This is a genomic window from Enterobacter sp. JS8-1, assembly GCF_049187015.1.
GTDB classification, from domain to species: Bacteria; Pseudomonadota; Gammaproteobacteria; order Enterobacterales; family Enterobacteriaceae; genus Enterobacter; species Enterobacter mori.
Window position 1 is genome coordinate 2394460 of the sequence record NZ_CP185805.1, and the last position, 229705, is coordinate 2624164.

Consider the following 229705-nt stretch of genomic DNA (forward strand, 5'->3'; position numbering starts at 1 on the left):
ATCTTACGCTGGCGGTGATAAGCCTGATATTAACCGCAGCCTACCTGCTGGCCGCGCTGAGCGGTAGCGCTGCTCCGGGCGTCAGCCTGACCGCGGCGCTGGTGAGTATTGTCATGCTGGGGCTGAGCGGCAGCTGCATCCTCTCTACCGCTTTCTATAAGATGCTGCTGTTTACTCTGCATAACCGAGCCTGGCGCAAGCTTATCAGCCAGAGGCGCTAAGCAGTCATCCTGTAAAAAGCCCGCCGCTGCCGGCGGGTTTTTTTATGGTTTTTTATGCCTGCGCAACCAGATTAGCTTGTACGCCGCAGGTATAATAAACAGCGATAGCAGCGGAGCCGTAATCATCCCGCCAATCATGGGCGCCGCTATCCGGCTCATGACCTCTGACCCGGCACCGGTACCCCACAGAATCGGCAGCAGACCGGCAATGATCACCGCAACGGTCATCGCCTTTGGCCGCACGCGCAGCACGGCGCCATGATAAAGGGCGTCATCAAGCCCTTGCTCGGTGAACGTTTCACGACGAGACAACTCCGGGTGCGCTTCAATGGCCTGACGCAGATACATCAGCATGACTACCCCAAACTCAGCCGCGACGCCAGCCAGCGCGATAAACCCGGTTCCGGTTGCGACAGACATATGGAAGCCCTGCCAGTACAGGAACCAACCCCCCCCAACCAGTGCGAACGGCAGGCTCATCAGAATCAGCAAGGCTTCGTCCACGCGGCGGAAGGCCAGATATAACAGAATGAAAATGATCATCACCGTCATCGGCACCATCAGCTTCAGTTTTTTATTGGCATGCTCGAGTAGCTCAAACTGTCCTGAGAATGACACGCTGGTTCCCGGCCTCAGTTTGACCTTCTGGCTGATGGCTGTCTTAATGTCGTTTACCACCGACACCATGTCCCTGCCCCGCGCATCAATGTAAATCCAGCTGGCGGGACGGGCATTTTCCGTTTTCAACATGGTTGGACCGGAAACGACGTTAATCTCTGCCACATCGCCAAGGGTGATTTGCTGCTTCATCGGCGTAAGGATCGGCATCTCCTTCAGCGCCTGCGGGCTGTTCCGGTAATCCTGCGGATAGCGGATATTGATCGGATACCGGGCCACGCCTTCAACCGTTTCCCCTACCGTCGCACCGCCGATGGCGGAGGAGACGAAGAGTTGCACATCGCCCACCGTCATGCCGTAGCGGGAGGCTTTTTCACGGTTGATATCCACATCAACGTAGCGCCCACCTTCCAGACGTTCAGCCAGTGCTGAGACCACGCCCGGCACGGTTTTGGCTACCGCCTCAATGTTCTGCGCCGTTGCGTCGATATCCGACAAAACGGTACCCGACACCTTGATCCCTATCGGACTTTTGATCCCGGTTGAGAGCATATCAATGCGGTTACGGATGGGCGGCACCCAGAGATTGGCAAGCCCCGGCAAACGAACCGTCTGGTCCAGTTCATCGATAATCTTGTCAATCGTCATGCCCGGCCGCCACTGGTCTTCCGGCTTGAGCTGAATGGTCGTTTCAACCATTTCAAGCGGCGCGGAATCTGTTGCGGTTTCAGCCTTACCCGTCTTACCATACACGGAAGCCACTTCCGGGACGGTTTTGATTAACTTGTCCGTGGTCTGTAATAGCGCCGCCGCTTCTGCCGGAGAGACGCCCGGCAGGGTCGACGGCATATACAGCAGATCGCCCTCATTGATCTTCGGCAGAAACTCACCGCCCACCTGACTTAAAGGCCAGATAACCGTGAAGATGGATAACGCCGCAACCAGCAGGGTGGTTTTTGGCCAGCAAAGCACCTTAAGCAGCAGCGGATGATAGGCTCCGATCAGCAGCCGGTTCAGCGGGTTACTGTTCTCAGCGGGGATTTTTCCCCGGATCCAGAACCCCATCAGAATCGGAATGACGATGATAGCCAGCGCGGCCGCCCCCGCCATGGCGTACGTTTTCGTGAAGGCCAGCGGACCAAACAGCCGCCCTTCCTGCCCTTCAAGGGTAAAAATCGGAATGAAAGATAAGGTGATGATCAGCAGGCTGATAAACAGCGCGGGGCCAACCTCCACGGAGGCGTTGGTGATCACCTGCCAGCGGGTGGCGTTATCAATTTGCTCTCCGGGATGCTGATGATCCCACTCCTCGAGCCGTTTATGCGCATTTTCAATCATCACAATGGCGGCATCCACCATTGCGCCGACGGCGATGGCGATCCCACCCAGCGACATAATATTGGCGTTCAGCCCCTGGAAGTGCATGACGATAAAGGCAATGCACAGGCCGAGCGGCAGAGAAATGATGGCGACCAGCGCAGAGCGGACGTGCCAGAGGAACAGCGCGCAGACGATGGCCACCACGATAAACTCTTCGAGCAGCTTGCCGCTCAGGTTATCAATGGCCCGGTCGATAAGCTGGCTGCGGTCGTAGGTGGTCACAATCTCAACGCCTTCCGGCAGACTGGCCTTCAGCGTCTCCAGTTTATCTTTCACCGCAGTAATGACCTCACGCGCATTTTTGCCTGAACGCAGAATCACCACGCCCCCGGCGACTTCCCCCTGCCCGTTTAGTTCGGCAATACCGCGTCGCATTTCCGGCCCCGTCTGCACGCGAGCAACATCACGCAGATAAATGGGTACCCCGTTCTCCCCGGTTTTCAGGACGATATTATTGAAGTCATCAAGAGTCTGGAGATAACCGCTGGCGCGAACCATATACTCCGCTTCCGCGATTTCAATGGATGAGCCCCCTGCTTCCTGGTTGGACGATTCCAGGGCCTGCTTAACCTCAGGCAGGCTTACGCCGTACTGGGCCAGTTTTAACGGATCGACCTGAATCTGATACTGCTTCACCACGCCGCCGACCGACGCCACCTCGGCCACGTTCGGAATAGTTTTCAGTTCAAACTTGAGGAACCAGTCCTGAAGAGATCGCAGTTCCGCGAGATCGTGTTTTCCGCTGCGATCGACCAGCGCATACTCAAATATCCAGCCCACACCCGTGGCATCAGGCCCGATTTCAGCGCTCACCCCGGCGGGCAGTTTACCCTGCACCTGATTCAGATACTCCAGCACGCGCGACCTGGCCCAGTAGAGATCTGTCCCATCTTCAAAAATGACATACACGTAGGAATCACCAAACTGGGAAAACCCGCGCACGGTCTTTGCGCCCGGCACCGACAGCATGGTGGTGGTGAGCGGATACGTCACCTGGTTTTCAACAATCTGCGGAGCCTGGCCGGGATAGCTGGTTTTAATAATCACCTGAACATCAGACAGATCGGGCAAGGCATCGACCGGCGTGTTGATGATGGTCCAGGTACCCCAGACGCTAAGAAACAGCGCCCCCATCATCACCAGAAAACGATTGGCGACTGACCGCCGGATAATCCATTCAATCATCGTCGTCTCCTTAGTGACCAGCATGCGCGTCATCAGGTTTTACAGGATGCCGCATGCGCTCCAGCGCACCGGTAATATTGGCCTCAGAGTCAATCAGGAACAGACCGCTGACCACCACCGACTCCCCTTCATTCAGGCCTGAACCAATACCGGACTGTTGCTGAGATTCGTGCAGCACGTGGATCGGTTTCGGCACAAAACGCCCCTCCGCATCGACCGTAATCACGCGCTGCTCCTTGCCGGTATCGATAACGGCCTGAGACGGGATCAGTAGCATGTCCTGGCTTTGGGTATTCAGTTTCAGATAAGCGTTCATACCCGGTTTCAGACGTTCATCTTTATTGGAAACCTGCAGGCGCACCTGCAGCGTGCGAGTGGTCGGGTCCACGCTCGGCAGAAGGTTCCATTTTTCAACGGGGAACGATGTGTCCGGATAAGCCGGTACGGAAACAGCAAACTGCGACGTGTCTTTCAGGAGATACGCGATGGACTCAGGGACGGCTGCGCTGATCCAGACGGGGTCCATCCCCTGAATCTGTGCTACCACTTTATCTTTTGAAATATTCATTCCGGTGCGCAGGTCAAACGCGGTGATCACCCCGTCGATGGGGGCTTTAATGGTAAATCGGGTCTGAATCGTTCGGCTTGCGCGCAGCCTTTGTATATCGTCGTCTGGCATGCCTGCCAGCCGCAGCCGCTCAAGCACCCCTTTAATCTGGGTAGGCGTTCCGCCAGTGCCGGATAACAGCAAAAACTCACTCTGCGCTTCGACCCAGTCCGGGATCGTGATATCAATCAGCGGTGTGCCTTTCTTCACATGGTCGCCCGTTGTCAGCGGGTACACCTTCTCAACGAAACCTTCAGCGCGTGCCTGCACAATGACAAACTGATAGTCGTTATAGCTGACGTTGGCCGGGATGGTCTGGGAATAATTCAGCTTCCCTCGCGTGACTTTTTGCGTTTTTAATCCCAGATTCTGAACCTGTGTCGGATCAATACGAATACCGGCGTTGCTTTTCTCGTCGTCTTCATCAGCATATTTCGGCACCAGGTCCATATCCATAAAAGGCGATTTACCGGGTTTATCAAATTTAACGTCTGGTTTCATCGGGTCATACCAGAAAAGTACCTTTCGCTCGGGTACTGTCTTTTCTGTTTTATCCACTGAATGCATCACCTGCCAGGCCGTCACTGAAATCAGCCCGCCTGCGATGAGGCTGGAAATAATCATTGCAGCATATTTTATTTTAAAAGACGCCATGCTATTTCTCGCTATTTAATGCTCTTCAGTAAAGAGATATTGCCATGCTGCACAAACGAAAAATTAACCTGGCTACCCACTTTTAACGCCGTAATACTCTCGTCAGCCTGGGTAAAGGTGAAGCGCATGGTCATCGCGGGCCAACCCACCGCCGGGATAGCATCATGAGAAATGGTGATTTTCTTATTGGTGAGATCAATGTCCTTCACAATGCCGGTTCCTTCGATTACCTGCTCTGAAGCGGCGTCGCTGGCAGCAGCCATTTCACCATGCTGATGAACTTCAGCCTGAAGGCCAGCCGAAAACATCACAGAGAGAGCACCAAATACAACGGCTTTAATGGAATTATGCATATTCATTGTCCTGTTAAATGATAAATAAGTTATTCAACCCAGCCGCCACCCAGTGCGGTGTAGAGATTAATTTCATTCACCTGTCTGGAATTGATTAGGTCGAGTAGGGTTTGCTGTGTGGTGAAAAGAGAGCGTTCAGCATCAAGCACTTCGATATAGCTCACCGCGCCGCTGGCATATAATCCTCTGGCGCGCTGAAGGGTAATTTGCAGTGAATCCAGATAACGCTGCTGCGCATCAATTTGATTGTTAATGCTGTCACGCAGGGCGAGCGCATCAGCAACGTCTTTAAATGCTGCCTGAATTTTTTGTTCGTAATTCACAACCGACTGCTGCTGGCGAATTTCAGCCAGCTTCAGGTTGGCGTTATTCCTTCCGGCATTGAAAATCGGAATATCGATTTTAGGAATAAAATTCCACATTCCGCTCGCCGGTGTGAACAGGCTGGATAACGCCGTACTGCTTGTTGAAAGTCCACTTGTCAGCGAAATGGAAGGGAAAAAAGCGGCTCGCGCAGCGCCAATATTGGCATTAGCCGCTTTCAGCTGATACTCCGCCTCCATGATATCCGGGCGCTGAAGCAGAATGTCTGATGACAGATTGGGCGGCAACTTTACGGGTGTCATAGCGCTATCGCTCGCACCGTTTTCTGCCGGGAGCACGCGATACGTGCCCAGTACAAGCTGCAGGGCATTATTGGCCTGCGCCAGCTCGCCCTCTCTTTTGGCAATCTCCGCGCGGGTGCTTTCGATTTGTCCACGAGCCTGCTCCAGCGCGAGGACGTTCGTGCTGCCCGTCACCAGTTGCTGCTCTACAAAAGCATAAGACTGTTGATAATTTTTCAGCGTCTCGCGCGCAATACGCAGCTGTTTGTAGGCCAGCTGCTGGCTGAAATAACTCTGAGACACGCTGGAGACAAGCAGAATATGTACCGCCCGGCGGGCTTCTTCGCTGGCAAAAAAGTTTTGTCTGTCTGCCTCGCTCATGTTCCTGAGCTTGCCGAAAAAATCGAGTTCGTAGCTAAGCTCAAGGCCCGCGTCATACTCTTGTGATGTCGGCTTGTCACTTTTCAGCCCGCCGCTGTAAGTAATACCTGACGACGCATTCAACTGCGGATAGCGGTCTGCATCCGTGACGTTAAACTGCGCCCGGGCCTCTTCCACCTTCAGGGCCGCCATGCGCAAATCGCGATTGTTGCTCAGGGCCTCGGCGATCAGCCTTGTCACGTGCGGATCGGCAAAAAAGTTGCGCCACCCGCTGTCCTGATAATTCTGCGCTGCGGGCATCAGACCGTTGCGAGACAGTGAAAACTGCTGCGGGACCGGTGCCGCGGGGCGCTGGTATTCAGGTGCCAGGGAGACGCAGCCTGCAAGGAGGAAAATTGTGCTGATGCTAAGTCGTTTTAAGGTGAACATAACGCTTCTCGTCCAGGCAGACCTGGTAAATGATTCCAATGAAGTCCAGAGTGTTACCAGGGTTACTTTAACGAAATCATCCTGTTTGCCCGGTGACAGGATAATGACAATGTTGTCATTTTTAGCGTAAGCCGTTGATTACGGCCTTCGGCGCAATAGAATGTCGCTAGCAGCCAGTCAGGGGAGCAAGATGAAAATACTGATCGTTGAAGACGAGATTAAAACAGGCGAATACCTCAGCAAGGGGCTGACGGAGGCGGGCTTTGTGGTGGACTACGCTGACAATGGCCTGAACGGATATCATCTCGCCATGACCGCCGGGTATGATCTGCTGATTCTGGATATCATGCTGCCTGATGTAAACGGCTGGGATATCGTCCGCATGCTGCGTTCTGCCGGGAAAGGGATGCCGATACTGTTACTGACGGCCCTCGGCACGATTGAACACCGGGTTAAGGGGCTTGAGCTGGGCGCAGATGATTACCTGGTAAAACCTTTCGCCTTTGCTGAGCTTCTCGCTCGGGTGAGAACGCTGCTAAGGCGCGGTAATACGGCGATAGCCGAGAGCCAGTTCAACGTGGCGGACCTGACGATCGATCTCATCTCCCGGAAGGTCACCCGCGCCGGAAACCGTATTCTGTTAACCAGCAAAGAGTTCAGTCTGCTGGAGTTTTTCATCCGGCATCAGGGCGAAGTCCTGCCCCGCTCCCTCATCGCTTCGCAGGTGTGGGACATGAACTTTGACAGCGACACCAACGCCATCGACGTCGCGGTTAAGCGCCTGCGCGCCAAAATAGATAATGATTATGAGCCGAAACTGATCCAGACCGTCCGCGGCGTCGGCTATATGCTGGAGGCGCCGGATGCAAAATAAGCCCGCCAGGCGTCCATTCTCTCTTGCCCTGAGGCTGACGTTTTTTATCAGCCTCTCTACGATCCTCGCTTTTTTCGCTTTTACCTGGTTTATGCTGCATTCGGTTGAAAAGCATTTTGCCGAACAGGATATTAGCGATCTGCAGCAAATCAGCACCGCAATGCACCGCATACTGCAGTCACCGGCCGATCCAGATGAACGAAAGGTCAGTAAAATCAAAGAGTCGATTGCCAGTTACCGCAACGTCGCCGTGCTGCTTCTGGATCCTCAGGGGAATGAACTGTTCAGTTCAGCGCAAGGCGCGGCATTACGCCCAGCGGTAAATACGGCGGATTTTGGCACACACCGCCGCGCGCAGGATGTGTTTCTCTGGACGGTAGAAGATCCGTCCATGCCCGCGCATTCCGGCCCCGGAATGAAAATGGAAACCTACCGCATTATCGCCTCTTCCGGAACGGCTGCATTTCAGGGAAAAACGCAGAACTACGTCATGCTTATCGGGCTTTCCATCAATTTTCATCTTCACTACCTCGATGCGCTGAAAAAGAATCTGCTCGCGATTGCTGCTGTTATCAGCGTGCTGATTATTCTTGTCATCCGCATCGCGGTTCGCCAGGGACACCTGCCCCTGCGTAACGTCAGCACCGCTATCAAAAATATCACCTCTGAAAATCTGGATGTGCGGCTAGAGCCGTCCCGCGTGCCTGTTGAGCTGGAACAGTTGGTGATCTCCTTCAACCATATGATTGAAAAAATTGAGGATGTCTTTACCCGACAGGCCAACTTTTCTGCCGATATCGCGCACGAAATCAGAACCCCCATCACCAACCTGATGACGCAAAGCGAGATTGCCCTAAGCCAGAACCGGACGCAGAAAGAGCTTGAAGACGTGCTCTATTCCAGCCTTGAAGAGTACACCCGGATGACCCGCATGGTCAGCGACATGCTGTTTCTCGCCCAGGCGGATAATAACCAGTTGATCCCTGACCGGGTCATGTTTGATTTACGTGCAGAGGTGATGAAAGTTTTCGATTTCTTCGAAGCCTGGGCGGAAGAGCGCAACATCACGCTGAAATTCAACGGTATGCCCTGCCTGGTTGAAGGCGATCCCCAGATGTTCAGGCGAGCAATCAATAACCTGTTATCCAATGCCCTGCGCTATACGCCGGAAGGACAGGCTGTGACCGTCTCACTCACAGAACAAGATAGCTATTTTGTTCTGATGATTGAAAACCCCGGCACGCCCATCCCGGAAGCGCATTTGCCGAGACTGTTCGACCGCTTCTATCGGGTGGATCCGTCCAGGCAACGTAAAGGCGAAGGCAGCGGGATCGGGCTTGCCATCGTCAAATCCATTGTGGTTGCCCATCATGGAAAAGTGCGTGTGGAATCTGACGCTCGCTCGACGCGGTTTATCTTGTCTGTGCCAAAGGCAATAACGCGCTAAGGCTCACTGCGCAACCTGGCAGACTTCGCGCACTTTCTCTCTCAACCAGCGGTGCCCCGGATCCTGCTCCATTCGCGGGTGCCACATCTGGGAAACCGTAATGGTCCGGGCTTTAAACGGCAGTTCGAAGACGTGCAAACTTTCCGTCATGGTTTGATTGCGCAGATACAGTGCGGGAACCATCGCAATGAGATCGGACGCCAGCGCCACGGATAACGCCGTCGGGAAGCCCGGCACCACGCTGGCCACTTTACGTTTCCTACTCTGTTCCGCCAGAACGTCATCGACAAAGCCGTGTAACGAACCGTCGGGCGAGGCGACCACATGGCCCCATGACAGATAATCGTTGATGCTGATTGCCGACAGCGCGGCCAGCGGATGTCCTTTGCGCACCGCACCCACAAATCGGTCCTGAAATAACCGCTGCAAACGTATCTCCGGTCCCATGTTGCTCTGTACGCCAATTTCCAGGTCAACCAGCCCCTCACGCAGGTACCGCGACGTTTTTTCAGGCTTCGGTGCGAAGCGTATACAGACCTCAGGGGCAGCCGCGGCAACGGCGGCAATCAGGGCAGGACCAAAGGCCACCACGAAGCCATCATTTGCCCGAATGGTGAAAAGTCGCGCCAGAGTTTGGACGTTAAGCGTCTCGGTGGAGGGCTGGAGTACCGCCCTCGCCTCGTGCACGGCGTTTCTGGCCCGGTCCCGGGTGGCTTCTGCCCAGGGCGTCAGCACCATGTGACGTCCGGCCCGAACCAGAATCGGATCGCCGGTCACTTCACGCAGCCTGCTCAGCGTTCGGCTCATGGCGGAGGTGCTCAGGTTCAGACGCCGCGCCGCAGCCGCTACGCTGGCTTCAGCCAGCAAAACGTCGAGGGCAACCAGCAAATTGAAATCAGGGTCGGTCACGTTATCTCCTCATATAAGGCGTTATACGCAACGAATGAATGCACAGGCTGCGTCTTCCGCCTTGTATACCCCATGATTATAGTTTCGTCATCACTATTCTTTTCTGGAGTAAATATCATGACGCTGTTTTCAAACCAGCCCGGCGATGAGGGATTACCGGGACATGAACGTGCTCGGGTCATGGTCGCGCTGATGACCACCACGCTGATGGGCGTCTTTGATGGCACCATGATTAACGTAGCGCTGCCGTCCATGGCGAGCGCGATGCAGGTCTCTGCGAATGTCGCAGTATGGTTTGCCAACGGTTACCTGCTGTCGGCGGCGATGACGCTGGCTATCTTCGCGGCGCTGGCAGCGCGCATGGGCTATCGCCCGGTGTTTCTGGCGGGTCTTGCAACGTTCACGCTTACCTCCCTTGGCTGCGCGCTGACGACGACGCCGGATATGCTGATCGGGATGCGCGTTTTGCAAGGTATCGGTGGCGCGGCCACGTTGAGCATCGCTCCGGCGATACTGCGCTCCGTTTTCCCTGGACGACTGCTTGGCCGCGTTCTGGGGCTGCACGCCCTGCTGATTGCCGCCAGCACGGCCATAGCGCCGGTGCTGGGCGGCACGATCCTGGAGGCGCTGCGCTGGGAATGGCTGTTTGCAATTAACATTATTCCGGGAAGTGTCGCACTGCTGCTGGCCTGGAAGGCGCTACCGCGCGGTTCGGCTTCCAGTAAAACGCCCTTTGACACCACAGGTGCGGTGCTCTCGGTGATACTGTTAGGTTCGACGATCATGACCGCGAACAGTTTCCAGCGCGTCAGCCATGAGGCGGCGTTCTGGGCGGGTATTGCCCTGCTCAGCGCCACCGCCTTCATCTGGCATATTTGCCGCGTCCAAAGCCCCTTGCTGCCCCCCGTTATCTTCCGCAACGGCCGCTTTACGCTCGCCGCACTTACCTCACTTGCGTCGTTTGTGAGCCAGGGCATCACCTTTATCGCGCTGCCGTTTCTGTTTCAGAGCGTGTATGGCTACAGCCCGCTGGAATCGGCCCTTCTGTTCACGCCCTGGCCGATTGGGATCGTGTTGATTGCCCCTCACGCGGGCCGTTGGGCAGATACGATTTCGGCGCCGCTGATTTCCACCATCGGGCTGATGATTTTTGCCGTTGGGTTGATCCTGCTGGCGACGTTACCCGCAAGCCCTCCCACATGGGATATCTGCCTGCGCAGTCTGGTGTGCGGTATTGGGTTTGGCTGCTTCCAGAGTCCCAATAATCGGGAGATGCTCGCTAACGTGGCGCGCGAGAATGCCAGCTATGCGTCCGGGGTATTGTCCATCGTCAGGACCTTCGGGCAGTGTCTGGGGGCGGCCGTGGTAGGCGTTTGGCTGGCTGCGACGACGGGCTCGGACCAGGCCGTTCACTTTGCGCTGTGGACTGCGGTGGTCGCCTCGGCCGGGTCGGTGTTGTTTAGCCTGAGCCGACTGCGCGCCGCCGTTCGGGCATCAGCCTGATTCGCCCTTCGGCGCTACGCTTGCACAATGTAGGCCGGGTAAGCGCAGCGCCACCCGGCAAAAAAGACGACTGGTTTGTTTACTCCAGCGCCAGCAGCGCAAAGCTCGCCAGCCAGTGCCCGCCGCTGTAGTGGCTGCCCACCACGTGCTCGACGCTTGCCGTCAGGTGTTTCGCCACGGCATCACGCAGCGACTGCTGTCCCGGATGGTTCTCCGGCAGCGCCTTTGCGATGTGCTTCATACACCAGGCGCGGCTGAGGTTTAACCCGTCCAGATGGGCAATTTTCGGGTCGGTACGGTCGCTCACCTCCGCCGGGTTCATCAGTGCCGCAACAGTCTCTACGTCAGGGAGGAATTTATCGAACCATGCCGGGAAGTTATCCGTTACCTTGCTCATCAGCAGCGCCTCGGTCAGCGCGCCGGAAATATACTCATCGCCGCCCGGTTCGTAGTGCGCAGGATAGCGCGTATCCGCGAGATAAAACCGCTCAGCCGCCGTCAGAATTGCCTGCTCCAGCCCGCTGTCCTGCACGGCACGGGCGTAATCCAGCCCCAGCGCGAGGGCAAACGCCGTGTTGTAGTGCGTTCCGACGCGGATCGGATAGGTAAGCTTGCTGAGATAATCCACCAACCGGTTGCGAATATCCTGGGTTAACGGCTCAAGCGTCTGGTACCAGACTGCGGCCTGCGGCAGCGACGACTGTTTCAGCTCCTGAGCCAGTGCCAGCAGCCAGCCGTAGCCATACGGACGTTCGAACGACGCGCGGAACGGCGCGGTGAAATAGGCCAGCTCTTTCGCCACGTTCTCGTCGGTCAGATGCTCGTCGATAAGTGCGATGATGTCATTCCGACACGGTAGCTCAGGATAGAGGCGCACGCAGCGCAGCAGCAGCCAGTAGCCGTGCACCGCCGAGTGCCAGTCAAAACAGCCGTAGAATATGGGGTGCAGCTCGCGAGGCGGCAGAACATCGCCATCATCATTCAGCAGGTGCATGATGTGGTTCGGGTATTCCTGGCGCAAATAGGTCAAAGGCATGCGGGCAAACGCGTCTGCCTGATGTTGCGTTAATTCCATATCAGCTCCTTAGCGAAACACGAGGAAATACATTAAGAACACGTTCACCACCAGCAGGGTTAACGCGGTCGGGATCTGGATCTTGATCACCTGATATTTGTCTTTGAGTTCCAGCAGCGCGGCGGGAACGATATTGAAGTTCGCGGCCATCGGCGTCATCAGCGTGCCGCAGTAGCCCGCGTACATGCCAATCGCCAGCAGCGGTGCCGGGTTGCCGTGATGCACGTTAATCAGGAACGGTAAGGCGATACCGGCACTTAATACCGGGAAAGCGGCAAAGGCGTTACCCATGATCATGGTAAACAGCGCCATACCCACGCAGTAAATCACCACCAGCATGAAGCGGCTATCCGGGTTCACGAACAGACTGACCACCTTCTGCACCGAATCGCCGGTATTGGCCGCCACGAACACGCCGCCGAGCATCGCCAGCATCTGCGGCAGGATCACCGCCCAGCCGATGGTGTCGACAAGACGACGAGACTGGCGGATAGCGTGCAGCGGGGTACCCTTCGTTAGCCACCATCCGGTGAGGATCGCCGCGACGCAGGCCACGCACAGCGCCGCCAGGGTAAGCTGTTTCTGGTCGAGAAGATAAACGCCACCAATCGACACGCCCTTCAGGAACAGCGTCCCGATAACCGTCACCACCGGGATCATCAGCGCGGGCAGGAACAGCCAGTTTTTGAGCCGGTTCGATGAGGCAATGCGCTCCTCGTCGGAGGCCATTTTATAGTGCCCTTTCCCGACCAGACCAAAGCCCGCCAGCAGCGCGATAGCGATGACGCCGCCGCCAATGATCCGGTACGCCAGCGATTTCCCCAGCTCCTGCACCATCAGATCGCCAAACAGGAAGATCCCGCCGAATAAAAACCAGAACAGCGCAGTGGTAAAACGCTTCGGATTGGCGCGATCGCGCAGGGTCATCACGACCAGCAGCATCACGACAAAGCCGATGAGGTAGTACACGCGGTTAATGGTGATAAGCGTCATCATTGCGCCACCTCCTGTTTACCCTGCTCTGCACGCCAGGCCATGACGTCGCGACGAATGCTGGCATCCAGGCGCAACAGGCGCGTCATATGAATAATTAATGCCGCAATGGCGGTTGGAATAGCCCACAGGCCGATATGCAGCGGTTCGATCCCCTGGATCCCGTTCTCTTTCAGGAAGGCGTCAATCAGCAGAACCGCACCGAAGGCGATAAAGATATCTTCGCCAAAAAAAACCGCGATATTGTCGCACGCGGCGGCATGGGCTTTGATTTTGTCGCGGATATGCTGCGGCAGTTCGCCATATTCGTTCAGCGCCGCCCCTTCGGCCATCGGGGCCAGCAGCGGGCGCACCGTCTGGGCATGGCCGCCAAGAGACATCAGACCCAGCGCCGCGGTCCCTTCACGCGCCACAAAGTAGAGCATCAGAATACGCGCCGAGGTGGCGCTGGCGATCTTCGCCACCCAGGCCTGGGCGCGCTCTTTAAGCCCGTAGTATTCCAGCAGACCAATCACCGGCAGGATCAGGATGAAGGTGGCCAGCGATCGGCTATTCACGAACTTCTCGCCGAAGGTTTCCAGCAGCATCCCAAAATCCATCCCGACCAGCAGACCCGTCGCCAGCCCCGCCACCACGACCACCAGCAGCGGGTTGAAGCGCAGTGCAAAACCAATAACCACGATCGGTATCCCGATCAGCGGCAACAGCGTAGTACCGTCCATAAACGTTTACCCTATCCAAAGTGAGCGTTGCGCGCCGACGGCTATTTTTTTAATTTGCGGCGAGCGATGTTGTGTTTTGTTGGCAGGCTTCGCAAAACCTGCGCTAAAAAGCTATATCTGAACCTCAAAAACATGTAAACAATTTATCAATAAAATGTTCTTATTTTATCGATGAGTTTACATTTCTGGCTAAGGAACGTTATGACCTCAAAAAAGAGTGTTGCCTCAAACCACGACGATATTACGGATGGCCGCATCGTCTCCTCTCGCCACCTGGTGTCGGAACGCTGTGCGGAGCTATCGGAGCTGGAATACGCGCTGATCATGACCAGCAACGCGTTTAACAAATGGATGGTGCGCTGCATGACGGCTGCCGGTGAGCCGGATATGGGGGCGTTTGACGTGTCGCTGCTGCATCATGTGAATCATCGCAACCGCAAGAAAAAGCTGGCCGATATCTGCTTTGTCCTGAACGTGGAGGACACGCACGTGGTGACCTATGCGCTAAAGAAACTGGTGAAAGCGGGCTATGTGACGAGTGAGAAAGCGGGCAAGGAACTCTTTTTCTCAACCACGGAGGAAGGCAAAGCCTTATGCATGAAGTACCGCGACGTGCGGGAAGCCTGCCTGATTAACATTCATGGAGAGAGCGGTATTTCAGGAACGTCTATCGGGGAAACCGCGCAGCTGCTGCGCACGATCTCCTCCCTGTATGATACCGCCGCGCGGGCGGCGGCATCGCTGTGAGTTAAGGACGTCTGAAAAGCGAGATACTGCGTCCGGCCAGTTCGTAATCTACGGCCTGGGTGATAACCGTTCCGGCGGCAGTATCTTCAGCCGTAGACAGTTCAAGCACCCATCCACCTTCCCCAAACTGCGGGATCTGGAACGGAACCGGGCCTTCAAACGGGTTAAACAACATCAGCACATCGTGCCAGATACCGTCCTCCTGTTTGAGATCCGACCTGCTGATGGAGACCCCGAGCGTCGAGCCCTCATCCCACTGTTCCTCCTGCTGCGGCCCGCCTCCGGCATTAAACCAGCGGATCTCCAGCCCGTCGCGCCAGCTTTCACGGCGCAGTAAGGGCTGTGAAGCGCGCAGGGCAATGAGACGGCGGGTAAAATCGCGCAGCGCCTCGTCGTTTTCGGATAGCCCCTTCCAGTCTATCCACGAGATCTCGCTGTCCTGGCAGTAGCCGTTGTTATTGCCCTTTTGCGTGCGGCCAAACTCGTCGCCCGCCAGCAGCATCGGCGTGCCGTGGGAGAACAGCAGCGTGGTCAGGAAATTACGCTTCTGCCGCTCGCGCGTGACAATAATATCCGGGTTCTCCGTCGGCCCCTCTTCGCCATAGTTGTACGAGCGATTATCGTTATGCCCGTCGTTATTATCTTCTCCGTTGTCGGCGTTGTGCTTCTCGTTGTACGACACCAGGTCGTTCAAGGTAAAGCCGTCGTGAGCGGTGATGAAGTTAACGCTGGCCCACGGACGACGACCGCGCAGATCGTAGAGATCGCCGGAGCCCAGCAGACGCGCGGCAAAATCGGTTGAGACGTTATCGCCCTTCCAGTATTCGCGGACGGTGTCGCGGTATTTGTCGTTCCACTCGCCCCAGCCCGGCGGGAAACCGCCGACCTGATAGCCGCCGGGACCGATATCCCAGGGTTCGCCGATAAGCTTAAGCTTAGAGAGCACCGGATCCTGGGTAACCGCGTCAAAAAAACCGCCGCGCGGATCAAACCCTTCCGGCTCGCGGCCGAGGATGGTCCCTAAGTCAAAGCGAAAACCGTCAATATGCATCGATTCCGCCCAGTAGCGCAGGGAATCCATCACCATCTGCAGCACCCGCGGGTGCGAGGTGTTGACCGTGTTTCCCGTCCCGGTGTCGTTAATGTAATACCGGTGCTGGTCCGGCAGCGTGCGGTAATAGCTGTAGTTATCAATGCCCTTAAACGAAAGCGTTGGCCCAAGCTCGTTACCTTCCGCCGTGTGGTTATACACCACGTCGAGGATCACCTCGATACCCGCATCGTGATACGCGCGCACCATGTCGCGGAAACCCTGGATCCCCGCCGGGCCGTAGTAGCGCGACGCCGGAGCGAAAAAGCCCAGCGTGTTATAGCCCCAGAAGTTTTTCAGCCCGCGGTCAAGCAGATGCTGATCGTCCGGGAACCAGTGCACCGGGAGCAGCTCAACCGAGGTGATGCCAAGACTCTTGATGTAATCGACCGAGGCTTTGTGCCCCATCCCCTCAAACGTCCCGCGCAGTTGGGGCGGAATGGCCGGGTTCATCTGGGTAAAGCCTTTCACGTGGCTCTCGTAGACAACGGTATGCGGCCAGGGCACCTCCGGCCGGTTGTTGTCCTGCCAGTCGAAGGCGTCCGGATCGATAACCTTGCATTTGGGCGTGAACGGCGCGCTGTCGCGGGTATCAAAACTGAGATCCAGTTCATCATGCCCAAGCTCATAGCCAAAATGGGCGTCGTTCCAGTCGATATCGCCCACCAGTTCACGCGCGTACGGGTCGATAAGCAGCTTATGCGGGTTGAAGCGGTGGCCGTTTTCCGGGTCATAAGGACCATTGACGCGATAGCCGTACAGCGCACCGGGCTTTAGATCGGGCACGTAGCCGTGCCAGACTTCATGGGTATATTCCGGGAGTTCCAGCCGGGCAATTTCCGTTTTCCCGGACGGGTCAAACAGGCAGAGCTCCACCCGCTCTGCGTGCGCGGAGAAGAGCGCAAAGTTCACACCTTTTCCGTCGTAGTTTGCGCCCAACTGCTGGCCGTGACCGGCCCGAATTTCAAACCTGTTATCCTTTGCCATTTTCGTTCTCCACGATTATTCGCAGGTAAGCAGAACCAATACACATCCCTTTTCTGACGTTAGATCCAGCGTCTCTTGCAGAACGCGGCTTTCACCGCTGAACACATCGCGATAGCGCTTCCCGACCAGCTCTTCGGGTATGGCTACCGAGGTATTGACCCACAGTTTTTCGTTCCCGGTGACAGTGAAAACCAGGCGCGGCACAGCAACAATCAGCGCCTCGTCGTCCTTCACGCGCGCATACACAATCAGATGCTCCTCGCGTTCACCGGTCACTTTAAGCGGAAGCCAGTCGCCGTAGCGGAACAGCGCCGGGTAGTGCGGACGCAGCCGCAGCAGCGTGGCAGTGACATACTGCTTCACGCGTCCGTCCCGCCAGCACTGCTCGTCGTTAAATACCCTGAGGTTCGACGTACTGAGGTTTTGCACCAGCGCGGCGAAGTCCGGTTCGCGTCGGTTATCCGGGTCAACCAGGCTAAAGTTGAGCGCTTCGCTGCCCTGATAAATATCCGGTACGCCGGGCGCGGTAAGTTTAATCACCGTCTGACTCAGGCTATTCATCAGGCCTGCGCGAACAAACGGCTGTAAGGTTTCACTGAAATCATGCAGGAACAGCGTGTTGTCGGGCGACAGCAGATGACGAACATAGTCCATCACCACGTTTTCGTAGCTCTCGTTACTGTCGATCCAGTCGGTTCGCTGCTTGGCCTCGCGCAGCGCTTTTTCAATAAAACCGAGGAAACGCGCTTCAAGGTTTTGCAGCCCGTCCCGGTCGTCAGGTGAGAGCGTGGCAGGCCAGACGCCAGCCAGCGCCTGATAAATCATCCAGGTATCAGCGGCGTTCGGCGCGGTGCCGTCGTTAAGGAAGCGCACGTGCGTCTGGTTCATCTGCCGCCAGCGGGCCAGATTTTCGCCCCACTGCTCGGGCGCTTCGGTCAGCGTGTACAGGCGCGCCCGGGCATCCTCCCCGCGCTTGGTGTCGTGCGTCGAGGTGCCCAGCAGCGCGTCGGGCTGACGGGCAAGACGGATGCGCATCTCCTGATGGAAACGCGACAGCGAGAAGGCGCGCGGCGTCGGGTCGGCGCCCACTTCATTAAGCGCAAGCTCAAGGTTGTGGCGGAAGAACAGCGTGTCTTCCACGGACTTCGCCATCAGCGGCCCGGTCAACTGCTGGAAACGGGTCCTGAACAGGGTGGCCGCATCGCGGTCACCCTCCGGCAGATCGCCGGTCAGAATCCGCACGATCAGGCTTAGCGCGGGTTCTGAGGCGTTCACACTGGCGACAACGCGGCTCAACAGCGTAACGTCAGAAGGCGTTAACCCCTCCGCCGTCCCGTAGGTGCGGTAAACCGGAAAGGCGATAAGCAGTTCGCGTAACGCATGGTGAATATCATCCGTCTGTATCTCAACGCCGTTGTGCTGAGCCAAATCGCGGGCGAGGTTGAGGAGCGTGGTGAATTCCCCTTCGAAGTTGCGGTCGGTCATCAGCCCTTTGGCATCCCGCAGCGCGTTTTGCCGATCGACCGTAACGCCCAGCGTCTCGTTATGGACTTTCTCCAGACGCTCCAGGCTATTGTCATCCACCAACACCTCCGCCAGCGACGCGATGAACTCATACCCCGTCGTGCCGGACACGGGCCACTCGGCCGGGAGTTGTTCTCCTTTCGCGAGGATTTTTTCCACCGTGATGTAACAGTCTGGCCCGGTGGCCTGGCGCAGGCGCTGCAGATACCCCAGCGGATCCGCAAGCCCGTCAATATGGTCAATGCGCAGGCCGTCAACGGTCCCGTCGTGAACCAGCTCGAGGATCAGACGGTGCGTGTCATGAAAAACCTGTTCGTCTTCAACCCGAACGCCGACCAGCCCGGTTATCTCAAAAAAGCGTCGCCACGAAAGCTGCTTTGGCGCTTCGCGCCATGACATCAGCCGCCAGCTCTGTGCCTCGTGCAGTTCGGCGATGCTTTTGTTCTCGTCCCAGGTACCCGGGTTAAGCGGATAGGCCGTGTCGTAATAGACCAGCGCGGCCTTATTCGTGACACTGTCACGATTAAACCTAATGGCACCCTTCTCCAGTTCGGCTTCAAAGGTATCGCCAAGAAACGGCAGCGTCAGCGGTCGCGACCAGTCGATATCGAAATAACGCGCGTAGCGGCTCTGTTTGCCGTGCTCAATCACGTCTCGCCACCAGCGGTTTTCCAGCGAGGTCGACATATGGTTAGGGACAATATCCAGTATCAGCCCCATGCCAGCCTGCCTGAGCGCCGAGGCCATGCGGTTAAAACCGTCTCGCCCGCCTATCGCGGGATCAATTTCGTTGGGATCGGTGACGTCATAGCCGTGGGTGGAGTCCGTTGTCGCCGTAAAAACAGGTGACGCATAGAGATGGCTAATGCCGAGATCGCGGAAATACGGGATCAGAGCAACCACCCGGTCAAACGTCATGCCATTGCGAAACTGTATGCGGTACGTGGCGGAAGGGATCATAACGCGGCTTCTCCATCAGCAAAGCGAACAACAATACTGTTCGGCGTCAAAACGTCTCCCGTCTCCGGCCAGCTAAAGAGGGTTTCTCCGGCCAGTTCGGGCATTGGGGCAGGTTTTTTGCCAATATTCAGCGCCAGCGACAGCGTCCCCTGCGGGAACTGCCAGCTCACCGCGACCCTGCCGTGCGCCGTGTGCAGGATCTTGCCCTTAACGGTTCCGCCCTGGCGCAGCAGCGGGACGATATGACGATGTCGCAGCGTAAGCAGGCTTCGGGTAAAGCGCAGCCATGATTTTCCCTCCTCCTGTGACAGCTTATCCCAGCCGAGCGTTGAGCGAACAAACGTGTTCAAATCGTTAGGATCGGGGACGGTTTCATCGTGCCCGGCATGGCCGGTAAACTCCTTCGCGCGCCCTTCCCGCACGGCTTTTGCCAGCTCGCCATGGAAATCGGTGAAGAACAGAAACGGATGGGTTTCACCGAACTCCTCGCCCATAAACAGCAGCGGGATATGGGGTGAAAGAAGCAGCGTCGCCAGCAGCACGCGGGTCTTTTCCGCGCCCGCCAGCGTGATGAGCCGCTCCCCCTGGGCGCGATTCCCGGTCTGATCGTGGTTTTGAATAAAATCGACGAAGAACGGTGGCGGCTGGGTGTGGCACTCCACGCCGCGCGATTGACCGGTTTGCAGAGAAACCTCGCCCTGATAGACAAAGCCTTCCGCCAGCGCCCGGGCGAACTTTTTCTCCGGCTCAAAGGCAAAATCCTGGTAGTAGGCGTGCGTCTCGCCGGTGGCAAACACGTGGGCGGCATTGTGGAAGTCATCATTCCACTCGGCGGTGAACAGTGGCGTATTTCCCTGTTCATCTCGCGGATGCAGGAAAATCACGTTGCGGCTGTCTTCCGTGGTCAGGTGAACGTGACGGTGCGGGATCGCTTCTCGGATCTTTTCGGCTATCTCCTCAAGAATATGCATATCCGAGGTGTCTTTGATCTGGTCGATGGCATCAAACCGTAGGCCATCCAGACGATATTCCGTCAGCCAGTAAAGCGGTGCATCGGTGATGTACTGCCTCACCGGCTCGCGCTCGTAAGCGATGCCGTTGCCCCACGGCGTCATCCGATCCGCATCGAAAAACGCGGGCGACAGCAAGGGCAGATAATTCCCTTCCGGGCCGAAGTGGTTGAGCACAATATCCAGAACCACCGAAAGCCCCAGCCCGTGCGCGGCGTCGATAAACGCGTGAAAATCCTCCGGCGTACCGTAGGCGGCGTGCGGAGCGTACAGCAGCACGCCGTCATAGCCCCACCCGCGGGATCCGCCAAACTGAGAGACGGGCATCACTTCAAGCTGGGTAATTCCGAGCTCTGCCAGATACGGCAGCTTGTCGATAGCAGCCCGGAAGGTTCCCTCTGGGGTAAAGGTCCCCATGTGCAGTTCGTAAATGACCGTCTCTTCCCACTGACGCCTCTTCCAGTCATGGTTAACGTGAGCATACCGGCGATGATCGATAACAACTGACGGTCCGTTGACGTCCCCTTTCTGAGCGCGTGATGCAGGGTCAGGAACGGTCATGCCGTCCTGTAAAACAAACTGATACTCTGCGCCATGCCTGATGCCCGGAACGTCAGCCTGGAACCAGCCATTGCCGCTGGTAACCATCGGAATGTCGTTATCATTAAGACGCAGCGCGAGATTTTTTTGTCCTTCAGCCCAGACGCGAAAGCGGACAACGTCATCGGAAATATACTCAGCACCCCAGTGCCTTTGACATCTTCTGAATTCCATTCCTTGTCCTCGAATGACCGCATTTTACGCGAAACGAAGTACAAGCTTAGTTCAGGATGAAAAGTGTGTTAGCTCAGCGGATTTAACCGCTTCGTCTATTCTTTATGAAATAACTCACCACAGGGAATACTATGCAGATTCGAAAAGGATTAAATACTGACCTCGTACGTCTTGAATGCTGTGACTTTTCTTTCACCATTAGCCATATTGCGCGAGAGCCCTTTATCCACTGTGATTTGCATATTGAAGCCGTCACCGAACCCTGGATTAAAACCTACGAGCTCGACATCCAAACCCTTGAGAACCACTGCGTTAACCCGGACGCCATATTTCTTATCGCCGAAACGGATGACGGTGAAATAGCCGGATTTATTACTGCATCAATCGGCTGGAATAAGTTTATCTCAGTGGATTATATCGCCGTTGAGCGCACAAAACGCAGAACCGGCGCTGCGCAAAAATTGATGGCCGCCGCCCACGTCTGGGCCCGCAGCGTAAACGCGCCGGGATTACGGCTTGAAACACAAAATGTGAACGTCTCTGCCTGTCTGTTTTACCGTAACTATGGGTTTACCCTGGGCGGATACGATCGTTTTCTCTACAACGCCTTACCGGAAAAAGACGAAGTCGCCCTGTTCTGGTATTACATGCTGGTTTAACAACGCAGCCTTCATATTTCTGTCATTAGATTTCATTACGCTTTCGGGATTTTAACCACGGTGTTGAGGAAAGAAGTGTGAATTCAATGGCTAAGGCATTACTGCTGGCATTACCTGTTTTGAGTGCAACGGCAGCGGCGACGGCCGCTGATCGCGACCTGTGTGAACCCAAAGCGTACGAAATGGCGCTGCGCTATCAGCAGAAATCGGCAGAGATTATGGCTCTTCAGCTGCAGACGTATCGGTTTGCCACCGAGCGTTTCAACGAAAAGGTAAAAGACCTTAAAACGCCTGAAAATTACGCCGTAGTAATGGATCTGGATGAAACGGTACTGGATAACACCCCTTTGCTGGTGCGCGACACGGAGCAGTGTCACGACTATACAAAATGGGACACCTGGAGCGACTGGGAGAAACAGGGAAAACCCGGCTTAATTCCTGGCGCGAAGGCGTTTCTTGACCATGTGAATCAAAGCAATGTCCGTATCTATTATGTCTCGGACCGCATGCAGGAAAATAAAGCCGATACGCTCAGGACGTTAAAAGCCCTGGGGCTTCCGCAGGTATCCGATGAAAACGTGCTTCTGGATACGGTCAGCAAGGAAGAGCGTCGCCAGAGCATCCTCAAAAAGCAGCAGATCGTGATGCTGTTTGGCGACAGCCTGCCGGATTTCGCCGTGCAGTTTAAAAACAAAAAGCCGAGCGAGCAGCAGCGTGAGCTGGTTGAAGCCAGCAAAGCGCACTTCGGCGATGACTGGATTGTGCTGCCTAACGCCGCTTATGGATCCTGGTCGCAAGCCACGCCGGACAGCTGGAAACCATGAATTTTGCCGGGTGGCGCTACGCTTACCCGGCCTACGTACAGAATGTAGGCTCGTACAAGCGTAGCGCCGCCGGGCGATACTCACATCCTCTGGGATGCTAAATATTCATCAATATCTATTTGCGTCGCGAAACGTTAGTCGCCGTTTTCCCGCTGGACCTATCCATCCTATTTATAGGTCCTATCATTATTAGGCAGGTTCTTATAATTTTACGGAGAAGTAAGATGAGCACTTTCAAAGGAGACTCGTATGCTTACCGTGAAAAAACTTGCTCTGTCCACGCTGATTTCCAGTTCATTGCTTTTCTACCCTGCGCTGCAGGCGTTTGCAGAAACGCCCCAGCACGTCGTTAAACAACCGGCGGGCGGATACAGCGTTCAGGTCGGCGATGTGCTTGTCACCTCGTTTACGGACGGGAGCGTCGCGCAGGATCTGCACAAGCTGCTGCGCCGGACAACGCCGCAAAACATTGATGCACTGCTGGCGAAAAATTACCAGACCAACCCGGCGGAGGTGTCCATAAACGCCTTCCTGATTGCGATGCCCGGACATAAAATTCTGGTGGATACCGGCTCAGGCCAGCTGTTTGGCCCCGGCAACGGCGGACGTCTGATTGAGAGCCTCGCCACGCAGGGAATTAAACCCGAGGACATTACTGAAGTTCTGCTTACCCACGCCCACTCCGACCATGCTGGCGGCCTGGTGAAAGACGGCAAGGCGGTGTTCAGCAACGCCCGCGTTTTCGTTGGAAAACCGGACATCGACTTTTTCTTTAACGACGACAATCAGAAAAAAACCGGCTACGGCAAGAACTACTTTACCGTCGCGCAGAAGACCTTAAAGCCCTATCTTGACGCCGGCAAGGTCGTGCCGTTTAGCGGCACCTCTGAACTGCTTCCGGGCATTACCGGCACGGTTCATCCAGGACATACGCCGGGTTCAGCGTTTTACACCCTGGAAAGTAAAGGTGAGAAGATCACCTTCGTGGGCGACATTATTCACGCCGCGGCGGTCCAGTTCCCGCAGCCTGACGTGACCATTACCTACGATGAAGATCAGAACAAAGCAGTAAGTGTGCGCGAACATGCTTTCGCGGAATTTGTGAAAAACAAAGACCTGATTGCTGCGCCACATCTGCCGTTCCCGGGTATTGGCTATGTCAGCAAAGGCGAAAACGGCGGCTATGTCTGGGTCCCTGTGACCTATACCAACCGGGACGCCAGCAGCGCGAAATAAGATGACGCCCATCACTGACATGGACATAGACCTGATCCTGACCCTGGACGCCCTGCTTCAGGACAGGAACATCACCCATGCGGCCGCGCGGCTGGGCATCAGCCAGCCGGCGATGTCCGCCCGTCTCGCGCGCCTGCGTTCGCTCTTTGGCGAACCGCTGTTTATTCCCTCCCCGCATGGACGCGGGGTGTTACCCACGCCGAGAGCGGAAGCCCTCAGGCCGCAGGTGGAGAGCGTGCTGCGCGGCATCAGCGCGATGTTTGCCCCCACCGCGTTCGAGGCGCAAACCAGCAGCCGGACCTTTGTTATCGCGCTGCATGAAAACCCGGCGCTGATGCTGGGCACCGGGCTGCTTAACCAGGTAGGCACCGCTGCCCCCGGCGTTCGCCTGCGCTTCGCCCTGCCTGTGATGGCTGAACTGCCGCAGCAGCTTGAAAATGGCGATGTGGATATCTACATTGGCGTGAGCGCGGGCGCCCATGACGGCTGGGTAAGACGCAAACTCATCGACGACGCGTTTGCCACCGCGCAGCGCAAAGGCCATCCGCGCGGGACAGGACCGTTAGATCTGGAAAGCTACTGCGCCCTTTCTCATCTGGTAGTGTCTTCGGCGGGGGATCCGTTCACCGGCTTTGTCGATCAAACCCTCGCAGGGCTGGGCTACCAGCGGCACGTCGCCATGTCGACACAGAGCTACGCCGTGGCGCCTGCGCTTGTGACCGGTACCGACCTGGTGTGCACCCTGCCGGAGCGGATGCTCAAACTGTTTGCCAGCACGCTGGATCTCTTCGCGCCGCCGCTGCCGCTCCAGCCGATTACCATCAACATGTACTGGCACCCGAAAAACAGCCATGATCCGGCGAATACCTGGCTGCGCGGGCAGCTGCTGCTGGCCGCCGGACGTCAGGTGTGATCGAGGGTAACCAGAAACTTTTTAAGCACCTCTGAGCGAATAATCCGGTGGCAAACCAGCGTCAGCTCGCTCTCCCGGAGCCGGTCGAGGATGTCCACGTAAACAACGTTCTCGACGCTCACCGCCTTTGCCGAGGCGGGCAGCAGCGCCAGCCCAAACCCCGCCGAGACCAGGCTTATCACGGTGGGCACGTCGGTCGCGTTTTGTACCACGTCCGGCTGAAACCCCGCCCCGCTGCAGGCATCATAAAAGTACTGCTCCAGCCCCATTCCCTCCGGGTCGCGCAGGGAGATCCATTTTTCGTCTTTCACCGACGAGAGCGTCAGCGCGGAGGAACCCGCCAGCGGATGTTGACGATACAGCGCCAGCACCGTTTTCTCCGAGGCAAACGGGCGGCTTTGCAGATCGTCAGGCAGCGACGGCAGCGGCGCCCGGATAATGGCCACGTCCAACTGGTTGCTCTGCACGGCGGCGTAGAGCGTTTGCACATTTCCCGTCACCAGCGACATGGTGATGTCCGGCCAGCGCGTATGCATCTGGCGCACCGCGGCGGGCAGCCTGCCGTCGAACATCGCGCTCGACACGCACCCCAGGTTTAACACCCCCTGCTCGCCCCTTGCCGTTTGCCTGGCGTCCAGAACCGCCTGCTCGGTCAGGGAGATGGCGAGTCTGGCTTTCACCAGAAACGCTTCACCAGCGGGAGTCAGGGTCAAGCGGCGGTTCGCCCGGCTAAAGAGCGTGACGCCTAAACGATCCTCCAGCGCCTTTATCTGCTGACTCAGCGCCGGTTGCGCCATGTTCAGACGCTCGGCGGCCCGGTGCATGTGGAGCTCTTCGGCAACAACGATGAAATGGCGCATCTGACGAAACTGCACGGGACGCCTCCTTTTTGATATGAATTTACTTATCAATTTAGCAGTAATGATGCAATTGATGCTATTGGTCATTGCCATAAGAATGGAGGTATTCAAACGAGGGAGGAAAATATGGAAAACCCGATCAACGATCTCCGCAGCGCCATCGCCCTGCTTCAGCGCCACGAAGGGCAGTTTCTTGAAACCGATTATCCGGTCGATCCCAACGCGGAACTGGCGGGGGTCTATCGTCATATCGGCGCGGGCGGTACGGTAAAACGTCCGACCCGTACGGGCCCGGCCATGATGTTCAACAGCGTGAAGGGCTATCCGGACTCCCGCATTCTGGTGGGCATGCACGCCAGCCGCGATCGCGCGGCGCTCCTTCTGGGCTGCGAGCCTTCTGAACTGGCAAAACACGTCGGGCAGGCGGTGAAAAAGCCGGTGGCACCCGTTGTCGTCCCGGCCTCGCAGGCACCCTGTCAGGAGCAGGTCTTCTACGCAGACGACCCTGATTTCGACCTGCGCAAACTGCTTCCCGCACCGACAAACACGCCAATCGATGCGGGCCCGTTCTTCTGTCTGGGGCTGGTGCTGGCAAGCGATCCTGAAGATAGCTCGCTCACGGATGTCACCATCCACCGTCTCTGCGTCCAGGAGCGCGACGAGCTTTCCATGTTCCTCGCCGCCGGTCGGCATATCGAAGTCTTCCGCAAAAAGGCGGAAGATGCCGGAAAACCGCTGCCGGTGACAATCAACATGGGGCTCGATCCCGCCATCTATATCGGCGCGTGCTTCGAGGCCCCCACCACGCCGTTTGGCTACAACGAACTGGGCGTCGCCGGGGCGCTGCGCCAGCAGCCGGTTGAACTGGTGCAGGGCGTGGCAGTGAAAGAGAAAGCCATTGCGCGGGCGGAAATCATCATCGAAGGCGAACTGCTTCCAGGCGTGCGCGTAAGGGAAGATCAGCACACCAATACCGGCCACGCGATGCCGGAGTTCCCAGGCTACTGCGGTGAGGCGAACCCCTCCCTGCCTGTGATCAAAGTGAAAGCGGTGACCATGCGTCATCATGCAATCCTGCAAACGCTGGTGGGACCAGGAGAAGAACATACCACGCTGGCCGGTTTGCCAACGGAGGCCAGCATCCGCAATGCCGTTGAGGAGGCGATTCCGGGCTTCCTGCAAAACGTCTATGCGCATACCGCAGGCGGCGGTAAGTTCCTCGGGATATTGCAGGTGAAAAAACGCCAGCCGTCAGACGAAGGACGACAGGGCCAGGCGGCGCTCATAGCCTTAGCCACCTATTCGGAGCTGAAAAACATTATTCTTGTCGACGAAGACGTGGATATTTTCGACAGCGACGACATTCTGTGGGCGATGACCACCCGCATGCAGGGAGATGTCAGCATCACGAATATACCGGGGATCCGCGGCCACCAGCTGGATCCGTCGCAGTCGCCTGACTACAGCAACTCAATTCGCGGAAACGGCATTTCCTGCAAGACAATCTTCGACTGCACGGTGCCGTGGGCGCTGAAGGATCGCTTCGAGCGCGCGCCGTTTATGGAAGTGGATCCGCGTCCGTGGGCGCCGGAGCTGTTTAAAGATAAAAAATAAACGCTTTTTCTTCACCCCTCAGGGGTGAAGAACCTCACGCTTAAATTGCCGCTTCCCCTGCTTTCTTGTACCCTTTCACCGGAAACCCTTCCTCCATAAACATTGAGATATCCGGACGCCTATGACTGCACACATTTCTAACGATCCTTTACATGGCGTAACGCTGGAGATGATGGTCAACGCCCTGGTGGCGAAATATGGCTGGAGCGAGTTGGGCGACCGAATTAAAATTAACTGTTTCAGAAAAGATCCCAGCGTTAAATCGAGCCTGAAATTTCTGCGCCGCACCCCGTGGGCGCGCGCGGAAGTCGAAGCCCTGTATCTGGACTCCCTCAACGATGAGGTAAGCGCAGAACAGGCGGAGCCCGCCTTTAATCCCTGGGCTAACAGTCGGATTATCAAGAGCTAAAACGCAAATGACGCGACACGTAAAACGGATTGGTGCGCTGGCTGCCTGCGCGCTTTTACTTGTGAGTTGCTCCTCAACACCACCCAAATCACTGGTTACCCCTCTGCCGACCGTGAGCAAACCGACGCAGCAGGCAAACGAGCCGATGCGCGGGATCTGGCTGGCGACCGTCTCTCGTCTCGACTGGCCGCCGTTGGCGTCGGTGAATGGCCGCAGCGCTGACCAGCGTATCGCGATGCAGAAGCAGGCGCTGACGGACAAACTCGATAAGCTGAAAAGCCTCGGGATCAACACCGTATTTTTCCAGGTGAAGCCGGACAGCACGGCGCTGTGGTCCTCTAAAATCCTGCCCTGGTCGGATACCCTGACGGGAACCATTGGAGAATATCCGGGCTACGATCCGCTCCAGTTTATGCTGGATGAGGCCCACAAGCGCGGCATGAAAGTCCACGCCTGGTTCAATCCATACCGCGTCTCCACGAACACCAAACCTTCGACCATTGCCGCGTTAAACCGGACAACGTCACTGCACCCTTCCAGCGTTTACGTACAGCACCCGGAATGGATCCGTACCTCAGGCGATCGTTTCGTCCTCGATCCGGGCATTCCGGAGGTGCGTGAATGGATAACTCAGATTGTGACCGAAGTAGTAAGGCAATATGCGATAGACGGCGTGCAATTCGACGACTATTTCTACACAGAAACGCCCGGGTCGACCCTGAATGATGCCTATACCTACAGGCGATATGGCGAGGGATTTGCCTCAAAAGCAGACTGGCGACGTCACAATACGCAAGAATTGATCGTGCAGGTCTCCCGTGCGATTAAACAGGCAAAACCCAACGTTGAGTTTGGTGTAAGCCCGGCGGGTGTCTGGCGCAACCGCTCCTTTGACCCGGCAGGCTCTGACACGCGCGGTGCTGCCGCGTATGATGAATCCTACGCCGACACCCGCAAATGGGTTCAACAGGGGTTGCTGGATTATATCGCACCGCAGATCTACTGGCCCTTCGCCCGCGACGCCGCGCGCTATGATGTTCTGACCAAATGGTGGGCTGACGTGGTGAAACCGACCCATACCCGCCTTTACATCGGCATCGCGTTTTACAAAGTGGGCGCACCCTCTAAAAATGAGCCCGACTGGATGGTTAACGGCGGCGTGCCTGAGCTGAAGAAACAGCTCGATTTGAACGATTCACTGCCCAACGTGAATGGCACCATCCTGTTCCGTGAAGACTATCTCAACCAGCCGCAAACACAGGACGCGGTAAGCTATCTCCGTGGGCGCTGGGGTAGCTGAGAGGATAAACGCGGGCAGGAACATACCGTTTCTGCCCGCGCCGATCAGGGTTTCGGCCCGAACATTTCTACCAGCTGTTTCTCGTTCGGCAGCCCCATTACCTGCTGAAGTTCGTTTTCTTCATTCAGATAATAAATCGCCGGAGTGGCATTCCCCCCCAGAATGTCCATTAATGCCTGATGCTTCTGCAGGATCTCGACGGTTTCACGCGTCGCCGCAGATTCTGGTTTAGGCAATTTTTTCCCACCGGAAAGCTCGTACTCTTTCCAGGCCGAGACCGGATCTTTCGCATTCAGAATGGCTGAGGCGTTGCGCCCGCTGTTGGGGTTGAGAAACGCAACCAGCAGCGTGTTCAGCTGAACCTTGCCCGCCTTCACCCACGGCTGCGCTTCGGACCAGAACTGTTTGCAGTACGGGCAGAACGGATCGGCAAAGACGAAGACTTTACGCGGCGCAGCGCCAGCCCCCTCTTTCAGCGGATGCGCGGCATTGAGCTTTTTCCACATTTCACGCCCCATCGGCGCGTAGATCTCTTTCTGGAAATAGGCCTCACTGAGATTTTTCCCCTTTTCATCGTAGAGATACCCCGAAACCACGTGCTTTCCGTCAGGGGTTAAGAAAAGGGTGACGCCCATGTCCTGGTATTGTCCCAGCCAGGCAGGTGCGCCGCCCGGGGCGTCAATCTTCTTGAGGATCTTGATATCCTGCTGCTCACTGAAGTTCTTCACGGCATCAGGCAGCGTCTCTTCCGCTTTGAGCCCCCCAGAAACCATGAGAGCAGCAAGTAACAGCACTTTTTTCTTTGCAGGCAGTTGAAGCATAACGATCCCTCTAACATATTGTTTTTCAGAGTGGTCGAACTTCATTCCCCTGTCAACGCTTCATAGATATCCTGCAGGCGACTACGCAGAAATCGCACGGCCTTGTGCTTGCGGGATAACAACGCCTGCACCGTGTCCCCCGTTTCATCCGCCAGCGCTTTCATGCTGTATCCCTGAAATTCCGTTTTTTCGAATACCTCCCGCTGCGACGGCGGCAGTTCCGACAGGGCTTGTTCGAGTTCTTCCCACAGCAGCGATTTAAGATACTCCTCCTCCGGTGTTTGCGGCACGCCGAATAATGTTTCGGCTAACTCCTCTTCGGGGAAATCCTCGTCGTCGTCAGCGGTAAAGTCGCCAGCGAGCGAAACCTCGCGCTTTTTCCGCGCCCGGTCGGTCATCTCATTGCGTGCCGCGCGAAATAGCCAGGCGGCGACGTTCTCCACCGGCTGTTCCACTTTCATCAGCTGATACGTCACTTCCTGCAGGATATCGTCGGCATCATCGCGAACTGCCGTTCGCCCGCGAATGAACGCCTTCAGGCGGGCGCGGCAGGCATTAAGCGCCGAGACCAGCAATGATTCACCTGCCTCACCGGCTTTCATATCGTTCACTCTGCTTCCGGTGTTTTCGCAGCATTGTCATCGCGCTTTTCATCACGATGGTCGCGCCAGCCACAATGGCCGTGGCGTCCAAACCCAGCGCGGCGCTGCTGAATAAAAGCTTCACGCTGTTCGGGCGTCATGTTCATCCAGCGCTCGTGCATCCGGCGGTGTGCGCCGAACATGCCTGGCCTGAAGCCCAACCCACCGAACAGAATGCGGCTCAATAGCAGAATACCCAGCGCCTGCCAGAAGCCGATGGCTTTCACGCCGAGGATGGCGGGAAGTAATGCGTTCCACAGGGTCATCACCAGCAGGCCGAGCACGATGAAAATCACCGCGCCGATGACTAAACCCTTGCCCATACGGTGGCGACCGAATCCGCGTCCGTGACCTCTGCCGTGCAGTTCAAAATCTCTCATGGTGTTTACCTCGTTTACAGTAACTGATTATGGCTTGTGATGAGGTAGACGGATGAGAAAGAGAAATATTGCCAGAAAAATAACATTGAATAGTGTGTGGCTTTATTCCTCTCAGATAGATGCAATTGTTGGCACTGTTTTCTGAATTATTCGCATTCGTGCAACATTTAAATATGGCGACACACATCACATTTCTTAGCAAAAATTAACATAAAAAAAGAAAGGTAATTACGCAGTGAAACGAAAAATCATTAAATTGATATCACCTCATTAGCGTATTTCGTCACCGAAATTATATTGATGCTTTTTCAATGCACTATATGAATAGGTGAGATTATTCCTATAATCCTTGATTTTTTGCCTTTTAAAACAATAACCTGTAGCGTCACTTAATTGATTAGCTTTATTTCTGTGTTTGTATTCCCTGAGCCCATGCCTATTATTCAGTTCGTCAACACCAACAGCGAAAATAAATTTATTCGCCTTAATGTTTGTGGTGGCTTTATTTTAATCATGAAATTAACCCAGTCGATAAATTGAGGAAAATCTTATGAGCCATACCCCTGCGTGGTCAGGTGAGATCCCAGCAAATGTCTCTTCGGATGTAAATACCGGTATCGAAGTGAATAAAGGTGATGAAATCACCATTATCGCATCCGGATGGATTCGCTATGGCAAAGAGGAATTTGCGCTCGCCTCTCCTTTTGGCCGTGTAAAAGAAGGGCTAGCCACCAACAGCGACACCGTTCTGAAAGCAAGATTCGGTACAACCGGCAAGGGGTACAGTATCGGCAGCGGTGAATATAAATGGTCGGCTCCGGAAAGCGGCATTTTATACCTGTACGTTGCAGATACAGATGTTGGGTATAAAGACAACTCAGGAAGCTTCAGCGCAAGAGTGTACAAATAGCCTTTAAGGAAATAACTGACCCACATATCTTCACGGAGAGGTTATTTCCTGTCGCAAATTATTTTCATTAAACAGGAGCGTTCCGGTAATGATAGGCAGACTGACAGATTATCTCTTCTGGTATCACACTGTTTGGGTATTCGTATTTTTAGCCTTTGTCGGTGTTACGACTGGAGTAATTGTCAATTCCTTACTGCATTTTCATGGGGATGATGCATTCCTGGTAGGTCTCATATTTTTCTTACTTCCCGCGCTGCTGGTATGCCTTCGGTTACATCGGCTATCAGCAAAACATCGTCAAAATTGAATCTCGACATATCTGACGCTATATCAAAAGGAGTATCACTGATGTCACAGGATCTGAAACCCGTTGATTTAGTCATTGTTATCGATACAAGCCTTTCTATGGAAGATGAGGCGGAGGCGCTTAGCCGTGCGCTGAGTGCTGCCGTGGACGAAGCCAAACAATCTTGTCCCTCCGACCTGCGCGTAGAATTTCTCGGCATTGAAGGTACGTTTGCCAACAGTAAATTCGATAAAACCGTTCGCCAGTATTTAGGCGGGAATAACGTGAACGTAAATGATCTGAGAGGCCGGGTAAAAGACAGCGTAGCCAATGCCGGTGCGCAGGAAGATGTCGCCCGTGCTGTTGAAGATATCAGTACCCACTACGACTGGCGCCCGGGAGCAGAGCGTAACCTGTTTGTGCTGGGGGACGAAAGTCTGGAAGGGGGGGAAATGACGCTGGATCAAAGCAAAATCCAGGCCTGCGATAAAGCTATCGCCAGTGCTTTGCGTCACGGCGTTAAGGTCCATTCGTACCTGGGAACGCCGCACAAAAATACCCCCTACCCAACACCGGCTGACGAAGCCGCGATGGAAAAAGAGTATAAACGCCTGGCGCTGCGTACCGGGGGCGAACACTATATCTACACCAAAGGCGTACCGGATTTTGCCACCGTGCTTAAGCAGACGATCTGCGCCAGCCGAATACCTCAGGATGAAAGCATCGCCGATAAAAAAGGTGAAGCCGATAAACTGGAGGGAGTCGCAACGTCAGGTTCATCCAGCAACATCTGCGATCATGCCGGAGAGATCGTCAAAGCGGTTAATACCCTGGCGGGTGTGCTGGATAAGCTGGTGGATGCCTGCGGAAAAGGCGGCGGTAAAGAGAGCGGGTGTCAATGTCACGATCATCGCAATACGGCCTCGGACACCCGCCAGGAGGTGGTCGTCCCAAAGCCTGAACCCACTCCGGTTCAAGAGGACGCACCGCCCCCCACGCAGCCCGAGGTAAAGCCTGAACCTCAGGAAGATCAGGTCCCGCCACCGCCACCGCAAAAAGATGAGCTGTATGCCATTGTGCTTCAGGATCGGACCTGGTGGAAAGGCAATAAAGACGATAATGGCGATCTCTACTCTCACGATGCGAAAACCGGTGAGCGTAAAGCAAAAATTAACGATGCGCATAACTATGCGGGTCAAAGTAACGCCGTTGCGCCTGACGGTACGCACTATATCGTTCAGCATATCAGCGATGTGTGGATGGGCCCGGCAGGTCAACATTTCGTGAAGTCCAACACCCTTTCAGGTGGCAGGACCTCCATCGACAGTTTTGCCTTCCGTCAGGATGGCACTGGCTTCTTCTTCCATGCAGCAAATAATGTGGTGAATTATTTCAAGCATGATCCAGCAAACCCTAATCCGCCGAAGAGTTCGCTCAGGATTGTTCCCGCGCCGGGAGAAAGCCAGATTCCTTTCGGCAGAAGTGATAACCAGTTTGTGGCGGATATTGCTTTCGATGGTAACAATCGCGCGTGGCTTATCGGTCTGACGGGTAATCTGTGGGTGGTGGACGATACCTCTTCCACGACAGAATGGCAGGCCCGATTCGTCCAGCAGTTCCCCCAGCTCGATCTGCCAGGTGAAAGTAAATATATCGGCATTGCTTTCGACTCTGCGGGAAATGTCTACCTGTGCGGGGGGCAGAAGGAAAATAACGCCTCCTGCCGCCGTTTTATCGTCCGCGGTTCGGTTCAGGATAACAGCAAGCTGGAACTGATTTACGACGGGGGCCCCATGTCGGGATCCTACGGCGACCTGTCGTCCAACCATTTCCCCAAAATTAAACTGAAATAAGCAGGTCCATAAACCGGTGAAATGGCTGTTTGTTTCACCGGTTTACTGTGACCATCACGCCATTGCAGGCAACCTGAAGCTCGAAATACTCCGTGAAAGCTGCTGCGCCTGCTCTTCCAGCGAGGCCGCCGCCGCGGCTGACTGCTGCACCAGCGCGGCGTTCTGCTGGGTTACGCCATCCATCTCCGTCACGGCCTGCCCGACCTGGCCGATCCCACGACTTTGCTCTTCAGAGGCCACTGAGATCTGCTCCATCAGCGAGTTCACTTTATTCACCGAGGTAATAATCGAATCAATCACTTCGCCAGAGCGGTTAACCAGTTCCGCGCCGTTTTTCACGCTGGACACCGACTGCGCAATCAGGCTCTCGATGTCCTTCGCCGCCACCGCGCTTTTCTGCGCGAGTGTTCGCACTTCGCTGGCAACCACCGCAAAGCCGCGGCCTTGCGTGCCCGCGCGCGCGGCTTCAACTGCCGCGTTGAGTGCCAGTATGTTGGTCTGGAAGGCGATGCTGTTAATGACGCTGGTAATATCCTCGATGCGCTTCGAGTTCGCCGCAATGGTGTTCATCGTTTCGATCACTTCGCGGGTCACCGCTTCGCCGGTATGGGCATTTTTCACCGCATCCTGCACCAGCTTCCCGGCCTGGAATACATTATCGGTATTATTCGCCACCGTCGCGCTCAGCTCTTCCATACTGGCTGCGGTCTGGGTCAGTGCAGATGCCTGTTGTTCGGTGCGCGAAGCCAGGTCGATATTTCCGGAGGCGATCTCTTGCGCCGCGTGCGTGACGGTATGGCTCGCGTCGCGCACCTGGGCGATAGTGGCGAGCAGCGCCTGACGCATCTGCTCCATCGAACCCATCAGGTGATCGATTTCATTCCCGGCGCTGCCCTTCACGGGCACCGGTATGTCCAGCTTGCCCGCCGCAATCTGGCTGCAGTGTTCACGGGCCAGGTTAACCGGCGCGAAGACAAATCGCTTCATCAGCAGGCTGACGGCGATAATCACCAGCACAAACAGGCAGGCGATAACGGCAATCATCACCAGGCCAGAAACAAAGTTGCTGCTCGCATCCTCGTTAAGACTTTTGGCATATTTCTGATGAATGGAAAGGACCTGGTCGAGAACGATCTCGTACTGACGGTCAAGGCGGGAGACTTCCGGGATCAGCGCGTTAAATTTGGCCACGTCGTGCGCCTCGGCGGCCTCGATCAGCGGAGCCAGCCCCTGGTTGCGGTAGTTTTGCCAGGCATTCTGATAGGCTGTCACCTGCTGGGCTTCATCCGTCAGACGCGGCGAAGCCATAAAGGCCGCAAAGGCGTGGTCCGCTTTGGTCAGCGCCTCTTTCACCGCAGAAAGCTTGGCTGCCCCATCGGCAGTATTGCCCGCTTCCACCATCTTCACGTACTCCATCACCCTGACGCGCAGCGTACGGCTATGGTTGATAGGGTCAATAATGGAGAGCACAACCTGGATCTCTTTGTTCACGTTATCCAGGGAATTATTACTTTTAATGATGAGGCCAACGCTGGTAGCAGTGCTGACAACAAAGAAGAAAAGCAGTGAGAACAGGACAATCAGGGACGACTTCTTCAACGACATAAACCAATACCTCAAGGAAAATTATTCCTTATGGTTATCGGCTGTTCCAAAACTTAAATTAATTAAAGTTATTGATGTATTGGCCGGGGCTATACCGCTGACTTATAGCGCCGCTGAAGGGTGGCATCCAGCTTCCGCTGCACAGGTTGCGGTGCCTCACCGTCGATCAATTTCCCAATCAGATCAAAGCAGTGCCACGCCAGCTGGCGGTTGTCCTGGCGAATGGTATCAACCGGTATCGTCAGCGAATCATACAAATAATGATCGTCAAAACTGGCTAACCTGATATCACTTTGCAACAGGTTATGTTGCCCCATATAGCGCAATACCCCTTCCAGCAGGCCACAGGCGGCGGTAAAGAGGGCTTTAGGCGGACGGCCTAAGCGCGCGCAAAGCTCAGCGAACATCTCGTAGCCGGAGCTCGGGTGATAGTTGCCGTGAATGATCCACTCCGGACGTAGTTCGACGTTGGCCTCACGTAAACCTTGCTTAAAGCCTTCCAGACGGTCCCGCGTCGGGGAAAGCCGTGGCTGCCCGCCGAGGAAATAAAACTCATCAGGATGCTGGCGGGCGATCTCAGCCACCAGTTCCGCCGTGGGGGTAATCGAATCGGTAATGACCAACGGCAGAGAGCTATCGTTCATATGGCGGTCAAAGAGGACAACGGGCAGCTGCTCGCTCAGTTTCTGGTAGTCCGCATCATTCAGCATGCTGGAGGCCACAATCAGACCGTCTACCTGGCGCGCCACCATGTTATTGACCACCACGGTCTCCTGCCCCGGATTCTCATCGCTACAGGAAATCAGCAGCTGAACACCCGCCTCGCGGCACAGTGTTTCCAGTTCGTGAGAAAAGACGGCAAAACCGTAGTTGGTGATCTCCGGGACCACCAGACCAATGGTGTGGCTGCGGTTATCACGCAGCGAACGGGCATGAATGCTCGGCTGGTAGTGATGCTCTTTGGCAATCGCCAGAACGCGATCGCGGGTATCTTCCGCCACCCGAAGCTCTTTGCTGCGTCCGTTCAGTACCAGGCTGGCGGTGGCTTTTGAAACCCCCGCCAGCTCCGCGATGTCTTTAATTGTGACGCGTTTTGTTTTTCTCACAACGACTTAGATCCGGCTGCCAAAACCCCTATTCTATCATGCAGCGGCGCAGCGACCAGTAGCGTAATGTGATGTCGGACGCACCTTCGAAGCGTACCTGAGCCGGATGAGCAGGAAAATAGCGGCTGCTCATCACCCCTTCGCCATGATTGATGAAAATCTCAACGCTGGAACGGTCGCACAGAACGCGTAAATGGTTAACGTCGCCCAGCCAATAGCGGGTCAAGGTTTCGCCGTTTTTCAGGCTGGCGCGTTCAAGACACAGCCCCTTCTCATCCCAGCGAAGACGCATCGCGCCGGCAAAATCAACATTCACACACGCCGTTTCCAGTTCAAACTCAAGACTCGTCGCATCCAGAACGGGCGCACCGCGGGCAGCACCCTGCCACTGACATTCGGTCTCGCGCAGCGTTTCCAGTTCACGAACGGGCGTTTGCCACAGCCTGCCGTCGCGATACCGCAGTTCACGCGGGCAGGACATCTGGTGGATCCAGCCATGGGCCCGCGTCGGCTGGAGCATCTCTTCCCCGTCTGGCACGCCCATCCAGCCAATGAGGATACGCCGTCCGTCTTCCGCCAGCGTGGTTTGCGGGGCGTAGAACTCGAACCCGGCGTCCAGTTCATGTAACTCGCCGTGATCAAACGTCGCACGCTGATAGTCAAACGCCCCGCTCATCCAGGTCGCCGGATAAGTATTGAGGTAGCGATGCGGCTCGCGCGCCAGCCCCTGCGGACAGCAGATCAACACGTGCGTCCCGTCGAGCGCGAACAGGTCCGGGCACTCCCACATATAGCCCGCGTCCGACAGGCCGTTGACGCCGTGACCGGCAATCTCGCCGCAAGGCTGCCAGCGCTGTAAATCACTGGATGTGAACAGCAGCACTTTGCCGCGCTTTTGCACGTCTTGTGCGCCCAGCACCATGTACCACTCCCCGTCGTGTTGCCACACCTTCGGGTCGCGGACGTGTCCGGTATAACCGTCCGGCAGCGGCAGCACCGGGCCCCGTTTTTTAAAGCTTCCGTCCGGTTGTTCGACGGCCAGGCACTGCCAGGCGGTGCGGCTGCCGTCGTCAAACTTCACGTTGCCGGTGTAGCACAGCGTCAGTTCGCCGCCGTTGTCCACGGCGCTGCCGGAATAGCAGCCGTTGCGGTCATATTCTTCATCCGGCATCAGCGCCAGCGGCTCATGCTGCCAGTGCACCAGATCTGCTGAACTCCAGTGTCCCCAGCATTTATAGCGATGATCGCAATCCAGCGGATTCCACTGATAAAACAGGTGGTAGCGCCCGGCGAACCAGATAAACCCGTTGGGATCGTTCATCAACCCCGTCACGGGCGCGGCGTGCCACGTGGGGTAATGGCTGTCGGCCAGCGCGCGCGGCTGGCCCTTCATGACGGCCTGCAATATCGCAGGCCAGCGGGAAGCGAAGGTCATTATTCAGAGTCCGTTTTATATTTCAGCAGCAGCGAGACGGTAAACGCCACGCCAAACGCAATCACCATGCCGATAATATAGTTGAGCAGCGAGCTGGCCTGCACGATGGCCATTCCCGGGATAGCGGTCAGGCCAACGGCGGTCATATAGACATGGACCGACACCACCCAGGCGCCGCCCACCGCGCCGCCAATCAGCGCGGCGATAAACGGTTTTACAAAGCGAAGATTGATACCAAAAATGGCCGCTTCGGTGATGCCCAGCATCGCAGAAAACGCCGAGGGTAAGGTAATGGCTTTGATTTTGGCATCTTTGGTCTTGAACCACACCGCCAGACAGGCACCGCCCTGCGCCACATTCGCCATGGCCCAGATAGGCAGCAGGAAGTTAACACCAATGGACGGGTTACCCAGCAGCCCGGCCTCGATGGCGTGGAAGCTGTGGTGAATACCGGTGATCACAATCACCGAATAAAGCCCACCAAACAGCAGCCCGGCCAGCCAGCCCGCGTGTTCAATGAGCGTGCTCAGGATAAAGGAGATGCCGTCGCCCAGCGCGCGCCCTGCCGGGCCGATAATCAACAGCGCAATAAAGCCGGAGATCACCACGGTCAGGAACGGCGTCAAAATCAGATCCAGCGCGTCCGGGATCGCGCGGCGCAGATTTTTCTCGACGATGCTCATAAACCAGACGGCCAGCAGAACCGGGAACACCGTGCCCTGATAGCCAATCATGGCGATCTCAAGCCCGAAGAAGTTCATGGTGTGGAAGCCGGACGCCACGCCCCAGGCGTTGGTCAGCGCCGGGTGCGTCAGGATCCCGCCCAGCGTGGCCCCCAGATAGGGGTTGCCGCCAAATTCGCGTGCGGCGGTGAAGCCAATCAGGATAGGCAGAATGATAAACGCCGCCGAGCTGCACATGTCCAGCATGATGTAGAGCGCGTTGTCCGCGTTAACCCAGCCGTAGGTTTTCACCATCCCGAGCAGCCCCATCAGCAGACCCGAGGCCACAATCGCCGGAATAATCGGCACAAAAATATTGGAGAGCAGACGCGCGATGCGCTGGAACGGGTTGAGCTTGCGCGCAGCGATATCCGCCGCTTCCGACTTGCTGGATTCACTGATACCCGCCGCCTGAATAAACGCCGCGTAAACCTTGTTGACCACGCCCGTGCCAAAAATGACCTGCATCTGCCCGGCGTTACGAAAACAGCCTTTTACACCCTCGACCTTGCCGATAGCCTGCTGATCGGCAAGCGCGTCATCGACCAGCACCAGACGAAGACGCGTTGCGCAGTGGGCGGCGCTGGCGATGTTTTCCTTGCCACCGAGCAGCGGAATAAGCTCACGGGCGATTTGATTAAAATCCATAGATACCTCTGCCTGACTTCTTTTTTATGATGTGCGAAACGCTCCCGCCAGGCGGGAGCGTGATGGGTTAAAACCAGGTTTCCATCTGAACCCCAAAGTTCCATTCCCCGCCAGCGTTGAAGCCGCTGCTGCCAAAGGCATCATCGCTGGCGTAATTATCCAGTTTGCTGCTCCAGTCCATCCAGGTGGCAAACAGGCGCAGCTCCGGACGGCTGAAGAAATCGCCAATCTTGCCCGCTTTTAACGTCGGGGCGAAGGTCAGCTTGTAGAAGCTGCCGTTGACCGCATTGCGATCCTTGTAGCCTTCCGGGTTTAAGTCCATGTACTGATAGCTGCCCTCGAACGCGAGGGCGAAATTCTGCGTGACCTCTTTGATCAGGCGCGTATTCAGGGTGACCCACTCATAGCTGTCGCCTTTCACGTAGCGGTCCTTGCTGCTCTGCGCCAGCACGGCAGGCGCGATATGCCAGCCACCGCCGAGCGGCGTGACACCGTAACTTGCAAAGCGCAAGGTATCGGCTTCCGACAGCAACGCGCCATCCGAACCGATGCTTTTAACCTCGGCTCCCAGACCGTGGCCGTAGAGCAGCGCCGTTTTGGCGGAACCTTCACGCAGCCCGTAGAAACTCTCGTTATGCAGGCCGACCAGGGCGTGCACGCCGTTGTTCGCCGCATCGGTTTTAATCAGATCGCCGCTGCTGTCTTTACGGTCGTCATTATCCTTTGCCCGTAAGCCGCTGACCATCACCTGGAGCGGACCTGCGAAGTGGTTCATGCTGAGGATGTAGTTCTGAACGTTATTGTCGATCTCCTCTTCGCTGCCAAAGTTGCGGCCATAAATCGAGAAGTTGCTGCGCAGGTTCTCGTTCCACTTCACGTCATACACGCCGCCGCCGGTTCCGGCGAGAAACACCACGTCGGAGTCCAGCCAGTGAATGTCAAAGTTATCGCGATCGAATCGTTTACCCGCCCAGAAGGTGCTGCCCTTTAGCGCGCCGGTAAAATCGTGCAGATTTCCCAGTTCGGCAAAGGCCTGACGAATATTGAGATCGCTGGTATCGGCGGACCAGTCGTTATAGGTCTTCTGGCCATCGGCGAGCATTGCCTTGAAGCGAGTGGTCGCCCCGCTGTCGAGCGTCTGTTTGTGCTCCACGTTCAGCTCAACGTAGGTGTCTGCTTCGTTACCCAGACGCCCTACCGCACCACCGGTTTCCCCGGCTGGCGTCAGGTATGGACCACTTTTACTGCTGGAGGCCGCGTCGTTCATCAGCAGGCCCGAACGGGCGTAGCCGTGGAACTCAAACCCGCTGCTCTGGTCGGCTTTTTTCTCCAGCACCGTGGTACGTTGCGCCACCTCCTGAGTGGTGGTTTGCGCCTGCTGCTGAGCCGCCACCAGCTGCTGCGTTTTTTGCTCCGCCACCGTGGCACGTTTCTCGGCAACCTGTGCGCGGGTTTCCGCAGCCTGGAGGCGCTGCTCCATCGCGGCAAGGCGCGCTTCGATGCTTGTCATATCCGTTTGGGCAAAAACAGAGGTACTGCCGGCCAGCATGCCTATCATCACGGCAAGTCTGCGTTTTTTATACATTTTGTCGCATCCCTAAAAGTATTTATTAAAAGTGCTAAATTGCTAAACCGGTTTAGGTTGCTGATACTAAACCCGTGAAATTTGGATCGGCAATGTTTTTTGCTAAACCGATTTAGTTTGTGTGATCGAGGCGACAATTCAGGCCGCCGACGGGCGGCCATGGGGGGGAATTACAGTTCGTGATGGTAAGGCAGCGCGGTCATTGCGCCTTTCGCCGTCGTGGCTAACGCGCCGCAGCGCTGCGCGAGTCCGATAACCGGAACAAGTTCCTGACCGGCGGCCAGTCCGTAGAGAAGACCGGCCACGAAGGCATCACCTGCTCCGGTCGTATCGACACACTCCACGGAGGTTGCCGGATAGTGTTTCACGGTGCCATCATGCCAGGCAATAACGCCCTCTTTGCCCAGCGTGACCAGCACCAGACGGGCCGGACAGCGGCGCATGAGTGCCTCCAGCCCGGGTTTAACCTGAGCGTCGTGGGTTAAAAACGTCAGCTCCTCAACGGAGAGTTTGACCACGTCTGCGTGCTGCAAAGCCAGTTCGAGGCAGCGGCGAAGTTCGTTCTCATCAGCCCAGAGATCCGGGCGAATATTGGGGTCGAAACTGACGTAACCACCCGCTTCCCTGATGGAGGTCATCGCCTGAAACGCCGCTGATCGGCTCGGTTCTGCGCTTAAGGCGATGGAGCAGACGTGCAGCCACTCATCGGCGCTGAAGGACGGCAGATCGGCGGGTTCCAGAAACAAATCGGCGCTCGGGCGCACCATGAAGGTAAACGAGCGTTCGCCGTGGTCATCCAGATCGACAACCACCGTAGAGGTGCGATGCGCCGGGTCAAGGCGCATCTGCTGCACCTCAACCTTCTCATCAGCTAATATCTGATACATAAAGCGGCCAAAAGGATCGTCGCCCACTCTGCCGATAAACGCGCTGTTTCCCCCCAGCCGCGCAACGCCAACCGCCACGTTTGCCGGTGCGCCGCCGGGGCATTGCAATAACCTGCCTTCCCCATCTGGCAGGAGATCCACCACGGCATCACCAAGAACCCAGATCTTTTTCATGTCACCCTCTCTGCTAAACAATGTTAAACCGTTTTAGCTATTTAAGCATAGCCTGGCATGAGGGGGAAATAGTCGAGGAGGAATTGTATGGAATGCGTGATCAACGCGTCATATGCGGCCAGTTAATATCAGACACGCCATTCAGCTGTGGGCGAGCAAACAAAAAGCCCTGAAAACGGCGGATCCCGGCAGACTCGAGCCAGAACCACTCTTCGAGCTTCTCGATGCCTTCGGCCACCAGGGTAATTTCAAGGTCGGTACAACAGCTAATGATTGAGCGCACAATCGCCTGCTTCGGACCGCTCAGGTGAATATTGCTGACAATCTCCCGGTCGATTTTAATTTTATCCGGCTGGAATCGGGTCAGCAGAGAAAGCCCGGCATAGCCAGAGCCAAAATCGTCAATGGCCAGACCAATCCCTTCTGCACGCAGCTGTTTAATGGCGCTGTTAAACTTATTGAAACCGGAAATCATCTCGTTTTCGGTCACTTCGATGATTACCTGCTCAGGCTGTAAACCATACCTGCCGATCTGTTCGACCAGAAACTCAACCGCGCCAGGCACATTCACCAGCGACATTGGCAGCAGGTTCACTGCAATTTTGTGACTCCCGATCCCCAGTTTTTCGGCCAGCGCGAAGGCATACGCTTTGGTTTGCAGATCGACCTCGTAAATCTTATCCGGGTCGAGAGCATTGAAGAAATGCTCCGGGCTTCCGCCGTCATTTCCGCGGATCAGCGCTTCAAAAGAGCTAATTTTGCCTTCCGAGGGCTCGACAATCGGCTGAAGGGCAAACTGGCAGGGCTGATCGGCAAACAGCCCCAGGGCGTGACTAAAAGAGGTGCTCTCGCGGGAAAGCGTCCATTTCTCTGGTTCGAAATGCGAGCCAGACGATGTCGATTTATTGCCGGTAATAAACGACTGGATAAATTTAAACACCCGATCGTCAGATGTCAGATAACTCTCGAGTTTGCTGTAATGCAGAACCGATTCCAGAACCTCTTTCTGCGACTGGACCTGCAGATCAAACAGCAGCATACCGACGTTGTCGAAACGTCGGCGTGGACCGTAATCCCGCATGAGCTCTACCACGTCTGCATGCCGTTTATCTTCGCGGATCTTATGGAAGAGCTTCACCACGCTCTCTTCTTTCCCTTCGAGAAGTTGCAGAATTTCGCTTCCGTTCGAGAGAAGAATACCGGTGATGTTCTCCCCCGTATTACGGATCCTGGCCTTTTCAACCAGCGCGCTGAGCTCTGCAGAGCTGCAGGATAAATTCCACTGGCTTCGATAAATAAGAGTAGTAAGCACAGAATCGGGGTCCGAATATGAGGTAAACGTCTGGAAGTTACTGTTTAACATACTTCCCCCTTGCGGCCTAATCTATTCATTAAACCAATTAATTCCCCTCAATGCGCCCGTTAATCCGCTCCTGCATATAGTCGTAAAACGGATTCGACGTGACCCGCATGAGCGCATCCTTCCCAACGCTAAGAACCAATGTCTCGCCCCACAGCGCAATGGTCCCCAGGCTGATGCCATAGCGGTTTTTGACCTCCGGATGACGGCCATACAGATCATCTTCAGGAGGGAATGGGATGGCCACATGCGAGAGCGAATAGACCTCTTGCGGATACGAAGTGGAGAGCGGAACTACCGTTTCATGCGTACTCTCCGCAGGCGTAATCTTAGCAACCGTGTCATCACTGTCTGCCCTGCGATTGGTCACCACCGTGACACTGTAACGCCTTTTTGCCGCAGGCAGGAGATCGGAAAGCGCTGTCCATGAAGAGGGTTTAAACAACGGGCGGAAACTCGCCGCCTGGTTGATATCAAATACCACCAGTTCACTGCCGTTTCCCGGAAGCTGGTCAAACAGCCCCGTCACCACTGCCCGGGTACTGACCGTCGAATCCATGATGGACTGAAACGCTATCACCGGCGCAAGCTGGTCGAGGCGGTGGTTCTGGGCATCATGGCTAAGCTGCTGCTGCAACGCCTGCGTCAGTAACCACGACTGTCGCGCCGCGTTCACCGGAAACGAATTATATTTGTAGGGGTTATATTCTGGGGCAATGTTGAGCCACGCGGCTTTGGCAAATGCCGGTAACATCGCGGGTAGCCCGGCGAATCCGGCAAAACGGGCGAACGCCGTGACGCCAATCATGGGTGACAGCAGAACCAACTGCTGAGGTTTACGCAACGTCGGGGCGTCGAGCGCATCAAGGGCATACTTCATGGCCAGCGCCCCGCCGTTGGAATACCCCACCAGATGCAGCGGCACCGCGTCACCCGCCAGACGCGTCGCTTCACGTACGGCAAGCCGCGTCGCCGCCATCCACATCTCCCAGTCGACATCCGTTAACGCGCCGGGCGCGGTGCCATGACCGGGCAGGCGCGGAACAACGGCGACAAAACCATGCAGCTGATAGTTAACCGCAAGGTGTTTCACGCTGTAAGGCGAATCCGTCAGTCCGTGAAGCAGCACCACCGCTCCGCGTGGTTTGCCTTTTGGCATCAGCACAAATGAACGGTTGGCATCGGGTGAAAATTGTCCGGGCCATACCAGGCTTTGGCGGTTGTAGCGGTTAAGCGGTGTCTGCTCTTCTGCTTCCGTTTTCGCCGTCACCTCGTTTTCCAGCGCGCTGAAAATGGCGTTTTCGCGGGTCAGGTACTGGGCGAAATTTGCCTTGTCCATCTCCTGGACGGACATTTCATCCGCGCGCCAGGTATGCCAGCGGTGCAGTTCCGGCCCCTGCTGCGAGAGATAAACCCGCACGGCGAGCAGTACAAACAGGATAATCCCCAACACCAGGATACTTTTCTTTGCGAACGCAATCAGCCGCACGCTGACACGCCAGGGCCAATTCGCCATGCCGATTTTCCTTTCCAGCTTAGTGTCCTTCAATCTTAACAAAAATGTGAAGGCACTGACGTATTCACCAAAATCATTCTCCTCCGCTTCGACCAATGCACCAAAAGTGAACTACGCTGCACAAATGTTGATCATTGGTTAAACAAATATTGCATTAACTTTGCTGCATAGCGGGTTTTACCCCCTCTGTGAACATGGCACGCGTCCTGCATTGTTAATCAGGTAACAAAAATTCGGCAATTGACAGCCAGTTAACAGCGAGGCGGTATGACGACACAACCTGAAGTGCTGAGCCGTATCGAAGCGACCTTCAGTCAGCTCACGCCAAGCGAAAAGCGGGTGGCAAGCTGGATGCTGGCGCACGCCGCGCAGATCCCCTTTGAAACGGCAGAAAGCGTGGCGCTGATTACCGGGACCAGCGGGATCACCGTCGGGCGCTTCCTGCGAAAGCTGGGCTACCGCAATCTTGACGATGCCAAAAAAAGCCTGCGCGACCCTTATCAGCCCTGGGGCATGAACGAGCGTCTTGACTCGTGGCAGCAGCAGCAACCGCTGTCGGACCGCGTTCAGCACTCGCTTTCCCTGGAGATCGACGCGATTACGCAGGTGTACCAGCTGGCGCAAAGCGAGGCCTTCAGGCAGGTGGTCCATCAGCTTGCCCGTGCAGACGCGGTATTTGTGCTGGGTATTCAGTCGACGCGCGGGATCGCTAATGCGTTCTTCAGCCATCTGGAATATCTGCGCCCGCGCGTGAGCTACTCAGAAGGGTTATCTGGCAGTTGGGTGGAGTCCCTGAACTCCGGATTTGCGAACCCCTACGTGGTGCTGACCGATACCCGCGCCTACTCCGCTATCGCCCGTCAGTACTGTCGCGTCGCGAGTGAAAAAGGCATTCCGATGGCGCTCATTACCGATATCTGGTGTCCGTGGGCGCGGGATTACCCTATCGATTTACTGCAGGTGAAAACCGATACCGGACACTTCTGGGATTCACTTGCCCCCGTCAGTTGCCTGTTCAACCTGCTGCTCTCGGGCGTGGTGGAAGCACTGGGTGAAGCGCTGCCGGAACGCCTCGCGGTAAACCGACAGCTACAACAAGAGTTTGGTCAATTCGAACGCTAAAGGAGTGGATCAATGTCCGACGAGTATCAACTGGTTGATGTGGCGAAGACGTTTCCCGCACTGCATATCGATCTTAAATACGCCACCGATGACAACATCACCGGCAGGCCGATTTATCTGGAAGCGCGATGCTTGCTGCATACCGATGCGGCTACCGCGTTAGCGAAATCGATCGGCATTGCTACCCTGGCCGGACTGAAACTGGTGGTCTACGACGCCTACCGTCCGCAGGAGGCCCAGGCGCAACTGTGGGATGCCTGCCCAAACCCGGAATACGTGGTTGATGTGGCCATTGGCTCGAACCACAGCCGGGGGACCGCCATCGACGTCACCTTGATGGATGAACGGGGTCACGTGCTGGATATGGGCGCCGGGTTTGACGAAATGCACGACCGCTCGCATCCGTATCACCCTTCCGTACCGCCGCAGGCACAGCGCAACCGCCTGCTGCTCAACGCCATTATGTTTGGCGGCGGATTCGTGGGCATCAGCAGCGAATGGTGGCATTTCGAGCTGCCAAACGCCGCAGGCTACCCGCTGTTAGACGACCAATTTCCCTGTTTTTCGACCACACACGCTGCACGTTAATACTGGAGCCCGGCCATGAAAAAAACGCTTCTGACCACGCTGATCGCCGCTACGCTGGCGTTAACTTCTACCGCTGCACTGGCAGCCGTCCCCAAAGATATGCTGGTGATTGGCAAGGCGGCCGATCCGCAAACCCTCGACCCGGCGGTGACAATTGATAACAACGACTGGACGGTCACCTACCCGTCCTATCAACGTCTGGTGAAATACAAGCCGGGCACGACCGAGGTGGAAGGCGATCTGTCAACGGGCTGGAAAGCGTCCGACGACCAGAAAGAGTGGACATTTACCCTGACGGACAACGCCAGATTCTCCGACGGTACGCCGGTCACCGCCGAGGCGGTCAAGCTATCCTTCGAACGTCTGCTGAAAATCGCTCAGGGCCCGTCGGAAGCCTTCCCGAAAGATCTCAAGGTTGATGCGGTTGATGAGCACACGGTGAAATTTACCCTCAGCCAGCCGTTTGCCCCGTTCCTCTATACGCTGGCGAACGACGGGGCCTCCATCATTAACCCGGCGGCGCTGAAAGCCAATTCCGCCGATGATGCACGCGGTTTTCTGGCGCAGAACACGGCGGGATCTGGCCCGTTTATGCTGAAAAGCTGGCAGAAAGGCCAGCAGCTGGTGCTGGTACCGAACCCACACTGGCCGGGCGACAAGCCGCACTTTAAGCGCGTGTCGGTGAAGATCATTGGCGAGAGCGCATCGCGCCGCCTGCAGCTTTCCCGTGGCGATCTGGACATCGCCGACTCTCTGCCGGTGGATCAGCTTCCCGCCCTCAAGCAGGAAGGCAAAGTGACCGTCGCGGAGTACCCGTCCCTGCGTGTGACCTATCTCTATCTGAACAACAGCAAAGCGCCGATGAACCAGGCTGATTTACGCCGGGCAGTCTCCTGGGCGACGGACTATCAGGGGATGGTGAAAGGTATTCTGAGCGGCAACGGCAAGCAGATGCGCGGGCCGATCCCGGACGGCATGTGGGGCTATGACGCCACCGCCATGCAGTACAGCTTTGACGAGGCCAAAGCTAAAGCGGCGCTGGAAAAAGTGAAGGATAAACCCGCCAGCCTGACGTTCCTCTATTCCGACAACGATCCGAACTGGGAGCCGATCGCCCTCTCCACTCAGGCGAGCCTCGGCAAGCTCGGGATTAACGTCAAGCTGGAGAAACTGGCCAACGCCACCATGCGCGACCGCGTGGGCAAAGGCGATTACGACATCGCCATCGGCAACTGGAGCCCGGACTTTGCCGACCCGTATATGTTCATGAACTACTGGTTCGAATCGGACAAAAAAGGGCTGCCGGGCAACCGCTCGTTCTATGAGAACAAAGAGGTCGATGCCCTGCTTCAGGCGGCGCTGAAAACCACTGACCAGGCCGAGCGCACCAAAGACTATCAGCAGGCGCAAAAAGTGGTGATTGACGAGGCAGCCTACGTTTATCTGTTCCAGAAAAACTACCAGCTGGCGATGAACAAAGAGGTCAAAGGCTTCACCTTTAATCCGATGCTCGAGCAGGTGTTCAACATCGCCACCATGAGCAAGTAGCGGCTCTCGCCGGGGGAAAATGTATGACGTTCTGGAGCATTCTGCGCCAGCGCTGCTGGGGGTTACTCCTGGTGGTGGCCGGTGTCTGTATTATCACCTTTGTTATTTCACACATGATCCCCGGCGATCCGGCCCGCCTGCTGGCCGGTGACCGCGCCAGCGACGAAATGGTCCAGAGCATCCGCCAGCAGCTGGGGCTGGACCAGCCGCTCTGGGTCCAGTTTGGTCGCTACGTGGACGCGCTGGCGCACGGTGATTTAGGCACCTCCATCCGCACGGGGCGGCCGGTGGCGGAAGATTTGAAGGCCTTTTTTCCCGCCACGCTGGAACTGGCCTTTTGCTCCCTGCTGCTGGCGCTGGTGATTGGCGTGCCGCTGGGCATTTTATCCGCGGTCTACCGTAACCGCTGGCTGGACCACCTGGTGCGGCTGATGGCGATGACCGGCATCTCCACGCCCGCGTTTTGGCTGGGGCTGGGGGTGATTGTGCTGTTTTACGGACAACTGCAAATTCTCCCGGGCGGCGGCAGGCTGGATGACTGGCTCGATCCGCCCACGCAAGTGACCGGGTTTTATCTGCTGGATGCGCTGCTGGAAGGCAACGGCGAGGTGTTTTTCAACGCACTGCAGCACCTGATTCTCCCCTCGCTCACCCTGGCGTTTGTTCACCTGGGGATTGTCGCGCGACAGGTTCGCTCGGCGATGCTGGAGCAGCTTAGCGAGGATTATATCCGCACCGCCCGCGCCAGCGGCCTGCCGGGCTGGTACATCGTCCTGCGCTATGCTCTGCCCAATGCGATGATCCCGTCGATTACGGTGCTCGGGCTGGCGCTGGGCGATCTGCTTTACGGTGCGGTGCTGACCGAAACCGTCTTTGCCTGGCCGGGAATGGGTGCCTGGGTGGTGACCTCTATTCAGGCGCTGGATTTCCCGGCAGTAATGGGCTTCGCGGTGGTGGTGTCGCTGGCGTATGTCCTCGTCAATCTGGTGGTGGATCTGCTTTATCTGTGGATTGACCCACGAATCGGGCGCGGAGGTGCCGAATGATGTTAACTCAGGAAACGTCCGTCCCCGTAAAACCCGCAAAGCAGCGCATCAACTGGGCAAAGCTGTTCTGGATGCTGCGCCAAAGCCCGCTCACGCTGATTGGCGGCGTGATAATGCTGCTGATGCTGGCGCTGATGGTGACATCACCGTGGATCGTACCGCACGACCCGAACGCGCTCGATCTGACCGCCCGCCTGCAGGCTCCGTCTGCGCAACACTGGTTTGGCACCGATGAAGTGGGCCGCGACCTGTTCAGCCGGGTGCTGATTGGCAGCCAGCAGTCCATTACCGCAGGGTTAGCCGTGGTGGCGATCGCGGGCGGTATTGGCTCTCTGCTCGGCTGTCTGTCCGGCGTGCTGGGCGGGCGCGGTGACGCCATTATCATGCGGATTATGGACATTATGCTCTCCATCCCTTCGCTGGTGCTGACGATGGCGCTGGCCGCCGCGCTCGGCCCGAGCCTGTTTAACGCCATGCTGGCGATTGCGATTGTGCGCATTCCGTTTTATGTCCGCCTGGCGCGCGGGCAAACGCTGGTTGTGCGCCAGTTTACCTACGTGCAGGCCGCACGTACCTTTGGCGCTTCGCGATGGCACTTGATCAGCTGGCACATCCTGCGCAACGCCCTGCCGCCACTGATTGTGCAGGCCTCACTGGATATCGGCAGCGCGATCCTGATGGCCGCCACGCTGGGCTTCATTGGTTTAGGCGCGCAGCAGCCCACCGCCGAATGGGGTGCGATGGTCGCCGTTGGCCGCAACTACGTGCTTGACCAGTGGTGGTACTGCGCCTTTCCGGGGGCGGCGATTCTGATCACCGCTGTCGGTTTTAACCTGTTTGGCGATGGGATCCGCGACCTGCTGGATCCGAAATCGGGAGGAAAGCAGTGATGAGTGATGCCGTTTTAGCGATAGAAGATGTACACCTGAGCTTCCCGATTTTTCGCGGAGACGTTCATGCGCTTAACCACGTTTCGCTGGAGATCAAACGCGGGGAAATCGTCGGCGTGGTGGGCGAGTCCGGCTCGGGCAAATCGGTGACAGCGATGCTGGCGATGCGCCTGCTGCCGGAAGGCAGCTACCGTGTTCATCACGGAAAGGTCACACTGCTGGGTGAAGACGTGCTGAACGCCACGGAAAAACAGCTTCGCCAGTGGCGCGGCGCGAAGGTGGCGATGATTTTTCAGGAGCCGATGACGGCGCTCAATCCCACCCGGCGCATCGGCAAACAGATGGTGGAGGTGATCCGCCAGCATCAGCCGCTCTCCCGCCGCGAATCGCAGCAAAAAGCCATCAGCCTGCTGGAGGAGATGCAAATCCCCGACGCGGCCAGAGTGATGGAGCGCTATCCGTTTGAGCTTTCCGGCGGCATGCGTCAGCGGGTGATGATTGCCCTTGCCTTCTCCTGCGAGCCGGAGCTTATCGTTGCGGATGAGCCCACCACCGCGCTGGATGTGACCGTCCAGCTGCAGGTGCTGCGGTTACTGAAGCATAAAGCGCGCGCCAGCGGCACCTCAGTGCTGTTTATCAGCCACGATATGGCGGTGGTATCGCAGCTTTGTGACCGGATGTACGTGATGTATGCAGGGAGCGTGATAGAGAGCGGTGCCACGCAGACGTTAATTCATCATCCCGTTCATCCCTATTCCATCGGCCTGCTGCAGTGCGCACCGGAAAACGGCCAACCTCGCGATATTCTACCCGCCATTCCCGGCACGGTACCGAACCTCAGCCAGCTTCCGCGCGGGTGTGCATTTCGCGAGCGCTGCTTTGCCGCTGGCGCGAAATGCGGCGAAACGCCCCGCCTGATGCCACATGGCGCTGAAGGCCAACAGGCGGCATGCTGGTACCCGCAACAGGGGGCACACCATGTCTGACATTCTGCTGGAACTGAACAGCGTGCATGTAAACTTTACTGCGCGCAAAAACTGGCTTGGGCGCGTAACCGAGCAGGTTCACGCCCTCAACGGGCTGGATCTCCAGCTCCATCGGGGCGAAACGCTGGGCATTGTCGGAGAGTCCGGCTGCGGCAAAAGTACGCTTGCGCAGCTGCTGATGGGGATGCTCAAACCCAGTACCGGCGTTTGCCAGCGGACACACCATGCTGGCGATATGCAGATGGTGTTTCAGGATCCGCTCTCGTCGCTCGATCCGCGCTTGCCGGTCTGGCGGATTATCACCGAGCCGGTGTGGGTGCAAAAACGCAGCAGCGTACGTGAACGTCGCCAGCTTGCTGAGGATCTGGCGCTGCAGGTCGGGATTCGTCCGGAGTACCTCGAGCGGCTCCCCCACGCGTTTTCGGGCGGCCAGCGCCAGCGCATCGCCATCGCCCGTGCGCTCTCGTCCGATCCTGACGTCATCGTGCTGGATGAACCCACCAGCGCGCTGGATATCTCCGTGCAGGCGCAGATCCTCAATCTGCTGATCAAGCTGCAGCAGCAGCGCAATCTCACCTATGTGCTGATCTCGCATAACGTCTCGGTGGTCCGGCACATGAGCGACCGCGTGGCGGTGATGTATCTGGGGCAAATCGTTGAGCTGGGAAGCGCCGCGCAGGTTCTGGGGGATCCTCAGCACCCGTATACCCGGCTGCTGCTGGACTCCGTCCCGAAAACCGGCGTGCCGCTGGATGAAGCGCTGGCGCTGCGTAAAACGGACCTTCCGGGTAACCGCCATCTGCCTGAAGGGTGTTATTTTCGCGACCGCTGCCCGATGGCAACGCAGGGGTGTGAACGTCCTCAGCCGTTACAGCCCTCGCGTGAGGGCCGGAACGTGCGCTGCTGGCGAAATGCGGGTTAGATTTGCGCCATTCCGCCGTCGACAAACAGCTCGACGGCATTAATAAAGCTGGCCGCGTCGGAGGCCAGAAACGCCACCGCTTTACCGACCTCTCCCGGTGCCCCTAAGCGGCCCAGCGGAACCTGAGCGGCCAATGCGTCGTAAAGCCCCTGGCGCTGGGATTCCGGCACCAGGTCACCCAGTCCTGGGGTTTTGACTGGACCAGGGCTGACGACGTTGACGCGAATGCCCCGCCCCTGTAAATCCAGTGCCCAGGAGCGGGCAAAGTTACGCACGGCGGCCTTACTGGCGCTGTACACGCTGAAGTTGGCGGTCCCTTTCACCGATACGGTCGACCCCGTAAGGATGATGGATGAGCCGGTGACCAACAGCGGCAGCGCTTTTTGTACCGTAAACAGTACGCCCCGCACGTTAGTGCCGAAGATCCGGTCAAACTGCTCTTCGGTGATGGCCCCGAGCGGCAGCATGTCCCCGCCGCCTGCGTTAGCAAACAGGATATCCAGGTGACCTGCTTCTTGTGCAATTTGGGCGTAGATCCGGTCGAGATCGGCAAGCGAAGAGACGTCTGCACGGATACCCACGGCAGCGGCACCGATGCTGGTGACAGCGGCATCCAACTCAGCCTGGCGGCGACCGGTGATATAGACCTTAGCACCCTGTGCCGCCAGCTCCTGCGCGGTTGCCAAACCAATACCTGTGCTGCCGCCGGTGACCAGTGCGATTTTTCCTGCGAGCGTTGTGTTCATTGTATTCACCTTTAATGAGGGGTTGGGTTGAACACACTTTAGCGCTGGCGTTATTGGTGAAAAATGGGCAAAAATGAAAATGACTATTCACACAGAGAAATAATCCGGGGGATCGCATGGATCAATTACTGGCGATGCGGGCGTTTACGCGAGTCGTCGAATCCGGCAGCTTCACGCGTGCGGCAGATTCTCTGAACATGCCGATCGCCACGCTGAGCAAGCTGGTTAAATCGCTGGAAACGCATCTGGAAACGAGGCTGCTGCACCGGACGACCCGCCGCGTCGTGACGACGCTGGAGGGGACGGAATACTATGAAAAAGCCATGCGGGTGCTGATTGATATTGAGGATATCGACACCTCGTTTCGCGCCTCCTGCTGTACGCCCAAAGGGCATTTGCGTATTGACGTCGGTGGCTCCACCGCGCGTGACGTGCTGATCCCCCTGCTGCCGGATTTTATGCAGCGGTATCCGGATATTCGCATCGATCTGGGCGTGGCTGACCGCCCGGTAGATTTGATAGGCGGCAACGTGGACTGCGTGATCCGCGGTGGCCCGCTTGATGATTCAACGCTGATCGCCCGCCGCATCGGGGAGGCGGAAAGGGTGACCTGTGCGTCACCCGACTATTTGAAGCGTCACGGCATTCCCGCGTACCCGCAAGAGCTGCGCAATGGGCACAAGCTGGTGAGCTATCTCTCACCCGTAACCGGACGGGCGTTTCCTTTTCGCTTCAGAGAAAACGGCGAGGCGCTGGACATCAGCGTGCCGCACTATCTTGGGGTGAACGAAAGCAATGCGCACCTGGCGGCGGCGGTCGCGGGGCTGGGAATTATTCAGACGTTTGGCTACGCGGCCCGTTCCTCTTTGAGAACCGGAGCGTTAGTTGAAGTCCTTCATGAATGGCGTCCTGGGGATTATCCTTTTCATGTGGTTTATCCGCAGAACCGGCATCTGACGCATCGCCTGCGGGCATTTATTACGTGGCTGGGTGACGTGTTCCCGACAGCGTTGAAGGGCTAGCCGGGCGGGCGCCCGGCTTTAGACTTAGTTGAGCTTATAGTCCAGCGTGATTTCCGCTTTTAATACCTGCGATACCGGGCATCCAGCTTTGGCCTTCTGGATGATGCCGTCGAATTTCTGCGGGTCAATACCCGGTACGGTAACTTTACTGGTTAGCGCAATTTTTGTGATCGCAAAACCACCGTCGGCCTTGTCCAGTGAGACATCCGCCGTGGTGTCAATGGAATCCGCGGTGAAGCCCGCTTCACCAATCATCAGCGACAGCGCCATTGAGAAACAGGCGGCGTGCGCTGCGCCAATCAACTCTTCCGGGTTCGTGCCCTTAGCGCCTTCAAAACGGGTGTTAAAGCCGTAAGGTTGTTGATTCAGGACGCCACTTTCCGTTGAAACCGTCCCTTTTCCTGATTTGATGTCACCAGACCAGTGTGCCGAACCGTGCTTATGAATCGTCATTCTTGCTCTCCTTTTGGCTTACAAAGGGTTAAGTATAGACTATGCCTCTGGCACTCTCCTGAACCCAGACAATTCCGTAACTTACCTTTGCCCTACCGACAACAAGGATAAACATATGACACTAAAAATCAGGATGGTCCTCGCGGTAACGACGCTGGCTATGTCGCTGTCTCTGCTGGCAAAGACGCCGGAAAACTTTATTTATACCAGTTCAGGCGATCTCGACGCGGCGTTCCCTCTTATTGCGCGAAGCGACATCGGCGGTGTGCAGATCGTCTACAGCTGGCGCGCGCTGGAAAAAGAGAAGGACAGCTATGACTTCTCGCAGATTGAACAGGATCTGGCGCGCCTCAAGGCCGCCAATAAAAAACTCTTTATTCAAAATTCAGGATCGTTTTTTCGAAAAAGATGCCCGCTATGTTCCTGACTATCTGATGAAGGATAAGCAATATGGCGGCGGCATTGCGCCGCAGTTTGATAACCCAGGGGAAGGTAAACCGGTTGGCTCGGGCTGGGTAGCTCAACAGTGGGATCCCGCCGTGCGTCTGCGGTATCAGGCGTTACTGGCGGCCATTGCTAAGCAATTTGATGGCCGGGTGTATGGCGTGAATCTCCCCGAAACGGCGATAGATCTTGACGAGAAAAAACCACCAAAGGGATTTTCATGTGATAGCTATTTTGCCGGAGAAATGGAAAACCTTGCCTATGCGCGAAAGGCATTCAGCCAATCCCATGTCGTGCAGTATGTCAACTTCTGGCCGTGCGAGTGGAATAACGATCGCAATTACATGGGACGCCTGTTTGCCTTTGCCAGCGCCAATAACATTGGCCTCGGCGGCCCGGATATCGTTCCCAACCGTAAGGCGCACATGAAGAACGCTTACCCGTTCTTCAATCAGTACAAAGGTAAACTGGCCCTCGTCGCCATGGCCGTTCAGGAGCCAACCCTGACCTACCGCAACCCGGCGACCGGTAAACCGTTCACTAAAAATGAGTTTGTGCAGTTTGCAGAGAATTATCTCGGCGCTGATATCATCTTCTGGAGCACGTCATCCCCCTGGCTGAATGCGAAATAGCCATCAGCCCTGCCGTGCGTCGTTTGACAGATAGCGCGCAATCTCGTCCAGAAAGACGCGCAGTGCTGCGGGCTGATATTCCCGGGACTGATAAATACCGTGGATGGCTAAGGTTTTGGGTTTCAGCCCGCTCAGCAACGGGACCAGCGTACCCTGCTCAATCGCGGCGTGAGCTTCCTGCTCTGGCAGCATCGCAATGCCGCAGTGCTTCTCTGCCGCATCCATCAACAACGATGAGATGCTGGCGCTGAGGTTGCCGCTTACGGCGACGCTGACGTTTTCCCCTTCCGGCGTCAGGAAGTGCCACGACTGACCAGCGAAAAAGCTGTAGTGCAGACAGTTGTGCTGCGCTAAGTCATCCGCATGTACTGGCGTACCGTGGGTAGCAAGATACTGCGGCGATGCACAGAGTACGGAGCGGCACTCACCCAGCCTGCGGGCAATCATTCCCGGCTCCGGGTTATCCGTGATGCGAATCGCCACGTCAATCCGTTCTCCGACAAGGCTCACCGGATGGTTGTTCACGTCCAGCTCAACGCGCAGCTGCGGAAACCGGGACAGCAGATCGGGCAGCACCGGCGCGATAATGTGCATAGCGGTAAAATGCGCGCAGGCCACCCGCAGCGTGCCTGAAGGCAAATCTTTTGCCGACTGATCTTCAATTTCCTGCGACAGCTGCGAAAGCGTGCGCGTTTTTTGCAGCACCTTTTCCCCTGCCGCCGTCAGCGTCAGCTTGCGCGTCGAGCGGTTTACCAGCCGCGTTCCCGCCCACTTTTCCATCTGTTCCAGATAGCGGCTGACCATTGGGCGAGAAATACCCAGCGCGCGGGCTGCCGCGCTCAGGCTCCCCAGCTCGCATATTCGGTTATAGACCTGAGCAGCAATAACGCGATCCATACAACACTCCATTTGCTCGATTTATGAAACAAAGCATGTCTTGTTTCAGGAATTCTGGCAAATACGAATATCCGTACAATAGCGATATTCCTGAACAACAGAGACAACAGCATGAAATTCACTCACCTTGCCCTGCTTTCCACCCTTTTTACTCCGGCTGTGTTTGCCGCGCCGTTGACCATTGATACCTATAACCCGCAGGAAAAAGGCATTTTTGCGGTCTCCTCCACGCTGGTCTCCGGCCCGAAAGAGGCGGTGCTGTTTGACGCGCAGTTCAGCGTGAAAGATGGCGAAGCGCTGGTAGAAAAAATCCGCAAAAGCGGGAAAACACTGAACAAGATTGTGATCACCTCCGGCGATCCGGATTTCTATTTTGGCCTTCAGCCGCTGGTGAAAGCCTTCCCGAATGCTAAAGTGGTGGCCACGCAGCATGTGGTTGACCATATCAAAGCCACCAAAGACGCCAAACTCGCCTTCTGGGGTCCGCAGATGAAAGATGGCGCGCCAACGGAGCTGGTTGTCCCGCAGGTGCTCGCGTCCACCACGTTTATGGTTGACGGAGAAAAGATTGATATTGAGGAGCCAGACAGCTACGCGGCCTATGTGTGGATCCCGTCAGCGAAGACTATCCTCGGCGGCACCGGCGTCTCCTGGGGCATTCACGTCTGGACAGCGGATACCCAAACGTCGGCTCGCCGTCAGCAGTGGCAGGAAACCCTGGATAATATGGCCGCGCACAAGCCAGAGCGCGTGATCCCGGGCCACTACCTCGGTACGCCGCCTGCCGGAACCGGCGCTATCGACTTTACCCGCACGTATCTGCAGCAGTTTGAACAGGCATTGGCCAAGCATAAGGATTCTGCTGGCGTGATTGCCGCGATGAAAAAACAGCAGCCGGACCTGGCCGAAGTCAGCTCTCTTGAGTTAAGCGCTAAGGTGAATACCGGCGAAATGAAGTGGTAAGTTAAACTCTGCTCCTGCTATATTTTCGTGATAGCAGGAGCAACCCGCAAATATCTACCCGCTCTCCCAGTGATTCCCCCTCCTTTTTAAAAGCACATAAAAGCATGCACTTATGACTTTTTTAATTCTAAGATGAATCTTACACACAGCGCCGGAAATATTTGCCATTCTGAATGTGAATTATATTTTTGCACGCCGTAACATTAAACAGACAACGACACGGAGGCAGCATGTTTACTTATTACCCGGCAAATACTACAGCAGCACAACCGGAACTCGTTAACGCCATTGCGCAGGGTCTTCACGCCGAGCACGGTGCTGTGACTGAAGATGACATTTTGATGGAACTGACCAAGTGGGTGGAATCCACAGACAATGACATCCTCAGTGACATCTACCAGCAGACCATTAACTATGTTGTTAGCGGGCGAAACGCACCTTTGTAAAAACCTGCTAAGCTGGATCTGCAACCTAAGGGGTTACATTTCGTTTGCGTAAGCAAGCTTGTCCTTAAAACTATCAACAGGATTGAGGAGTTAACATGAAATCGAACCGTCAGGCACGCCATATTCTGGGACTGAACTACAAGCTTTCAAACCAACGTAAAGTGGTGATTGAGGGCGACAGTGAAACGCAGGTCACCCACGCCACGGGCAGAAAGCGCCACGCAGGCAAGTAAGTTCCAGTAAGATATTTACGACACCATCGGTAATCCCGATGGTGTTTTTGTTTATGTGTTGCGGTAATTAATATTTAGCTCCTTTATAATACCGCCCGACCGCACCCCGTAGCACAGGCCAGAAAGATGACAAACAGCAGTGTCAGGGACGGATCTTCATAAAAAGAGTGAGTGACATGGACAACAAACTGAAAAAACATCGTTCCTTATACATCCCATACGCCGGACCCGTTTTACTCGAATTTCCCCTGCTTAACAAAGGCAGCGCCTTCAGCATGGAAGAGCGCGGCAGCTTTAACCTGCTTGGCCTCTTACCTGAAGTGGTTGAAACCATTGAAGAACAGGCGGAGCGCGCCTGGATACAGTATCAGGGCTTCAAGACGGAAATCGACAAACACATCTACTTGCGCAACATCCAGGACACCAACGAAACCCTCTTCTATCGCCTGGTGCAAAACCATCTCGAAGAGATGATGCCGGTGATCTACACCCCGACGGTGGGTGCCGCCTGTGAACGTTTCTCTGAGATCTATCGTCGTTCCCGTGGGGTATTTATCTCTTATCAGAATCGTCACAACATGGACGATATTCTGCAGAACGTGCCAAACCACAATATTAAAGTCATCGTGGTGACCGACGGCGAACGTATTCTGGGTCTTGGTGACCAGGGCATCGGTGGGATGGGGATCCCAATCGGCAAGCTCTCCTTGTATACCGCCTGTGGTGGCATCAGCCCGGCGTATACCCTGCCGGTGGTGCTGGATGTCGGAACCAATAACCAGCAGCTGTTGAACGATCCGCTTTACATGGGCTGGCGTCATCCGCGTATAACCGACGATGAGTACTATCAGTTTGTCGACGACTTCATCCAGGCCGTGAAACAGCGCTGGCCGGACGTACTCTTGCAGTTCGAAGACTTTGCGCAGAAGAATGCGATGCCGCTGCTGAACCGTTATCGGGATGAGATCTGCTCGTTCAACGACGATATCCAGGGCACCGCCTCGGTGACCGTAGGCACGCTGATCGCTGCCAGCCGCGCAGCCGGTAGCCAGCTGAGCTATCAGAAAATTGTCTTCCTTGGTGCTGGCTCTGCGGGCTGTGGTATTGCCGAGCAGATTATCGCCCAGACGCAGCGTGAAGGGTTAAGCGAAGAGCTGGCCCGCTCCCGCGTCTTTATGGTTGACCGTTTCGGCCTGCTGACCGACGGTATGCCGAACCTGCTGCCGTTCCAGACCAAGCTGGTGCAGAAGCGCGAAAATCTGAAAAACTGGGATACCGACAACGAAGTCCTTTCCCTGCTGGACGTGGTGCGCAACGTGAAGCCGGATATTCTGATCGGCGTTTCCGGACAAACCGGTCTCTTTACCGAAGAGATCATCCGCGAGATGCACAAGCACTGCGAGCGCCCTATCGTGATGCCGCTGTCTAACCCGACCTCGCGCGTGGAAGCGACGCCGCAGGACATCATCGCCTGGACCGAAGGTAACGCGCTGGTCGCGACCGGCAGTCCGTTCGATCCGGTGGTGTGGAAGGATAAAACCTATCCGATTGCCCAGTGCAACAACTCCTACATCTTCCCGGGCATTGGTCTGGGCGTGATCGCCTCCGGCGCATCCCGCATTACCGACGAAATGCTGATGTCGGCAAGCGAAACCCTGGCGGGCCACTCGCCGCTGGTCAATGACGGCGAAGGTCTGGTGCTGCCAGAGCTGAAAGACATTCACAAGGTGTCGCGCGCTATCGCATTCGCGGTAGGTAAAATGGCGCAGCAGCAGGGCGTGGCGGTGAAAACCTCTGCCGATGCGCTGCAGCAGGCCATCGACGACAACTTCTGGAAGCCTGAATACCGCAGCTATCGCCGTACCTCGATTTAATTCTGCACGCCGACCGTTCCCTCTCCTCAAAAGGGAGAGGGGATGTCAACACCCTACTCCCTTGATTTTGTTTGCCGCTTCTACAGCATTCCCCTTAACATTATTTTGAAAATCAATACTCCAACAATAATACATATCTCATTGAAATATAAATATTTTGCATAGCATTTCTTGCCTAATAAACAGTTTCTTTTAAAGGTTTAGTAACGTTCCGCATCACTAAATTCATTAATTGAAAAAGGAGTTTTGAAATGGCAATTCCGGCATACCTTTGGCTTAAAGATGACGGCGGCGCAGATATCAAAGGCGCTGTTGATGTAAAAGATCGCGAGGAAAGTATCGAGATATTAGGGTTCGGTCATGGGCTGCATCTGCCAACAGATAACATGACAGGAAAAATAACGGCTACACGCGTTCATAGTGCGCTGGTATTTGAAAAGGAGTTTGACAGTTCTAGCCCTTATTTATACAAGGCCGTGGCAAAAGGCCAAACGCTGAAAAGTGCCGAGTTTAAGTGGTATAAGATCAATGATGCTGGTCAGGAGGTCGAGTACTTCAACATGTATCTGGAGAACGTTAAAGTTGTCTCAATATGCCCGGTAATGCATGACGTAAAAAATCCAGCGATGGAAAAACATAACCATCTTGAAAATATTTCCCTACGCTATGAGAAAATCACGTGGCGGCATTGTGACGGTAATATCATCTTCGCTGATTCATGGAATGATCGTTCATGAACCTCCTGCAGTGTTATTTCCACCTTAACGGCGGTAAGTATGCAACATTGTCTGTGCCCGGTGTGGGTTTTTTCCCTGCATTTTCTGGGAATGGTAATGCAACAAATCGTCCCGAAAGCGCGTCTCTACCCGACATAGGCCCTCTCCCTCCGGGCCGATATTTCATACTATTGCGTGGATTAGGTGGTTGGTATACTCAAACAAAGGACAGTGTCAATGCATTTTTCACGGGTTCCAATCGGAGCGAGTGGTTTGCTTTGTATCGCGATGACGGATTGATAAATGATGAGACTTTTGTGAACGGGATAAGGCGAGGAGAATTCAGATTGCACCCTATCGGACCATCTGGATTAAGTAAGGGATGTATCACGCTTTACAGTCAGAGCGATTTTAAGGTTCTGGCATCAGCCTTGCTTAGAACGGGAGGGCAGCAACTGGGAAACTATATGATTGCTCATGGCGTTGTGCAGGTTTATTAATGAAGGTGGTACTACTGGCACTGCTATGGTGTACGGCAGTGTTTCTTTCACTACTCACACTATATAAAGTTATTCCACCGGAAGCGCAATACTCTTTTGCGGAGCATTTTGAAATATATGGCGACGAATTGATCATGGATTTTGTTCTGTACCTTTTTTTCGGTATAGCCACATTCATTGCGTCAGTTCTCACACTAGCCCTATATGTTTTTATACGAAAAAGATAATCCTGGGCAGCACTGCTGCCCCTCTGTTTGGTATATGCAAAGAAACGTTGTATAGTGATAGTCACCTACAAACTCAAAACATATAAGGAGGCCAATTATGCTGTATCGTGAAATTTTCAATGTTTCACATACATTTGGTGATCGCACCAGCTCAAGCGTTATCGGTATCGTGCTGCGATAACTTCTGCTTGAGCGAAGACACCAACCCCTGAAATCCCTTCTCTCGGGCTTACTGAGTTATCGTCAGCGATGTTTGACGAGGCATAAACATGCCTGTAACTCTTGGGTAAGCAACAATGAGCACTTTACTCACTGCACAATCTTTACGCGTTGATACGGCGTTTGGCACGCTCTTCGACTCACTCTCCTTTACGCTGAAAAAAGGCGACCGCATTGGCCTGCTGGGCGACAACGGCTGCGGCAAAAGTACGTTGCTGAAGGTGCTGGACGGCACAGATTCCCCTGCTGTCGGAACGGTAGCGCTGGCCGGGCACTGCCTGATGGCGCGCGTTGAGCAACATCTCCCGGACGCCATTTTCCCGCTGACCATGCTGGATGCCGTACTCGCACAGCTGCCTTTTGCTGAGCGCGACAGCCTGCGCTGGAAAGCCGAAACGCTGCTGGCAAGCATGGGCTTTACGCCGCAGGATATGATGCTGCAATCCGCAACGCTCAGCGGCGGGCAGCATACGCGTCTGCTGCTGGCGCGAGCGTTGATCCACGATCCGGATCTGCTCCTGCTGGACGAACCGAGCAACCACCTCGATTTACCGACCCTGCTGTGGCTGGAACAATTCCTGCAGAACTGGCCCGGGAGCTTCGTGCTGGTCTCGCACGACAGACAGCTGCTGGATGCCGTCACCAACGGCAGCTGGATCCTGCGCGATAAGATGCTGCACTACTTTGCCCTTCCCTGCACGGCGGCACGCAAGGCGCTTGAAGCAAAAGATGAAAGCGACGCGCAGCGCCACAAAGCGGAGCAAAAGGAGATCGACCGCGTCACCGCCAGCGCCAGGCGGCTGGCAACATGGGGAAAGGTCTACGACAACGAAGACCTTGCCCGCAAAGCCAAACAGATGGAAAAACAGGTCGAACGGCTCAGGGAGAGCCAGACGGTGCTTACGGCGGGCAGTCAGTGGACGTTAACCCTGCGCGGCGACGCGCTGCGGGCAGACCGTCTACTGGAACTGGAAAACCTCAACGTCCCGCCTGCGCCCGGGCTACCGCCGCTGTTTAACATCGAAATGGCACGGCTGAAAAGCGGTGATCGCGTGGCGATTGTCGGTCGTAACGGCTGCGGCAAATCGTCGCTGATGAGGCTTATCTGGCAACAATTTGCCGATGAGCCCGCAGGAAGCGGGCTGAAAATCCATCCGCGCGTGTCGCCAGGCTATTACGACCAGACGCTTAATCAACTGCCGGACTCTGCCACGCTGCTTGACGCACTGGAGCCGTTCGCACCGGATCCGCAGAACCGCAAAATGGCGCTGATAAGCGCGGGTTTCCCGTGGGCGCGTCACGGACAAACCGTCAGCACGCTCAGCGGCGGCGAGCGCTCTCGCCTGCTGTTCGTTGGCCTGACGCTTGCCCGCTATAGCCTGCTGATGCTGGATGAGCCGACCAACCACCTTGATATGGAAGGCAAAGCGGCGCTGGCAGAAACCCTTCAGCAGTTCGAAGGCGGCGTGCTGCTGGTCAGCCATGACCGTCAGTTAATCAGCCAAAGCTGCAACCGTTTCTGGCTGATTGAAGAGGGAACGCTGAGCGAATGGCACGATGCCGAAGCGGTGTTTGAGCGGATGCGTGAAAGCGCGGGTCTGGTAACACCCACCGCGCCTGTCATCGCCACTGAGACAGTTCAACCCTCGCCGTATGACGATCTGCTTGAACGGCTGGTCGCGCTGGAAACGCTGCTGGAAGACGATCTGGCGCGCAAGCCTAAGCATCAAAAACCGCAGCTGCAGGCGCAATGGCGTAAGGAGATTGAGGAGATAGAAGCACAGCTGTAAGTCTGCGCCCGGCGAGCACCTCGCCGGGCCAGCATTTCCCCCCTTAATTATTAGAGGATCGCCGTATTCTTAATCTGAAATCGAATCAAATGATGACATTATGTTGCGGCAGCCTTGCATTACCAGGCTAATGTATTAATCCTTAAGGGGTATTACACCTGCTATGCAGATTCTCATCATGAACAAGGAGATAGACATGAAGGCTGCTGTTGTCACACAGGACCACCAGGTCAACGTTACCGAAAAAACCTTACGCGCGCTAAAGCATGGGGAAGCCCTGCTGAAGATGGAGTGCTGTGGCGTATGCCATACCGACCTCCATGTGAAGAACGGCGATTTCGGCGATAAAACCGGGGTTATCCTGGGCCATGAAGGGATTGGCATCGTGAAGGAAATCGGCCCCGGCGTGAAATCACTGAAAGTTGGCGATCGTGCCAGCGTGGCGTGGTTTTTCGAAGGCTGCGGCCACTGCGAATATTGTAATACCGGCAACGAAACCCTGTGCCGCGATGTGAAAAATGCCGGTTACTCCGTTGACGGCGGCATGGCGGAAGAGTGCATCGTCATCGCTGACTACGCCGTCAAAGTGCCGGACGGTCTGGATTCGGCAGCGGCCAGCAGCATTACCTGCGCCGGCGTGACCACCTACAAAGCGGTGAAAGTGTCTGGAATCAAACCGGGCCAGTGGATTGCAATTTATGGTCTGGGCGGGCTGGGCAACCTCGCGCTGCAGTACGCCAAAAACGTCTTTAACGCCAAAGTCATCGCCCTTGACGTTAACGACGAACAGTTGAAGCTGGCGGCCAGCATGGGTGCAGATTTGACCATCAACTCCCGCAGCGAAGATGCCGCGAAAATTGTGCAGGAAAAAACGGGCGGCGCACATGCCGCAGTCGTTACTGCCGTCGCAAAAGCCGCATTCAACTCAGCCGTTGATGCCGTACGTGCCGGTGGCCGCGTGGTCGCGGTTGGCCTGCCGCCGGAAGCGATGAGCCTCGACATTCCGCGCCTGGTGCTGGACGGCATTCAGGTGGTCGGTTCGCTTGTCGGCACCCGTCAGGATCTGCAGGAAGCCTTCCAGTTCGCCGCTGAGGGTAAGGTTGTGCCGAAAGTGACGATGCGTCCGCTTGAGGATATCAACGCCATCTTTAAAGAGATGGAACAGGGCCAGATCCGCGGCCGTATGGTTATAGATTTACGTTCATAAGCAGGTATCGCCGGGTAGCGGCTTCGCCCTACCCGGCCTACTGTTACGACGAACGCCGGTCCGAAATCCACTCCTGAACCTCAATCTGGAACGTGTCCGGTGCTTTTCGATACATTTTGCGCGCCAGATCGAGGATGGTATGTCGCGCTAACTCCTCTTCCATTCGCTGCTGCGCGCTGTCCATCACCGAACGTACCCCGCACGGACCGTCACATACCCAGGCAGGCGGCGTTTCATCAAACACGACCAGCCGCTGGCGTATCTCCCTACACTCAAACATATTTTTCTCGCCGTCGATGGCGTGCGTTACGTCCAGCACGGTGATCAGCTCCGCCGGGCGCGCTAGCTGAAAGCCCCCACCCTTGCCTTCCGTACTGATGACCAGACCGGCACGCGACAAGCGGGTGAATATTTTACCGAGATAATCGTACGGCACGCCCTGAAGAGCAGCCATCTCCCTGACGCTCATCTCCCGCTCATTGCCCTTCGCATCCACCATGCACATCAGGCTGTGAATGCCGTATTCCACACCGGAACTGTAAAACGCCATGGTTAACCCCAGTTTGCTGTTCAGGCCATTATAACGATTTTTAACTCAGAAAGAAGTTGTCGCAGTTAACTCCGACAAGTATAGTGGCAGTTATGTCAGGTACACAGCCTGGCGATCAAAAGGATCGAGTATGAAAAAGCAAATTCTAATTGTGGGCAGCGGCTTTTCCGGTATGTGGGCGGCGGTCAGTGCCGCTCGCCTGTCGGCGCTGGAAGGAAAAGACAATCTTAAGATTGCCGTGCTGGCACCTGTTCCTGAGCTGCGCGTTCGCCCACGCTTCTATGAAGAAAAGGTATCAACGCTGGTCGCGCCATTGACCGAACTGTTCGCTGAGCTGGATATTGAATTCATTACCGGGCGTGCGGAACATATTGATACTGATGCAAAAAGGGTAACATGGCGGGATAATCAGGGGATAACATCCTCGGTGACTTACGAACGTTTAGTGCTGGCAACGGGTAGCCAGACCAAACGGCTTTCCATTGCCGGGCTTGCCGAATACGCCTTTGATATCGACCAACTGGAATCGGCGCTGAGATTTGAGCAGCACCTGGATTCACTGACTGCGCGCCCTGACTCCTCAGAACGTAACACCGTTGTGGTCTGCGGCGGCGGCTTCACCGGCATTGAGCTGGCGACCGAACTCCCTGCCCGGCTTCGTTCTCGATTAGGTGAAGATACCAGGATTAAAATAATCGTAGTTGAACGCGGTGCAGTTATCGGTGGACGTTACAGCGAAGCCTTGCGTAAAACCATTGAAGACGCAAGCCGCGAGCTGGGCGTTGAATGGCGTCTTAACAGTGAAGTGGAAGCCATCGACGCAAACGGCGTTACCCTAAAAAATGGTGAACGTATTGCCGCCTCCACCGTGGTCTGGACGGCAGGTGTCGAGGCCAACTCCCTCAGCCAGCAGATTGACGGCGAACGTGACAACCAGGGGCGACTTATCGTTACCGAGTCGTTGCAGGTTCCAGCCCATCCAGACATTTATGCAACGGGCGACATGGCTCACGCCAAAACAGACGATGCGGGCAACACTGCGCTGATGACCTGTCAGCACGCGATCCAGCTTGGAAAATTTGCCGGACACAACGCGGCAGCCAGCCTGCTAAACATCGCGCCATATCCTTATCGTCAGGTGAATTATGTTACCTGCCTGGATTTAGGCGCGTGGGGCGCGGTCTATACCGAGGGCTGGGAACAGGCTGTCAAATCCGTCCGCGAGGAGGCGAAGAAGATCAAAATCGCCATCACGAACGAGCTGATTTATCCGCCAGCAGCAGACAAAACGGTCGCATTTGCCGCCGCCGATCCGCTGGCGAAATTCGTTTAGCCTCATTGCCATCGCCCCGCTAACGGGGCGTTTTTATTTTCAGTTTCCGGCAATCCTTATCTTAATTCCTTTGTTCCCTTGTTTTCCCCAGCGCCCGATGATGAATCCGACGCTAACAAGAAGATAACAAAGGAATTCACCATGCAAACCCCATTTCGTCTGCCACTGCTGACGGCGCTGATTCTGGCGACAACAACAGCCTGGGCAGCAGAAGCGCCCGTCAAAGGCGGCACGCTGATCTATCTGGAGCAACAGGCGCACACTAACCTCTACCCGCCCGCCGGCGGCTTCTACCCGAACGGCGGCATCCTGAACCAAATCACCGACAAGCTGACGTGGCAGAACCCGAAAACGCTGCAGGTGGAACCCTGGGTGGCAGAAAGCTGGACCACCAACGCCGATAAAACCGAATACACCTTTAAGCTTCGGCCCGGCATCACCTTCTCCGACGGCACGCCGCTGGACGCCAGCGCCGTAGCGAAAAATTTTGATACCTACGGTTTAGGCAATAAGGCGCAGCGCCTGCCGGTGTCAGAAGTGATCAATAACTACGATCGTAGCGAAGTCATCGACCCGCTGACCGTGAAGTTCTACTTCAAAAAACCATCGCCGGGGTTTCTGCAGGGCACTGCCACCATTGGCTCAGGTTTGGTCTCGCTCAGCACGCTGAAGCGCAACTTCGAAGAGCTGGGTGATGCCCGCCATATCGTTGGCTCTGGGCCGTTTGTGGTTAAAGACGAAAAGCTCGGGCGCGAAGTGACGCTGGAAGCCCGCAAAGACTACCAGTGGGGACCGAAAAACCTGGCGCAACAGGGGCCAGCGAATCTCGACGGCATCAAGTTTATCGTCACCCAGGAGGACAGCGTGCGCGTCGGCGCTCTGCTGGCGGGTCAGGCCGACTTTATTCGCCAGGTGCAGGCGTATGACGAAAAGCAGGCGACCGATCAGGGCTATAAAATCTATGCAGCGCCTACGCGCGGGGTAAACGACAGCATCAGCTTCCGCCCGGATAACCCGCTGGTTTCCGATATCCGCGTACGCCAGGCGCTGCTGCATGCCACCAATGCCAAACAGGTGGTTGAGACCCTCTTTTCGCCTAACTACCCACAGGCGAAGTCGGTGATTGCCGATTCCGCCGCTGGCTTTGTCGATCTCAGCGATAAATTGACCTTTGACCCGGCTAAAGCCAACCGGCTGCTGGACGAGGCGGGCTGGAAAGCGGGAAGCGACGGGATCCGCGCAAAAGACGGTCAACGTCTGGCATTGACGGTATATGAATCCCTGCCGCAGCCGCAAAACAAAGAGGTGCTGCAGCTGGTTGCCCAGCAGTGGCGACAGGTGGGCGTGGCGCTGAGCGTCAAAGCCGGTGACGCAGGCAGCCGCACGCTGGATAACCTTGACCCGCTGAAAACCCCGCTGACCGTCTCCGAAGTGGGCCGCGCCGATCCGGACGTGGTGAAAAGCATGTTCTACCCCGCTAACCGCGACGCGCTGCTGCAAAAAGGCGGCTCCAGCGACAAGGTCAAAAACTTCCGTGACGACAAGCTGAATGAACTGCTGGTGAACATTTCGGCTGAGGTCAATCCACAAAAACGCCTGCAGCTGACGGGAGACGCCCAGCGCTATCTTCTGGACAACGCCTACGTCATTCCGATTTTCGAGGAGCCGCAGGTCTTTGCCGGTGCGCCGTGGTTAAAAGGTGTGAATTTTGAAGCGGTTGGCCGCCCGTCGTTCTACGGCGCGTGGATTGAGAAACACTGAGGAGCTGACGATGCGCCACGCACTTCTTCAACGTCTTGGGCACGGCCTGCTGGTATTGTGGGCTGCCTTTACCCTTTCGTTCGTGTTGCTCCAGGTACTGCCGGGTGACGCGGTGCTGATCAAATTTCAGAACCCGGATCTGGGACTAAGCCCTGCACAAATCGAGGAAATGCGCGTGGCGTACGGCGCGGACAGCCCGCTCTGGCAGCAATATTTTCATACGCTGCTGGCTATGCTGCACGGTGATTTCGGCTACTCCTTGCAGGCTGGCGTACCGGTTAGCGAGCTGATTGCCAGCAACCTGCCGGACACCCTGAGCCTCGCTCTGCCCGCGTTTGTGCTCGCGGTCCTGCTGGCGTTTGCGCTGGCCTTTGCCTCCCGCCTGCCGGGTCTGCGCTGGCTGAGTAATACCCTTCAGTCTCTGCCGGTCCTGTTTATCTCATTACCAACGTTCTGGCTGGGGATTGCCCTCATCCAGCTCTTTTCTTTTCAGCTGCGGCTGATCCCGGTGATTAACCCGACGCCGCTGCAGGGGCTGATCCTGCCGATCGTCACCGTCGCCATCCCGATCTCCGCCCCGCTGGCGCAGATTCTGATGCGCACTCTCGACCAGGTGGCGGCGCAGCCGTTTGTCGCCGTCGCCCGGGCCAAAGGGCTGAGCGAAACCGCCGTCCTGTGGCGTCACGTCACCGGTAACGCCCTGCTGCCGGTCCTGAACATTGCCGGGTTGCTGCTGGGCGAGCTGATTGCCGGGGCGTTGATCACCGAAACGGTTTTTGGCCGCAGCGGGCTGGGACAGCTGACCCAGCAGGCGGTGAATAACCAGGATATCGCCGTGCTTCAGGCCGTGGTGATGATTTCTGCGCTCGGTTTTGTGCTGATTAACCTGATGGTGGATCTGCTGATGCCGCTCTTCGATCCACGCCTGCAAACCGTTACCGGAGGTGCCTCATGAGTCTGGTCGATTACGCTGCCGCCGCGCGCAAACGCGTCCCGACGTGGCAAGGGCTGCAGTGGCAGCCGGGACTTTGGCTGGCCTGGGTAGTCATTATCGCCGCTGCGCTCGCCGCTGTTGCGCCGGGTCTGTTTACCCACTTCAGCCCGATTGAAGGGATTGCCGGGGCGCAGCGTCTGGCTCCGCAGGCCGATCACTGGCTGGGTACCGATCAGCTTGGCCGCGACGTGTACGCCCGCATTGTTTACGGCGCGTCGCATTCACTGAGCGCCGCGCTAGCCGCCGTCACCATGGGGCTGCTGGTCGGCACCGGGCTGGGCGTGGTAGCCGGGGCGTTCGCCGGGCGCGTCGAATCTCTGCTGATGCGTTTTGTTGACGTATTGCTGTCAATTCCGTCCCTGCTGCTTTCCCTGACTGTGATCATCCTGCTCGGTTTTGGCACCGTCAACGCCGCCATCGCCGTGGGCGTCGCCTCGATTGCCAGCTTTGCCCGCCTGGCGCGCGGTGAAGTTGTGCGCATTCGTCACACGGATTACGTCGAAGCGGCGTACGGCAGCGGCGGAACGTTCTTCGCCGTGCTGTGGCGACACATTCTGCCCAACTCGTTAACCGCCGTCCTCGCCTTCGCCACGCTGCAGTTTGGTCAGGCTATCCTGGCGCTGTCCACGCTGAGCTTCCTCGGTTATGGCACTCCGCCCCCCATTCCGGAATGGGGTTTACTGATTGCCGAAGGCCGTAACTATCTCTCAACCGCCTGGTGGTTAACCACTTTCCCCGGCGTGGTGGTCATCGCCGTGGTGCTGGCCACCAACCGTATCAGCCAGCAGTTTAGCGGAGGTCGCTCATGACCGTTCTCTCAGTGGAAAATTTGACGATTAGCTACCGCACCGCTCGCCAGTGGCAAGAGGTGGTGCATAACGTCAGCTTTACCCTCAAACGGGGGGAAATGCTGGCGTTTGTGGGCGAGTCAGGATCCGGTAAAACGAGCACTGCACAGGCGATCATGGGGTTGCTGGCTGACAACGCCCGGCGTGATGCGGGCAAAATCATCCTCAACGGCGAGGAGATAAGCCAGTGGTCAGCTAAACGTCTCGATACCCTTCGTGGTGCGCGGATTAGCCTCGTCCCGCAGGATCCGGGTAATTCCCTCAACCCGGTGAAAACCATCGGTGCGCAGGTGGGTGAAATAATTGAACTACACCAAAAAGTGACCCACGCCCAGCGTCATGAACAGGTGCTCGCCCTGCTGACTAAAGTGGGGTTGAGCCACCCCGAACAGCGCATGAAACAGTATCCTCATCAGCTCTCCGGCGGTATGAAACAGCGCGTGTTGATTGCCATCGCCATTGCCCTGCGACCGGACGTGATCGTTGCCGACGAGCCGACCAGCGCGCTGGATGTGACGGTGCAAAAGCGCATTCTGGATCTGCTGGACGCCCTTCGCCGGGAGTCCGGTACCGCCGTACTGTTTGTAACGCATGACCTGGCGCTGGCCGCACAGCGCGCCGACAGGCTGCTGGTGTTCCGCCACGGTGAAGTGCAGGAGCACGGCGCGACCGTTGATATCGTCCGCGCCCCGCAGCATGCCTATACCCGCCAGCTGTTAAGCGATTTACAGGGCCAGCGTCTGACTATCGCGCCGGTCTCGGGACGTCCGCTGGCCTCGCCTGCCATTCGCGCGCTGTCCATCAGCAAGCAGTTCTCGTTGGGTAAAGGGCATCAGCTGCAGGCGCTGGACGACGTCAGTTTTGACGTCACGCGCGGCAGCACGCACGCGTTAGTCGGCGAATCGGGATCGGGAAAAACCACCCTTGCCCGCATTTTGCTCGGGTTTGAGCAGGCGGACAGCGGGCGGGTGATTATCGATGATATTGATGCCACTACGCTCAGCAGGGAGGCACGTCGACAGCTGCGTCAGAAGATCCAGTTCGTCTACCAGAACCCGTTTGCCTCGCTCGACCCGCATCAGACGCTGTTTGAGATTATTGAAGAGCCGTTGAAAAATTTCGCCCGTCTCAGTAAAGCGGAGCGTAGGACCCGCGTGGAGACGGTTGCGCAGCGGGTGGCTCTGCCGCTTGACGTGCTGGGGCGTACGGCGCGGGAACTCTCCGGTGGCCAGCGCCAGCGCGTGGCCATTGCCCGGGCGCTGATCCTGGAGCCGACCCTTATCGTTCTGGATGAAGCTACTTCCGCGCTGGACGTTACCGTGCAGGCGCAAATTCTGGCGCTTCTCCAGCAGCTGCAGCAACAGCTTGGGCTGACCTATCTCTTTATCACACACGATCTGGCAACGGTTCGCCGCATAGCCCACACCGTCACCGTGCTGCAGGGCGGTAAAGTCATCGAGCATGGCGCCGTTGAGACGTTGTTCAACGCCCCGCAGAACGACTATACCCGCGAACTGATCGACGCTATTCCCCATTTTTCACCCGCTACGGAGGAGTTCGCATGACGCGAAAACGCCTGGGCTTTTTCACTCGCCTGCTTGACGACGCCACGCCAAAGGAGCGCTATCGACTGGCAACCGAACAGATCCGCCACGCCGAACGCCACGGTTTTGACAGCGCCTGGATTGCGCAGCATCACTTTCATGAAAACGAAGGCGGGCTGCCGTCGCCGCTGCTGTTTTTGGCACACGTTGCCGCGCATACCGAAACCATCCGCCTGGGTACGGCCATCATTACCCTGCCGATGGAAAACCCGCTCCGCGTCGCAGAAGATGCCGCCGTGCTCGATTTACTCGCCAATGGACGTCTTGAAGTCGGTTTTGGTTCCGGCGGCACGCCGACCTCTTTTCTGCCCTTTGGCCTGACGTTTGAAGAACGCGGCGCGGTCTTCGCTGACCATTTGCACGCGATCCAAAGCGCCTGGCGCGGGGATTCGCTGACCCATCCGGATAACCACCTTTATCCGCCTGCGCCACAGCTGGCCGACCGTATCTGGATTGCCACGTTCTCCGTCGACGGTGCCGTGCGCGCCGCGCGGGCCGGTCATGGGCTGATGCTGTCTCGTACCCAGCCTCGCCCCGCTGAACAGTTAGATTTAACGCTCGACCAAATCCAAAACCCGATTGTTGACGCCTATCTTGACGCGCTACCCGCCAGTATCGCGCCACGGATCCTGGCCTCACGTACGGCGTTCGTCGCCGACAGCGATGACTATGCGCTGAAGGTGGCGACGCCGGGCTTAACCCGACAGGCGCAACAGCATCGCGCGGCGGGACACAGGGTAGTAGGTGACACTGTCACGGATTATCGCAGACAGTTCGATGCACATATCGGGTCGCCGGAAACGGTACTGAACTCGCTTAAAGCGGACGGCATCCTGGCGCGCGCCACGGATATCTCATTCCAGGTGCATTCGGTAGAACCTTCGCACCGGGACACCCTACGATCGATTGAATTGATTGCAGAACACATCGCCCCCCACATTGTTTGAGGAGACACGTATGGCTTTAAGTCAGGATATTCTCGCCGAACTGGCGGAAATCGTGCCCGGTTCGCCGCTGGCAGAGGCGCGGGCCACGCGGGACGCCGCCACACGCCACGCTCAGGGCAGTTATGAGATTTTATTCAGCCAGCAGGATGCAGCATTTGCGCTGGATGAACGCTTTGCCGTGGCGGCGAAGGTCGCAAAATGGCACAACGCAGAGGCGCTGGCGGCGCACTATGCCGGATTTGGGCTGGCCGATCCGACCTCCGGGCGCCTGACCGCTGCGCTGAACTTTGCCCGTCTGCTCACCTTCTCACCTGTCGACGCCACACCCGGTGCGTTACAGGCGCTTGTAAAGGCGGGATGGAGCAAAGACGGCATTGTCACCCTTGCTCAGCTGATCGCCTTCGTCAGTTTCCAGAGCCGACTCATTGCCGGGCTGCGTTTACTGAATGATAAACCCATTGCGGCCAGCGATACGCCCGTCGTTGCGGGGACATGGCACACCAACACAGCCACTGCCACGGGTAAAGCGGCCCCCGTCGCGTTCACCCAGCAGGAGCTGGGCTGGGAGCCATGGATTGACGCTAAACCTCTGGCAGAATTTAACGATGATGAAGTGGCCATTCTCGCCAAATTTGGCCATACGGAATCTGACTATTTCCGCCTGCTGGGGCGCAACCTGCCGGTTCTGGAACAGCGCACGTTAACGGATAAAGGGATTTTTTACACGCCGGGAGGATTACCGCGTGCTGAACGCGAACTGGCCGCGACGGTAGCCAGTAAAATCAACGGCTGCATTTACTGCGCATCTGTCCATGCGCGCAAAGCGAGCCAGCTGTCAAAGGACAACGGCGCGGTGGAAACCCTTCTGGCCGTCAGGCCGGGACGCGCCCTGAGCGAGGGGCAGTCTGCGCGCTGGCAGGCGGAAATCAACTATGCAGCGGCGCTGTCAGTCACGCCACCGGCCGCCACGCCGGGCCATCTGGCTGAGCTGGAAAAACAGAAACTGGATACGCTTGAACAGCTCGATCTGCTGCAATCCGCCGCGTTCTTTGCCTGGGCCAACCGTCTGATGTTGACCCTGGGCGAGCCCTGGCTTCCCTGAAAAAATCAGGCCAGCGCCCGCGCGTTGGCCTGACGCTTTTTGGCGCAGAGATGGCCATACATCAACAGCGAGGTCATCGCAGCGAAGGACAACAACGCCGCCGGTAACGTGACATAGCTCCAGCTAAAGCCGAGCGTAATCATCATCCCACCAAAGTATGCCCCTACAGCGCTACCCAGATTAAAGGCCATCTGTCCGCCCGCCGCCCCGAGCATTTCACCCCCTTTCGCATTCTGCAGCAGAAGAATTTGCAGCGGTGCGGAAAGTGCAAACAGACCTGCACAGCAGACAAAGCCCATCAACAGCGAGGCCGTTTTCAGTTCGCCAAAGGCAAAAAGCAGCAACAGTGAGGCGACAATGACCATGTCGGTGGTGGCAGCAATGCGCAACGGGCTAAACCGCCCCGAGAGTTTACCGCTCAGCAGATTGCCCAACACCATGCCGAGCCCCATCAGCATCATTATGACGGTCATCATGCCTTCGGAGAAACCCGATACATTGACCATAAACGGCTTAACGAAGCTGAACCACGCGAAGACGCCGGCGTTGCCAAACATGGTAGCGGCGAAAATCAGCCAGGGCTCCGGTTTCTTCAGAAAGTGAAACTGCGCGGTCAATTTGATCTCTGATTTATCGTGCAGAGTGGGCACCCACAGCAACACGGAGAGGATCACCAGCACATCAAAGACAGCAATCAGGAAAAAGGTATAGCGCCAGCTGTACTCATGCCCAAGCCACGTCCCGAGCGGTACGCCGACAAGATTGGCAACGGTCATTCCGGCGATCATACCGGCCACCGCGACCGTGACTTTTCCCGGCGGCGCAATTTTGGAGAGGATTATCGCCCCTACGCCGAAAATCGCGCCGTGAGGGAATCCGGAAATTAAGCGGCCTGTCGCCAGCCCGACGTAAGAATGTGAAAGGCTGAATATGGTATTCCCGATAACGCACATCGCCACCAGGAACAATAATGTTGATTTCAGAGAGAACCGGCTGGAAAACAGCGCCACAATCGGTGCGCCTATCACCACGCCGAAGGCGTAAAAGGAGATCATGTTCCCGGCCGAGGGAATCGAAATCCCGGTGTCCTTCGCCAGTTCCGTCAACACGCCCATCACGCCGAATTCGGCCATTCCCAGACCAAACGTACCAAGCGCCAACGAAAAAATTGTTTTTTTCATACCACGACCACGGGTTAACTATTCGCGACGGGCATTATCAAACAATCTGGTATGGTGAGCCAGTTCAAATCAGTTGGCTGACAGGTTAATCCATTAAATCGGGTGCTTTATCCTACATTTTTTTAATCAGGTCGTTTCATACGGATTAGATTTTTAGCGTTGAGAGAATCGCCACGCGGCATTCTCACAGGGGAACGGGTGCAATAAGGGTAACAAAACTCGGCCAGACAATAAGGTGTAATCCCTTATTGTCTGGCCGATGGCGGGATTAGAAAATGAAAATGCTTTCTTCAATCTTGCTGATTGCAACGCCACGCAGGGTAACCTGGCTGTCAAGATAAGAGACTACCGTGCCGTTATTGGCTGCCTGGAAGTGCAGATCGTCAAAACTCACATTCGAATCGGTGAACATTATCTTGTCTTCCAGGACATTAAAGTCACCAATAATATCCTGACCCGCACTCCCACTGAAGATAAACATATCGTTGCCACCGGAGCCGTACAGGATATCATCCCCAACCCCACCGATAATAGTGTCTACACCTTGTGTACCGTGGACAGTATCGTTACCCGCGCCAGCGTCGATGTAGTTCACTTTATCTTTATCATTATTTCGATCGAGATCGTAGGTATAAATGACGTCCTTGCCACCACCGGACTGAATAATGTTATTTCCGCCATAGGCGTAGATGGTGTCATTCCCATTGCCCGTCACAATGTTGTCATCTGTTCTGCTTGTGTGGATCACATTATTACCGTTACCGGTGTGGATCTGAGTCTCATCTCCACTCCCCGCGCGGCGATTCGCCGCCGTATCGATATAATTATTGCCATCACCCGTGGTAATACTGTCATTACCGCCGAAGGTATGGATCCTCTTCTGGCCGTCATCTACAATCACCGTGTCGTTACTATAGGAAGTCGAGATAATGTCACGTCCTGCACCGCTGATCACGGTTTTACTACGGCCAATGTCGTCGTTGCGATTGCTGGAATAGGCATAGATATTATCGTTACCATCGCCAGTCTTGATATAATCATCACCACCATAGCTGTAAATGGTGTTATTACCCGCGCCCCCATCAATCAGATCGTTACTGGCTCCGGTATGAATATCATCGTTACCGCTGCCGGTGATTACCTTGACCGTATTGCCGCTCCCTTCGGTATAGTTTCTGGCTGTATCGATATGGTTATTGCCGTTACCGGTAATAATGCTGTCATTCCCTCCGTAAGTGCGGATGACTTTATTACCATCCCCCACCATGATTTTGTCATTGCTGTAAGACGTATCGATCACATCGCGGCCATTACCGCTGATGATGGTTTTAGTGACATTGATATCGTCATTACGATTAGCGGCATAAGCTGCAATAAAATTGTTACCGTTGCCAACGGTGATACTGTCCGTACCACCATAGGAATAAATACGTTTATCCCCATCACCACCAATAATGGTATCATCGCTGTCCGAGGTTTGGATGTAGTCTCTACCCGCCCCGCTGTTAATCAGCTTGGTGAACCCCTTGTCCTGTTGACGATTATTAGATGCAGCATAAATGGTATCATTACCTGCGCCAGCAATGATCTCATCATTACCTCCATAACTGCGCACGGTATTATTACCTTCACTTACATCAATAAAATCGTCCCCTTTGGCACCATAGACCGTATCGTTACCTTCACCGGCATAGATGATATGACGCGCATCAGCATCGTCCGTATTGCCATTTTGGGCTGCATGAATTATGTCATTGCCTGCACCGGCAAAAATAATCTCGCTGCCTTTATTACCATAAATACCGTCATTACCCTCATAACCATAAATAATGTCGTTCTGCTCGCCACCGCGCAGTACATTATTATACTGGTTACCATGAATAGTATTATGCTCTCCTGCCCCTTGACCATAAATCACCAGTTGTAATTGAGCGCGATCGGTCAACGCAGTTTCATCACTGATCTGATAATCAATAGCGATCCGTATTGACTCCCCAAAAGCCAAACCGTCATAGGCCCCCTGATGCTCAAAGATATATTGCCCATCGGCGGAAATCTTGATGCGCCCTCCCTGTTCCAGGTCAATCCATTCGCCAACAGCATCTGTGCTATTGCCAACGGCGGACACGTGGATCATCTGCGGGTTATAGTCGCGATCGTTGAGCAAAACGTTGCCAATATCTTCAGTGATACCAGGGATCACGGTCACGCGATCGTCACCGGACTCTGGGGCAACCGGCCGTAACCAGAGGGGGATATAACCCGTGACATCTTCCTGCGAAACCGGGCTACCCATCAGGTCTTTCAGGAAATTAACGGCAAACTGGTACCCCATATAGGAGTATCCTTCCGCATCGAAGTGTACCCGTCCATTAGACGACTGCAGAAAGTGTTGCATACTGAAAAACTCAATATGATCGGAGGCATCGGCCGCCTGCTGCAACTCAGCCTCTATCTGCGGTCCTCCCTGGTATGGAGAGGTACCACTTGCCACCAATTTGAGATCTTCCATAGCAAATTCGTTTTGCATGCGGGCAAGCAAAGCGAGCAGTTTCTGGTCGTAATCATTATGCCGACCATAATCATTTTCCCCTTGAGTCCAGCCAACACCACCGATAAAGGGCGCGTAGCCCTGGTCGGCAACCGACTGCGATGCCTTGAGCGTGTTGGTGAAAACGCGCTCGAGCATGTCTCTATCCAGCCAGCGGTCGATAGAGGTACCACCGGCCGTGACCTTGGTGAAATAGACTTCTGAGCCTAATGCCTGTGTCAGGTTGATCCCCAGGGACAATTCAGAACCCGCCCAGCTTTTCGCTGACCCGGCCCCGAATTCCAGCGGATGGGTGTTTTTATTCGGCGTCAGGCTTTCAAATTGGTTACCAGTCCAGATTTTCACCTGCTCCTGCACGCCGCGCAATTCAGGATCAAAATCGGCGACATCTTCCCAACCGGCCATATTTGACTGCCCCGACAACACGAAGTTATAGCGTGTCTCAGCAATAATCCCCGCGTTGTTTACTCCACCACTGGCGGTTACCCCGACAACAGCAGGGCCTTCGGTATGCATATTGGTGCCAACCACGGCGTTATATTTTGATATACCGTTTAGCTGGGCGCCACCCGAACCTGGGGCGGTGTACTTTTCGGTAGTGATACCATCCGAGTGATATACTACTGCGCTGGCACCTTCACCTAAAATATATTGGTTTTTAAACAGCGCCACACCCGAAGTTTGAATGACTCCGGCAGAGTTCAACAAAACAATAACGCTATTCTCGCCACCTGCATAAACAGCGGTCGCCAGATCCATAGGACTATTCGCAGTCCCTTGCGCATCTTTTGTGCCATCAGCACTTACATAAATCACGTTTAACGACATAGTTCCCTCTACGCTATAGTATTCAGGCTCATTCAACAGCCTTTAATAGCGCTGGAACAATACCAGGAAAAATACCAAAAAAAATTAGTAAAACGTGGATATTATATAGAACGGCGAACGCTATTTCATCGTCCCAACAAAAAATCAGTGGTTTCTTAGAAACTCACTCAACAGAACTTTATTCCAGACGTAAATATTTCAATCACCTGGACTAATACACTCTCGCCCGCGACGCCATATTTAAAGCCGCCGATACCACCTGGGCACCGTGTTTTGTGCCGCGTTCAGAAAATAAAAAACGCGTGCGGATAAATATTATTTCACACCTGCTTAAACAGATCCCGTATAAAGACATTCATGACGACAAGGTGGAGTGAGGCTGTGAATACCGTTAGCCTAAAACAACGATGCCAAGTCGCTCCATCAACTGGGAAACCTGATAGCTGTCCAGTTTGACGCCCTGCAAATCAATACCCCGCACGTCCAGATCACCCAGTTCTGAATTGGTCAGATCGCAGTGGGTAAAATTGGCCGCTCGCCAGTCAAAGGATGAGAACTCTCCCCCAGACAGATCCGAGCCGCTAAAGGTAGCGCCAAGTATCTGCGCGCCGTTCCAGCGGTTTTCCCACAGCTCGCATTTTTCCAGAACCACCTTCGAAAAATTGGCATAGCTCAGGTTGCTTTTTGTGATGTAAGCACAGCAAAACCAGGTACGGGTGGTGATCATGTTCATAAAACTGGCCCCGCGGAAATCGGCCCCTTGCGCCCTGCATTCACGGATTTCGATGCCTAATGCATTTGAATGCCTGAAATCCGCCATCGATAAATCGCAGCTTTTGAAAATAGCATCTTTAAGTTGCGCCCGATTAAAGTTACCGCCCTGCTGGCTTTCCCGGTCATAGAACTGACAGCCGATAAACTCCGAGCTGGTTAAATCCGTACCGGAAAAGTCGCAGTTACGAAAGATTGCATTCTCTATTTTCTCGCCGGTAAAACGGTTACGACCTATTTTTTCGCCTTCAAAAATCAATGCCATGGCATCATCCTGTTTATTTATACAGTCCTTCACACCATTCTAACCCGTTACCTGATGAAGGGAAACACGCTTATCAGACACGTATGTCAAAAATTCCCGCGAAGGTTGCCGGCCAGCATTACACTTCAAAGTGTTAGTTCCTTCCAGGCACATCACCCGATTCGGAGATGAGGATTATCATGGGAAACGCAAAACAGAATAAAACGAAAGCAGTGACCGTGACCAAAGCCAGCGTAGACAGGGAGGTTAAACCCACGCTGAAGACCAAAGAGTATGAACAAGAGCTTCGTCGCCTTCACGTGGAACTGGTTAAACTCCAGCAGTGGGTCGTCGCCAAAGGATTAAAGGTCTGTATTGTGTTTGAAGGACGCGACGGCGCCGGTAAAGGCGGCACCATCAAAGCGATCACCGAGCGCGTCAGCCCGCGCGTCTTCCGCGTTGTCGCGTTGCCCGCCCCCACCGATAAAGAGAAAAGCCAGCTCTACTTCCAGCGTTACGTGCCGCATCTGCCCTCTGCCGGTGAAATCGTCATCTTTGACCGCAGCTGGTATAACCGCGCGGGCGTCGAGCGCGTGATGGGGTTCTGTACCGAGGAGCAGGTGGAGAAATTTTTGGACGGCACGCCGGTCATGGAAAAAGCGATGGTGGATGCCGGAATTATCCTGCTGAAATACTGGCTTGAAGTCACACCCAAAGAGCAGGAGCGCCGTCTGCGCGATCGCATTAACGATGGTCGTAAAATCTGGAAGCTGTCCCCGATGGACATTAAATCTTTCAACCTTTGGGATGAATACACAGTTGCCCGCGACGCGATGTTTAAAGCCACCGACACCGCCTGGGCACCGTGGTTTGTGGCGCGTTCAGAAGATAAAAAGCGCGTGCGGCTAAATATTATTTCGCACCTGCTTAAACAGATCCCATATAAAGACATTCACGTCGAAAAGGTCGACTTGCCGAAGCGTAAAATTGGCAAGGTAAAACCCACGAAATACCCGTTCAGGTATGTGGAGGAGCGGTTCTGATATTACTGGAAGACAGCTCGCAGAATGGAGATTACCAGGTTAAACGGTATTGTTTTTTGTTGGCTGCGGTTGATAATGACCGCACCAACAAAGGAGTTAAAAATGAAATCAAACCGAATCAAAGACTATGGCAAAAATAAGAGCGTGGCGAGTGGCGCCTCCCGTGAGGTCCAGACACCCGAGGCGCGGAGACGACAGCATCAGCAAGATAAGGAGTTCATAAGAGCCATGAATGAATTTACGGCTAAAGCGGGATTATTATCTGACGATCCTTTCTTTGGAGGGATTTAATGTGCTTTCAGTTTGACGTTTACCGTAATCCTTCAGAGAGAACACGCGACTATCAGCCTTATTTTATGATAATTCAACATGACTATTATGATGATTTATCAACAAGACTGATTATTCCATTAAGTTACCATAGTTTTTTACGTGGGCATATCCACGCCGCGACGCCACTGGTGAATATTGATTTTGAACGATATTTCCTTAATACCGCGGGTATAACACACGTGGAGAAAAAGAAACTAAATAATAAAAATTATGTATGCAATCTTCGCAGCGCGAGAAGTACTGTTATTGCGGCAATAGATGCGTTGGTAACCAATACATAACGTAGGCCCGCGCAAGCGCAGCGCCGCCGGGCAAAGCCGACGGCGCAGGTCTTACTTCATCCCTTCCGTACTTTCCTGTTTCGCTTCCAGACGTTCCACATCACGATACCAGCGCGGGTGGTGTTTCTGCGCCCAGCGGCGGCTCACCTTCCCTTCAATCATCCCTTTGATCGACCCTTTCACCCAGAACGCCATATACATATGGATCAGGATGGCGTGGATCAGAATGATGGCCGACGTGGCGTGGATGAGCAGCGCATAGCGAATCACCTGAATCGGGAAATACTGCGCAAAATAAGGACGCCAGATAATCACCCCGGTCACCAGCAGCACAAAAATCATGCTCATGATGGTCCAGAACATCATCTTCTGCCCGGCGTTGTATTTGCCCACCTTTGCGACTTTATGCTCGTTGCCTTTCAGGACTTCAACAATCCCTTTCACCCATGGGATGTCCTGCTTGTCCGGGATGTTGTGATGAACAAAACGCACGAACATAAACATCAGCACCACGAAGATCAGCACGCCAAAGAATGGGTGCAGAATTCGCCCCATCTGCGGCGTACCGAAGGTTTCGGTCAGCCACTGCAGTGTCGGGAAGAAGAACGAGATCCCGGATACCGCCACCAGGAAGAAGCAGATCACCACCGTCCAGTGACAGGCGCGGTCGATAAACTTCGTGCGCACAATCATTTTCGACTTACTCATGGTGTTCCTCCTCGTCGTCATCCACCTCTTTGTTTGGCCCAATCCCGATGTAGTGATAAATCAGCCCGGCAAAAGTGGCGATAAAGCCCGCCGCCGAGAGCGGTTTGAGAGCCCCTTTCCACAGGTTGATCGAGGTATCGATCGCCGGATCTTTCGGCAGATTGTGGTACAGCTCCGGCTGGTCGTTATGGTGCAGCACATACATCACGTGCGTACCGCCCACGCCCTGCGGGTTATAAACGCCTGCATTCTCGTACCCGCGCGCTTTCAACTTGTCCACCCGCGCCTGCGCCACATCCAGCATCTCTTTTTTGGTGCCGAAGTGGATAGCGCCGGTGGGACAGGTCTTGACGCAGGCAGGCTCCTGCCCGACGCTGACGCGGTCCACGCACAGGGTGCATTTGTATACCCGGTTATCCTCTTTATTGAGGCGCGGGATATTAAACGGACAGCCCGCAATGCAATAGCCGCAGCCGATGCAGTTGTCCTGCTGGAAGTCGACGATCCCGTTGGCGTACTGAATAATCGCACCGGCAGACGGGCACGCCTTCAGGCAGCCCGGATCTTCGCAGTGCATACAGCCGTCTTTGCGGATCAGCCATTCCAGCCTGCCGTTCTGGTCGGTTTCGCTAAAACGCATCACCGTCCATGATTTGGCGCTCAGATCCGCCGGATTGTCGTAGACGCCAACGCAGTGCCCGACCTCATCGCGGATATCGTTCCACTCCGAACAGGCCACCTGGCAGGCTTTACAGCCCACGCAGGAGGAGACATCGATAAGCTTGGCGACCTCTGCCTTATAATCCCGCGCGCGAGGCGCGGGAGTTATCGGGTTGGTCGCGGAGCGTTTGATAATGTCTTGTGTTTCCATCGCCATTGAATCGCTCCTTACGCTTTCTCGATGTTGACCAGAAACGCCTTGTACTCCGGCGTTTGCGAGTTGGAATCGCCGACGTTAGGGGTCAGGGTGTTGGCGATGTAGCCTTTCTGCGCCACGCCCTCAAAGCCCCAGTGCAGCGGAATACCCACGGTTTCAACCTGCTGACCGTGCACGTTCAGCGACTGCAGGCGGCGAGTGACCACGGCTACGGCGCGTATAAAGCCGCGCTTGCTGCTCACCTTCACGCGGTCGCCGTTGGCAATGCCTTTCGCCTTCGCCAGCGTTTCGCTGATCTCTATAAACTGTTCCGGCTGCGCGATGGCGTTAAGCCGCGCGTGCTTGGTCCAGGTGTGGAAATGCTCGGTCAGGCGGTAGGTCGTTCCGACGTATGGGAATTTGTCCTTCTTGCCCAGGCGCAGCACGTCCTCTTCGTAGATACGCACCACCGGGCTGGAGATCACGTTCGGGTGCAGCGGGTTAGTCCCCAGCGGCGTTTCCATCGGCTCGTAGTGTTCCGGGAAAGGCCCTTCAGCCAGCTTGTCGAGAGCAAACAGGCGCCCCAGTCCTTCCGGCTGCATGATAAACGGCCCGGTGTTGCTGCCCGGCGCGGCGGTGTTGTAGTCCGGGATATCGTTCCCCGCCCACTTCGCCCCGTTCCACTGAATCAGCATACGTTTCGGATCCCACGGCTTGCCGTTTACGTCCGCAGACGCGCGGTTGTACAGCACGCGACGGTTCAGCGGCCACGCCCAGGCCCAGCCCAGCGTATTGCCCAGCCCGGACGGGTCGGCGTTATCGCGGTTGGCCATCTGGTTACCCTGCTCCGTCCAGCTGCCGGTGTAGATCCAGCAGGACGACGCCGTCGTGCCATCATCGCGCAGCAGCGCGAAGCTGTTCAGCAGCTGACCTTTCTTCGCCACCAGGTTGCCGCTCGCGTCATAGAGATTCGCCAGCGCCACGCCGTTGTTCTCTTTGGCGACTTCCTCTGACTCAGGATGGTCAGGCTGCTTGTAGTCCCAGCCCATCTTCAGCAGCGGCTCCGCGCCTTTGCCACCTTCAGTGCGGTACATTTCGCGCAGGCGATGGTAAATTCCGGCGAGGATCTCTCCGTCATTACGCGCTTCGCCCGGCGCATCCTGACCTTTCCAGTGCCACTGCAGCCAGCGGCCGGAGTTGGCAATAGAACCATCCTCTTCTGCAAAGCAGGTAGACGGCAGGCGGAACACTTCGGTCTGAATCGACGTCGGATCGACATCGTTTGATTCCCCGTGGTTCTGCCAGAAGGTTGAGGTCTCGGTCACCAGCGGATCGATAACCACCATGTACTTCAGCTTGCTCAGGCTGCGAACGACTTTGTTTTTGTCCGGGAAGGAGGCCACCGGGTTGAAGCCCTGGCAGATGTAGCCCGTGACGTTGCCCTTATCCATCATGTTGAAATACTTGATGACGTCGTAGGCCTGGTCCCACTTAGGCAGCCACTCAAAGCCCCAGTCGTTCTCCTTCTGCGCAGCATCACCGTAGAAGGATTTCATCAGGCTGACGTAGAACTTCGGATAGTTGCTCCAGTAGTTCACCTGATCCGGCAGCGTCGCCTTAGGCGTATTCGCCGCCAGATAGGTCTGCAGATCGGCCTGCTTCTCAGACGGTAGCGTCAGGTAGCCTGGCAGGCTGGTCGACAGCAGGCCGAGATCGGTCAGGCCCTGGATGTTGGAGTGACCGCGCAGCGCGTTCACGCCGCCACCGGCCATCCCCATGTTGCCGAGCAGCAGCTGGATCATCGCCATGGTGCGGATGTTCTGCGCGCCAACGGTATGCTGCGTCCAGCCCAGCGCGTACAGGAACGTGGTGGTTCTGTCGGCGGCGCTGGTTGAGGCCAGCACTTCACACACCTTCAGGAAATCCGCTTTCGGCGTGCCGCAGATGTTTTCCACCACGTCAGGCGTATAGCGGGATACATGCTCTTTCAGCAGATTCCACACGCAGCGCGTGTGCGTCAGCGTTTCATCACGCATCGCGTAGCCGTTTTCATCGAACTGATAGTTCCAGGACGATTTATCGTACTGGCGTTTTTCGGCGTCATAGCCGCTAAACAGCCCGTCATCAAAGGCAAAATCATCCCGCACCAGCAGGTTCGCGTTGGTGTAGTGCTTAACGTATTCCGCGTTAATTTTGTTATTTTCGATCAGGTACAACAGCACGCCGGACAGGAACGTGATGTCCGTACCGGAGCGGATCGGCGCATAGATATCGGCCACCGATGCCGTACGCGTAAAGCGCGGATCGACGACGATCAGCGTCGCATCGTTGTTGTTTTTTGCTTCCATCGCCCAGCGGAAACCCACAGGGTGTGCTTCAGCAGCGTTACCGCCCATCACCACCACGACGTTAGCGTTTTTGATATCAACCCAGTGGTTGGTCATCGCACCGCGACCAAATGTTGGAGCAAGACTTGCTACCGTTGGTCCGTGTCAGACGCGCGCCTGGTTGTCTACCGCCAGCATGCCGAGAGAACGCACAAATTTTTGCGTCAGCATGCCGGTTTCATTACTCGCCGCAGAGGCGCACAGCATGCCGGTGGAAAGCCAGCGGTTGACCGTCACGCCCTGCGCGTTCTTTTCAATAAAGTTGGCATCGCGGTCGGCTTTCATTAATTTGGCGATTCGGGAGAAGGCCTCATCCCAGGATATTCGCTGCCACTTGTCGGAACCCGGCGCGCGGTATTCCGGGTAGCGCAGGCGGTTTTCACTGTGAACGTAGTCCAGCAGCCCTGCCCCTTTCGGGCAAAGTGCGCCCCGGCTCACCGGATGATCCGGATCCCCTTCAATATGATAAATCGCTTCTCTGGCGTTCTTCGCGCCATCGCCCAGGCTATACATTAAAAGCCCACAACCTACGGAGCAGTATGTGCAGGTGTTACGGATCTCTTTCGCGCGCAGCAGCTTATAGTTGCGTGCCTGAGCCAGCGCCATTTTGGGAGCAAATCCCAGCACCGCGGCTGTTGTTCCGGCCATACCGCCCGCGCAGATTTTGAAAAATTGTCTGCGGCTGACGTCCATTGTTGTCCTCGTTATCTGATAAGACTTCGTGGCGCAAACTAACAGCAATGCCCCTGTTTTTTTTGCGTCAAATCAAGGTCATCTCCCTTCACCCCCTAAATAGTCACCTTCGGTACGGTCAAATACCCCTTTTTGATTAACGGCTTAAGAGAATAATTCGCGACAGCGTCAGGATGAATGCGCTACATTTTCCCTCTGATTTTTATTGCAAAGGCAACGACATGGAGAGAAAAAGAGCAACGCTTATTGGGCTGGCGGCGATACTGTTATGGAGCACCATGGTCGGCCTTATTCGCAGCGTGAGCGAAGGGCTGGGGCCGGTAGGCGGCGCGGCGATGATCTACACCCTGAGCGGATTACTGTGTCTGGTAACAGTAGGATTTCCTGATATCAGACGGTTTTCGCCCCGGTATCTTATTGCTGGCAGCGTTTTATTTGTCAGCTACGAAATATGCCTGGCGCTGTCGTTAGGCTATGCCGCCACGCGATCTCAGGCTATAGAAGTAGGCATGGTCAATTATCTCTGGCCAAGCCTGACGATTGTATTTGCGATTTTGTTCAACGGGCAGAAATCAAACGTGTGGGTGATCCCCGGGCTCGCGATCTCATTGCTCGGCGTCTGCTGGGTATTAGGCGGTGAACAGGGGTTACACGTTGATGAAATCATCCGCAATATCGTCTCCAGCCCGCTGAGTTATGCTCTGGCATTTGCCGGTGCCTTTATCTGGGCGGCCTACTGCACCGTCACCGCCAAATTTGCCAGAGGACAAAACGGGATCACCCTTTTCGTTTTGCTAACGGCGCTGAGTCTGTGGGTGAAATATGCGCTCAGCGATCAGCCGGAAATGGTGTTCAGCATCCCGGTGGTGGTGAAGCTCGTCATGTGCGGTATCGCGCTGGGGTTTGGCTATGCCGCATGGAATATTGGCATTCTCCACGGTAACGTCACCGTCCTGGCGGCGGTCTCCTATTTCACCCCGGTATTATCCGCCGCCCTGGCGGCCGTGCTGTTAAGTTCCCCGCTGTCGTTCTCTTTCTGGCAAGGTGCGCTGATGGTCTGCGCCGGTTCGCTCCTTTGCTGGTATGCGACACGCAAATAATCTCTCCATGCCGGGAGTATTTTTCATCCCGGCAACATAATTAACATTAATTTAAAATGTGAGCCTGCTCAGAATATTTATCAGAATTAGAGTGGCCTGTTTAAATTCTGTTTATATTAGCCTCGTGATGAAAGCTCACCTCTTCTCATATTGACATAAATTGACAACGCAATGTGACTAGTTCACTGTGTATATTAACGAGCTATATAGCACAGAATGCAATAATACATTTCTGGATATGTCAGTCTGCCCGTTATAAATTCAATGCAACAAAACCTTCATATGACTGTTTTTATTGAACTTAAAATTATCACCCCACCCTTAAAAGATCGTTAATCACGAATATTCCCCTCCTGTACTACAACATGTAAAAACTATTTACTGCGTAATATTCATGGTGCGTAAATAGTCACTTTATGCGTGAATATTAATCAAATTCGGGGCTTTCACGGCAATTATTCCGATCAGGATCACACTAATTGAAATTATCTTTAATATTTTGAAACTTATTATTGAAAGCAGGCTACAAGATTTTTAAAAATAGTCTGCCATTGACGAACCGCCTCGTTTAGAAATCGTTCAAATTGGCTCAGGAAATACCTAAGAAAATTATAAGGAATGTTTAAGATGAAACTTAAATTAGTTGCAGTGGCAGTCACTTCTATGCTGGCAGCAGGCGTTGTAAACGCGGCTGAAGTTTTTAACAAAGACGGTAACAAACTGGATCTGTACGGCAAAGTAACAGGTCTGCACTATTTCTCTGATGACGCTGACAACGACGGCGACAAAACTTACGTTCGTCTGGGTTTTAAAGGCGAAACGCAGATCAACGACCAGCTGGCTGGTTACGGTCAGTGGGAATATGAGTTCAAGGGCAACCGCTCTGAAGCGCAGGGCTCTGACGGTAACAAAACCCGTCTGGCATTTGCCGGTCTGAAATTCAACGAATTCGGCTCTTTCGACTATGGTCGTAACTACGGTGTTGCTTACGACATCGGCGCGTGGACTGACGTTCTGCCAGAATTCGGTGGCGATACCTGGACCCAGACCGACGGCTTTATGACTGGCCGTACCACTGGCGTTGCAACCTACCGTAACACCGACTTCTTCGGTCTGGTTGACGGCCTGAACTTTGCGGCACAGTACCAGGGTAAAAACGACCGTGACGATATCACCGAATCCAACGGTGACGGCTGGGGTCTGTCTTCCAGCTATGAGTTCGACGGCTTCGCGGCAGGTGCGACCTATGCGAAATCCGACCGTACTGACCGTCAGGTTAACGCAGCAAGCGAGCTGAACGCCGGTGGCGAAAACGCAGAAGTGTGGGCAGCGGGTCTGAAGTACGATGCGAACAACATCTACCTGGCAACCACCTACTCTGAAACCCGTAACATGACCGCGTTCGGTAACGGTCACGTGGCGAACAAAGCGCAGAACTTCGAAGTGGTTGCACAGTACCAGTTCGACTTCGGCCTGCGTCCATCCATCGCTTACCTGAAATCCAAAGGTAAGGACATCGGTTCTTATGGCGATCAGGATCTGGTTGAATACATTGATGTTGGCGCGAGCTACTACTTCAACAAAAACATGTCTACCTACGTTGATTACAAAATCAACCTGCTGGACGACAACACGTTCACCAAAGATGCCAAAGTGTCTACCGACAACATCGTGGCTGTGGGTCTGACCTACCAGTTCTAAGATTTGTCAGTACGAAAAGGCCAGCCATCGTCGCTGGCCTTTTTTATTCCAGGCTCTGTTCACTGCCCGCCGCCCGACGTAGCCAGTTTTGCAGCAGTTTCCCGTCTTCGGTCATGTCCGAGTCAGTGCGTACGCAGAGGTAGTAATCCCGCCCGTCGTCGATCGGCAAATCAAAGATCTTTACCAGTTCCCCGCTCTCAAGATACGGAGCAATGAGCGGCTCGCGCATCAGGGCACATCCCAGCCCGGCCTGTACGCCAGCCAGCGTCAGCAAGCCATCCTCAAACATCGGTCCACTGCGGCGCACGGGACGCTTCACCCCCTGCTGCATAAACCATTGCGGCCAGGTCGAGCGCTCCTCGTCGTGCAGCAGCGGCATTTGCAGCAGCTGTTCGGGCGTATCGATATGGCCGTGAATACGCAAAAACGCGCGGCTGCACACCGGCACCATCTGGCCGGAGATCAGTTTTTCGCTCTGATAGCCAGCCCACTGGCCGTTACCAAAGCGAATCGACATATCGGACGCATCGCTCAGGTAGTTACGGTGGTTGGCGTAGACAACGTTGATCTCCGTCTGCGGGTTGGCGCGCATAAAGGTCGGCAGACGCGGAATAAACCACCCCATACCAAACAGCGGGATCAGGCTGATGGTCACCTGACGCGTTTGCGCCTGTTCCACCAGGTGTTCCGTCGCCTGCCGAAGCACGTTGAACGCGGCGCGAATCGAGCGGTAGTAATCCCGCCCCTGCTGGCTCAGGATCAGCCTTCGCCCCTGTCGCTCCGTGAGTGGCATCTGCAGATAGGTCTCCAGCACCTTTAGCTGATGGCTCACGGCGGAGGGGGAGATATCCAACTCCTGCGCGGCCAGGGTCACGCTTCCCAGCCTGGCAATGGCTTCAAATGCCCGCACGGCCCGAAGCGGCGGATCGTTTGCCAGACGGCTTTCGGCATAGGCTGACACGGCGGTCGACTGTTCTGTTTTATTCATATATTTATTTCTTTAGGCTTTTCACCCTGCTGAAGGGTTTTAATATTTTCATGTAAATCATAAATATAAAACAATACCGGTTTATCATAAGAAATAATATATGTGTATTTTACAATTTTATTCATTTATTGGATGGTAGCCGCTGAAAGAGCAACTTGTCGGGTACGCACGTTGGATACACTGATACAACAACTGATCAACGGCGTGATGCTGGGAAGCATCTACGCGCTGATCGCGCTGGGCTATACCATGGTGTATGGCATTTTGCGCATTATTAACTTCGCCCACGGCGATATTCTGATGGTCGGCGCGCTAACCACGCTTTCCGCCATTAACGTTCTGAACAACACCTTCCCGCATCTGCCGCTGCTGGTGCAGCTGGGCTTTGCGCTGCTGGTTGCCATGGCGGTCTGTGCTCTGCTGGCGATGGCTGTGGAACGCTTTGCCTACCGACGCCTGCGCAACGCGCCGCGTCTGGCACCGCTGATCTCCGGGATTGGCGTCTCGGTGCTGCTGCAAACCGTGGCGATGATTATCTGGACGCGCAATCCGCTGATGTTCCCGCAGATCCTGCCGATGGACCCGATCGCCGTTACGTCCGGCAGCGAAGCCCATCCCCCTGCGATTGTTACCGTCACCGGCATCGTGACCGTGGCGCTGGCGCTGACCGTCATGATCGGTCTCTGGCTGTTGGTCGAATACAGCCGCCTGGGGCGCGGCATGCGCGCCGTGGCGGAAAATCCGCGCGTCGCCATGCTGATGGGCGTGAACCCGAACGCGATAATTACCCTCACGTTTGCCATCGGCGGCATCTTTGCCGCGCTGGCAGGCGTGATGATGGCGAGCAACTATGGTAACGCCAGCTTCTCCATGGGCTTTCTGCCAGGGATTAAAGCGTTCACCGCCGCCGTGCTGGGCGGGATCGGCAATATTCGCGGCGCCATGATTGGCGGGATCCTGCTTGGCATCATTGAAGCACTCGGCGCGGGCTACCTGGGTGAACTGACCCACGGCGTGTTCGGCAGTAATTATCAGGATGTCTTTGCCTTCATCGTGCTGATTCTGGTGCTGGTCTTCCGTCCGGCAGGCCTGCTCGGCGAACGCGTGGCAAACAGAGCGTAAGGAACACTATGACAACCGTACAACTCCAAACGCCGACGGCGACGCGCAAGTTCTGGTCCGGCATGACGCTGTTCTGCCTCGCGCTGCTGATTGCGCCCGTGGTCGCCAGCCAGATTGGCGGCAACTACTGGGTGCGGGTTATCGACTTTGCCCTGCTTTACATCATGCTGGCGCTGGGGCTTAACATTGTGGTCGGCTACACGGGCCTGCTGGACATGGGCTTTATCGCTTTTTACGCGGTCGGTGCCTATCTGGCCGCCCTGCTTGCCTCCCCGCACCTGTCAGAGGTATTTCCGATCCTCACCGTCTGGTTCCCGGAGGGGCTGCACACCTCCTGGCTGCTGATTATTCCCATAGCGGCTCTGGCTGCCGCAGTGTGCGGCATTCTGCTTGGCGCACCCACGCTGAAGCTGCGCGGGGATTACCTGGCGATAGTGACCCTCGGCTTTGGCGAAATCATCCGCATCCTGATGCGTAACCTCGACCGTCCGGTGAACATCACCAACGGCGCAAAGGGCATTACCGGCGTCGATACCCTGAACCTGTTCGGCCTGAAGTTCAGCGGCGTATATCACTGGTTTGGCTTCAAAGTGCCCGCCCTGTGGCTGTGGTACTACCTGCTGATGCTGGTGATTGTGGCGATTGTGTTTGTCTGCCTGCGCCTGCAGCATTCGCGCATTGGTCGCGCCTGGCACGCCATTCGTGAAGATGAAGACGTGGCCCGCGCGATGGGTATCAACGTGCGCAACTACAAGCTGCTGGCCTTTGCCATGGGCGCCTCGTTTGGCGGCGTGGCGGGTGCCCTGTTCGGCGCGTTTCAGGGCTTTGTCTCACCGGAGTCGTTTACCTTGCAGGAGTCCATTGCCGTGCTGGCGATGGTAGTACTGGGCGGTATGGGGCATATACCCGGCGTGATCCTCGGCGCGGTGCTCCTGACGGCCCTGCCGGAGCTGCTGCGCAGCCAGGCCGCGCCCGTTCAGCAGGCGCTGTTTGGCACGGTGCTGGTCGACCCGGAAATTTTACGCCAGCTGTTCTACGGTCTGGCGCTGGTGCTGGTGATGCTGGTTCGTCCTTCAGGCATCTGGCCGGTGCGACACAAGGAGGTGAAAGCATGAGCCTGTTAACTGTACGCAATATGTCCAAGCGCTTCGGCGGGCTGACCGCCGTGGATGACGTTTCGCTCACCGTGAATAAAGGCGAAATCTACGGCCTGATTGGCCCTAACGGCGCGGGCAAAACCACCTGCTTCAACCTGATTACCGGGCTGTATCCGGCGGACAGTGGTGAGTTCACCATTGCCGATAAGCCCTATTACCCGAAACAGATTGAAAAAGTCACCGCCGCCGGGATCGCCCGCACGTTTCAGAACGTCAGGCTGTTTAACGAGATGTCGGTACTGGAAAACGTCATGGTGGGCCGCCACGTGCGCACCCGCAACGGTTTATGGGCGGCGCTGAGCCGCAACCGGCGCGCCCGTAAAGAAGAAGCCGAAACGCGCGAGCAGGCGTGGCACTGGCTGGAATATACCGGCATTGCCAAGTTTGCCCACTATCGTGCCTGCGACCTGGCCTACGGGCATCAGCGACGTCTCGAAATTGCCCGGGCGCTGGCAACGGATCCGCTTCTGCTGGCGCTGGACGAACCCGCCGCCGGGATGAACGCGGCGGAAAAAGTGGCGCTCGGTGAACTGCTGACGCGTATTCGTGACGACGGCAGAACCCTGCTGATGATCGAACACGACGTCAAGCTGGTGATGGGCATCTGCGATCGCCTGACGGTGCTTGATTACGGCAAAACGCTCGCCAGCGGCACGCCGGACAGCGTGCGTCGCGACCCGGCAGTGATTGCCGCCTGGCTTGGAGGCAACGCCCATGTCTGAATTACTGAAGGTTGAACGTCTGGACGTGCATTACGGCGGTATTCAGGCCGTACGCGATGTCTCTTTTACGCTGCACGAGGGCGAACAGGCTACGCTGATCGGCGCGAACGGCGCGGGAAAAAGCTCCACCGTGCGCGCCATCACCGGGCTGGAAAACTTTAGCGGCAGTATTGAATTCAACGGTAAAACGGTACGTAAGCACAGGCCCGAATCCCTGCTCCGGGACGGGTTGGTCATGGTCCCGGAAGGACGTGGGATCTTCGCCCGAATGACGGTACTGGAAAACCTGCAGATGGGTGCCTGGCTCAGGCGTGACACTGTCACCGTCAGGCAAGAGATGAATGACATTTTCGAGCGTTTCCCGCGCCTGGGAGAGCGCCAGCATCAGCTCGCTGGCCTGCTTTCCGGCGGTGAGCAACAGCTGCTGGCGCTTAACCGCGCCCTGCTCAGCCGCCCGCGTCTGCTGATCCTCGACGAACCGTCCATGGGCCTTGCCCCGAAGATGGTGGAGAACATTTTTGCCGTTATCGGCGGCCTGCGCGAACGCGGCGTTGCCCTGCTGCTCATCGAACAAAATGCCCGTCTTGCGCTTGAGGTAACCGACAGCGCGTGGGTGATGGACAGCGGCAGCATTGTCCATCATGGCGAGTCGAAAGCGCTGCTCAATGACGACCAGATTGCACAGATTTACCTGGGCGAAATGCCCGTTTAACCACACCAGCCAACATCAGGGAAATATAATGAAAACAGTAAAAATCAGTGCGCTCAGCGCCGCTATTCTCTTCAGCGGTTTTGCCTCGACGGCCGCGTGGGCCGCTGGCAGCGAAACCGTGACCATCGGCCTGGCGGGCCCGCTCACCGGCCCGTCTGCTCGTATCGGTAAAGATCTGGAAAACGGCGCGCAGCTGGCCATTGACGACATCAACAAGCAGCACCCTACCATCGGCGGCAAAGCGGTGACCTTCAAACTGCAGTCCGAAGACGATCAGTCTGACCCGCGCACCGCCGTTGCCGTGGCGCAACGTCTGGTGGACAGCGGCGTGGCGGGCGTAGTTGGCCACTGGAATACCGGCACCAGCATTCCGGCCGCGCGCATTTATCACGATGCGGGCATCGCACAGGTGGCCCCGGTGGCGACCGGGCACGCCTATACCAAACAGGGCTTTGACACCAGCTTCCGCGTAATGGGCCATGACGATGACGGCGGACAGTTTGCCGGTCAGTACGCGGTCAATACGCTGAAAGCCAAACGCATTGCGGTGATCGACGACCGTACCGCCTTTGGTCAGGGTCTGGCGGACGAATTTATCAAATCGCTGGAAGCTCAGGGCGTGAAGATTGTTGACCGTCAGTACGTCGATGATAAAACCGTGGACTTCAGCGCCGTGCTGACCGCCATTCGCAGCAAAAACGCCGATCTGATCTTCTTTGGCGGCGTCGACAGCCAGGCTGCACCGCTGGCGCGCCGTATCAAACAGCTGGGCATGAACGCCACGCTGATGGGCGCAGGCGGCTTCGTCAGCCAGACCTTCCTTCAGCTGGCGCAGAAGGAAGGCGAAGGCGTTGTCGCCCTCGAACCGGGCCTGCCGGTTGAGAAAATGCCGGGCGGTAAGGCGTTTGAGCAGGCCTACCAGGCGCGCTACCACACGCATATTGAACTGCACGCCCCGTTCGCCTATGACGCCACCCGCGTGCTGGTTGCGGCCATGGAAAAAGCCGACTCCGTCGATCCGACCGAGTATCTGCCTGCCCTGCGCGCCATCAGCTATTCGGGCGTGACCGGACAGATCGCGTTTGATAAAGAAGGCAACCTGAAATCACCGTCGTTCACGGTCTACAAAGTCGTTGATGGCAAGTGGCAGCCGCAGACCGTGCTGGGCGGCGCGAAAGACAAGTAACCGCAGTGAGGCAATGTGATGAGTGATAATAATGAGCTGGGCATTCTCGCCCGCCGCAAAATTGAAGCAGAAATTATTAAGCCAATCTATGAAATCCTGGTGCGGGAGATAGGAAAAACCCGCGCGCAGGCGGTCATTGGCGAGGCCATTGAGCAGGCCGCGATTGACGCAGGCAAAGCGTTTGCCAGCAAAGAGCCCGACGGTGCGGACGTAAAGAGCTTTATCGCCCTGCAGTACCTGTGGGAGAAAGATAATGCCCTTGAAGTTAAGGTGATTGACGCCGACGACCAGCAGTACAACTACAACGTGACCCGCTGCCGTTACGCCGAGATGTACCACGAGATGGGGCTGGGTGAAATCGGTCATCTGCTTTCCTGCGCTCGCGATGAGAAATTTATTGTGGGCTACGCGCCGGACGTGGAGCTGACGCGCACCACCACCATCATGCAGGGCGGCTCGTGCTGTGACTTCCGCTACCGCAGTAAAAAGGACACGGCATGATTCGGGTCAACGCTGAGCGTCTGTGGACAACGCTGGAGATGATGGCGCAGATCGGCGGCACTCCCGCCGGTGGCGTTACCCGTCTGGCCCTGAGCGAGGAGGATCGCATCGCGCGTAACCTGCTGCGCGACTGGGCGCTGGAGGCGGGCCTCACCTGCGACGTCGACAGCATGGGCAATATGTTTATTCGCCGCGCGGGTACAAACCCGGCGCTTGCGCCGGTGATGACCGGCTCGCACGTCGACTCGCAACCCCTCGGCGGCAACTACGATGGTATCTACGGCGTGCTGGCCGGGCTTGAGCTGCTGCGGACGCTGAACGATAACAACGTACAGACTGAGCGCGACATTGTGCTGGTGAACTGGACCAACGAGGAAGGTGCGCGCTTTGCCCCGGCGATGCTCGCATCAGGCGTTTGGGCAGGTCAGCTTTCCGAAGATTTTGCCTACGCCCGGATGGACAGCAAGCGAGTAACGGTACGCGAGGCGCTTGAGGCGATCGGTTATCGCGGCGAAATCCCGGCCCGCGCTTTTCCGGTTCACGCCTGCTATGAACTGCACATTGAGCAGGGACCGATTCTGGAAGATGAATCCATCGATATCGGTCTGGTGCGTGCGGCCATGGGCCAGCGCTGGTATACCCTCGCGCTGGACGGTTTCGCCGCGCATGCGGGCACCACGCCCATGCACAGCCGACGCGATGCGTTAACCGCGTTTGCCGAGCTGGCGCTGAAGGTAGAAGAGATTGGTTATCGGCATGCGCCGGACGGTCGCGCAACGATCGGCATGGCGGAGATCACGCCGAACTCGCGAAACGTGGTGCCGTCTCGCGTCGTGTGTAGCGTGGAGTTCCGCCATCCGGAGCAGGATGCGCTGGAAGCGATGGAGGTGGCGCTGCATCAGGCTGCGGAAAGCCTGGCCGCCCGTGGCGTGACGGCTAACGTCGAGCGCATTTTTGACTACGCGCCGATTGCGTTTAACGCGGCGTGTCTGGCCCGCACGGAACGCGCCGTGGCGGCGCTGGGCTACTCGTCTAAACCGATGGTTTCGGGTGCCGGGCATGACACCTGTTATGTCAGCAAAATCGCCCCGGCAAGCATGATCTTTATCCCCTGCGAGAAAGGCATCAGCCATAACGAAGCGGAAAGGATACTGCCGGAGTGGTCAGAGAAAGGGGCCAACGTGCTGTTGCACAGCGTGTTGGCCGCGGCGCAGGAAATCTAAGCCATTACCGAGGCCTGATGCCCTCACCCTCTCCCACAGGGAGAGGGGACAAACCGGGCGGGTTTTACGGCTTCGGCACCTTCGCCAGGCTAAACCAAATCCCTGTCGCCAGCATCAGCAGCATCGCTCCCGCGCTACCCAACGCCACGCTATGCGAGGTGATAAACGCCGTTTTCGCCGCCTCAATCACCGACTCAGCCAGTGACGGCGCCAGATCCTGCGCCACCTTCACCGCTTCACCAATTGAGGACGAGGCTTTATCTGCAAGCGACGGGTTCAGCCCCTGCGGCAGCTCAATCGACGCCGAGAAGCTGCGGGTTAACAGCAGGCCGAAAATGGCGATCCCCAGTCCCGCCCCCAGCTCGTAGGACATGGTTTCAATCGCCCCTGCGGCAGCCGCTTTCTCTTTTGGCGCAGCGGCCATAATCGCAGAGGTCGAGGCCAGCAGCGCGCTGGCCGCGCTAAAGCCGAGCAGAACCATCAGGGCAGACGCCAGCAGCTGCTGAGTGCTGAAATCCAGCATCGACAGGCCGATAAAACTGACCGCGCTCAGCCCCATCCCCCCTGCCGCCACAAGACGCAGACCGAGACGTCCCACCAGAACACCTGCTATCGGGCCGCTAAACCCGCTGGCCACCATCAGCGGCAGCATAAACATGCCTGCCTCAAACGGCGTGAAGCCATGAACAAACTGCAGCTCCTGCGCCATCAGCAGTTCAAATCCCACCAGCGCGATCATCGCCGTCATCGCCATCACCACGCCGCTTAAAATGATGCGGTGGCAAAACAGGCGCATGTCGATCATCGGCACGCGGGCGCGCAGCTGAATGCGCACGAAAATAAACAGCATCACCGCGCCAGTCAGCAGCGTACAGGCCACCAGCCACGGTGACAGCACGCCTTTCAACGCGGTTTTAGCGCTGTAGACCAGCAGTAAAATCGCCACGATCAGCATGATCGCATGGCTAATGTTCAACGGCTGCTCAGGCCGCCCCTGCTGCCGGGGAACAAAACGCGCCGCAAGCGTGACAACAATAAGCACGATTGGCACGTTGATCAAAAACACTGAACCCCAGTAGAAGTGTTCCAGCAACATACCGCCAATCAGCGGGCCAAATGCCGCGCCGCCGGAACCCACTGCAGCCCAAACCCCGAGCGCGATGTTGCGCTCCTTCGCGTCGACAAACAGCGTGCGGATCCCAGCAAGCGTGGCCGGAATTATCATCGCTGCGCCTATTGCCAGAGAGGCGCGCGCCGCAATCAGCCAGCCCGCAGAAGGCGCAAACGCTGCCGCCAGCGACGACAGGCCAAACAGCGTGCTGCCAATCATGAGCAATCGTTTAAAACCAATGCGGTCACCCAGCGCCCCCATCGGCAGTACCATTCCCGCCATCACCAGCGAGTAAATGTCGATGATCCACAGTAATTCATTGCCGCTGGCGCCCAGCGTCATGCTCAATGTCGGCGCCGCCACGTGCAGCACCGTCGCGTCGATCGCCACCGGGATATACACCAGCACGATAATCACTAACGCTAACCACTGACGAAACATAAATTTCCTTTTCTTTCAAAACATGGACACATGTCCAGGATGCGATCCTACGTAAAGTTGAACGCATGTCCAGCTTTTTGTTACACTCGTTTCGTCCCCATTGAGAGTGAGAAAAACATGCGTTATCTGAGCAAGGACGAGCGGCGTGAAGCCATCCTGCAGGCCGCCATGCGCGTGGCCCTCGCCGAAGGACTGGCGGCCATGACGGTGCGCCGTATTGCCGCTGAAGCCAGCGTGGCGACAGGACAGGTTCACCACCACTTCACCTCCGGTGGAGAACTAAAGTCGCTGGCCTTTGTTCGCCTGATCCGCGAGCTGCTGGATGCCGACGCGTTGGACGAAAACGCCAGCTGGCGCGAGCGGCTGCATGCCATGCTCGGCAGCGATGACGGCAGGTTTGAACCCTACATTCGTCTGTGGCGTGAAGCCCAAATTCTGGCCATTCGGGATGCCGAAATAAAAGGCGCTTACGTACTGACAATGGAGATGTGGCACCAGGAGACCGTTGCCATTATTCGTGCCGGGGCGGACGCCAGCGAATTTACGCTGACTGACCGTGCAGAAAATATTGCCTGGCGTTTGATAGGGCTGGTGTGCGGGCTGGACGGCATTTACATATTAAATATGCCGGAGATGGACGACGCGGCCTTTAATAAGCATCTCGATAAACTCATTACGCTGGAATTGTTTTAATACCCCTTCCGGAGTATTAATTCTCGTGCATTTTACAATTAGTAACACATTAAGCGCCCCCTTAATCCCATTCTAATCTCAGGGGTTCGCTTTTTTATCTATCCTTTCAGATGTATCCCAAAACATCCAATAAACTCTAGTCCCCACTCTCATTTATCTTTTTGTTTTCACTTCATTTTTCTCTCCATTATGGCAAGCAAGAGGGCGATATGTCACCACAAAGTGAAAAGAGTAACCCGCATCTTTTAAGTAACTGGAAACCTGAAAACGCGCAATTTTGGGAGAATAAAGGCAAACATATCGCGCAAAGAAATCTGTGGATCTCGGTGGCATGTTTACTGCTGGCCTTTTGCGTATGGATGCTGTTTAGCGCAATCGCGGTCAATCTCAATAAAGTCGGATTTAATTTCACCACCGATCAACTTTTTATGCTAACGGCATTACCTTCTCTCTCCGGCGCGATATTGCGCGTCCCCTATTCGTTTATGGTGCCCATATTTGGCGGACGATACTGGACGGTATTGAGTACTGTCATCCTGATTATTCCCTGCGTCTGGCTGGGAATTGCCATTCAGACCACCGCGACGCCTTACTGGGTCTTTATCGTGATTGCCCTGCTCTGCGGCTTTGCAGGTGCCAACTTTGCCTCCAGCATGGGCAACATCAGCTTCTTCTTCCCCAAGGCAAAACAGGGCAGCGCGCTCGGCATTAACGGCGGGCTCGGCAACCTGGGCGTCAGCGTGATGCAGCTGGTCGCACCCTTGGTGATATTTCTTCCGATGTTCACTTTCCTCGGCGTGCACGGCGTGCCGCAGGAAGATGGCTCGACGATATGGCTGGCCAATGCAGCATGGATCTGGGCGCCGCTGCTGCTTCTGGCAACCCTTGCGGCTTTTTTTGGCATGAACGATATTGCCAGCTCTAAGGCTTCTATTGCCAGCCAGCTCCCGGTGCTGAAGCGCTTTCACCTCTGGCTGCTGAGCCTGCTCTATCTGGCGACCTTCGGCTCGTTTATCGGCTTCTCGGCGGGGTTTGCCATGCTGTCAAAAACTCAGTTTCCGGACGTCAACATCCTGCACCTCGCCTTCTTTGGCCCACTTATCGGTGCGCTGGCCCGTTCTGCGGGCGGGATGGTCTCTGACAAACTGGGCGGCGTGCGGGTCACGCTGATTAACTTCGTCTTTATGGCCGTCTTTAGCGCCCTGATCTTCCTGACGCTGCCCGGCTCTGGCTCCGGCAGCTTTGTCGCGTTCTATCTGGTCTTTATGGGACTGTTCCTCACCGCCGGGCTGGGCAGCGGATCCACCTTCCAGATGATCGCGATTATTTTCCGCCAAATCACGCTCGACCGCGTCAAAAAGCAGGGCGGCACGGACGAGCAGGCGCAGCACGAAGCGGTGACGGAGACCGCCGCCGCGCTGGGCTTTATCTCCGCTATCGGCGCCGTTGGCGGGTTCTTCATTCCCAAAGCCTTTGGCACCTCGCTGGCGATGACCGGATCGCCCGTCGGCGCCATGAAGGTGTTCCTCGTGTTTTACATTGTCTGCGTGCTTGTTACCTGGCTGGTGTATGGCCGCAAATCCGCAAAAAAAGAATAACTACACGTCCGAAGCAGGAGAAATGTCATGAGCAAACTGTTGGATCGCTTTCGTTATTTCAAAACAAAGGGGGACAGCTTCGCCAACGGGCACGGGCAGGTATACCACACCAACCGCGACTGGGAGGACAGCTACCGTCAGCGCTGGCAGTTCGACAAAATTGTGCGCTCCACCCACGGCGTAAACTGTACCGGCTCCTGCAGCTGGAAGATTTACGTCAAAAACGGTCTGGTGACCTGGGAAACCCAGCAGACCGACTATCCGCGCACCCGCCCCGACCTGCCCAACCATGAACCGCGCGGCTGCCCGCGCGGGGCGAGCTACTCCTGGTATCTCTACAGCGCCAACCGTCTTAAATACCCGCTGGTGCGCCGCACGTTAATTGAGCTCTGGCGCGAGGCGCTGGCCCAGCATCACGATCCGGTGCTGGCGTGGGACGCCATCCAGAGCGATCCGCAAAAAGCGCAGAGCTACCGGCAGGCTCGCGGACACGGCGGATTTATCCGCTCGAACTGGAAAGAGCTAAACCAGCTGATCGCCGCCGCCAACGTCTGGACCATCAAAAATTATGGCCCGGACCGCGTGGCGGGTTTCTCCCCTATCCCAGCAATGTCGATGGTCTCCTACGCCGCCGGTACGCGCTATCTTTCGCTACTGGGCGGTACCTGCCTGAGCTTCTATGACTGGTACTGCGACCTGCCTCCGGCTTCGCCGATGACCTGGGGCGAGCAGACCGACGTGCCGGAGTCCGCCGACTGGTACAACTCCAGCTATATCATTGCCTGGGGCTCGAACGTGCCGCAGACCCGTACCCCAGACGCCCACTTCTTCACCGAGGTGCGCTACAAAGGCACCAAAACCGTCGCCATCACGCCGGACTTCTCGGAGGTGGCGAAGCTGAGCGACCAGTGGCTGGCCCCCAAACAGGGCACCGACAGCGCCCTCGCTATGGCGATGGGCCACGTGATCCTCAAAGAGTTTCACCTCGATAACCCCAGCGACTACTTCCTCAACTACTGTCGCCGCTATACCGACATGCCGATGCTGGTGATGCTGGACGAGCAGGAGGACGGTCGCGTGGTGCCGGGACGAATGCTGCGCGCCTCGGACCTTGTCGACGGGCTGGGTGAAGCCAATAACCCGGAATGGAAGACCGTCGCCTTTGACATTGCCGGGAACCTGGTGGTGCCAAACGGATCGATTGGTTTCCGCTGGGGAGAAAAAGGCAAATGGAATCTGGAGCCGCAGGCGGCGGGCCACGAAACCGAACTGACGCTTTCTTTGCTCGTTACCTACGACAGCGTTGCCGACGTCGCCTTCCCCTACTTTGGTGGCAACGAAAATCCGCATTTCCGCAGCGTGAAGCAGGAGCCGGTGCTGACGCGCCGCGTGCCGAGCAAAACCCTGACGCTCGCCGACGGCAGCGAGAAACGGGTGGTCAGCGTTTACGATCTGGTGCTGGCTAACTACGGTCTTGATCGCGGTCTGGAAGACAACAACGCAGCAGCAGACTACGGTGAAATCAAAGCCTACACCCCGGCCTGGGGCGAGCAGATTACCGGCGTACCCGCTTATCTGATAGAAAAAATCGCCCGCGAGTTTGCCGATACGGCGCACAAAACGCACGGTCGCTCAATGATCATTCTGGGTGCCGGGGTGAACCACTGGTACCACATGGACATGAACTACCGGGGGATGATCAACATGCTGGTCTTCTGCGGCTGCGTCGGGCAGAGCGGCGGCGGCTGGTCACACTATGTCGGCCAGGAGAAGCTGCGCCCACAAACCGGCTGGCTGCCGCTGGCCTTCGCGCTGGACTGGAACCGTCCGCCGCGCCAGATGAACAGCACTTCCTTCTTTTACAACCACGCCAGCCAGTGGCGCTACGAGAAGCTGACCGCGCAGGAGTTACTCTCCCCGCTGGCGGACGCCTCAAAATTCACTGGCCACCTGATCGACTTCAATGTCCGCGCGGAGCGTATGGGCTGGCTGCCGTCGGCCCCGCAGCTCAACCTTAACCCGCTGCACGTTAAGGCGCGCGCCGACGCCGCTGGGATGTCCCCGCAGGATTACACCGTTCAGGCGTTAAAATCGGGCGATATCCGCTTCGCCTGCGAGCAGCCCGACAACGGTAAGAACCATCCCCGCAACCTGTTCGTCTGGCGCTCTAACCTGCTCGGCTCGTCCGGGAAAGGCCACGAGTACATGCTGAAATACCTGCTCGGCACCGAGAGCGGCATTCAGGGCGAGGATCTCGGCTCTACCGATGACGTGAAGCCTGAAGAGGTGGAGTGGCAGACCGCCGCCATCGAGGGCAAGCTCGACCTGCTGGTCACGCTTGACTTCCGCATGTCCAGCACCTGTCTGTTCTCGGACATCGTTCTACCCACCGCCACCTGGTATGAAAAAGACGACATGAATACTTCGGACATGCATCCGTTTATTCATCCGCTCTCCGCCGCCGTCGACCCGGCGTGGGAGTCCCGCAGCGACTGGGAGATCTACAAAGGCATCGCCAAAGTCTTCTCCGAGGTCTGCGTCGGGCATCTGGGCACCGAAACCGACGTGGTGCTGCAGCCGCTGCAGCACGACTCTCCGGCGGAGCTCTCCCAGCCGTTTGATATTCAGGACTGGCGCAAAGGCGAATGCGATCTGATCCCCGGCATAACCGCGCCGAACATTGCGGTCGTCGAGCGTAACTACCCGGAAACCTACGAACGCTTCACCTCTCTCGGTCCGCTGATGGATAAGCTCGGCAACGGCGGAAAAGGCATTTCATGGAACACGCAGAACGAGGTCGATTTCCTCGGCAAGCTGAACTACGTCAAGCTCGAGGGCCCGGCGAAAGGCCGGCCGCGCATTGAAACTGCTATTGACGCCTCCGAGGTGATCCTCGCTCTGGCACCAGAAACCAACGGTCAGGTGGCGGTGAAAGCCTGGGAAGCGCTCGGTGAACTGACCGGGCGCGATCACACCCATCTGGCGCTGAACAAAGAAGACGAGAAGATCCGCTTCCGCGATATCCAGGCGCAGCCGCGCAAAATCATCTCCAGCCCGACCTGGTCCGGACTTGAGAGCGAGCATGTCTCCTACAACGCGGGCTACACCAACGTCCACGAGCTGATCCCGTGGCGTACCCTTTCCGGTCGTCAGCAGCTTTATCAGGACCACGCGTGGATGCGCGCCTTCGGAGAGAGTCTGGTGGCCTACCGTCCGCCGATTGATACCCGAAGCGTTACCCATATGCGCGAGATCCCGCCGAACGGCTTCCCGGAAAAAGCGCTGAACTTCCTGACGCCGCACCAGAAATGGGGCATCCACTCCACCTACAGCGAAAACCTGCTGATGCAAACCCTGTCGCGCGGCGGGCCGATTGTCTGGATCAGCGAAATCGACGCCTGCGAGCTGGGCATTGAGGACAACGACTGGATTGAAGCCTTCAACGCCAACGGTGCCCTCACCGCCCGCGCGGTGGTCAGCCAGCGCGTGCCGCCGGGCATGACCATGATGTACCACGCCCAGGAGCGCATCCTGAACATTCCGGGTTCAGAGGTAACCGGACGGCGCGGCGGGATCCACAACTCGGTAACCCGCGTCTGCCCTAAACCGACGCACATGATTGGCGGTTACGCGCAGCTGGCGTACAGCTTCAACTATTACGGCACCGTCGGCTCCAACCGCGACGAGTTCATCATGATCCGCAAAATGAAAAACATTAACTGGCTGGATGGCGAAGGTCGGGATCAGGTACAGGAGGCGAAAAAATGAAAATACGCTCACAGGTTGGCATGGTTCTGAACCTCGATAAATGCATTGGCTGCCACACCTGCTCGGTCACCTGTAAGAACGTCTGGACCGGGCGTGAAGGCATGGAATATGCGTGGTTTAACAACGTCGAAACCAAACCGGGGATCGGCTACCCGAAAAACTGGGAAGATCAGGAGGAGTGGCAAGGCGGCTGGATTCGCGGCATTCACGGCAAGCTAACGCCGCGCCTCGGCGGCAAAATGGGCGTGCTGTCGAAAATTTTCGCCAACCCAGTCCTGCCGCAGATTGACGATTATTACGAGCCCTTCACCTTTGACTATCAGGATCTCCACCGCGCCCCGGAGGGCGATCATCTCCCTACCGCCCGTCCGCGCTCGCTGATTGACGGCAAGCGGATGGACAAAATCGTCTGGGGGCCCAACTGGGAAGAGCTGCTGGGCGGCGAGTTCGAAAAACGCGCCCGCGACCGCAACTTCCAGAAGATGCAGAAAGAGATGTACGGCCAGTTTGAAAACACCTTCATGATGTACCTGCCGCGCCTGTGCGAGCACTGCCTGAACCCTAGCTGTGCCGCCACCTGCCCGAGCGGCGCGATTTACAAGCGTGAAGAGGACGGCATTGTGCTGATCGACCAGGATAAATGCCGCGGCTGGCGTCTGTGCATCAGCGGCTGTCCGTACAAGAAAATCTACTTCAACTGGAAAAGCGGCAAATCAGAAAAATGCATCTTCTGCTATCCGCGCATTGAATCCGGCCAGCCGACCGTCTGCTCGGAAACCTGCGTCGGGCGCATCCGCTACCTCGGCGTGCTGCTGTATGACGCGGACCGCATTGAAGAGGCGGCCAGCACCGAGCATGAAACCGATCTGTACGAGCGCCAGTGCGACGTGTTCCTGAATCCAAACGATCCGGCGGTGATTGAAGAAGCGCTGAAACAGGGTATTCCGCAGAACGTGATTGACGCCGCCCAGCGCTCGCCGGTCTATAAAATGGCGATGGACTGGAAGCTGGCCCTGCCGCTACATCCGGAGTACCGCACCCTGCCGATGGTCTGGTACGTGCCGCCGCTGTCGCCGATTCAGTCCTACGCCGATGCGGGCGGCCTGCCGCAGAGCGACGGCGTCCTGCCTGCCGTGGAAAGCCTGCGCATTCCGGTGCAGTACCTGGCAAACATGCTCAGCGCGGGCGATACCGGCCCGGTGCTGCGCGCCCTGAAGCGCATGATGGCGATGCGCCACTACAAACGTTCCCAGACCGTGGAAGGCGTGACCGATACCCGCGCCATTGAAGAAGTGGGCCTGACCGAAGCGCAGGTTGAAGAGATGTATCGTTATCTGGCCATTGCCAATTACGAAGATCGCTTCGTGATCCCGACCAGTCACCGTGAAATGGCGCGCGACGCTTTCCCGGAGAAAAACGGCTGCGGCTTCACCTTTGGCGACGGCTGCCACGGCTCCGACACCAAATTCAACCTCTTCAACAGCAGCCGCATCGACGCGATCAACATCACCGAGGTACGCGAACACGGGGAGGGAGAATAATGCAAATCCTCAAAATCATCGCGCTGCTGATCGAATATCCCGATGAGACCCTGTGGGATAGCCGTGATGAAGCGCTTTCGTTGATTGAGCAGGACGCGCCCACGCTGCTGCCGTTTACCCGGCAGCATCTGAACGCCCCACTGCTGGATAAACAGGCCGAATGGTGCGAGGTTTTTGAGCGCGGTCGCGCAACGTCGCTGCTGCTGTTCGAGCACGTTCATGCTGAGTCCCGCGATCGCGGTCAGGCGATGGTCGACCTGATGAGCCAGTACGAGAAAGCCGGGCTACAGCTCGACTGTCGTGAGCTGCCGGACTATCTGCCGCTCTACCTGGAATACCTCAGCATCGTCACCGACGATGAAGCTCGCGAAGGATTACAAAACGTCGCGCCGATCCTGGCGCTGATTGGGGGACGTCTGAAGCAGCGCGGCGTGGCGCATTACCAGCTATTTGACGCCCTGCTGGCGCTGGCGGGTACGCGGCTTTCCAGCGACAGCGTGGCGACACAGGTGTCCAGTGAAAAACGGGATGATACCCGCCAGGCGCTGGACGCCGTCTGGGAAGAGGAACAGGTGAAGTTTATCGAAGACAACGCCACATCGTGCGACAGCTCGCCGATGCAGCAATATCAACGACGCTTTAGCCAGGACGTCGCGCCGCAGTACGTGGACGTCAGCGCCGGAGGCCCAAAATGACACACTACCTGAACGTGTTTTTCTATGACATTTACCCGTACATCTGTGCCACCGTCTTTTTCCTCGGCAGCTGGTTGCGCTACGACTACGGGCAGTACACCTGGCGCGCCTCGTCGAGCCAGATGCTCAGTAAACGCGGCATGAACTGGGGCTCTAACCTGTTTCATATCGGGATCCTGGGGATTTTCTTCGGACACCTGTTCGGCATGTTAACCCCGCACTGGATGTACGCCTGGTTTTTACCCGTCGCGGTTAAACAGCAGCTGGCCATGATGGCGGGTGGGGTTTGTGGCGTATTGACGCTGATTGGCGGTTCTATGCTGCTTTACCGCCGCCTGTTCAATCAGCGCGTGCGCGCCACCTCCACCACGCCGGATATCATCATCATGAGCATTTTGCTGATTCAGTGCATCCTGGGCCTGACCACCATCCCCTTCTCCGCACAATATCCTGACGGGAGTGAGATGATGAAGCTGGTCGGCTGGGCGCAGGGGATCGTGACGTTTAAGGGAGGCTCATCAGAAATGCTGAGCGGCGTGGCGCCGATCTTCCGCATCCATCTGGTGCTCGGGATGACAATCTTCCTGATCTTCCCGTTCACCCGTCTGGTGCACGTGTGGAGCGCGCCGTTTGAGTATTTTACCCGTCGGTATCAGGTGGTGAGATCGCGTCGTTGATTTTGTCGGGTGGCGGCTACGCCTTACCCGACCTACGTTCAGGTTCCTCCTGGCCCGGTAAAGCGTAGCCGCCACCGGGCTATAATCAACCGACGGAACCTCCGGTTACCAGAGAGAGAATAAATAACAGCAACAACACTGCGACGATCAGCCCGAACGCAAGCAGCATAGCATGAAAGGTCAGCGTTAGGCCTGAGAATAGAAGTGCCCCAGAGATACCCCAACGGCTCTCCTTGCACATTCTTCCGATGAACGAAAGTCCCAGTGCCACAACAGCGAGTATAATCCCGGCGTTAAGAATAATGCTGTCGATATCAACCGTCGTTTTTTCGGTTCGGGCAGCAGGACGCTCTCCCTTTAACCCCGCAATTACCCCTTGTTTTACAGCCGAAACTTTCTCAGCAACAATAACCTCAAGCGCTGGCGGCTTTGGAGAAAACGGTCCGAATGAAAACTGAAAGATTGAGAGAATGAGTGCAATTCCCCCCAAAAACATTCCCAATGAACTGAATTTATTTCGTAATACGATTTCCATATCAACCTGCCTTCGAGTAATGCCGCCGCGTGGGCTGTAGGCCCGGTAAGGCGTAGCCGCCACCGGGCGATTAAGACTGAAGCATGCCGTTTTGCAGAAGAAAATTCCACCACTGAATATCGCCTCATAATGGCCCAAAAGTACCGTTATTGGTTCTTCAGATCACTCCTGCCGTTGGAAACGGTGAGGAATAATGGCTCCCGAACACAACACAGAGGGAGTTATCGTGATGAAAGCATTTTTTCGTACGGCAGTGATGATCGGCATGATGAGCGCATTTTCCACTTATGCTACCGCGCAGGAGACAACCCGCATGAATACCAAAACCATTCGCGCAATGACGGGCGCAGAAGCTACCCCATCCTTATCGGCGTCTGAAACCGCGTTAATCGTGGTGGATATTCAAAACGAATATTACGCATCAAAATATTTTCGCGGTCAGATGGTGATCCCGGATGGTGAAAACGTGCTGAAAAACAGTCAAAAACTGGTCAGCTATGCCCATCAAAAAGGGATGCCGGTCTACTTCGTTCGCCATATGGGGCCGAAAGACAGCCCGCTGTTTGCCGAAGGATCTGTTTATGCGCAGTTCCATAAAGATCTGCAACCTTCTGCGCAAGACGCCATTATCACCAAAGCGACCCCGAGCGCTTTTGTTGGCACCGATCTGGATGCGCAATTAAAGAAAAAAGGGATTAAAAAGGTGATTGTGATTGGCCTGATGACGCACATGTGCATTTCGTCCACCGCACGTGACGCTGTACCGCTGGGTTACAGCGTGATTATTCCTGAAGATGCAACGGCAACGCGCGATCTGGATGACGGCAAGGGCGGCGTGGTGGATCACAAAACGCTGCAGCGGACGGCATTAGCCGGTGTGGCCGATGTATTCGCTGAGGTAATGTCCACCAAAGACGTTATGGCACTTCCGGTCACAAAATAAGACCGGACTTGATCCCTGTCGCCAGCCAGACTTCTATACTGGCTGGCACATGGAGGCTTTTATGACGTTGAAAATTGGTATTGTGGTATTTGATGGCATCATCCCTTTTCACCTTTCGGTGCCGTATGCCGTGTTTGAGAAAGCACTCACACCACAAGGCGAGCCCCTTTATCAGCTGGTTGTTTGCGCCACGACGCCCGGCGTACTGAAGACCAATGCCGGTTTTTCTATCGTTGTGGAGCGCGGGCTCGATGCGTTGGCCGGAATGGATATGGTGATCGTCCCAAGCTGGGATGTTCCCGAGCGAGCCCCGGATCCCGACCTCCTGCTGGCGCTGCAAAAGGCCCATGCTGCGGGTGCACGCATTGTGGGTTTGTGCATGGGCGCATTTGTGGTTGCCGCCGCCGGGTTACTGGAACATCGTCCTGCGACAACGCACTGGCGATGGGCGGCTGATTTTCAGCGCCTCTTTCCCTCCGTGCAAATGGATAAAGACGTGCTTTATATAGATGATGGTGACATTGTCACTTCCGCCGGAACGGCGGCGAGTATTGACTGCTGCCTGCATCTGGTGCGTCAGGCTTGGGGTGCCGAAGTGGCAAACGGCGTGGCGCGCTTATTGGTTGTACCGCCGCACCGCCAGGGCGGGCAGCGACAGTATGTCGAGCTGCCGGTTCAGAATACGCGTCGCGGGGATTATTTCACCGATGCGCTGGCTTGGGCGACGGAGAATCTCCAGCTCGCACTCACGCTGGACTGCGTGGCGGAGAAAGCCTGCATGAGCCGACGCAGTTTTACCCGGCGGTTCCAGCAAACCACGGGGGAAAGTTTTTCGCGCTGGCTACTCAACCAGCGCATCATCGTCGCACAGCGCTATCTCGAAAAAACCGACCAGCCTGTGGATGACATTGCCGAGCGCGTCGGTTTTCCCTCGACGACCTCTTTACGCCGTCACTTTCACAATCTGCTCAATACCTCACCTTCCCGCTATCGACGCGAGTTTCGCGGCCGATAATGAAGTGAGTTATTTTCCCTGCGTTTCAAAACCCGCCATCACGGCCTTGAGCTCAGCCAGTGAAAATCCGTGTTTTGCATCGTCAACGCCCAGTCCAAAGCGTTCCTGCATCAGTCGGTAAAGCGCTTCAGCGTCCGGCAAATGGATCTGCTCCTCCACATGGCCATTTTGCCAGTGGGTAAAGTTGAAGTTGGTTAGCGTCAGTTTGCCGCCATCCGGCAGATGACGACACATCAGCAGATGGTGGCGGAAATGCGACTGCGGCCAGTGCGCCGACCAGAAATTCCCCATCACGTAATCGCTGAAATACTGCGTCGTCAGGTCAAACTGATACATCGACTGCCAGTGCTCGTGGTGGCGGAACTGCAGTACCCAGTCGTTACCCTCACTCAGCAGACGATACAGCCCGTGCGGCGTCTCTTGTTCTTCATTGGCAAGCAAACGAATCGGCGCAGTCAACGTCTGGCCGCCAAACCCTACGTCGGCAATCCAGCGCTCACCGTTAAGCTCCACCAGCAGCAGGCGATGCGTGCGCGGCGGCATTTGCGGCGGATTCGCCAGAACGACGCGCCCCAGCACGCTGCGTACCGTAAAGCCAACTTCGCGCAATACGCGTTCGAACAGGCCGTTTTGCTCAAAGCAATAGCCTCCGCGGCGCGCGGAGACCAGCTTGTCGACCAGATTCTGATCCTCAAGGTGGATCTCTCGCGGCAGAACGACATCAATATTTTCAAACGGGATCGCGCCGTTGTGGTGTAAATGCAGCGCGCGCAGCGTGTCGATATCAACAGCGGTTGGTTGCGTCCAGCCGATGCGAGCGAAATAGGCGGTCAGAAATGGGGACATTAATCAGTTTCCTTTGATTGCGATGTTTTGTTTATAAACTAATTTTATGCGCCCACTTTGATTTACGTGCTTTTTCGTCATACTCATCAAAGTAAATAAGGAGCCTCTATGAACCACTTTCGCCCTGTTGAATTACGTCATGCCAGCCGTCTGCTGAACCACGGTCCGACTGTGCTTATCACCAGTCGGGATGAAAGCCTCGACAGACGCAACGTGATGGCCGCCGCATGGTCAATGCCCGTTGAGTTTGAACCGCCGCGCATCGCGATCGTCGTGGATAAAAGTACCTGGTCACGTGAGCTGATTGAGCGCAGCGGGAAATTTGGCATCGTCATCCCCGGCGTGGCAGCGACCAACTGGACTTACGCGGTCGGTAGCGTCAGCGGGCGCGATGAAGACAAATTCAACTGCTATGGGATCCCGGTCGTGAACGGCCCTGAACTTGGCCTGCCGGTTATTGAAGAAAAATGTCTGGCGTGGATGGAGTGCCGGTTATTACCTGTAACTTCTGCGGCAGAAAAATATGACACCCTGTTTGGTGAAGTGGTTTCAGCAGCAGCAGACGAACGCGCGTTTGTCGCTGGCCGCTGGCAGTTTGACGGGGATAAGCTGAATACGCTGCATCACCTTGGTGCCGGGACGTTTGTGGCGAGTGGGAAGATGGTGAAGGCGTTGGATTGATTTCGTAAATCATATCGTACTGAAATATAAATATTTTCCATGGCATTTTATGTTTACCACGGCGAAATAAAACGAAGGATATTCTGCAGTTATTGCATTAGCAATGCTCACACTAAGGAAATATCTATGTCATGGAATAAAAGGGAAGCCGTTTCATACGCCCGCAGTCACGCACATCAAAAAAGCTCTGGTTATTGTGCCCGCGCAGTGGCCGCAGCGATCCGTGCCGGAGGCTTGAAAATTGAAGGAGCTGATGCCAAAGATTTCTGGCGTTCTCTTGAGAAAGCCGGATTCACAAAAACTTACGGCACCCCCATTGAGGGTGATGTTGCTGTTATTGACGCACTCCCCGGCCCACACCAGAACGGACACGCATGCATTTATGATGGTTCTGGAACCTGGTATTCTGATTTCAAACAAAACAGCCTCTATCCTGGGTCAACATATCGAAAGCTCCAACCCAAAATAACTATTTACAGGCACAACTAATATGAAAAAAGCCTTATTGATTTTACTTCTGGGCTCCTGCTCAGCGTTGGCGCACCAGAACGATCCCGTTCAACAGGCTGTTAATTTCAATAAATGGTATGTTAATCAAATTAGCAAGGATGCCTTTCCAATAACTGACAGCCGCGAGATCGATAAATTTGTCACTGCATCCACAATGAAAAAACTGCGTCATGCTCAGGATCCTAACTACGCTGATGATGACTTTTATGACGCGGATATTTTTTTAAAAGCGCAGGATATTGGCGATGACTGGCCCAGCAATGTAGCCGCAATTGCAGGTGACACAGATCCTGTATGTGTAAATGTATATATCGCATTTGGAAAAAAGCAGGAGCACATCGTCATTGACTGCATGGTCAAAGAAAATGGAGCCTGGAAAGTACAGTCAGTCGCCAGGGTAGAATTTTCAAGAAACGTTACTGCTACAAAATGACTTAATCGATGAAAAGCCAGGGTGTTGATATTTAGAGATCTCTTAGGTCATATAAGCACATGGTAGCCTAACGACTACCATGTGCACTTAATTAACTACTTAGCACGCCGCGAAATAATCTCATCCGCAACATTCCGCGGGGCTTCCGCGAAATGATGGAACTCCATCGTATAGGTCGCGCGACCCTGGGACATCGAACGCAGTGTGGTGGCATAGCCAAACATCTCTGCGAGCGGCACGTCGGCACGAATAATCTGGCTGCCGTACTGCTCTGCCATCCCCTGCACCATGCCGCGACGGGAAGAGAGATCGCCCATAATATTACCGGCGTACTCTTCCGGCGTTTCCACCTCCACGTGCATCACGGGCTCCAGGATGACCGGATCCGCTTTACGCGCACCCTCTTTGAAGCCCAGGATCGCCGCCATGCGGAAGGCCATCTCCGAGGAGTCGACGTCGTGATACGAACCAAACGTCAGGGTGGCTTTCACATCCACAACCGGATATCCCGCCAGCACCCCAGAGTTCATGGCCTCACGCAGTCCTTTCTCAACGGAAGGAATATACTCGCGCGGCACCACGCCGCCCTTGGTGGCATCTTCAAACTTAAAGCCGGTGCCCGGCTCTAACGGTTCAAGACTGAGCACCACATGGCCGTACTGCCCTTTACCGCCGGACTGACGGACAAATTTGCCTTCGATGTCCTTCACCGCTTTACGCAGGGTTTCACGGTACGTTACCTGTGGACGACCAATATTTGCCTCCACGCCAAACTCACGCTTCATGCGGTCGACGATGATTTCCAGATGAAGCTCGCCCATCCCGGAGATAATCGTCTGACCAGACTCCTCGTCGGTATGGAGTCGGAACGACGGGTCTTCCGCCGCCAGACGCTGCAGCGCGATACCCATTTTCTCCTGGTCGGCCTTAGTTTTCGGCTCGATCGCCAGAGAAATTACCGGGTCCGGGAACTCCATGCGTTCAAGCGTAATGACCGCATTTGGGTCGGTCAGCGTGTCACCGGTCGTGACATCTTTCAGACCCACGCAGGCCGCGATATCGCCCGCGCGCAGTTCGTCCACCTCGTGGCGATCGTTCGCATGCATCAGCACGATACGCCCGATACGCTCTTTCTTCCCTTTTACCGGGTTATACACTGCGTCGCCTTTGCGCAGCACGCCGGAGTAGACGCGGATAAAGGTCAGTTGCCCGACGTACGGGTCGCTCATCAGTTTGAACGCCAGCGCCGAGAACGGTTCGTCATCACTCGGATGACGCTCCGCGTGCTGTCCTTTTTCATCCACGCCGTCAATGGCCGGCACGTCCAGCGGCGACGGCATCAGTTCGATCACGGCATCCAGCATGCGCTGCACGCCTTTATTTTTGAAGGCGCTGCCGCACAGCATCGGCTGGATTTCACCGGCAATGGTGCGAATACGCAGCCCCTTAATGATTTCAGCTTCATCAAGATTGCCCGTTTCCAGGTACTTATCCATCAGTTGATCGCTTGCTTCCGCCGCCGCAGAGACCATTTTTTCGCGCCACTCTTGCGCGGTACTGAGCAGATCGTCAGGTACCGGCGCATAGTTAAACGCCATGCCCTGAGTGGCATCGTCCCACAGAATGGTGCGCATCTTGATGAGATCCACCACGCCGGTGAAATGTTCTTCTGCGCCAACCGGGATCACAATCGGCACCGGATTGGCCTTCAGGCGTTCCTGCATCATCCGCACGACGCGGAAGAAATCGGCACCCGGACGGTCCATTTTGTTGACGAACGCAATGCGTGGAACCTTGTATTTGTTCGCCTGACGCCAGACGGTTTCCGACTGCGGCTGCACGCCGCCTACGGAGTCATACACCATCACGGCACCATCGAGCACGCGCATGGAACGTTCCACCTCTATGGTGAAATCCACGTGCCCCGGAGTGTCGATGATGTTGATCCGGTGCGGCTCAAACCCCCGGTCCATACCCGGCCAGAAGCAGCTGACCGCCGCGGAGGTAATGGTGATACCGCGCTCTTGCTCCTGCGCCATCCAGTCGGTGGTTGCCGCGCCATCGTGTACTTCACCCAGCTTGTGGCTCATCCCGGTATAAAACAGGATGCGCTCAGTGGTGGTTGTTTTACCGGCATCGATATGCGCGGAGATACCGATGTTGCGATAACGTTCGAGGGGGATGGGTCGGGGCATGATATTTCCTTAAGTCTTCAAGACTGTATTGTGACGACCGGGATGGTCGTATATTCGTTCGTTTGTTATAATAGTCCTATTGTACGAGTATTATCGAACTATTTTTTTTACGATTGACCTATTGTTGATATAGCTCAATCTGACATTTCACGCAGGAAAACCATGATCCCAAACCACCCCGAACCTGAACAAATACTCCTGGAAAACGTGCTGTTCGCCCTCGGTAACCCGCTCCGCCTCTCGATAATTCGCAGGCTGGCCGACGGCAGTGAACTGAGTTGCAATGCGCTACGCCCGGAGGATGTTGTGAAATCCACCATGACACACCACTGGCGCGTACTACGCGACAGCGGCGTTATCTGGCAGCGCCCGCAGGGGCGGGAAAATATGATTTCATTGCGAAGAGAGGATCTGGATGCCCGCTTTCCGGGGCTGATGAAGATACTGCTGCAGGTTAAATAGTCTCTGCCCCTTCAAGACGATAAACCGGGATCCGTCGGGCTGTTTTGGTGAGCGTATCAAACACCTCGGCCTCAGATGTCACTATCCTGATCCCCGTTTTGCGTAACCTCTGAATATCCGCCGCGATGCGCTGAATACCAAACCAGAAAAGCCCGTCGAGCGCCGTCACGGACAACCCGTTTTCCAGCGCCAGCTTGAGTCGTTCGCGGGGCGCTTTCACCTGCTGGGCGATTTGCCGGTAAGGGACTTCATTACATCCTGTCGCGTCACTGCGCTGGATCCGCGTTTTCAGCTGATAGGTAAACTCGTCAGGTATTCCGTTGAGATCCTTTTTAAGGCTATAGACGCAGCCAAAGCGCTTGCCGTTAAACAGAACATTTTTCTGACTAAGCTGAAGCTCGTTTCTGACGCCGTCTATCAGCTGTGGCGCACGGGTGAGGAGAAGCCTGAAGGGAAGCTCGAAGCTGGTCACATAATCCACATTTAGCAGCGCGAGGCGCAAGCGCTCCTCAGCACCGGATTTTTGCTCACGACACTCTTCCAGCACCTCTGCCCACTGGCGCGTCAGGCGTTCCGGCTCGGCGGTTTCGGTAAGGAGATATTTTTCAATCTGGTAATCGACTCGGGCGGTCATAGTGGTGTATGCGGTCGCTGTGGATAGGGTAATTCTATCCAGCGCGGCGACTTTTATAAAGGGCTGAACCGCAACGGCATTCACAAAATGCCGTTGCGATTCAGTCTCCTGATATTTCGAATCAGTGCGCCATTATCCAGCCCATCAGCAGCGTGGCGAAAATCACCGTCGATGCGCCACCGATACGGGTAGCGATCTGCGCGAACGGCATCAACGACATGCGGTTAGAGGCGGATAAAATCGCCACGTCCCCTGTCCCACCCAGCCCGCTGTGGCAGCAGGTAACGATCGCCGCTTCCACGGGATACATATTCAGACGCGATGCAACAAAATAGCCGCTCAGCGCCATCGCAATCACGATCGATCCGCACACCACAACGTAGCCCACCGAGAAGACCGCCACCACGCTCTCCAGCGGCACGTACAGCATGCCCAGACCAATCATTAGCGGCCAGACCAGCGCTGCCGAGACAAACTTATAGCAACTGTGCGCCCCCTGTTCCATGGAACCGGGAATCACCCTGAAATACTTACACAGCACGGCGATGAGGATCATCAGCACTGGACCAGGGATGTGCACAAGTTTTTCAAACAGGCCACCGACGATGAAAAATGCGCACACCATTAGCAGCCCGCCCCCCATCAGGTGGAAATCCGTCTGCTGAACGCTTTGCGTTCCCGCAAACAGATTCTGATCGTCCTTGCTGCGGGTTAGCATGCCGTTTCCCGAAAGTGCAGGACGTTTCGTTCCCAGACGCGCCAGCGTACCCGCACAGATGATGGCGAAGATATTACCGACGACGGCGGCAGGTGCCAGCTGTGCGACGTAAACGTCAGGCGCTTGTCCGAGTATGGCCGAATACGCCAGCGACAGTGGCAAAATGCCCTCACCAATCCCACCGCCAATAATCGGCACGATGATGAAGAAAAAGGTGTGGTAAGGCGTATAGCCAAACAGCGAGCCGACGATTAACCCGCTCATTACCGCCATCAGCGTCCCGACAACCAGGGGTACAAACATGCGGATCATCCCCTGGATAAGCAGCACCCGGTTCATCCCCAGAATGCTTCCCACCACCAGACAGGCAATAACGAAATAGAGCAGATTCGCCTCTTTCATCAGCAGGTGTACGGTATCCAGCGTCTGTTTTTCGAACACGCCAAAATAGACCAGGATGGATGGCACCATCAGGCAGAGAATGGCCGGACCACCGATGTCCTTCAACAGCGGGATCTGACGACCGATTTTGGCAAAGGCGAAACCGAGCGTCATGATCACCGCCAGTCCACCGATCATATTTTTCGGCAGCAGCCCCGCCCATGCGGACGTCGCCACGATGGTCGCAATGCCCACAAACAACATCAGTGGGACGGCGCCCACTTCGGCATTACTCAACCCTAACGTAAAACGCGAGGAGACCGGAGAAGTCGATACAGGATTATCTTTCATATAATCACCTGATTAGTAGGTTCGGATATAAAAACAGGAGTAAAAACCGATAACTCCTGTGTTCAAAAATATTCTTTATATTTAATAATTTTAAATCGCCATTGATAAAATGGTTCAGCGTGAAATTAGCACGGGCATTCAGCCAGAAATGTGAAGGCCGCAATGGTTTTATTTTATAAAGTTAATTCATCTTTTAGTAAGTAAAGTTATTCATCGCCCGGCATTTTGAAATTAATAAAACCAGACAGAGTGTGACCCTTATCACCACCACCCTGATTTTTAACCGCTAGATTAGCGCTAAATAAAAACATAAACGCGCTTAAGAACAGACCTGCTTCGCAAATCTTATTTAATCCGTTTTAACTATTTCAGGAGTCAACCATGTCTCGCAAAGAAGTGCTGTATACGCCTTATAACGGCGCAGTACTGCTGGAAAACCCATTACTGAATAAAGGCCTCGCGTTCATTAAAGATGAACGTGATAATTTTAATCTGCACGGCTTATTACCGCATAATGTTGAAACCATTGAAGAGCAGACCGAACGCGCATGGGTACAATTCTGTCATTTCAAAAGTGATATTTCCCGCCACGTTTATCTGCGTAATATTCAGGACACCAATGAGACCCTGTTTTACAATCTGTTGCGGAAACATATGAAGGAGACGCTGCCGATCATATATACCCCAACGGTCGGTGAAGCCTGCGAACATTTCTCTACCATCTATCGTCGGGCGCGCGGGCTTTTTATTTCATGGCCTAATCGCCATCGCATCGATGAAATGCTGCAAAGTTTCTCGCGTAATGATATTCGCGTGATCGTGGTGACTGACGGAGAGCGTATTTTGGGCCTTGGCGACCAGGGGATCGGTGGAATGGGCATTCCGATTGGTAAATTGTCATTGTATACCGCGTGCGGTGGTATTCATCCGGCCTCAACGTTGCCGATTATGCTGGATGTCGGTACCAATAATCAGCAACATCTGGACGACCCGCTGTATATGGGCTGGCGTCATCCACGCATCAGCGACGAGCAATACGCTGAATTTATGGATATGTTTATCAGTACCGTCAACGCCCGCTGGCCAACTGTTTTACTGCAGTTCGAGGATTTTGCGCAAAAAAATGCGACCCGATTACTCCAGCGTTACCGCGACCAGCTGTGCTGCTTCAATGACGATATTCAGGGAACCGCTGCCGTCACGGCCGGCACGCTGATTGCCGCCGCCCATGCAGCCGGAACCCGCATTCGCGATCAGCGCGTGGTCTTCCTCGGCAGCGGCTCTGCCGGATGCGGTATAGCCGAAAAAATCGTGGCGCTAATGGTCGACGACGGGCTAACCGAGGCCGAGGCCCGCAGCCGGATCTTTATGGTCGATCGTTTTGGCTTATTGACCGACGATATGACCAACCTGCTCGATTTTCAGAAAAACCTGCTTACGGCGCGGGAAGCCATTCGCGACTGGCAGGTGGAATCATGCAATATTTCGCTGATGGAGGTGGTCAGAAATGCCCATCCAACCGTGATGATTGGCGTATCCGGTCAGCCGGGGCTGTTCAGCGAAGCGATAGTTAAAGAGATGCACCGCCACTGCCCGCGCCCTATTATTATGCCCCTCTCCAATCCAACATCACGCGTAGAGGCGCAACCTCAGGATCTGATCGAATGGACGCAGGGTGGCGCTCTGGTTGCGACGGGTAGCCCCTTCTCGCCGGTATTCTGGCAGAACGAACAGTACGACATTGCCCAGTGTAACAATGCCTACATTTTCCCCGGTCTGGGGCTGGGGATATTGGCCAGCAACGCGCGGCGGGTTACCGAAGAGATGTTGATGGTGGCGAGCCGTAGCCTGGCGGCGCAATCGCCGCTGGTCACCACTGAAAAAGGTGGATTACTCCCTCCCGTCGACTGCATTGATACCGTGTCGCGCAATATCGCGTTTGCGGTCGCCCGGGCAGCGATTGAGCAAGGCGTTGCGGCGGCAATGGATGACGAGACCTTGCTGGCGCAAATCGAAAAAACCTGGTGGCAGGCGGACTATGCGCCGTACCGCAGGTCGGCGCTGTAGTTTCAACCCCGGGTAGCGTTCCCGCCTGCCCGGCAAACCTTACATCGAATACCCAGGCTTCTTGATCAGCTCGTCCAGTTTCGGTCCGATCTCAGTATCCCAGACCTGCGCTTTCCAGTCGGCTTCCTGAACTTCATTCAGCGCCACCGAAATGGAGCGGTCTTTGCTGTTCAGATGGCGCGTTATCACCTCGGCGATATCCGCCGCCAGAGCGTTTTTTTGTTCATCATTCAGATCGCGGGGAAAACATTTGATATCTACGTGTGGCATTTGCAGGTTTCCTTTTATGTAATCGCCTTCCAACGTTATCAGATAATCTCGTTTGCCTTTAACACCTTGTGCAGTTCAGGTAGCGCACACACCGAATCTGCGATCGCGGTGATCTTTGGCGTGTTGGCCGCAAACCAGTCGTGTCGTGGTCCCCAGGTGCGCGCGACCGCAATATAGACATCGAGCAGCGTCAGCCGCTCCCCCAGTGCAAAAGGAGACGCGTTAAGTTGGTTATCGAACCACAGATAGAGTGATTTCCGGTACTCAATGCAGTTTTTCTTCAGCTGCTCCGGCGCGTCGGGCACCCAGCGTTCCGGATAATCGGCATAGGTAAAGGTGGGATAGACGTTCGCCACAAACCAGATGAGCAAACGCTGAAACTGCTGGCGCTCGGCCTGGCCGACGGGCGGGGCAAGATCCGGGCAACGGTCGAGCACCATCAGGGCAATGGCCGCGGTCTCCGTCATGATGCCGCCATTTTCAAGCTCAAGCGTAGGCACCTGACACAGCGGGTTGAGTTTTTGCAGCAGCTCACGCTGCGGGCCGGGCTGGTCAAACCCGTCCACGTTGATAAACTGATAAGGGATATCTGCCAGGGTTAGCATCACTTCGCTGATTGCCGAGCCCCAGCCGGGTACGCCATAGAGTTTAATCATGTTGCCCCCTCCCCCTCAGGAATGAAAACCCTAAGTATAGAGCACCATTAGTAGGTTATCCCCGGCGGGTTGACCTCCGACTGCGCCACCGCTTCGCCCTGTTCACCCCAACGCGCCAGCACCTTCTGGTACTCTCCCCGCTTGATCGCACCGTCCAGCGCGGCCTGCAGCGCGTACACCAGCTCATTGCCCTTTTTCGTGGTGGTGGCTACAAACGCCTTTTTCGGCCCTAAACCCACGACGCGCGTTTTTCCGGTGAGCGCCGCTTTGTAGGCCGAGACTGACTGAGGCCCGAAGAACACGTCTGCCCTGCCGGACTGAATATAGAGATTGCCGGAGGCATCGTCCTGGAGATAGACCGGCAGCGCAGGCGTCCGCCCCGCCTTTTTGTTCTCTTCGTTCCAGCCCAGCAGTATGCGCTCCTGATTGGTGCCCGAGCCGACAATCACCTTTTTCCCTGCCAGATCTTCCGCGCTTTTGATTGACTGAATCTCGCTGGTGGATTTCACCGAAAACGCCAGCGAATCGACGCGGTAGGTGGCAAAATCAAACTTCTCTTTGCGCTGTTCGGTCACCGCTATGTTCACCAGCGCCACGTCGTAGCGCCCGGAGCTGATCCCCAGCGGCCAGTCTTCCCACGCCGTCGGCACCAGCTTCAGCTTTAGCCCCAGACTGCCCGCCAGCAGGCGAGCGATATCCGGGTCGCTGCCGATGCGCGTGCGGTTATCGCTTGCCAGCAGCGCCAGCGGCGGCGAATTGAGGGCTGAAATGGCCACCGTCAGCGTACCCGGCTCAACGAATGTGTAGTTTGGGGGGATCTTCGACACCGCCTGCGCATCAAGCGTTATCGGCAGCGGCTGCTCGTTGGCTTTCACATCAATGCTAGCGTGGCTCACCGTCGTGAAGACCAGCCCCGCCAGAAGTCCATATTTCATCTGCGCTCCTTACAGCACTTTAGACAGAAACTGGCGCGTTCGCGCATGCGACGGACGGTTCAACACCTCGTCGCTACTGCCCTGCTCAACAATTTTCCCGTCAACCATAAACACCACCTGATCCGCGACTTCACGGGCAAAGCCGATCTCGTGGGTGACGACCACCAGCGTGGTGCCGGATCGGGCGAGCTTTTTGATCACGTCCAGCACTTCGCCAACCAGTTCAGGGTCGAGCGCCGAGGTGGGCTCATCAAACAGCATCACGCGGGGGCGCAACGCCAGCGCGCGGGCAATGGCGATACGCTGCTGCTGTCCGCCGGAAAGATGGCGCGACCAGGCATCGGCTTTATCCCGCAGCCCAACCACGTCCAGCAGGCTGTATGCCCTTTCCAGCGCCTCTTTTTTGCTGAGCTTTTTATGCGCGATGGGCGCTTCTATCAGGTTTTCCAGCACCGTCAGATGCGGGAAGAGATTAAAGTTCTGGAACACGTAACCTACGTTGACGCGCTGTTTGAGGATCTCCTTCTCCTTCAGCTCGTAAAGCTTGTCGCCCTGACGGCGATAGCCGATGTAATCCCCGTCAATCTGGATAAATCCTTCGTCAACGCGCTCCAGGTGGTTAATGGTGCGCAGCAGGGTTGATTTGCCGGAGCCGGACGGCCCAAGGATGACCGTCACGGACCCGGGCGGGATCTCAAGCGAAACGTTGTCGAGCGCCTTATGGCGGCCAAAAAACTTGCTGACGCCGGTAATCGAAATGTGTCCTTCAGGAGAGGCTTGCATGAACGGGCTCCTGTGCTGGCGTGGAGGTAACGGAACGGACGCGGCGAGTGGCGCGGTTCTGATTGACGGCGGAGCGGCGTTCGCTGCGTGCCAGAGCGCGCTCAACAACATACTGAATGGCGGACAAGACGGTGGTAATGACCAGATACCAGGCAGCACCGACCATCAGCAGCGGGATCACCTCCTGCGTGCGGTTGTAGATCATCTGAATGGTATAGAACAGTTCCGGCATCGCCAGGACGTACACCATCGCCGTACCTTTGGCGAGACTGATGATTTCATTGAACCCCGACGGCAAGATGGTGCGCAGCGCCTGAGGCAGAATGATCCTCACCGTACGACGCCAGGCCGGGAGACCCAGCGCGGCGGCCGCTTCATACTGACCGTGATCGACCCCCAGGAAGCCCCCGCGAATAATTTCGGCGGTATAGGCGCTCTGCACCAGCGTCAGCCCCACCACGGCGGTAGAGAACTGCCCCAGCACGTTGATGGTGTCGAAGCTGCCCCATGTAATACCGGTGAACGGCACGCCCAGAGAGAGCGTGTCGTAGAGATAGGAGAAGTTGTAGAGAATGATCAGCACCACAATCAGCGGCAGCGAACGAAACAGCCAGATATAGCCCCACGCCAGGCTGTTCAGTAGCCATGACGAGGACAGTCTCGCCAGCGCCAGCAGGCCGCCCAACACCACGCTCAGCGCGGTGCCGATCAGGGTCAGCAGCAGGGTCTGCCCTACGCCTTCGAGGATCACCGGGTCAAAGAACCAGCGGGCGAATACCGCCCACTCCCAGCGCGGGTTAAAGGCCACCGACTGAATCACGACGGCCAGGACAAACAGCGCCACCGCGGCGCCGACGGCCCGCAGCGGATATCGCGCCGGGACCACCTTAATGGTTTCAACGTTGCTCATCGTCGTTCCTCATGCGGTTTTACTGAACGCTTCGCGTACCAGCGTTTTAGTGAAGCGCAGCCGACCGTCAAACGGCGGCTGGCTGTACTCTTCCGGATCCCGGTTCAGATCGAACTGCGCCTGGTAGCCCTGGCTGAGATAGAGCCTGACCGCCTCCGGCTGGCGAAAACCGGTTGTCAGGTAGATTTGGCTATATCCTGCCAGTACCGCCCGGCGCTCAAGCTCCTGCACAACGCGCCCGGCAAGCCCCTGCTGACGCAGGGTTTTGTCCGTCCAGATGCGTTTGATTTCCGCGGTGCGTTCGTCGAAAGGTTTGTACGCGCCGGTGGCGATAATCTTTCCATCTCGCTCCAGTACGATAAACAGCCCCTGCGGCGCTAAATACCACTCGGTGAGTTCAACTTCCGCGTCTTTAGAGAAGTAGTCCCCATAACGGGCGGCGTATTCTCCGAACAGCCCCTCGATGATGGGCTGGAGTTCGGCATCTTCCGGCGAAACGTCACGAAAGTGTTCGCTCATGCAGCCTCCTTAATCGCCCAGGCCAGCAGGGTTCACTTCGGACTGAGGAATGCGCTCAACCCCTTCCCCCCAGCGGTTCAGCACTTTGTCGTAATCGCCGTTTTTGATGACACCGTTCAGCGCGGTTTGTACCGGCTCAACCAGCCCGCTGCCTTTTTTCAGCGTCACCGCAATGTGCGCCGCCTTTGGCCAGCCGCCGTCGACGCTACCCACCAGTTTGGTTTTCCCGTTTAGCGCCGCTTTCCAGGCGCCAATCACGTTCGGACCAAAGTAGGCATCCGCGCGTCCGGACTGCAGCGCCAGCGTTTGTGCCGCATCGTCTTTGGTGTAGATCGGGGTAAAGGGTTTGAGTCCCTTCTTCAGGTTTTCGGCATTCCATGCCAGCAGGATGGCCTCCTGGTTGGTGCCGGAGCCAACGATAATCCGCAGCCCGGCGATGTCCTCCGCCTTCTCAAGCGACGCGATCGGGCTGGTTGATTTCACGTAGAACCCGAGGGAATCTTTTCGGTAGGTGGCAAAATCAAATTTCTCTTTGCGCTCTTTGGTCACGGTGATATTGCTGATGGCTGCATCGTATTTCCCGGAGGCCACGCCCAGCGGCCAGTCTTCCCAAGAGGTCGGCACCACGTTCAGCTCCAGTCCCAGGCTGTCAGCGACCAGACGGGCGACGTCCACTTCACTCCCCAGCAGCGTTTTGTTGTCATCGGAAAACACCGTCAGCGGCGGTTGATTGAGGCCCGCCACCGCAACGGTAAATTTCCCCGGCACGGCGAAGCGGTAATCTTTCGGCAGCTGTGCCACCGCATCGTTGTTTTTGGCGGTATTAACCGGCGTTTTATTGGCCTCAATGCTCACGCCGGTGCCGTTAATCTTCACATTCTCTGCCCAGACGGCAGGGGTAAAAGCCAGCGCAAGCGCCAGAATAAGCGATGTTTTCTGCATAGCGGGGTTCTCTTTTATTGTTGTGTGAATTGGTTTTTAGGTTCGTCTAAGCCAAGGCTTTCGCGCAGCGTGGTGCCGGGGTAGTCGGTCCGAAACAGTCCGCGCGCCTGTAAAACGGGTACCACCTGGTCAACAAAGCGCGGGAAAGTGTCCGGCGTACCGCCCTGAATGATGAAACCGTCCGCCGCATGGCCTTCAAACCAGGCCTGCAGGCCGTCAGCCACCTCTTCCGGCGTGCCGGAAAAGCGCGGGCGCGGTGATGCAGCTTCAAGGGCCACCTGACGCAGGGTTAAGTTACGCTCTGCGGCATTACGCTTAATTTCATCGGTGGTGCTGCGGAAGCTGTTTTTGCCTAAGTCGCCGATATCCGGGAACGGCTCGTCGAGCGGATACTGGCCGAAATCGTGATGCTCAAAATAACGCCCGAGGTAGTTGAGGGCATCGTTAATCGACACCAGCGCCGCCGTGGTTTGATACTGGTTTTCCACGTCATCGGCGTCTTTACCCACAATGACGCTGACGCCCTGGAATATATGCAAATCAGACGCGCAGCGTCCGTTAATTTCCAGCTGCTGCTTCACGTCGCGATAAAAGGCTTTCGCTTCGTCGAAGGTTTCATGATGCGTAAAAATGGCGTCGGCATGTTTCGCCGCCAGTTTTTTCCCGTCGTCCGACGCGCCCGCCTGAAAGACAATCGGTCGCCCTTGTGGCGTTCGACCAATATTCAGCGGACCGGCGACCTGGAAGAAATCACCGTGGTGGTCCAGGGTATGCAATTTTGCCGAATCAAAGAATTGGCCACTCTCTTTATTGCGCACAAAGGCGTCGCCCTCCCAGGAATCCCACAGCCCTTTCACGACGTCGAGATACTCGTCCGCAATGCGATAGCGCAGCGCATGCTCGGGGTGCTTTTCACGGGAAAAATTCTTCGCTGAGCCTTCCAGCGGCGAGGTCACCACGTTCCAGCCCGCGCGCCCGTTGCTCAGGTGATCGAGGCTGGCAAACTGACGTGCCACGGTAAAAGGCTCGCTGTAGGAGGTGGATAAGGTTCCCACCAGGCCAAGGCGTGAGGTAATACTCGCCAGCGCGGATAATACCGTTAGCGGTTCAAAGCGGTTTAAAAAATGCGGGATCGATTTCTCGTTAATATAGAGACCGTCGGCCACGAATAAGAAATCGAGTTTGCCCGCCTCCGCTTTTAGCGCCGTCTCTTTAACAAAATCAAAATTGATGCTGGCATCCGCGATTGCCGCAGGATGACGCCAGGCTGACATATTTCCGGATGCACCATGCAAAATGGTCCCCAGCCGCAGTTGACGATGTGCAGACATATTCACCTCAAATAAATTAAACGTGTTGCAGGGCTTTTTCCGCAAGCTGTGCAAAATAGCGGGCAGCGGGTTCAATGAGGGCCTCATCCGGATTAAAGGACGGGTGGTGTAAACCAAACGGGCTGTTGCTGCCAATGCTGACAAACGCGCCAGGAATTGACTGCAGATAGACCGCAAAATCCTCCCCGCCCATGTGCAGCTCCGCATGCTGGGTTTCGTATCCTGACTCTCTGGCAACAGAGGTGGCGAAATCTGCCCAACGTTCGTCGTTCACCAGCGCGGTCGGTCCGGCATACCAGGTGATGTCGATCTGCGCACTGAAGGCGCTGGCAAACCCGGCGGCGATTTCCCCGACGCGGGCCTTCACGTTTTGCTGCACTTCCGTGCGATGGGTGCGCAGCGTGCCTTCCAGCTCCACGCTTTCCGGCAGGACGTTCCAGGTGTTGCCTCCGGCAATGCGCGTTACGCTCAACACCACCGAATCCAGCGTGTTGACGTTGCGGCTGGCAACGCTTTGCAGCGCCGTCACCAGCTGGCTCGCCAGCACAATGGCATCGTTGCCTTCGTGTGGACGTGCGGCGTGCGCACCCTTGCCGGTAATGCGGATCACAAAGCGGTCAACGTTGGCATAAAACGGCCCGCCGCGAGTGGCAAACTCGCCTACCGGCAGCCCCGGCTCGTTATGCATACCGAAGATGGCGCTAACGTCACGCAGGGCACCGGCCCGCACCATGCTTTTTGCGCCGCCAAAGTTTTCTTCCGCAGGCTGGAACAGGATCCGCACCCGCCCGTCGAGCGACGCTTCACGCTCTTTCAGCTTCAGCGCCGCGCCGAGGATCACGCTGGTGTGGATGTCGTGTCCGCAGGCATGCATCACCCCCGCACGCTGCGAGCTAAACGGCACGCCGCTGCGCTCCTCTATCGGCAGCGCATCAATGTCTGCGCGCAGCGCAATCAGCTTATTACCCGTCCCGATTTCCGCCACCAGCCCGGTTGTCAGGTCATACGGCAGCGGCGTAATGCCAGCATTCGTCAGCCACTGGCGCAGGCGTGCAGTCGTTTCGACCTCCTGTCCGGAGAGTTCCGGGTTCTGGTGCAGCTCACGACGCCAGGCAATCAGTTGTTCGCCAAAACTCATACGGTGACCTCCTTGTTGAGACGCGCTTCGGCAAGCAGACGCAGCGACGCGACGCGCGTTGCCCCCTCCGCGACCGGCGTGTCGATGATAAATTCGTCAATGCCCCACTGCTCGTGCAGGGCGTTCAGTTGTTCAAGCACCGAGTCAGCAGTGCCCGCCAGCAGGGACTGCGCCCGGCGGGCAATACGCACCGGCTCGCTGCCTGCCTGACGCGCAAAGGCGTAGGCCTGTTCTTCGCTGGCGACGGTCACGCGCTGGCCGTTTGCCAGCTCAACGCCCCATACTTCGACCTTCTGCGCCAGCGCGTCGGCCTGCTCCTGCGACTCCGCCACAATGGCCTGCACTGCAACAATCACATCGCGGGTGCTGTTCTGACGCCAGGTTGACACCACCTCTCGCAGCAGTTCCGGATCGCCGTTCAGATGAGCGGCAAAAACAAAGTGCCAGTCAAGTGATGCGGCGAGCAGCGCGCTTTCGGTACTGGCTCCCAGCAGGAACCCCTGCGCAGGCACTGACGGCAGCGGCGTGGCGCGAACGGCCTCCTCCACCGACTGATTTTCAGGACGGATCCAGCCGTCCAGCTGCGTCAGCTGTTCTGCAAAGCTGCCTTTTTCCTGAGGATGTAATCCAAGCTGCAGTGCGCGGGTAGAGAGCGGGAGACCGCCGGGGGCTTTCCCGACGCCCAGATCCACGCGGCCCGGTGCCAGCGCGGCCAGAAGATTAAAGTTTTCTGCGACCTTATAGGGGCTGTAGTGCTGAAGCATGACGCCGCCCGACCCCACGCGAATGCGCGTTGTTTGCCCGAGGATCCAGGCAATCAGCAGTTCCGGTGAGGGGCTGGCGAGCTGAGGGGTGTTGTGGTGTTCGGCAATCCAGAAGCGGTGATAACCCAGCGTTTCCGCCTGCTGCGCCAGTGTTAAGGTACGTGCCAGCGCATCGGCGGCGGTTTCGTGTTCTGCGACGGGGCTTTTATCCAGAATGCTGATTCGCCATGACATGTTGCGTTCTCGTTTGACTTAACATGTCGTCATTATTAAAGGCGCGATTAACCTCTGAGAAACAATTAATTTACATTTAGTTTGCCGGAAATCAGATATGTAAACCCTGCTAACGGTGTGATTTAAGCGATGAAATCAGCGCCTCCGCCTCCTGCCGACGGGTGATGCGGACAAAGCGAATGTGGGCATATTGCGGATTTTGCATATCGGCTTCGTAGCGTTCGCGATTGCTGCGCCAGGTTTTGAGGGTCCATATGATGATGGACTCCCGGCTAAAAAACGAGCGGCGGAAGCTTTCACGGTTTCCGGTGCCGGGCCACAGTTCCTGCTGGTGCCATGCACGCCTGAAGGCGCGCGTTACCGCCTGCCAGAGCGTGCGGGCGAACCCGTAGTCCACCCACACCACCAGATCTACCTCGCGCCATTTCACGGGACGAGTGCGGTTGTAGTTACCATCGAGCACCCAGCCGGGCGTGGCGGCCAGCGTCTCCGCCAGCGTTTTCAGCAGCACCTCGTCGGGCGTTCCCTGCCAGTCAGGACGCCAGTACAGCCTGTCCATCTCGATGTACGGGAGTGACAATTCCGTTGCGATGCGCCGGGCAAGCGTGCTTTTGCCACTCCCGCTGGTGCCGATAATATTGATTTTCACCGTTCCGCCTGACTATGCTGAAAAAAAGGATCGCATCATATCCCTTTCTTTTTGTCACCGAAACGCTCAATAGCTAATCATTCGGGTACTGCACGTCACTCACTTTCTCCAGCCACTCAACCGGACTGCCGTTTACCGCTTCGGCGATGGCAATATGAGTCATCGCCGTTTGCGCACACGCGCCGTGCCAGTGCTTGACGCCCGGCGGGATCCACGCGATGTCGCCCTGGTTAAGCGGCTCCGCCTCTTTGCCCCACTCCTGCAGCCAGCCGCGCCCTTGGGTGACAATCAGCGTTTGTCCCAGCGGATGAGTGTGCCAGGCGGTACGCGCGCCCGGCTCGAAGGTCACAGTGGCCCCGCCTACTTTTGCCGGTTCTGTCGCCTGGAACGGCGCATCAATACGCACGGTGCCGGTGAACCAGGCGTCTGGCCCCTTTACTGACGGTAATGAACCGCTGCGGATAATTTTCATCATGTACTCCTCGTTGACTGTTGCGTTAACAGTAGCGCAAAGCCATCCGCAGCATTAGAGTGCATAATCAGAACGTAAACATGAACTGAATTCATAAATGAGGGCTAGCCGCCATGTTAAAAGACAATTTCAACGATCTGCTCTCGTTTATGGTCGTCACCCGCGAGCGCAGCTTTACACGAGCCGCGGCACAGCTGGGCGTCTCGCAGTCGGCACTGAGCCATGCGATGCGCAATCTTGAAGCCCGACTCGGCGTTCGCCTGTTGACCAGAACCACCCGTAGCGTGGCGCCTACCGAGGCCGGCGAGCAGCTTTTTATCCGCTTACGTCCCCACCTGATGGAGATCGAACAGGAGCTGACGGCGCTGCGCGATACGCGCGACAGGCCTGCGGGGAATATCCGTATTACCGCGGGTGAACATGCCATGGAGAGCGTACTTTGGCCGGTGTTGAAACCCTTTATGGCGCAATACCCGGATATTAACGTTGAAGTGACGGTGGATAACGGCCTGACCGATATTGTTGATGGGCGTTTCGACGCGGGCGTGCGCCTGGGTGAACAGGTGGCGAAAGATATGGTGGCGGTGAGGATCGCGCCGGACATGCGCATGGCCGTCGTCGCGTCCGAAGATTATCTGGAGCGCTTTGGCGTGCCGGAAACACCGGAGCAGCTTCCGACGCACCGCTGCATCAATATGCGCCTGCCCACTCTTGGGGGATTATATGCCTGGGAATTTGAACGCGACGGGCGCGGTTTTAGCGTACGAGTTGAAGGACAGCTTACGTTGAACAGCCTGCCGCAGCGTATCGATGCCGCCGAGAACGGTCTCGGTTTGGCCTACGTGCCGGAAACGTCGATCAGTAAGGCCGTGTCAGAAGGACGGTTAGTTCAGGTCCTCGATGCCTGGTGTCCGACCTTTGAAGGATATCACCTTTATTATCCCAGTCGCCGCCAGCATGCACACGCTTTCAAGCTGCTGCTGGATGCCCTGCGTCAGCCGTCAGCGATACCCACAGGTAATTATTAAGCAAACCTGATGATTAAAGCACCGCTTCAACGCGCGTTTTGTCTAAAAACTCGCCACGTTTCAGCGCGTTGTGATCCCCGTCTGCTCTGACCACACGATTTCCTTCGACGTGCATCACTTTCGGCACGGTTATATTTTGCGTCGCTTATCAATTGCGGGTAGGATGCCACGCCATGTTTCGCCTTATCCATACACAGAATGACTGGAAAGGCAGCATGTGTTTGCGCAGAAGCAATCGTTTGTATTGCGTTCTGCCAGGCAGGACTATCACGATAATGGTTCAGACAGGCAAACAGGTAACTCAATGAAAACAAGCAATAAAAGCGCAGCCGATCATCACGCTGCGAAACGTCGCTGGTTGAACTCCCACGAAGAGGGCTACCACAAAGCGATGGGCAACCGTCAGGTTCAAATGATCGCCATCGGCGGCGCTATCGGTACAGGTCTGTTTTTAGGTGCTGGCGCACGTCTGCAAATGGCGGGCCCCGCACTTGCACTGGTCTATCTGGTGTGCGGGATCTTCTCGTTCTTCATCCTTCGTGCCCTGGGCGAACTGGTACTGCACCGCCCGTCCAGCGGCAGTTTTGTCTCCTACGCTCGCGAGTTCCTCGGTGAAAAAGCCGCCTACGTGGCAGGCTGGATGTACTTCGTCAACTGGGCGATGACCGGTATCGTCGACATCACCGCCGTTGCGCTGTACATGCACTACTGGGGCGCGTTTGGCGATGTGCCGCAGTGGGTCTTTGCGCTCGGCGCGCTGGCGATTGTCGGCACCATGAACATGATCGGCGTGAAGTGGTTCGCCGAGATGGAGTTCTGGTTTGCGCTGGTAAAAGTGCTGGCCATCGTGGTGTTCCTGGTGGTCGGTACGGTGTTCCTCGGCAGCGGTAAACCGCTGGACGGCAATGCCACCGGCTTCCACCTGATAACCGATAACGGCGGCTTCTTCCCCCACGGCCTGCTGCCTGCGCTGGTGCTGGTTCAGGGCGTAGTGTTTGCTTTTGCTTCCATTGAGCTCGTCGGTACCGCGGCGGGTGAATGTAAAGACCCGCAGACGATGGTGCCAAAAGCCATCAACAGCGTGATCTGGCGTATCGGCCTGTTCTACGTCGGCTCCGTGGTGCTGCTGGTTCTGCTGCTGCCGTGGAACGCCTATCAGGCAGGTCAGAGTCCGTTCGTGACCTTCTTCTCTAAGCTGGGCGTCCCTTATGTGGGCAGCATCATGAACATTGTGGTACTGACCGCGGCGCTCTCCAGCCTGAACTCTGGCCTGTATTCCACTGGCCGTATTCTGCGCTCCATGTCGATGGGCGGTTCCGCGCCGAAGTTCATGTCGAAGATGAGCAAGCAGCAGGTTCCTTATGCGGGGATTCTGGCGACGCTGGTGGTTTACGTCTTTGGCGTGTTCCTGAACTATCTGGTGCCGTCCCGCGTATTTGAGATCGTGCTGAACGTGGCCGCGCTGGGGATTATCGCCTCCTGGGCCTTTATTGTGGTCTGCCAGATGCGTCTGCGCAAAGCGATCAAAGAAGGCAAAGCGGCTGATGTGAGCTTCAAGATGCCGGGCGCACCGGTGACCTCCTGGCTCACCCTGCTGTTTCTGTTCAGCGTGCTGGTGCTGATGGCGTTTGACTACCCGAACGGTACTTACACCATCGCGACGATCCCGCTGCTGGCGGTTCTGCTGATTGCTGGCTGGTTCGGCGTGCGTAAGCGCGTTCACGAGATCCACAGCACCGCGCCGGTTCATCACGACGATGAAAAGCACGATGCACCGCTGGTGGAAGAAACCTCGCGTTAATAAAAAAGCCGGGTGGCGGCTTCGCCTTACCCGGCCTACATATCAAGAATTTGTAGGCCCGGTAAGCGCAGCGCCACCGGGCAATTCCCCATCAGAGTGCAATACGAATCACATCATCAGGCTGGGTTGCTTCCTGCTGACGGGTCGACTTTTGTTTCACAGTCACATACAGCGTTTTACCATCGGCAGAGAGTGCCAGGCTATTCGGATAAACCGGCGTATCGAACGTTTTGGTCACCTGGTAGGTTTTCGCGTCAATCACGCTCACCTTGCCCGCTTCGCGGTGCGTCACGTAGACTTCATTGCGCGTTGGGTTAAACAGGACGGCCAGTGATTCAGGCGCGGCGATCTTCTCCATTACGCTGCCGTCTTTCAGGCTCACCACCAGCACTTCCGGCTGTTTTGAATCGGTCAGGAACGCACGCTGACCGGCGGTGTCCAGGCTCAGGTTAAGGTAGAAATGCTCTTTACCGTCGTCCTGCACTTTTTTACGGCTGATGATTTTGTGGGTGGCCGTGTCAATCGTCAGCAGTTCGCCGTCCGCATTCGTGGTATAGAGACGTTTCGCCTGCGCATCCAGCGCCAGGCCGGTGCTGTAGGTGCCGGTATTAGCAATAGTGTCCTTCAGCTTCAGGGTTGCGCCGTCCACGACCCAAATCACGCTCTCTTTGCCTACACCGGTGATGTAAACGGTGTTGCTCGCGTCGTCCGCCACCAGCTGGCGCGGCTGCAGCGGTTTGATCGTTTCGCTGCGTTTACGATCGTCGAGCACCAGACGCCCTTTCACGTCCCCCGTTTTGGCATCAATGGCCGTCACCGCACCGTTGATGGTGTTACCCAACCACAGCGTCTGGGTGGCGTTATCGAAGGTTGCCCCGAACGGTTTGAGATCGCTATGGATCGCTTGCGTCACGTCCAGCGTGACCGGGTCAAGGCGATAAACGACTCCGCCTTTATCGGTCTTACGGCTTTGTGATGTCGCCACCCACAGCGCGTTCTCCTGCTGGCTCAACGCCATCTCATAAGCCCCTTTGCCGACCGCTTTACGCAGCATCTCTTCTGCAGCATGAACCTGGAACGTACCGGCGAATAATAATGAGCCTAACAGCAGAGAACCGCGCAGGCGCGGCGAGCACAGATGACGTAAAGACATAACAATTCCTTTTTTGAAGAATAAGTGTACTGCTGACATCGCTTCCAACCGGCAGCGTCATCGCGCCGCCTTTATGATAATGAGAATAGTAATCATTAATTCTATAAATGTGGAGTTTTTCTTCCCTTCACTCCTTTCATTAACGCAATGTGCGGTTATAGTTTTCAAAACATTTACAAAAGATTTAACATGTATGCACATGTTCCATTTGGTTCGTTTCTTCACCTTAACTGGTTTATTTCATGAAAATCATCACCGCCCGTAAGGCAACTCTCCCGCTGCTGCTGGTTCCTGTTATCCTGGCGCCCCTTGAGGCGATAGGCGCGGACGAGCAGACCATGATCGTCAGCGCCACGCCGCAGACTGTCTCTGAACTGGATACGCCCGCCGCGGTCAGCGTGGTCAATGGCGACGATATGCGTCAGGCAACCCCACGGATTAACTTGTCTGAATCTCTCGGTAGTGTGCCGGGGCTGCAAATTCAGAATCGCCAGAACTATGCACAGGATCTGCAGATTTCAATGCGTGGCTTTGGCGCCCGCTCTACCTTCGGCGTGCGCGGTATTCGGATGTACGTGGACGGTATTCCCGCCACCATGCCGGACGGTCAGGGCCAGACCTCGAACATCGATCTCACCAGCGTGGATAGCGTGGAAGTGCTGCGCGGCCCCTTCTCTGCCCTTTACGGCAACGCCTCTGGTGGCGTCATTAACATTAATACGCAGACCGGCCAGCAGCCGCCGACCATTGAGGCCAGCAGCTATTACGGCAGTTACGGCACCTGGCGCTACGGCATGAAAGCCACCGGTGCGATGGGCGACGGTACGCATGCGGGCGATGTGGATTACACCGTTTCGACCACCCGCTTCACCACCCATGGCTATCGCGACCACAGCGGCGCGCGCAAGAACCTCGCCAACGCGAAGCTGGGCGTGCGTATTGATGACGTAAGCAAGCTGACGCTGATTTTCAACAGCGTGGACATGAAAGCCAACGATCCGGGCGGTCTTGACTATCAGGAATGGCGTGACAACCCGCGTCAGTCACCGCGCGGCGACCAGTACAACACCCGCAAAACCATCAAGCAGACCCAGGCCGGGCTGCGCTATGACCGTCAGCTGAGCGAGCAGGACGATCTCAGCGTGATGATGTACGCCGGTGAGCGTGAAATGACGCAGTATCAATCCATCCCGTATCAGCCACAGTTGAGACCAACCCATTCCGGCGGCGTGATTGATATGCAGCGTCACTATCAGGGCGTCGATACCCGCTGGACGCACCGGGGCGAGCTGCTGGTTCCGGTCACCTTTACTACCGGGCTGAACTACGAAAATCTGAGTGAAGATCGTCGCGGGTACGAGAACTTTGTCATGAACAACGGCGTGCCGGATTACGGTGTAAAAGGCAATAAGCGTCGTGATGAACGTAACCTGATGTGGAACCTTGACCCTTACCTGCAAACCAGCTGGCAGTTAACGCAAAAACTCTCTGTCGATGCAGGTGTGCGTTACAGCTCCGTCTGGTTTGATTCCAACGACCATTACGTTACGTCCGCCAACGGCGATGACAGCGGCGAGGCGAGCTACCATAAATGGCTCCCGGCGGGCTCGGTGAAATACGCCGTGACCGACGCGTGGAATATCTATGCCGCCGCAGGACGTGGATTTGAAACGCCGACGATCAATGAACTCTCCTATCGTCCTGATAACCAGGGTGGGCTGAACATTGGCCTGAAGCCGTCCACCAACAACACCTATGAAGTGGGCAGCAAAACCCGTATCGGCAATGGCCTGCTGACGGCAGCGCTGTTCCGCACCGATACGGATGACGAGATTGTGGTGGATTCCAGCTCCGGAGGCCGAACCAGCTATAAAAATGCCGGTAAAACTCGTCGTCAGGGGGTGGAAATTTCCCTCGACCAGCAGTTTGCGGAAAACTGGAAGCTGAAAATGGCGTGGACCTACCTTGATGCCACCTACCGTACCAACGTATGCGGGGATGATAACTGCAACGGCAACCGTATGCCGGGGATTGCCCGCAACATGGGCTTCGCATCGTTTGGCTGGCAGCCAGAAGAAGGCTGGTATGCAGGGACAGACGTGCGCTACATGAGCGACATTATGGCCGACGACGAAAACACGGCCAAAGCGCCGTCTTATACGGTTGTCGGACTCAATACCGGGTATAAATTCAATTACGGCAACTGGGGAATGGATCTCTTTGGCCGCGTCGATAACCTGTTCGATAAAGAGTACGCGGGCTCAGTGATTGTCAACGAGTCCAACGGGCGTTATTACGAACCTGCTCCGGGCCGCAACTACGGCGTAGGACTGTCGGTCTCTTATCGCTTCGAGTAAGGATACGCGACGTCCCTCTTCTCTTTTTTATATTTTAACTCCTGTTGGCTAATTGCCAGCAGGAGTTATTCATCAAAAGAATAAATGGATGCGGTAAATAGTCGTGCGCTAAAATAATCTCTCAGTTGAAATATTGTCGCTGTAGCAGATCGTTTGCTTCATCAATCAGCTTATCTATTGCTTTCTTACTCCCTTCAACATCCCTTCTTTCCAGAGCAGAAAGTAAATCTGCGTAATGATAGGTTGATGCCCTGATATCATTCAGCTCCCGGTGGAGATAGTTAATACAGGGACCAATGCGCACCCACAGCTGCTCGATGAGCGCGCTGAGTGTCGGCATCTCCGCGTACTGATACAGCGTAAAGCGGAAAATACGGTTTGCGTATAACGCCTGCTGGACGTTGCCGTTAGACATGGCGTCATGAAAGGCCTCCGACAGCTTGTGCAGCGTTTCCAGCTTGCTCTCCGTCATGTGCTGACAGGCAGCCGCTACCGCCATTGGCTCCAGCTGTTTTCTGATGGCGTTTATTTCGTTATAGCGATCTAACGTTACCTCAGGCACCAGGAAGGCCTGCGCAGGCGTGGCGTGCAGCGCCCCCGCCGATACCAGACGTAAAAGCGCCTCGCGAACCGGGGTGATGCTGGTGCCTAATTTATCGGCGATCTCTTTCGTAATCAGTCGAGCACCAGGTTTAAGTGAGCCTGTAATTAACGCCCCTTTTAAACTGATCTCAACTTGCATGGTTAGACTGACTCTTTGCGCTTTTTCTAAATGATCCAAATCAAGCATGTTCAATTCCTGTAGCTAATACTTAACGCTATTTTTAAGCGTCGCTTTTTATAACGACGCTGGTTCGATATATCCTGTATCGTCATGCCTGGTGGTGGGAAGTGCGTATAAACGCAAAAAAATACATTCACTCTGTTTTTATCGCGCTCTGGCCTTCTATGCTGATGACGCTGGCGCGGTGCCGATATAATTAAAGACAATATATCGTATCTTCACAAATAAATATGGCGGGTTTCCCGCCATATTTTCGTTTATTTATGGTCCGCAGCGACGCGAATCACGACTTTGCCGAAGTTTTTGCCTTCAAGCAGCCCAATCAACGCCTCGGGTGCGTTTTCGAGTCCGTCAGTAACCTGTTCGCGATAATGGATTTTACCTTCCTGTACCCAACGCCCCATCTCGTCCTGGAACTCTTTAATACGGTGTCCGTAGTCCTGGCCGATGATAAAGCCCTGCATGCGAATGCGTTTCTTCAACAGGGTTGCCATCAACAGCGGCAAACGATCCGGGCCGTCCGGCAGACCGGTTGCGTTGTAGCCGCTGACCAGCCCACATACCGGCACGCGCGCGGCGGTATTCAGTAGCGGCAGTACGGCATCAAAGACTTTCCCGCCAACGTTTTCATAATAAACATCTATTCCCTGCGGGCAGGCTGTTGCCAGCTGCGCGTCAAAATCCGCAGCATGGTGATCCAGGCACTGGTCGAATCCCAATACCTCGACAGCATGGCGGCATTTTTCAGCACCACCCGCGACACCGATAACCCGGCAGCCTTTAATTTTGCCGATTTGCCCGACCGTTGCCCCAACCGGCCCGGTCGCCGCAGCCACCACCAGCGTTTCACCGGCTTTTGGCTGACCGATATCCAGTAGGCCCATATAGGCGGTAAAGCCCGGCATCCCGAGCACGCCAAGCGCCCATGAAGGGTGCGAAGGGTTTTCCCCCAGCTTGACCAGGCCGCTGCCGTCCGAGAGTTCATACTCCTGCCAGCCGCTATAACCCAGCACCCATTCACCCGGTTTGAAATCCGGATGGCTCGACTGCTCAACCCGGCTTACCGTACCGCCCACCATAACCGCGCCAATCTCAACGGGCGGAGAATAGGAAGGCGCATCGCTCATGCGGCCGCGCATATACGGGTCCAGCGAGAGCCACACCGTGCGTAATAGCACCTGTCCCTCTGTCAGAGCGGGCAGCGGCTGTTCTTCTAAACGGAAGTTATTCGCCACTGGCGCACCGTGTGGGCGCGAGGCCAAAAGCCAGCGACGGTTTCGCGTGGAAGATTGACTCATAAATCACTCCTTTCTCGTGCAAATGTCTTTAGAGACTAGTCCCTTATCTGGCATGACGCTTTGACATTACGAGCCAGACTGATTGAGGCGAACAACCAGATAAATGCAGGCTTCATCGGTCTCATTAATAAACCGACAGTCATTGGGCGGCCCCAGTTCGAGACAATCTCCGGCCTTCATTTCATGCCGGGTATCCCCTTCCTGAAACACCAGCTCGCCAGACTGCAGCCAGATCAGCTGACGTGCCAGCGCGTAAGACGATGCAGGCATCGGCACATCGCTGCCGGGGGGAAGTTCCACCTGCACGAGATCGATAGGCAAATCAGTGCGCGGCGACACATGACGCCGCACGTAATGCGTTTGCGGATCGCGCCAGACCGGTTGATTCGCCAGGCGCAGGAGTTTGCCCTCCTGCATTTCAGCCCGCGCGATTAACGTAGACATGCTGATGCCAAAGGCACCCGATAGCCGGGCAAGCAGCGTCGCCGTAGGGCTACTGTCCCCACGCTCTATCTTATGGATCATCGCGCGCGATACGCCTGCCCGTTCGGCCAGCTCGCTCAGGGACCAGCCTCGCGACTCACGTTCGATACGAATACGCGCGCTAATCCGTTGATTCATATTGTCTGTCATAGTATTCATCACGTCATACTATAGTGTATGAACAGTATTTCAATGGCAGTTTTTATAACAAAAAAATAGGGTTTATACCGTAGCCGTAAGACGGCACTTTTGTGTACTATTGTGACATCTGCGTACCACTATAGTGAACAACTCAGCCTGAGGGTTAATCATGATCGTTCGTCATGCCAGTAAAGAAGATTGCGCCGCTATCGGTGAAATATATAACCACGCGGTTCTGCATACGGCCGCCATCTGGAACGATAAAACGGTGGATACCGATAACCGAATAGCGTGGTTTGAAGCGCGCACGCTGGTGGGTTATCCCGTGCTGGTCAGCGAAGACGATGGCGTGGTAACGGGATATGCCTCCTTCGGCGACTGGCGGGCGTTCGACGGTTTTCGCCACACCGTTGAGCACTCCGTCTACGTTCACCCGGACCACCAGGGTAAAGGCATCGGGCGGTTGTTGATGAAGGCATTGATCGTTGAAGCGCGAAAAATTGGCAAACACGTCATGGTGGCGGGGATTGAAGCGCAAAACCATACCTCCATTCATCTTCATGAGACGCTGGGGTTTGTCACCACGGGACAGATGCCGCAGGTGGGGACCAAATTTGGTCGCTGGCTGGATTTAACCTTCATGCAGCTGCAGCTTGACGAGCGCAGCGAACCGGATGCACTCCCATGAATCAATCGCTCACGCTGGCGTTCCTGGTTGCCGCGGGTATTGGGCTGGTGGTGCAGAACACGTTGATGGTGCGAATCACCCAAAGCTCATCCACCATTCTCATCGCCATGCTGTTGAACTCGCTGGTTGGCATTGTGCTGTTTGTCAGCATTTTGTTGATTAAGCAGGGGTTCACCGGCTTTCATGAACTGGCGTCAACGGTTCGCTGGTGGACGCTGATCCCGGGCCTGCTGGGCTCGTTTTTTGTCTTTGCCAGCATTAGCGGGTATCAGAATGTGGGGGCGGCAACCACCATTGCGGTACTGGTGGCAAGCCAGCTGATTGGTGGGCTGGTGCTGGACGTGCTGAGAAGCCACGGCATTCCGCTGCGCGCGCTGATCGGCCCGGTGTGCGGCGCGGTGATGCTGGTGGTGGGCGCCTGGCTGGTGGCCCGACGCCAGTTTTGATCGTTACAGTATGGTGCCGCCTTTAGTTAGCTGTTCCTCACGCGCATCCATCTCTTCTTTATGCTGCTTACCGTGGTGTGAAATCGCGGTGCGCAGGCGCTGCTGCTGGGTATAGCGGTCTTCCCGGCTCAGCTCTGCATCATCGCTTAGTTCAATCAGCAGTTCGTTCATGTGGGTAATCACGCTCTCTTTGATGGCGGCATCCACACGGGCTGTTACGTCGTTTAAATGTGACATTGTCACTCCTTGTTATTGCCGGGTGGCGGCTACGCCTTACCCGGCCTACTTTAGACCTGTAGGCCCGGCAAGCGCAGCGCCACCGGGCAACATTGTCAATTCAGCTTCGCTTTGGAGAAATCGCTGCCCATCAGGCTCACGCTGTAACCCGTCACGTTGCTTCGGGTCGCGTAGAAGGTTTTACCGTTCGCGAGGGCAATCCACGGTGCCTGCTGGTAGAAAATCTCCTGCGCCTGGCCGTAGAGTTTCGCACGCTCGGCCGGGTTGCTGGTCAGCTTCGCTTTATTCACCAGAGCGTCATAACCCTTGTCGCACCAGCGTGCGGCGTTGGATCCGGTTTTGATGCTGTCACAGCCCAGCAGCACGTCGGCGAAGTTATCCGGGTCGCCGTTGTCGGACATCCAGCCAAACAGCGCGGAGTCGTGCTCGCCCTTACGCATGCCGGAGAGATACTCGCCCCACTCGTAAGAGACAATTTTCGCCTTCACGCCCACTTTAGCCCAGTCGGCCTGAATCATCTCAGCGATACGTCGCGAGTTCGGGTTATACGGACGCTGAACCGGCATTGACCACAGGGTCACTTCTGCGCCCTTCTCCAGTCCGGCCTGTTTCAGCAATGCTTTCGCTTTTTCTAGATCGTAGCTGTAATCCTTCAGATCTTTGTTAAAGCCCAGCATATTTGGCGGGATTGGCGATTTTGCCACCGTACCCGAACCCATAAACACCGCGTTCACGATCGCCTTTTTGTCGGTCGCATAGTTCAGCGCCTGACGCACCAGCACGTTATCGAAAGGTTTTTTCTCGGTGTTGAACGCCAGATAGCCGACGTTAAGCGCGTCGATTGAATGCAGCGTCAGGTCTTTGTTTTTCTTAATGACGTCAAACTGAACCGGCGACGGCGCAGGGATAATCTGGCATTCGTTGGTCTGCAGTTTCGCCAGACGGGTTTCTACGTTTGGCGTGATAGAGAAAATCAGGTGTTTGGTCGGGACCGCGCCGTCCCAGTAGTTCGGGTTTGCGACGTAGCGGATAAGCGAGTCCACCTTATACTGCTGAAGCACGTAAGGCCCGGTGCCGATTGGCCATGTATCGACGTTCTCAGGCGTGCCCTTTTTCAGCATCGCATCGGCATATTCGGCGGACAGGATAGAGGCAAAATCCATCCCCCAGTCGGCCAGAAACGCGGCGTTCGGTTCGCTAAGCGTAAACTGGACGTGGTAATCGTCGACCTTTTTCACGTCCTGAATCAGCTTATCCAGCCCCACGTCGTTGAAGTATTCGTAATTGCCCTGCGAGACGTTGTGATACGGATGCTTAGGGTCTTTCTGACGCAAGACCGAGAAAATAACGTCATCCGCGTTAAAGTCACGGGTCGGCTTGAAGAATTTATTACTGTTAAACTTTACCCCTTTGCGCAGGGTGAAGGTATAGGTTTTGCCGTCCGGCGAAATGGTCCAGGACTCCGCCAGCGACGGAACAGGGGTGTTTTTCACCGGGTCAAAATTGATCAGGCGGTTATACAGTACCTGAGAGCTGGCGACAAAAGATGGACCCGAACTGGCGATTTGCGGGTTAAACGACTCGGGTGAAGCCTCGGAGCAGTAAATAATGGTATCGGTGTTTGCCGCCCATGCGGCCCCTGCCGGTAAAAGCGTGCTCAACGCGAGAGCAAGCAGCGTTTTCCCTGTAGACATGGTTATAACCCTTTCAGTTTTATTATTGTGAACAGTAATAACAGCACAGCGGTTTTGACCTGACAAATAACGAAACACTATCAGGTTATTCTAAAGCAGAGTTTATTGCTGCTTTTCCACTCAAGAAAAAAGGCGATTTGCCTTAAGTACCATTATTCGTCAAGCACAACCGTCGCGATCAATGCCGTAAGAAATCGGCCCTTTTGGCGTCTCCTCAGCCGTTTGTTTGCGTCCCGGTTTCGTTAAAGTAACGGTGTGAAGAAGTCTATGGGAACAAATCGTGGCAAAAACACTTTTACGCAGCGGTAATCTGGATGATTTTCAGGCCGTTGGCGGCGGCGGACAGGCCGTTTTTGAATCAGCGTTGCAAATCCGTGAAGCGCTTCGGCTGCGCAAACAGCAGGCGATTGTCGACTGCCTGGCCATTCCTCAGGTAAACGATGGCGGCGATCGCGTGGACTGGTATTCCCCCGTTGACGGAACGGTTTCCAGCTGGAAAGCCGCAGAGGAAGATGAGCGTTACCGCGCCCTGCGCTACCTGGAGAACACCCTGGCCAGCGTGGAATCGCTGAGTAAAAAGTGTCTGCAGTCACCGAAAACCGCGCAACAGCTGTTTGGTTCCCTGCTGTCAAAAACCTTCCAGTTCCCCGGCGAAAACTTCCTCTATCTGGTCGATGGCAAACCGGTGATCTGCTTCTGGGGCTTCGTGAACCTTAACGAGAACGCCCGTGACGACGTGCTTGATTGCCTGAGGGAATCGCTGATCCCGGAACCTGCGCCCGTTGTCATTGACGATCCAGAGCCAGAGCCCGAGCCCACGCCGGTGATTACCTTTGAACAAGCCGATGAGCCGCTCGTGACGCCCGCGACCAGCGTGCGCATCACCGAGGACGAACTGTACGAGCCAGAACCGCCTCGCGTGATTGTACCGTCTGTAGCAGAAGAACCGGTCCCCGAGATTGTACCGAAAAAGCGCCGCGTCCCCCTGTGGTCATTGCCCGTCGCAGCGGTGATTGTTGCGGCAATAGCGACCCCATTACTCTGGCCAAAACAGGCACCCTCTGCTGAACCTGTCGCCGTACCGGCAGCACCTGTTGCCATTGCGCCAAAACCCATTAAGCCGGTAGAACAGCTTGCCATGAACCTGCCTCTGCACCAGGCCGAAGTGCTGGAGCCGAAGGTACAAGCGCCCGTCGCAAAACCAGAGCCTGTCGTGATTGCCGCGATCCCGAAAGATGCCATGGTGATGGAGGCCAATCAGGTCAAAGCAGGCTCGACACGTTTCCTGAACGGAACCTGGCGCGCCCTTCTCGACGTGAAAGATCCGGTCACCGGCAAGCCGCCGTCACTGCGCTACCAAATACAGAATAATAAAGGCACCGCACGCGTGGTTCACGGCGACAACATCGTTTGCCGCGTCGAGGTGTTCTCCGGGCTGCACAGCAACGGTGAGTTACTGATTAAAACGCGCGGCAACGCCCGCTGCACGGACGGCTCACGCTATCCCATGCCTGAAGTCGCCTGCAAAGCAGGCACCAGCGATGTGGCGGAATGTAGCGCACGTTATGATGCCAACACCGTCGTTCCACTGACGTTCAAGAAAGCAGGTGCGTGATCCTATGCTGGTAACTCTTTGCGACTATAAACAGAGCGTCACGCTCATTGCTAACAGCGGCGTACAGTTCCTTGATTTTGGCCTGACCCCGCAGGACACCGCCAGCAATGGTCGTTTCGTGCGTAAAACGGCAAATGGCCCGCTCCTGCGCCTTGATTTCGACCTGGTGAACGGCCGTTACACGCTCCCGGCGAGCGGCGGCAGCCAGCCGGAGGTGGTGAAGCCGGAAAGCACCATTCCTCTGCATCAGTCTCTGACGGTACTGGACGGCGTCTGGCTCCCGCTACCGTTCCTGCGCTTTAATCCTCCGCGCACCTTCGTTGATGGCCCGGACAACTGGGCTCGCGTGCAGGTGCGTAAACTGGATACCCCGGATGCGGCAGGCAATACGCATCGCGTGACCCTCGCGCTCGACAGCCAGATTGCAGAACACGCCACTTCCGCGCTGTCGCCTGTCGAAAACGACATTCTGAACGGCACCCGTTTCGCCCTCGCCTGGCGCGATGAGGAAGTGGAGAACTTCCTCGATCAGACCTGGATTGACGGCTGGCTGCGCGAAGCCTTTACCCAGTTTGCGGACGGTGTTGAAAAACGCTCTGAGCGCGAGTTGTACCAGGCAATGCGCAGTTTTGAATATCAGGCGCACTGGCTCAATCTCCTGTCGATGCTCGGCGAGCAGTTGACCGTGCCTGAAGTGAAATTTGTCACCCACACGCTCAGCACCCCTGCCATTCCGGTCGACCTGATCCTCGACGTGGGCAACACCCACACCTGCGGCGTCATTATTGAAGATCATGGCGATGCGAACGATGGGCTGCGCCAGACCGCCGAGCTGCAGGTTCGCTCGCTAAGCGAGCCGCAGTTCCTGAATGAGCCGCTCTTCACCAGCCGCCTGGAGTTCTCCGAAGCGCGTTTCGGCAAGCAGCACTTCTCCGTGGAAAGCGGCCGTGAAGATGCCTTCGTCTGGCCGTCAATCGTGCGCGTGGGAGACGAAGCGCGCAAACTGGCGATGCAGCGCCTGGGTACCGAAGGTAACAGCGGTATCTCCAGCCCGCGTCGCTACCTGTGGGACGAAACCCCGGTGATTCAGGACTGGCGCTTCAGCCAGATGAACAGCAAAACCCAGCGTGAACCGCTGGCGACCGCCTTCCCGCTGATGAACCTGATGAACGATGACGGTGAGCCGCTCTTCACCCTGCCTCAGGATGAACGTCTGCCGGTATTTTCCCCGCAGTACAGCCGCAGCACGTTAATGACCCATATGCTCTGTGAGCTGCTGGCACAGGCGCTGGGGCAGATCAACAGCGTCGCCACGCGCTTGCGCCTGGGCTTCCCGGCGTCTCCGCGTCAGCTGCGCACGCTCATTCTTACCCTGCCCTCGGCCATGCCGAAACAGGAGCGTGAGATTTTCCGTCGTCGCATGTTTGAAGCTATTGCTATCGTCTGGAAAGCGATGGGCTGGCACCCGCAGGATGAAGATTTTGCCAGCCGCAAACAGCAGGAAAAAAGCGTGGTGCCGGTACCTGAAATTCAGATGGAATGGGACGAAGCCAGCTGCGGCCAGCTGGTCTGGCTGTATAACGAAGCCATCTCCCATTTCGGCGGCCAGACAGAAGCGTTCTTCGCTTCCCTCGCCCGTCCGGATCGAGAGCCTGAACCGGGCGTTCAACCCGGGCGTTCACTGCGCGTGGCCTCCATTGATATTGGCGGCGGTACGACGGATATGGCGATTACGCACTATCAGTTAGACGACGGTTCCGGTAACAACGTCAAAATTACCCCGCAGCTGCTGTTCCGCGAAGGGTTTAAGGTCGCCGGAGACGACACGCTGCTGGACGTGATCCAGCGCTATGTGCTGCCTGCGCTGCAAACCCAGCTGCAGAAATCCGGGATTGCGGACGCTTCCCTGCTGATGGCGTCGCTGTTTGGCGATTCCGGACGCATTGACACGCAGGCCGTGCTGCGCCAGCAAACGGCGCTTCAGCTGTTTATGCCGATTGGACATGCGATCCTCGCCGCGTGGGAATCCAGCGACATTGACGATCCGCTGGCCGGACTGCATGCCACCTTCGGCGATCTCCTTGCGCAAAAACCAACGCGCAACGTCCTGAACTATCTGCAGCAGGCGATCGACCATGCGCTGCCCGCGGGGTCAGAAGCGTTCGATCTCTTTGCCGTTCCGCTGCACGTTAATTTCCGCGAGATGCAGGATGCCATGCTGGCCGGACAGTTCACGCTGGCGTCTCCCCTTCATGCGGTGTGCGAGGCCATTTCCCATTACAGCTGCGATATTTTGCTGATCACGGGCCGCCCGGGCTGCCTGCCGGGTGTCCAGGCGCTCATCCGCCACCTGCAGCCGGTGCCGGTCAACCGCATCGTCTGGCTGGATAAGTATCAGGTGCATGAATGGTATCCATTCAGCCAGCAGGGGCGTATCGGCAATCCTAAATCTACTGCCGCCGTCGGCGCGATGCTGTGCAGCCTGGCGCTGGATCTTCGCCTGCCGCGTTTCAACTTTAAGGCAGCCGACATTGGCGCATACTCGACGGTTCGTTACCTGGGCGTGCTGGATAACACCATAAATACCCTGCGCGAAGAGAACGTCTGGTACCAGGATATCGATCTCGATAAGCCGGGCGCGAAGCTGGATGCCCGTCTCCATTTCCCGCTACGCGGGAACGTCACGCTCGGCTTCCGTCAGCTTGCAAACGCCCGCTGGCCAGCGACGCCGCTGTATACCCTGAGCATTAACTCTGCTGAACTGGCAAAAGCCATTGCAGGCGACGGCGTGCTTAACGTTCGCCTGAAGCTGCGCGGCGGCAGCAAGCACGAAGGGCCGGAGTCCTTCGAGCTCAGCGACGCCTGGCTACAGGACGGCACGCCGGTTCCCCCGGACGCACTGACCTTTAAACTGAATACCCTGGCCGATCGCCGACACAGCGGCAGCCACTACTGGATTGACAGCGGGAGCGTATACCTGAAATGACTGTGACGACTGCCACCACTCAGGCCTTAATCGGGTGGATTAACGACACGCGCCTGCACGCTCCCATGCTGGATAACGATGCTGATGCCCTGCTGTCACGGGTCACGTCCGCCCAGGCGCGTGAGCAGGCCATTGACCGTGCCCTCCTGAGCCAGAGCAGCATCGGGCTGTACGGCCATTCCCAGGCGGCGAAATCGCATTTACTCACGTCATTGTGCGGCAGCGGTAATGGTCGTCTGAACGTGTCACCCGGCCAGCGCACGTTCGACTATTTTTCGCATATCAATCCCGGCCATGCGGCAACGAATATGGCCATTCGCTTCACCCGCGAACAGCGGGATATTGCCGATGAGGCGTTTCCGCTGCGTCTGCGACTGGTGACCGAAGCCGAACTGGTCCAGCTGTTTATTGCGCGCATCACCCTGCACCCGCAGATCCGCCCGGTGGATAAATCCGTGATTGAAACGCGGCTGGAGAAGTGGCGCGCCTTGCGTCAACCGCAAGGCGTTCCGGGGATCACCGCACAGGAAGTGGGTGCAATCGCCCGTTTCTGGCAGAGCACCGTTCCCGGCGGGAAACAGCATATGGACGATGCCCTGTGGCACCAGTTCGCACTGCTGATCCCTTCGCTCGATCTCAGCACGCGCGCCAGCGTCTGGTCACTGCTGTGGGGAGAACAACAGGAGTTAACCCAACAGTGGCTTAAGCTCGCCCACGTTCTGCATCAAACCAGCCATGCCACGCTGCTTGCGGCCCCCCTTAGCCTGCTGGTGGATAATTTTGGTCTGCCGAGTGAAGGTTTCCTGACTCACGGGGCGTTAACCGCGCCGGAGGCGCAGGAAGCGCTGCTGCACCCGATCAGCGACGGTGACGTGCTAAATGCCATCAGCATTCCCGTTGATATCCTCGCCTTCCTTACCCGTGAGCTGGTGCTGCCGGTAGAGGGATGCGTCATTGATAATGTAGATATTATTGATATTCCTGCGCTGTCTGACGACGGAGCATCGTTGATGACGCAGGCCAAATGCCTGTGGCTGCTGGAACATTATCGTCAGCAGCTACAGCCCGATGTACTGGTCATCTGTAACGCCACCGCACATCATCAGCAGACGGCCAAAGCTGCGCGAACCCTTCAGAACTGGGTCAAAGAGACGCAGCCTGCGGAAGAATCCGCTCTCCCGGGTCTCGTGTGGGCAATTACGCCACACGACGCGCGTTTTACGACGAAACAGAATCTGGATGAAGCCGTCCAGCACCTGCTGGGCCAGCCGGGTCTGCGCTGGGGTACGCTGCAGGCGCTGGACAGCCACAGCATGCAGCGCATGATTGAGTGGCTTTCTCAGGCCACGCTGCCGTCTCAGCGTCACAAGCGGCTCCATAAGCTAAAAACGCTTTTACAGCAGGAACTGGCGGCACTCATGCAACCTTATCTTGCCCCGGTCACTCAGGATGCAGGGGAAAGACGTTCTCAGGCCGAAAATATGGTGAGAATGCTGCAAAGCAGCGCCGCACGCCACGGTGAACTGCTTGAAGGGCTTTTACCGCCGCTCAAAGCCTTTGAAACGCTGCTGGCAGTACAGCAGCCGCGCGAGGAGCAGGTCAACGGGTTGTTCACTGACGTTATTGACCTGTTCGCGGAAAATACGCAGGAAAGCACCGGTACCGTTCAGACCAAAGATAAAGCACGCCTCGCGCACAAGGTGTGGATTAACCATCTGCGTCAATGGAGTCGCAACGATGCCGCTGCCGCCCGGTTAGGCCTTGAACCGGCGGTTTTACAGCAGGTTGCCGATGTACTCGTCGTCGCCAGTTATCGTCTGGATTTACCTCAGCAACTGCAGCGGATCGTTGAGACGGATAAAAGTAGCGCCGCGCAACTGCATGCGGTGATGGGTAATTTCATTGGCTGGCTGGGTTACGACAAAATGCCGGTTACTGGGCGTCCTGCAAGCCGCATCCGTAAAGGCAAGGCAATCTTTGTTACGCCCATCGTGAGCAGTGCCACCCCGCGTCTCGCGCGTCTGGGCGAGCAACCCATACATGCCGCAACAGCATATGTGTACGACTGGCTGGTTGCGCTTTATAGCCGCGCGATAGAGAACATTGATTACCAGCATCCGCATGATGTCCAGCCTGGCGCGCGTCAGGCCTTATACGCATTATTGCGCTGAACGTTGATTACAATGTAGCCGCCTTTCTTGCCGGGTGGCGCTGCGCTTACCCGGCCTACATCCTGATATTTTGGCCCGCAGCAGTGCGGGCCATTATCACACCACCATACACCCGGCTAGCGTCTGCGCCAGCGCAGAGGGATTTTCCCACGACATTGAGTGCCCCGCCGCAGGGATGATTTTCACCTCAACGCCCTTCCGCTTCAGATTCTCCACGTCGCCATCAGGCAGCGACAGCTCGCCGAAAATCAACGTCACTGGGCAAGGGAGTGACAGGAACTGCGCCTCCCATTCTGGCTCAACGCCTTCCACCAGACTCGATGCACCCCGCCAGACGGCATAAGGCGCATTGCTTTTCAGGCAACCCGCCCACGCCGTCGTTTCCGCGCTCACCATGGCGTCATAACCCTGCGTCAGAAACTGTTGCTCGGTTTGTGCGGCAATTGACCGGCTGAACATTCCCCCACCCGCATGAAAATTGGGTTCTGAGACCATCAGCCCCTTCACGCGCCCCGCCAGCAGCCCCGCCGTTTCGATAGCAATGCTGCCGCCCATGCTGTGGCCGTATAACCAGAAGGCATCCAGTTTAAGGTGATCAATCAGTTCCGCCACAACGTGCGCCTGGTCGGTAGTTTTATAGCTGTAGTGCTCAGGCTTATCGCTGTAGCCGCTGCCGGGCAAATCGATGAGAATCGCTCTGCGCGCGCCAAACAGCGGATCATGAACGACACGGGGATATTCATAGGAAGAGGCGCAGCCCAGCCCGTGAATGAACACCACGGGATCGCCGGTGCCGGGCAAGTCATGCCAGCGCACGGTGCAACCGGCCTGCTGCGAGTAAAAACTGTTCATAAGCACTCCTTTTACGATTCACTGTGTATTTATACAGTTACTGTATCTGGAATGCCATATTCATCTTTTAAAAATGGAAGCGTGCTTCAGAAAAGCGAGATCAGCAGCGCAACGGGAAAGCTCATTGGCCACGTCGAGCCCACCAGAAAAGCGCTGAGCAGGCGGATACGTTTGCGGTCTTTGGAGAGGAACCAGGTAATTAATGCGCAGAAAGAAGCCATGATTGCGTAAAAAACCAACATCTTTTGATACAACGTCATTCTGTATACCAGAGCCGAAAAAATAACCGCACGCAATATGCGTCATATGTTGATACAGATCAAGTTTTTTCGTTACAGAATAACCACTTAAAGTTTATGGATAATAACAATTGAGTATCTTGCGTAACAAACAGGGAGAGCAGGCAATACTCCTTATCTATAACACGCATCTAAAATACACTTTTTGACAAGTCCTCTGTTTTTGAAAGGCGTCTAATAAAGGCAGACATTCATGGGAGGCCAAATGCTACGCATTCCGCAGAGTTGTATTCATACCCGTTCCACCCCTTTCTGGAATCGAGACACTGCCCCTGCCGGGATCTTTCAGCGTCATCTCGACACGGGCACCCGTCCGGGCGTTTATCCGCGCCTTTCCGTTATGCAAGGTGCCGTACGCTACTTAGGCTATGCCGATGAACTGACTCCCGAGCCTGACAGTACATTGATTATCGAGGCTGGGCACTTCGGTGTTTTTCCGCCGGAGAAATGGCATCACATCGAAGTTATGTCCGATGACACGTTGTTCAACATCGACTTTTTCGTTGAACCCGAGGTACTGAGGTCGCTTTAAGTGGCTTTCACTTAAGAGGAAATCATTATGCTACGTATTCCTGAGAATTTTGTTCATACCCGCTCCACGCCCTTCTGGGATAAAGACACCGCGCCAAAAGCCCTTTTCAATCATCATAATACTAAAGCCAGCGTCTACGGCCGTTTGTCCGTGATGCAGGGCGCGGTGCGCTATTTTGGCTTCCCGGATGCAGATGCAACAGAACCGGATTTGGAACAGGTGATCGAGGCGGGATCGTTTGGCATCTTACCGCCGGAAAAATGGCATCGCATTGAGTTGTTGACCGACGATACCTATTTCAATATCGACTTTTTTGCCGATCCTGACGTTACGCTTCAGGGCGCAGGTATCGGGAAAGTTGTTAATACACATAAGGAGTAACGTCGTGAGTAAAGCAACGTACACCGTGACCGTGACCAACAACAGCAACGGCGTCTCGGTGGATTATGAAACTGACGCACCAATGGAGTTGCTCATCCCCGATGTCGCCGCAGACGTGGTGAAAGATTTGGTGAATACCGTCCGCGCTTACGATACGGAAAATGAGCACGAGGTATGTGGCTGGTAAATAAAACGCCCGGCGATACTGGCCGCCGGGCATAATTTTTAGTGTTTTATCATGACATGCCGGACAACCGTATAATCCTCAAGCCCGTAGACCGACATATCTTTGCCGTAGCCGGATAATTTCATGCCGCCGTGCGGCATTTCGCTCACCAGCATAAAATGGGTATTCACCCAGGTGCAGCCGTACTGCAGGCGCGCACTCAGACGATGCGCGCGGCCCACGTCTTTGGTCCAGACCGATGACGCCAGGCCATATTGCGAATCGTTGGCCCAGGCAAGTACCTGCGCTTCGTCGTCAAATTCCGTCACGCTGACGATCGGACCAAACACCTCTCGTTGAACAATTGCATCTTCTTGCTTCGCCCCGGCCAGCAGTGTTGGCTGGAAGTAGTAGCCCGCCCCCTCGTGTTTCCTCCCGCCGGTCACCACGCGGATATGGCTCAGCGCTTTTGCCTCGTCAACCGCGTTGCACACGCGTGACAGGTGTGCGGCAGAACTGAGCGGGCCAAGTTCTGTCGACTCGTCCTCCGGCGCCCCCATTTTCAGGCTGGCGACGGCGGCCCCCAGCTTCTCAACCAGCGCGGCGTAAATGCCCTTCTGGGCATAGATACGGCAGGCAGCGGTGCAGTCTTGTCCGGCGTTGTAGAAACCGAACGTGCGCACGCCTTCCACCACGGCGTCCAGATCGGCATCGTCAAAAACAATCACCGGTGCTTTGCCGCCCAGCTCCATATGGGTGCGCTTAATTGAGGAAGCCGTGTGGCTGATAATATGCTCGCCCGTGGCAATCGACCCGGTGAGTGAGACCATGCGGACTTTTTCATGCCCGGTGAGCGGGTCGCCGACGGTTTTACCGCGACCAAAGAGAACGTTAAGTACGCCTGCCGGGAAGATGTCTCTGGCCAGCTCGGCCAACTTTAAGGCCGTCAACGGTGTAATTTCAGAAGGTTTGATCACCACGCAGTTGCCTGCCGCCAGCGCGGGGGCCAGCTTCCAGGCAGCCATCATCAGCGGGTAGTTCCACGGCGCAATGGACGCGACGACGCCGATCGGGTCGCGGCGGATCATTGACGTATGCCCTTCAAGATACTCGCCGGCGGCCAGTCCATTCAGGCAGCGCGCCGCGCCCGCAAAGAAGCGAAACACGTCGACCACCGCCGGGATTTCGTCCCCCAGCGCGCAGTGCAGAGGTTTTCCACAATTAAGGGATTCGAGCCGGGCGAACTCTTCAGCATGCGCTTCAATGGCATCAGCCAGCTTCAACAAACACTCGGCGCGGGTTTTAGGCGTCGTTTGCCCCCATTCCCCGAACGCGCGATCCGCAGCCTGAACGGCCGCATCGACCTGCGCCGCTGACGCTTCAGCAATATCCAGCAGTACGTCGCCGGTGGCAGGGTTATAGACCGGCTGCGTTTCCCCTTCACCGGCCACCAGTTCACCATTAATCAGCAGTAGTTTTTGCATAGCATTGTCCTGTTGAAATCAATGTTATTTCCCGCTTTCGGCACCGTTTTCGCCGTCGCGGGTTAGCCACCAGGCTCCCAGAATGGGGATGGTTGTGACCAGCATCACCAGCAGTGCAACAACGTTGGTGACCGGTACGTCACGCGGACGACCGAGCTGGTTGAGCAACCACAGCGGTAACGTGCGCTCGTGTCCCGCCGTAAATGTCGTCACGATAATTTCGTCAAACGACAGCGCAAACGCCAGCATCCCTCCGGCCAGCAGCGCCGAGCCAAGGTTAGGCAGCACCACATAGCGAAAGGTTTGCCAGCCGTCTGCACCTAAATCCATCGACGCTTCCACCAGACTCCAGGACGTGCGCCGGAACCGGGCAATCACGTTGTTGAAAACCACCACCACGCAGAAGGTGGCGTGTCCTACAACGATGGTGAAAAATCCCGGCTCAAGGTTGATGGTTTTGAATGCCGTCAGCAGCGCCAGGCCGGTGATAATCCCCGGCAGGGCAATCGGCAACAGCAGCAGCAGAGAAATCGCGTTTTTACCAAAGAACTCGCTGCGCCACAGAGCCGCTGCAGCAAGCGTGCCAAGCAGGAGTGCAATGCCGGTTGATAAGCTGGCAATTTTAAGTGACAACGTCACTGACTCAAGGATATCCCCACGCCCTGCCGCCACGCTGAACCACTTGAGCGTTAACCCCTGCGGCGGGAAGCTGAACGCCGCGTCCTCGGTATTGAACGCATAGATCGCGATAATCAGCAGCGGGAAGTGGAGGAAGATAACCCCGCCCCACGCGGCCACTTTCAGGAACAACGGTGCGCGATCAGAGTGCATCAAATGCTCCCAGGCGTTTCACGAACGCCAGATAAAGCGAGATCAGCACAATCGGAACCAGCGTGAATGCGGCAGCCATGGGCATATTCCCAATGGCCCCCTGCTGAGCGTAGACCATGTTTCCGATGAAATATCCCGGCGGCCCCACCAGCTGCGGCACGATAAAATCCCCGAGCGTCAGCGAGAAGGTAAATATTGATCCTGCCGCAATGCCCGGAATAGCCAGCGGCAGAACCACGTAGCGGAAGGTTTGGCGCGGACGAGCGCCCAGATCGGCAGACGCCTGTAGCAGAGAAGCGGGTAACCTCTCCAGCGCCGCCTGCACGGGTAGGATCATAAACGGCAGCCAGATATAGACGAAGACCAGAAAGCGGCCCAGCCCTGATGTCGACAATGTGTTACCGCCAATCGCCGGAAGCGTAAGCAGAGAAATCAGGAGCGGCTCAAGCCCCAAATGGCTGAGAAACCACTGTGCCACCCCATCTTTCGCCAGCAGCAGCGTCCAGGCGTAAGCCTTAACGATATAACTCGCCCACATGGGTAGCATCACCGCGATGTAGAAAAAGGCTTTCCACTTACCGCGTGTATAACGCGCCATATACCACGCCATCGGAAACGCGAGGGTCGCGCTGGCGACAGTGACCGCAAGAGCCATCACCAGCGTGCGCAAGATGATGTCGTAGTTCGCCGGGTTGAAAAGTGCCTGAATGTTCGCAAAGGTGAGATCGGGCGTCACCGACATGGTGAAGTCGTCGAACGTATAGAAACCCTGCCACAGCAGTGTCAGAAGCGAACCCAAATAGACGATGCCAAACCACATCAGCGGCGCGAGCAGGAGCAGGAACAGACCCAGCGAGGGTTTACGCCAGAACAAGGCGGTAATACGGCTTAACCTACCGTGCGGCGCGGGCGTGGGTGAAACGCTCATGTCCATTTCACCTCTCCTCATGAAGCAACACCATGGCCTCGCGTGACCACGAGACCAGCACCTGCTGTCCGGGCGCAATCCCCACCGGGAGCGCGCCTCCGGTAAGGTTCGCCTGGCTGACCAGCAGTTTCGCACCGTCAGCCAGACGCAGCTCGAAGCGCGTGGCCGCGCCCTGATACTGTACCGCCTGTACCACGCCCTGCACCTGAACGTCACCGCCCTCATTGAGACGAATATGTTCCGGGCGCAGCGAATACATCCCCTCCATCCCACAGACCTGACGGGCCAATGCAGTATCAAAAACGTTAGAGGTGCCAACAAAACTGGCGACAAACGGCGTGCGAGGACGCATGTAAAGTTCGCGCGGGGTATCAACCTGCTCGATACACCCGTTGTTGAAGACGGCCACCCGATCCGACATGGACAGGGCTTCTCCCTGATCGTGGGTGACGAAAATAAAGGTAATGCCCAGCTCCTGCTGAAGCTTTTTCAGCTCGAACTGCATTTGTTCGCGCAGTTTAAGATCGAGCGCGCCCAGCGGTTCGTCCAGCAGCAGCACGCGGGGTTCGTTCACCAGCGCGCGGGCAATCGCCACGCGCTGACGTTGGCCGCCGGAGAGCTGTGAAGGCTTACGCGCGACGGCAAAACTCAGGCCGACCTTCTCCAGCGCCTGACCGGCCAGCGCGTAGCGTTTTTTCTTGTCGACACCTTTAACCATCAGCCCGTACGCCACGTTGTCGAGGATCGACATGTGCGGAAACAGCGCGTAGTCCTGAAATACGGTGTTGACGTCGCGCTCCCAGGGAGGCAATTCGCTGGCTTCTTTACCGAAGATTTTTATCGCGCCGCCGCTCAGCTGTTCAAAACCGGCAATCAGGCGCAGGCAGGTCGTTTTGCCGGAGCCCGAAGGCCCCAGCATGGAGAAAAACTCCCCGTCACGAATGCCAATAGTCACCCCATCCACCGCTCGTACGTCGCCGTACAGACGGGAAACGTCATTAAACTCTACTGCGTACGTCATGTTCTGCTCCCGGACGTTCAACGACCGCCCATGATGGCAATGTAATCCTGCGTCCAGCGGCTGTAAGGGACAAATTTCCCGCTTTCCGCGATCGGCGTTTTCCAGAACATGATTTTTTCGAACTCGTTATAACCGTTTGTTTCGCAGCCTTTATCCCCCAGCAGCGTGCTGGCTTTACAGCCTTCCGCGACCACCGGCAGCGAACCAAACCAGGCCGCCAGATCGCCCTGCACTTTTGGCGTCAGCGACCAGTTCATCCATTTGTAGGCGCACATTGGGTGTTTTGCCTGCGCGTGCAGCATGGTGGTGTCCGCCCAGCCGGTCACCCCTTCTTTCGGGAAGACGGTGGCAATGGGCTGGTTCTCTGCCTTCAGGGCATTCGCCTGATATGGCCAGGCGCTGGAGGCCACCACGCCTTCATTTTTAAAGTCGCTCATCTGAACGGTGGTGTCATGCCAGTAGCGGTGGATAAGCGCGTGCTGATCGCGCAGCACCTTGAGTACAGCGGCGTACTGCTCTTCGGTGAGCTGGTACGGATCTTTAATACCTAACTGCGGCTGAGTGGCTTTGACGAACAGCGCGGCATCGGCGATATAAATCGGGCCGTCGTACGCCTGCACGCGTCCCTGGTTGGTTTTACCGTCAGGCAAATTCTGTTTGGTGAATACCACGCTCCAGCTGTCCGGCGGCGTCGGGAAAGTTTTGGTGTTGTACATCAGCAGGTTTGGCCCCCACTGATACGGCGTGCCGTAGACTTTGCCGTCAACGTTAAACCATTCCCCTTTCACAATCCGTGCGTCGAGGGTTTTCCAGTTGGGGATCAGATCGGGGTTAATCGGCTGAACGCGTTTCCCCATGATCAGGCGCAGCGAGGCGTCACCGGAGGCCGTGACCAGGTCATATCCCCCTTTCGCCATCAGGCTGACCATCTCGTCGGATGTGGCCGCCGTTTTGACGTTGACGGTACACCCGGTCTCTTTTTCAAACTGGGTCACCCAGTCATAATTTTTATCCGTCTGACCGCGTTCGATGTACCCCGGCCAGGCAATAATATCCAGTCGTCCTTCCCCGTTACCGATGGCCTTCGGCGGTTCGGCGGCTTGCGCGGTCATGATTGTCATGCCAAGCGCATACAGGCTGCTGCGGGCAAAATTTTTGCTCATTAGATTTACTCCAGTCGCAATGAAATTTAGCGGCAGCCTTGCCGTAAAAATATCTCCTTAATTAAACGTAGACCGCGCAAATGCGCCGCACCTTTCGGCTAAAGGAAATTTCATCAAGGTGTGACCGAGGGCGCATTCCCCGTTAACTGGATTATAGACAAGGAGTTAGCAGAGGAAGGGGGTATGCAGATTTCCTATGGTGCGGCGCTGAGAGATATTCGCAGCGCCGTCATAAAGATAAGGAAGGATTATTTAAAAGCCGACTACGCGATTTATTCCAGCATCTCGCTAATTAATTTTCCCAACTGAATAACAGCCTGTTCTTCCCGTTCTCCCCACGCCCAGGAGGTATTAAACCGGAAAAACGGCGTCCAGCTGTCTGAGGTTGAAAACATCTTACCTGGCGCAATGCTGATGTGGTGGACTAACGCTTTCTCGCTCAGCAGCCCGGCATCCAGCTGTGCCGGAAGCTCCAGCCATAAAAAATAGCCGCTGTCGTTGTGATGGATTTTGACGCCAGCAGGCATATGGCGCAAAAGCGACTGCCACCCCTGCTGTTTGCGCTCGGCCAGCGTGCGTCGCAGGCGGCGAAGATGCGCGTCATATCGTTTGGTCGCCAGATAATCCACCAGCGCCAGCTGCATGGGTGAGCTGGTTGATAAGGTGCTCATGAGCTGCAGCTGCTGAATGCGGCGCGCATGCTTTCCCGCCGCCACCCATCCGATGCGAAAACCGGCCACCAGACATTTTGAAAATGAGGAGCAGTGCAGCGTCATGTCCTGCCTGTCCCAGGCCTTGGCCGGGAGCGGTTTTTCACGGCCAAAATAGAGTTCGCTGTAGACGTCGTCCTCAATCAGGGTGACGTTATGCTTCGTTAGCAGCGCCACCAGCAGCGCCTTTTTCTCCGCACTCAGCGTGAAGCCAAGCGGGTTTTGACTGTTGGTCATTAGCCAGCAGGCTTTTACCGGATAATCATTCAGGGCCTGTTCAAGGGCATTCAGGTCGATCCCCTCGCGCACGTCGGTCGCTATCGACAGGGCCTTCAGCTTCAGGCGTTCAAGCGCCTGGAGAGCACCATAAAAACAGGGATTTTCAACGATTACCCAGTCACCGGGTTCGGTGACGGCCTGAAGGCTTAGGTTCAGCGCCTCAAGCGCGCCTGCGGTAATGACAATCTCTTCAGGTGAGATGTTCATCCCCTGCTGCGCATAGCGGCGGGCAATGGCGTGGCGTAGATCGACGTTACCCGGCGGCAGGTTTTCAATCACGCTCATCGCGGTGGCGGTTTTACTGACGTTCGCCAGCGAGCGGTTAAGCTGCTGAAGCGGAAAGAGGCGCGGATCGGGAAATGCGGAAGCAAACGGGACGACGGAGGGATCGCGGCTGGCCTGCAGCACGTCGAAGATATAGGTGTTGATGTCGACCACTTCATCGCGCATCACCTGAGCCGGAGGAGCAGGCTGTTGCGCAGTCGGGCGCGAGGCAACGTAATAGCCCGATTGCGGTCTGGCGACAATGCGCCCCTGGCTTTCCAGCATCTGATACGCGTGGCCCACGGTCATGAAACTCATGCCGCTGCTCGCCACCTGCTCTCGCAGCGAAGGCAGCTTATCGCCCGGCAGCCATACGCCAAGCTCAATCTGCGAGATAATTTGTTGCGCCAGACGCTGGTATTTTTTCATCAGATTCTCCTTATTGCCGACAGTGTATATCAGCAGGAGAAAAAGAGAAGATTTTGCTAACTGTTATGGAAAGCGTTGTTAATTACTTGCGGTACTCAGTGATATGGCTCTGGGCAGAACGTGCTGCGGCCAGGTGATCGAGCGTAACCATCGACGATTTGCAAAAAATGCATTTCGCGCCGTGAGGATTTTTCTCAGACACATCAAAAACTGAAGTACGGTACTGCGAGCCATGACAGCATGGGCAGCGAAAATGGATATAAGAAGTCATAGGATTCTCCTGTAAACGTAAAAACGTAAATTACTCATGAGCCGATCAGGCAATAATGGTTTTAAACAAAACTAATCGGAAAGTAGATAAAGACCCAAGAGAGGCTGCGGAGAGGCACAACGTGATGAGAACTGCTTTATAAAACTACGTCAGATATTTATTTGGACTCAAAACCAGAAGACCATTAACGCACGACGCAGACGACAACGCAAGCGGTTTAATGCGTAAAATTCATAAAAAGAATTTTCTTATTCTTAATTACCAACCTATATCAGATGAGTTAAATGACGACAGTTTTCGAACTGTTATGCATAAATTTTACTTTTCTGCCTCTGATAGTCGACTTTGCCCCCCTATACCATAACAGCACACCGTTTGACATTGAGGCTGTGCATGTTTGGTTTAGATGCTTTTCACCTTGCGCGGATACAGTTTGCCTTTACCGTATCCTTTCACATTATTTTCCCGGCAATCACCATCGGCCTGGCAAGCTATCTTGCTGTACTCGAAGGGCTGTGGCTCAAAACAAAAAATCCGGTCTGGCGCTCGCTGTACCATTTCTGGTCGAAGATCTTCGCCGTAAACTTTGGTATGGGCGTGGTCTCCGGGCTGGTCATGGCCTACCAGTTTGGCACTAACTGGAGTGGATTTTCACAGTTTGCGGGCAGTATTACCGGCCCGCTGCTGACCTATGAAGTGCTCACCGCTTTCTTCCTTGAGGCCGGTTTCCTTGGCGTGATGCTGTTTGGCTGGAACAAAGTCGGTCCGGGTCTGCACTTCTTTGCAACCTGTATGGTCGCGCTGGGGACGATTATATCGACCTTCTGGATCCTCTCCTCCAACAGCTGGATGCAGACCCCGCAAGGCTATGAGATCGTCAACGGTCAGGTCGTACCGGTAGACTGGTTTGCCGTGGTATTTAACCCCTCTTTCCCGTACCGCCTGCTGCATATGTCGATAGCCGCCTTCCTCAGTAGCGCGCTGTTTGTTGGTGCTTCTGCCGCCTGGCACCTTCTGCGCGGTAACAGGACGCCTGCCATTCGCGCCATGTTCTCTATGGCACTCTTGATGACCCTGATTGTGGCCCCCATTCAGGCGATGGTGGGTGATATGCACGGGCTGAACACCTTAAAGTACCAGCCCGCCAAAATTGCCGCCATTGAAGGCCACTGGGAAAACCCGCCGGGTGAACCGACGCCGCTGCTGCTGTTCGGCTGGCCGGACATGGAGCAGGAGCGCACCCGCTTTGGGCTGGAGATCCCGGCGCTGGGCAGCCTGATCCTAACCCACAGTCTGGAAAAACAGGTTCCCGCACTCAAGGAGTTTCCGAAAGAAGACCGGCCTAACGCCACCATCGTCTTCTGGTCGTTCCGCATTATGGCAGGCCTGGGCATGTTGATGCTGCTGCTGGGAGTGGCTGCGGTCTGGCTGCGCTACAAAAAACGGCTGTATACCTCTCGTCCCTTCCTGTGGTTTGCCCTGCTTATGGGGCCATCCGGATTGATTGCCATCCTTGCCGGATGGGTTACCACGGAAGTGGGCCGCCAGCCGTGGGTGGTCTATGGACTGCAGCGCACGAAAGATGCGGTTTCCGCGCACGGCGATCTGCATATGAGCGTCAGCCTGCTGGCCTTCTTCGTGGTTTATACCTCGGTATTTGGCGTGGGTTATAGCTATATGGTACGCCTGATCAAAAAAGGCCCTCAGCCTCATGAGTCATTTGCCACTGAAGCTGATGGTCGACCCGCTCGTCCCCTTTCCGCCGTTATCACTGAACGTAAGGAGAAGCCATAATGGGAATCGATCTCTCCCTTATCTGGTTTGTGATCATCGTATTCGCCACGTTAATGTACATCGTGATGGATGGATTTGATCTGGGAATTGGCATCCTGTTCCCCGCGACGCAGAACGGCGACGATCGCGATGTGATGGTCAACAGTGTTGCGCCGGTGTGGGACGGGAACGAAACCTGGCTGGTGCTTGGCGGCGCGGCCTTGTTTGGTGCCTTCCCGTTGGCTTACGCGGTCATCATCGACGCGCTGACCATTCCGCTGACATTAATGCTGATCGGACTTATTTTCCGGGGCGTGGCGTTTGAGTTTCGCTTCAAAGCCACACCGGCACACCGTCCGTTCTGGGATAAAGCCTTTATTGGTGGCTCGATTCTGGCAACGTTCACCCAGGGCGTGACGGTCGGCGCTGTGATTAACGGTTTCTCCGTTACCGGACGCGCGTATAGCGGGGGACCCTTTGACTGGTTCACTGCCTTTAACCTGTTCTGTGGCGCAGGTCTGGTCATAGCCTATGCCCTGTTAGGCTCCACATGGCTGGTGATGAAAAGCGAAAATGCCCTGCAACAGCGGATGCGTGAGGTTTCAAAAACGCTGTTAATCGTCCTTCTGGTATTCATTGCGGCAATCAGTATCTGGACGCCTTTGGCGCAACCGGCTATCGCCGCGCGCTGGTTTACGCTGCCGAATCTGTTTTATCTGCTGCCCGTCCCGGTGCTGGTGGCGATCCTGAGCCTTTGGCAGTGGCGAAGCCTGAAGGATCCAGATAGCCATAATCTGCCGTTTGTGCTGACGCTGGGGTTGATTTTCCTCGGATTCAGCGGTCTTGGGATCAGCATCTGGCCCCACATCATCCCGCCGTCTATTACCTTATGGCAGGCTGCTGCACCACCGCAGAGTCAGGGCTTTATGTTAGTGGGCGCACTGTTGATCATTCCCATCATTCTGGTCTACACCTTCTGGAGTTATTACGTATTTCGCGGAAAAGTACAGCATGGGGAGGGTTATCATTGATGCAACAACCTGTCTGGAAACGTCTGATGTGGCTGGTCATCATCTGGGGCGGTAGCGTCCTGGCGCTGGCCGCCGTAAGTATGTTCTTCCGCATGCTGATGGCGGCGGCGGGATTTAAATCTCACTAACACCCTGTGCCGGGTACCGCGCTGTTGCCCGGCCTCTTCTCGCACTTTCAGATAAACCCCATTAACTCGCGCGGGCGTATGGTTACACTTGGAATAGATTCACAGCATTGATATTTAGAGAAGAAAAATGAAAAAGCTCGTTGCAGTAACTTTTCTGAGCCTGGCCCTGGCGGGCTGCGTTAACCCAGGTAAAGCGTCCGTTCAGCCGGAGCAGCTTCAAAACCACCGTTTTGTGCTGGAAAACGTCGATGGTAAAGCCATCACCAAAACGGCAACGCAGCCTGAAATAAGCTTTAGCGCACTGTCAGATATCAGCCTGATTAAAAACATCACTGTCTCAGGCGTGATGTGTAACAGCTATAACGGACAGGGGAAATTGTCCGAAGGCGCGCTCACCGTCAAAACGCTGGCGATGACCCGGAAACTGTGCACTGACCCACAGCTTAACGAACTGGATCAGGCCATCGGCGACATGCTGCGCAAGGGCGCACAGGTCGACCTGACTGAAGACCAGTTAACGCTGGCTACAGCCGAAAAAACGCTGATGTTTAAACGCGTTGAGTAATCAGTAGTTACCGCAAGATCCCACGGCAAGTGACTGTTCACTGCAGCGCTTGCCATTTGGCAACGCGCACATACCAATCGCAGACCCATCAAGCTGGCGAGCAACCGATAACGAACCCCCAATCATCGCGCAGTTGGCCTGGCCGGAGCTTGACATCGCGGCTCTCATACCTGGCGTAACGTGCGCCGCCGTTGCCTGCTGAACAGGTTCACTACTACATGCCGACAACAATAACGCGGCACACCCTACCCAAAACGCTGAACGCATGTTCTCTCCCCCATGAATAATGACAAACCTATGCATAATAGGCACCCGGCGCCGCATCGTCGAGAGTGGATGTGCGTATTTATGCGCTGCGGAAACAATTTCTCGCAATTTTTTCGGCAAAAGTTTGATCTACTCATTGATGCTGGGAATATCGAGGACACAAAAGCGAAAATCGCAAAACCTGAGCTTTGCTAAAATAAAAGAATAATTATCAGGGCTTGTTGCCGTTATACAGGCCCCTCTTTTTGCGCAATGTAAGGGTGTCGTCTTATGCAAACTATTGACGGTAATGGTGCAGTCGCGTCAGTTGCGTTCCGTACCAGCGAAGTTATCGCCATCTACCCGATTACGCCAAGTTCCACGATGGCTGAACAGGTGGATGCCTGGGCCGGAAACGGGGTAAAAAACGTCTGGGGGGATGTCCCACGCGTGGTTGAAATGCAGTCCGAAGCGGGCGCGATTGCCGCGGTGCACGGTGCGCTTCAGACAGGCGCCTTGTCCACGTCGTTTACCTCCTCTCAGGGATTGCTGCTGATGATCCCGACGTTATACAAATTGGCCGGACAGTTGACGCCATTTGTGCTGCATGTTGCCGCACGTACGGTCGCGACTCATGCCCTCTCCATCTTTGGCGATCACTCAGACGTGATGGCGGTCCGTCAAACGGGCTGCGCCATGCTGTGCGCCAGCAGCGTCCAGGAGGCACAGGACTTCGCGCTGATTTCGCACATCGCGACGCTGAAAAGCCGCGTGCCGTTTATTCATTTCTTTGATGGGTTCCGCACATCTCACGAAATCAACAAAATCGTTCCGCTGGCTGACGATACGATCCTCAATCTTCTGCCACAGGCTGAGATCGATGCGCACCGTGCTCGCGCCCTCAATCCGGAACATCCTGTGATTCGCGGAACCTCTGCAAACCCGGATACCTATTTCCAGTCTCGCGAAGCGACCAACCCGTGGTACGACACGGTTTACGACCATGTTGAACAGGCGATGAATGCGTTCGCCACCGCCACCGGACGGGAGTACAAACCGTTCGAGTATTATGGCCATCCGCAGGCGGAACGCGTGATCGTGCTGATGGGCTCAGCCATCGGCACCTGTGAAGAAGTGGTGGATGAACTGCTGACGCGCGGCGAAAAGGTCGGCGTGCTGAAAGTGCGGCTTTATCGTCCGTTCTCAGCTAAACATTTGCTCTCAGCGCTTCCGGAAAGCGCGCGATCCGTTGCCGTTCTTGACCGTACCAAAGAACCGGGTGCACACGCGGAACCGCTCTATCTGGACGTGATGACGGCCCTGGCGGAAGCGTTTAATAGCGGCGAACGCGAAATGCTGCCGCGCGTTATTGGCGGGCGCTATGGCTTGTCATCCAAAGAGTTTGGCCCGGACTGCGTGCTGGCAGTCTTTAACGAGCTGAATGCAGCGAAGCCAAAACCGCGCTTTACGGTCGGCATTTATGATGATGTGACTAATCTGTCCCTGTCATTGCCGGAAAACTCCCTGCCCTCGACCGCCAAACTCGAGGCGCTGTTCTATGGTCTGGGCAGCGACGGTAGCGTCTCAGCAACCAAAAACAACATCAAAATCATCGGCAATTCGACGCCGTGGTATGCCCAGGGCTATTTCGTCTATGACTCCAAAAAAGCGGGCGGGCTGACCGTTTCCCACCTGCGCGTCAGCGAACACCCTATTCGCTCGGCTTACCTTATTTCTCAGGCAGATTTTGTAGGCTGCCACCAGCTGCAGTTTATCGACAAATACCAGATGGCGGAGCGCCTGAAACCTGGCGGTATTTTCCTGATTAACACTCCGTACAGCGTTGATGAAGTCTGGGCGCGGTTGCCGCAGGAAGTGCAGGCGGTGCTGAACCAGAAAAAAGCCCGCCTCTTTGTGATTAACGCCGCCAAAATTGCCCGCGAATGTGGACTGGCGGCACGTATCAACACAGTGATGCAGATGGCCTTCTTCCATCTGACCAACATCCTGCCGGGCGACAGTGCGCTGATGGAGCTGCAGGGTGCGATAGCCAAAAGCTATAGCAGTAAAGGCCAGGAGCTCGTCGAGCGCAACTGGCAGGCGCTGGCGCTGGCGCGCGAATCGCTGTTTGAGGTACCGCTGCAGCAGGTGAATGCAGCCAGCCCGAACCGTCCTCCGGTGGTGTCCGACGCGGCGCCGGATTTCGTGAAAACCGTAACGGCGGCGATGCTGGCCGGTCTGGGCGACGCCCTGCCCGTCTCGGCGCTGCCGCCAGACGGTACCTGGCCAATGGGCACCACCCGTTGGGAAAAACGCAACATCGCCGAAGCGATCCCGATCTGGAAAGAAGAGCTGTGTACGCAGTGCAACCACTGCGTGGCGGCCTGCCCTCACTCGGCCATCCGTGCCAAGGTGGTTTCTCCTGAAGAGATGGAAACCGCACCGGCCAGCCTGCACTCGCTGGATGTGAAATCCCGCGACATGCGCGGACAGAAATACGTTCTGCAGGTCGCCCCTGAAGACTGTACCGGCTGTAACCTGTGCGTCGAAGTGTGCCCGGCGAAGGATCGTCAAAACCCGGACATTAAAGCCATTAATATGATGTCGCGCCTGGAACATGTTGAAGAGGAGAAAGTGAATTATGACTTCTTCCTGAACCTGCCGGAAATCGATCGCAGCAAGCTGGAACGTATTGATATTCGCACCTCACAGCTGATTACTCCGCTGTTCGAATACTCGGGTGCCTGCTCTGGCTGCGGAGAAACACCGTATATCAAACTGCTTACGCAGCTTTACGGCGACAGAATGCTGATCGCTAACGCCACCGGCTGTTCGTCTATTTACGGTGGTAACCTCCCTTCCACGCCATACACTACCGACGCTAACGGTCGCGGCCCGGCATGGGCAAACTCGCTGTTTGAAGATAACGCCGAGTTTGGTCTTGGCTTCCGTCTGACCGTCGACCAGCACCGCGCGCGCGTGATGCGTTTGCTGGAGCAGTTTGCCGATAAAATCCCTGCAGAACTGAATGAGGCACTTCACTCGGAAGCCACGCCGGACGTGCGGCGCGAGCAGGTGGCTGAACTGCGCAACGCGCTGCAGGGCGTTGAGGGTGCGGAACAATTGTTGACGGATGCTGATGCGCTGGTTGAAAAATCTATCTGGCTGATCGGCGGCGACGGCTGGGCCTACGACATTGGCTTCGGCGGGCTTGACCATGTTCTGAGTCTGACTGAAAACGTTAATATTCTGGTGCTGGATACGCAGTGTTATTCCAACACGGGCGGTCAGGCGTCTAAAGCGACACCGTTAGGCGCTGTCACCAAATTTGGTGAGCACGGTAAACGCAAAGCGCGTAAAGATCTCGGCGTCAGCATGATGATGTACGGCCACGTTTATGTCGCGCAGATTTCACTGGGTGCGCAGCTTAATCAAACCGTAAAAGCGATTCAGGAAGCGGAAGCCTACCCTGGCCCATCGCTGATCATTGCCTATAGCCCTTGCGAGGAGCACGGCTACGATCTGGCTCTCAGTCACGATCAGATGCGTCAGCTCACAGCAACCGGCTTCTGGCCGCTGTACCGGTTCGACCCACGCCGTGCGGATGAAGGCAAACTGCCGCTGGCGCTGGATTCACGTCCGCCATCTGATGCCCTTGCAGAGACGCTTATGCAGGAGCAACGCTTCCGCCGCCTCAACACGCAACAGCCTGAAGTGGCAGAACAGCTCTGGAAAGATGCCGCCGCGGATCTGCAAAAACGCTATGACTTCCTGGCACAGATGGCCGGGAAAGCGGATAAATCGATCAGCGAATAACTCTACCTGCCCGGCTCGTCCGGGCTTTTTTTTGTCATAAAAAAAGCCCGATGTATTCACACCGGGCTAATCCAGATAATCACAGAAAACTATTTAGATAACTAAATAATATTCACATCAATTATGGATGAAGAAATCTTAAAGGCATATAACAACGGCGATCTTACCTTTTCTCTCGCGCAATTAATAATTTTAGTTTTGTATATTTCTGGTTAATACATTCATGAAACCTATCAAGATTTCAATGGTATTATTTAGTCGAGAATTTACTTAAAGCGTAACAAATATAATTACGACTCCTCATTAGGAGTGATTTAGCATGAGACATCTTTCCTGTGTGGAAAGTTCATCTGGTAATTAAATAAAAATGATTGCAAAGGAATATCACTATGCAAAGAAAAGTACTGGCCCTCATGATTCCTGCGCTGTTAATGGCAGGCGCAGCACATGCAGCAGAAATTTATAATAAAGACGGCAACAAATTAGATCTGTACGGAAAAGTAGATGGTCTCCACTACTTCTCTGACGACGCGTCAAAAGATGGCGATCAAACCTATATGCGTCTGGGCTTCAAAGGCGAAACCCAAATCAATAACCTGATGACCGGCTACGCGCAGTGGGAATACAACGTTCAGGCTAACAACACCGAAGGGTCTGATAACCAGTCCTGGACGCGTCTGGCTTTCGCGGGTGTTAAAGTGGGTGATTACGGTTCATTTGATTATGGCCGTAACTACGGTGTGCTGTACGACGTGGAAGGCTGGACAGATATGCTGCCAGAATTTGGTGGCGACTCATACACCTACGCCGATAACTTTATGACCGGCCGTGCAAACGGCGTGGCAACCTACCGTAATACCGACTTTTACGGTCTGGTGCAGGGTCTGAACTTTGCGCTGCAATACCAGGGCAAAAACGAATCCGGCAATAACAATCAGGAAGGGACCAACAACGGTCGTGATACGCGTCATGAGAACGGCGACGGTTTCGGTATCTCTACCACCTATGATTTCGGCATGGGCTTCAGTGCAGGCGCGGCTTACGCCTCTTCTGACCGTACCAACGATCAGGTTACACGTACAACCGCGGGTGGCGATAAAGCAGATGCATGGACTGCTGGCCTGAAATACGATGCCAACAATATCTACCTGGCGGCAATGTATTCCGAAACCCGCAATATGACACCATATGGTGATAACGAAGGTAATGTGGCTAACAAAACTCAGAACTTTGAAGTCACCGCGCAATATCAGTTCGACTTTGGTCTGCGTCCGGCGATTTCTTACCTGCAGTCCAAAGGTAAAGATCTGGGCAACGGTCAGGGCGATCAGGACCTGGTTAAATATGCAGACGTAGGTGCCACCTACTATTTCAACAAAAACATGTCCACCTATGTTGATTATAAAATCAACCTGCTGGATGAAGACGACAGCTTCTACAAAAATAACGGCATCAGCACTGACGATGTTGTTGCATTAGGCCTGGTTTACCAGTTCTGATCCTACGAGCCCGCAGCTTTCTGCGGGCTCAAAACATCGCTATAAGCCTTTTCTGACCAGCTCAGCGGCTTTGACGAACACCTCGTCTTCAACGCCATCGCCCTTCTGTCTGCCGAGTCTGACCAGTTCATCAACGATACTTTCACGATTGATTGGCTTCTGCGCTGAAACCAGCCCAATAACGGCGGCCCCAATCGCCAGCCCAACCAATCCTGTTTGTTCTTCTTTGTTCTTCATGATCGCGCTCCCGTGTCCAACAGAAAAGCGTAGCAGGAATACAGTAAAGAGTGTTTGTTACGCCAACCGATGCTCATAACGCAGAGAAGTGATAAAGCGCCGCCATCGCTACGATGCTCAGGATGACACTTAGCATAAAGTAGGTTTTAAAAGGCTGCTTTTGCGTTTTATGGCGAAAAAGTTGTTGACCCAGAATGGCGCCAGGCCAACCGCCTGTCACCCCAAACGCCAGCAAAGTGGCTTCCGGGACTCTGCGCATGCCCTTTCGCGCCGCCATTTTATCCGCGCCATATATCGCCATCGTCAGCACATTGATGAGCACGAACCACATGACAACAGGATTCGAAGTAAAAAGGCTGCCAGTCGCAGCGGAAAACAGAAGCAGATAACAAAAACGATTGAGCGTCATAGCAGTGACCACGGGAATGTTGAGCGTATTCAGATGCCGCATTATACGCGATAACGTGAATGTATCAGGTTGATGCTATTATTCCGTAAAACATGCTGGCATTCGTCGCAACAATCCGTACCATACACGGCACACTTTCGCATGCTGGTTTTTTACTGCAGGCACTAACCCGTCTTTTTTACCCGTCAGACGAGGCACAAAATTGCGCAAAGGGTAATCGTCATCGTTATACCCTACCGGTGTCCGACTTAAGATTCGAGTAACAAATAAATGCAACAAAATCAAGAAGTTAACAAAAAAGAACAATACAACCTGAATAAGCTACGCTGATTTTCCCAACTCATTGATATCATTTATTTTCTCTACTTCTTCAATTAGTTATAGCATAATAACTTCTCCCTAAAGCTACTCAGACCTACATTTTCAGTGCCCTTTTTTTGCCCCTATTCCGCATTTTTGCCCCTAAATTTGCCCCTAACTTTACTCAGTACGTACCTCTTTTTCTCTCTGCCCTATACTTTCAGTCTAACTGACTGGAGGTTTCTATGTGTGGACGTTTTGCACAAGCACAAACCCGTGAAGAATATCTGGCTTACCTGGCCGATGAAGCCGATCGCGACATCGCGTACGACCCTGAACCAATCGGACGTTACAAAGTGGCACCCGGCACAAAGGTGTTGCTGCTGAGCGAACGCGACGAGCAATTGCACCTCGATCCTGTGTTGTGGGGTTACGCGCCAGGGTGGTGGGATAAAGCACCTTTGACAAACGCGCGCGTCGAAACTGCGGCCACGAGCCGGATGTTCAAGCCGTTATGGCAGCATGGCCGGGCGATCTGCTTTGCCGACGGATGGTTTGAATGGAAGAAGGAAGGTGACAAGAAACAGCCCTACTTTATTCACCGTTCCGATGGCAAGCCGATATTCATGGCAGCGATCGGCAGCACACCATTCGAGCGCGGCGATGAAGCTGAGGGTTTTCTCATCGTGACGTCTGCAGCCGATAAAGGCTTGGTCGATATCCATGACCGCAGGCCGCTGGTTCTGTCACCTGAAGCGGCGCGCGAATGGATGCGCCAGAACGTCGGGGGAAAAGAAGCAGAAGAGATTGTCGCCGACGGCACTGTGCCAGCTGAGATGTTTATCTGGCATGCGGTGGCCCGTGATGTTGGAAATGTAAAAAATCAGGGGAGAAAATTGATAGAACAAACAGATATATAATCTGCCGTACTTTTGATGCGCACGTTATATTTAGCTCAACATCATCTTACTTTAAGAAAGAAATATATTTGCAGCCATCGGACCACTAAGTCCATTTATACGATAAAATTCAACACGAACACCTGGATTTAACGTTTGGCTTTCACTATTACTTAATGCAGAAACATGCAAAAAAACATCTTTTCTGCCATCTGATGGGATAATCAATCCCTTTCCGCTCTTGAAGTCAAAACTTTTGACAATTCCTGTCATTTTACGAGACAAATATTTTCCTAATGGTAATCCAGATTTGACTATACAGGATTAGTTAATTATAGCTAACCTTATTTTAACGGCCCTCTAGAAGGCTAAAATAAAATTTGCTTAATCATTCAACACGTGCCTTAATGGTTTGGCTGATTCGTTGCGATGATGAATCTAACTTTTCCAAAAGCCGTTCTCATAACCAGGTGTTATCTCTGATATCCCTCCTCTTGAGTCCATATATATACCAGCAAACGTTTCTTATCATGAGCTTGCTTGTCAGTTTGAAATATTCAAACGGAGTTTGTATGTCATCTAAAATCATAGGTCTTGTTAAGTGGTTTAACGAAGATAAGGGGTTTGGCTTTATCTCCCCACTCGATGGAAGTAAAGATGTTCTTGTTCACACTTCTTCCCTGCTGGGAGAAACATTTAATACTCTATTTGAAGGACAAAAAGTCAAATTCGCTATCATAGCTGGAACTAAAGGTCCAATCGCTGCCAATGTAACACTTTGCGATAGATAATTTTTAGATGGTTTACTTAAGGCAGCATGACTTTATCAGTGAAAGGTGATGTTCGGTTACTCACATCATTACAACAGGCCAGCATATTTACTTACCATCAAGTTTGCTGACCGATGTGATGAAATGCAGGACTTCTGCATGAACAGTCTCAAAGCAGAAGCTAACTGCTTATAAAATACTAAAGCGTAAGAGGTTAGGCAGCCTCCAAAAGCATCACTTCTTATTTTTTTAATAATTTTTTTAGAAGCGCTGGGAAGATTTGAACAAAGCACTGCAGTATGGGCACACCAACTGAGCCCCCTTTTGTACACGACTGTAACTATGTTCGGAATCTTTTGAGCAGTTTGGACAAGGACATTTTACTAAATAACTTCGGCGGAATTGAGTGTTTTTACGTGCAGACATAGACTTCTCCAGTTCAAATGGACCGTTACAGTGCACGTTAAGACAGTATAATGCTTGTTTTAATTTCGAAAGAGGCAAAAAAAATGAACAAACAGAACCCTTTCGACCACCTGCATGGGCTAGAAACCCTCAAAATACATGGTGATATATGAAAAAAGTAATCATTTTTTTTAATGGTAAGCCAAGTAAAGTTATCACTGTGCTTAAAGGTGTGACATCAATACGCGAAGAATATCCTAATGGAGAAGTGATAAACCTTCAGATAATGTCAGCAGGTTTTCCCTCTTTAACAGGTGACCATGAAGTGGTTTATGTGGCATCAGATCGAGAGCTTACCTCTCAGGAAATATTAGATGCGGCGCAAAAGTATCTTTGACGCTAGGGATTCAACACCAACATTCATGAAATAATTATTATAACTACGTTTCATTTTTATAGCCTGTTTTATGCAGGCTTTTTTTTACCCCCATACAGACATTTATAATTAAGATATGGACATTCAACACCATGGCAATATCACTCTATTGCTGAAGTAACCATAAGGCTTCCATGAAAATCCTACATTACACAGTATTAATAGTTGCTGAAGCCCAATCCTCAGATAATAATATCAACCCTCTCATCTTGGGTCTCTTGCATGACCGAAACTATTCAAGTAAGTCAAACCGAGGCGTTAAACTTCCACCCCATGCATTCGTTGGTTCAGAGGGTCAGGCAGTTTTAGAGTGGGAGTCTGAAAAAGATGGAGCAGAAAAACTAAAAAAAAGACTCTACCAGATGCTGCATCGAATTATACGTTTAGAAGAATGTCCCACAGCAATTTTTCTAATGATTTGCCCAGAAGATAAAACATTAACCTTTGTTTCAAGACTTAAAGTAAAAAAATGAACATCGATGTTTTAATCTTCACCATCTGAAAATACTTTGACCGTGCAAACTGCGAAAAATCATGAGACACATCAGTAAATACTGTATCATTTGCTAAGCATTGCTGTTACATTCGGTTTAATGATGAATCCTCCTCAGCGGCAGGGCTAATTAACCTGATGATTTGTATATCAAGCGGCTCATCGTGAATTTCTGAAGCAGCGAGTCATGAGTGGTTAGTTCAATGACTCACCGGGAGGCACCCGGCATCATATCCGTGAGCCCCTGTATAATTGCAGGGGCTTATTTACATTACAAAAGCATAGTCGTAGACATATTATTGTTAATACTCATAGCCGGCAATTAGGTTCGGATGAATGGACCGATTAAAGAATCATCTAACTTTTATTAGGTCTGAATACCTCGTAGTATATCGTGGAGATAACATATCCCGTTTCATATGCCACTGCTGCTGTATGCCCTGCCCGGCAAAATAAAGTGTTCCCTTTCCATCTTTCGCGTTCAGATAATCCAGAACTTCCATCAACCTTTCGCTACCAGCACGCGGCGCGTTTTCGTCGAACAGGTTCAACTGAGCCACGCCTTGGCTGAAAAAATCTCCCAGCAAGATTCCAGCCTTTTGATAGCGATGGCCATCCTGCCAGATTTTGTCCAGGCATTTTACCGCGGCGTTGATGATGTCGCGGGAATCCTGAGTGGGTGTGAGAAGCTTCATGGACGCACTGTTACCGTAATAGGGCTCGTTAAGCGCAAAGGGAGAGGTTTTCACGAACGCAGAGATAAAGCGGCAGTACTGATGTTCACCCCGCAGTTTTTCAGCACCACGAGCGGCATAGCTGCAGATAGCCTGGCGCATCTGTTCGTACTCGGTAACGCGTTCGCCGAATGACCGGCTGCAGACGATTTCCTGCTTTGCCGGTGCAAACTCTTCAAGATCGAGACAAGGCTCGCCGCGCAACTCCCGGACTGTTCGCTCGAGTACCACGTTAAAGTGTTTACGGATAATCCACGTACTCTGCTCAGAGAGGTCAAGAGCCGTTTTGATACCCATGGCGTTCAGCTTTTTGCTAATGCGTCTGCCGACACCCCATACATCCTCCACAGGTACAATAGCCAGTAACCTACGTTGCCGATCGATATTGGACAAATCGACCACCCCTCCTGTCTGGCGCTGCCATTTTTTAGCTGCGTGGTTTGCCAACTTAGCGAGCGTTTTTGTCTGCGCGATGCCAACCCCGACCGTCAGATGCGTACGCTTCAGAACCGTAGCACGGATCTCTTTGCCGAATTCTGTAAGGTCCCGGCAGTTGCGAACACCTGCCAGGTCGCAAAAAGCTTCGTCGATGCTGTAAATTTCGACGCGAGGGCTCATTTCCTCAAGCGTCGTCATTACCCGGTTTGACATGTCAGCATAGAGCTCGTAATTACTGCTAAAACAAACAACACCAGCGCGCCTGAATAGATCCTTTTGCTTAAAGAACGGCTCGCCCATGGTAATTCCAGCCGCCTTGGCCTCGGCGCTGCGTGCGATTACACAGCCATCGTTATATCTGAATGGTGTTAACAGTTAGTAATATGTAACGACATGATTTTTATGCTTATTGAATTACTAACTTTTCTGTGTGTTAAGAGTCTGAGGGCTACTTCAGTTAGAAACTTTTAGAGCGAATCCGATGAGAAGCATCTTCAAGAGGAAATGATCAGTCATCGTCCGTTGTGTGCCAATAGCGGACATTACGAACCCGGAATGTTAGCCTGCAATCTGAAACTCAGTGTAGGAGGTGTATTAATCGGATTGTACTTAAGGCTCGATACATATGATTGGCAGAATTTATCCATGCACTAAGGATGAGTCTTAACTCATACCCTTAGAGCGTTTAAAATCAACTTGAATGCAGGAAGAGCCTGCCTTCTACTTGGATAATAAAGATGGTAACCAGGAAATGTGGGTGACCAGTCCTCAAGTACAGGTATTAATTTTCCCTCTCTGATATATTTTTGCACCACATCCTCAGGAGCATACGCCAGCCCGTACCCTGCAAGCGCCGCCGATAACAGTTGAGGCGAAGTATTGAATATCATCTGGCCGGATACCTGAACTTTCAACTCCTGCCCGTCTTTCTCAAACTCCCAGGCGAACAGGCCTCCGTGTGTGGAAAGCCGCAAATTTGCGCAGTTGTGTGAAGTCAGATCTTGTGGCGTTTCTGGCTTAGGATGTCTGGAAAAGTAATCAGGAGAGCCAACAACGATCATGCGAAAATCAGGAGAGATACGCATGGCAATCATATCTTTGGCAATCTGATCCCCGACACGGACTCCCGCATCGAAACGACCGGTCACAATGTCGATCAATCCATAGTCTATGTTGATTTCAAGCGTGATATCCGGGTACTCCCTCAATAACGTTGAAAGCTTTGGCCAGAGTATAGTGGTTGCCGCATGGTCATGAGCGGTGATGCGTATCATGCCTCCTGGCTTCTCGCGCAGCTCTCCCAAAGAGGTAAGCTCGGTCTCAATCCCATCATAGTAGGGAGCAAGATTGGCAAGCAGTCGTTCTCCCGCCTCTGTTGGCACTGCCCCCCGGGTTGTCCGGGTCAGAAGACGTATCCCCAGCCTTTCCTCCAGACCTCGAATGCTATGACTGATTGCTGATTGTGAAACGCCCAGGTGCGCCGCGGCCCGCGTGAAGCTTTTTTCACGCGCTACCGTAATGAAAACAGCAAGATGATTGAAATCCGTATGATTCATTATTAGTTCCACTCATGTCGGTTATCTGATTATGCCACTTCAGTAATGACCAGTCATTCCTTAGAGTATATGAACACCACCTAATCAAGCCGTGCTTGTGAGGTGTTCAATCCATAAACAGGAGACTCATTATGCAAAAGCGACAATTAGGTAACAGTGGCCTTGAAGTATCGGCAATTGGTCTGGGATGTATGGGACTGACCTTTGGCTACGGGCCTGCGACAGACAAAGCTGAAGCCATCAAACTTATCCGTGCAGCTTATGAGCGCGGCGTAACGCTGTTCGACACTGCAGAAGCGTATGGTCAGATCAATGAAGAAATGGTCGGGGAAGCTGTGGCACCGTTCCGTGACCAGATAGTTATCGCTACAAAATTCGGTTTTAAAGAGGGTAATGCAGCGGCGGGACTCGACAGTCGTCCTGAGCGTATTCGTACTGTCGTTGAACAGTCCCTTAAGCGGCTGAAAACGGATTACATCGATCTCTTTTACCAGCATCGTGTGGATCCAAACGTGCCAATGGAAGATGTCGCCGGAGCTGTACGCGACCTGATTCAGGAAGGAAAGGTGAAATATTTTGGGATGTGTGAGGCGGGCGTAAAAGCTATTCGTGACGCACATGCTGTTCAGCCGCTGTCCGCACTGCAGAGTGAATACTCTATGTTCACCCGTGAACCTGAAGACGTCATTATCCCGACGCTGGAAGAGCTGGGTATCGGCTTCATTCCTTTCAGCCCGCTGGGTAAAGGCTTTCTTACAGGAAAGATTGATGGTGCAACCACCTTTGCTGAAGGAGATGTCCGAAATAATCTGCCGCGTTTTGCTGACGAAGCCCGTCAGGCCAACCATAACCTTGTCGCCCTGATCGGTAAAGTTGCTGAGCGTAAACAAGCAACCCCGGCACAGATTGCTTTAGCCTGGTTGCTGGCTCAAAAACCATGGATTGCTCCGATCCCCGGCACCACAAAACTTCACCGTCTCGACGAAAATGTAGGCGGGGCTGCAGTTGAACTCACGGCCGCAGACCTACAGGAAATTGCAGATGTGCTGGCAAAAGTTCCCGTCCAGGGCGAGCGTTATAACGCTGCAATGATGAAGTCCATTAACCGCTAAGCCTTGCTTCATTAACCGGCGACGCCATGTCGCCGGTATCCTCCCCCGTATTCATTCTCAGAGGACATCATCATGACGACCCAATCTCTTAAAGGCCGTATCGCACTGGTCACCGGCGGAACAACCGGCCTGGGTTTCGGTGCAGCGAAGCGACTGATTGAACACGGCGCAACAGTCTATATCACTGGCCGCCGACAGAACGTGCTGGACGAGGCAGTAACCAAACTGGGCAACTCCGCCAGAGCTATATGTGCGGATGTCTCAAGTAAAGAAGACATGCTGCGTGCGGCTGCCACCATTAAAGCCGAACAGGGGCATCTGGATATTTTGTTCGCTAATGCGGGTGGTGGCCACGCCACGCCACTCGAAGAACTGACCGAAGATCAGATCGACAGCGAACTGAGCATAAATGTTAAAGGTGTTGTACTCACTATGCAGAGCATGCTGGACGTGCTTCGTGACGGTTCCTCCGTAGTGCTGAATGCGTCGATTACTGCAGATATGGGGTTACCTGGATTTGCTGTTTATGCCGCGACCAAAGCGGCAGTGCGTTCACTGGCTCGCAGCTGGACCACGGATCTAAAAGGGCGAGATATCCGGGTCAATACCATAAGTCCCGGTGTAGTCCCGACCGAGGGTTACAGCAACGAACAGAAAATGAGTGACAACGATATTGCCTCATATGCTGAGCGAGTTTCCGCAGAAATACCGGCCGGGCGCGTGGGCACCGCGGCAGATATCGCGGATGCGTTGATTTTTCTGGTATCAGACTCGAGTACTTACATCCGTGGCATTGACCTGATAGTCGATGGCGGTATGACCCGTGTTTATGCCGGTAAGAACTGAGGAAATGACGATGCAGAAAATAAAATCGGAAGAACGCCACATCATCTGTGAACTGCGATGTGAACCTGAAAATCGTGAGCGCGTTAAAGAGCTGGTCCTGAAATTTGTTGAGCCTGCACGCCTTGAAGCCGGTTGCCTTTATTACGATTTTTATCAAAAAATCGATGAACCCGACACGTTTTATATTATTGACGGCTGGGTAAACCAGGATGCAGTAACCAGCCATGCGGAAAACCCGCATGTTGCAGAAGTTATGTCATACCTGCAACCGCTGCTGACATTCGGACCTTATGTCAGTCTCATTATCCGCAGATTGCTTGCTGGCGAGCCCGGTTGTCTGTGGAGAAAGCATCTGGACTACGCCGCCGATCGCCATTGCCCCACCGATCTGGAACATAATGTTACTCGCTGCGATACCGACTCCAGGCATCCAGATTGCAGCAGCGACAAGTGCTACGCCGAGTATGGTCTGGAAAATCCCCCCTCGCTTACTCCCAACGATAATTGGCGCAATTCGAATATCAGCTGAACTAAGATCCATGATGAGTTCATCATTGTTCAAGTTACGCTTACCGCTGAAAACGGCATAGGTGAGGCCGCGCTGTTTACTGGAATTCAAAAAGCGCTCGAAGCCCGGGACGATCACACACAATGCATGGATGGCTTCTTTTGGTGAGGCGACAGAAAGTTTGAACTCCCGGCCAAACGTGGCACCAAGAACTCCATAAAGCTTGATTGTTCGTATTGACTGGTGGACTAAAGGTGTCATGTTTTCCCCATAAAAAAAGCCACCTACAGGTGGCTCTCTTTTCAGAGCGAATCTTAGCTGGCGTTTTCACAGCCCGGCTGACCGCGGTCAATAACTTCGGTACCTTCAACAATGAATCCAAACTTACCAAACAAGAAAGAATGGTTGAATTGGGTTACAACTACGTCAGAAAGAGCAACTGAACATTTGTTCTTCTCAATTGCACGGTCGATGGCTGTTTTCACGTTTGGGATACCAAGTGGGAAGATTACTACAGGTGCAGAATCTTCCGCAGTAACGCGAGCGCCTTTTACGAAGTTATTTGAGTTCAGATTGTAGTTTTTTGTACTCGCTACAGTCAGATCTGCTACATTCAGGGTTAGGCTCTCGATTGTGGTCGTAACCGTAACCGCCAGGATCTTCGGGTTGCCTTACACCCTCTTTGCCTTCAGCTTTTGCGAGCGCTTCGTCGAACTCAACTGCATCGCGCCACTGGTAGTGATGACCGAAGCCCCAACAGTAACGACACGCTCCGCGGCGATACTGCGAAAGCTGGTTTGCATCGAAGGTGGCGAGTTGCCACATCTGCGCAAGAACCTCATCGGCACTGCCAAGCGTGCGCACAATGGACGCTTTTTGCTGCTGCGCAATAGCCTGCGCAACGTTAGGATTCGCTATAAGCTGACGACCGTAGTTTGGGTCACTATAACCAGCACGCGCAGCGGCGGCTGTGGCGTTATTGTCCTTCAGGTATTCAGCAATAAAGCGCTTTACCTTCGCGCTTAGCTTTATGTCCACCAGCTCATCTGCGCTTTTATCTTTCTGCGCAGTGCGCACTATCTTTCGCGGGTAAATTTTTGTATTTTGCGCAGCAGTTTTCTTGATATAGCGGCGAGCAGTTACATAATTAAGATTATGCGCCTCGCACCATTCCTTAGGGGATATGCCAGTAGCAGCGTGATCAGACAGGAACCGCTTCTGCAGCTCGCCCCAGTCCGGCTTAGCCATTGTTACCTCTAAACTGAATGAACTTTAGACGTCACTCACAGCTTCAGTATTTGAAGCAATGAAGTATTTTTCTCAAAGAAATCTTGAAATGAGGATTTAAGCTTATGAAATATGTATAACTACGATGACGTACAGAAAATCAAGACCAATCTCGAGTGGATAGTGCATCAAACCTCCGCCGAGTCTCATTTTCGCACTGAGCATGACCAATTAGTGATTTCCGATCTAATGGAACTCATCCAGACATATGAAACTCTTCTGGACCTCGTAAGTAAATTTGGTGCTTCTGTCTTAAACTCGGAAATCATAGCGGGACTATCAATAACAGAGGAGTTCATTGCTAAAGTTAAGCGAAATGAGGGTGCGATGTGAGCAACCAACACACTGAATGGCGATTGATTTGTATTTTGAAGCTTCAAACTAGTGGATTACAGTTTGAAGCTTGGGTTATTTAATTGCCGTACAGCCGATTGAAAAGGGCATTTTTCATCGCATCAGAATCAATCGGATCCAAGTTTAACCAGGTCAATATCTCACGATTCTTTTCTGCATTGAAATCAGAAAACACACCATGAATATCACCGCTATCAGGTGAGTAGAGAACAGCAATATTCTGTTCTGGACAACTGTGTGGTTTACACCCAGACAGCGCAATATACTTTTTGCCCGCAACAGTTACTTCGGTTGATGGCGTGCTCGTGCCACCACTTTTTACCCATGCTGGTAGTTTGTTTTTACTAATCAGCTGGGAGTAGCTTTTAGACGTGCTTTTTGCACTGGCGAAATCAGAAAGATACTGCCCCTCGTCCGCAAAAGCACTGAAAGATACAAAAGCCATAGCAGCGATAATCACTTTACCTTTCATGTTAATCCTCATTCCATAAAGACATCTCAACTCTATACCTTTGCAGTCTCTATGTCAGCCCTATCGATAATCAGAGCATTTGATGTTTCTGCCCAGCCCAAATGATCAGGTAAGGATTATCCTAATCGCTACCGCTTATGCTTGTTGATTACTGGCTATTTGCCAGGCTGTTTAGGACTCTGATGAGGAGTTTGCCACTCCAGGGAAGCATCTATAAAAAGAGCAAGTGAAACTGAGACTCTGGTAGCCCTCCATGTGAGGGCATTTTTTTACATTGCTGCGCTTCGCTTGTTAAATATCGAGTCTTTTCTACAATTTAAAGGTGCTTTGCTATGTCAGGTAAAGCCGTCGTTCAGAAATACCCGTGTGCTCAAGGAGGAGCCATCCCTAGTTCTTTCTTTCCAGCTCGATCTGCCTTATGCCAGCGAAATTATTGTTGCCCTTCTCAATTACGGCCAGTAGCGGCTTAATCCACAAGACTGCCTGGCAGTACGTCATTGAGCTGGCGGCAGCGGCACGATCATCGGCTTCGTCAACTGTGTCGGTATCGGCGTGCATTGCGCTGGAACGTAAACGGTACGCATATTCGTACAGCCCACCAGCAATGTCAGCAGGAACAGGCAGATCACAGGTTTTTTCACGGCGGAGAATCTCCCGGTATTCGATTAGGGTTTCTTCGGTGCTGGTATCGATCAGGGAGTTAAGCCTGTTGGCATGTTCTGCAAGCTGATTGAACCGATTGAAGTTGAATGCCTGAGTGGCGATCACTTGCTCCTGCAAAGAGTTGTCACTTCGCAGAACGACATTATCGCTCTGAAGGCTACTGGTGTTTGAGCAACTCTTAACGAGAGCGATCGAAAGGCCAGCAATAACGAAAACGCAAAAAAGACCCGGATTAATTTTCATTGGTCCAGCCCCCAGCACGCCAGTGCGCTTTCCTGATCGCGCCGCTCGACCTGACCATAACAGCCATTCTTCTGGCCTTTAGTCAGACGGCAATCACGTCCACCGTCCTTAATCCACCAGCGAATTGCCTCACATGCACCTATTCGGTCACCGGCATTGATGCGCCTGTAGAAAGTTGAAGGGAAGCATTTACCGGGGCCGATGTTATACGGGCAGAAGGATGCGATACCCACCTTCTGTGGTTCTGTCAGAGGCACTTTGATATTGCGATCAACCCAAGCTAATGCCTTATCGCGTTCAATAGCGTTAACCTTCCGGCATTGCTCCTCAGTGGCCGTCATGCCTTTAACAACACGCCTGCCATCGATAACGGTCACGCCGTGACATAAAGACCAGACCCCACCCGGATCAACAACGGCCACCAGCGCATTGCCTTCTTTCTCGCTGATGAATTGGTCGAAAATGAGTGGTGCAGATGCACCTGACGCGATTAGTGTCAGCACTGCTGCGCTGAGCTTTGCTTTATTCGACATCATTCACCCCGGGCAGCTTTGCGGCGATCCGCTTTGATTTGGAAATAGAGGTTGGTAAGAAAGGTGAGTAATCCAACATTATGTCTGGCCAGTGTTGAAGTTTATCGGCTTTAAGATTCGCTTCTTCTTCCATGGATACTAAAAGGCTCGCACAGTAACGAGGCTTCACTTAATTTTTATCCTTTTACAACTTTGGCTCTTCAATACGTTCGCTTAGCACTTCGACCTCTCCATTGTTGGCGAGATCATCTCCACGAGTCACATACCATGCGCCGTAAATAGTTTCACCCGACTCTAAATCGTCGATTTTTTCGTGCACGTAGTAAGCAATCTGCCTGCTACCATTGTACTGAATCCAGTAATAGCCTTCTCTCATTATTCCTCCCCTCTCCGATATAGAAAGTATAAGAGGCAATGAATAGTGATGGTTTTAGAAATTCTTAAATCGCTATTAAGCAAAAAGCCCCACGGGGTTAACCGCAGGGCTTTAAACGAAGGCAATAACCCATCGTTAGAGCAAAATTACCACAGATTCGGGAAAAGTAAATAGCTCACGATAAATTCACGCCCTATTTTGTTATCTGCTTGAGCTGCGCATCAGCCCAGGCCTCTTCGATGTCAAACTTGGTGATTAGCTGATCGTAAAATGGTTTAACAGACTTCTTCCAAGTATCGAGGCTGATTGCATCCGTTATCTGACACACCGCTGCATATGCCTCTGTCGATGGGATTCGTTCATACCCCCGCCCGCTGCAGCGCTTGCAATCGGCCATAACCGGAACACCCTGCTGTTCTGTAAGGGCCTGATTAATGGCTTTCCCGCGTCCATGGCAATCTCTACAGGCACAACTAACTACCTTCTTACCCTTACACTGAGGGCAGAGAACGCGCGCTACCTCCCTAACCTGCCTCCGTACCTCATACTCAGAAGGTCGAAAATCTTCGACGCCCATATTCAGAGACATCTTCACGAACTTCTTCTCTTTTACCGGCGTGTGAGACTTCATGCTGAAAACTTCCGCGTCTATAAACCCTTCCCCATTGCAGCCATCGCACTGCTTTACGCTGGCGGCGCTGCGGGAATAATCCTCGAAAGCGAAGCTGGCCAACCGATGCATCACTAGTGGCTTAACCCCGGCATCCAGTTTGCGCAGAGCTGCCACCCGATCGCACTTGGTCTGCGCATACTGAGCCAGCAACTCAATCGCCCTCTCCCGGTCATTGTTGCTGATACCCATCTTCCCAAGAAAAGCACTGTAACCCATGGCGGCCCGTTCCTGCGTCATGCCCATCGCAGCCATAATATCTGAACCGGTTAATGCATCTGATGCCGTAGCACGAGGAGAGTCGCTAATCATCGTCGATTTGGCGAAGTGATATTTGAGTGTATTTTCGAGATTCATGCGGTCTCCAGCTCGGTAATGGTGAGTTCTAATTTTCCGCCCTTAACAACAGGCATTTTCACAACGCGATAATCCACAACCTGGCAGTCATCCAGCCAGAATTCCGCCTTGGTTAGAGCGTCAAATGCAGCTTTCTGCAGGTTATCAAGATCGCGGCGGCGGCGGTCGGGCATGTAACATTCAATTCGGATTTTGAGTGGTGCAGCTGTCCGAATATTAAGCCGGGCGCTTCGAATGACGCTGGCGACTACATAGCGGTACGCGACGCCATCAGCGCTAATATGAGTTCGCCCGCGGTTGTGCCGGTAATACCGGTTGTTGCTCGGCGGCCAGGGCAAAGTGATTTCATATGTCTTCACGTTCACCCCCACATCCGGTTTCGCCAGCGGCTATCTGGGCGCGCTGGTGCATTTGAGGTAGGTAGGAATGCACTAACAGTCCATGTCACGTAATCAGGGTTAAGGCTACGCTCAACCCGTACGCCGCGCGCCTTGTAACGCTTAACCAGTTCGTCGGCCTGTTCGGTACTGCAATCGTTGTGGTGGAACCAGGTCTTCTTCATTCCATCACCCCGCAAAGCCAAGCAGCTGTGCGGCGACGTTTTCGGCCTCATCGCGACTGCGGAATGAACGCGACAGGACCCAGCGCCAGAGGACATCGAGCGCAGCTTTATAGAGTTGTTGAAACTCGAGCTCGTCCATGTTGGCAAACGAGATGCTGCGAGGATGTTTTTTGAGTGTTCCGTCGGGTAACTGAATGGCATCAAAGTGCCCTGCCTCGACGATCACCCATGAACGGTAAGCATCGAAGGATTTGCACAGGCTAATGCCATTTGTGACGCGCCGATACGCAACCTGTTCCAGATACTGCTCAGCAGCATCGATAAGCGCACCCTCATTCCCGCCATAAGAAGCCAGGAATTTTGCGTAGCCATTGATCAACTTCCGCTCGTTACTCGAGATAGCTCCGCCGGTTGGTTCCCAGTATTCAAAGCCGAGATTGAGAAGCGCGAAAAAGCGCCGGTGGAATGCCGGGTTTCGTACCCGCCTGAACTCGGCAACAAGAACATCGCCGAGCCTGGTTTTGGATTGCAGGATATCACTGGTCTCGGGCGTAGCCGGGATCAGTATTCCTGAATGGTGTTTTATAAGTTGTAATTCTAGCGCCATGGTTCTCTCCGTGGCGCATCAGGTATAGGGTGTTCAGGCCTATGAAAGAATAATATCAGACGGTGGTGTAACTCGGTACCCCAGTCGTTTTGCAAATTGCATAAACCCGTTCAGAGTGAAGATTTCTTCCTCTTCGAGTAACGGTCGTAATGAAACTATTCCATTTACTCGATAAACCAGATATCTCCCTTCCGCCGGGAAGCTATAGATAACTGCTTTATCGGCCCTTCTGACCACGTCGTACCATTGATCATCTGCATTAAAGGCATCTGCACTACACACTATTTCCCCCCAGAGCGACTTATTGACGCGATAAACAGTAATCGGGAACAGCCAGGGGAACGCAAACAGCGATACTCTTTGAAACTGCTCCAGTGAATTTCACGCGATTAATAAAACCACTCGTCCGCGCTTTCCCAAGTCTCCTGCACGATATGTTCGACCTCTTTCTTGTCGCCTCCGAAAACAGCCAACCCATCATTGCCAGCACGCTTAATCGTAAGATGGCAATCATTGAACTGCTTACTGAGCCTTTTGAGCAGTTCTGACTCGAGTGCAGGTATAGCTCCATCAGGAAGTTTCTTCATGCGATCAATGGTTAATTCAACTTTCATAAATGCCTCCTACACTTTAACTGTATATTCATACAGTACACCCATCCAATAGTTTGATCAACGGTTTAACCGCACGAAATGCGAATGCATACATCAACACTTTAAGAGAACCATCTCAATCAACTGATTGATTAATAAAGAAAAATAATATAGTTTTCTTAATCAAGGAAAATTGGCTCGTGAAAATCTCAGTTATGACCGAAACGGAACTCTTTTCGAAACAATGCTAAATGTCCGCCAAGCACAATGCGTATGCTCGGTCGACTCCTGGTTTTCTTAAACAAGCGGAATGTTTCCATGAAACGAAGAAGTTATATTTATAATGCAACGAAACGAAAAATAATTTCGAGATTAAATTGCATGGGAGAAAAAGTTATTTTATGAAAAAGAAAATAAAGTTACGCGCAACCATTTAAATGGACTTAACCTAACATACAAAATCATTATCTAAGATGTTTAGAATACATCTCTTAATAGAGGTGTCAGGACCAGTCATCGAAATTACTTCTGATTTACAGAATTGCTTAAATTCAACATGCAATGTGATAAAAAAATATATTACAAAATTACCACCATACTAACTCAGAATATTCCTAAAAGGAATTTGACCAATTTCATTATTTAATCAATGCTGCTATTTTGTTAATTAATTGTTTCCATTGTGCGTACCTTAACCCGTTCCTAAATTCATTTTAGCCATTTAACTAATCAAATTTTTTTCGAACTAGAAGAAACTTCAGACATGTAATACACTCATACTAGTTACTACAGCTCAGAATTTCATAACATGTTGATTTTAAAGAAAAATACAATGAGAGCTTTCTATGAGCAATAATTTCTTAATCGATGATGTATTTTTTGTTGTTGAGCAACAACTACTTGTGTCAAGTTCTAATCAAGAAAAGAAGGTCACTCTTACATCACCTGCAGCAAAATGCCTCATGCTTCTTATCTCTTCAGCACCGGGAGTAGTCAAACATGAGGTTTTTTTTCGTGAAGTGTGGGAAGAGAGAGGAATGTTAGTGCCTCATAACACTCTATATCAAAATATTTCGCAAATTCGACGAGCATTTAAATTACTTAGCATGAGTGGAAGTAAAATAGTTACTGTCCCAAGGCTAGGGTTTAAATTAGTTGGAAACATTACAAAGTATGATGTCATGCAAATATCAGAGGAAGATTCTCTTAATGAATTACTTCCGAATGAGTGTATTAACGAAAAGCAATCTTTTCCCGATAAAGATTATCATCCAAGTAGAAAATTCATAGCTTTTTTTGCTAGTATTTTTTTTATTTCTATCATTTGGTTAGCTTTCGATTATAGAAGTAAAGAAATTAATAATGTCGACATGTTCGATAGCTATATTCCACTAGCTCATTATAAGCAATGTCAATTTTTTTCAAATTTTGATTTTAAGAAAGACAGTGCTATTTTCGAAGTTATAAAAAAAGATAAAAATCGATGTGATATTTTCCCATACATTTATATTTCTGCACCTCCAGGATCGGCTACAGTGTCAGCGCTATCATGCGATGTTGACATTCACAAAGTTGCCTCAAAAAGAAAATGTGTGAATTTTATTTATTATGGAGTTAATTTAAAATGAAGTTAATTTGTGGCGTGGTGTTCATTTGCAGTTTGATAGGATTGTTTTTTTTAGAATCCAATCTTAACAAGATCACCATGCAGGACTGCAATTCAAGGTTCATTATTTATGATTCAGAAAATAAAAAAATTGAACTAAATATATCTTTTGCCTTTTTTAGTAAAGCAGAAGGTTTACTAACTATGAACGGTGTCTATCATCATAATGACATAACGCTGCCTATATATAGACAAATGTTCTTTAAATACAATCTAACTAAAAGCACTTTGTATCTGAGATCACAGAAACTTAATAAATTCAATAGTGATATGGTTGATGCTCATCATGAGTTGATACCACTTCCGGCTTTTTATCTTTCAACAGGAAAAGAGATCTATTATGATTTAGAGAAGGATTCCTCGGGAACTTTATTCTCCAGAGGAAAAAAAATCCCGCTGTTTTATTGTTGGAACGAATAGCGCGATACACCGCCTTCAGTAGATGATTTTCATTGCTAGTATCATAGGCAAGCAAGAGATATGTATTGTCTTTTTTTTATCATAAAGAGTAACTAAACATCATTCAACCTCGCTTTAAAAACAATAGTTCAATGACATATTCTTACCTCTGACGTGATTTATACGTATTATTTTGAAGCTTTGAGTTTGAAATAGATGACTCCCCCTTCAGAAACAGTAATATATCTGTCGCGAAGGACTTGTTTATATTAATATTCATTTATTTTGCATAGGAGATGTTGGCAGGATAGTTAGTTTTTTACTAACTACATTCCTTACAGCTTAGTTAACTATACCGTTAACTTTACAACTTGTGCGTCACATGGCTTTCTTGCGATGATTTAACACAAATAAACATTAGCATTAACGTTACCTCAAATGATATGTGTGAGATGAAGTCACATTAAAATTTCAATGGCTTATAAGTATAATTGATTAAAACAAGTTATATTACAATTTTTTCCGACATGCAACTATTGTGGAAAATACATTTTTATTAAAACATCCTTGGATTTTAATTGAAACCACAAGCACATATCCATAAAAGTCTATTTCCGCCCTAAGAAAATCACCGAGAGATTTAGCTATTGTTGTTATGCGGCATGAACTTATCTGAGATGGTTCGATAAAGTTCGAAGATAGCCACGACACTATCGTCGTGATAAGAACATGCTTTTTCACTTGGCTGTTGATTCGCTTGATGATTTTAGCGCTCATTGTGATTTTTTGTCTCACATATCCCACTTGGACACTGGCAGTATTTGTGAAGTTTGGCGATGCAGGCAACCTCAAAATCACTACCAACTAAGTCGAAAAAGGACGAATACACCACGGCACTCTTCGCCACTTTTTTTCCTCAAGTGCCTTCGCTTTCTGCTCATCAGCATGCATCCTAACTGGATGACTTTTTCACACCATGCATGGGAGGATAACGTCTGGAATATCTGCATGTGGTACCGAACTGTATTTGTACTGAACGCTGTCACGTGATCTTATGATCACACCTTCGTCACAGAGCTCGCGCAGCAACCTGCCGGCTGTGCCCCCAGCTAAGTCCAGCGCTTCGGAAACATCCCTACGGCGCAGTTCGGTTGGTAGCGCACGAATACCGCTACCTGCTCTTTATGGGTTAATGTTTTGGTCATTTGTCAATACTCGATTAGTTGGTTAAACCTGCCGCTTTGCGGCGTTGATACTCTTCAATCAGTGTTTCTGCCGGTGTTGGGCCGCGATCTTGCATTGGGGCAGTCAGTGCTCGGCTTATTGGTGGGATAGGCTTTCCATCAAGAACCCGCTTTTCCCACATACCCAGAATCTCGCCAGCCTCGCGCTCGAGTTCTTTGTGACACAGCTGGCCATCGGTTCCGCGGCGACGCAGCTCCAGACAGATGTGATAATAGACCGGCTTAGGCCACGGATATTGCTCGCTGCTCGGGTACCGAAATACCAGCTTGCGCCACTTCCAGTATTCAGCCATTACGTCATCGGTGGTGATCCCCAGCCCGCAGCGCCCTTCCCTGCACCACTTGATGAACTGGCCTGGCGACGGAAGGAATGGACGCTCCTGCCGCCGTACCATGCGCATTCCCGCTTCAACCTGCTCCAGGGTAGTGATCCCATTTTCTTTGAATGCAAGCACCCACTGCCGGCGGATTTCGTTCACGTCTTCCTGGCTGCGATTAACCAGGCTTGCCGGAAACGCAGCTGCCAGCTGTATGAATAGCCCGTTGATAATATGCGCCACCTGCTGCGTTTGCTCGCGTTCGGTGTACTGCTCAGGCATGTTGTGCGCTACGCGGCGAGCCTGTTCCCGGTCAAAATTGCGAATGCTCTCTGAGAGGTTTTTCATTCCAGCACCCCGTCAATCCAGTCGGTGTTATGCAGGTCGATGCCGCCACGGGATTGCTTTACCGTTCCGGTTGCACGCAGCCGCTTGGTAGTGAGCTGATCCCACTGTTTGCGCAGACTCGAGGGGCTCAGGATGTTGTCTTTCCAGAACTCGTCCCGGTTGGCCCACTGGAACAAGTCACAGATTTCGTAGTGAGTACGCTTGTCCTGGACACGCATCAGCCTGATGGTGTTTGCCCATTCAGCCCAGTTTGGCTCGGATAGCGATGCGTTGACGGTGAGAAGCCTGTCGTAAATCCAGTGAGCGGCCTTGAGGTCGTCAGCGGATCCCCATGACTTACCTGCCGGGGTGTATATCCCGGCGGCAGCTTCTGGATGGCGTGAGAGAAACTTTTCAGTTTTCTGGTTTCGGGATTCGTCAGAATTCCGAGACGAGGATATTTTATTATTGTTCTTGTTATAGTCTTGGGTGTCTACCGTTTCCGGGAAGGTTTTTCCCGTTTTCGGTAACACTTTTCCCGATTTCGGGAAGACTTTTCCCGTTTTCGGCTTGTCTAAAATCCAGGCAGAAAGGTCAGTATTTATACCGACCGTTTTCATCACGCCCTGCTTCTGACTAAAGATAATTTTGCGTTCTGCGAGTGATTTGAGCGCATCAGAAACATGCGAATCACTCAGCCCTGTAAGCTCGGCGATCACCGTGTTCGTAACGCGGTCTTGTTTCTTGTTCCAGCCGTAGGTAAGCCAGATCACCGCCTCAAAACATTGCCACTCACGGCCTGACATTCTCAGACGAGGCTTGAGCTGTTGAATCTCGTTAGCGACCTTGGTATACCCGTTCGACAGGTCGGCCATACGACCTCCCGGTTGTTCGGTTCTGTGGGGGAAATTGATAATTTCAGCTGTGTTTGACATACTTAGCTCCGCAATTACACTCCGTTTTTGCACCTGAAAGTCGGTTCTGTTCGCGCAGACCGGCTTTCGCCTTTTCTGAAGTCTTCACATTACCCCCAGCATGGTTGTGACCATCGCCAGCAGCGGTGCCGTAAGGTCAGGATCGACTCTGAACATTTCGAAAATCCCCTCGCCTAACTCCTTCAGCTTTTCCTTCTTCGGTGCATCGAGCATCAAAGCTTGCTTCGCCTCACTCACCTCTTTTTCCAGCCGGGCCATTCGGTAAGCAAACGAGTCGTTCTTTACGACACGGTCGCGGTATCGAAGCGGTAATACGGACATGATCGCTGGCACCAACTGTTCGACGTTCTTTCGGTAGAATGCGGAGTCTTCTTTGTTGTCTAGCCAGCGGAACAGCTTCACGTTCCAGACATCGGCCTGGCCAGAAAAATCTACGCCATCAAGTTGAAGTTCTTCCGCCGCTTCTTGGATTTGAAGCGCAACAGCTACGCGCCCTTCTGCCGCTGCCCACGCCCTGACTGCAGAACAAATATCTCGATGATCAAGATCCTGCTCTGCCGATTCGCTTTGATGACACGGGAATATCATTGGATTAGAGGAAGCTCTGCTACTCTGTTGAAATGAAACAGTTTGCATAGTTAAGGATCCTGTTTAGGTAAACCGTCTGTTGGGTTTGGGTAGAGATCTGGGCGCAGCTCGTGCGGAGTTACGCCGGTAACCCCATAAATTTGCAAAACTCGATCTGCCGGTACGACACCCTGATATCGATTTCGCCAATGACTAACAGTCATGGCGCTTACGGTTAGCAGTTGGGCTAAGCGCGTAGCATTTCCTGCTTTGGTAATTGCTTTATCAATTGCTTTCATAAATAGCTCCTGTAACAACAACGCAATTAAACATATTGTTTATGTTTGTGTCAACATTTTGAATATTGAGCTAATAAACATTTGGTTTAGAATTCGTCCATGAAAGAAAAAACTCATCAGATTAACCACCCCCAAGTTCAGCGGCTTAACGAGGTTCTTGAGCTCAAGAAGTTAACCAAATCAGACATGGCCCGTATATGCGGCGTCAGTGCTCAGTCGGTCAATAACTGGTTTGTTCGTGGGACGATTGGTAAAAGTTCAGCGATTAAGCTGGCGGATGCGCTTGGGGTGAGCCTTGAGTGGCTGCTTGGCCAAGATGTTGGCAAAAAAGATGGACTGAAGCCGGACGAACAACGGCTGTTGGAACTTTACCGTCAGCTTCCCGAAGAAGAGCAACAGAACATGTTTCGCATCTTCGCACTTCGCCTGAAAGAGCTGGACGAACTATATGATAAGTATATGAAAGGCCGGATTCGTTCGCAGGATGATTGAGTAATCCTTTCAGCAATGAATCGTAAAGATCCACCATAAGTAATGGCCATGAAGTGGCCTTTTTTTTATGCCCCTCTAATAACTAGCACATCTTTTGTACTAAGCGACCATTCCGCTGACTTCCGGAACGCACCATTTCGTCGAATTTTTTTCCTCCAAAGGACAAAATTTCACTCTCCATAAGCACCACATAAACATTTTGTTTATCTAAAATTACTCATTTTGTTGACTACGACTTAAACTTTGTGTTTAATCTAACTCACTAAGACGCACTACGAACCACCAAGGCAGGACGCCCACGAAGTAGCCGCCGACGGCATACGAATAGTCGGATGAGGTGGAGAGATTAACGCGCATCAGGTTTAAACGTTCCGCTGGCCGGCGTTACAGGCGCATAACCCAGGTGAAAAGATTCTGGTTACCCGCCAGCAGTTGGCCACAGCGCGAGCAATTCAGTCCGCACTGCTGGCACACCCGACCGCGGGCATGCTGCTGACACATCCAAGCCGTGCCGTAGAGGTGAGCTACTTCGGTTTCGACGACGAAACCGGATTAGAAGTGCGTGTTCGCCCTGACCTCGAGATTGAACTGGACGGCGTGCGCATCGGTGCTGACCTAAAAACCATCAGCATGTGGAATGTGAAGCAGGAAAGCCTGCGGGCCAGGCTACACCGGGAAATCATTGACCGGGACTACCACCTCAGTGCGGCTATGTATTGCGAGACCGCGGCGCTGGACCAGTTCTTCTGGATTTTCGTCAACAAAGACGAGAACTACCACTGGATCGCCATCATCGAGGCATCCCCAGACCTGCTGGAACTGGGCATGCTCGAGTACCGCAAAATGATGCGCGCCATCGCAACCGGCTTCGACACCGGGGAATGGCCAGCTCCGATCATCGATGATTACACCGACGAACTGAACGACTTTGACATGCGCCGCCTCGAAGCGCTGCGCGCTAAGGCTTAAGGGGGATTTATGCATAACACAAACGTTACCGTTGCTGACCAGAACACCGTTATTAACTCCAACGTGGCTTTGTTCGATTCCCAGTATCTGAACGCCATCAGCACGTTCGCGCAGATTATGGCCCAAGGCACTGCCACCGTTCCTAAACACCTTCAGGGCAACCAAGCCGACTGCATGGCTGTAGCGATGCAAGCGGCACAGTGGCAGATGAATCCCTTTGCCGTGGCGCAGAAGACGCACCTGATTAACGGTGTGCTCGGGTATGAAGCGCAGCTGGTTAATGCCGTAATTTCACGCAGCGGCGTACTGGCCAGCCGCTTTGAATATGAATGGTACGGGCCATGGGAAAAGGTCGTTGGGAAATTCCATATCCGTAAAGGCGACAAAGGCGAGTACCGAGTCCCGGGCTGGACCCTGGCTGACGAAGCAGGGATCGGCATCATTATCAGCGCAATCCTGAAAGGCGAAGATCAGCCGAGAGAACTTGATTTACTGCTGGCTCAGGCCCGAACCCGAAACTCTACCCTTTGGGCTGACGACCCTCGCCAGCAACTGGCGTACCTGGCCGTTAAACGCTGGGCGAGGCTGTTCTGCCCGGATGTGATTCTGGGCGTTTATACCCCGGATGAGCTCGATGATCGACGTGAAGAACGAGAGGTAAACCCGGCACCGGCGCAGCACGTTAGCCTCGCTGATATTTCAGGTGACAACGTCACTACGACTCAAACGGCTCAGGAATCAGCTCAAAACATCGATGCACTTGCTGATGATTTCCGTGATCGCATCGAGGCGGCTCAGGATGTGGATAGCGCTAAAGCTCTGCGCGCAGATATTGAAACCGTGAAAGCAACGCTGGGTTCTGCCCTGTTCACTGAGCTGAAAAACAAGGCCGTGAAGCGTTATTACATGGTTGATGCACGGAACAAAGTCGAAGCCGCCATCAATTCCTTGCCAACTTCAGATGAGCCCGATGCAGCTGCGCGGTTCGCAGAAGTAGAGCGCGTTCTTGCATCGTCGAAACGACATCTGGGCGACGAGCTGCATGGTCAGTTCAGCATCACCCTGGCGGATATGAAACCGGAATACCTGGACTAACGAGATCGGGAGGGGAAACCCTCCCTCAAGGAGAAGAAATGCGACTGATTAACCGAGGCAGTAAGCAATCCCCTTTGGCTCGCCAGGCATGTGAAATCGCACTCGCAGCCCACCAGCAAAGATACGGCGACTATGGGCGCAGCAAGATGAAAGAGACCTATACGGTGAGAGTGGAAGGCGTGAAGGTCTGGGTCGAGGTAGTGAACTGCAAGGCAAGCTACGTGGCCACAGCAATGACCGGCATGCGCCGACTGCGTTCCCTTCCCGGCCAGGCAAACTGAAACTGAAATATCAACGACTAAAGACCGGCATATCTATACTCATGCCGGTTACCTGAGGTGAACCATGTCGCAGGTAATTTTTAACGAAGAATGGGTTGTTGGCGCAAGGCTCACAGAAAAAACAGGCCTGACCCAACGACAGATTGAGAAGTATCGCCAGGGCTGCTGGGTGGAAGGTGTCCATTTTAAACGGATATCGCCTTCTGGGGAAAAAACCTTGCGTGGCACAACCTGGTATAACTATCCGAGAATTAATCAGTTAATAAGGGATGCGTAAGATGGCAGCTTTGCCTACAGGTGTCGAAATCAGAAACAATAAGATTTGCATCTGGTTTATGTACCGGGGAAAACGTTGCCGCGAAATTCTCAAAGGTTGGATTAACACCCCGGCGAATATCAAAAAAGCTGGGAATCTTCGGGCTGTGATCGTTAGCGAGATCAACCTTGGGGAGTTTGATTACAACCAGCGCTTTCCTTCATCGTCCATAGCAAAAAAAACCGTAACCACTGTTTCAGTTCAAACCTTTTCAGAGCTGTGTGAACTGTGGACGAACATTAAAGAAACAGAAATTAGCGCGAATACGATGCGTAAGACGCGCTCACAACTCGGTACGTTAATGCACATCATTAACGGAGATACGCCTGTTTCAACTATACGCCACAGCGACATTCTGAAATACAGAAAGGAGCTGTTGAACGGTGAGACACTTTACCTGGCAAATCCCAGAAGCAACAAACAGGGACGCACTGTGCGTACCGTGAATAACTATATATCGCTACTGTGCTCCCTTCTTCGGTTTGCACACAAATCAGGCTTTACCAGTGGTAAGCCCTTCGAAGGGATCAAGAAATTACACAAAGGGAAAGTAAAACCGGATCCTTTAACGAAGCAGGAGTTTAGTTTGCTTGCGGAATCCGAGCGTGGCCAAAGCCTCAATATGTGGACGTTCGCAGTTTATACAGGTGTCCGTCATGGAGAGCTCGCAGCCCTTGCCTGGGAAGATATTGACTGGGAAAAAGGTACGGCTCATATACAGCGCAATCTTAATGCCTTGGGCATGTTCGGCCCACCAAAAACCGAAGCAGGTAACCGGGTTATCACCCTTTTAGAACCGGCACTTGAAGCCTTGAAAGCACAGCGCAAGCTGACGGCGCTGCAGCCTAAAACCGAAATTGTCTTTAATCATCGCGAGTATGGCGCAGTGGAACATCAAAGTCTGCGATTCGTTTTCATACCCCGGATGCGCAAGGGAGAACAGAAAGCCTACTACTCTTTATCGAGCATAGGTGCGAGATTCAACGCAGCTGTAAAACGTGCTGGTATTCGCCGCCGGAATCCGTACCATACGCGGCATACTTTTGCTTGCTGGCTGTTATCTGCCGGCGCTAACCCGTCTTTCATAGCCAGCCAGATGGGGCATGAAAACGCGCAAATGGTTTATGAAGTCTACGGTGCGTGGATTGAAGAGATGAATGGCGAACAGGTGCTGATGCTTAACGATAAGCTCGCACGCTGAAAAATTTTTGCCCCTATTATGCCCCTATCGGCTCCGAAGGTAGTAATAAATGCAACAAAATCAAGAAATTAACAAAAAAGAACAATACAACCTGAACAAGCTGCAAAAGCGTTTGCGCCGTAACGTGGGCGAAGCCATTGCGGACTTCAACATGATTGAAGAAGGCGACCGCATCATGGTTTGTCTGTCAGGGGGTAAAGACAGCTACACCATGCTGGAGATCTTGCGTAATCTTCAGCAAAGCGCACCGGTGAAGTTTTCCCTGGTGGCGGTCAACCTCGATCAGAAACAGCCGGGGTTCCCTGAGCACATTCTGCCAGAGTATCTTGAAAATCTGGGTGTTGAGTACAAAATCGTCGAAGAAAACACCTACGGCATAGTTAAAGAGAAGATCCCGGAAGGGAAAACGACCTGCTCGCTGTGCTCTCGCTTACGCCGCGGGATCCTCTACCGTACCGCGACGGAGCTGGGCGCGACCAAAATTGCGCTCGGACATCACCGCGACGATATCCTGCAAACGCTGTTCCTGAACATGTTCTACGGCGGCAAGATGAAAGGCATGCCACCTAAGCTAATGAGCGATGACGGCAAACACATTGTGATCCGCCCCCTCGCCTACTGCCGTGAAAAAGACATTGAGCGTTTTTCTCAGGCTAAAGGTTTCCCGATCATTCCATGTAATCTCTGCGGCTCACAGCCGAACCTGCAGCGTCAGGTGATTGGTGACATGCTGCGCGACTGGGACAAACGTTATCCTGGTCGGATCGAAACCATGTTCAGCGCGATGCAGAACGTCGTCCCTTCCCATCTCGCGGATGTAGAGTTATTCGACTTCAAAGGCATAAACCACGAATCAGAAGTGGTTAACGGTGGCGATCTGGCGTTTGACCGGGAAGAGCTCCCAATGCAGCCTGCGGGCTGGCAGCCGGAAGAAGATGACAGCCAGTTAGAAGAACTGCGTCTGAATGTGCTGGAAGTGAAATAAAACGAAGCGTCTCAGAGAGATATCTGAGACGCTTTTTTCGCTTACTTCAGCAGACGAACGCGGCAGGCTTTGCCTTTAATTTTACCGTTTTGCAGCTGCTTCCAGGCTTTATGCGCCACCGACTGGCGAACCGCCACGTAAACGTGCGCCGGATGAACCGCAATCTTTCCGATATCCGCCCCGTCCAGACCGATATCTCCGGTCAGCGCCCCTAAGACATCACCCGGACGCATCTTGGCTTTTTTGCCGCCGTCGATGCACAGCGTCGCCATTTCAGCCTCCAGCGGGACAATGCTGATATTGCCCGGGGCATTCACCCAGTTCAGTTTAATCTGCAGCATTTCAGAAAGGATATTGGCGCGCTGCGCCTCTTCCGGTGCGCAGAAGCTGATGGCAAGACCGCTGTTGCCCGCGCGCGCGGTACGACCAATACGATGGACGTGTACCTCGGGATCCCAGGCCAGTTCGAAGTTAACCACCAGCTCGAGCGATTTAATATCCAGACCGCGGGCGGCAACGTCGGTCGCGACCAAAACGCGCGCACTGCCGTTAGCAAAACGCACCAGCGTCTGATCGCGGTCGCGCTGCTCCAAATCCCCATGCAGCGACAGTGCGCTTTGACCAGCGGCGTTCAGGGCATCGCAGACCGACTGACAATCCTTTTTAGTGTTGCAAAACACCACGCAGGAAGCAGGCTGATGCTGGCTCAGCAGCTTTTGCAGCAGCGAGATTTTGCCGTGCTGCGACGTTTCAAAGAACTGCTGTTCGATGGCGGGCAGAGCATCAACGCTATCAATTTCAATGGTCAACGGATTCTTCTGCACACGACCACTGATTGCCGCGATGGCTTCAGGCCAGGTCGCGGAGAACAACAGCGTCTGACGATCCTGCGGCGCAAAGCGGATCACCTCATCAATAGCATCGCTAAAGCCCATGTCGAGCATACGATCGGCTTCATCCATCACCAGCGTCTGAAGGGCATCAAGCGAAACCGTCCCCTTTTGTAGGTGATCGAGCAGGCGTCCCGGCGTGGCAACAATAATGTGCGGCGCATGCTGCAGCGAATCACGCTGTGCGCCAAAAGGTTGCCCGCCACAGAGGGTTAAAATTTTGGTGTTCGGCAGAAAACGTGCCAGACGGCGCAACTCTCCGGCGACCTGGTCCGCCAGTTCGCGGGTCGGACACAGAATCAGCGACTGCGTCTGGAATAACGCCGCATCAATATGCTGCAACAGCCCGAGACCAAATGCAGCCGTTTTCCCACTGCCGGTTTTTGCCTGCACGCGTACGTCACGGCCTTCCAGGATGGCCGGCAGCGCAGCCGCCTGTACAGGGGTCATAGTGAGGTATCCCAACTCGTTAAGGTTATCAAGTTGGGCAGCAGGCAGAACGTTCAGGGTAGAAAAAGCGGTCACAGTATTCTCTCGTGGTCATCTTCGCAGTCAGATGGCGCGTATCCTCGCAGATATCAGGGTTGGATGCGACATTTTAATCGGTTCTTCATCTGGCGGCGGGTCCGGCATTGGCTGAGGACGCGGGATGGGATCGGGCATCGGCGTTGGGTCGGTAGGTACCGGGTCGGACTGGCGTGTATTCATGAATTGCAGCGCGAGTAGCATGCTCATCTCTTCCTCCAGGTTTTTTTGTTGACCCTTTTAGGGTAGTCGCTGGGGAACGGCAGGCAAAAAAAAGCCGACTATTAAGTCGGCGTCGTACGAATCAATTGTGCTATGCAGTAATTCAAAAAAAGGAAGTAAGACAATATGGAGCGCAACGCCCATCGCTTGACGTTGCATTCACCTGCGGGAGTAATATTGCACCTTGCGGTGCCGATGTTTATTGACTTCGCTCAATTAAAATGTCGTTTTGAAGCAATCTACTGACCGAAAAAGTACAAATTTACAACCATTTACTACGATGCAACCACCATGCAACACCGCCAATCAAAACCACTAACATGACGCAAAAGGTCGTAAAACCATAGTGGTATTCTCCGCCGGGTATTCCGCCAAGATTGACGCCAAACAGCCCCGTCAGAAAAGTGCTGGGCAAAAAGACCATCGCCATGAGTGACATCGTATAAGTTCGTCTCGAGAGTGACTCCTGCATCACTTGGGCAATTTCGTCCGCCATCACCGCCGTTCGGGCAATACAGGAGTCGATCTCGTCCAGTCCTCGTCCTAGCCTGTCAGCAATGTCCTGCATTCTTCTACGCTGGTCATCGTTCATCCAGCTCAGCCGCTCGCTGGCCAGTCGCGCGTACACATCGCGCTGTGGCGTCATGTAGCGACGCATGACGATCAACTGTTTGCGTAAAAGCGCCAGAAAACCGCGGGGGGGGATCTGCTGATCGAGCAGATTGTCCTCCAGATCGATAATTTTATCGTGCAGCTCTTCGATAAACTCGCTGGCATGATCGGTCAGGGCATCGCAGACGTCCACCAGCCAGCTGCCGCAATCCGTCGGGCCCGTGCCCTCTTTCAGATCGTTAACCACGTCATCCAGCGCCAGCACCTTACGCTGCCGGGTGGAGACAATCATCCGCTCATCCATATAGAGGCGCATGGCAACCAGTTGGTCGGGACGTTCATCCGTGCTGCCGTTAATGCAGCGCAGCGTAATTAATGTCCCCTCGCCCATTCTGCTGACGCGTGGCCTGAGGCTCTCTCCTGCGAGCGCATCACGCACGTTATTGGGTAAGAGCGGCGTCGATGCCAGCCACTGGGCACTGTCTGGATGGGTGTAGTTCAAATGCAGCCAGCAGGGATGTTCACTATCAATATCATCGCTGTTTTCCAGCGGCCTCGCACCACCACGGCCATCGAACACCCACGCAAAAACTGCGTCAGGCACGTTAATTTCGGACCCTTTAATGCTCTCCACAGCGCCTCCCGCTTTTCATCTTTACGGTGTCAGTCTAGCTTTCGTCCAGGCTTAAGCAATAGATATGTTCAGCATCGCGCTGAATGCGCTCAGGAATTGTACTTTTCGCATCAAAGAAAAAGCCTGGCAAGCCAGGCTTTTTATCAGAGAGAGGGGATCGGGGAACGTTGACGCCGCGGTGAGGGTTCATCCGCGAGATGTCGCTGGTCAAGTCGGAAATTACGCGTGCGGGTTTGCAGTTCAATCACCTGGTTACGCAGCACATCGGAGGATCCGTTGAGCTCCTCCACCATGGCGACATTGCTCTGCGTCACGCGTTCCAGTTCAGACAGCGCCTGCGTTATCTGCGAAATTCCCTTTTCCTGTTCTGACGTGGAGGCAGAAATATCGTCCATTAACCGGCTGACGTTGTTCGACCCCGCCACGATATCCTGCATATTTCTCTCCGCTTGCGAGACAACGTTAACGCCCTGCGTCACGTTATTGCTGGTCACGTCAATCAGCGACTTGATGTTTTTCGCCGCTTCTGCGCTTCGGTGTGCGAGATTACGGACTTCACCCGCCACCACGGAAAATCCTTTGCCATGATCGCCCGCGCGTGCAGCCTCTACCGCCGCGTTAAGCGCCAGAATATTGGTCTGGAAAGCGATACCATCGATAAGGGAAATAATTTCCGTCATTTGCAGGGCACATTCGGTTATCGACTGCATGTTGTTAGCAACCTGCCCCATTAATTGTCCGCCTTTTTGTGCCTGTAACGTCGCGGCATTCGCTTGCTCACTGGCTAAACGGGTATTGTCTGCATTGTTTCGGGTACTCGCAGCCATTTGTTCCATGCTGGCCGCCGTCTGGATCAATGACGCTGACTGCTGTTCGGTCTTTACCGACAGCTCTGCACTGCGGGACGAGAGTTGCTCCGCAAGCGTCATGGCCGTTTGTGAAGAGGATCTGATCTCGCTGACCAGCGTTGCGATGTTACTGGACAAGCTATTAATCCCTGGAATCAAACGCCCTGCGCAGTTGTTGCCAAATTCAGGGATAGAGACGCCAAGATTGCCCGACGTCACTTCTTCAATACTTTTCTTCACAGTATTGATCGGCGTCACAAGATATTTTGTCATGTACGCCCAAAGTAAAATCAGAGCGATGAGTTGTGTAGTATTCACGGCAATAAAAAGTGACACGCCATTAGCAAACAATGCAATCACTCCGTTATTAACTAAAAAGAGACACAAAAGGAAATAGACAATAAAAGTTCTGACACTAATATTTCTTAGCATACTTTTTTCCTGGGGCTTTATATTTTTATCGGCATTAAAATTTATAGCATTGCACGATAGCTTTGTCCTCACGATCTGCGCGAGTTTGTTGTTTCGCAGTTTGATTGGCGTGATTTCACTTAAGAGAGAATAAAAGCGGGTTTTACAGGAAATGCATTGCTCGACATGCTACCACTCTGGTTTATGCCACCCGGACGCGATACTCTGTTCTTACGCCACGCGATAGATATTCATACGTATTTAAGAGGCATTGCATTTAAAACGGGATACTGTTTAGTCGCACTTAAAAGAGTAATTTTCTTAATATATTTTATATTCTTTATTAATTGATAACTCCGTAACTTTTGGCGTGGGATGACATAATGCTCAACGTATCGTGGGACCCTGTTTTAATAGCCATTTCTTATTTGGTGGCGTTTATCGCCTCATTTGTGGCTTTAGACAGCGCGGGTAAAATCCCCCTTGCCCCCCGTAAGGCAGCACTATTCTGGCGTATGGCCGGTGGCGTGACCTTAGGTATCGGGATCTGGTCTATGCATTTCATCGGCATGCTGTCGATGAAAATGCCGATGATCATGAGCTACCACCTCTGGCTCACCGTCGGCTCGCTGGGTATTGCCGTCGTTGCTTCAACGCTTGCCATTAATATCGCCGTTCCCGGGAAATCGCTCTCCCCTTATCGACTGATCCTCGCCACGCTGATCCTCAGCGCGGGTGTCGTTTCCATGCACTATGTCGGCATGGCCGCATTAATGCTGAAGGGCAGCATTATCTGGGATCGACGTATTGTCCTCTTATCGGTGCTGATTGCCGTCATCGCATCCGGCGCGGCACTGTGGTTAGCCTTCCATTTACGGGAAAAGCGTAAAGGCGTGTACATCAACCGCCTTGCGGCTGCGCTAGTGATGGCTGCAGCCATTTGCGCCATGCATTACACCGGAATGCACGCCGCGCATTTCCACGAAATGGAAAACACATTACCGGGCGGTATCAGTGAACTGGGATTATCAATTTGGGTATCCGTTACCACATTATGTTTGCTCGGTGTGATGTTGATTATCTCGCTGATGGATTCACACTGGCGGACTAACCGGCTGACGGATAATTTGCGCCAACTCAACCGACAGCTGGAGTTGCAGGCACGTTTTGATGTGCTTACCGGACTTGCCAATCGTCACCAGATGGACGTGCGGATGCAGGACTGCCTGCACAGCGCACTGCTGAGCAAAAAGCCGTTTGCGGTGATATTTTTCGATATTGACCATTTCAAACGCATTAATGATATCTGGGGTCATCACGTTGGCGATGAACTGCTGATAAACGTGGCTCATCGCGTGACTGCACGGTTAACACGCGAAATGACGCTGGCACGCCTGGGTGGTGATGCTTTCATTTTGCTGGTCCCAGAATGCGATGACGACAAGCTGAACGCGCTGCTTTCACCCCTGCTGAACGATATCCGCCGTCCACTTTCCCTTTGCGGGCATACGTTAACCATCACGCTCAGCGCAGGAGTAAGCCTCTATCCTCAACACGGTGAAACCCTGCATGAGCTAAAGCTTAAGGCCGATGCGGCGATGCATAACGTGAAAAAGCAAGGTCGTAACGGCTGGGCCATTTATCGCGCAGAGATGTCGACGACGGTTCCTGCTGAACCTGCCTTTTTGCAGGAGTTATCCCTGGCGCTGGAACGCGATCAGTTTGAAATGTGGTATCAGCCAACCTGGCTGGCAGAAGAGAACACCATTCACGGGTTTGAGGCACTGCTACGCTGGCGTCACCCGGAACAAGGTGTTTTACTGCCCAGTCTCTTTTTACCGTCGCTGGAACAAACCGGGTTGATCATTCCCGTGGGTAACTGGGCGATTGAAGCGGCCTGTAAACAGCTGAGTTTCTGGACTGAACAGGGGTTCAGCCAATGGACATTGTCATTCAACCTGTCGCCGATGCAATTTGAACAGCAGGATATCTTTCAGGTTATCTCGTCCATGCTGCAAAAATATAACCTGGCCCCCTCCCGGTTGATCCTTGAAGTGACGGAAAGCACGGCGCTAAAAAACCTCGATCGCAGCATTGAATTGCTCACCGCGTTCAACCAGGCAGGGATTACCGTTTCGATAGATGATTTTGGTACGGGTTATTCGAATCTTCTCATGCTCAGCGTCTTACCGGCGAAAGAGCTGAAAATCGATAAAAGCTTCGTCAGTTCAATGCTTGAAAATGAGAAAAGCAGAAAGCTTGTAGAAACGATAATTACCATCGCCCGGACTCTGGAGATGAATGTCGTTGCAGAAGGAATTGAAACCGAAGCGCAGAGGACAATGCTGGCGAGTCTGGGTTGTGATTATCTCCAGGGGTTCCTGTACTCCCGCCCTTTACCTGCAGAACAGGTTCCGTGGCTGCTTCTGCAAAAAACATCTGAAAGACAGATTATACCAATCGGTAAAATTCAGGCGGAATCCCCTTTTATTTCACAAAAAAACCACGCCTGATGTGATTAAGTAAGGTATGTTTCAAAGGAGCCCACGCGAGTCAATTCCGGCGTGATCGTCAGGTATACCGTGCCGATGTACAGGAATTCCCTATGTCGCAATATTGCTTCGATGCGCTGAATGTTATTAAAAACCCGGTGTGGCTGATTTCACCCGTCGCAGAAAATATTATATTTGCCAATACTGCGGCGACTAAACTTATGGGTGATAAAACGTTGACCGAGATGCGCACTGGGATCTATTCCGCTAATGCGCAAACCGCTCTCTCAATGTATGTTCCCGAACTTAAAAGCGAACTGGATATCGTCGAAATACTCACCGTCTGGCGAGACAATCAAGAGAGCACGCTGAGCTGTCGTCTGACGCTGACGCATCTGGCACCTTATGGTGATGTGATTGTGTTTGAGGGGCTTTCGCAGCAGGCGCCTTCCGGGCTTAAAGCCAGCCGTTCAGCAACCTATCAGCGAAAAAAACAGGGATTCTACGCGCGCTTTTTTCTTACTAACAGCGCACCAATGTTGTTAATCGATACGGCGCGTGATGGTCACATTGTTGACGCCAACCTGGCTGCGCTTAATTTTTATGGCTACACCCATGAGGAAATGTGCCGTAAACATACCTGGGAAATCAACACGCTTGGGCGCGACATCTTGCCTATTATGACGGAGATCGCCAGCCTGCCCGGAGGACATAAACCGCTAAATTTTGTCCACCGACTGGCGGATGGTTCGACCCGACACGTACAGACCTACGCCGGACCCATTGAGATCTACGGCGATAAGCTAATGTTGTGCATTATTCACGATATCACTGAACAAAAGCGGCTCGAGCAGGAGCTGGAACATGCAGCCCTGCGAGATTCAATGACCGGTCTGCTTAATCGCCGACAGTTTTACAACATCACAGAGCAAACCACGCTTTCTCACCTCCCGGCACAGCAGCAGTTTAGCCTGATGCTGGTAGATACTGACCATTTCAAAAACATCAATGACCTCTTCGGACATCTTAAGGGTGACGAGGTACTCATTTCGCTTTCGCGCATGCTGGAAGCCTGCAGCCGTCCCGATGACTACGTTTTCCGCTGGGGTGGCGAGGAGTTCGTGCTCCTGCTGCCGCGAACACCGCTTGAAACCGCGATGCAGATAGCGGAAACCATTCGTGCCGCAGTAGCACACATTACGATTCCTGGATTGCCCCGCTTCACCGTCAGCATCGGCGTTGCACGCCACAACCAGGGCGAAAGCATTGATGACCTCTTCAAACGTGTCGATGATGCGCTCTACCGCGCCAAGAATGACGGTCGCAACAAAGTGCTGGCCGCATGAAGCTGGAGTTGTGAAGAAAGCCCCGTTAGAATCCCAGCCAGGGCTGAAACAGACTTCAGGTGGGTAATCGCTGAGATGGGAAAAACAGAAATACTCCTCACCTTAATTATTCTCTGCCTTATTATATTGGGTTTGTGGTTTATTTTTAGTGGTGAGATTTGGGTGCTGGTCGCCTATTTTGAAAATAGCCTTTATCCCACCATTGAAGCGCCGTAAGACTCGTTTAAAGCCTTGCGCCAGTTGCGCCAGTTGCGCCAGTTGCGCCAGTAATGTCTTACATTACAGTGCTCAATGTGCCGGGTACCCGGCTGGAATATTCAGGCCAGACAGTCCACTGCCAGGAAAAAATGATTTTCCGTCATAATGGCATTCTCTTTTACGCCCTGCTGTTCACACCGGATAAACCAGCCTTCCTCCGGTGCCATGCTCAGGCAAAACACCTGGTTGATGCCGAGCGCATCAACCCGCATTGTCACATAGCCCCTCTCCGCGCTACGACAGAGTTGCTCCGGCATAATACTCACGCTGCGATCTCCGTTCACCAGCCGGATGGTGGTGATGTCATACCGGCATATGCCGCTGCTAAGGCTGTAACCAAGGGTGCGTACCGAGACCGGCTTCAGTGCGTCCGGCACGTTGCCCTCCGCGATGCGCAGCGCCAGCCCTTCCACCAGGGCGGTTTTCCCCACGCCCGGCTCGCCGACCAGAATCGGGTTGTTCTTTCTTCTGCGCGAGAGAATATCCACCATCTGGCGGATTTCGTTGTCACGGCCGAACACCGGGTCGATTCGGCCCTCGCGGGCACGGGCGGTGACGTCGAGGGTGAATTTATCGAGGGCGTTTTGCAGGGCCGGATTCAGTTCCCCCTCTTTCACTCCGGCATCAACCGGGCGGCCGACAAACGTCACCTCGCCGTCCTGCGCCAGCTCTTCTTCCTGCTGCACCTCCGGACGCTCGTCCGACTGTGCATCCAGCAACACGCGCAGACGCTCCAGCTGGCTCTGCGCCAGGGTCAGCAGCGGCCACAAACCGTCACAGCGCACCAGGTTCGGCTTATCAACAAGCGCCATCAGCAGATGAATGCTGCGGATGTGTCCTTCACCCGCCAGCGAGGCGCAGAGCCAAGCATCCTGCATCAGGCTCTGAATACTGTCGGAGAGCTGCGGACGGCTGCGCACTGAACGGGGCAGCGTGTCGAGAAATGCCAGCAAAACCTGCCAGATGGCGTCCATATTCCATTCATAGCGGCGCGCCAGCACCGTCAGATCGCCCTCGCCCTGCTCCAGCAGCTTCAGCAGCCAGTGCTCGGGCAGGATTTCGGCGTGGGCGCGGGTCTGGCACAGGGAGGCAGCCCCTTCCATCGCGCGGGCGCAGTAGGGGTTAAGACGGCGTAACAGGACGGTGGGATTTTCCATGAGACTCTCTCTCTTTATCAGTTCCGAGCACGCTACCGCCCCTCGCTGTTCACCAAAGCGCATCAGGTCAGGCAGGCAGATTGTGTTTTCTTTGCTCAACACCTGTTTCTCAGGCGCTCAGCAAAGAAAAAAGCGGACAGAGAGGCTCTGCCCGCTTGCGACTTACGCAGTGGCGCGTTCGTTCCAGCTGTCGGAATGGATGATGTTGCCGTCCTTGTAGGTCCAGGTGATTTTTTCGTAGCGCAGCTCAATCTGCTCGAGGTGGTTGTGCTTCTCGAACGCCGGATCCTTGATGTCGTGCATCTTCGGATTCACTTTCACCAGCTTCACGTTTTCCAGTTTGGTGTTGAAGTACTCCACTTCCTGGCCCGCATCGTTGATTTTGTACCACTTGAACTCCGCAGACTTCAGGGTCTGGCCGGTGGTCACCGCCTTGTACAGGTACGGGCTGGAGGAGTCGATTTCCTTGGTGAACAGGAACGGCGTGTGGATACGCGTACCGGTCAGTTTGCCGGTGTTGTTGTCGGTCGGGATGTATAGGTTATGCTCCTGCGCCACCACCTCGATGCTGCCTTCACGGTCCTTCACGTCCACGGAACCTTTAATGTCCGCGCCGCCGTCGTCCTTCAGCCACAGATAAACAGGAATTGCCATGTTAATTACTCCATTTCATTTTTTGACGCGCCATCATCCGATGACGCGGGTGTGTTGCCCGGCAGCCGGCAGGCATTTGCCTGCGGCACCAGGCTGATTTCGACACGGCGGTTGAGCGCACGGCCCCCCGGGGTGTCGTTGGTGGCGACAGGACGGCTTTCGCCGTAGCCCTGCACCGCAAAACAGCTCTCCGGCACGTCGCCGGTATCGCGCATCCAGTCGCGCACGGACTCCGCACGCTTAAACGACAGCACCTGGTTGGACGGGTCATCGCCCGTGCTGTCGGTATGGCCTGCCACCACAATCAGCCAGCCGGGCTTTGCCTGAATCCCTACCAGCGAGTTCACCAGCAGCTTCACCGAGCCGGGTTTCAGGGCCCATTTGCCGGTATCGAACAGCGACATGCTGTCGAGGCGGATGATTTTTGGCGCGACCTTTTCCACAGGCTTCGGTGGCGGAGCCGGCGGCACATACGAGCTGATCGCTTCCAGCACCGGTATGCGCAGACGTTCCCCCCGATAAAGCCCCAGGCCCAGCCGGGCAGGTACACCATTGCGCACCTGCTCATCCAGCAGCGCCGCATCCTCGCGCAGCACCTGTACGGCGCTGGCTTTCGGACCGTAATCATCCATCGCGATGCTGTTGTAACGGACAATATCGAAGCTCACGCGTTGCAGCAGCTGGCGATTGTTCCAGCCACTGCTGAGCAATGCAGCAATGGCCGCCAGCGTGAAGATCCCAAGCGCACAGCGCCAGGTTCGCTCACGCGGCGTCAGACCCCGCCCTTCCGGCAGTAATGGCAGAATAAAATCCGGGAACAGGGAAATCACCGTACTGTCCGTTCCCACCGGCTGCCAGCCAGACACCTGCTGCATCGCGGTGTGACGGGAAAGCCATATCGTCCAGGCCGATGTGGCCAGGTTTCCGGCCAGGATCGGCCCCATTCCCCACAGCACCGCAACAGGTGCAATGACCGGCACATCGGGGTTCTCATCCATAAAGACGGCCTGGACATGCTGACGGAACCAGTTCATCAGACTGTTTATCAACACCTGCTGCTGCATCGCAGGCGTTCCGCCGGTGGTAACCCATTCAGCAACAGAACCCGGGGCTGTAGATTCACGCCAGACCCTCACGCCTTCACCCGGGAAAACCGCCTGCCAGAACACATCATTGGTCATCGCGCTGCCGACCTGCCCATTCAGCACCAGCGGCACAGAATGACCGGTTGCTTTACGCAGCTGGCTGATGTGCCAGCGCAGGGTCAGCAGGCGACTGGTCAGGGCTTCGCTGTCAGGGTGCTGCTGCGGACAGACACTGACCATCACCGACAGCTGACATCCCCAGTCAGGACGTAACCCCAGCAGCATGACCCGCTGGAAGCAGGCCACGACTGCAGGATCCGGAGCCGGTTCCTGCCTTAGCTTACGCTTTTGCTTTCGGCATCTGGCTCACCAGCGAAAGGTTCACGTCCATGCCTTCCACCTGGAAGTGAGGCACCGCGAACAGCTTCACGCGGAAGAAGCCCGGGTTGTCCTCGATATCTTCCACCACCACTTTCGCATCGCGCAGCGGGTGTGAGGCCTGCAGCTCATCGCCCGGATCGGTCATTTCAGTGACCAGGCCACGCACCCAGGTATTGAGTTCCAGCTCCAGCAGACGGCGGTCTTTGGTGGTGCCGATGTTTTCACGCTGAATCAGTTTCAGGTAGTGCGCAATGCGCGACAGCAGGAAGATATACGGCAGGCGGGCATTGATGCGGCTGTTGGCGGTGGCGTCCGCAGTGTCGTACAGCGCCGGTTTCTGGGCGGAGTTAGCCGAGAAGAAGCAGGCATAATCGCGGTTTTTGTAGTACGACAGCGGGATAAAGCCAAGGTTGGCGAATTCAAACTCGCGGGTTTCCGGGATCATTACTTCCGACGGGATTTTCACCTGGTTACCGGTGCCAAGGTCATACAGGTGGATCGGGAGATCTTTCACCGCACCACCGGCTTGCGGGCCACGGATTTGCACGCACCAGCCATTATTGATGAAGCTCTTCACCATGTTCGAGGCGAAGGAGAATGACGCGCTGGTCCACAAATACTTCTCATGATCCGGGCCCTTCACCTGCTCGACATAGTTGAAGCTACGTACCGGCACGGTGTCCGGACCGTACGGCAAACGCCCCAGCACGCGCGGCATCACCAGACCGATATAGCGTGAGTCGTCGGTGTCACGGAAGGATTTCCACTTAATGTACTCAGCGCGATCGAAGTAGTTGCCGATATCTTTAATCGCTGCAACGTCTTCCATGGAGTCTTTCAGGAAGAATTTCGGGCCGACGGCACCGATAAACGGCATGTGTGCAGCAGCAGACACTTTAGAGATGTTGCGCAGCAGCGCCACGTCCTGCGGACTGGCATCGAATTCATAGGAGGAGATCACAGAGCCAATTGGCTCTCCGCCAGGGGTGTCATATTCGGCGGTATAGGTGTGCCAGTAGAGTCCGCTCTGAATCAGTTCCGGCGCGTCTTCGAAGTCCTGACGCAGATCGTCTTTCGAGACGTCCAGAATTTCAGTCTTCACGTTCTGGCGGTAGTCAGTGCTGTCCACCAGCTGCTTCAGGCCGCGCCACAGGGATTCCACTTTCTGGAATTCTTCGTGATGCATCACAGCATCCAGCTGGCGGCTAATCTGGAAATCCAGCTCTGCGATATGGTGGTCAATCAGCGTCTTGTCGAGCTTTTCAACCTGTTGTCCTGATTTGCGGATGCAGTCCATAAACACCTGCATCGCTGCCGTCAGGCGCTCACCTGCCGTAGCGTCCGCCATCGCGGTATCATCCAGAAAATCGTTAATATCACCCAGGCTGGAGGCCGGGGTCAGGTTAATTTTTTCAAACAGGGAGGCGTATACGCCCTCTTTTTCCAGCACAGTGGTCTGCCCCTGGGAAGAGGCAGTTTCGGTATGTACAGACATCAGCATATTCCCGGTTAATCCATTAAATAACGCACGCCGCTTATTTCGGGGCCAGTGCACTCATTTCGTCGCGTAATTCCTGAGACAGCGCCGGGTCTTTAAGAATTTTCTCGAGCTCTTTTCTGAAAGTGGCGTTATCAAGAAGATTGGACTTGAGGTCGCGTAATAAATTACGCATCGCCAGCATGGCGCGGAGCTGAGGTATCTGGCGGGCAACTTGTTCCGGCTCGAAATCTTTAATATCGGAAAAACTCAGCTTCACACTTTCTTCCGAGCCATCTCCGGCCAGCGTATTTTGCACGGTGAGATTCACTTCCGGGTTAAATTCTGAAAGTACACTATTGAAGTTATTTTTGTTGACGTTAATTTTCTCTCTTTCAGATAATGACCGGCTCTCTTTGCCATTACTGAAATCACCGACGGTGAGGAGTTTAAGCGGCAGTTCGACTTTCTTTTGTGCGCCACCAGTGTGCAGAGCCAACTTTAAATTTATGCGTGCCTTCGGCACCTCGTTCTGGAACGTATCGGCCATAGCGGTCCCTTTCCTTAAGGAATGTTTGTTGAAAATAACGACGTTTCTTTACAAATCCATAGTAGAACAAAACACCACCCAAGATCAACTAAACAGATCATAAATCTGATATAAGACTTTTATTAAGAATTTTCATCCACAAACGATTAACACACAACACAATTAAAACAAAAATCATACACAGCATTAACTTTATTTACGAAAGAGTGAAATTAAAATCCACTCGCGATGAAAACATCCCCTTTATATCAAAGAACACGCAGATTATTGATATAAATCAATGAATAAATACAGCGGCAGATACCCTTATGCTTGAGAGATTTCTGAATCCCAAAATAACAGCACGATAATTTTCTTAAAAGTATCAGCAATAAAAAAGTCCAATACTGGATAAGAAATAATGCCGAGAACCTAATAAAAATATGCTTATCATTCGGGCCATGAATATATTATTCAGACGAAGACTTTTCCAAATAGCAATCGTACCTCAGATGCCTGATAGTAATAGTTCGTAAGAGTCAACGAAAGGTTTATTCCATTTGTGGCGCGACTGTCAATATAAAAACATCATAATAGAATCCCCCAGACTTAATTGCTGGGTACCATTCGTCGGAGGTCGTTGCGGCGGGAGAGGGTCAAATAAAGAGACTGGCGCTGTAAGCGCGCCAGTTCAAGTTTAGCGGTAATAGCCTTAGGCTAACAGGCAATGATCAGTGCTTTTCGATATACATCGTCCGGCTATAGGCTACGTCTTCGGGGTTATTAATCGGATAACCTTTCACCCACGGCTTGATCAAACGTCCATTGGTATACTGATAAATCGGGGCTATCGGGGCTTTCTCGGTCAGGATTTTTTCCGCCATGTTGTAATCTTCGTTACGCGCTTTCTCGGTGGTTTCAAGCGTCGCCTGATTGATAATCTTGTCGTAAGCCGGGTCCTTGAAACGGGAAATATTGCCGCTGTGGGTTGAGGTCAGCAGCGAAAGGAACGTGGAGGGCTCGTTGTAATCCCCTACCCACGACGCGCGGATCACATCAAAATTACCGGTGTTGCGGCTGTCAATGTAAGTTTTCCACTCCTGGTTTTGCAATTTGACATCCACACCCAGGTTCTTCTTCCACATTGATGCCACGGCGATGGCAATTTTCTGGTGGTTTTCTGATGTGTTGTACAGCAGAGTTAGCTTCAGCGGACGCTGCGGACCGTAACCTGCTGCCTGCAAAAGCGTCCTTGCTTGTGCGTTTAACTCCTGCTGCGACATCTGCTCAAAAGGCGATGTCTCCGGCGTAAAACCTGCCGTGACGTCAGGAGTGAAGTGCCAGGCTGGTTTTTCACCTGTACCCAGCACTTTTTCCGCCATAATACGCCTGTCGATTGTCATGCTCAGCGCCAGGCGCACGCGGGCATCAGCCGTTGGGCCTTTCTGCGTGTTGAATGCATAGTAATAGGTGCCCAGCTGCGGCGGCGTATACACCTGCCCCGGAATATCCTTCAGCAGCTTCTGATACATATTTTTTGGGAACGACTCGGTGATATCAATATCGCCAGCCAGATAACGTTTTGTGGCTGAAGACTCCTGGTTAATGGGCACAAAAGTGACTTTTTTTAGCACCGTTTTGGCGTTATCCCAGTAGTGTTCATTCGGCTCCACCACCAGCTTCTCGTTGACCACACGATCTTTCAGCACATACGCACCGTTCCCCACAAGGCTGCCCGGACGCGTCCACTCTTTACCACTCTCAACATTGGCTTTCTGGACTGGATAAAACGCAAAGTTAGCCGTCAGGTTGCTGAACCAGGGCAGTGGCTTATCCAGCTGTACGCGCAACGTTTTGGCATCGACTGCCGTAACGCCAAGCGTATCAGGCGCGGCTTTACCATCGATAATCACCTGCGCGTTGTTGATACCCGCCAGCGCCGCAAACCACGCAAACGGTGAGGTGGTTTTTGGGTCAACCAGACGCTGCCAGCTGTAGACAAAATCCTGCGCCGTCACGGGCGTGCCGTCAGACCATCGGGCGTTATCTCGCAGCGTGAAGGTCCAGACGCGGTTATCGTTGCTCTGCCAGCGCGTTGCCACGCCGGGGGTCAGTTCCCCTTTTTCATTCTGATTCACCAGGCCTTCATAAAGGTCACGGATCACCTGAATTTCAGGCAAACCTACGGCCTTAGCCGGATCGAGCGAAGCCGGTTCGTCTTTAATGTGTCTCACCAGTTCCTGTTTTTGCGCCAGAACAGTGCCCTGCGGCACATCAGCAGCGTACGAAAGTGAAGAAAGTCCGCACAGCCAGAGTGCAGTACAGAGACGCGAAACAGGATGCTTCATAAGATCCCCTTGATTGAATTCAGATAACCAGCAGATGCGTAATTATTTGTTTCACAAATGAGAAAAGCAAATACCTTCATCCGGAAAGTTGATATCTGGCAATTTTCCGCTAACACGGAAACTATTTGATAAACAGCAAGTTTTGCACAACACTGCCAATAGAGACATTTTTATCAGGATTTCGTATGACAATCACCCGACCAAGAGCGCAACGTGGTGCTTTTCCGCCTGGCGCTGAGCAATATGGCCGTTCTTTTTTTGGTGCATCTTTGATCTGGTTTCCTGCCCCGGAGGCCGATCGTAACAGCGGTCTGATCATTGCCGGTACGCACGGCGATGAGAATTCATCCATTGTCACGCTGTCGTGCGCGCTGAGGACACTGACTCCCGAACTGCGGCGTCATCACGTGATTTTGACCGTCAATCCGGATGGCTGTCAGCTTGGGTTGCGTGCCAATGCGAGGGGGATTGACTTAAACCGTAATTTTCCGGCAGCAAACTGGCGCGCCGGTGAGACGGTGTATCGCTGGAACAGCTCCATTGAAGAGCGCGATGTGGTCCTGCTGACGGGAGACACCCCCGGCTCGGAGCCGGAGACGCAGGCGTTATGCCAGCTCATTCATAAGATCCACCCGGCCTGGGTTGTTTCGTTCCACGATCCGCTGGCCTGTATCGAAGATCCGCACCATACGGCGCTGGGCCAGTGGCTGGCTGAGGCATTTGCCCTTCCGCTTGTGACCAGCGTGGGTTACGAAACACCAGGTTCGTTCGGCAGCTGGTGCGCTGACCTGGGGCTGCATTGTATCACCGCAGAATTCCCGCCTATCTCGTCTGATGAAGCCAGCGAAAAGTATCTCAAGGCGATGACAGAGCTTCTGCGGTGGGAACCTCAGAGGTGAAGCACGCCCGTGGTAAAATTCAGCGCGGGTGAGACGTCAACCGCCAGCCATGTCGGGCCATCGAGATCGGCAAAACGCACTTGATTTGCCAGCGGCAGCGCAGCGCCAATCGCCCGGGATGTGCATAACATGCATCCCAGCATGAGGGTAAATCCCTGCTCCTGCGCCGCTTTTGCCAGCGCAAGCGCTTCGGTTAATCCGCCCGTTTTGTCGAGCTTAATATTAACCATCTCATAGCGGCCTTTAAGGCTGTCCAGGCTGTCGCGGGTGTGGCAACTTTCATCCGCACAGACGGGAAGAGGATGAATAAAATTCGCCAGCGCGGCATCCTCGTGCGCCGGTAAGGGTTGTTCAAGCATGGCAACGTCAAGATCGGCCAGCAGCTGACAGCGTGCGGCCAGTCCCTCACTATGCCAGGATTCATTCGCATCCACAATCAGCGTTGCCTGCGGCACGGCCGCACGAATGGCAACCATCCGTTCACTGATTAATCGATCGTCGAGCTTAATCTTTAATAACGTCGCACCGGAGTCGTAGAGCGCTTTTGCACTGGCCGCCATCTGTTCTGGTTCACCAATAACGACCGTCTGCGCGGTCACCACCGCCCCCGGCAACGTAATCCCCAGGTGCGAGGGCAAGGTTGTCTGCCGCTGCGCGGCCTCCAGGCTCCACAGCGCGCAGTCAATCGCGTTGCGCGCTGCCCCGGCGGGCAGTCGCTGTTGTAACGCCTCGCGGGTAAGACCCGTTTGCAGATCGGGCACCAGGGTCATGATCTGGGCCATAACCGAAGCAAGGCTCTCGCCGTAACGAGGATAAGGCGTGCATTCACCTACCCCCTTAATGCCCTCCTCCTCTATTTCGACCACCACGACGCAGGCTTCACTGCGACTGCCGCGGGAGATCACAAACGGGGTATGCAATGGCCAGGCTTCTTCATAAACCTTTACGCTTCTCATCACTGACTCCTTGTAGCCCGGTAAGGCATAAAAATTGGTTTGCCGTGTTATCCGCGGATGGCATACACTAGCCCCGACGTTAACTATATGTAAACAGGAAGATATCTATGTCACAACTCGTTCATTTCCAGGGCAACCCGGTCACTGTTGCAGGTGCCATTCCGCAGGTGGGTAACAAGGCGCAGGCTTTTACGCTGGTGGCTAAAGATCTGTCTGACGTCACGTTGAGCCAGTTTGCTGGCAAGCTCAAAGTCCTGAACATTTTCCCAAGCATCGATACCGGCGTTTGTGCCGCATCCGTGCGTAAATTCAACCAACTGGCAACAGAAATGGACAACACCGTGGTGCTGTGCATTTCCGCTGACCTGCCGTTTGCCCAGTCTCGCTTCTGCGGCGCTGAAGGTCTGAGCAACGTCATTACCCTTTCTACCCTGCGCAGCCCTGATTTCCTGGAGAAATACGGCGTTGGCATTTCTGAAGGCGCCCTGAAAGGCCTGGCGGCACGTGCAGTTCTGGTCATCGACGAAAACGACAACGTTGTTTTCAGTGAACTGGTAAACGAAATCACCACCGAGCCGGATTACACCGCTGCGCTGGACGCCCTGAAAGCATAATGATTGCTTAGCATTCTTTAAAGCTTAGCATTGTCCTGAAACCTCGCGTCGCGGGGTTTTTTATTGCCAGAATTGCTGAATCGTTAAGGCATAAATACTTTTAACTCACACTTTTCATGTAAATAATGTTTAGTAGATAAACAAACAGGAGAGTTAAATCTCATTTTTCAGGTAAAAAAGCCGTTATTTTCTCACCAGTGAACCGCATCACATTTCCCCTCCCCTCTAAACATTAGATTTGCTGACGTATTCAAATAATCGTTTCAGCAAAAAGGGATAAATATGAAAATTAAACTGGCGTTGACGGTGGTTGCAGTACTGATTTCGGGTCATGTCTCGGCAAAAACATGGGTGCTGACAAGCGCTGAAAGCGGTGTGGAAAAAGGAAACTGGCGAATTTCGAGTGATGAGCTGAACGCTAAAGGGCCGAACTTCAGCATCGAACAAAAAGTTCTCCACGGCGGTAAGCAGGAAGGCAGCAAAATTATTGTTATTAGCAGTAAAAATGGCCTGACAATAACGTTGAGTCCAACTCGTGGTATGAATTTACTGCGCGTTGAGGGTTTTGGGTCAAGAATGGGCTGGGACTCTCCGGTTAAAGAGGTCGTTAACCCGGCATTTATCAATCTGGAAAGTCGAAATGGACTCGGCTGGCTGGAAGGTTTCAACGAAATGATGGTTCGCTGCGGCTATGAGTGGACAGGCCACCCGGTAACAGCGGACGGGCAGATTTACACGCTGCACGGTAAGGCGGGGAATACGCCGGTATCTCAGGTTGAAGTCGAGGTCGCTGATGCTGCACCGCATGAAATCCGCATTCGCGGTCTGATTAAAGAGAGCACCTTCAAAAAAGCCGACCTGCAAACGATGACCGAACTGCGTTATGTTCCCGGAAGCAACCAGTTCAGCCTGCATGATGTCCTGACCAACCATGCTGACTACCCGCACGACTATCAAATCATCTACCACAGCAACTTTGGCACACCGATCCTTGAAGAAGGCGCTCGCTTCCTGGCTCCGGCCGCCAGCGTGAGTCCATTTAACGATTACGCCAAAGCGGGTCTGAACGGCTGGCAAACCTATGCCGGTCCGACAAAAGGGTTTGATGAGATGGTCTTTAATATCACGCCGCTGGCTGACAAAGATCGCCAGACGCTTGCTGCGGTGGTCAACAAAGCGGGTGATAAAGGGGCATCAATTCAGTTTGATACTCGCCAGTTGCCGGTTCTGACATTGTGGAAAAATACCGACACGTTGAAGCAAGGCTATGTCACGGGTATTGAACCCGGTACCAGCTACGCCTATCCGGTCACGATTGAACGCGAGCAGAAACGCGTTAAGCAGCTGGAACCTGGCGCAAGTACGCAGTTCGATCTCACCTATACCCTGCTTCATAACCAGGATCAGGTGAAAGCGGTGGAAAACAGGATCGCGGCGATTCAGGGTGAGACAAAACCAGACCTCGTTGCCACCCCAATCGCGAAGGAATAAGTGGATATTCAAAAGCCTCCCTGCGGAGGCTTTTGCTTTTATTCGTCGCCTTTCTTATGGTTCAGCCCATACTCACGTAGCTTATTCGCAATCGCGGTATGTGACACCCCAAGCCGCTTGGCCAGCTTGCGTGTGCTTGGATAGCTACGATACAGCTGCGTCAGCACAGAGCGCTCAAAACGACTGGTGATATCGTCGAGCGAGCCTTCCATCGCCTCTTCACCTACCGACACCGTCCCGGCATCGTAATCCGGCAACAGGATATCCTGAGGCCGCAGCTCGTATCCTTCCAGTTGAGTCAATGCACGATACACGGCGTTTTTCAACTGACGAATATTGCCCGGCCAGCCGTAGCGCGTCAGCACCGTGCCCAGATCGGCAGAAAGCTTCGGACGCGGCACCCCCTGCTCATCTGCAAAGCGGGCCACAAACAGTTCCGTCAGCGGGATGATGTCTTGCGGACAATCGCGCAGCGGCGGGATGTTAAGCGTCAGCACGTTCAGACGATAATAGAGATCTTCCCTGAACACCCCCTTTTGCACCAGCTCCACCAGGTTTTTCTGGGTGGCGCAAATGACGCGAACGTCGACGTGGACTTCATGGTCCTCACCCACGCGACGGAAGGTACCGTCGTTCAGGAAACGAAGCAGCTTAGCCTGCATCCGCGCAGACATCTCGCCGATTTCATCCAGCAGGACCGAACCGCCGTTGGCCTGTTCGAAGAATCCTTTTTTCCCTTCCGGCGCATGGCCAAACAGTTCACTTTCAACGGCATCTTCAGGGATCGACGCGCAGTTCAGTGCCAGGTAAGGTTTTGCCGCCCGCGGGCTGGCCATATGTACGGCATGCGCGAGTAAATCTTTCCCCGTTCCCGTGTCCCCCGTTATCAGCAAGGGTGCCGTCAAACTGGCAAGCTTACGTGCCTGATCGACCACATGACGCATTTTCGGGCTGATGGCAATAATCTGGCTGAATGCGCCGACGTCCTGGCTGGAAATATTCTGCAGTTGGCGTCCCATACGGACGGTGGAACGCAGCATGATCACGGCCCCCGTGAGGACACGACTGTCGTTTTCCCCTTTCAGGTAGACAGGCGTGATCTCCATCAGGAAATTTTGCCCGTTAATGACGACATGTTCGCTGTGGGTGTTTTGCGGGTTACTGTCCAGCCAGCGCTGGAAGTTAAAGCCGGGGATCAGCTGCGTAGCGTGATGATTGCTGAGTTTCTCCTGACTCTGCGCAAAAAGCTGGCAGCTCGCCAGATTCACGCGCTCAACTTTACTTTTCAAGTCGAGAGACAAGAAAGGTTCAGGCATGGCTTCCAGCAGCGCGCTCAGCGCCAGGTGCTCTCGCTCTGACGGCATCCAGGGGATGGTACGGACATCCGTAACGCCAGCGATACGGCGGATTTCCCCCATCAGGCTACTGAAGGTGTTGAATTCAATTTCGGCAAAATTGAGGTAAATTCGCCCGACAGGATCGATCTCAATGCCACGTAAATCAATGCTACGTAAAACAAGAAGATCGAGTAACTCGCGGGTCAGACCGAGACGGTCCTCACAAAAGACTTCCAGACGCATGGGAAATTCACCATTCTTAGCCATTAACGCTAAAATGATATGTCAGATCACGGTATTCTGGAAGGTGGCTGTCAACAAATATTGACAGCCAGCACGAATAGTAAGCAAGGCCTTTACGGGGTCAGTTTCTTATTGAGCGTATCTTTCAGTTGCCCAATGAGCTCACGACGGAAATCGCCCAGACGAGGCTTATCACCATCGAACCAGGGCAGCGGACGGCATACTTCCATTGCTTTGATACCCAAACGAGCAGTCAGCAAACCGGCACCAATCCCCTGAGCAGCACGTGCGGACAGACGCGCCGCCAGATCTTGTGACATCCAGTCCATACCCACTTCACGAACCAGCTCACTGGCACCGGCAAACGCGATATTCAGCAGCACCAGCTTGAACAGGCGCAGACGGCTGTAATAGCCCAGTTCGATGCCGTACAGATTTGCAATACGGTTAATCAAACGCAGGTTACGCCAGGCGATAAATGCCATATCCACCAGCGCCAGAGGACTGACGGCAATCATCAGCGTGGACTCCGCCGCCGAACGGCTGATTTCACGTCGCGCCTGCGCATCCAGCACCGGCTGCACCAGGTGGGAATAAAGCGTCACCACTTCACGATCGTTCTGAGTCTCATGAATGGCGGCATACCAGCGCTGAAGCGCCGGGTGCGACTTGTCTATACCGGCCTGTGCGGCCAGTTTCTCACAGAAGTCCCGGCCCTTCCCCGTGCCGTGGCTGTGAAGCAGATCCCGGGCGATATCTCGCTCGTGTGCGCGCTGTCGTAAACGCCACAGACGCCGCCACTCGGTAGCAACCGACCCGACACCCGCCCCCACAATCAGCGCACCCGCAGCACATCCACCCAGGGCAACCCAGTCCTGGGTTTGCCAGGCGTTGATCGTCCACTGAACGCCCTGACCCACCACGCTTACGCCAAATAACGCCAGCCCGGCAGTGACCATCTTCCGCCACAGGCTACGTTTCGGGCGTAAGGCCGCTTCAACCACCGCTTCAGCCGGACCGTCCTCGACGCTGGGCTCTTCAGTCAGCACTGGAGCAAAGTTATCAGCCTGCGCGCCGTTAAAGGTTTGCGCCGTTTTAAACGCCTCCTGATGCTCTTTCTCAAGCGTCCCGGTAAAGTCAATGCGCGGTTTTAACGGTTCCGTCATCGCAATTTATCTCCAATCAAAAATTCCAGAGCCGCATCCAGACGAATGTGCGGTAACGGCCGATCGACGCTCATGGTTTGTGGCCGGAAGGCTTCGAACTGGAAGCCCTGATTTTGCCAAAATGCCTGCCCCGGCAGACGAGCCGGTACCTCTCCCGGATAGACGGTCAACGGTTCACCGTCGCTGAGACGGTTGCCCCGCAGTGCAGGGATCTTTTCGCCATTAACGTCTATCAACCCGCTCTGTGTCGCCTGTACCGAGGCCAGCCCGAGGCAGTCCATACCGATCCCTTCAAACGCAGCGTTCTGCCAGGCATCCTGCACCAGCTGCTGCAGCAGCGAGACCAAATTGGCATGCTGATCGACCGTCACGTGGTCGGCCTTGGTGGCGGCAAAAAGCAGTTTATCGATCACCGGCGAGAACAGACGGCGGAACAGCGTGCGCTGTCCATAATGAAAACTTTGCATCAGTTGCGTCAGCGCAAGGCGCATATCGTTAAACGCCTGCGGTCCGCTGTTGAGCGGCTGAAGGCAGTCCACCAGCACGATCTGGCGGTCGAAACGTAAAAAATGATTTTTGTAGAAACCTTTAACCACTTTTTCGCAGTAGTAATTGTAGCGCTCGCGCAGCATCCCGGCGTTGGTGTGCTTGTCGGCTTGCGCCAGCTTTGATTCCCCGTATGCATCCACATCCGGCCAGGGGAAGAACTGCAGTGCTGGTGCCCCCGCTAAGTCTCCCGGCAGAACAAAACGACCTGGCTGGATGAAATGCAGCCCTTCCTGTTTGCACTGATGCAAATACGCCGTCCAGGCCTCGGCAATCGTTGCCAGCCGGTTTTCATCCGCAGGGGCCAGGGGATCTAACCCCTCGCACAGCTGTCGCCATTTTGCCGACCACCCGGCACGTTGCCCCTGCAATAATCCCGTCATCTGGCGGGACCACGTCAGATAATCCTGGGCCAGCATTGGCAAATCAAGCAGCCACTCACCAGGGTAATCCACAATTTCCAGATAGAGCGTCGACGTATCCTTGAAGTGGCGCATGAGGGATTCATTGGAGCGAAAACGGAGCGCAAGGCGAATTTCACTCACGCCGCGCGTCGGCGTCGGCCATGTCGGCGGGTCGCCATAAAGCTGTGCCAACCCTTCATCATAGGTAAAACGAGGAATGCCGAAGTCGCGCTGAGGCACGCGCTTAACGCCCAGCAAACGCTCTTCGCGCACGGCGCTTAGCAGCGGCAGGCGTGCCCCGGCGTGCAGATTCAGCAGTTGGTTCACCATCGCCGTGATGAACGCCGTTTTGCCGCTGCGGCTGAGTCCCGTCACCGCCAGACGCAGATGGCGATCCACACCGCGGTTCACCAGAGAGTTGAGTTCGTTTTTAAGTCGCTTCATCGCCGTCCTTCATTGCGTGGAAACCTGAAATGCATGGCTTCAGAATACAATAAATGGGGGCAGATCGTTGATTATCAATTCTTATTTATTGCTATTGCCGTTTTCTCTCCAGTAAGATGAACGGCATTGCTGTTTGTCTGGAGTGAGAGGTGTATGTCACCCACTATCTATGATATCGCCCGGGTTGCTGGCGTTTCAAAATCAACCGTGTCGCGCGTTCTGAATAAACAAACGAATATTTCTCCTGAAGCGCGTGACAAAGTGTTGAAGGCGATTGACGAATTAAATTATCAGCCCAACAAACTTGCCCGCGCCCTGACCTCTTCTGGCTTCGACGCCATTATGGTAATTTCAACGCGTTCAACCAAAACGACTGCCGGTAACCCTTTCTTCTCTGATGTACTTCATACCATTACGGCAAAAGCTGAAGAAGAAGGTTTTGACGTTATTTTGCAGACGTCTAAAAGCAGTGAAGATGACCTGCTAAAATGTGTGAACAAAATAAAGCAAAAAATGATTAAAGGGATCATTATGCTGAGTTCACCGGCCGATGAATCTTTTTTTACTACCCTGGATGCGTATGGCGTACCGGTAGTCGTCATCGGTAAAGTGGAAGGCGATTTTACGAATATTTACTCCGTCGACACGGATAATTTTCATGACAGTGCCACGCTAACAGATAATTTTATTAAAAACGGACGGCATAAAATTGCCTGCCTGCATGCGCCGCTTGATTATCATGTTTCTATCGATCGTCTTTCAGGCTATAAAGCCAGTCTGGAAAAGAATAACATTGCTATTAATCCAGACTGGATCATCGATGGCGGGTATACACACGAGAGCGCGCTTACTGCGGCCATTCAATTATTGTCCTCTACCACGCCGCCTGACGCGGTATTTGCGACTGACAGCATGAAGTTACTTGGTCTTTATCGCGCGGCGGATGAGTTAAACCTGATGATCCCAGAGCAGGTTGTGGTTGCGGGATACAGCGATCCGATGCTGTCACTCATTCTCACGCCTGCACCTGGAGGCTTTGATATTCCTACCCGCAAGCTGGGCGAAGAGAGTTGCGATCTGCTGTTTAAGCGTATCGCCGGTCATCCTGCGCCACAAAAGGTACTCGTTGATACCCATTTTTCACTTGCAGCCTCCCTACGGTAATACCAGGGGCGGTTAGCCCCTGGTATTGTGTCGATCAAAATGCGTAATTCACGCCAACGCCCGCATAGTGGAAGCGGTCGCTTTCACCTTCATCATGGTTTTCCCACTCATAGGCGTATTCCAGCGTCATGGATAAACCATTGTTGAAATCGTAAGCGTAGAGGAGACCGAGTCGGTTGAAATCATGTCCTTCACGCTCAGGATCGTCCTGCCAGTCCCAGTTCGACCAGCGATCAAGCCCAAGGCGGGTATAAGGCGTAAGCGTCGTCTGACCTAATGAAATGGGCAGATACGCACGAATTTCCTGCGTCGAAAACTCGCCGTTATCACGTGAACTGTCCATATTGAAACCGCGCTCTAAATAGTAATTCACTTTAGCCGCAAAGGTTTCGTTGATGGTCCAGGTAAAGCCCGTTTCGGTTTCGACACGGCTGTCAGCATAACCGGTTTTTTCCAGGTCATTGGCAAACTGATACATGGCAAACCAGCCGCCAAAACGCCAGTCATCGGTTAATTTAATATCCCAGTCAGGCTGAATTTTATAGCGCTGCATATTAGCGCTGCCATCTTTCGCCCCCTTTTCATCTTTGAAGTGGTATCCATAATTACGGAAACCACCCGTCAGGCCGAGTGTAAAATCATCCGTTCCAATAAAGCGATAGCGCAATTCTAATTCAGGACGGTCGAAATAGGTTCCACGGGTCATACTGCTGTAATCAACTGGCCCTTCCTGATACATCGCCATCGAAATTGTCCACGCATCCCAGGTGGCGTTAAACCAGACGGAGGGTTCATATAAACCATCTTTATCGTCGCCCTGACCTTCGACGTTTTCAATTTCATACATTGCACCGATATTAAATTCCCAGTGTTTTGCTGTTTCTTCGGCTTGCGCGCAGCTAACCCCTGCGCACAGCACGAGCGCAGCACTTCGTAGTAGAGTACTCATTAAAATATTCCTTTATAATTAACAAACAAAAAAACCGGAAATTTGCATTTCCGGCAAACACCTTTCTTATCTAATAGCCGCTTCGGTATCCGCGTCGAAGAAATGGCACTTATTCATATCAAACTGGATGCCGATGGTATCCCCTGCGGCATAATCATTTGCTGCTCCCGCCCGGACAACCAGTTCATGCCCGCCGACGGTGGCATAAAGCATAAACTCCGCCCCCGTCAACTCGGCTACGCTCACTTTCGCGGCGATGTCTTCCCCCTGTCGCTGAAGCGTCAGAATATCTTCCGGTCGGATCCCAAACACCACGGCTTTACGCTGATAGCCCGCGGCGTTGAGTGCCGCAAGCGTCTCTTCCGGGATTTCCAGACGCAGCGTTTCTGTCACAAAATAACGGTCGTCTAACGCCCCGCGAATGAAGTTCATGGCGGGTGAACCAATGAACCCGGCGACAAACATATTCGCGGGCTCGTTATACACCTGCTTCGGTGCCCCCACCTGCTGAATAAAGCCGTCCTTCAAAATCACGATGCGTGTGGCCATCGTCATCGCTTCCGTCTGATCGTGGGTCACGTAAATCATCGTGGTATTGAGTTTCTGGTGCAGCTTGCTGATTTCAGCGCGCATCTGCACGCGAAGCTTGGCGTCGAGGTTAGAAAGCGGTTCATCCATCAGGAAGACACCGGCTTCGCGCACTATCGCCCTGCCTAATGCCACACGCTGCCGCTGACCGCCGGACAACGCGCCAGGTTTACGCTTGAGATACTCACGCAATCCCAGGATTTGAGCCGCCCAGTTAACGCGCTCTTCGATAACCGCAGGCGCGATTTTCTGCATCTTCAGGCCAAACGCCATGTTGTCGTAGACCGTCATATGGGGATAAAGCGCATAGTTCTGGAAAACCATCGCGATGTCGCGAGACTTGGCGGGGACATCGTTCATGCAGACGCCGTCTATCACCAGTTCACCGGCGCTGATTTCCTCCAGTCCGGCGATCATGCGCAGCGTCGTCGATTTACCGCAGCCAGATGGCCCGACGAAGACGATGAACTCCTTGTCCTCAATTTCGAGGTTGAAATCCTTCACCACGTGGACCTGGTTATCGTAGATTTTCTGAATGTGTTTCAGAGACAGTTGAGCCATTATTAATTCCTTATCAATGCCGTCCGGGACGCCCAGAAATCCGTCAGGCATTTCCAGGTCAGTTCCCGCGTTGAATGAAGTTGTAATCCCGCATGGTTCAGGCCAGGTCCAATCCCAACCGACAACATCCCTGCCGCATTGATCGCTTCAACACCCGCCGCCGCATCTTCGATACCGATGGTCTCTTCAGGACGGACATTCAGCCCTGCGCAGGCAGCGAGGAAGATCTCCGGGTCAGGTTTTGAGCAGGTAATACGAGAAGCATCTGCGCAAAAATCAAAAGCCTTATGAATCCCCAACGCCTGTAATATGCCGGGGGCGTTGAGGGAAACGGAGGCCAGCCCAATTTTGATTTTCGCCACGCGAATATCCGCCAGCACTTCGCGGATACCCGGAAGCAGCGAATCGTGGGTCAACGACGCCAGGGACTGGACATAGAGATCGTTTTTCTTCCCGGCAAGCGCGAGGCATTGCTTGTCGTCAAACGTTCCCTCTTTTCCACCGTGCCGCAGGATCCGCTGCAGGGAATCCATGCGGCTAATTCCCTTTAGTTGCTCGTTGAACACCTCGTCGATGGTGATACCAATCTCCTGTGCCACGCTACGCCAGGCCAGGAAATGCAGATGAGCGGTATCGGTGATCACGCCATCCAGATCAAATACAACTGCATTAAGCGTCATAGCGCCCCTCGGTGGTAGCGGTCCCATTCATTGACGTAAGAAAATCCGTACGTGCAAAGACCTGCAGCCCCGAGACGTTAAGGGTTTTACCCCATAGCGTTACGGGCCAGAGTGATGACCTTGGTGTTGTAGGCATCCTCTTCCACCGGTACCTGTTTCACCGTGATGGTTGGGTTTTCCTTCTCGAATTTCTCAATCAGTTTCGTAATGACGGCCTGACGTTCCTGCTCCACCGACGAATGCATAAATTCAATGGTGACGTTCGATGGCTTGTCGTCCTTACATCCTGATATCAGGGCGCACGAAACCAGTGCTGACAGCAGCACAATTTTGGTCATCTTCATTTTTGAGGTCCTTTTTAGTTTTCTTTAATCCACATCACCTGCCATGGATTAAGGGTCAGAGTCGTACCGCTAATATTCTGTTTCGTAATCAGCTCCGTACCGGATATCCCTTCAGAATTCACGGTCTGAATATGTTGGCTAAAGTTAAATAATGCCGTTATTCGCTCACCCTTTTCGGTCACGCGAATAATTTTAAGAATATGTTCACCGGATGTTTCGAAAAGTGCGTGGCTATCTGGATGAAATACCTGCTCCGCTCTGCGAATCGCAATCAATTCGCTTAGCTGTTTAAATATTTTATGGCGAATGCCTGTTGTGTTTGAGAGTTCTGAATCAATGTCACTGACAATGTATTTTTTGCGGTTGATTGCGCGATTATATCCTAGCCGCTCCACGCCTTCATAATCATTACGTGAGCCCAGCGCACTCTGAATATAAATGGCAGGCACGCCAGGGAAACTCAATAAGACCGCATGCGCCAGAATAAAACGTGCAATACGTTCGTTCTCAGCTGCATTTTTCGGGCTTAATGCGTCCAGATAGGTAACATTAATTTCATAAGGACTTCGCGTTCCGTCAGGGTTATTTTTCCAGTTGACCAGAGCCCCTTCCTGCTGAAGTTTTTCCACCAGCGAAAGGATGTCGGATTCTGGTAAAATCCCGCGTAACGGATTCAGGCCGATACCATCATGCGAAGCTAAAAAATTGAACCAGGTGGTTTTCGTGGAAGGGAGTTCCAGCGATGAGGCCCACTGGCTCAGGGTGCGGACATCCTGACGATGGATGGCATGCAACACCAGCGGCGGTAAAGAGAACTGATACACCATCTGCGCTTCATTTTCGCCGTTGCCGAAATAAGAGATGTTGTCTTTATGCGGAACGTTTGTTTCGGTGATGATGACCGTTCCCGGTGCCACAGCCTCGGTAATCGCGCGGAATAGCTGGATGAGCTGGTGGGTTTGTTCCAGATGGATGCAGTGTGTCCCGGGGATTTTCCACATAAAACCCACGGCATCGAGACGGATGTAATTCGCCCCTTCCATCAGGTAATGAAGCAGTACATCCACCATGGCAATTAACACGTCCGGTGAAGCAAAGTTCAGATCGATCTGGTCTTCGCTAAAGGTGGTCCACAGGTGACGGACGCTGCCGTCATGAAGCGTAAAAGGCGTCAGAAGCGGTAACGCTCGCGGGCGCGTCACGGCGGATAAGTCTGTTTGCGGATCGACAGAAATAAAGAAATCTTCATAGCCAGGAGTTTGCTTTAGATAGTTTGCAAACCATTGGCTTTTTGCCGACATATGATTGCACACGTAATCAAACATCAGGCTGGTGGACTGTTTTAATTCAGCAATATCACTCCAGGTTCCGGTTTCTGGTGCCACTTCATGATAATCGATAACAGAAAAACCATCGTCAGAGGACCACGGATAAAAAGGCAGAAGATGGACATGAGAAAAGGAATGACAAAGCCACTTATTATAAAAACGGGTAAACACCGGCAGCGCGTTCTCCCCTGCTGCCGAAAACTGATCGGCATAGGTAATGAGGACGACATCTTTTTCATCCCAGCCAGATTTACGTTTTTCCGTAATAAGAGAAGCGGCATTACCGATTTTTTCCAATAACACCTTGCGGTGTGTATCAGTAAAGGTTTCCCCGTAAATAAGATCAATGAGTTTATTAATTTTTGCGTTCACTTTGTTTTCCATGGTAGCGGTCCCACGGATCGCAATCTACTCCCATGAAAAATATCTGTCAACGGACCAGGAAGCATAAAATCGCCCTGACAAAGCAGCGCAGAGCAGTAATGTGAGCTACAGCAAAGAAAGAATAAAAAGACAGAGTGCCAGGCAGAAACGCCGCTAGCCCTTCTCTCGGGTGAGAAAGGGCTAACGCAATGAGGAAGGGTCAGGAAAAGTATCGACGTGAAACGCGTTTTGCCAGTTTCTGCAGCATCGGTTCCAGCGCCACGGCAAGCAGCATTCTGACCGGTTTACGGGCAACAGATTTTATCGCCCAGCCCGCCACACCGGCCGGACCGTAACGCAACGCTGTCAGCAGGACCAGTTTACCTGCGATTTTCAGGCCGGGTTTTACCTTCTGACCGGCCTGTTGCCAGTTTTGTTTCATTAATGTTCTCTCTTAAAGCTGACGAAAACGGCTTCTCAGCGTAAAGGTATCAGAGGTGATATAGCGTTCCATTTCCCGCAGCCGCTTCTCCCCTTCAGCCAGTTGATCATCAACGGCGTTGAGCAGGTCGCTGCTGGTCGGTGCGCCTTCCGCCGCCAGTTCACCGTCAGGCATGGGGTCGAGTACAAACGACAGCACGATATAGGCCACCAGAGTAATAAAAGCCAGACCAAAGAAAATCGACAGTACCGTCACCACACGAACCAGTTTCACCGGTACATCGAGATAATGGGCCAATCCAGCACAAACGCCGCGTACCATGCCCTGCTGCGGGATGCGCCACAATTTTTTGTTCAGGTTCAGTCCAGACATTAACGCTCCCTCCAGTTCGGATGTTCTGCATCCAGGATAGCTTCCAGCGCCTGAATGCGATCGCGCATCTTATTCGCCTGATCGGTAAGCTGCACAAGACGTTGTTGCTCACTCTGAGAAAGCTCTCCACGCGAAGAGCGGTTACTGTAGTGCAGCCATAACCAAATCGGCAGAACGAACAGCACGAAAATGGTCAGGGGAATTGCCAGAAAAAGCGCGCTCATGTGTACTCCTTGTTTTATGATGCGGCACGCTCAGGTGCCGCACGAATTATTACTGGTTGTCTTGCTTCATTTTGGCTTTCAACGCCGCCAGCTGCTCGCTGATTTCGTCGTCGGCTTTCAAATCGGCAAACTGCTGATCCAGCGTTTTCTGCTTACCGATACTGTGACTTTCCGCTTCCGCTTCCATGTGGTCGATACGGCGTTCGAAAGATTCGAAACGGGCCATCGCTTCGTCCAGCTTACCGCTGTCCAGCTGACGGCGAACGTCACGGGAAGAGCTTGCCGCCTGGTGGCGAAGCGTCAACGCTTGTTGACGAGCGCGGGTTTCGCTGAGTTTATTCTCAAGCTCGCCGATCTCTTTCTTCATACGAGAGAGCGTGTCATCAACCAGCGTCACTTCGTGTTCGAGCGCAGTTACAACATCTGACAACTTCTGTTTTTCAATCAGCGCGGCACGAGCGAGGTCTTCTTTATCTTTACGTAACGCCAGTTCGGCTTTTTCCTGCCATTCGTTGAGCTGGGTGGTCGCCTGCTCAATGCGACGCGTGAGCTGCTTTTTCTCAGCCAGCGCACGAGCGGAGGTGGAACGCACTTCAACCAGCGTGTCTTCCATTTCCTGAATCATCAGACGCACCAGCTTCTGCGGATCTTCCGCTTTCTCAAGCAGTGAGTTGATGTTGGCGTTCACGATGTCGGCAAAACGAGAAAAAATACCCATAATCAAATCCTCATATTTCTGTTATCGGGCGATGCCCTGCTCCAGAGATAATACAAATCCCATGCCAACTTTTTATCTCATTGATATTATTAGATGTGATTGATATTTGCACATTATGGCACTATCCTCACCTGGTGAATATCACTAAGGAGTGGTTAATTTCATCATGACCGGATACAAAGACAACTTACTGGGTGAAGCGAACAGTTTTCTTGAAGTTCTTGAACAGGTTTCGCGCCTGGCACCTCTCAATAAACCGGTGCTCATTATCGGCGAGCGCGGTACGGGTAAGGAACTGATAGCCAACCGTCTCCACTATTTATCCGGGCGCTGGGATGGGCCATTTATCTCCCTTAACTGCGCGGCGTTGAATGAGAATCTGCTCGATACTGAACTGTTTGGTCATGAAGCGGGGGCGTTTACCGGTGCACAAAAACGCCATCCCGGGCGGTTCGAGCGTGCAGATGGCGGCACACTGTTCCTCGATGAACTGGCGACAGCCCCAATGCTGGTTCAGGAAAAGCTGCTGCGCGTCATTGAATATGGCGAGCTGGAGCGCGTCGGCGGAAGCCAGCCGCTACAGGTTAACGTGCGTCTGGTCTGCGCGACCAACGCCAATCTGCCGGAAATGGTGGCGGAAGATACATTTCGCGCAGACCTGCTCGACAGGCTGGCGTTTGACGTCGTACAACTGCCGCCGCTGCGTGAAAGGCGCAGCGACATCATGCTGCTGGCAGAGCAGTTTGCCATCCAGATGTGCCGTGAGCTGGGTCTGCCTCTTTTCCCCGGCTTCAGCGATTACGCCACAGAAACCCTGCTCGGCTACCCGTGGCCGGGGAATATTCGAGAACTGAAAAACGTGGTAGAGCGTTCGGTTTATCGCCACGGCAGCAGCGAAACCGAACTGGACAACATTATTCTCGACCCGTTTAAGCGCAACGCTCAGCCCGCTGTTGTGCCTGTCAATAACACTGACGTGCCGTCTCTGCCGCTCGATTTGCGTCAATTTCAGCATAAACAGGAACAGCAGTTACTGGAACAGAGCCTCCAGCAGGCGAAATATAACCAGAAACAGGCGGCTGATTTACTGGGTCTGACCTACCATCAATTAAGGGCATTGCTCAAAAAGCATCAAATGCGCTGACATTATCAGCACTTATCTGCAGACATTTTTACGAAGCAGGTGTAAGTGCGATACACTTTGCAGATCGAACCTAAAAACCTTAAAAATTATGCGTCTGGTTTTATCGTCCTTGTTGGCACTCGGTCTGTTCAGCAACCTGGCTGTTGCTGCGCCTGAGCGATCTGCGCTCCCTGATATTCGCGATAGCGGATTTGTCTATTGCGTCAGCGGGCAAGTTGATACCTTTAACCCGCAAAAAGCGGGTAGCGGCCTGATTGTCGATACGCTGGCCGCACAGCTGTACGATCGTCTGCTTGATGTTGATCCGTATACCTACCGCCTGGTGCCAGAGCTTGCTGAGAGCTGGGAAGTGCTGGATAACGGCGCAACCTACCGTTTCCATCTCCGCGATGATGTCGACTTCCAGCGCACGCCATGGTTTACGCCCACCCGCAAACTGAACGCGGATGACGTGGTGTTTACCTTCCAGCGCATCTTTGACCGTCATCACCCGTGGCACAACGTTAACGGCGGAAACTTCCCCTATTTCGACAGTCTGCAGTTTGCCGATACCGTCAAAAGCGTGCGCAAGCTGGATAACCGGACGGTAGAGTTCCGGCTGGTTCGCCCGGATGCCTCTTTCCTCTGGCATCTGGCAACACACTATGCGTCAGTGATGTCGGCAGAATACGCGGCTACGCTGACGAAAAAAGATCGCCAGGAACTGCTCGACCGCCAGCCTGTCGGTACGGGCCCGTTCCAGCTGGCAGAGTATCGTGCCGGACAGTTTATTCGCCTGCAGCGTCACGAACATTTCTGGCGCGGCACGCCGCTGATGCCCCAGGTGGTTGTCGATCTGGGCTCTGGCGGTACAGGACGTCTTTCGAAGCTGTTAACCGGTGAGTGCGATGTGCTTGCCTGGCCAGCAGCCAGCCAGCTGACCATTCTGCGTGACGATCCGCGTCTGCGCCTGACATTGCGTCCGGGGATGAACATTGCCTATCTGGCGTTCAACACCGACAAACCGCCGCTGAACAATCCTGCCGTTCGCCACGCGCTGGCGTTAGCAATCAATAACCAGCGTCTGATGCAGTCGATTTACTACGGTACCGCAGAAACGGCTGCTTCTATTTTACCGAGAGCCTCCTGGGCCTACGACGGCGAAGCTAAAATTACTGAATACAATCCGGCGAAAGCGCGCGAACAGCTCAAGGCTCTGGGAGCGGAAAACCTGACGCTGCAACTCTGGGTGCCGACCAGTTCACAGGCGTGGAACCCAAGCCCGCTGAAAACAGCGGAACTGTTGCAGGCCGATATGGCGCAGGTGGGCGTTAAAGTGATCATCGTCCCTGTCGAAGGTCGTTTCCAGGAGGCTCGCCTGATGGATATGAACCATGATTTGACGCTGGCGGGCTGGTCTACCGACAGTAACGACCCGGACAGCTTCTTCCGCCCGTTGCTCAGCTGCGCCGCGATTAACTCGCAGACCAACTACGCGCACTGGTGTCATCGGGAATTTGATGCCGTGTTACAAAAAGCGCTCGCCTCACAACAGCTTGCGTCGCGTATAGAAGCCTACGACGAAGCCCAGAATATTCTGGCTCGGGAACTCCCGGTGCTCCCGCTGGCCTCATCCCTGCGCTTGCAGGCCTATCGGTACGATATTAAAGGGCTGGTACTGAGTCCGTTTGGCAACGCCTCCTTCGCAGGGGTCACTCGTGAAAAAGAGCAAGAGGTGAAGAAACCATGATCATATTTACCTTGCGCCGTCTGCTGTTGCTGTTGGTTACGCTGTTCTTTTTGACCTTCGTGGGCTTTAGCCTGAGCTATTTCACGCCCCACGCCCCGCTTCAGGGATCGTCACTGTGGGATGCGTGGCTGTTCTGGTTTAACGGCGTACTGCACTGGGACTTCGGGGTTTCCAGCATTAACGGACAGCTGATCTCAGAACAGTTGAAAGAGGTTTTCCCGGCGACCATGGAGCTGTGCATACTGGCTTTTGGCTTTGCTTTAATGGTGGGCATTCCCGTGGGGATGCTGGCCGGCATTTATCGCAATAAATGGCAGGATAAATTTATCAGCGCCATTGCCCTGCTTGGCTTCTCAATCCCGGTATTTTGGCTGGCGCTGCTGCTCACCCTCTTCTTCTCTCTGACGCTGGGCTGGCTGCCGGTTTCCGGGCGATTCGATCTGCTTTATACGGTTAAAACGGTGAGCGGGTTTGCCATCATCGATGCATGGCTTTCGGATTCGGTCTGGCGCGATGAGATGATCATGAGTGCGCTGCGTCATATGGTGCTGCCGGTTCTGACTTTAGCCGTTGCGCCTACCACCGAAGTGATCCGCCTGATGCGCATCAGCACCATTGAGGTGTTCGATCAAAACTACGTCAAAGCGGCCGCCACGCGCGGGCTGTCGCGTCTGACTATTCTGCGTCGCCATGTGCTGCACAATGCGCTTCCGCCGGTTATTCCCCGCCTGGGATTACAATTCTCTACCATGCTCACGCTGGCGATGATCACGGAGATGGTCTTTAGCTGGCCGGGTCTGGGGCGCTGGATGATCAACGCCATTCGCCAGCAGGATTACGCAGCGATCTCCGCCGGTGTGATGGTGATTGGCTCACTGGTGATTATTGTGAACGTTCTTTCCGATATTTTGGGTGCCATGGCCAACCCTCTGAAGCATAAGGAATGGTATGCCTTACGATAGCGTATACAGTGAAAAGCGCACGCCCGGTGCGCTACGTACCGTGTGGCGTAAATTCTATGGTGACACCACGGCTATGATCGGCCTTTACGGCTGTGCTGGCCTGGCCTTGCTGTGCGTGTTGGGTTCGTGGTTTGCACCGTATGGCATCGATCAGCAGTTCCTTGGCTATCAACTTTTGCCGCCTTCGTGGTCCCGCTATGGGGAAGTCTCCTTCTTCCTCGGGACTGACGATCTTGGACGTGACGTGTTAAGCCGCCTTCTGAGCGGCGCGGCCCCGACGGTGGGCGGTGCGTTTGTGGTTACGCTGGCGGCCACGATCTGCGGCCTGGCGCTGGGCATTTTTGCAGGCTCTACTCACGGGTTGCGTTCGGCGGTGCTGAACCACATTCTGGATACCCTGCTCTCTATTCCGTCTTTGCTGCTTGCCATTATCGTCGTGGCGTTCGCTGGACCACATCTGTCACACGCGATGTTTGCCGTCTGGCTGGCGATCCTGCCGCGCCTGGTTCGCTCGGTATACAGCCTGGTGCATGACGAACTGGAAAAAGAGTATGTTGTCGCGGCCCGTCTGGACGGCGCGACAACGTTTAATATTTTGTGGTTTGCTGTATTGCCGAACATTGCTGCCGGACTGGTCACAGAGATCACCCGCGCCCTGTCGATGGCTATCCTGGACATCGCCGCGCTGGGTTTCCTCGATCTGGGGGCGCAACTGCCCTCCCCTGAATGGGGTGCAATGCTCGGTGATGCCCTGGAGCTTATCTATGTCGCACCGTGGACGGTCATGCTGCCAGGGGCGGCCATTATGGTGAGCGTACTGCTGGTCAACCTGCTGGGCGACGGCATTCGCCGTGCGATTAATGCGGGGGTGGAATAATGCCGTTACTTGATATCCGCAACCTGACAATCGAATTCAAGACCGGTGAAGGCTGGGTGAAGGCAGTGGACCGCATCAGCATCACGCTTGCTGAAGGCGAAATCCGCGGGCTGGTTGGAGAGTCTGGCTCCGGTAAGAGCTTGATCGCCAAAGCCATCTGCGGCGTGGCGAAGGACAACTGGCGCGTCACCGCTGACCGCATGCGCTTTGATGATATCGACCTACTGCGCCTCTCCCCTCGGGAACGCCGCAAGCTGGTGGGTCATAACGTGTCGATGATTTTCCAGGAGCCGCAATCCTGTCTCGACCCGTCCGAGCGCGTGGGTAAACAGCTGATGCAGAACATCCCCGGCTGGACCTATAAAGGACGCTGGTGGCAGCGTTTTGGCTGGCGCAAGCGCCGTGCCATTGAGCTACTGCACCGTGTCGGGATTAAAGATCACAAAGACGCGATGCGCAGCTTCCCTTACGAACTGACCGACGGCGAATGTCAAAAAGTGATGATTGCCATCGCGCTGGCAAACCAGCCACGCCTGCTGATTGCTGATGAACCCACAAACGCGATGGAGCCCACCACGCAGGCGCAAATTTTCCGCCTGCTGACGCGTCTTAATCAGAACAATAACACCACCATTTTGCTGATCAGCCATGACCTGCAGATGCTGAGCAAATGGGCGGATAAAATTGACGTGATGTATTGCGGTCAGACGGTCGAAACTGCCGTCAGTGAAGATCTGGTGAATACACCGCATCATCCATACACCCAGGCACTGATCCGCGCGATACCGGATTTCGGTAGCGCGATGCCGCATAAAAGCCGTCTGAATACTTTGCCGGGTGCCATTCCCCTGCTGGAGTCGTTGCCTATTGGCTGCCGTCTGGGGCCACGTTGTCCCTACGCTCAGCGTAAATGCATTGAGACGCCGCGTCTCACTGGGGCGAAAAGCCATCTGTACGCCTGTCATTTCCCGCTGAACATGGAGAGAGAGTGAAATGGTCGAAACCTTACTGGAAGTTCGTAACCTGAGTAAGACCTTTCGCTACCGCACAGGGCTCTTTCACCGCCAGACCGTAGAGGCGGTAAAGCCGTTGAGCTTCACGCTGCGCGAGAAACAGACGCTGGCGATCATTGGCGAGAACGGTTCCGGAAAATCCACGCTGGCGAAAATGCTGGCGGGTATGGTTGAGCCAACCGATGGC

212 protein-coding genes and 12 pseudogenes (2 of these 224 running past the window's edge) are annotated in these 229705 nt (G+C 54.4%); 110 read left to right on the top strand and 114 right to left on the bottom strand.

Translation table 11 applies throughout. From position 1 onward, the window contains the following. On the top strand, positions 1-221 hold the 3' portion of the coding sequence (locus ACOQH0_RS11375) for a hypothetical protein (protein WP_421512293.1). The gene continues 262 nt to the left of window position 1, outside the view; the window shows 221 of its 483 coding nt (coding positions 263-483); its start codon lies off the left edge, out of view; its stop codon occupies positions 219-221. A gap of 42 nt (positions 222-263) precedes the next feature. Here ACOQH0_RS11375 and silA read toward each other — a convergent pair whose 3' ends face one another. From silA to ACOQH0_RS11395, 4 genes are read right to left on the bottom strand one after another with little or no spacing between them, the layout of a single operon-like run. Next, the gene (gene silA / locus ACOQH0_RS11380; protein ID WP_421512294.1) at positions 264-3404 is read right to left on the bottom strand and encodes a Cu(+)/Ag(+) efflux RND transporter permease subunit SilA; all 3141 of its coding nucleotides are present in this window, start codon (positions 3402-3404) and stop codon (positions 264-266) included. A gap of 10 nt (positions 3405-3414) precedes the next feature. Beyond that, positions 3415-4665: an efflux RND transporter periplasmic adaptor subunit gene (locus tag ACOQH0_RS11385; RefSeq protein ID WP_421512295.1), complete on the bottom strand. Its 1251-nt coding sequence runs from the start codon at positions 4663-4665 to the stop codon at positions 3415-3417. Between the two features lie 11 nt (positions 4666-4676). After that, a complete protein-coding gene (cusF, locus tag ACOQH0_RS11390) occupies positions 4677-5018 on the bottom strand; it encodes a cation efflux system protein CusF (protein WP_421512296.1) in 342 nt (113 codons plus the stop codon). Between the two features lie 29 nt (positions 5019-5047). Next, positions 5048-6433 (bottom strand): efflux transporter outer membrane subunit, encoded by a 1386-nt coding sequence (locus tag ACOQH0_RS11395; RefSeq protein ID WP_421512297.1) that lies wholly within the window; start codon positions 6431-6433, stop codon positions 5048-5050. A gap of 190 nt (positions 6434-6623) precedes the next feature. Between ACOQH0_RS11395 and ACOQH0_RS11400 the strand changes: the two genes are divergently transcribed. Together ACOQH0_RS11400 and ACOQH0_RS11405 are read left to right on the top strand one after the other, a co-directional pair. Then, positions 6624-7307 carry a copper/silver response regulator transcription factor gene (locus ACOQH0_RS11400; RefSeq protein ID WP_100166640.1) on the top strand — a complete coding sequence of 228 codons (684 nt, stop codon included), beginning with the start codon at positions 6624-6626 and terminating at the stop codon, positions 7305-7307. Next, entirely contained in the window at positions 7297-8754 is a 1458-nt protein-coding gene (locus ACOQH0_RS11405; RefSeq protein WP_421512298.1) for a Cu(+)/Ag(+) sensor histidine kinase, read from the top strand. Before ACOQH0_RS11400 ends, ACOQH0_RS11405 begins: the two co-directional genes overlap by 11 nt. A gap of 3 nt (positions 8755-8757) precedes the next feature. Here the strand turns inward: ACOQH0_RS11405 and ACOQH0_RS11410 are convergent, their stop codons facing one another. After that, positions 8758-9663 (bottom strand): LysR family transcriptional regulator, encoded by a 906-nt coding sequence (locus tag ACOQH0_RS11410; protein WP_421512299.1) that lies wholly within the window; start codon positions 9661-9663, stop codon positions 8758-8760. A gap of 117 nt (positions 9664-9780) precedes the next feature. Between ACOQH0_RS11410 and ACOQH0_RS11415 the strand changes: the two genes are divergently transcribed. After that, a complete protein-coding gene (locus tag ACOQH0_RS11415; RefSeq protein WP_421512300.1) occupies positions 9781-11166 on the top strand; it encodes an MFS transporter in 1386 nt (461 codons plus the stop codon). 79 nt (positions 11167-11245) lie between these two features. Here ACOQH0_RS11415 and ACOQH0_RS11420 read toward each other — a convergent pair whose 3' ends face one another. Genes ACOQH0_RS11420 through ACOQH0_RS11430 form a run of 3 tightly spaced genes read right to left on the bottom strand, consistent with a single transcriptional unit; the run spans position 11246 to position 13956 of the window. Next, on the bottom strand, positions 11246-12241 hold the full coding sequence (locus ACOQH0_RS11420) for a DUF2891 domain-containing protein (RefSeq protein WP_421512301.1): 996 nt from the start codon (positions 12239-12241) through the stop codon (positions 11246-11248). 9 nt (positions 12242-12250) lie between these two features. Continuing rightward, positions 12251-13237 (bottom strand): DUF979 domain-containing protein, encoded by a 987-nt coding sequence (locus ACOQH0_RS11425; RefSeq protein WP_148400710.1) that lies wholly within the window; start codon positions 13235-13237, stop codon positions 12251-12253. Continuing rightward, positions 13234-13956: a DUF969 domain-containing protein gene (locus ACOQH0_RS11430; RefSeq protein ID WP_010431244.1), complete on the bottom strand. Its 723-nt coding sequence runs from the start codon at positions 13954-13956 to the stop codon at positions 13234-13236. The genes ACOQH0_RS11425 and ACOQH0_RS11430 overlap by 4 nt, the downstream gene beginning before the upstream one ends. A gap of 201 nt (positions 13957-14157) precedes the next feature. On the opposite strand from ACOQH0_RS11430, the gene ACOQH0_RS11435 reads away from it, so the two are divergent. Continuing rightward, positions 14158-14703 carry a winged helix DNA-binding protein gene (locus ACOQH0_RS11435; RefSeq protein WP_010431247.1) on the top strand — a complete coding sequence of 182 codons (546 nt, stop codon included), beginning with the start codon at positions 14158-14160 and terminating at the stop codon, positions 14701-14703. 1 nt (position 14704) lies between these two features. Here ACOQH0_RS11435 and glgX read toward each other — a convergent pair whose 3' ends face one another. Genes glgX through treZ form a run of 3 tightly spaced genes read right to left on the bottom strand, consistent with a single transcriptional unit; the run spans position 14705 to position 21048 of the window. Beyond that, entirely contained in the window at positions 14705-16780 is a 2076-nt protein-coding gene (gene glgX, locus ACOQH0_RS11440) for a glycogen debranching protein GlgX (RefSeq protein ID WP_421512302.1), read from the bottom strand. A gap of 15 nt (positions 16781-16795) precedes the next feature. Next, on the bottom strand, positions 16796-19264 hold the full coding sequence (gene treY, locus ACOQH0_RS11445) for a malto-oligosyltrehalose synthase (protein ID WP_421512303.1): 2469 nt from the start codon (positions 19262-19264) through the stop codon (positions 16796-16798). Further along, positions 19261-21048 carry a malto-oligosyltrehalose trehalohydrolase gene (treZ, locus tag ACOQH0_RS11450; protein ID WP_421512304.1) on the bottom strand — a complete coding sequence of 596 codons (1788 nt, stop codon included), beginning with the start codon at positions 21046-21048 and terminating at the stop codon, positions 19261-19263. Before treZ ends, treY begins: the two co-directional genes overlap by 4 nt. Before the next feature lie 131 nt (positions 21049-21179). Here treZ and ACOQH0_RS11455 point away from each other — a divergent pair, with 131 nt between their 5' ends. The 4 genes from ACOQH0_RS11455 to ACOQH0_RS11470 all read left to right on the top strand — a co-directional run bounded on the left by ACOQH0_RS11455 (position 21180) and on the right by ACOQH0_RS11470 (position 24680). After that, on the top strand, positions 21180-21707 hold the full coding sequence (locus ACOQH0_RS11455; RefSeq protein ID WP_063142750.1) for a GNAT family N-acetyltransferase: 528 nt from the start codon (positions 21180-21182) through the stop codon (positions 21705-21707). Between the two features lie 77 nt (positions 21708-21784). After that, a complete protein-coding gene (locus ACOQH0_RS11460; RefSeq protein ID WP_421512305.1) occupies positions 21785-22531 on the top strand; it encodes a 5'-nucleotidase, lipoprotein e(P4) family in 747 nt (248 codons plus the stop codon). A 249-nt stretch (positions 22532-22780) separates the two neighbouring features. Continuing rightward, complete coding sequence (locus tag ACOQH0_RS11465; RefSeq protein ID WP_421512306.1) at positions 22781-23767, top strand: MBL fold metallo-hydrolase; 987 nt, start codon at positions 22781-22783, stop codon at positions 23765-23767. A 1-nt stretch (position 23768) separates the two neighbouring features. Next, positions 23769-24680, top strand: a complete 912-nt coding sequence (locus ACOQH0_RS11470) for a LysR family transcriptional regulator (RefSeq protein ID WP_421512307.1) — start codon at positions 23769-23771, stop codon at positions 24678-24680. On the opposite strand, the gene ACOQH0_RS11475 is transcribed toward ACOQH0_RS11470, so the two are convergent. Then, positions 24671-25555, bottom strand: a complete 885-nt coding sequence (locus tag ACOQH0_RS11475; RefSeq protein ID WP_421512308.1) for a LysR substrate-binding domain-containing protein — start codon at positions 25553-25555, stop codon at positions 24671-24673. The two genes, ACOQH0_RS11470 and ACOQH0_RS11475, sit on opposite strands and share 10 nt — an antisense overlap. Before the next feature lie 111 nt (positions 25556-25666). Here ACOQH0_RS11475 and ACOQH0_RS11480 point away from each other — a divergent pair, with 111 nt between their 5' ends. The 3 genes from ACOQH0_RS11480 (at position 25667) to ACOQH0_RS11490 (ending at position 28863) form a co-directional block, all read left to right on the top strand. Beyond that, complete coding sequence (locus ACOQH0_RS11480) at positions 25667-27154, top strand: UbiD family decarboxylase (protein WP_421512309.1); 1488 nt, start codon at positions 25667-25669, stop codon at positions 27152-27154. Positions 27155-27275: 121 nt separating this feature from the next. Next, positions 27276-27563 (top strand): VF530 family DNA-binding protein, encoded by a 288-nt coding sequence (locus tag ACOQH0_RS11485; protein WP_126328558.1) that lies wholly within the window; start codon positions 27276-27278, stop codon positions 27561-27563. 7 nt (positions 27564-27570) lie between these two features. Beyond that, positions 27571-28863 (top strand): glycoside hydrolase family 10 protein, encoded by a 1293-nt coding sequence (locus ACOQH0_RS11490; protein ID WP_421512310.1) that lies wholly within the window; start codon positions 27571-27573, stop codon positions 28861-28863. Between the two features lie 44 nt (positions 28864-28907). Here ACOQH0_RS11490 and dsbG read toward each other — a convergent pair whose 3' ends face one another. The 3 genes from dsbG to ACOQH0_RS11505 are packed head-to-tail and all read right to left on the bottom strand — an operon-like array spanning position 28908 to position 30705. Further along, positions 28908-29684 carry a thiol:disulfide interchange protein DsbG gene (gene dsbG, locus ACOQH0_RS11495; protein WP_421512311.1) on the bottom strand — a complete coding sequence of 259 codons (777 nt, stop codon included), beginning with the start codon at positions 29682-29684 and terminating at the stop codon, positions 28908-28910. Positions 29685-29725: 41 nt separating this feature from the next. Next, complete coding sequence (locus ACOQH0_RS11500) at positions 29726-30286, bottom strand: RNA polymerase sigma factor (RefSeq protein WP_421512347.1); 561 nt, start codon at positions 30284-30286, stop codon at positions 29726-29728. A gap of 5 nt (positions 30287-30291) precedes the next feature. Continuing rightward, positions 30292-30705, bottom strand: coding sequence for a hypothetical protein (locus tag ACOQH0_RS11505; RefSeq protein ID WP_214605095.1), 414 nt, complete (start codon positions 30703-30705; stop codon positions 30292-30294). A 550-nt stretch (positions 30706-31255) separates the two neighbouring features. On the opposite strand from ACOQH0_RS11505, the gene ACOQH0_RS11510 reads away from it, so the two are divergent. After that, a complete protein-coding gene (locus ACOQH0_RS11510; protein ID WP_421512312.1) occupies positions 31256-31615 on the top strand; it encodes a LecA/PA-IL family lectin in 360 nt (119 codons plus the stop codon). Positions 31616-31963: 348 nt separating this feature from the next. Continuing rightward, positions 31964-33754 (top strand): hypothetical protein, encoded by a 1791-nt coding sequence (locus tag ACOQH0_RS11515; RefSeq protein WP_421512313.1) that lies wholly within the window; start codon positions 31964-31966, stop codon positions 33752-33754. Between the two features lie 54 nt (positions 33755-33808). On the opposite strand, the gene ACOQH0_RS11520 is transcribed toward ACOQH0_RS11515, so the two are convergent. The 8 genes from ACOQH0_RS11520 to ACOQH0_RS11555 form a co-directional block, all read right to left on the bottom strand. Then, the gene (locus ACOQH0_RS11520) at positions 33809-35359 is read right to left on the bottom strand and encodes a methyl-accepting chemotaxis protein (RefSeq protein ID WP_421512314.1); all 1551 of its coding nucleotides are present in this window, start codon (positions 35357-35359) and stop codon (positions 33809-33811) included. A gap of 89 nt (positions 35360-35448) precedes the next feature. After that, positions 35449-36465, bottom strand: a complete 1017-nt coding sequence (locus ACOQH0_RS11525) for a LacI family DNA-binding transcriptional regulator (RefSeq protein WP_421512315.1) — start codon at positions 36463-36465, stop codon at positions 35449-35451. Between the two features lie 28 nt (positions 36466-36493). Beyond that, positions 36494-37900: a sucrose-6-phosphate hydrolase gene (locus ACOQH0_RS11530; RefSeq protein WP_421512316.1), complete on the bottom strand. Its 1407-nt coding sequence runs from the start codon at positions 37898-37900 to the stop codon at positions 36494-36496. After that, positions 37900-39270 carry a sucrose-specific PTS transporter subunit IIBC gene (locus tag ACOQH0_RS11535; RefSeq protein WP_010431297.1) on the bottom strand — a complete coding sequence of 457 codons (1371 nt, stop codon included), beginning with the start codon at positions 39268-39270 and terminating at the stop codon, positions 37900-37902. Before ACOQH0_RS11535 ends, ACOQH0_RS11530 begins: the two co-directional genes overlap by 1 nt. A gap of 67 nt (positions 39271-39337) precedes the next feature. Next, on the bottom strand, positions 39338-40855 hold the full coding sequence (locus ACOQH0_RS11540) for a carbohydrate porin (RefSeq protein ID WP_421510378.1): 1518 nt from the start codon (positions 40853-40855) through the stop codon (positions 39338-39340). A gap of 170 nt (positions 40856-41025) precedes the next feature. Further along, positions 41026-41916 carry an aminoimidazole riboside kinase gene (locus ACOQH0_RS11545; RefSeq protein ID WP_421510379.1) on the bottom strand — a complete coding sequence of 297 codons (891 nt, stop codon included), beginning with the start codon at positions 41914-41916 and terminating at the stop codon, positions 41026-41028. 100 nt (positions 41917-42016) lie between these two features. After that, positions 42017-43228, bottom strand: coding sequence for a diguanylate phosphodiesterase (locus ACOQH0_RS11550; RefSeq protein WP_421512348.1), 1212 nt, complete (start codon positions 43226-43228; stop codon positions 42017-42019). Positions 43229-43316: 88 nt separating this feature from the next. Then, a complete protein-coding gene (locus ACOQH0_RS11555) occupies positions 43317-44792 on the bottom strand; it encodes an alpha/beta hydrolase (RefSeq protein ID WP_421510380.1) in 1476 nt (491 codons plus the stop codon). 267 nt (positions 44793-45059) lie between these two features. Between ACOQH0_RS11555 and ACOQH0_RS11560 the strand changes: the two genes are divergently transcribed. From ACOQH0_RS11560 to ACOQH0_RS11590, 7 genes are read left to right on the top strand one after another with little or no spacing between them, the layout of a single operon-like run. After that, a complete protein-coding gene (locus tag ACOQH0_RS11560; RefSeq protein ID WP_010431311.1) occupies positions 45060-45914 on the top strand; it encodes a MurR/RpiR family transcriptional regulator in 855 nt (284 codons plus the stop codon). Between the two features lie 12 nt (positions 45915-45926). Then, complete coding sequence (gene ddpX, locus ACOQH0_RS11565) at positions 45927-46502, top strand: D-alanyl-D-alanine dipeptidase (RefSeq protein ID WP_421510381.1); 576 nt, start codon at positions 45927-45929, stop codon at positions 46500-46502. A gap of 15 nt (positions 46503-46517) precedes the next feature. Then, positions 46518-48050: an ABC transporter substrate-binding protein gene (locus tag ACOQH0_RS11570; RefSeq protein ID WP_421510382.1), complete on the top strand. Its 1533-nt coding sequence runs from the start codon at positions 46518-46520 to the stop codon at positions 48048-48050. Between the two features lie 23 nt (positions 48051-48073). After that, positions 48074-49096: an ABC transporter permease gene (locus ACOQH0_RS11575; protein WP_421510383.1), complete on the top strand. Its 1023-nt coding sequence runs from the start codon at positions 48074-48076 to the stop codon at positions 49094-49096. Next, a complete protein-coding gene (ddpC, locus tag ACOQH0_RS11580) occupies positions 49093-49986 on the top strand; it encodes a D,D-dipeptide ABC transporter permease (protein WP_108417419.1) in 894 nt (297 codons plus the stop codon). The genes ACOQH0_RS11575 and ddpC overlap by 4 nt, the downstream gene beginning before the upstream one ends. Next, positions 49986-50972, top strand: coding sequence for an ABC transporter ATP-binding protein (locus ACOQH0_RS11585; RefSeq protein ID WP_421510384.1), 987 nt, complete (start codon positions 49986-49988; stop codon positions 50970-50972). The genes ddpC and ACOQH0_RS11585 overlap by 1 nt, the downstream gene beginning before the upstream one ends. Beyond that, entirely contained in the window at positions 50965-51894 is a 930-nt protein-coding gene (locus ACOQH0_RS11590) for an oligopeptide/dipeptide ABC transporter ATP-binding protein (protein WP_214605102.1), read from the top strand. Before ACOQH0_RS11585 ends, ACOQH0_RS11590 begins: the two co-directional genes overlap by 8 nt. Here the strand turns inward: ACOQH0_RS11590 and ACOQH0_RS11595 are convergent. Next, the gene (locus ACOQH0_RS11595; RefSeq protein WP_010431330.1) at positions 51891-52640 is read right to left on the bottom strand and encodes an SDR family NAD(P)-dependent oxidoreductase; all 750 of its coding nucleotides are present in this window, start codon (positions 52638-52640) and stop codon (positions 51891-51893) included. The two genes, ACOQH0_RS11590 and ACOQH0_RS11595, sit on opposite strands and share 4 nt — an antisense overlap. A gap of 116 nt (positions 52641-52756) precedes the next feature. Between ACOQH0_RS11595 and ACOQH0_RS11600 the strand changes: the two genes are divergently transcribed. Continuing rightward, on the top strand, positions 52757-53662 hold the full coding sequence (locus ACOQH0_RS11600) for a LysR family transcriptional regulator (RefSeq protein ID WP_421510385.1): 906 nt from the start codon (positions 52757-52759) through the stop codon (positions 53660-53662). Between the two features lie 24 nt (positions 53663-53686). Here ACOQH0_RS11600 and ACOQH0_RS11605 read toward each other — a convergent pair whose 3' ends face one another. Further along, positions 53687-54115 carry an OsmC family protein gene (locus tag ACOQH0_RS11605; protein WP_010431333.1) on the bottom strand — a complete coding sequence of 143 codons (429 nt, stop codon included), beginning with the start codon at positions 54113-54115 and terminating at the stop codon, positions 53687-53689. Positions 54116-54230: 115 nt separating this feature from the next. On the opposite strand from ACOQH0_RS11605, the pseudogene ACOQH0_RS11610 reads away from it, so the two are divergent. Beyond that, positions 54231-55191 (top strand): annotated as a pseudogene (locus ACOQH0_RS11610) (hypothetical protein). Between the two features lie 3 nt (positions 55192-55194). Here ACOQH0_RS11610 and ACOQH0_RS11615 read toward each other — a convergent pair. Next, a complete protein-coding gene (locus tag ACOQH0_RS11615) occupies positions 55195-56088 on the bottom strand; it encodes a LysR family transcriptional regulator (protein WP_237848046.1) in 894 nt (297 codons plus the stop codon). A 111-nt stretch (positions 56089-56199) separates the two neighbouring features. On the opposite strand from ACOQH0_RS11615, the gene ACOQH0_RS11620 reads away from it, so the two are divergent. The 8 genes from ACOQH0_RS11620 to adhP all read left to right on the top strand — a co-directional run bounded on the left by ACOQH0_RS11620 (position 56200) and on the right by adhP (position 64263). Next, positions 56200-57051 carry a Vmh family MBL fold metallo-hydrolase gene (locus ACOQH0_RS11620; protein ID WP_042714308.1) on the top strand — a complete coding sequence of 284 codons (852 nt, stop codon included), beginning with the start codon at positions 56200-56202 and terminating at the stop codon, positions 57049-57051. A 230-nt stretch (positions 57052-57281) separates the two neighbouring features. Then, positions 57282-57497 carry a biofilm-dependent modulation protein gene (gene bdm, locus ACOQH0_RS11625; RefSeq protein WP_010431341.1) on the top strand — a complete coding sequence of 72 codons (216 nt, stop codon included), beginning with the start codon at positions 57282-57284 and terminating at the stop codon, positions 57495-57497. A gap of 95 nt (positions 57498-57592) precedes the next feature. Further along, positions 57593-57730 carry a stationary-phase-induced ribosome-associated protein gene (gene sra, locus ACOQH0_RS11630; protein ID WP_013096533.1) on the top strand — a complete coding sequence of 46 codons (138 nt, stop codon included), beginning with the start codon at positions 57593-57595 and terminating at the stop codon, positions 57728-57730. Between the two features lie 176 nt (positions 57731-57906). After that, on the top strand, positions 57907-59604 hold the full coding sequence (locus ACOQH0_RS11635; protein WP_089598514.1) for an NAD-dependent malic enzyme: 1698 nt from the start codon (positions 57907-57909) through the stop codon (positions 59602-59604). Positions 59605-59855: 251 nt separating this feature from the next. After that, positions 59856-60341, top strand: coding sequence for an Hcp family type VI secretion system effector (locus ACOQH0_RS11640; RefSeq protein WP_421510386.1), 486 nt, complete (start codon positions 59856-59858; stop codon positions 60339-60341). Next, positions 60338-60820, top strand: a complete 483-nt coding sequence (locus tag ACOQH0_RS11645) for a DUF2778 domain-containing protein (protein ID WP_182945433.1) — start codon at positions 60338-60340, stop codon at positions 60818-60820. The genes ACOQH0_RS11640 and ACOQH0_RS11645 overlap by 4 nt, the downstream gene beginning before the upstream one ends. 523 nt (positions 60821-61343) lie before the next feature. Beyond that, on the top strand, positions 61344-63056 hold the full coding sequence (locus ACOQH0_RS11650; RefSeq protein WP_421510388.1) for an ABC-F family ATP-binding cassette domain-containing protein: 1713 nt from the start codon (positions 61344-61346) through the stop codon (positions 63054-63056). A gap of 196 nt (positions 63057-63252) precedes the next feature. Further along, on the top strand, positions 63253-64263 hold the full coding sequence (adhP, locus tag ACOQH0_RS11655; protein WP_421510389.1) for an alcohol dehydrogenase AdhP: 1011 nt from the start codon (positions 63253-63255) through the stop codon (positions 64261-64263). 43 nt (positions 64264-64306) lie between these two features. Here the strand turns inward: adhP and ACOQH0_RS11660 are convergent, their stop codons facing one another. After that, positions 64307-64813, bottom strand: coding sequence for an RrF2 family transcriptional regulator (locus tag ACOQH0_RS11660; RefSeq protein WP_010431354.1), 507 nt, complete (start codon positions 64811-64813; stop codon positions 64307-64309). 130 nt (positions 64814-64943) lie between these two features. Here ACOQH0_RS11660 and ACOQH0_RS11665 point away from each other — a divergent pair, with 130 nt between their 5' ends. From ACOQH0_RS11665 to ACOQH0_RS11695, 7 genes are all read left to right on the top strand, one after another. Next, positions 64944-66146 (top strand): NAD(P)/FAD-dependent oxidoreductase, encoded by a 1203-nt coding sequence (locus ACOQH0_RS11665; protein WP_010431356.1) that lies wholly within the window; start codon positions 64944-64946, stop codon positions 66144-66146. A 141-nt stretch (positions 66147-66287) separates the two neighbouring features. Next, entirely contained in the window at positions 66288-67907 is a 1620-nt protein-coding gene (locus ACOQH0_RS11670; protein WP_010431360.1) for a TIGR04028 family ABC transporter substrate-binding protein, read from the top strand. Positions 67908-67917: 10 nt separating this feature from the next. Continuing rightward, positions 67918-68862, top strand: coding sequence for an ABC transporter permease (locus tag ACOQH0_RS11675; protein WP_256459497.1), 945 nt, complete (start codon positions 67918-67920; stop codon positions 68860-68862). Beyond that, positions 68859-69710 (top strand): ABC transporter permease, encoded by an 852-nt coding sequence (locus ACOQH0_RS11680; protein ID WP_421510390.1) that lies wholly within the window; start codon positions 68859-68861, stop codon positions 69708-69710. Before ACOQH0_RS11675 ends, ACOQH0_RS11680 begins: the two co-directional genes overlap by 4 nt. After that, entirely contained in the window at positions 69707-71314 is a 1608-nt protein-coding gene (locus ACOQH0_RS11685) for an ABC transporter ATP-binding protein (RefSeq protein ID WP_325827311.1), read from the top strand. Before ACOQH0_RS11680 ends, ACOQH0_RS11685 begins: the two co-directional genes overlap by 4 nt. After that, positions 71311-72300: a putative FMN-dependent luciferase-like monooxygenase gene (locus ACOQH0_RS11690; RefSeq protein WP_421510391.1), complete on the top strand. Its 990-nt coding sequence runs from the start codon at positions 71311-71313 to the stop codon at positions 72298-72300. The genes ACOQH0_RS11685 and ACOQH0_RS11690 overlap by 4 nt, the downstream gene beginning before the upstream one ends. A 10-nt stretch (positions 72301-72310) precedes the next feature. Further along, a complete protein-coding gene (locus tag ACOQH0_RS11695; RefSeq protein WP_421510392.1) occupies positions 72311-73402 on the top strand; it encodes an alkylhydroperoxidase domain protein in 1092 nt (363 codons plus the stop codon). Between the two features lie 5 nt (positions 73403-73407). On the opposite strand, the gene araJ is transcribed toward ACOQH0_RS11695, so the two are convergent. Continuing rightward, entirely contained in the window at positions 73408-74583 is a 1176-nt protein-coding gene (gene araJ, locus ACOQH0_RS11700) for an MFS transporter AraJ (RefSeq protein WP_421510393.1), read from the bottom strand. A gap of 268 nt (positions 74584-74851) precedes the next feature. Further along, the gene (locus tag ACOQH0_RS11705; RefSeq protein ID WP_421510394.1) at positions 74852-77962 is read right to left on the bottom strand and encodes a sialate O-acetylesterase; all 3111 of its coding nucleotides are present in this window, start codon (positions 77960-77962) and stop codon (positions 74852-74854) included. Between the two features lie 215 nt (positions 77963-78177). Between ACOQH0_RS11705 and ACOQH0_RS11710 the strand changes: the two are divergent. Then, positions 78178-78336: pseudogene (locus ACOQH0_RS11710) on the top strand (polyphosphate kinase 2); the annotation flags it as partial. 17 nt (positions 78337-78353) lie between these two features. On the opposite strand, the gene ACOQH0_RS11715 reads toward ACOQH0_RS11710, so the two are convergent. Beyond that, positions 78354-78998, bottom strand: coding sequence for a quinolone resistance pentapeptide repeat protein QnrE3 (locus ACOQH0_RS11715; protein ID WP_010431379.1), 645 nt, complete (start codon positions 78996-78998; stop codon positions 78354-78356). Between the two features lie 179 nt (positions 78999-79177). Between ACOQH0_RS11715 and ppk2 the strand changes: the two genes are divergently transcribed. The 3 genes from ppk2 to ACOQH0_RS11730 all read left to right on the top strand — a co-directional run bounded on the left by ppk2 (position 79178) and on the right by ACOQH0_RS11730 (position 80634). Next, positions 79178-80020 carry a polyphosphate kinase 2 gene (gene ppk2 / locus ACOQH0_RS11720; protein ID WP_250902726.1) on the top strand — a complete coding sequence of 281 codons (843 nt, stop codon included), beginning with the start codon at positions 79178-79180 and terminating at the stop codon, positions 80018-80020. Between the two features lie 102 nt (positions 80021-80122). Then, complete coding sequence (locus tag ACOQH0_RS11725; RefSeq protein WP_421510395.1) at positions 80123-80311, top strand: hypothetical protein; 189 nt, start codon at positions 80123-80125, stop codon at positions 80309-80311. Between the two features lie 65 nt (positions 80312-80376). Next, on the top strand, positions 80377-80634 hold the full coding sequence (locus ACOQH0_RS11730) for a CcdB family protein (protein ID WP_421510396.1): 258 nt from the start codon (positions 80377-80379) through the stop codon (positions 80632-80634). Between the two features lie 51 nt (positions 80635-80685). On the opposite strand, the gene fdnI is transcribed toward ACOQH0_RS11730, so the two are convergent. From fdnI to fdnG, 3 genes are read right to left on the bottom strand one after another with little or no spacing between them, the layout of a single operon-like run. Continuing rightward, positions 80686-81342, bottom strand: a complete 657-nt coding sequence (gene fdnI / locus ACOQH0_RS11735) for a formate dehydrogenase-N subunit gamma (RefSeq protein ID WP_042713865.1) — start codon at positions 81340-81342, stop codon at positions 80686-80688. Further along, positions 81335-82219, bottom strand: coding sequence for a formate dehydrogenase subunit beta (gene fdxH, locus ACOQH0_RS11740; RefSeq protein ID WP_336665931.1), 885 nt, complete (start codon positions 82217-82219; stop codon positions 81335-81337). Before fdxH ends, fdnI begins: the two co-directional genes overlap by 8 nt. 11 nt (positions 82220-82230) lie before the next feature. Further along, the gene (fdnG, locus tag ACOQH0_RS11745; protein ID WP_421510397.1) at positions 82231-85278 is read right to left on the bottom strand and encodes a formate dehydrogenase-N subunit alpha; all 3048 of its coding nucleotides are present in this window, start codon (positions 85276-85278) and stop codon (positions 82231-82233) included. Between the two features lie 221 nt (positions 85279-85499). Between fdnG and yddG the strand changes: the two genes are divergently transcribed. Continuing rightward, positions 85500-86378, top strand: a complete 879-nt coding sequence (gene yddG / locus ACOQH0_RS11750) for an aromatic amino acid DMT transporter YddG (protein ID WP_421510398.1) — start codon at positions 85500-85502, stop codon at positions 86376-86378. A gap of 627 nt (positions 86379-87005) precedes the next feature. After that, positions 87006-88079: a porin OmpC gene (gene ompC / locus ACOQH0_RS11755; RefSeq protein WP_421510399.1), complete on the top strand. Its 1074-nt coding sequence runs from the start codon at positions 87006-87008 to the stop codon at positions 88077-88079. A gap of 43 nt (positions 88080-88122) precedes the next feature. Here ompC (ACOQH0_RS11755) and ACOQH0_RS11760 read toward each other — a convergent pair whose 3' ends face one another. Next, positions 88123-89067, bottom strand: a complete 945-nt coding sequence (locus ACOQH0_RS11760) for a LysR substrate-binding domain-containing protein (RefSeq protein ID WP_421510400.1) — start codon at positions 89065-89067, stop codon at positions 88123-88125. 171 nt (positions 89068-89238) lie between these two features. Here ACOQH0_RS11760 and ACOQH0_RS11765 point away from each other — a divergent pair, with 171 nt between their 5' ends. From ACOQH0_RS11765 to ACOQH0_RS11795, 7 genes are read left to right on the top strand one after another with little or no spacing between them, the layout of a single operon-like run. After that, positions 89239-90189 carry a branched-chain amino acid ABC transporter permease gene (locus ACOQH0_RS11765; RefSeq protein ID WP_421510401.1) on the top strand — a complete coding sequence of 317 codons (951 nt, stop codon included), beginning with the start codon at positions 89239-89241 and terminating at the stop codon, positions 90187-90189. 8 nt (positions 90190-90197) lie between these two features. Then, the gene (locus ACOQH0_RS11770; RefSeq protein ID WP_421510402.1) at positions 90198-91304 is read left to right on the top strand and encodes a branched-chain amino acid ABC transporter permease; all 1107 of its coding nucleotides are present in this window, start codon (positions 90198-90200) and stop codon (positions 91302-91304) included. Next, a complete protein-coding gene (locus ACOQH0_RS11775) occupies positions 91301-92068 on the top strand; it encodes an ABC transporter ATP-binding protein (protein WP_325827322.1) in 768 nt (255 codons plus the stop codon). The genes ACOQH0_RS11770 and ACOQH0_RS11775 overlap by 4 nt, the downstream gene beginning before the upstream one ends. Then, entirely contained in the window at positions 92061-92780 is a 720-nt protein-coding gene (locus tag ACOQH0_RS11780; RefSeq protein ID WP_253178570.1) for an ABC transporter ATP-binding protein, read from the top strand. Before ACOQH0_RS11775 ends, ACOQH0_RS11780 begins: the two co-directional genes overlap by 8 nt. Positions 92781-92808: 28 nt before the next feature. Then, entirely contained in the window at positions 92809-93966 is a 1158-nt protein-coding gene (locus ACOQH0_RS11785) for a branched-chain amino acid ABC transporter substrate-binding protein (protein ID WP_421510404.1), read from the top strand. A gap of 18 nt (positions 93967-93984) precedes the next feature. Beyond that, the gene (locus tag ACOQH0_RS11790) at positions 93985-94467 is read left to right on the top strand and encodes an L-2-amino-thiazoline-4-carboxylic acid hydrolase (protein WP_046889613.1); all 483 of its coding nucleotides are present in this window, start codon (positions 93985-93987) and stop codon (positions 94465-94467) included. Next, positions 94464-95690 carry a Zn-dependent hydrolase gene (locus ACOQH0_RS11795; RefSeq protein ID WP_421510405.1) on the top strand — a complete coding sequence of 409 codons (1227 nt, stop codon included), beginning with the start codon at positions 94464-94466 and terminating at the stop codon, positions 95688-95690. The genes ACOQH0_RS11790 and ACOQH0_RS11795 overlap by 4 nt, the downstream gene beginning before the upstream one ends. A gap of 64 nt (positions 95691-95754) precedes the next feature. Here ACOQH0_RS11795 and ACOQH0_RS11800 read toward each other — a convergent pair whose 3' ends face one another. After that, the gene (locus ACOQH0_RS11800; RefSeq protein WP_421510406.1) at positions 95755-97242 is read right to left on the bottom strand and encodes an MFS transporter; all 1488 of its coding nucleotides are present in this window, start codon (positions 97240-97242) and stop codon (positions 95755-95757) included. Between the two features lie 117 nt (positions 97243-97359). On the opposite strand from ACOQH0_RS11800, the gene ACOQH0_RS11805 reads away from it, so the two are divergent. From ACOQH0_RS11805 to narI, 6 genes are all read left to right on the top strand, one after another. Next, entirely contained in the window at positions 97360-97935 is a 576-nt protein-coding gene (locus tag ACOQH0_RS11805) for a TetR family transcriptional regulator (protein WP_089600051.1), read from the top strand. Between the two features lie 209 nt (positions 97936-98144). Next, positions 98145-99533 (top strand): NarK family nitrate/nitrite MFS transporter, encoded by a 1389-nt coding sequence (locus ACOQH0_RS11810; protein ID WP_421510407.1) that lies wholly within the window; start codon positions 98145-98147, stop codon positions 99531-99533. Between the two features lie 27 nt (positions 99534-99560). Continuing rightward, positions 99561-103301 carry a nitrate reductase subunit alpha gene (locus ACOQH0_RS11815; protein WP_421510408.1) on the top strand — a complete coding sequence of 1247 codons (3741 nt, stop codon included), beginning with the start codon at positions 99561-99563 and terminating at the stop codon, positions 103299-103301. After that, positions 103298-104842, top strand: coding sequence for a nitrate reductase subunit beta (gene narH, locus ACOQH0_RS11820; RefSeq protein WP_421510409.1), 1545 nt, complete (start codon positions 103298-103300; stop codon positions 104840-104842). Before ACOQH0_RS11815 ends, narH begins: the two co-directional genes overlap by 4 nt. Then, positions 104842-105537: a nitrate reductase molybdenum cofactor assembly chaperone gene (gene narW / locus ACOQH0_RS11825; RefSeq protein WP_421510410.1), complete on the top strand. Its 696-nt coding sequence runs from the start codon at positions 104842-104844 to the stop codon at positions 105535-105537. Before narH ends, narW begins: the two co-directional genes overlap by 1 nt. Further along, positions 105534-106214, top strand: a complete 681-nt coding sequence (gene narI, locus ACOQH0_RS11830; protein WP_047348394.1) for a respiratory nitrate reductase subunit gamma — start codon at positions 105534-105536, stop codon at positions 106212-106214. The genes narW and narI overlap by 4 nt, the downstream gene beginning before the upstream one ends. An 85-nt stretch (positions 106215-106299) precedes the next feature. On the opposite strand, the gene ACOQH0_RS11835 is transcribed toward narI, so the two are convergent. Continuing rightward, positions 106300-106749, bottom strand: coding sequence for a hypothetical protein (locus ACOQH0_RS11835; protein WP_421510411.1), 450 nt, complete (start codon positions 106747-106749; stop codon positions 106300-106302). A gap of 229 nt (positions 106750-106978) precedes the next feature. Between ACOQH0_RS11835 and ACOQH0_RS11840 the strand changes: the two genes are divergently transcribed. Further along, a complete protein-coding gene (locus ACOQH0_RS11840; RefSeq protein WP_420986505.1) occupies positions 106979-107692 on the top strand; it encodes an isochorismatase family protein in 714 nt (237 codons plus the stop codon). Between the two features lie 61 nt (positions 107693-107753). Next, a complete protein-coding gene (locus ACOQH0_RS11845) occupies positions 107754-108707 on the top strand; it encodes a GlxA family transcriptional regulator (RefSeq protein ID WP_089600062.1) in 954 nt (317 codons plus the stop codon). A 9-nt stretch (positions 108708-108716) separates the two neighbouring features. On the opposite strand, the gene nhoA is transcribed toward ACOQH0_RS11845, so the two are convergent. Further along, positions 108717-109553, bottom strand: a complete 837-nt coding sequence (gene nhoA, locus ACOQH0_RS11850; protein WP_420986503.1) for an N-hydroxyarylamine O-acetyltransferase — start codon at positions 109551-109553, stop codon at positions 108717-108719. Positions 109554-109661: 108 nt separating this feature from the next. On the opposite strand from nhoA, the gene ACOQH0_RS11855 reads away from it, so the two are divergent. The 3 genes from ACOQH0_RS11855 (at position 109662) to ACOQH0_RS11865 (ending at position 111177) form a co-directional block, all read left to right on the top strand. Next, positions 109662-110234, top strand: coding sequence for a flavin reductase family protein (locus ACOQH0_RS11855; protein ID WP_421510412.1), 573 nt, complete (start codon positions 109662-109664; stop codon positions 110232-110234). Positions 110235-110360: 126 nt separating this feature from the next. Next, positions 110361-110723, top strand: coding sequence for a CHAP domain-containing protein (locus ACOQH0_RS11860; RefSeq protein WP_421510413.1), 363 nt, complete (start codon positions 110361-110363; stop codon positions 110721-110723). A gap of 1 nt (position 110724) precedes the next feature. Then, complete coding sequence (locus ACOQH0_RS11865) at positions 110725-111177, top strand: DUF3828 domain-containing protein (RefSeq protein WP_421510414.1); 453 nt, start codon at positions 110725-110727, stop codon at positions 111175-111177. Positions 111178-111272: 95 nt separating this feature from the next. Here the strand turns inward: ACOQH0_RS11865 and fusA are convergent, their stop codons facing one another. After that, positions 111273-113372 (bottom strand): elongation factor G, encoded by a 2100-nt coding sequence (gene fusA / locus ACOQH0_RS11870; RefSeq protein WP_421510415.1) that lies wholly within the window; start codon positions 113370-113372, stop codon positions 111273-111275. Positions 113373-113534: 162 nt separating this feature from the next. Between fusA and ACOQH0_RS11875 the strand changes: the two genes are divergently transcribed. Continuing rightward, positions 113535-113834 (top strand): ArsR/SmtB family transcription factor, encoded by a 300-nt coding sequence (locus ACOQH0_RS11875; protein ID WP_094084673.1) that lies wholly within the window; start codon positions 113535-113537, stop codon positions 113832-113834. Here ACOQH0_RS11875 and ACOQH0_RS11880 read toward each other — a convergent pair. After that, on the bottom strand, positions 113827-114468 hold the full coding sequence (locus ACOQH0_RS11880; protein ID WP_421510416.1) for a helix-turn-helix domain-containing protein: 642 nt from the start codon (positions 114466-114468) through the stop codon (positions 113827-113829). The two genes, ACOQH0_RS11875 and ACOQH0_RS11880, sit on opposite strands and share 8 nt — an antisense overlap. 121 nt (positions 114469-114589) lie before the next feature. After that, positions 114590-115918 (bottom strand): 2-hydroxycarboxylate transporter family protein, encoded by a 1329-nt coding sequence (locus ACOQH0_RS11885; protein ID WP_010431462.1) that lies wholly within the window; start codon positions 115916-115918, stop codon positions 114590-114592. Positions 115919-116299: 381 nt separating this feature from the next. Between ACOQH0_RS11885 and ACOQH0_RS11890 the strand changes: the two genes are divergently transcribed. Further along, positions 116300-117985 (top strand): NAD-dependent malic enzyme, encoded by a 1686-nt coding sequence (locus ACOQH0_RS11890; RefSeq protein ID WP_421510418.1) that lies wholly within the window; start codon positions 116300-116302, stop codon positions 117983-117985. A 39-nt stretch (positions 117986-118024) separates the two neighbouring features. Here the strand turns inward: ACOQH0_RS11890 and pptA are convergent, their stop codons facing one another. From pptA to ACOQH0_RS11945, 11 genes and pseudogenes are all read right to left on the bottom strand, one after another. Beyond that, the gene (pptA, locus tag ACOQH0_RS11895) at positions 118025-118255 is read right to left on the bottom strand and encodes a tautomerase PptA (protein ID WP_010426149.1); all 231 of its coding nucleotides are present in this window, start codon (positions 118253-118255) and stop codon (positions 118025-118027) included. A gap of 38 nt (positions 118256-118293) precedes the next feature. After that, positions 118294-118911: a glutathione S-transferase family protein gene (locus ACOQH0_RS11900; protein ID WP_421510419.1), complete on the bottom strand. Its 618-nt coding sequence runs from the start codon at positions 118909-118911 to the stop codon at positions 118294-118296. A gap of 47 nt (positions 118912-118958) precedes the next feature. Further along, on the bottom strand, positions 118959-119846 hold the full coding sequence (locus ACOQH0_RS11905) for an ABC transporter substrate-binding protein (protein WP_421510420.1): 888 nt from the start codon (positions 119844-119846) through the stop codon (positions 118959-118961). A gap of 9 nt (positions 119847-119855) precedes the next feature. Next, positions 119856-120629 (bottom strand): amino acid ABC transporter ATP-binding protein, encoded by a 774-nt coding sequence (locus ACOQH0_RS11910; protein WP_010431467.1) that lies wholly within the window; start codon positions 120627-120629, stop codon positions 119856-119858. After that, positions 120613-121539: an amino acid ABC transporter permease gene (locus tag ACOQH0_RS11915; protein WP_010431472.1), complete on the bottom strand. Its 927-nt coding sequence runs from the start codon at positions 121537-121539 to the stop codon at positions 120613-120615. The genes ACOQH0_RS11910 and ACOQH0_RS11915 overlap by 17 nt, the downstream gene beginning before the upstream one ends. 9 nt (positions 121540-121548) lie before the next feature. Continuing rightward, positions 121549-122058, bottom strand: coding sequence for a GNAT family N-acetyltransferase (locus tag ACOQH0_RS11920; RefSeq protein WP_421510421.1), 510 nt, complete (start codon positions 122056-122058; stop codon positions 121549-121551). 9 nt (positions 122059-122067) lie between these two features. Beyond that, positions 122068-124331: pseudogene (locus ACOQH0_RS11925) on the bottom strand (NtaA/DmoA family FMN-dependent monooxygenase). A 16-nt stretch (positions 124332-124347) separates the two neighbouring features. Continuing rightward, entirely contained in the window at positions 124348-125469 is a 1122-nt protein-coding gene (locus ACOQH0_RS11930) for an amidohydrolase (RefSeq protein WP_010431480.1), read from the bottom strand. Continuing rightward, positions 125466-126467 carry an LLM class flavin-dependent oxidoreductase gene (locus tag ACOQH0_RS11935; RefSeq protein WP_421510422.1) on the bottom strand — a complete coding sequence of 334 codons (1002 nt, stop codon included), beginning with the start codon at positions 126465-126467 and terminating at the stop codon, positions 125466-125468. The genes ACOQH0_RS11930 and ACOQH0_RS11935 overlap by 4 nt, the downstream gene beginning before the upstream one ends. Positions 126468-126576: 109 nt before the next feature. Next, on the bottom strand, positions 126577-127116 hold the full coding sequence (locus ACOQH0_RS11940) for an AAA family ATPase (protein WP_421510423.1): 540 nt from the start codon (positions 127114-127116) through the stop codon (positions 126577-126579). A 73-nt stretch (positions 127117-127189) separates the two neighbouring features. Then, positions 127190-127588 (bottom strand): (R)-mandelonitrile lyase, encoded by a 399-nt coding sequence (locus ACOQH0_RS11945; RefSeq protein WP_042719523.1) that lies wholly within the window; start codon positions 127586-127588, stop codon positions 127190-127192. Positions 127589-127701: 113 nt separating this feature from the next. On the opposite strand from ACOQH0_RS11945, the gene ACOQH0_RS11950 reads away from it, so the two are divergent. Further along, positions 127702-128616 (top strand): LysR family transcriptional regulator, encoded by a 915-nt coding sequence (locus tag ACOQH0_RS11950; RefSeq protein ID WP_421510424.1) that lies wholly within the window; start codon positions 127702-127704, stop codon positions 128614-128616. Positions 128617-128920: 304 nt separating this feature from the next. Then, positions 128921-130417 (top strand): L-asparagine permease, encoded by a 1497-nt coding sequence (gene ansP, locus ACOQH0_RS11955; protein ID WP_010431489.1) that lies wholly within the window; start codon positions 128921-128923, stop codon positions 130415-130417. Between the two features lie 91 nt (positions 130418-130508). Here ansP and ACOQH0_RS11960 read toward each other — a convergent pair whose 3' ends face one another. Beyond that, positions 130509-131570, bottom strand: a complete 1062-nt coding sequence (locus tag ACOQH0_RS11960; protein WP_421510425.1) for a YncE family protein — start codon at positions 131568-131570, stop codon at positions 130509-130511. A gap of 242 nt (positions 131571-131812) precedes the next feature. On the opposite strand from ACOQH0_RS11960, the gene pqqU reads away from it, so the two are divergent. After that, the gene (gene pqqU / locus ACOQH0_RS11965; RefSeq protein ID WP_421510426.1) at positions 131813-133927 is read left to right on the top strand and encodes a TonB-dependent receptor PqqU; all 2115 of its coding nucleotides are present in this window, start codon (positions 131813-131815) and stop codon (positions 133925-133927) included. Between the two features lie 121 nt (positions 133928-134048). On the opposite strand, the gene ACOQH0_RS11970 is transcribed toward pqqU, so the two are convergent. The 3 genes from ACOQH0_RS11970 to ACOQH0_RS11980 form a co-directional block, all read right to left on the bottom strand. Continuing rightward, positions 134049-134717, bottom strand: coding sequence for a GntR family transcriptional regulator (locus tag ACOQH0_RS11970; protein ID WP_421510427.1), 669 nt, complete (start codon positions 134715-134717; stop codon positions 134049-134051). A gap of 251 nt (positions 134718-134968) precedes the next feature. Next, positions 134969-136009 (bottom strand): NADP-dependent oxidoreductase, encoded by a 1041-nt coding sequence (locus ACOQH0_RS11975; protein ID WP_421510428.1) that lies wholly within the window; start codon positions 136007-136009, stop codon positions 134969-134971. A 66-nt stretch (positions 136010-136075) separates the two neighbouring features. Beyond that, positions 136076-136651, bottom strand: a complete 576-nt coding sequence (locus ACOQH0_RS11980; protein ID WP_089600100.1) for a helix-turn-helix domain-containing protein — start codon at positions 136649-136651, stop codon at positions 136076-136078. A gap of 151 nt (positions 136652-136802) precedes the next feature. Here ACOQH0_RS11980 and ACOQH0_RS11985 point away from each other — a divergent pair, with 151 nt between their 5' ends. Together ACOQH0_RS11985 and ACOQH0_RS11990 are read left to right on the top strand one after the other, a co-directional pair. Then, positions 136803-137321 carry a GNAT family N-acetyltransferase gene (locus ACOQH0_RS11985; RefSeq protein ID WP_421510429.1) on the top strand — a complete coding sequence of 173 codons (519 nt, stop codon included), beginning with the start codon at positions 136803-136805 and terminating at the stop codon, positions 137319-137321. Next, positions 137318-137767 (top strand): DMT family transporter, encoded by a 450-nt coding sequence (locus ACOQH0_RS11990; RefSeq protein WP_010431505.1) that lies wholly within the window; start codon positions 137318-137320, stop codon positions 137765-137767. Before ACOQH0_RS11985 ends, ACOQH0_RS11990 begins: the two co-directional genes overlap by 4 nt. Positions 137768-137770: 3 nt before the next feature. Here the strand turns inward: ACOQH0_RS11990 and ACOQH0_RS11995 are convergent, their stop codons facing one another. Beyond that, complete coding sequence (locus tag ACOQH0_RS11995; RefSeq protein WP_010431507.1) at positions 137771-138004, bottom strand: YdcY family protein; 234 nt, start codon at positions 138002-138004, stop codon at positions 137771-137773. Between the two features lie 95 nt (positions 138005-138099). Next, positions 138100-139698, bottom strand: coding sequence for an ABC transporter substrate-binding protein (locus tag ACOQH0_RS12000; protein WP_421510430.1), 1599 nt, complete (start codon positions 139696-139698; stop codon positions 138100-138102). Between the two features lie 280 nt (positions 139699-139978). Between ACOQH0_RS12000 and ACOQH0_RS12005 the strand changes: the two genes are divergently transcribed. From ACOQH0_RS12005 to ACOQH0_RS12015, 3 genes are read left to right on the top strand one after another with little or no spacing between them, the layout of a single operon-like run. Beyond that, positions 139979-141313 (top strand): SrfA family protein, encoded by a 1335-nt coding sequence (locus ACOQH0_RS12005; RefSeq protein WP_421510431.1) that lies wholly within the window; start codon positions 139979-139981, stop codon positions 141311-141313. Between the two features lie 4 nt (positions 141314-141317). After that, positions 141318-144299, top strand: a complete 2982-nt coding sequence (locus ACOQH0_RS12010) for a virulence factor SrfB (RefSeq protein ID WP_421510432.1) — start codon at positions 141318-141320, stop codon at positions 144297-144299. Then, positions 144296-146470 (top strand): virulence factor SrfC family protein, encoded by a 2175-nt coding sequence (locus tag ACOQH0_RS12015; RefSeq protein WP_421510433.1) that lies wholly within the window; start codon positions 144296-144298, stop codon positions 146468-146470. Before ACOQH0_RS12010 ends, ACOQH0_RS12015 begins: the two co-directional genes overlap by 4 nt. 96 nt (positions 146471-146566) lie before the next feature. Here ACOQH0_RS12015 and ACOQH0_RS12020 read toward each other — a convergent pair whose 3' ends face one another. Together ACOQH0_RS12020 and ACOQH0_RS12025 are read right to left on the bottom strand one after the other, a co-directional pair. Next, a complete protein-coding gene (locus ACOQH0_RS12020) occupies positions 146567-147322 on the bottom strand; it encodes an alpha/beta fold hydrolase (protein ID WP_421510434.1) in 756 nt (251 codons plus the stop codon). Positions 147323-147408: 86 nt separating this feature from the next. After that, positions 147409-147582, bottom strand: a complete 174-nt coding sequence (locus tag ACOQH0_RS12025) for a GhoT/OrtT family toxin (protein WP_421510435.1) — start codon at positions 147580-147582, stop codon at positions 147409-147411. A gap of 244 nt (positions 147583-147826) precedes the next feature. Between ACOQH0_RS12025 and ACOQH0_RS12030 the strand changes: the two genes are divergently transcribed. Genes ACOQH0_RS12030 through ACOQH0_RS12040 form a run of 3 tightly spaced genes read left to right on the top strand, consistent with a single transcriptional unit; the run spans position 147827 to position 148721 of the window. Next, positions 147827-148153, top strand: a complete 327-nt coding sequence (locus ACOQH0_RS12030; RefSeq protein ID WP_421510436.1) for a DUF1971 domain-containing protein — start codon at positions 147827-147829, stop codon at positions 148151-148153. A 27-nt stretch (positions 148154-148180) separates the two neighbouring features. Then, positions 148181-148534, top strand: a complete 354-nt coding sequence (locus ACOQH0_RS12035; RefSeq protein WP_421510437.1) for a DUF1971 domain-containing protein — start codon at positions 148181-148183, stop codon at positions 148532-148534. Between the two features lie 4 nt (positions 148535-148538). After that, a complete protein-coding gene (locus ACOQH0_RS12040) occupies positions 148539-148721 on the top strand; it encodes a DUF1869 domain-containing protein (protein ID WP_010431529.1) in 183 nt (60 codons plus the stop codon). A gap of 38 nt (positions 148722-148759) precedes the next feature. Here the strand turns inward: ACOQH0_RS12040 and patD are convergent, their stop codons facing one another. The 7 genes from patD to ACOQH0_RS12075 form a co-directional block, all read right to left on the bottom strand. Beyond that, positions 148760-150184: an aminobutyraldehyde dehydrogenase gene (gene patD, locus ACOQH0_RS12045; protein ID WP_421510438.1), complete on the bottom strand. Its 1425-nt coding sequence runs from the start codon at positions 150182-150184 to the stop codon at positions 148760-148762. 24 nt (positions 150185-150208) lie between these two features. Continuing rightward, a complete protein-coding gene (locus ACOQH0_RS12050) occupies positions 150209-151015 on the bottom strand; it encodes an ABC transporter permease (RefSeq protein WP_421510439.1) in 807 nt (268 codons plus the stop codon). After that, entirely contained in the window at positions 151005-151943 is a 939-nt protein-coding gene (locus tag ACOQH0_RS12055) for an ABC transporter permease (protein WP_421510440.1), read from the bottom strand. The genes ACOQH0_RS12050 and ACOQH0_RS12055 overlap by 11 nt, the downstream gene beginning before the upstream one ends. Positions 151944-151950: 7 nt before the next feature. Then, a complete protein-coding gene (locus ACOQH0_RS12060; protein WP_421510441.1) occupies positions 151951-152964 on the bottom strand; it encodes an ABC transporter ATP-binding protein in 1014 nt (337 codons plus the stop codon). Positions 152965-152981: 17 nt separating this feature from the next. Beyond that, positions 152982-154127: a putative ABC transporter substrate-binding protein YdcS gene (ydcS, locus tag ACOQH0_RS12065; RefSeq protein WP_421510442.1), complete on the bottom strand. Its 1146-nt coding sequence runs from the start codon at positions 154125-154127 to the stop codon at positions 152982-152984. A gap of 272 nt (positions 154128-154399) precedes the next feature. Then, positions 154400-155809, bottom strand: coding sequence for a PLP-dependent aminotransferase family protein (locus tag ACOQH0_RS12070; RefSeq protein ID WP_010431538.1), 1410 nt, complete (start codon positions 155807-155809; stop codon positions 154400-154402). Between the two features lie 82 nt (positions 155810-155891). Next, entirely contained in the window at positions 155892-156080 is a 189-nt protein-coding gene (locus tag ACOQH0_RS12075) for a hypothetical protein (protein ID WP_052302284.1), read from the bottom strand. Positions 156081-156473: 393 nt separating this feature from the next. Here ACOQH0_RS12075 and ACOQH0_RS12080 point away from each other — a divergent pair, with 393 nt between their 5' ends. The 4 genes from ACOQH0_RS12080 (at position 156474) to hslJ (ending at position 159577) form a co-directional block, all read left to right on the top strand. Then, positions 156474-157874, top strand: coding sequence for a cytochrome ubiquinol oxidase subunit I (locus tag ACOQH0_RS12080; RefSeq protein WP_421510443.1), 1401 nt, complete (start codon positions 156474-156476; stop codon positions 157872-157874). Beyond that, positions 157874-158884 carry a cytochrome d ubiquinol oxidase subunit II gene (gene cydB, locus ACOQH0_RS12085; protein ID WP_218307437.1) on the top strand — a complete coding sequence of 337 codons (1011 nt, stop codon included), beginning with the start codon at positions 157874-157876 and terminating at the stop codon, positions 158882-158884. Before ACOQH0_RS12080 ends, cydB begins: the two co-directional genes overlap by 1 nt. Beyond that, a complete protein-coding gene (locus ACOQH0_RS12090; protein WP_010431546.1) occupies positions 158884-159012 on the top strand; it encodes a DUF2474 domain-containing protein in 129 nt (42 codons plus the stop codon). Before cydB ends, ACOQH0_RS12090 begins: the two co-directional genes overlap by 1 nt. 127 nt (positions 159013-159139) lie before the next feature. Next, positions 159140-159577, top strand: a complete 438-nt coding sequence (gene hslJ / locus ACOQH0_RS12095) for a heat shock protein HslJ (protein WP_010431549.1) — start codon at positions 159140-159142, stop codon at positions 159575-159577. Here hslJ and ACOQH0_RS12100 read toward each other — a convergent pair whose 3' ends face one another. Further along, entirely contained in the window at positions 159578-159844 is a 267-nt protein-coding gene (locus tag ACOQH0_RS12100; protein ID WP_010431552.1) for a DUF333 domain-containing protein, read from the bottom strand. 270 nt (positions 159845-160114) lie between these two features. Here ACOQH0_RS12100 and nifJ point away from each other — a divergent pair, with 270 nt between their 5' ends. Both nifJ and ompC (ACOQH0_RS12110) read left to right on the top strand, forming a co-directional pair. Continuing rightward, the gene (gene nifJ / locus ACOQH0_RS12105; RefSeq protein WP_421510444.1) at positions 160115-163639 is read left to right on the top strand and encodes a pyruvate:ferredoxin (flavodoxin) oxidoreductase; all 3525 of its coding nucleotides are present in this window, start codon (positions 160115-160117) and stop codon (positions 163637-163639) included. Between the two features lie 389 nt (positions 163640-164028). Next, positions 164029-165138 (top strand): porin OmpC, encoded by a 1110-nt coding sequence (gene ompC, locus ACOQH0_RS12110; RefSeq protein ID WP_089600128.1) that lies wholly within the window; start codon positions 164029-164031, stop codon positions 165136-165138. 39 nt (positions 165139-165177) lie between these two features. Here the strand turns inward: ompC (ACOQH0_RS12110) and ACOQH0_RS12115 are convergent, their stop codons facing one another. Together ACOQH0_RS12115 and ACOQH0_RS12120 are read right to left on the bottom strand one after the other, a co-directional pair. Then, positions 165178-165375: a hypothetical protein gene (locus ACOQH0_RS12115; protein WP_010431559.1), complete on the bottom strand. Its 198-nt coding sequence runs from the start codon at positions 165373-165375 to the stop codon at positions 165178-165180. 73 nt (positions 165376-165448) lie between these two features. Then, positions 165449-165784 carry a DUF1294 domain-containing protein gene (locus tag ACOQH0_RS12120; RefSeq protein ID WP_256459444.1) on the bottom strand — a complete coding sequence of 112 codons (336 nt, stop codon included), beginning with the start codon at positions 165782-165784 and terminating at the stop codon, positions 165449-165451. An 82-nt stretch (positions 165785-165866) separates the two neighbouring features. Between ACOQH0_RS12120 and ACOQH0_RS12125 the strand changes: the two are divergent. Both ACOQH0_RS12125 and ACOQH0_RS12130 read left to right on the top strand, forming a co-directional pair. Continuing rightward, positions 165867-165980, top strand: a pseudogene (locus tag ACOQH0_RS12125) (hypothetical protein); the annotation flags it as partial. A gap of 349 nt (positions 165981-166329) precedes the next feature. After that, positions 166330-167004 (top strand): SOS response-associated peptidase, encoded by a 675-nt coding sequence (locus ACOQH0_RS12130; RefSeq protein ID WP_421510446.1) that lies wholly within the window; start codon positions 166330-166332, stop codon positions 167002-167004. Positions 167005-167055: 51 nt separating this feature from the next. Here the strand turns inward: ACOQH0_RS12130 and cspF are convergent, their stop codons facing one another. Continuing rightward, a complete protein-coding gene (gene cspF, locus ACOQH0_RS12135; RefSeq protein ID WP_072015539.1) occupies positions 167056-167268 on the bottom strand; it encodes a cold shock-like protein CspF in 213 nt (70 codons plus the stop codon). 287 nt (positions 167269-167555) lie between these two features. On the opposite strand from cspF, the gene ACOQH0_RS12140 reads away from it, so the two are divergent. Then, a complete protein-coding gene (locus tag ACOQH0_RS12140; protein ID WP_042719078.1) occupies positions 167556-167774 on the top strand; it encodes a cold shock domain-containing protein in 219 nt (72 codons plus the stop codon). Positions 167775-168014: 240 nt separating this feature from the next. On the opposite strand, the gene ACOQH0_RS12145 is transcribed toward ACOQH0_RS12140, so the two are convergent. Further along, complete coding sequence (locus ACOQH0_RS12145) at positions 168015-168179, bottom strand: YnfU family zinc-binding protein (protein ID WP_248180361.1); 165 nt, start codon at positions 168177-168179, stop codon at positions 168015-168017. A 148-nt stretch (positions 168180-168327) separates the two neighbouring features. On the opposite strand from ACOQH0_RS12145, the gene ACOQH0_RS12150 reads away from it, so the two are divergent. Continuing rightward, positions 168328-168555, top strand: coding sequence for a hypothetical protein (locus tag ACOQH0_RS12150; RefSeq protein ID WP_025910815.1), 228 nt, complete (start codon positions 168328-168330; stop codon positions 168553-168555). A 173-nt stretch (positions 168556-168728) separates the two neighbouring features. Beyond that, positions 168729-169067 (top strand): hypothetical protein, encoded by a 339-nt coding sequence (locus tag ACOQH0_RS12155; protein WP_421510448.1) that lies wholly within the window; start codon positions 168729-168731, stop codon positions 169065-169067. 373 nt (positions 169068-169440) lie between these two features. On the opposite strand, the pseudogene ACOQH0_RS12160 reads toward ACOQH0_RS12155, so the two are convergent. Beyond that, a pseudogene (locus tag ACOQH0_RS12160) lies at positions 169441-170613 on the bottom strand (Y-family DNA polymerase); the annotation flags it as partial. Positions 170614-170927: 314 nt separating this feature from the next. After that, positions 170928-171815 (bottom strand): LysR family transcriptional regulator, encoded by an 888-nt coding sequence (locus ACOQH0_RS12165; protein ID WP_034458343.1) that lies wholly within the window; start codon positions 171813-171815, stop codon positions 170928-170930. A gap of 131 nt (positions 171816-171946) precedes the next feature. Here ACOQH0_RS12165 and ACOQH0_RS12170 point away from each other — a divergent pair, with 131 nt between their 5' ends. The 3 genes and pseudogenes from ACOQH0_RS12170 to ACOQH0_RS12180 all read left to right on the top strand — a co-directional run. After that, positions 171947-172927, top strand: coding sequence for an aldo/keto reductase (locus ACOQH0_RS12170; RefSeq protein ID WP_046852623.1), 981 nt, complete (start codon positions 171947-171949; stop codon positions 172925-172927). Positions 172928-172999: 72 nt separating this feature from the next. Continuing rightward, a complete protein-coding gene (locus ACOQH0_RS12175; protein ID WP_034458340.1) occupies positions 173000-173773 on the top strand; it encodes an SDR family oxidoreductase in 774 nt (257 codons plus the stop codon). 10 nt (positions 173774-173783) lie between these two features. Continuing rightward, a pseudogene (locus ACOQH0_RS12180) lies at positions 173784-173966 on the top strand (putative quinol monooxygenase); the annotation flags it as partial. 108 nt (positions 173967-174074) lie between these two features. Here the strand turns inward: ACOQH0_RS12180 and ACOQH0_RS12185 are convergent. The 14 genes and pseudogenes from ACOQH0_RS12185 to ACOQH0_RS12250 all read right to left on the bottom strand — a co-directional run. Next, a pseudogene (locus ACOQH0_RS12185) lies at positions 174075-174542 on the bottom strand (tail assembly protein); the annotation flags it as partial. 53 nt (positions 174543-174595) lie between these two features. After that, on the bottom strand, positions 174596-174940 hold the full coding sequence (locus ACOQH0_RS12190) for a hypothetical protein (protein ID WP_421512349.1): 345 nt from the start codon (positions 174938-174940) through the stop codon (positions 174596-174598). After that, positions 174885-175529 (bottom strand): annotated as a pseudogene (locus ACOQH0_RS12195) (terminase small subunit); the annotation flags it as partial. The pseudogene ACOQH0_RS12195 and the gene ACOQH0_RS12190, both read right to left, overlap by 56 nt. A 451-nt stretch (positions 175530-175980) precedes the next feature. Continuing rightward, entirely contained in the window at positions 175981-176394 is a 414-nt protein-coding gene (locus tag ACOQH0_RS12200) for an Ivy family c-type lysozyme inhibitor (RefSeq protein WP_421510449.1), read from the bottom strand. Between the two features lie 387 nt (positions 176395-176781). Continuing rightward, the gene (locus ACOQH0_RS12205; RefSeq protein WP_421510450.1) at positions 176782-177300 is read right to left on the bottom strand and encodes a hypothetical protein; all 519 of its coding nucleotides are present in this window, start codon (positions 177298-177300) and stop codon (positions 176782-176784) included. After that, the gene (locus ACOQH0_RS12210) at positions 177297-177833 is read right to left on the bottom strand and encodes a lysozyme (RefSeq protein ID WP_059311990.1); all 537 of its coding nucleotides are present in this window, start codon (positions 177831-177833) and stop codon (positions 177297-177299) included. Before ACOQH0_RS12210 ends, ACOQH0_RS12205 begins: the two co-directional genes overlap by 4 nt. Beyond that, positions 177833-177907, bottom strand: a pseudogene (locus ACOQH0_RS12215) (phage holin); the annotation flags it as partial. The gene ACOQH0_RS12210 and the pseudogene ACOQH0_RS12215, both read right to left, overlap by 1 nt. A 110-nt stretch (positions 177908-178017) precedes the next feature. Continuing rightward, positions 178018-178209, bottom strand: a complete 192-nt coding sequence (locus tag ACOQH0_RS12220; RefSeq protein WP_020882503.1) for a hypothetical protein — start codon at positions 178207-178209, stop codon at positions 178018-178020. A 193-nt stretch (positions 178210-178402) separates the two neighbouring features. Beyond that, a complete protein-coding gene (locus ACOQH0_RS12225; RefSeq protein ID WP_226347807.1) occupies positions 178403-179236 on the bottom strand; it encodes an antitermination protein in 834 nt (277 codons plus the stop codon). After that, the gene (gene rusA, locus ACOQH0_RS12230; protein WP_226347806.1) at positions 179233-179595 is read right to left on the bottom strand and encodes a crossover junction endodeoxyribonuclease RusA; all 363 of its coding nucleotides are present in this window, start codon (positions 179593-179595) and stop codon (positions 179233-179235) included. Before rusA ends, ACOQH0_RS12225 begins: the two co-directional genes overlap by 4 nt. A gap of 2 nt (positions 179596-179597) precedes the next feature. Continuing rightward, a complete protein-coding gene (locus tag ACOQH0_RS12235; RefSeq protein ID WP_226347805.1) occupies positions 179598-179798 on the bottom strand; it encodes a hypothetical protein in 201 nt (66 codons plus the stop codon). A 4-nt stretch (positions 179799-179802) separates the two neighbouring features. Continuing rightward, the gene (locus ACOQH0_RS12240) at positions 179803-180405 is read right to left on the bottom strand and encodes a DUF1367 family protein (protein WP_218401126.1); all 603 of its coding nucleotides are present in this window, start codon (positions 180403-180405) and stop codon (positions 179803-179805) included. A 39-nt stretch (positions 180406-180444) separates the two neighbouring features. Beyond that, complete coding sequence (locus ACOQH0_RS12245) at positions 180445-180687, bottom strand: hypothetical protein (RefSeq protein WP_224065701.1); 243 nt, start codon at positions 180685-180687, stop codon at positions 180445-180447. A 107-nt stretch (positions 180688-180794) separates the two neighbouring features. Further along, positions 180795-181019 carry a DinI family protein gene (locus ACOQH0_RS12250; protein ID WP_214593921.1) on the bottom strand — a complete coding sequence of 75 codons (225 nt, stop codon included), beginning with the start codon at positions 181017-181019 and terminating at the stop codon, positions 180795-180797. A gap of 824 nt (positions 181020-181843) precedes the next feature. Here ACOQH0_RS12250 and ACOQH0_RS12255 point away from each other — a divergent pair. Further along, a complete protein-coding gene (locus ACOQH0_RS12255) occupies positions 181844-182626 on the top strand; it encodes a winged helix-turn-helix domain-containing protein (RefSeq protein WP_214593920.1) in 783 nt (260 codons plus the stop codon). Positions 182627-184282: 1656 nt separating this feature from the next. Here the strand turns inward: ACOQH0_RS12255 and ACOQH0_RS12260 are convergent. From ACOQH0_RS12260 to ACOQH0_RS12275, 4 genes are all read right to left on the bottom strand, one after another. Next, entirely contained in the window at positions 184283-184972 is a 690-nt protein-coding gene (locus tag ACOQH0_RS12260) for a replication protein P (RefSeq protein WP_226347804.1), read from the bottom strand. Continuing rightward, positions 184969-185886 (bottom strand): replication protein, encoded by a 918-nt coding sequence (locus ACOQH0_RS12265; RefSeq protein ID WP_226347803.1) that lies wholly within the window; start codon positions 185884-185886, stop codon positions 184969-184971. The genes ACOQH0_RS12260 and ACOQH0_RS12265 overlap by 4 nt, the downstream gene beginning before the upstream one ends. Positions 185887-185970: 84 nt before the next feature. Then, positions 185971-186522: a toxin YdaT family protein gene (locus ACOQH0_RS12270; RefSeq protein WP_108417748.1), complete on the bottom strand. Its 552-nt coding sequence runs from the start codon at positions 186520-186522 to the stop codon at positions 185971-185973. Positions 186523-186524: 2 nt separating this feature from the next. Further along, positions 186525-186752: a transcriptional regulator gene (locus tag ACOQH0_RS12275; protein WP_072250700.1), complete on the bottom strand. Its 228-nt coding sequence runs from the start codon at positions 186750-186752 to the stop codon at positions 186525-186527. Between the two features lie 99 nt (positions 186753-186851). On the opposite strand from ACOQH0_RS12275, the gene ACOQH0_RS12280 reads away from it, so the two are divergent. From ACOQH0_RS12280 to ttcA, 7 genes and pseudogenes are all read left to right on the top strand, one after another. Next, on the top strand, positions 186852-187244 hold the full coding sequence (locus ACOQH0_RS12280) for a helix-turn-helix domain-containing protein (RefSeq protein WP_108417749.1): 393 nt from the start codon (positions 186852-186854) through the stop codon (positions 187242-187244). Between the two features lie 396 nt (positions 187245-187640). Beyond that, positions 187641-188213: pseudogene (locus ACOQH0_RS12285) on the top strand (PD-(D/E)XK nuclease-like domain-containing protein); the annotation flags it as partial. Positions 188214-188222: 9 nt separating this feature from the next. Then, a complete protein-coding gene (locus tag ACOQH0_RS12290; RefSeq protein WP_421510451.1) occupies positions 188223-189308 on the top strand; it encodes a RecT family recombinase in 1086 nt (361 codons plus the stop codon). A gap of 38 nt (positions 189309-189346) precedes the next feature. Continuing rightward, entirely contained in the window at positions 189347-189589 is a 243-nt protein-coding gene (locus tag ACOQH0_RS12295) for a DUF4060 family protein (protein WP_020882485.1), read from the top strand. A gap of 64 nt (positions 189590-189653) precedes the next feature. Continuing rightward, positions 189654-189866: an excisionase family protein gene (gene xisR, locus ACOQH0_RS12300; protein WP_022651304.1), complete on the top strand. Its 213-nt coding sequence runs from the start codon at positions 189654-189656 to the stop codon at positions 189864-189866. 1 nt (position 189867) lies between these two features. Then, positions 189868-191106 carry an Arm DNA-binding domain-containing protein gene (locus ACOQH0_RS12305; RefSeq protein ID WP_421510453.1) on the top strand — a complete coding sequence of 413 codons (1239 nt, stop codon included), beginning with the start codon at positions 189868-189870 and terminating at the stop codon, positions 191104-191106. A 49-nt stretch (positions 191107-191155) separates the two neighbouring features. Continuing rightward, complete coding sequence (gene ttcA, locus ACOQH0_RS12310; protein ID WP_421510454.1) at positions 191156-192091, top strand: tRNA 2-thiocytidine(32) synthetase TtcA; 936 nt, start codon at positions 191156-191158, stop codon at positions 192089-192091. 41 nt (positions 192092-192132) lie between these two features. On the opposite strand, the gene dbpA is transcribed toward ttcA, so the two are convergent. The 4 genes from dbpA to ACOQH0_RS12330 form a co-directional block, all read right to left on the bottom strand. Next, a complete protein-coding gene (dbpA, locus tag ACOQH0_RS12315; RefSeq protein WP_108417754.1) occupies positions 192133-193506 on the bottom strand; it encodes an ATP-dependent RNA helicase DbpA in 1374 nt (457 codons plus the stop codon). Positions 193507-193533: 27 nt separating this feature from the next. After that, positions 193534-193689: a hypothetical protein gene (locus ACOQH0_RS12320; protein ID WP_269475491.1), complete on the bottom strand. Its 156-nt coding sequence runs from the start codon at positions 193687-193689 to the stop codon at positions 193534-193536. Positions 193690-193990: 301 nt separating this feature from the next. Then, positions 193991-194974, bottom strand: a complete 984-nt coding sequence (gene zntB / locus ACOQH0_RS12325; protein ID WP_348556006.1) for a zinc transporter ZntB — start codon at positions 194972-194974, stop codon at positions 193991-193993. A 143-nt stretch (positions 194975-195117) separates the two neighbouring features. Beyond that, on the bottom strand, positions 195118-196095 hold the full coding sequence (locus ACOQH0_RS12330) for a methyl-accepting chemotaxis protein (RefSeq protein WP_041951409.1): 978 nt from the start codon (positions 196093-196095) through the stop codon (positions 195118-195120). Positions 196096-196616: 521 nt separating this feature from the next. Between ACOQH0_RS12330 and ACOQH0_RS12335 the strand changes: the two genes are divergently transcribed. The 3 genes from ACOQH0_RS12335 (at position 196617) to ACOQH0_RS12345 (ending at position 200287) form a co-directional block, all read left to right on the top strand. Beyond that, positions 196617-198746, top strand: a complete 2130-nt coding sequence (locus ACOQH0_RS12335; protein WP_421510455.1) for a putative bifunctional diguanylate cyclase/phosphodiesterase — start codon at positions 196617-196619, stop codon at positions 198744-198746. 92 nt (positions 198747-198838) lie between these two features. Next, positions 198839-200071, top strand: coding sequence for a diguanylate cyclase domain-containing protein (locus ACOQH0_RS12340; protein WP_421510456.1), 1233 nt, complete (start codon positions 198839-198841; stop codon positions 200069-200071). 75 nt (positions 200072-200146) lie between these two features. Continuing rightward, entirely contained in the window at positions 200147-200287 is a 141-nt protein-coding gene (locus ACOQH0_RS12345) for an Ecr family regulatory small membrane protein (protein WP_010431575.1), read from the top strand. 368 nt (positions 200288-200655) lie between these two features. Here the strand turns inward: ACOQH0_RS12345 and ACOQH0_RS12350 are convergent. From ACOQH0_RS12350 to ACOQH0_RS12375, 6 genes and pseudogenes are all read right to left on the bottom strand, one after another. Next, a pseudogene (locus tag ACOQH0_RS12350) lies at positions 200656-201486 on the bottom strand (Clp protease N-terminal domain-containing protein); the annotation flags it as partial. 162 nt (positions 201487-201648) lie between these two features. Next, the gene (hcp, locus tag ACOQH0_RS12355; RefSeq protein WP_042716788.1) at positions 201649-202140 is read right to left on the bottom strand and encodes a type VI secretion system effector Hcp; all 492 of its coding nucleotides are present in this window, start codon (positions 202138-202140) and stop codon (positions 201649-201651) included. A gap of 5 nt (positions 202141-202145) precedes the next feature. Further along, positions 202146-203510, bottom strand: a complete 1365-nt coding sequence (locus ACOQH0_RS12360; RefSeq protein WP_421512350.1) for an OmpA family protein — start codon at positions 203508-203510, stop codon at positions 202146-202148. Between the two features lie 55 nt (positions 203511-203565). Beyond that, positions 203566-205101, bottom strand: coding sequence for a type VI secretion system contractile sheath large subunit (gene tssC, locus ACOQH0_RS12365; protein ID WP_421510457.1), 1536 nt, complete (start codon positions 205099-205101; stop codon positions 203566-203568). A gap of 40 nt (positions 205102-205141) precedes the next feature. After that, a complete protein-coding gene (gene tssB / locus ACOQH0_RS12370; RefSeq protein WP_421510458.1) occupies positions 205142-205633 on the bottom strand; it encodes a type VI secretion system contractile sheath small subunit in 492 nt (163 codons plus the stop codon). Positions 205634-206343: 710 nt separating this feature from the next. Next, positions 206344-207960 carry a peptide ABC transporter substrate-binding protein gene (locus ACOQH0_RS12375; RefSeq protein WP_421510460.1) on the bottom strand — a complete coding sequence of 539 codons (1617 nt, stop codon included), beginning with the start codon at positions 207958-207960 and terminating at the stop codon, positions 206344-206346. Positions 207961-208145: 185 nt separating this feature from the next. On the opposite strand from ACOQH0_RS12375, the gene mpaA reads away from it, so the two are divergent. Next, a complete protein-coding gene (gene mpaA / locus ACOQH0_RS12380) occupies positions 208146-208859 on the top strand; it encodes a murein tripeptide amidase MpaA (protein WP_421510461.1) in 714 nt (237 codons plus the stop codon). On the opposite strand, the gene ycjG is transcribed toward mpaA, so the two are convergent. After that, the gene (gene ycjG / locus ACOQH0_RS12385) at positions 208850-209815 is read right to left on the bottom strand and encodes an L-Ala-D/L-Glu epimerase (RefSeq protein ID WP_421510462.1); all 966 of its coding nucleotides are present in this window, start codon (positions 209813-209815) and stop codon (positions 208850-208852) included. The genes mpaA and ycjG overlap by 10 nt on opposite strands. Positions 209816-209922: 107 nt before the next feature. Between ycjG and tpx the strand changes: the two genes are divergently transcribed. Both tpx and ACOQH0_RS12395 read left to right on the top strand, forming a co-directional pair. Continuing rightward, positions 209923-210429, top strand: coding sequence for a thiol peroxidase (gene tpx, locus ACOQH0_RS12390; RefSeq protein WP_421510463.1), 507 nt, complete (start codon positions 209923-209925; stop codon positions 210427-210429). 282 nt (positions 210430-210711) lie between these two features. Continuing rightward, on the top strand, positions 210712-211920 hold the full coding sequence (locus ACOQH0_RS12395) for an aldose 1-epimerase family protein (protein ID WP_421510464.1): 1209 nt from the start codon (positions 210712-210714) through the stop codon (positions 211918-211920). 38 nt (positions 211921-211958) lie between these two features. Here the strand turns inward: ACOQH0_RS12395 and tyrR are convergent, their stop codons facing one another. The 3 genes from tyrR to ACOQH0_RS12410 form a co-directional block, all read right to left on the bottom strand. Further along, complete coding sequence (gene tyrR, locus ACOQH0_RS12400; RefSeq protein WP_421510465.1) at positions 211959-213500, bottom strand: transcriptional regulator TyrR; 1542 nt, start codon at positions 213498-213500, stop codon at positions 211959-211961. Between the two features lie 113 nt (positions 213501-213613). Next, complete coding sequence (locus ACOQH0_RS12405; RefSeq protein ID WP_421510466.1) at positions 213614-214666, bottom strand: TIGR01620 family protein; 1053 nt, start codon at positions 214664-214666, stop codon at positions 213614-213616. Further along, on the bottom strand, positions 214663-216060 hold the full coding sequence (locus ACOQH0_RS12410; RefSeq protein WP_042714924.1) for a YcjX family protein: 1398 nt from the start codon (positions 216058-216060) through the stop codon (positions 214663-214665). The genes ACOQH0_RS12405 and ACOQH0_RS12410 overlap by 4 nt, the downstream gene beginning before the upstream one ends. A gap of 153 nt (positions 216061-216213) precedes the next feature. Between ACOQH0_RS12410 and ACOQH0_RS12415 the strand changes: the two genes are divergently transcribed. After that, entirely contained in the window at positions 216214-217224 is a 1011-nt protein-coding gene (locus ACOQH0_RS12415; RefSeq protein ID WP_108417766.1) for a LacI family DNA-binding transcriptional regulator, read from the top strand. Between the two features lie 34 nt (positions 217225-217258). Here the strand turns inward: ACOQH0_RS12415 and ACOQH0_RS12420 are convergent, their stop codons facing one another. From ACOQH0_RS12420 to pspA, 9 genes and pseudogenes are all read right to left on the bottom strand, one after another. Further along, positions 217259-218173, bottom strand: coding sequence for an OmpG family monomeric porin (locus ACOQH0_RS12420; RefSeq protein WP_421510468.1), 915 nt, complete (start codon positions 218171-218173; stop codon positions 217259-217261). 66 nt (positions 218174-218239) lie between these two features. After that, the gene (locus ACOQH0_RS12425; RefSeq protein ID WP_256459375.1) at positions 218240-219322 is read right to left on the bottom strand and encodes an ABC transporter ATP-binding protein; all 1083 of its coding nucleotides are present in this window, start codon (positions 219320-219322) and stop codon (positions 218240-218242) included. A 2-nt stretch (positions 219323-219324) separates the two neighbouring features. After that, a complete protein-coding gene (gene pgmB / locus ACOQH0_RS12430; protein WP_421510469.1) occupies positions 219325-220002 on the bottom strand; it encodes a beta-phosphoglucomutase in 678 nt (225 codons plus the stop codon). A 98-nt stretch (positions 220003-220100) separates the two neighbouring features. Then, positions 220101-220346, bottom strand: a pseudogene (locus ACOQH0_RS12435) (sugar ABC transporter substrate-binding protein); the annotation flags it as partial. 14 nt (positions 220347-220360) lie between these two features. After that, a complete protein-coding gene (locus tag ACOQH0_RS12440; RefSeq protein ID WP_421510470.1) occupies positions 220361-222058 on the bottom strand; it encodes a sugar phosphorylase in 1698 nt (565 codons plus the stop codon). A 199-nt stretch (positions 222059-222257) separates the two neighbouring features. After that, a complete protein-coding gene (gene pspD / locus ACOQH0_RS12445; protein ID WP_010431696.1) occupies positions 222258-222479 on the bottom strand; it encodes a phage shock protein PspD in 222 nt (73 codons plus the stop codon). A 12-nt stretch (positions 222480-222491) separates the two neighbouring features. Continuing rightward, on the bottom strand, positions 222492-222851 hold the full coding sequence (pspC, locus tag ACOQH0_RS12450; protein ID WP_089600645.1) for an envelope stress response membrane protein PspC: 360 nt from the start codon (positions 222849-222851) through the stop codon (positions 222492-222494). Further along, the gene (gene pspB / locus ACOQH0_RS12455; RefSeq protein WP_010431698.1) at positions 222851-223075 is read right to left on the bottom strand and encodes an envelope stress response membrane protein PspB; all 225 of its coding nucleotides are present in this window, start codon (positions 223073-223075) and stop codon (positions 222851-222853) included. Before pspB ends, pspC begins: the two co-directional genes overlap by 1 nt. A 49-nt stretch (positions 223076-223124) precedes the next feature. After that, entirely contained in the window at positions 223125-223793 is a 669-nt protein-coding gene (gene pspA / locus ACOQH0_RS12460) for a phage shock protein PspA (protein ID WP_010431699.1), read from the bottom strand. Between the two features lie 166 nt (positions 223794-223959). On the opposite strand from pspA, the gene pspF reads away from it, so the two are divergent. The 6 genes from pspF to sapF form a co-directional block, all read left to right on the top strand. Next, on the top strand, positions 223960-224937 hold the full coding sequence (gene pspF, locus ACOQH0_RS12465) for a phage shock protein operon transcriptional activator (RefSeq protein ID WP_108417777.1): 978 nt from the start codon (positions 223960-223962) through the stop codon (positions 224935-224937). An 88-nt stretch (positions 224938-225025) separates the two neighbouring features. Continuing rightward, a complete protein-coding gene (sapA, locus tag ACOQH0_RS12470) occupies positions 225026-226666 on the top strand; it encodes an ABC transporter substrate-binding protein SapA (protein ID WP_120158290.1) in 1641 nt (546 codons plus the stop codon). Then, entirely contained in the window at positions 226663-227628 is a 966-nt protein-coding gene (gene sapB / locus ACOQH0_RS12475) for a putrescine export ABC transporter permease SapB (protein ID WP_010431704.1), read from the top strand. Before sapA ends, sapB begins: the two co-directional genes overlap by 4 nt. Further along, positions 227615-228505 carry a putrescine export ABC transporter permease SapC gene (gene sapC, locus ACOQH0_RS12480; RefSeq protein ID WP_089600639.1) on the top strand — a complete coding sequence of 297 codons (891 nt, stop codon included), beginning with the start codon at positions 227615-227617 and terminating at the stop codon, positions 228503-228505. Before sapB ends, sapC begins: the two co-directional genes overlap by 14 nt. Beyond that, positions 228505-229497, top strand: a complete 993-nt coding sequence (gene sapD / locus ACOQH0_RS12485; protein ID WP_089600637.1) for a putrescine export ABC transporter ATP-binding protein SapD — start codon at positions 228505-228507, stop codon at positions 229495-229497. The genes sapC and sapD overlap by 1 nt, the downstream gene beginning before the upstream one ends. A 1-nt stretch (position 229498) precedes the next feature. Beyond that, positions 229499-229705, top strand: the 5' portion of a protein-coding gene (gene sapF / locus ACOQH0_RS12490; protein ID WP_089600634.1) for a putrescine export ABC transporter ATP-binding protein SapF. 600 nt of this gene lie beyond the right edge of the window; 207 of the gene's 807 nt are visible here — the first part of the coding sequence; the start codon lies at positions 229499-229501; its stop codon lies off the right edge, out of view.

Excerpts from the sequence above, each read along its gene's own strand:
- patD (WP_421510438.1), bottom strand. The coding sequence starts at position 150,184 with ATGCAAAAACTACTGCTGATTAATGGTGAACTGGTGGCCGGTGAAGGG.
- ACOQH0_RS12175 (WP_034458340.1), top strand. The coding sequence starts at position 173,000 with ATGACGACCCAATCTCTTAAAGGCCGTATCGCACTGGTCACCGGCGGA.
- ACOQH0_RS11855 (WP_421510412.1), top strand. The coding sequence starts at position 109,662 with ATGAACCACTTTCGCCCTGTTGAATTACGTCATGCCAGCCGTCTGCTG.
- ACOQH0_RS12030 (WP_421510436.1), top strand. The coding sequence starts at position 147,827 with ATGCTACGCATTCCGCAGAGTTGTATTCATACCCGTTCCACCCCTTTC.
- ACOQH0_RS11800 (WP_421510406.1), bottom strand. The coding sequence starts at position 97,242 with ATGTTTCGTCAGTGGTTAGCGTTAGTGATTATCGTGCTGGTGTATATC.
- tssB (WP_421510458.1), bottom strand. The coding sequence starts at position 205,633 with ATGGCCGATACGTTCCAGAACGAGGTGCCGAAGGCACGCATAAATTTA.
- ACOQH0_RS11520 (WP_421512314.1), bottom strand. The coding sequence starts at position 35,359 with ATGTCGTTGAAGAAGTCGTCCCTGATTGTCCTGTTCTCACTGCTTTTC.
- pspA (WP_010431699.1), bottom strand. The coding sequence starts at position 223,793 with ATGGGTATTTTTTCTCGTTTTGCCGACATCGTGAACGCCAACATCAAC.
- adhP (WP_421510389.1), top strand. The coding sequence starts at position 63,253 with ATGAAGGCTGCTGTTGTCACACAGGACCACCAGGTCAACGTTACCGAA.
- ACOQH0_RS12070 (WP_010431538.1), bottom strand. The coding sequence starts at position 155,809 with ATGAAAAAATACCAGCGTCTGGCGCAACAAATTATCTCGCAGATTGAG.
- ompC (WP_089600128.1), top strand. The coding sequence starts at position 164,029 with ATGCAAAGAAAAGTACTGGCCCTCATGATTCCTGCGCTGTTAATGGCA.
- ACOQH0_RS11515 (WP_421512313.1), top strand. The coding sequence starts at position 31,964 with ATGTCACAGGATCTGAAACCCGTTGATTTAGTCATTGTTATCGATACA.
- hslJ (WP_010431549.1), top strand. The coding sequence starts at position 159,140 with ATGAAAAAGCTCGTTGCAGTAACTTTTCTGAGCCTGGCCCTGGCGGGC.
- ACOQH0_RS12255 (WP_214593920.1), top strand. The coding sequence starts at position 181,844 with ATGAGCAATAATTTCTTAATCGATGATGTATTTTTTGTTGTTGAGCAA.
- ACOQH0_RS11950 (WP_421510424.1), top strand. The coding sequence starts at position 127,702 with ATGTTAAAAGACAATTTCAACGATCTGCTCTCGTTTATGGTCGTCACC.
- pspF (WP_108417777.1), top strand. The coding sequence starts at position 223,960 with ATGACCGGATACAAAGACAACTTACTGGGTGAAGCGAACAGTTTTCTT.
- ACOQH0_RS11430 (WP_010431244.1), bottom strand. The coding sequence starts at position 13,956 with ATGGACGGTACTACGCTGTTGCCGCTGATCGGGATACCGATCGTGGTT.
- ACOQH0_RS11770 (WP_421510402.1), top strand. The coding sequence starts at position 90,198 with ATGACAACCGTACAACTCCAAACGCCGACGGCGACGCGCAAGTTCTGG.
- ACOQH0_RS11500 (WP_421512347.1), bottom strand. The coding sequence starts at position 30,286 with ATGAAAGCCGGTGAGGCAGGTGAATCATTGCTGGTCTCGGCGCTTAAT.
- ACOQH0_RS12100 (WP_010431552.1), bottom strand. The coding sequence starts at position 159,844 with ATGCGTTCAGCGTTTTGGGTAGGGTGTGCCGCGTTATTGTTGTCGGCA.
- ACOQH0_RS11455 (WP_063142750.1), top strand. The coding sequence starts at position 21,180 with ATGCAGATTCGAAAAGGATTAAATACTGACCTCGTACGTCTTGAATGC.
- narW (WP_421510410.1), top strand. The coding sequence starts at position 104,842 with ATGCAAATCCTCAAAATCATCGCGCTGCTGATCGAATATCCCGATGAG.
- ACOQH0_RS11480 (WP_421512309.1), top strand. The coding sequence starts at position 25,667 with ATGGAAAACCCGATCAACGATCTCCGCAGCGCCATCGCCCTGCTTCAG.
- ACOQH0_RS12210 (WP_059311990.1), bottom strand. The coding sequence starts at position 177,833 with ATGTCGAATAAAGCAAAGCTCAGCGCAGCAGTGCTGACACTAATCGCG.
- ACOQH0_RS11425 (WP_148400710.1), bottom strand. The coding sequence starts at position 13,237 with ATGATGACGCTTATCACCATTAACCGCGTGTACTACCTCATCGGCTTT.
- ACOQH0_RS11650 (WP_421510388.1), top strand. The coding sequence starts at position 61,344 with ATGAGCACTTTACTCACTGCACAATCTTTACGCGTTGATACGGCGTTT.
- cydB (WP_218307437.1), top strand. The coding sequence starts at position 157,874 with ATGGGAATCGATCTCTCCCTTATCTGGTTTGTGATCATCGTATTCGCC.
- ACOQH0_RS12360 (WP_421512350.1), bottom strand. The coding sequence starts at position 203,510 with ATGCTGCTGGGGTTACGTCCTGACTGGGGATGTCAGCTGTCGGTGATG.
- ACOQH0_RS11645 (WP_182945433.1), top strand. The coding sequence starts at position 60,338 with ATGAACCTCCTGCAGTGTTATTTCCACCTTAACGGCGGTAAGTATGCA.
- tssC (WP_421510457.1), bottom strand. The coding sequence starts at position 205,101 with ATGTCTGTACATACCGAAACTGCCTCTTCCCAGGGGCAGACCACTGTG.
- ACOQH0_RS11675 (WP_256459497.1), top strand. The coding sequence starts at position 67,918 with ATGCGCCACGCACTTCTTCAACGTCTTGGGCACGGCCTGCTGGTATTG.
- ACOQH0_RS12375 (WP_421510460.1), bottom strand. The coding sequence starts at position 207,960 with ATGAAGCATCCTGTTTCGCGTCTCTGTACTGCACTCTGGCTGTGCGGA.
- glgX (WP_421512302.1), bottom strand. The coding sequence starts at position 16,780 with ATGGCAAAGGATAACAGGTTTGAAATTCGGGCCGGTCACGGCCAGCAG.
- ACOQH0_RS11860 (WP_421510413.1), top strand. The coding sequence starts at position 110,361 with ATGTCATGGAATAAAAGGGAAGCCGTTTCATACGCCCGCAGTCACGCA.
- hcp (WP_042716788.1), bottom strand. The coding sequence starts at position 202,140 with ATGGCAATTCCTGTTTATCTGTGGCTGAAGGACGACGGCGGCGCGGAC.
- ACOQH0_RS11990 (WP_010431505.1), top strand. The coding sequence starts at position 137,318 with ATGAATCAATCGCTCACGCTGGCGTTCCTGGTTGCCGCGGGTATTGGG.
- ACOQH0_RS11845 (WP_089600062.1), top strand. The coding sequence starts at position 107,754 with ATGACGTTGAAAATTGGTATTGTGGTATTTGATGGCATCATCCCTTTT.
- ACOQH0_RS11505 (WP_214605095.1), bottom strand. The coding sequence starts at position 30,705 with ATGAGAGATTTTGAACTGCACGGCAGAGGTCACGGACGCGGATTCGGT.
- ACOQH0_RS11865 (WP_421510414.1), top strand. The coding sequence starts at position 110,725 with ATGAAAAAAGCCTTATTGATTTTACTTCTGGGCTCCTGCTCAGCGTTG.
- cusF (WP_421512296.1), bottom strand. The coding sequence starts at position 5,018 with ATGCATAATTCCATTAAAGCCGTTGTATTTGGTGCTCTCTCTGTGATG.
- ACOQH0_RS11405 (WP_421512298.1), top strand. The coding sequence starts at position 7,297 with ATGCAAAATAAGCCCGCCAGGCGTCCATTCTCTCTTGCCCTGAGGCTG.
- ACOQH0_RS11730 (WP_421510396.1), top strand. The coding sequence starts at position 80,377 with ATGATAATTCAACATGACTATTATGATGATTTATCAACAAGACTGATT.
- ACOQH0_RS11705 (WP_421510394.1), bottom strand. The coding sequence starts at position 77,962 with ATGTCGTTAAACGTGATTTATGTAAGTGCTGATGGCACAAAAGATGCG.
- ACOQH0_RS12115 (WP_010431559.1), bottom strand. The coding sequence starts at position 165,375 with ATGAAGAACAAAGAAGAACAAACAGGATTGGTTGGGCTGGCGATTGGG.
- ACOQH0_RS11760 (WP_421510400.1), bottom strand. The coding sequence starts at position 89,067 with ATGAATAAAACAGAACAGTCGACCGCCGTGTCAGCCTATGCCGAAAGC.
- ACOQH0_RS11560 (WP_010431311.1), top strand. The coding sequence starts at position 45,060 with ATGACGACACAACCTGAAGTGCTGAGCCGTATCGAAGCGACCTTCAGT.
- ACOQH0_RS12130 (WP_421510446.1), top strand. The coding sequence starts at position 166,330 with ATGTGTGGACGTTTTGCACAAGCACAAACCCGTGAAGAATATCTGGCT.
- ACOQH0_RS12120 (WP_256459444.1), bottom strand. The coding sequence starts at position 165,784 with ATGACGCTCAATCGTTTTTGTTATCTGCTTCTGTTTTCCGCTGCGACT.
- ACOQH0_RS11530 (WP_421512316.1), bottom strand. The coding sequence starts at position 37,900 with ATGACCTTCGCTTCCCGCTGGCCTGCGATATTGCAGGCCGTCATGAAG.
- pspC (WP_089600645.1), bottom strand. The coding sequence starts at position 222,851 with ATGTCTGGACTGAACCTGAACAAAAAATTGTGGCGCATCCCGCAGCAG.
- ACOQH0_RS11780 (WP_253178570.1), top strand. The coding sequence starts at position 92,061 with ATGTCTGAATTACTGAAGGTTGAACGTCTGGACGTGCATTACGGCGGT.
- ACOQH0_RS11420 (WP_421512301.1), bottom strand. The coding sequence starts at position 12,241 with ATGGAATTAACGCAACATCAGGCAGACGCGTTTGCCCGCATGCCTTTG.
- ACOQH0_RS11555 (WP_421510380.1), bottom strand. The coding sequence starts at position 44,792 with ATGGCGAATTGGCCCTGGCGTGTCAGCGTGCGGCTGATTGCGTTCGCA.
- ACOQH0_RS12260 (WP_226347804.1), bottom strand. The coding sequence starts at position 184,972 with ATGAAAAACCTCTCAGAGAGCATTCGCAATTTTGACCGGGAACAGGCT.
- ACOQH0_RS11465 (WP_421512306.1), top strand. The coding sequence starts at position 22,781 with ATGCTTACCGTGAAAAAACTTGCTCTGTCCACGCTGATTTCCAGTTCA.
- ACOQH0_RS12075 (WP_052302284.1), bottom strand. The coding sequence starts at position 156,080 with ATGACTTCTTATATCCATTTTCGCTGCCCATGCTGTCATGGCTCGCAG.
- ACOQH0_RS11680 (WP_421510390.1), top strand. The coding sequence starts at position 68,859 with ATGAGTCTGGTCGATTACGCTGCCGCCGCGCGCAAACGCGTCCCGACG.
- ACOQH0_RS12155 (WP_421510448.1), top strand. The coding sequence starts at position 168,729 with ATGAAAATCCTACATTACACAGTATTAATAGTTGCTGAAGCCCAATCC.
- treY (WP_421512303.1), bottom strand. The coding sequence starts at position 19,264 with ATGATCCCTTCCGCCACGTACCGCATACAGTTTCGCAATGGCATGACG.
- ACOQH0_RS12170 (WP_046852623.1), top strand. The coding sequence starts at position 171,947 with ATGCAAAAGCGACAATTAGGTAACAGTGGCCTTGAAGTATCGGCAATT.
- ACOQH0_RS11975 (WP_421510428.1), bottom strand. The coding sequence starts at position 136,009 with ATGAGTCAATCTTCCACGCGAAACCGTCGCTGGCTTTTGGCCTCGCGC.
- ACOQH0_RS11920 (WP_421510421.1), bottom strand. The coding sequence starts at position 122,058 with ATGAGCGAACACTTTCGTGACGTTTCGCCGGAAGATGCCGAACTCCAG.
- ACOQH0_RS11775 (WP_325827322.1), top strand. The coding sequence starts at position 91,301 with ATGAGCCTGTTAACTGTACGCAATATGTCCAAGCGCTTCGGCGGGCTG.
- ACOQH0_RS12225 (WP_226347807.1), bottom strand. The coding sequence starts at position 179,236 with ATGAATCTCGAAAATACACTCAAATATCACTTCGCCAAATCGACGATG.
- pspB (WP_010431698.1), bottom strand. The coding sequence starts at position 223,075 with ATGAGCGCGCTTTTTCTGGCAATTCCCCTGACCATTTTCGTGCTGTTC.
- araJ (WP_421510393.1), bottom strand. The coding sequence starts at position 74,583 with ATGAAAAAAACAATTTTTTCGTTGGCGCTTGGTACGTTTGGTCTGGGA.
- treZ (WP_421512304.1), bottom strand. The coding sequence starts at position 21,048 with ATGGAATTCAGAAGATGTCAAAGGCACTGGGGTGCTGAGTATATTTCC.
- ACOQH0_RS12440 (WP_421510470.1), bottom strand. The coding sequence starts at position 222,058 with ATGGAAAACAAAGTGAACGCAAAAATTAATAAACTCATTGATCTTATT.
- ACOQH0_RS12015 (WP_421510433.1), top strand. The coding sequence starts at position 144,296 with ATGACTGTGACGACTGCCACCACTCAGGCCTTAATCGGGTGGATTAAC.
- ACOQH0_RS12080 (WP_421510443.1), top strand. The coding sequence starts at position 156,474 with ATGTTTGGTTTAGATGCTTTTCACCTTGCGCGGATACAGTTTGCCTTT.
- ddpC (WP_108417419.1), top strand. The coding sequence starts at position 49,093 with ATGATGTTAACTCAGGAAACGTCCGTCCCCGTAAAACCCGCAAAGCAG.
- ACOQH0_RS11670 (WP_010431360.1), top strand. The coding sequence starts at position 66,288 with ATGCAAACCCCATTTCGTCTGCCACTGCTGACGGCGCTGATTCTGGCG.
- ACOQH0_RS11930 (WP_010431480.1), bottom strand. The coding sequence starts at position 125,469 with ATGAGTTTTGGCGAACAACTGATTGCCTGGCGTCGTGAGCTGCACCAG.
- ACOQH0_RS12010 (WP_421510432.1), top strand. The coding sequence starts at position 141,318 with ATGCTGGTAACTCTTTGCGACTATAAACAGAGCGTCACGCTCATTGCT.
- ycjG (WP_421510462.1), bottom strand. The coding sequence starts at position 209,815 with ATGAGAAGCGTAAAGGTTTATGAAGAAGCCTGGCCATTGCATACCCCG.
- ACOQH0_RS11400 (WP_100166640.1), top strand. The coding sequence starts at position 6,624 with ATGAAAATACTGATCGTTGAAGACGAGATTAAAACAGGCGAATACCTC.
- ydcS (WP_421510442.1), bottom strand. The coding sequence starts at position 154,127 with ATGAGCAAAAATTTTGCCCGCAGCAGCCTGTATGCGCTTGGCATGACA.
- ACOQH0_RS11715 (WP_010431379.1), bottom strand. The coding sequence starts at position 78,998 with ATGGCATTGATTTTTGAAGGCGAAAAAATAGGTCGTAACCGTTTTACC.
- ACOQH0_RS11415 (WP_421512300.1), top strand. The coding sequence starts at position 9,781 with ATGACGCTGTTTTCAAACCAGCCCGGCGATGAGGGATTACCGGGACAT.
- pgmB (WP_421510469.1), bottom strand. The coding sequence starts at position 220,002 with ATGACGCTTAATGCAGTTGTATTTGATCTGGATGGCGTGATCACCGAT.
- ACOQH0_RS11660 (WP_010431354.1), bottom strand. The coding sequence starts at position 64,813 with ATGGCGTTTTACAGTTCCGGTGTGGAATACGGCATTCACAGCCTGATG.
- ACOQH0_RS12235 (WP_226347805.1), bottom strand. The coding sequence starts at position 179,798 with ATGAAGAAGACCTGGTTCCACCACAACGATTGCAGTACCGAACAGGCC.
- ACOQH0_RS12340 (WP_421510456.1), top strand. The coding sequence starts at position 198,839 with ATGTCGCAATATTGCTTCGATGCGCTGAATGTTATTAAAAACCCGGTG.
- ACOQH0_RS11535 (WP_010431297.1), bottom strand. The coding sequence starts at position 39,270 with ATGGATTTTAATCAAATCGCCCGTGAGCTTATTCCGCTGCTCGGTGGC.
- sapD (WP_089600637.1), top strand. The coding sequence starts at position 228,505 with ATGCCGTTACTTGATATCCGCAACCTGACAATCGAATTCAAGACCGGT.
- ACOQH0_RS11995 (WP_010431507.1), bottom strand. The coding sequence starts at position 138,004 with ATGTCACATTTAAACGACGTAACAGCCCGTGTGGATGCCGCCATCAAA.
- ACOQH0_RS12200 (WP_421510449.1), bottom strand. The coding sequence starts at position 176,394 with ATGAAAGGTAAAGTGATTATCGCTGCTATGGCTTTTGTATCTTTCAGT.
- ACOQH0_RS12275 (WP_072250700.1), bottom strand. The coding sequence starts at position 186,752 with ATGAAAGCAATTGATAAAGCAATTACCAAAGCAGGAAATGCTACGCGC.
- ACOQH0_RS11575 (WP_421510383.1), top strand. The coding sequence starts at position 48,074 with ATGACGTTCTGGAGCATTCTGCGCCAGCGCTGCTGGGGGTTACTCCTG.
- ACOQH0_RS12405 (WP_421510466.1), bottom strand. The coding sequence starts at position 214,666 with ATGACGGAACCGTTAAAACCGCGCATTGACTTTACCGGGACGCTTGAG.
- ompC (WP_421510399.1), top strand. The coding sequence starts at position 87,006 with ATGAAACTTAAATTAGTTGCAGTGGCAGTCACTTCTATGCTGGCAGCA.
- ACOQH0_RS12035 (WP_421510437.1), top strand. The coding sequence starts at position 148,181 with ATGCTACGTATTCCTGAGAATTTTGTTCATACCCGCTCCACGCCCTTC.
- ACOQH0_RS12420 (WP_421510468.1), bottom strand. The coding sequence starts at position 218,173 with ATGAGTACTCTACTACGAAGTGCTGCGCTCGTGCTGTGCGCAGGGGTT.
- nifJ (WP_421510444.1), top strand. The coding sequence starts at position 160,115 with ATGCAAACTATTGACGGTAATGGTGCAGTCGCGTCAGTTGCGTTCCGT.
- ACOQH0_RS11485 (WP_126328558.1), top strand. The coding sequence starts at position 27,276 with ATGACTGCACACATTTCTAACGATCCTTTACATGGCGTAACGCTGGAG.
- ACOQH0_RS11470 (WP_421512307.1), top strand. The coding sequence starts at position 23,769 with ATGACGCCCATCACTGACATGGACATAGACCTGATCCTGACCCTGGAC.
- ACOQH0_RS11385 (WP_421512295.1), bottom strand. The coding sequence starts at position 4,665 with ATGGCGTCTTTTAAAATAAAATATGCTGCAATGATTATTTCCAGCCTC.
- silA (WP_421512294.1), bottom strand. The coding sequence starts at position 3,404 with ATGATTGAATGGATTATCCGGCGGTCAGTCGCCAATCGTTTTCTGGTG.
- ACOQH0_RS11910 (WP_010431467.1), bottom strand. The coding sequence starts at position 120,629 with ATGCAAGCCTCTCCTGAAGGACACATTTCGATTACCGGCGTCAGCAAG.
- ACOQH0_RS11805 (WP_089600051.1), top strand. The coding sequence starts at position 97,360 with ATGCGTTATCTGAGCAAGGACGAGCGGCGTGAAGCCATCCTGCAGGCC.
- ACOQH0_RS11970 (WP_421510427.1), bottom strand. The coding sequence starts at position 134,717 with ATGCTTGATTTGGATCATTTAGAAAAAGCGCAAAGAGTCAGTCTAACC.
- ACOQH0_RS11590 (WP_214605102.1), top strand. The coding sequence starts at position 50,965 with ATGTCTGACATTCTGCTGGAACTGAACAGCGTGCATGTAAACTTTACT.
- ACOQH0_RS11915 (WP_010431472.1), bottom strand. The coding sequence starts at position 121,539 with ATGAGCAACGTTGAAACCATTAAGGTGGTCCCGGCGCGATATCCGCTG.
- mpaA (WP_421510461.1), top strand. The coding sequence starts at position 208,146 with ATGACAATCACCCGACCAAGAGCGCAACGTGGTGCTTTTCCGCCTGGC.
- ACOQH0_RS11905 (WP_421510420.1), bottom strand. The coding sequence starts at position 119,846 with ATGAAATATGGACTTCTGGCGGGGCTGGTCTTCACGACGGTGAGCCAC.
- ACOQH0_RS12090 (WP_010431546.1), top strand. The coding sequence starts at position 158,884 with ATGCAACAACCTGTCTGGAAACGTCTGATGTGGCTGGTCATCATCTGG.
- xisR (WP_022651304.1), top strand. The coding sequence starts at position 189,654 with ATGTCGCAGGTAATTTTTAACGAAGAATGGGTTGTTGGCGCAAGGCTC.
- ACOQH0_RS11620 (WP_042714308.1), top strand. The coding sequence starts at position 56,200 with ATGAAATTCACTCACCTTGCCCTGCTTTCCACCCTTTTTACTCCGGCT.
- ACOQH0_RS11695 (WP_421510392.1), top strand. The coding sequence starts at position 72,311 with ATGGCTTTAAGTCAGGATATTCTCGCCGAACTGGCGGAAATCGTGCCC.
- tpx (WP_421510463.1), top strand. The coding sequence starts at position 209,923 with ATGTCACAACTCGTTCATTTCCAGGGCAACCCGGTCACTGTTGCAGGT.
- ttcA (WP_421510454.1), top strand. The coding sequence starts at position 191,156 with ATGCAACAAAATCAAGAAATTAACAAAAAAGAACAATACAACCTGAAC.
- ACOQH0_RS11960 (WP_421510425.1), bottom strand. The coding sequence starts at position 131,570 with ATGTCTTTACGTCATCTGTGCTCGCCGCGCCTGCGCGGTTCTCTGCTG.
- ACOQH0_RS11985 (WP_421510429.1), top strand. The coding sequence starts at position 136,803 with ATGATCGTTCGTCATGCCAGTAAAGAAGATTGCGCCGCTATCGGTGAA.
- fdxH (WP_336665931.1), bottom strand. The coding sequence starts at position 82,219 with ATGGCGATGGAAACACAAGACATTATCAAACGCTCCGCGACCAACCCG.
- ACOQH0_RS11635 (WP_089598514.1), top strand. The coding sequence starts at position 57,907 with ATGGACAACAAACTGAAAAAACATCGTTCCTTATACATCCCATACGCC.
- ACOQH0_RS11570 (WP_421510382.1), top strand. The coding sequence starts at position 46,518 with ATGAAAAAAACGCTTCTGACCACGCTGATCGCCGCTACGCTGGCGTTA.
- ACOQH0_RS11595 (WP_010431330.1), bottom strand. The coding sequence starts at position 52,640 with ATGAACACAACGCTCGCAGGAAAAATCGCACTGGTCACCGGCGGCAGC.
- ACOQH0_RS12140 (WP_042719078.1), top strand. The coding sequence starts at position 167,556 with ATGTCATCTAAAATCATAGGTCTTGTTAAGTGGTTTAACGAAGATAAG.
- ACOQH0_RS12050 (WP_421510439.1), bottom strand. The coding sequence starts at position 151,015 with ATGCACTCTGATCGCGCACCGTTGTTCCTGAAAGTGGCCGCGTGGGGC.
- narH (WP_421510409.1), top strand. The coding sequence starts at position 103,298 with ATGAAAATACGCTCACAGGTTGGCATGGTTCTGAACCTCGATAAATGC.
- ACOQH0_RS12145 (WP_248180361.1), bottom strand. The coding sequence starts at position 168,179 with ATGTCTGCACGTAAAAACACTCAATTCCGCCGAAGTTATTTAGTAAAA.
- ACOQH0_RS12025 (WP_421510435.1), bottom strand. The coding sequence starts at position 147,582 with ATGACGTTGTATCAAAAGATGTTGGTTTTTTACGCAATCATGGCTTCT.
- pqqU (WP_421510426.1), top strand. The coding sequence starts at position 131,813 with ATGAAAATCATCACCGCCCGTAAGGCAACTCTCCCGCTGCTGCTGGTT.
- ACOQH0_RS11725 (WP_421510395.1), top strand. The coding sequence starts at position 80,123 with ATGAAATCAAACCGAATCAAAGACTATGGCAAAAATAAGAGCGTGGCG.
- ACOQH0_RS12410 (WP_042714924.1), bottom strand. The coding sequence starts at position 216,060 with ATGAAGCGACTTAAAAACGAACTCAACTCTCTGGTGAACCGCGGTGTG.
- sapC (WP_089600639.1), top strand. The coding sequence starts at position 227,615 with ATGCCTTACGATAGCGTATACAGTGAAAAGCGCACGCCCGGTGCGCTA.
- ansP (WP_010431489.1), top strand. The coding sequence starts at position 128,921 with ATGAAAACAAGCAATAAAAGCGCAGCCGATCATCACGCTGCGAAACGT.
- ACOQH0_RS12270 (WP_108417748.1), bottom strand. The coding sequence starts at position 186,522 with ATGCAAACTGTTTCATTTCAACAGAGTAGCAGAGCTTCCTCTAATCCA.
- ppk2 (WP_250902726.1), top strand. The coding sequence starts at position 79,178 with ATGGGAAACGCAAAACAGAATAAAACGAAAGCAGTGACCGTGACCAAA.
- sapB (WP_010431704.1), top strand. The coding sequence starts at position 226,663 with ATGATCATATTTACCTTGCGCCGTCTGCTGTTGCTGTTGGTTACGCTG.
- ACOQH0_RS11600 (WP_421510385.1), top strand. The coding sequence starts at position 52,757 with ATGGATCAATTACTGGCGATGCGGGCGTTTACGCGAGTCGTCGAATCC.
- ACOQH0_RS12020 (WP_421510434.1), bottom strand. The coding sequence starts at position 147,322 with ATGAACAGTTTTTACTCGCAGCAGGCCGGTTGCACCGTGCGCTGGCAT.
- ACOQH0_RS11945 (WP_042719523.1), bottom strand. The coding sequence starts at position 127,588 with ATGAAAATTATCCGCAGCGGTTCATTACCGTCAGTAAAGGGGCCAGAC.
- ACOQH0_RS11685 (WP_325827311.1), top strand. The coding sequence starts at position 69,707 with ATGACCGTTCTCTCAGTGGAAAATTTGACGATTAGCTACCGCACCGCT.
- ACOQH0_RS12205 (WP_421510450.1), bottom strand. The coding sequence starts at position 177,300 with ATGAAAATTAATCCGGGTCTTTTTTGCGTTTTCGTTATTGCTGGCCTT.
- yddG (WP_421510398.1), top strand. The coding sequence starts at position 85,500 with ATGGAGAGAAAAAGAGCAACGCTTATTGGGCTGGCGGCGATACTGTTA.
- ACOQH0_RS11690 (WP_421510391.1), top strand. The coding sequence starts at position 71,311 with ATGACGCGAAAACGCCTGGGCTTTTTCACTCGCCTGCTTGACGACGCC.
- ACOQH0_RS11935 (WP_421510422.1), bottom strand. The coding sequence starts at position 126,467 with ATGTCATGGCGAATCAGCATTCTGGATAAAAGCCCCGTCGCAGAACAC.
- narI (WP_047348394.1), top strand. The coding sequence starts at position 105,534 with ATGACACACTACCTGAACGTGTTTTTCTATGACATTTACCCGTACATC.
- pptA (WP_010426149.1), bottom strand. The coding sequence starts at position 118,255 with ATGCCACACGTAGATATCAAATGTTTTCCCCGCGATCTGAATGATGAA.
- ACOQH0_RS11880 (WP_421510416.1), bottom strand. The coding sequence starts at position 114,468 with ATGACCGCCCGAGTCGATTACCAGATTGAAAAATATCTCCTTACCGAA.
- ACOQH0_RS11490 (WP_421512310.1), top strand. The coding sequence starts at position 27,571 with ATGACGCGACACGTAAAACGGATTGGTGCGCTGGCTGCCTGCGCGCTT.
- ACOQH0_RS11605 (WP_010431333.1), bottom strand. The coding sequence starts at position 54,115 with ATGACGATTCATAAGCACGGTTCGGCACACTGGTCTGGTGACATCAAA.
- ACOQH0_RS12165 (WP_034458343.1), bottom strand. The coding sequence starts at position 171,815 with ATGAATCATACGGATTTCAATCATCTTGCTGTTTTCATTACGGTAGCG.
- fdnI (WP_042713865.1), bottom strand. The coding sequence starts at position 81,342 with ATGAGTAAGTCGAAAATGATTGTGCGCACGAAGTTTATCGACCGCGCC.
- ACOQH0_RS11815 (WP_421510408.1), top strand. The coding sequence starts at position 99,561 with ATGAGCAAACTGTTGGATCGCTTTCGTTATTTCAAAACAAAGGGGGAC.
- ACOQH0_RS12290 (WP_421510451.1), top strand. The coding sequence starts at position 188,223 with ATGCATAACACAAACGTTACCGTTGCTGACCAGAACACCGTTATTAAC.
- ACOQH0_RS11900 (WP_421510419.1), bottom strand. The coding sequence starts at position 118,911 with ATGATTAAACTCTATGGCGTACCCGGCTGGGGCTCGGCAATCAGCGAA.
- ACOQH0_RS12055 (WP_421510440.1), bottom strand. The coding sequence starts at position 151,943 with ATGAGCGTTTCACCCACGCCCGCGCCGCACGGTAGGTTAAGCCGTATT.
- ACOQH0_RS12000 (WP_421510430.1), bottom strand. The coding sequence starts at position 139,698 with ATGTCTACAGGGAAAACGCTGCTTGCTCTCGCGTTGAGCACGCTTTTA.
- sapA (WP_120158290.1), top strand. The coding sequence starts at position 225,026 with ATGCGTCTGGTTTTATCGTCCTTGTTGGCACTCGGTCTGTTCAGCAAC.
- ACOQH0_RS11640 (WP_421510386.1), top strand. The coding sequence starts at position 59,856 with ATGGCAATTCCGGCATACCTTTGGCTTAAAGATGACGGCGGCGCAGAT.
- ACOQH0_RS11435 (WP_010431247.1), top strand. The coding sequence starts at position 14,158 with ATGACCTCAAAAAAGAGTGTTGCCTCAAACCACGACGATATTACGGAT.
- ACOQH0_RS12280 (WP_108417749.1), top strand. The coding sequence starts at position 186,852 with ATGAAAGAAAAAACTCATCAGATTAACCACCCCCAAGTTCAGCGGCTT.
- ACOQH0_RS12250 (WP_214593921.1), bottom strand. The coding sequence starts at position 181,019 with ATGAAAGTTGAATTAACCATTGATCGCATGAAGAAACTTCCTGATGGA.
- ACOQH0_RS11835 (WP_421510411.1), bottom strand. The coding sequence starts at position 106,749 with ATGGAAATCGTATTACGAAATAAATTCAGTTCATTGGGAATGTTTTTG.
- dsbG (WP_421512311.1), bottom strand. The coding sequence starts at position 29,684 with ATGCTTCAACTGCCTGCAAAGAAAAAAGTGCTGTTACTTGCTGCTCTC.
- ACOQH0_RS11875 (WP_094084673.1), top strand. The coding sequence starts at position 113,535 with ATGATCCCAAACCACCCCGAACCTGAACAAATACTCCTGGAAAACGTG.
- sra (WP_013096533.1), top strand. The coding sequence starts at position 57,593 with ATGAAATCGAACCGTCAGGCACGCCATATTCTGGGACTGAACTACAAG.
- ACOQH0_RS11885 (WP_010431462.1), bottom strand. The coding sequence starts at position 115,918 with ATGAAAGATAATCCTGTATCGACTTCTCCGGTCTCCTCGCGTTTTACG.
- ACOQH0_RS11795 (WP_421510405.1), top strand. The coding sequence starts at position 94,464 with ATGATTCGGGTCAACGCTGAGCGTCTGTGGACAACGCTGGAGATGATG.
- ACOQH0_RS11840 (WP_420986505.1), top strand. The coding sequence starts at position 106,979 with ATGAAAGCATTTTTTCGTACGGCAGTGATGATCGGCATGATGAGCGCA.
- ddpX (WP_421510381.1), top strand. The coding sequence starts at position 45,927 with ATGTCCGACGAGTATCAACTGGTTGATGTGGCGAAGACGTTTCCCGCA.
- ACOQH0_RS12305 (WP_421510453.1), top strand. The coding sequence starts at position 189,868 with ATGGCAGCTTTGCCTACAGGTGTCGAAATCAGAAACAATAAGATTTGC.
- ACOQH0_RS12425 (WP_256459375.1), bottom strand. The coding sequence starts at position 219,322 with ATGGCTCAACTGTCTCTGAAACACATTCAGAAAATCTACGATAACCAG.
- ACOQH0_RS12295 (WP_020882485.1), top strand. The coding sequence starts at position 189,347 with ATGCGACTGATTAACCGAGGCAGTAAGCAATCCCCTTTGGCTCGCCAG.
- bdm (WP_010431341.1), top strand. The coding sequence starts at position 57,282 with ATGTTTACTTATTACCCGGCAAATACTACAGCAGCACAACCGGAACTC.
- ACOQH0_RS11615 (WP_237848046.1), bottom strand. The coding sequence starts at position 56,088 with ATGGATCGCGTTATTGCTGCTCAGGTCTATAACCGAATATGCGAGCTG.
- nhoA (WP_420986503.1), bottom strand. The coding sequence starts at position 109,553 with ATGTCCCCATTTCTGACCGCCTATTTCGCTCGCATCGGCTGGACGCAA.
- tyrR (WP_421510465.1), bottom strand. The coding sequence starts at position 213,500 with ATGCGTCTGGAAGTCTTTTGTGAGGACCGTCTCGGTCTGACCCGCGAG.
- ACOQH0_RS11980 (WP_089600100.1), bottom strand. The coding sequence starts at position 136,651 with ATGAATACTATGACAGACAATATGAATCAACGGATTAGCGCGCGTATT.
- ACOQH0_RS11790 (WP_046889613.1), top strand. The coding sequence starts at position 93,985 with ATGAGTGATAATAATGAGCTGGGCATTCTCGCCCGCCGCAAAATTGAA.
- ACOQH0_RS11665 (WP_010431356.1), top strand. The coding sequence starts at position 64,944 with ATGAAAAAGCAAATTCTAATTGTGGGCAGCGGCTTTTCCGGTATGTGG.
- ACOQH0_RS12220 (WP_020882503.1), bottom strand. The coding sequence starts at position 178,209 with ATGAGAGAAGGCTATTACTGGATTCAGTACAATGGTAGCAGGCAGATT.
- ACOQH0_RS11585 (WP_421510384.1), top strand. The coding sequence starts at position 49,986 with ATGAGTGATGCCGTTTTAGCGATAGAAGATGTACACCTGAGCTTCCCG.
- ACOQH0_RS12060 (WP_421510441.1), bottom strand. The coding sequence starts at position 152,964 with ATGACGTACGCAGTAGAGTTTAATGACGTTTCCCGTCTGTACGGCGAC.
- ACOQH0_RS12415 (WP_108417766.1), top strand. The coding sequence starts at position 216,214 with ATGTCACCCACTATCTATGATATCGCCCGGGTTGCTGGCGTTTCAAAA.
- ACOQH0_RS11545 (WP_421510379.1), bottom strand. The coding sequence starts at position 41,916 with ATGAAAAAGATCTGGGTTCTTGGTGATGCCGTGGTGGATCTCCTGCCA.
- ACOQH0_RS11810 (WP_421510407.1), top strand. The coding sequence starts at position 98,145 with ATGTCACCACAAAGTGAAAAGAGTAACCCGCATCTTTTAAGTAACTGG.
- ACOQH0_RS12345 (WP_010431575.1), top strand. The coding sequence starts at position 200,147 with ATGGGAAAAACAGAAATACTCCTCACCTTAATTATTCTCTGCCTTATT.
- ACOQH0_RS11395 (WP_421512297.1), bottom strand. The coding sequence starts at position 6,433 with ATGTTCACCTTAAAACGACTTAGCATCAGCACAATTTTCCTCCTTGCA.
- ACOQH0_RS11510 (WP_421512312.1), top strand. The coding sequence starts at position 31,256 with ATGAGCCATACCCCTGCGTGGTCAGGTGAGATCCCAGCAAATGTCTCT.
- ACOQH0_RS12335 (WP_421510455.1), top strand. The coding sequence starts at position 196,617 with ATGCTCAACGTATCGTGGGACCCTGTTTTAATAGCCATTTCTTATTTG.
- ACOQH0_RS12150 (WP_025910815.1), top strand. The coding sequence starts at position 168,328 with ATGAAAAAAGTAATCATTTTTTTTAATGGTAAGCCAAGTAAAGTTATC.
- ACOQH0_RS12240 (WP_218401126.1), bottom strand. The coding sequence starts at position 180,405 with ATGGCGCTAGAATTACAACTTATAAAACACCATTCAGGAATACTGATC.
- ACOQH0_RS12265 (WP_226347803.1), bottom strand. The coding sequence starts at position 185,886 with ATGTCAAACACAGCTGAAATTATCAATTTCCCCCACAGAACCGAACAA.
- fusA (WP_421510415.1), bottom strand. The coding sequence starts at position 113,372 with ATGCCCCGACCCATCCCCCTCGAACGTTATCGCAACATCGGTATCTCC.
- ACOQH0_RS11785 (WP_421510404.1), top strand. The coding sequence starts at position 92,809 with ATGAAAACAGTAAAAATCAGTGCGCTCAGCGCCGCTATTCTCTTCAGC.
- ACOQH0_RS11540 (WP_421510378.1), bottom strand. The coding sequence starts at position 40,855 with ATGTATAAAAAACGCAGACTTGCCGTGATGATAGGCATGCTGGCCGGC.
- ACOQH0_RS11890 (WP_421510418.1), top strand. The coding sequence starts at position 116,300 with ATGTCTCGCAAAGAAGTGCTGTATACGCCTTATAACGGCGCAGTACTG.
- ACOQH0_RS12330 (WP_041951409.1), bottom strand. The coding sequence starts at position 196,095 with ATGACAAAATATCTTGTGACGCCGATCAATACTGTGAAGAAAAGTATT.
- ACOQH0_RS12320 (WP_269475491.1), bottom strand. The coding sequence starts at position 193,689 with ATGAATACACGCCAGTCCGACCCGGTACCTACCGACCCAACGCCGATG.
- ACOQH0_RS12395 (WP_421510464.1), top strand. The coding sequence starts at position 210,712 with ATGAAAATTAAACTGGCGTTGACGGTGGTTGCAGTACTGATTTCGGGT.
- pspD (WP_010431696.1), bottom strand. The coding sequence starts at position 222,479 with ATGAAACAAAACTGGCAACAGGCCGGTCAGAAGGTAAAACCCGGCCTG.